This window comes from Alcaligenes phenolicus (genome assembly GCF_032063905.1).
Lineage (GTDB): Bacteria > Pseudomonadota > Gammaproteobacteria > Burkholderiales > Burkholderiaceae_B > Alcaligenes > Alcaligenes phenolicus.
Genome location: NZ_DAMBOE010000001.1, coordinates 186,495 through 391,533, shown reverse-complemented (window position 1 = coordinate 391,533; position 205,039 = coordinate 186,495). Strand labels below are relative to the sequence as shown.

The window sequence follows — 205,039 nt, the reverse complement described above, 5'->3', positions numbered from 1 at the left end:
ATCGTGACAGCCGTCCGCAATCGGGCGAACGTCGCGAATTCTCCGGTGAACGCCGTGAGCGTCCCGCATTTAACCGTGATCGCGACAGCCGCCCACAATCGGGTGAGCGTCGTGAGTTCTCGGGTGAACGCCGGGAATTCTCGGGCGAACGTCGCGAGCGACCCGCATTCAATCGCGACCGTGACAGCCGCCCACAATCGGGTGAACGTCGTGAGTTCTCCGGTGAACGCCGGGAATTCTCGGGCGAACGCCGTGAACGACCCGCATTCAATCGCGATCGTGACAGCCGCCCACAATCGGGCGAGCGTCGTGAATTCTCCGGTGAACGTCGGGAATTCTCGGGCGAACGCCGTGAGCGTCCTGCATTCAACCGTGATCGCGACAGCCGCCCACAATCCGGCGAGCGCCATGAATTCTCCGGTGAACGTCGGGAATTCTCGGGCGAACGCCGTGAACGACCCGCATTCAATCGCGACCGCGACAGCCGTCCACAATCGGGCGAACGTCGTGAATTCTCCGGTGAACGTCGTGAGCGCCCTGCATTCAATCGTGACCGCGACAGCCGTCCACAATCCGGCGAACGTCGCGAATTCTCCGGTGAGCGTCGTGAACGTCCTGCATTCAACCGCGATCGTGACAGCCGTCCGCAATCGGGCGAACGTCGCGAATTCTCCGGTGAACGCCGCGAACGACCAGCATTCAACCGTGACCGCGACAGCCGTCCCCAATCGGGCGAACGTCGCGAATTCTCCGGCGAGCGTCGTGAACGTCCCGCATTCAACCGTGACCGTGACAGCCGCCCCCAATCAGGCGAACGTCGTGAGTTCTCCGGTGAGCGTCGTGAACGCCCTGCATTCAATCGTGACCGCGACAGCCGCCCTCAAACGGGCGAGCGCCGCAATTTCTCGGGTGAACGCCGCGAGCGCCCAGCCTTCAAGGGCGACAAGGAATCTTCGGAGCGTACCCCTGCCGGCAAAATGCCCAGCAAGCTGTTTAGCCCAGCCGGTGACTCCGATGCCTTTCCTCAATACATCTCGCCTATTCAGCGTGTAGACAGCCCCCAGGCTCCCAAGCCTGGTCAGCGCCTGCCCGATAGCAATATCGAGCAAAACGAGCGCGTCCAGGTCAAGGCCCTGCAAGGGGAACGCTACCGTCTGTTTGCTCCCTGCCCGCAAGGGCTGGAGGAGGCGCTGTCGCTGGAACTGCAAGCACTGGGCTATGAGAACGTCCAAACCGGCCGTGCGGGTTGCCATTTTGACGCGGACTGGATCGGCGTCATGCGTGCCAACCTGTCCTCGCGACTGGCGACACGCATTTTGCTGGAAGTCTCGCACGCTCCTGTCACCAACGAGGAGGACATTCTGGCCCTGGCCCGCGTGACTCCCTGGGAACGCTGGTTCGGCCCCGAGCAGACACTGCGTGTCGATACCTCGGCGGTACGCAGCCCCATGCAAAGCCTGCAGTACTGCAATCTGCGCGCCAAAGACGGAATTTGTGACCGCCTGCGTGATCTGGAAGGTGCACGTCCTTCCATCGATACCGTACGCCCGGATGCCAAGGTGCATTTGTTCCTGGACGAGACCAGTGCCACCTTCTATCTGGACACCAGTGGCGAGTCCCTGTTCAAGCGCGGCTGGCGTCATGACAAGGGCGATGCGCCTTTGCGTGAAAACCTGGCAGCCGGCCTGCTGGCCCTGTCTGGCTGGGACCCCAGCAAGCCTTTGATCGACCCCTTCTGCGGTAGTGGCACGATTCTGATCGAAGCCGCCTGGATGGCTTTGGGCGCGCCTCCCGGCATCTGGCGTCCCTTCCACTTCGAGCGTCTGCGCTGCCACGACCAGCGTTTGTGGCGTGATATCAAAGACGAAGCGCGTTCCATGATCGCTCCTCGTCTGGATACTCCATTGATTGGCTACGACATCAACCCCACCGTTCTGGATGCGGCCCGTTCCAACCTGGAACGTTCGCACCTGACGCTGGAGACGATTCGCTTCGAGCAAGGCGATGCCCTGAAGATTCGTCCAGAAACGGAAGCCGGCTGGATCGTCACCAATCCTCCTTACGGCGAGCGCCTGGAACATCAGGACGAGGACTTCTGGCCAAACTGGGCCAGCAACCTCAAGCAAAACTTCGCTAACTGGAGTGTGAACATGATCAGCAGCGACCTGGAGCTGCCACGTCATATGCGCCTCAAGCCCAAGCGTCGTTACCCGCTGTACAACGGTGCTCTGGATTGCCGTCTGTTCTGCTTTGACATGGTTCCGGCCAGTTATCGCAATAACGAGACAGCCTCGGACGCCAGCGAAGACTCGGCCAGCGCCGAATAAGCCTCAAGCCGTCTTGCACAAGGCGACAAGGGCCAAGTCCATGAAAATGGCTTGGCCCTTGTTTATTGGGATAAGCCCCCCATCTATCTTGAGTACTTTTCCACCCTTTTGGGGCCAGCCCGACTCCAGGCCTTCTGTTCCAGCCCCGAACCGGCAGCATTCCGTTAGGCAGCGATATACGCGATAATGGCAGTCTTCCCTGCCTCAAGACGCACCATGACACCCACTTTCACTACTCCTGGCCGCTGGCGACGCTTTGCCTGCATGATGTATGAATCCATCCTGCTGTTTGGCGTTATTTTCACCACCGGCTATCTGTTTGATACCTTGACCCAAAGCCGTAGCGGCCTGGATCTGCGTCATGTGCGTCAGGTCGTTCTATTTATTGCGCTGGGGATTTATTTCGTGCTGTGCTGGCGCAAAGTGGGCCAGACCCTGCCCATGAAAACCTGGCATATGCGACTGGTAGACGAGCAAGGTCAGATTCCTGCCCTGCGTACCCTGCTGCTGCGTTATATTCTGCTATGGCCCCTACCCTTGCTGGGAGCTTTGCTGGTTCAGCTTCTGTCTGGCTACACAGGCTATGCGTCCACGGACCTGCTTATCGTGTTTACGCCTTTTCTGAACTTCATCTGGACCTGGTTCGACAAAGACCAGCAGTTCCTGCACGACCGTCTTAGCAAGACTCGCCTGATCGATGCGCGCCCTACCCGTGTTACTTCGGCAGCCACCTGAGCAGGCAGGCTGCCTCTTCATTTTTTAGTAGTACAGCAAAGTCATGACTGACATTTTAAAAAAATACTTGTTCGCCGACCAAAGCACACGAGCCCAGATTGTTCATCTTGAGCAAGCCTGGCAAATGGGTCTGGAACACCAGCACTATCCTGCCTGCATCCGCGACTTGCTGGGCGAGCTGGTAGCCGCTTCGGTACTGCTGGCGGGCAACCTCAAGTTTGACGGCTCCCTGATTTTGCAAATCCAGGGCGACGGCCCGATCGCCTTGCTAGTGGTGGAATGCACGTCGGACATGGACATACGCGCAACGGTGTCGCTGCGTGAGAACCATCCCGTGCCCCAAACCGGCACCTTGCAAACCCTGTTGAACCCGCAAGGCCAAGGCCGCTTCACCGTAGTACTGGCCCCGCGTCAAAGCAGCAAGGATTTCCGTCCCTACCAAGGCGTGGTGCCTCTGGAAGGCGAGACCGTTGCCGAGGTTCTGCAAACCTATATGCGCACCTCCGAGCAACTGGATACCCACCTGTGGCTAGCCGCCGACGAAAACCGTTGTGCAGGGCTGTTGCTGCAACGTATCCCGCCCCAAGGCGGCCACAGCCTGGCGCAAAACCTGGACACCTGGGAACGCGCCCTGGCGCTGGGCTCCACCGTCCAGACACAAGAATTGCTGCAACTCGATAGCGACACCTTGATTCACCGCCTGTTCTGGGAAGAAGACCTGCAAGTCTTTGAGCCTCAGTCCGTGCGCTGGCATTGCCCCTGTTCCCGTCAACGCGTCAGCAATATGCTGCGCATGCTGGGCCGGGCAGAAATCGAGCAAATGCTGGCAGAACAGGACACCATCAATGTGTCCTGCAACTTCTGCGGCAAGCCCTATCAGTACGACGCAATTGATTGCGCGTCCCTGTTTGTCGACAAGGGCGATACCCAACCGGGTGACGATACCCTGCACTAAGCAGAAACCACTACGAGGGACTACGCCCGCACAAGTCCTTCTACCGAACTAAAAGACAGTCAGCCATGATGGCAACATCATGGCTGATTCTTTTTCTTCACCCCAGCATCAATCCGGTTTGGCAGGCGCTCACATCATGGGCGCCCTGCTTGCGATCATCCTGCTGAGCTGGCTAGTGCTGGACGTGCTGACGCTGTACTCCTTGCGCGTACGCCTGCAGCACGGCCTGTTGCAGGCAGCTCGTCAGGCCAGCGTGCATCATGCCCAGCCTGAAACCATTGACCTGGCATTCAGCCAAACACTGGCTGCTGCCAAAGTGCCACTGCACGATCAATGGCAGATCCAGATTCTGTCGCCCTCACCACAGGCTTTTATGCTGCATGGCAGGCCTTCCCGGCTTCATGAGGGGCGTACAAGCATTACCCAGGGCTGGCAGGCGCAACAAGCGGATCAAGCCAGCCACGGCGGCCCCAGCATCTACCAGGCCAACACATTGCACTTGTACCTGCTCTATGCCCATAAGCCGGGCCCTCTTTCCTTGCTTCGCCTGCTACCCAAGCTTGCTGCCAGCATGCCTGGCCCGGTAGGGTCTGCAGCGGTCTGGCTACGCCTGGAAATCAGACACCCCATGCAGTCTGATGCCGTGCAGTGGGATGACTTGGATGATGGTCGAGTCATCTATGCCCAGCAGACTGAAAATGAGCTTGCCTTGCCAGTTTCCCAAACAGGCTGGTCCACAGACCTGGAGCCAGCAGAACCGCCATCAACGGACGGGGATGGCCGTCTGCCATCATGGGATGGCCCTGCTCAAGGATCAGGTGATGCTTCCCCTTCTCCAGGGCCTGCCACCCCCACACCAGGCTCAGGAGGAGCTGACTACTCACCTCCAAACCCTGCTTGCTACTAATCGCCGAGCCAGCCAGAGCGGGCGGCGGGCGGCGGGCGGCGGGCGGCGGGCGGCGGCAGCATAGGACGCGATCAACGCATTCCTGACCCAAGCGGGAAACAGACGTACAGTCGCCGCAATAAGCAGTTGTGGCCGTAGTCGGGGCAGTGAAGGGAACAAGGAGAAGAATGATCAGAAATGAACTGGCTGAACAGCCGTTCCAGCAACGCCTTGCGCGCTACTTCTTAACGTGGGCTACTTGTCGTAGCAGCCGAACCACCGGGAGGCACAATCTGCACGAAGATCTCGCCTTCACGCATCATGCCAAACTCGCTGCGGGCACGCTCTTCAACTGCGTGGGTACCCGAGCGTAAATCCTGAACCTCGGCCAACAAGGCGTTGTTACGCGCCGTCAGGGCTTCATTGGTTTCTTTTTGCGCGACCAGCTTGGTCTGCATTTGCCGTACATCCAGCCAACCGCCTTTACCCCACCATAAAGCGTAATGGGTTACCAGGGTCAGGCACAGCAGAAGCAGGACGATAAGGCGCATGGCGATATAAGAACCGGGTCTTCCGACCCGGTTCATCAAACAGAATTAGCGCAGATTATAGAACGCTTCGCGACCTGGGAAGGTAGCAACTTCTGCCAATTCTTCTTCAATACGCAACAACTGGTTGTACTTGGACATGCGATCGGAACGGGACAGGGAGCCTGTTTTGATCTGCATGGCGTTCGTTGCCACAGCGATGTCCGCAATAGTGGAGTCTTCGGTTTCACCCGAACGGTGCGAAATCACAGCAGTGTAACCAGCGCGCTTGGCCATTTCGATGGCAGCAAAGGTTTCGGTCAGGGTGCCGATCTGGTTGATCTTGATCAGAATGGAGTTACCGATACCCAGCTCAATGCCCTTCTTCAGGATCTTGGTGTTGGTTACAAACAAATCGTCACCAACCAACTGGATCTTGTCGCCCAGTTGCTGGCTCAGAATGCGCCAGCCGTCCCAATCGTCTTCGGCCATGCCGTCTTCAATGGAGATGATGGGGTACTTGTCGCACCAGTTGGCCAACAGATTGGCAAAGTCTTGCGAGCTCAGGGACACGCCGCCTTCGCCAGCCAGGTGGTATTTGCCGTCGCGGTAGAACTCGGAAGCGGCGCAGTCCAGGGCCAGAGCGATCTGGGTGCCGGGCTCGTAGCCAGCTTGTTCGATAGCGCGCAGGATCAGTTCGATAGCGGCCTCGTGGTTGGCCACGTTAGGAGCAAAACCACCCTCGTCGCCCACAGCGGTGGACATACCTTGATCGTGGATCAGGCCTTTCAGGGTGTGGAATACTTCTGCACCCATGCGCAGCGATTCGCGGAAGCTCTTGGCGCCCACGGGCATGATCATGAATTCTTGCAGATCCAGGGTGTTGTTGGCGTGTGCACCACCGTTAATGACGTTCATCATCGGCACGGGCATGGCCATGGCACCACTGCCACCGAAGTAGCGGTACAGGGACAGACCCGAATCATCAGCAGCGGCACGGGCCACAGCCATACTGGCAGCCAGCATGGCGTTAGCGCCCAGGCGGCTCTTGTCTTCGGTGCCGTCCAGCTCGATCAGGGTGCGATCGATAAAGGTTTGCTCTTGAGCATCCAGACCCATCAGGGCTTCGGAGATTTCTGTGTTCAGGTTCTCGACAGCGCGCAAAACACCTTTGCCCAGGTAACGGCTCTTGTCACCATCACGCAGCTCCAACGCTTCGCGAGCGCCAGTGGATGCACCAGATGGAACGGAGGCACGCCCCATAGCGCCCGATTCGAGCAATACATCACACTCCACCGTTGGATTACCACGGGAGTCCAGAATCTCGCGGCCAATAATATCTACGATTGCACTCATGATTTTGACAGTCCTGCCTGAAGTAGCATTAAGCTAGATAAGTTAAACAATCCTGCTGCCGGGCGTATCGCCGTAAACCGATGTGAAAATCAGCTTGAAAAGGCGCCTAGCCTGGAAGTTGAAAAGATCAGCAAGCGCGACAGCTATAGTGCAATCAGCGCCCCCTGCCCTCCTGCTAAAACAGGATTGTACCTGCCCATGACACAGCCGTGCCATGTCTGGTCCCGAAAGCTGGAAAAAAGCCTGGATTCAAGACCCTGCCTTCATCCTGATCGAAACCGGCACGTGTTTATTATCACCAGAAATTCCGAGACTAGGCGGCGTCTCTGTAAATACAAAAAGTACCGATACGTCTCAAAGTAAATCTTTGTCGGCCGCTTTCAACAAGGCGCTTTCCCAGTTGCCCAGCAAGGTGATCAACTGCTTCAGATCCTGATCAGAGAAGTCTTGCAGCATGGCTTCCACCAGACGACGACGCCGGGGCAAGGTGGCTTCCACCAGCTCGCGGCCAGCGGGGCTTAGACGCACATTGGTCAGCCGGTTGTCCTGCTCATCCGTGAAACGCTCGACCAGTCCCAGGGACTCGATGCTTTTAAGCTGCCGTGTCACTGCAGCCGGATCAATGCGCAGCAGACGCACCAACTGCTTTTGAGACAGACTGCCCTCTTCCTGGTACAGGGAAATCAGGATGCGCCAGCGTGGCAAGGGCATCCCCAACTGCTGGTCAAATGCCGCCATCAGGCTGCGATACGTGCGCCCCAGCTGCTGAGCCGCTTGAAGTTGCGGAAATTCATTCATCATGTTCAAGACTGTTCTTGACGATTAAATCGTATCGGTGGCACTTTGCGTACCCAATAAAAACACCAGACTATCAGCAGCAAGGTCACGGCCATCCCCATATTGACGGCATGTGCCAGGGCGTCACGGGCCAGGCCCAGATACACCTGCCCTTCCTGCCCGGCCTGCTCCAGAAACTGCGTCTGCTGACTCGCGCTCATCAGAACTTGCGGATCTTGCAGGGAGTTGACCAGGCTTGTGGGCAAAGCCGCCAATTGCGTGCGGATGGCCTCCCCATACTGGTAATTGATCAGGGTGCCAACCACAGCAGTACCCAACATGCCACCCACCATGCGCATGGACTGTAGCATGGCCGTGGCGATGCCCAGCATGGAGCGTTCCACAATTTCCTGCGCAAATACCGTCAGATTGGGCATGATGCAACCGACCCCGGTGCCGGCAATAGTGGCATAGATCACAAAATGCCAGTGCGGATCGGTTTTCTTGATGAACACCATACCCAGGCAGGCAATCGTCAACAGCACCAGGCCCAGATACAGCATCAAGGTAGGACGACGCAGGCGCGTAATCGTACGGCCATTAATGATACTGCCCACCGTAATGAACACGACCAAGGGCGTAATCAACAAACCGGCGGTTTGGGGTCGCAGGCCATACCCCCCTTGCAACAACAAGGGCGCGTAGAACAAGAGACCAAACAGAATAAAGCCCAAGCCCGCAGACAGAACCAGCAAGGAGAATTGAGCCGGACTGCTGAACAAGACCAGGGGCAGTAAAGGTTCTGCCACCCGTCGCTCCCACGTCACCAGCAGAACAAAAGCGGCCACACTGCACAGGCCCAGCAAAACCATCAAATAGCTGCCACCATATTGCGGCAGCAACTCTACCAGTAACTGGATACAGGCCAAACCGACCATCAACAAGAAAGCACCCAAGTAATCCATGCGGACCTGGGTTTGACGAAAATGACGGATCTGCGGCAAATAGCGATAGACAAAATACAGGCTTAACAAACCCACGGGCAGATTCACATAAAACACGGAGCGCCAGCCATAGTGTTCAGTCAGAATCCCGCCCAGAAAGGGCCCTATCCCGTTCGCAATCCCAAAGGAAGCGCTCAGCATGACTTGCCAGCGCAAACGCACACGGGGGTCAGGAAACAGATCAGGCACACAGGCAAATGCGGTCCCCACCAGCATGCCCCCCGCAATCCCTTGCAAGGCACGTGCCAGTACCAGCTGCAACATGCTTTGCGCCATGCCGCAGAGCACGGAAGCCAGGGTAAACAAAACGATGGACACCAGCACAAAGCGGCGGCGTCCATAAAAATCTCCCAGACGGCCAAAGATAGGCACGGTAATCACTGAAGTCAGCAAATACGCCGTTGCCACCCAGGCATACAGTTCAAAACCATGCAACTCGGAGACAATGGTGGGCAAGGCTGTCCCGACCACGGTCTGATCAATTGCCACCAACATCACCACAAAGCACAGCCCCATCATCGCCAGTATGGATTCTGTGACTGACAAGACCCGCCCCGGCGTCTTTTGTGCTGTTTCCGATACGTTTACCATTTCCATTGACCACGCAATTATTGCCTAGTCAACAATTTTACGAGAGTGATAAAAACCTGACAAGCGCTGCCTGAATCAACCCTTATCCCGGCATCCCGGTACACAATAGCAACCATCCGGAAAACACCGCTTTCCAAGCACATCCTCCCCACAGGAAAACAGTATGAATATCATGATTGTCGGTGCCAGCATGGGGCTGGGACGCGCCTTGATGGACGGCCTGGCTCAAGACGGCAACACGCTTTATGGCGTGGCTCGCCGGACACCCGCACCGTCGACCAGCCCGCTCAGTCCCGATCCCGGCATCAATCAACACTGGATCAGTGCCGACTTGTCCCAGCCTGAAGCCGCCAGCCAATTAGCAGCCGCCTGCCCGGAATCACTGGACGTGCTGATTTATAACCTTGGGATTTGGGAAGACACTGCCTTCAGTGAGGATTACGATTTTCTGTCGCAAAGCGATCAGGCCATTCGTCGTCTGGTCGATGTGAATCTGACTGGAGCCTTATTGGCCATACGTCATCTGCTGCCTCATTTACTGCGCAGCAAACAACCCCGCCTGATTCTGACTGGCTCCACCTCGGGTCTGCGTCAAAGCGGCCGTCCGGAAGTTGCCTTCGGAGCGACAAAATTTGCCTTGAATGGTTTGGCAGACAGTCTGCGTGAAGGCTATAGAGATCAAGGCCTGGCCGTCACTTGCCTGCAACTGGGTTACCTGAATACGGAAGACGGCCTGGATGTGCCACTGCACGCCGCCGCAGAGCGTGACCAGGGCAAGACGATTCCAGTGCATGACGTGCTCACGATTGTGCGTAGCCTGCTGCAACTGTCTCCCGCCAGCTTTATACGCGAGCTGACCCTACCAGCCCTGCGTGATCCGCGTTTCTAAACAGCAACACGACTCCTTCCTGCCATAGTGCTGAAGAAGGTCGGACTGTGTCCCTGCAAGCATCAAAAAAGGGAGTGTCTTCACACTCCCTTTTTCCTGCCTGACTACATGGCGTAGTCCGCTTCTTACAGACCCTGCACCACGTACATAGTCATGTTGGCAGCACCCTCACGGGCTTGACGAGCACGGCGGTATTCCTCGGAATCGTGGAAAGCCTGAGCCTGTTCCAGTGTGTCGAACTCCATAACCACGGTACGCAAAGGCGCATTGCCTTCCAGAGTGACCGTTTCACCGCCACGTACCAACACTTTCACGTTATGGGTTTTCATGGCAATGCTGGAAAACTCCTGGTACTGCTTGTACTGCTCGGGGTTGGTTACTTCGACATTAGCAATCAAAAATGCGGACATAGTGTCTCCAAACTACTTTTAATAGCCGTGCTGCAAGGCACCGCTGCTTTTAACAATCGAATCGATCTGCTGCAATGTCCGCAGCAAGTCTGCCATCTGCGACAGAGGGACAGCATTCGGGCCGTCAGACAAGGCCTTGTCCGGGTTAGGGTGAGTTTCCATGAACACGCCCGACACACCCGCTGCAACGGCAGCACGCGCCAGGACGGGCACAAACTCACGCTGACCACCGGATGTCGTGCCCTGCCCGCCCGGCAACTGCACCGAGTGCGTGGCATCAAACACGACCGGGCAATCCGTGGCGCGCATGATCGCCAAAGAGCGCATGTCGGACACCAGGTTGTTGTAGCCAAAGGAAGCGCCACGCTCACAGACCATGATGGTGGAGCCATCTCCGCCCATTTCCATCGCTGCCGCACGTGCTTTTGCCACCACCTGCACCATATCCTGAGGAGCCAGGAACTGGCCCTTCTTGATATTCACAGGTTTCAGGGTAGCAGCGCAGGCCTGAATAAAGTCGGTCTGACGGCACAGGAAAGCCGGGGTTTGCAGCACATCCACGACGGCCGCCACATCATCGACCTGGTCCTTGTCGTGCACATCGGTCAGAACCGGCACTTTGTAATGCGAGCGCACATCCGCCAGAATCTGCAGACCTTCGGCCATGCCGGGGCCACGATAAGACTTGTCCGAACTCCGGTTGGCCTTGTCAAACGAGCTTTTGTAGATAAAGGGGATACCCAGAGCCGAGGTAATCTCGGCAAGCTGGCCCGCTGTATCAAACGCCATTTGACGCGATTCAATCACACAAGGGCCAGCGATCAGAAAAAAGGGCCGATCCAGGCCAACGTCGTAACCGCATAAATCCATAATAGACCTCGTTTCAGTATTTCTGCATTCTCCCACATTCCTGACGGCGCTGCTGCACCGCAGTGCAGCAAGCCTGTCAGCCCAATCGTTCGGAGATTTCGATCAGGTTCAAGTCCGGGTCGCGCACATAGACTGAGCGAATCGGGCCGGTAGCTCCTGTACGCTGCACCGGCCCTTCAATAATGGGCCAAGCTTGTGACTGCAGATGCGCGATCACCTGCTCCAGCGGAATGCTGGCAATAAAGCACAGGTCCAGCGCCCCCGGCACCGGCAAATGCGCCTTGGGCTCGAACTCCTGCCCACGTACATGCAAATTGATCTTTTGCGAGCCAAAGCTGAAGGCAATGCGTCCTTGCCCAAAGACTTCCTGCTTCATGCCCAACACTTGTGTATAGAAATGGGTCGTGGCTTGCGGGTCGGTACAGGTCAGCACCAAATGATCCAGCTGTTCGATCATGATTACTCCCAGGAAGACGGGCAACACACTCTGTCGCCCCGAATGAAAAAGCCCGCGTAGCGCGGGCCTTTTCAGTCATACCAAATTATCAGGCTGATTTTTTCTGGTGGTCCAGAGCAGCTTTGATATAGCTGGTAAACAGCGGATGGCCATCACGCGGAGTGGAAGTGAATTCCGGATGGAATTGCACGCCCATGAACCAAGGATGATCAGGCAGTTCCATGATTTCTGGCAGGTTCTCGGTAGGAGTACGAGCGGAGATCACCATGCCCACTTCTTCCAGACGTGGCACGTACAAGGTATTTACTTCGAAACGGTGGCGGTGACGTTCATTGACTTCCGGACCGTAAATGGCTTCAGCACGCGAACCTGGCTTTACCGGGCAACGCTGTGCGCCCTTGCGCATGGTGCCGCCCAAATCGGAGGAACCATCACGGTGCTCAATCTTGCCTTCGCGGTCTGCCCATTCGGTAATCAAGGCCACAACCGGGTGCACGGCCGATGGATCGAATTCGGTCGAGTTCGCGCCCACCAGATTGCCCACATTGCGAGCAAATTCAACCACCGCCAATTGCATGCCCAGGCAGATACCCAGGAATGGCACGCCGTTTTCACGAGCGTATTGAATGGCGCGAATCTTGCCTTCGGTACCGCGTTTGCCAAAGCCGCCTGGCACCAGAATGGCGTCCAGACCTTTCAGGCAATCGGTGCCTTCGTTCTCGATGACTTCGGAATCCAGGTACTCGATATTGATACGGGTACGGGTGTGAATACCGGCGTGAACCAGTGCTTCGCTGAGCGACTTGTAGGATTCGGTCAGGTCTACGTACTTGCCGACCATACCGATACGCACTTCGTGCTCCGGATTTTCCAGGGCCTGTACCAGACGATCCCACATGGACAGATCAGCCGGTGGAGGCGACAGCGCCAGTGCATCGCACACCAGGCTGTCCAGACCTTGCTTGTGCAGCATGGCTGGAATCTTGTAGATGGAATCCGCGTCCCACACCGAAATCACGGCGTCCATGGGCACGTTGGAGAACAGCGAAATCTTGGCCAGTTCGTCGTCAGGAATGACGCGATCCGCACGGCACAGCAAAGCGTGTGGATGAATACCGATTTCACGCAGCTTCTGCACCGAGTGCTGGGTAGGTTTGGTTTTCAGCTCGCCTGCCGATGCAATGAAAGGCACCAGCGTCAGGTGAACAAAAGCGGTGTTGTTGCGGCCCAGACGCAGATTCATCTGGCGGGCAGCTTCCAGGAAAGGTTGGGATTCGATATCACCCACTGTGCCGCCGATCTCGACGATGGCAACATCGGCCTCACCATTGTAGGCAGCCTTGGCGCCACGAATGATGAAATCCTGGATTTCGTTGGTGATGTGCGGGATAACCTGCACGGTCTTGCCCAGATAGTCCCCGCGACGCTCTTTGCGCAGCACGGATTCGTAAATCTGGCCCGTGGTGAAGTTGTTGACCTTGCGCATGCGAGCGGAAATAAAGCGCTCGTAGTGGCCCAGGTCCAGGTCGGTTTCCGCACCATCCTCAGTAACAAACACTTCACCGTGCTGGAAGGGGCTCATTGTGCCCGGATCTACGTTGATGTAGGGATCCAGCTTGAGCATGGTCACGCGCAAACCGCGGGACTCCAGGATGGCAGCCAGGGATGCAGCCGCAATACCTTTGCCCAGGGAGGACACAACGCCTCCCGTTACGAATACATATTTGGTGGTCATTATAAAAGGCGCCTGAGGTCAAATCAGGCGATAGCGGGAAATTTGGATTATAACGGCAAGCGCCCATGCTTGGCGACCCGACTAGTGGCATTTCACAGCGGAAATACCACTAGCCCTTGCCGCTATTGACAAGAGCAGACGGTGGCGATCAGATCGCCTGCGTCCTTTGCTCAAGCCACTTGCGTGCGTCCCCCTGAACACGAGGCAAGAGACGTTCACGCACTTGCTGATGATATTCATTGAGCCAGTTACGCTCGGCAGCCGTCAGTAGTGCGGCATCTATACAACGCGTATCAATGGGGCACAGGGTCAGGGTTTCAAAACGCAGGAACTGCCCGTACTCGCTGCGCATGGCTGGCACCGCCGCCACCAGATTCTCGATACGAATGCCCCATTGGCCGGGACGATACAGCCCAGGCTCGTTGGACGTAATCATGCCGGCGCGCATGGCGGAATGAGGTCCGATGCGACCGCGCCAGGAAATGGACTGCGGGCCCTCATGCACATTCATGAAGTAACCCACGCCGTGCCCTGTTCCGTGCCCGAAGTCCAGACCCTGCTCCCACAAGGGCTGGCGCGCCAGCACATCAATTTGCTGACCGGCAATACCTTCGGGAAACACCAGCATGGACAAGGACACCATGCCTTTGAGCACCAGCGTGAAGTCACGAATCTGCTCGGCAGATACCTGACCTACCGGCACGACACGGGTAATGTCGGTCGTCCCGCCCTGATACTGCCCACCCGAGTCGATCAGCAACAGGCCATTGCCCTCAATACGGGCATGGGACTGCTGGGTAGCCTGATAGTGCGGCATGGCGCCGTTCGCGTTGTAGGCAGCAATCGTGCCAAAGCTGGGACTGACAAAACCTTCCTGACGAGCACGGGCGGCGCAGATATGTTCATCCACATCCAGCTCATTGACATCGCCTTGCTGTTCAAACCAGGCAAAGAACTCGCACAAGGCCGCGCCGTCTTTCTCCATGGTTTCGCGCACATGATCCAGCTCGGCATCGGTCTTGCAGGACTTGAGCAATTGAGCGGGATTGATGTGTTCGACCACATTCAGATGCGCAGCCAGTTGGGCGGCCCAGGCCGTGGTCCGAGCCATATCCAGCAAGATGGGCATGGATGCCGGCAAGGCACGCATGAAGGAGGACAGTTCGGTATAGCCTTGAACTTGCACGCCATCCGCAGCCAGCGCCTCCTGTATGCCTGCTGACAGCTTGTTGCTATCCACAAACAGAAACGCCTGATCCGGGCCTATCAGCAGGTACGACAGGAACACCGGGTTATAGGACACATCGCTGCCGCGCAAATTCAGGGTCCAGGCAATATCATCGAGCGCACTCAGCAAATGCCAATGTGCCCCCTGCTCCTGCATGGCCGCCCGCGTGCCGCTCAAGTTTTCCTGACGAGTGCGGCAGGCAAACGGGGGTAAATGCTCCACCACCTCACCAACAGGTGCAGCAGGTCGCTCCGTCCAGATAGGGCTGAGCAAGTCGGCCTCCAGCACCCACTCCAGCTCTGGCGTCGCTTTTTGCCAGGCCAGCAGACTTTGTGCCGACACCGATTGGCTATCCAGTGCCACCCGCGATTGAGCAGGCAGATGCTCGGCCAGCCAGTTGGCTGGTTCCGGCACCCCGGCCTCGCCCGCACGTTGCAATTGAATGCCGCTACCTTCCAATTCCTTGGCAGCCTGTTCCCAATAACGGCTATCGGTCCACAAACCGGCCCAATCTGCCGTCACCACCAGGAGCCCGGCCGACCCGACAAATCCGCTTAGCCACTGACGGCTTTTCCAGCGATCGGGCAGGTATTCAGACAGATGGGGGTCAGATGTAGGCCAGATACTTGCCTGCACGGACTGAAATTGCATTTGTTCGCGCAGCGCCTGCAAGCGTGCGGCAACGGGGGGATGGGCCATGCCAACTTCCTTTACATAAACAGCGTTCACGCACCGATCAAGCATAAAAAAAGCTCCGACTCGCGCCGAAGCTTTTTTAGCCAGAGAGACCGATCAGGCCAAAGCACTGACGTCCAGCGGGACGCCTGTCTTGGACTGAATGTACTCAAGGCTGACTTCTGGTGCCAACTCAAGCAACTTTAAACCATTTTCCGTCACTTCCATCACCCCCAGATCGGTAATGATGAGGTCAACTACCCCCACGCCCGTCAGGGGCAAGGTGCAAGAAGGCAGAATTTTCAGGTCTTCTGTGCCGTCTTTCTTGGTGGCCACGTGTTCCATCAGAACCACGACACGGCCAACGCCAGCGACCAGGTCCATGGCACCACCCATGCCCTTGATCATCTTGCCGGGGATCATCCAGTTGGCCAGATCACCCTTTTCCGACACCTGCATGGCACCCAGAATCGCGATATTGATCTTGCCGCCGCGAATCATGGCAAACGAGTCTGCCGAGGAAAAGATGGACGAACCGGGCAAGGTGGTGATGGTTTGCTTGCCTGCGTTGATCAGGTCAGCGTCAATCTTGTCCTCAGTCGGAAAGGGGCCGATACCCAGCAAACCGTTTTCCGACTGCAGCCAGACCTCAATACCTTCGGGCACGTGGTTGGCAACCAGCGTAGGCAAACCGATACCCAGGTTGACGTAAAAGCCGTCCTGAAGCTCCAGAGCGGCGCGTGCCGCCATTTGATCTCTATTCCAAGCCATTATTATCTTGCCTCGCTAATCAGGAAGAACGAACGGTACGCTGTTCAATGCGCTTTTCGGGCTGGGCATTGAGCACGATACGGTGCACATAAATACCGGGCAAATGCACATCATCCGGGTCCAGGCTGCCGGTCTCGACAATTTCCTCGACCTCGACAATGGTGATTTTTCCAGCCATGGCCACGTTCGGGTTGAAGTTGCGCGCGGTCTTGCGGAACACCAGGTTGCCACTGCGGTCGGCCTTGTAGGCTTTGACCAGCGACACATCAGGCACCAGAGCCTCTTCCATCACGTATTGCTGACCGTTGAACTCGCGAATTTCCTTGCCCTCAGCCACGATGGTGCCCACACCCGTTGCGGTAAAGAAAGCAGGAATGCCCGCGCCACCGGCACGCAGCTTTTCAGCCAGTGTGCCCTGAGGAGTGAACTCCAGTTCCAGCTCGCCCGCCAGATACTGGCGCTCGAACTCCTTGTTTTCGCCCACATAGGAGGAAATCATCTTGCGGATCTGGCGTGTTTCCAGCAACTGACCCAGACCAAAGCCATCCACCCCGGCATTATTGCTAATGCAGGTCAGGTTTTTGACTCCGCTATCGCGCAGCGCAGCAATCAGCGCTTCGGGAATTCCGCACAGGCCGAATCCACCTACCGCGACTGTCTGTCCGTCGGCAACGACCCCCTGCAACGCCTCCTTGGCGCTTGGATAGACTTTATTCAATTGACTCTCCAATAACTCTTTAATTGGCCTAAACAGCAAACTTTGCCCAATAATGCCGCTATGCACCATACAGTGCTATCAGGCATTCTACGACTTGACTATGCTTTCCGTATACGTAAAGCTTAACCCTGAAAAACCGAGTGTATCTGTTTACGCTCATCTTCGGTCCAAGGTTGTGAGCCGCCTTGGGGGTTAATGGACACGAGCACACAGCGGCCACGTGCATAAATGACATCAGCTTGATTTGCGTCACATACAAAGACTTCCAACTCAATGCTGCTACCACCGACTTTCAGCAATTTGTGCACAATCCGCACAGTGGCCGGATACAGGACCGAACGCAGGAAATCCAGGCTGGCGTGCGCCAGCACCCCGGTACGTGGAGAAGGTGGCACCATGCCCAGCTTCATCATTAACTGGACACGGGCTTCCTCGATGTAGCGAAAGTAGACCGTATTGTTAACATGATTCATGGCATCCAGATCGCCCCAGCGCACGGCAATATCAAAAGTGGCTCCTGCACCAGAATCTACTACTTGTGTCATTACATGCTCTCCTTACTGATATTTACTGATGAAGCCGGAAGCCAAGGGGCACTGCCTCTGGCCTCTGAACTCAAAACGGGATTGCTCAGACTACAATACAATCGACCGTACGCACAGTACACGAATTTCACCCGCCAACAATCAAGAACAAAGCGCTAAGCCGTAATAGGAGATCAGCAGCAATGTCTGAACGTGAATCGATGGAATATGACGTTATTATCGTCGGCGCTGGCCCTGCAGGCCTGGCCACCGCGATACGTCTTAAACAGCTCGCCCAAGAAAAAGAACTAGAAATCAGCGTCTGTGTCCTGGAAAAAGGCGCTGAAGTGGGTGCCCATATCCTGTCAGGCGCTGTCATGGACACGCGCGCCCTGGACGAGCTGCTGCCAGACTGGAAAGCGCAAGGCGCTCCTATTTCGGTAGAAGTGACTGAAGACAAATTCCTTTTCCTGACCGAAAAAGGCGCACGCAGCACCCCGATGTGGTTGCTGCCTGACTGTTTTAAAAACCATGGCAATTACATTGTTCGCCTGGGCAATGTCGTGCAATGGATGGGTGAACAAGCCGAGGCCCTGGGCGTGGATATTTTCCCCGGCTTTGCCGCTGCCCACATTCTGTATGACGACAACGGCGCGGTCCGTGGCGTCCTGACGGGCGATATGGGTGTGGCCCGCGACGGCACGCACACCGCCCACTATCAACCCGGCATGGAACTGCTGGCGTCCTACACCATTTTTGCCGAAGGCTCGCGTGGCCACCTGGGCCGTGAGCTGACCGAGCGTTTCAAGCTGGACGAGTCCCGCAATGCCCAAAGCTACGGCATTGGCATTAAAGAACTGTGGGAAGTGGATCCCTCCCAGTCCCAGCCCGGTCTGGTGATTCACACTGCTGGCTGGCCGCTGGATTCGGACACCTACGGCGGCTCCTTCCTGTACCACCTGGATAACAATCTGGTCATGGTCGGGATGGTAGTCGGTCTGGATTACGCCAACCCCTGGCTGTCTCCCTTTGAAGAATTTCAGCGCTACAAGACCCACCCTGCCCTGCGCGCCACGTTTGAAGGCGGCAAGCGCATTGCTTACGGGGCTCGCTCCCTGACCGCCGGTGGTCTGCTGGCGCTGCCCAAGCTCAGCTTCCCCGGTGGTGCCTTGGTCGGTTGTGATGCCGGTTTCCTGAATGCTTCGCGCATCAAGGGTAGCCACGCTGCGATCAAATCCGGCTCCCTGGCCGCTGAAGCCGCTTTTGAAGCCTTGCAAGCCGGACGCAAACAGGACGAGCTGTCGCAATTTGCCGAAAAGTTCAAACAGTCCTGGCTGCATGAGGAGCTGAACAAGGCCCGCAACTTCAAGCAATGGTTCAAGAAAGGCCGCTCGATTGCGTCCGTCATGACCTTTGTGGAGCAAGGCCTGTTCAAAGGAAAAATGCCTTGGACACTGCGCAACAACAAACCTGACCACGCCTGTTTGCAGCCTGCAGCCGAATGCGCGCGTATCGACTACCCCAAGCCAGATGGCAAGATCACCTTCGATCGTCTCAGCTCCGTGTTTATTTCAAACACCAACCACGAAGAAGACGAACCTGTCCACCTGACGCTGAAAGATCCGTCCGTTCCTGTGGCGGTGAACCTGGCTCGCTACGGTGGCCCCGAAGCCCGTTTCTGTCCGGCGGGCGTATACGAGTTCATCAAGACTGAAACCGGCGATGACAAGCTGCAGATCAATGCACAGAACTGCGTGCACTGCAAAACCTGTGACATCAAGGACCCCACCCAGAATATCGTCTGGGTTCCCCCGCAAGGCGGCGAAGGTCCGGTGTACAACGGCATGTAAAAACAAATCTGGCCTTGGTGTCACCGCCAAGGCCAGAAGTATTAATGTCGAAAAAGCCACCCCTCAGGGTGGCTTTTTTTTTGCTCTATGACTTGCGAGATCGGCTGGGCCAGTTCACTACGAACAGCCCCAATAGAATCAGGCCTGTCCCCATTAACTCCAGTTGAGTTGGCCATTCGTCCAACAACAGCCAGGCCAGCAAAACAGTCAGTGCAGGCACGCCCAGACTGGACATCCCCGCCAAGGTCGCGCTGACACGACTGACTACCGCCATCCACAGCAGCCAACCTACCCCAGTTGCAATCACGCCCAGGTACAGAACGCCACTGAACATCTGCCATTCCATCACGATAGGACGCTGGGAAATCAGGAAGCTCAAGGGCAGAACAATCACAATCCCCAGAAGACACTGCCAGACTGTGGCATTGAGCAGCTCCACTCGATGACGCTCAAATAGCTGTTTGGAGAACACCGCCCCCAAGGCCCAGCTCACGCCACTCAATGTCGCCAGAACCGAACCAAGTATGCCGCCCATTCCTTCCCAGGGCGCAATCAGAAGCATCAAGCCCAAAATCGCGGGCACCATACCCATTACGTGACGTTTCTGAGGTCGTTGCCCCAACATGGGCCAGGACAACAGCAGAATCCAGATTGGCATGGTGTAGGCCAGGGCCACCATCTTGCCTGCCCCACCGGCTTGCAAGGAAAACTGGCTAAGCAGTTGAAAGCCGGTAGTCTGGAAAATGGCAACACCCAGGCTCAGCTTCCATGGCGTAGGCCGTAAATGCCCGCCTTTAAGACGCAGCACCAGCCATAAAAAAACAAATGCCACCGCATAGCGTGCTGCAATCAGATCCACTGGCCCGATGTAGACAGTCATCGCCTTCATCACGACCCAGCTCATGCCCCAGGTCAGTACCACCAAGCCCATCAGCGCCAAAGCGCCCCTGTCTGCCTGCTGTTCCCCGCTCAAACCTTTCCCCTTTTCTTTGAATTCATGGACCGATGTTTTGGCCACGGACTCAATGCTAGGCTAATTCCACACTGCGCAGGTTTTCAGTAACAAAATAATCAGGAGAAATAAAAAAACCCTGGCTCTGCAAAGAAACCAGGGTCAAACAGGAACTACCAAAAAAATTAGTGTGCTTCGGACAACTGATCCAGAATGGCCGGATTCTCCAGCGTGGATACGTCTTGGGTGATCGGCTCGTTATTGGCAACAAAGCGCAGCAAACGACGCATGATCTTGCCCGAACGTGTCTTGGGCAGGTTTTCACCAAAGCGGATCTCACGAGGCTTGGCGATAGGACCGATTTCCTTGCCTACCCAATTGCGCAGCTCAGTGGCAACCTTGTCGGCCTCTTCGCCGGAAGGCAGATCGCCATTCAGCACCACAAAGGCCACAATGGCTTCACCTGTCGTTGGGTCAGGCTTGCCCACAACAGCGGCTTCAGCGACCAGCGGGTGTGCCACCAGAGCAGACTCCACTTCCATCGTGCCCAAGCGGTGACCCGAAACGTTCAGCACGTCGTCGATACGGCCCATGACCCAGAAGTAACCGTCAGTATCACGCTGTGCGCCGTCACCGGCCAGGTAATAGCCTTTCAGCTCGGGTGGGAAATAGCTTTTCACGAAACGGTCTGGATCGCCCCAGATGGTGCGGATCATATTGGGCCAAGGCTTGCGAATGACCAGGAAGCCGCCATTGCCGCGTTCCGCTTCTTCACCCACCTCGTCCACAATGGCAACGTCCATGCCGGGGAACGGCAGGCCGCAGGAACCGGGTTTCAGAGGAGTGGCACCAGGCAAGGGAGTAATGACGTGACCGCCCGTCTCCGTTTGCCACCAGGTATCCACAATGGGGCAGCGCTCGCGGCCCACATTCTTGAAGTACCACATCCAGGCTTCGGGGTTGATGGGTTCACCCACCGAACCGATGATGCGCAGGGTGTCCAGATTGTATTGCTTGGGATGAATGGCCTCGTCCGCTTCGGCTGCCTTGGTCAAGGAGCGAATAGCGGTAGGTGCGGTGTAGAACACCGTCACGCCGTGGCGTTCAATCATGTTCCAGAAACGGCCGGCATCCGGGTAGGTAGGCACGCCTTCAAACACAACCTGCGTCACGCCGGCAGCCAGAGGGCCATAAGTAATGAAGGTGTGGCCTGTTACCCAACCGATATCGGCGGTACACCAGAACACATCGCTGTCCTTGGCATCGAAGGTCCACTGCACGCTCAGCATGGCACCCAGCAGATAACCTGCCGAGGAGTGCTGCACGCCTTTAGGCTTGCCCGTAGAGCCGGAGGTGTACAGAACAAACAGAGGGTGCTCTGCATTCACGGACACGGCTGGGCACTCGCTACCTTGACCTTTGACAGCATCTTCCCACCACAGATCGCGACCTTCATGCCAGGCAACGGGACCGCCCGTGCGCTTGTACACAATGACGTGACGCACGGCTTCGCAGTCACCGCCGCTCAGGGCTTCGTCAACTGCATTTTTCAGAGGGATGGCACGGCCACCACGACGCTGTTCGTCAGCGGTAATGACCAGGGAGGCACCCACGTCCACGGCACGTTCGTGCAGGCTCTTGGCCGAGAAACCACCAAACACGACGGAGTGAGTAATACCCAAACGGGCACATGCTTGCATGGCCACAATGGCCTGCACCGACATGGGCATGTAGATCAGGGCACGTTCGCCCGTCTTGTAACCCAGGGCTTTCAAACCATTGGCAAACTGGCAAACCTGTTCATACAGTTCGCGGAAAGTCACTTTGGTGACTTCACCACCGTCGGCTTCAAAGATCAGCGCAGTTTTGTTTTCAGTGGGGGTGCCAAGGTGCTTGTCCAGACAGTTGGCCGAGACGTTCAGCTCGCCATCATGGAACCACTTGTAAAACGGGGGCTTGCTGTCGTCCAGAACCTGGGTAAAAGGCTTGGTCCAGACCAGACGATCGCGGGCCAACTCCGCCCAGAAACCGGGGTTGTCCTGCTCGGCTTTCTGGCAAAGCTCTTGGTAGGCCGCCATGCCAGCAATGCTTGCTTCGCGTTCCAGTTTAGGGAACACGGGAAAGACTCGGCTTTCCGACAGGACGGATTCAATAGACGTTGGACCGCTCATGGTGTTGGCTCCTTTATTTTCCAGATTTGGTGTTTTTTTTGGGCCACGCATGGGCAGCCCAGCTTAATTTTATATAAACGTAACGCGCCTTACTTACTCAATCCTGACAACTGAGATCGGCTTGATTCTTGGCCAAAATGCCGCGCTGAAAATTCAAACGCGACAGGATCAGCAGGCCCGCCAGAAAGAATAATCCCGTGCAGGCCAGAGCCAAGCGGTGGTTCCCGCCGCTTAGCCAAGTCACCAGACCGTAAGCCAGCGGACCACATACTGCGGCCAGTTGAATGGCAAAGGTCCACAAGGCGAAAAACTCAGCCAGACGACTCTTGGGAGCCAGCAGTCCAACCATGGCTCGCCCCGCACTTTGGCTACTCCCTATGCATAGCCCGGCGACGGCTGCCGCCGCCCAGAACCCCGCCAGGGAACGCGTGCTGACAGCAATGCCCACCATGACCAGCCAGGCACACAGCGTCAGTGCCAGAGCACGTCTATGGCCGATGCGATCCTGCACATGACCAAACAACAAAGCCCCCACAGCGGCCGCAATATTGACGGTAAAGATCAACGTCATGGTTTGCGCCATGGTGAAACCCATGGCCTCGGTGGCATACACCGCCGACAAGGTAATAATGACGGCAATCCCGGCTTGATAAGCAGCACCACATAACAACAAGGTGCGGAAATCGGGAAAATGCTGATGCACATCCCGCGCCGATGCAATCAGGCGCGACAACATGCCCTGCTGCTCTGCCCCGCTGGGTGCACTGCGTTCGCGCAGAAACAGAAAAGAAGGCAAGGCCGACAAGGCAAACAAGGCAGCCGTAATCAGGGCGATACCGGGCACATACTCTTGAGCCGTCCATCCTTCCGATGTCGCCCAGGTAAGAAAAGCCAGGGAAAGGCCCAAGGCCAACATGCCACCAAAATAGCCAAAACCCCAGCCCCAACCGGAGACACGCCCCAAGGCGTCAGGCCGGGCAATTTCCGGCAAGAAAGCGCCGATGATGGACTCGCCTATGCAATAGCAATAATTGGATAAAGCGATAAAAACCAGGGCCCAGACAATGTCATTGGGACCGGCCCAATACAGCATCACGGTTGCCGACACACAGCCTATGGTGCTGCTGAACAAAAGTCGCCTTTTGCCTTGACGTGCATCGGCTTTTGCACCGAGCCCCGGCATGGTCAACATGATGCTCAAATACGAAGCGGACAAGGCCAAGGTCCACGCCAAGGTAGCCCAGCTGCGGCCTTCGGCGACGACACCAACAAAATAGGCACTGTAAACACTGGTCAAAATGACGGTGGTGTAGCCAGAGTTTGCGAAATCATACATAGCCCAAGCCCACAACTCGCGCAGCCGTACTCCTTCGTTCAGGGCTTTCCCTAGGGCTTGTCCCATAAATCGCATCATTCAATCCCTATAAACAGTAAAACTTCGCTCTATTTCGGCTAACTTTCAACAAGTCAGCAAGAAGAGCACTGGACCCATGCACAGGGCCTGAAAACCGCTGTCAGCCGCACTTTGCAACAGTATGATTCAATCGCAAAATACACTCCTACAATGCTTTACGGTGCAATTATCATCCGGTACACTGCCAAACATTCAACGCACAGCAACGTCCGGCAAAGTATGGTGCTTTTAGCCATACTTACAGCCCTGATACCCATCAATTGCTGCTAATTTCAGCAAAAATAGGCATCAAGGTTGTGCTGCTGCCCACCAAGTCCTTAAAAAAGCCCTGGTCATGCCGCCACATTACCTGAATCCACCCGCACTTTTGCACATTACCTATCGCAGCGCCAAGTATCTTTTGTTAGCTGGCGCGCTCGCTCTGACAGGGTGTGCCACCACTGGAACTCAACAGTCCAGCCAGAACAAAGATCGTGCAGAACTGGATCACGGCTATTACGCCGACTACGAATTCCAGACCGAGTCCGACCCGCTGGGTACATATCTAGCCAACCGCGCTCGTAACGACATCAATATTGCGTACAGCAGCGATCGTCGCCAAGGGCGCGCCGAAAGCCGCAGTAGCCAAGCTTCTTCCTCTACCCACGGCCTTGCCAACGCCGCCCTGGACTTCCTGGGCGTGAAGTACAGTTTTGGTGGCGATGCTCCCAGCACTGGCTTTGATTGCAGCGGTCTGGTGTCCTACGTGGCTGAAAAGTCCCTGGGTCTGAAGCTACCCCGCCAATCCAAGGACATTGCCAAAGAAGGCACTTCGGTTAACCGTAGCGAGCTGCGCAAAGGTGACCTGGTCTTCTTCAATACTCGTGGCGCTCGTTTCTCTCACGTAGGCATTTACCTGGGTGATGACAAATTTGTCCACGCCCCTCGCACTGGCGCTGTTGTCCGCGTCGAGAACATGGAAGTGGGTTACTGGAAAAAACGCTATAACGGCGCACGCCGTCTGGCGGCTGCCGATACGCAGCAGTCGGAAGCTCGTTTGCGTAGCGTCAAATAAGACCGCCCTGCTGCCAAACCGGCAGCACACAAAAAAGCCACTGTTTCATAACAGTGGCTTTTTTTTGATCTGTAAAGATTCCTTCTTTGCCCCAGTAAGTCATGCCGCCAATCTAGTGGCTCTTGGACTTACCGAGCGGACAAGATTCACAATAGCCGCATTGGGTTAAGGCTTGCTTCATGCTACAAACCGAGCGTCGGCAGGCAACTACTCGAATACCGGACTTCAAGGCAGCAGCCCGGAAGGTTTTCATGACGTTGTGACCCAGGAAGTCGGTCAGCAAAATCAGCAAATCGGTGCCGGAAGGCAACTGCAGGGTTTTTTTCTGGTGGGCTGGATCACGCCCGCTAATATGATGTTTGATCGAGATATTGTGGATCTTGAGCAAGTCGGGAATGTTCCCCAGACGGTCTGCTCCAACCACGACTGCACTGACGTATTGAGACACAGGAAGCTCCATTGGCTAAGAAAGTTAGATAATGATAATCATTCTTATTATCATAGTCAATTGAGTCGATAGCTTGTTTCAATTTTTACTTATAGCCTTTGACCATAAGCTCTCACCTGCCCTGCAAAACCACGCCGACTGCACAAACAATAAGGGCCACCGTGTAATCACGATGGCCCGTATTTCCAACTAAACAGCGGCTAGCTCTACAACGGGCCACCAGCTTGTTTCTCATCCAGAGCGCTCAGCACCACATCCCGGGTCAATTCCGGTGCCAGCATCTCCAGCAGTTCAAAAATATAGTCACGCAGGAAAGCCCCGGCTTTCACCGCCACCTTGGTGTGGTGTGCGCCAAACAAATGCCCCGCTGGCAGGCCCACCAGACCTTTGTCACGACGCGGATCGAACGCGATGCCTGCGATGATACCGATACCCAGACCGACATCAACGTAGGTTTTGATCACGTCAGCATCAATAGCTTCCAGCACAATATCCGGAGTGATGCCATGCTTGGCAAAGGCCTCGTCGATCGAACCTCGACCCGAGAAAGCATGGTCATAAGTCACGATGGGGTACTGCGCCAGGGTTTCAATGGACAGCTGCTTGTTGGCAGGCAGATCAGCCAGTGGATGATCCGGCGTCACCACCACCGTATGCTCCCAGGTGTAGACCGGCAAAGCGACCAGGCCCGGCGTCAATGCCAGGGTTTCGGTAGCGATGGCCACGTCAGCCTGCTCGTGTATCACCATCTGGGCCAGCACAGGCGGGCTGCCTTCAGCCAAGGACATATGGACCTTGGGAAAGCGACGGCGGAATTCAGGGATCACCTTGGGCAGCAAATATCGTGCCTGGGCGTGGGTACAAGCGATCACCAAGGTGCCTTCATCACGGCGGGCGAAGTCGTCGCTGACACGCTTGAGGTTGTCGATCTCGCGCATGATGCGGTCGATCACCTCGGCGACAGCTTCGCCCGGTCGGGTCAAGCCCTTAATGCGTTTTCCATGACGTTCAAAAATCTTGATGCCCAGTTCATCTTCAAACTCGATGATCGCTTTGGACACCCCCGGCTGGGAGGTATAGAGCGAGCGAGCGGCTTCAGTCAGATTGAAGTTACGTCGGATGGTCTCTCGGACAAAGCGGAATTGTTGAATATTCATATGTTAATAGCCCCAGGTACAGGGCTATTATATGTAATAAGGAACAGCTCGCTTATTGCATTAAGTTATATATATAGATTCAACAATTACGTCATGCTGATTGTTGTATTCATCGTATTGGCATGAGCTTGCCAACGGGCCGTCACGGTTTTGGTCTGTGTCCAGAACTGAACGGCTTGTTTGCCGTTCGGACCCAGATCACCCAGCTTGGACGCACGCGAGCCAGTAAAACTGAACCAGGCCACCGGCACAGGGATAGGAATATTGATACCGATCTGGCCTACGTCAATTCGGTTCTGGAAGTAGCGCGCATGGCCGCCGTCCTGGGTGAAGATGGACACGCCATTACCGTTGGGGTTGCGGTTGATGAACTGCACCGCCTCTTCCAGCGTATTGACACGCACAATGCACAGCACGGGTCCGAAGATTTCTTCTTCGTAAATGCGCATATCGGCTTTCACATCATTGAAGATGGTTGGGCCGACAAAGTTACCGCTTTCATAGCCAGGCACTTTCACGCCACGACCATCCAGCAAGAGGCTGGCACCTTCCTGTACACCGGCTTCAATCAAGGACTCCACACGCTGGCGAGCACGCGGCGAGACCAAGGGGCCCAAGTCGGCCTGACGGTCCGTACCTACGTTGACCTTCATGGTGGCAGCACGTTTGACCAGCTCATCAACCCACTCGCCAGTTTCGCCAACCATCACGGCCACCGAGATCGCCATGCAGCGCTGGCCGGCCGCGCCAAAAGCAGCCCCCAGCAATTGGTTGATCGCCACATCACGATCCGCATCGGGCATCACAATGCAGTGATTCTTGGCGCCCATCATGGCTTGCGAGCGCTTGCCAGCTTCAGTGGCACGACGGTGAATTTCGGTGCCAACGGCCGTCGAACCAATAAAGGACACTGCCTTGACTTCAGGATGGGTCACCAGGGCATTGGCAATCTCTGCACCGCCGTGGACCACGTTCAGCACGCCTGGAGGCAGGCCAGCTTCCAGAGCCAGCTCGGCCAGCATCAGACTGGCGCTAGGATCCTGCTCGGAAGGCTTGAGCACGAAGGTATTACCGCAAGCCACAGCCAGCGGGAACATGAAGCAAGGCAGCATCACAGGAAAGTTGAACGCGGTCACACCAGCACACACGCCCAAGGGCTGGATCAGGGTGTAGACGTCAATACCACCCGCCGCGTTTTCTGCGTATTCGCCCAATTGCATCGAAGCAATGGAACACGCGTATTCGATCACTTCCAGGCCGCGGCCTACTTCACCTTCAGCATCAGGCATGGTCTTGCCGTGTTCACGCGAGATGGCTTCAGCCAGCTTGGCACTGTTTTCACGCACCAGACGCTGCAGATTCAGCATGACGCGCATGCGCGCACCCTGGCTGGAATGACGCCAGCTCTCATAGGCCTTGGCCGAGCTGGCAATAATGATTTCCAGCTCTTCCATCGTGGCGTAAGGCACTTGAGCCACGACTTCCTGGGTGGCTGGATTGAGCACATCGTCCCAACGGGTGCTCTTGGATTGAACATGTTGTCCATCGATCAGCAAAGGTACACGAACCACTTCCGTCATAGCATGTCTCCAATGAATTGCTCAGGCGGCTAAGCCTTATTTGTTATCCCACTTGTATGAGGGTTCTCATCGAGTGTAGAAGCCTCAAGACCCGTTTACCATGTTGAAAAATGCACAGGAGCTGGGCATTTATGCACAAGTCTTTTTCAGGGCGGGCCCATTACGATGGACTGGGATAATCTGCGTTACTTTCTGGAAGTGGCCCGCTGCCAGCGTATCAGCGTTGCCGCTCAACGGCTGGGCGTTCAACACAGCACCGTGGCACGCCGTATCCAGGCACTGGAGCAGGAATTGGGCTTGCGGCTGTTCCACAAGTCCACGGTCAGCGGCTATAGCCTGACCAGCGAAGGGCAGAATCTGCAGCAACGCATGGAGCCGGTAGAAAGCCGCCTGCTAGCAGCTCGCGATGCGATTACGGGCAAGGCCAGACCCTTGACCGGCAAGCTGCGCCTGGGCTGCACTGAAGCCTTTGGCAGTTATGTCCTGACGCCCTTGCTCAGCATTTTCCAGGCCCGGTATCCGGAGCTGACCTTGGAGCTGTTGCCTGTACCCCGCCCTATCAGTCTGTCACGCCGGGATGCCGACCTGGCCATTGCACTGGAGCGCCCCCAACGCGGCCCGTACTGGTGTACGCGCCTGGCAGACTACAGCTTGCGGCTCTATGCCCATCAGGATTATTTGAACAGCCATCCGCCCATAGAAAGCGTGCAGGATTTGTCCCAGCACCGCTTTATTGCCTATGTGGATGATCTGGTGTTTAGCGACAGCCTGCGCTATCTGGAAGAAATCGTCAGATCCGCCGCTGTGCGCTTTCGCAGCACCAGCGTGATTGCGCAGTACCAGGCCACCTTGCAGGGGCAAGGAATTGCCGTTCTGCCCTGCTTCCTGGCAAAAACCGATCCGCGCCTGCGTTGTGTTCTACCCGACCAGGTGGAATTGCGTCGACGCTTCTGGATGTTCTGTCATGAGGAGCAACGCCAGAACCCCAGCCTGACTCGGCTGTGGCACTTTCTGAAGCAGTCAGTGGAAGAGCGGCAGGACTTGCTGAATGGGGCTTGAGCCGCCAAACCGATCAAAAAGCCATTCGACAGGCACAAAAAAGGGGCTGGACGCCCCCTTTTGCCGATCAGCTTGTTGCTGGCGGTTTAGGTGCCTTGATACGCAATTTACGCCACATCATGAAGACCATCACCAGCAGGAAGATTGCGTGGACCAGCCACAGACCAATCTCAAAGCCCAGTTGCTCATTGCGTATCCAGCCACGCGACAGATTGATCAGGTTCATGTAGAGCAGACCCACCAAGCCCGCCACCAGAATATTGCCGGAGCGCCCCATACGGGGATTCACCGCCCCCAAGGGGATCGCCAGCAAGGCCAGATTCAAGGCAGCCAAGGGCAAGGCCAAACGCCACATGATCTGCGAGCGCGACTCGGCATTGTCATCACTGAATAACAAGGTGGTTTGGCGAGCCTTGATTTGCTGCTCGGCCCGAGCGCGGATAGTTTCAGCGGTATTGCCTGCATCACGGCTCTCCAGACGCATGCCGTAACTTTCAAAGTCCACCATACGGAATTCAGCCTGACCGGGCTTCAAGTCGTAGCGATGGCCTTCGCTCAAGACCAGAAAGCGATCGCCATTGGGCTGCTCTTCCATGCGGGCACTTTGCGCAGTCACAATGCTGAGCCACTGCGGGTCGATCACACGGGCGATCACATTACCCAGCTCATCCCCTTCTTTTTCTGGGGAGTCGGCATAAAACACGCGGGCACCATCATCGGACTCGATAAACTGCCCGGCGGTCACTTTACTCAGGTCCGAGCGCTGCTCAAAACGCTGGCGGTACTCGGCAATCTGACGATAAGCCCAGGGCGAAGCCTGCAAGGTCAGAACGGCAATCAGAATGGCAACCGGCACTGCACACTGCAAAACGGGCGTTACCCAGTTTTTCAAGGACAGGCCGCTGGCAAACCAGACCACCATTTCGGATTCCCGAAAGCTGCGCGTCACCGTAGTGAGCACGGCAATGAACAGGGAAACGGCCAGAATAATCGGCAAGGCGGTAATACTGGAAAAGGCGGCCAGACCCAGCACCACGTCAGGGCCAATCGTGCCATTGGCCGCTTCGCCTAACAAACGCACCAGAAGTACACTAAGCCACACAATCAGCAAAGTGGACAGTACCACGCCACTGTGACTTAAGATTTCGGATACCGCAGAGCGTTTAAATAGAGACATATGAGAATTTGCGAGATAATCGCAGGTACGATTTGCGACACACTGAGGATAGTTGAATGGAATTTAGCACACAGACATCCGCTTCTTTGCACCAAATTAAGACAGCCGCGCTAGGCGTAGGCGTCTTTGCCGAGGGCATTCTAAGCCCCGCAGCGGAACTTATCGACCGCGCCAGCAACGGAGCTGTGAGCGCTGCTGTCAAAGCCGAGTTTAAAGGCAAGCCCAATACCCACCTGGTGCTGCGCAATCTGCCTGGCGTCAAGGCCGAACGCGTTATTTTAGTCGGCTTAGGCGCTCAAGAGGAATACAAAGCAGCAACTCATACGCAAGCCCAGGCCTGCCTTGCTTCTTACTGCCTGAAAGCAGACCTGAAAGAAGCCGTTTCGGCCCTGGCCAGCATTGATTGCAAAGGCACCACCTTGCGCAGCCGCGCTCAGGACGCTGCCGTGGCCGTATGCCGCACCAGCTACCGCTACACCGCCACGTTCAGCAAGCCCGAACCTGCTCCCCAGCTGAGCCAGTTCCTGCTGTGGACGGCCCGCACCCAAGCCAGCGAAGCCAAGGCCGGTCTGGAGCAAGGTCAGGCCATTGGTAACGGCGTCAACCTGACTCGCTTGCTGGCCGACCTGCCCGGCAATATCTGCACTCCTACCTACCTGGGCAAAACCGCCAAGCAGTTGGCCAAGGAATTCAAGACGCTGAAGGCCGAAGTGCTGGAGCGCAAGCAGATTGAAGCCTTGAAGATGGGCTCGTTTCTGTCGGTGGCCAAGGGCTCGGATGAACCGCCTGCGTTCATCGTGCTGCGCCACACCCCCAACACCAAGACCAAGCACGAGGACGGCCCTATCGTTCTTGTGGGTAAAGGTCTGACCTTCGACTCGGGCGGTATCTCCATCAAGCCAGCCGGCAATATGGACGAGATGAAGTACGACATGGGCGGTGCTGCCAGTGTCCTGGGCACCATGCGCGCCATTGCCGAACTGAACATCGACCGTGAAGTGATCGCTGTGGTGGCTTCTTGCGAAAACATGCCTAGCGGCCGCGCTAATAAACCGGGCGACGTCGTGACCAGCATGTCTGGCCAGACCATCGAGATCCTGAACACGGACGCCGAAGGCCGTCTGGTACTGTGCGATGCCCTGACCTACGTCGAGCGCTTCAAACCCGCTGCCGTGATCGATATGGCCACCCTGACCGGCGCTTGCGTGGTCGCTCTGGGCCACGTCAACACCGGCCTGTTCTCGACCGACGACGACCTGGCTGACGAACTGATGCAAGCTGGCAAGCAAACCGGTGACACGGCATGGCGCATGCCCATGGACGACGCCTACCAGGAGCAACTGCGCTCGAACTTTGCTGATATGGCCAATATTGGTGGCCCACCAGCCGGTTCGGTAACCGCCGCCTGCTTCCTGTCCCGCTTCACCAAAGCGTACCGCTGGGCTCACCTGGACATCGCCGGTACTGCCTGGCGCAGCGGCAAGGACAAGGGCGCCACAGGCCGTCCCGTGCCTTTGCTGGTTCAGTACCTGCTTAATCAGTGTCGCTAAGCATGAGCCGCGTCGATTTCGCTTTCGGCGCGCCAGATCGCTTGCGTATGGCCTGCGAGGTCGTGCGCAAGCACTACGAGGCGGGCCGTCAGGTGGTAGTGTATCTTTCCGATGCCCGCCAACTGGCCCGTTTCGATCGCCTGCTCTGGGGTTTTGAATCCACGGCTTTTGTCCCGCACGTCGGTGTGGAAGACCCCTTGGCAGCCACCACCCCTGTTTTGTTGACCAGTGCCGCCCCCGTGCCCGCAGGTGAGCAAAGCTGGCTGTTGAATCTGGATGCCCAATGCCCGCCCGGTTTTGAACAATTCCCGCGTATATTGGAAATTGTCTCCGAACGGGAAGCTGACCGTACCCAGGCTCGTGAACGCTGGCGTGTGTACCAGGCGCAAGGCTGCCAAGTGCATGCCCATAAACTGGGTGCTTGAATAATAAAGAAGATTCTTGATTATTCAGGTAGTTGTCAGTTATTCTTGACCACTGATCTCTCTGTATTCTAAGGACTCATCATGAGCGAATTTCGTCAATCAAGCTTGCCTGAGCATAACGGCACCCTGGGCGCCCAGTCGCTGATTGCTCGCAATCGCGTCCTGCGCAACACCTACTGGCTGCTAGCCCTGTCCATGATTCCCACCGTGCTGGGAGCCTTGCTGGGCCTGTCCTCCGGCATTAACCGGGTTATGGGCGCCAGCCCAGGCCTGAGCGCCATTGTTTTCCTGGTCGGTGCCTTTGGCCTGATGTTCCTGATCGAAAAGAACAAGAACAGCTCGCTGGGTGTTGCCCTGCTGATGGCCTTTACCTTCTTCATGGGCGTGATGCTGTCCCGTCTGCTGGGCTTTGTCCTGGGTATGGGCAATGGCGCACAACTGATCATGCTGGCCTTTGGCGGTACCGCTGCGGTCTTTGGCGCCATGGCAACTATTGCCAGCACCACCAAGCGTGATTTCTCCGGCATGCAGAAATTCCTGTTTGTCGGTGCCGTTATCTTGCTGGTTGCGGCCTTGGCCAACATCTTCCTGCAACTGCCTGCGCTGATGCTGACCATCTCCGTGATGGCTATCGGTATCTTCTCGGCCTTCTTGCTGGTTGATCTGCAGCGCGTCATCAACGGTGGTGAAACCAACTACGTGTCGGCCACCCTGGCTATCTATCTGGACGTCTACAACATTTTCAGCAACCTGCTGGTGCTTTTAGGCGTGCTGGGCGGTAACCGCGAATAAGATCGCGAACCCCTCACTCCCCAAGCCCCCTTTTCGAAGGGGGCTTTTTTATTATCCGCACGCTCAAGCACCTTGGCTTGAAAACCTGACCATGCCCCTCATCTGCTTGATCTTGCCCCAAGCTCATGGGGCCTTGAAGCGGCACGACCAGGCCTGAGCCATGGCAAAGGGAATCACCCTGACGCAGCGCCCTGTTTTTCGTGTCCTTGCTCAGACGCGCGGGTATAGTAAACCTTGTAGAAAATTTCCCCTTTGGAGAACACTGGTGGCAGTCTTTGAAACTCAACATATCGTCGACAATCTGCGCGGGGCCCGCGAAGAGTGGCGACAGGCGCATCAACGCTTGAACGAGCTTGAAGGCCAGGAATTTCCGTCGGTACAAGCTTTGATTCAAGTGACCGAGCAGCTCAAAGGCATCCTGTTTCCCATGCGCTTGGGCAGCCCGGAGCTGCGTCGCGAGTACGAAGATCACTTTGTCGGCCACCACCTGGGCCAGGCGCTCAATACGCTGCTGCAACAGGCGCGTATCGAGCTGCAACGCGCTGCCCTGCTCCGTGGTGACAAGTACGACCGCGAAACCATTGAAGAGCAGGCACACAAGGCCATACAGGCTTTTGCCAACAAGCTGCCAGACCTGCGCCGCACCCTGGATCTGGACGTGGTCGCCGCCTATCAAGGCGACCCGGCCGCCCGCAATGTGGACGAGGTACTGCTGTGCTATCCCGGTCTGCTGGCCATGATCCATCACCGCATCGCCCATGCTCTGACCAATCTGGGACTGCCCCTGACGGCGCGCATTATTGCAGAACTGGCCCATAGCCAGACCGGTATTGATATTCACCCCGGCGCGCAAATTGATCACTCCTGTTTCATCGACCACGGCACCGGCGTTGTTATTGGCGAGACCGCCATCATCGGCAAGCGGGTTCGTATTTATCAGGCCGTCACCCTGGGTGCCAAGCGCTTTAGCAAGGACGAAAAAGGCTTGCTGCTGAAAGGTCAGCCACGTCACCCCATCGTGGAAGACGACGTGGTTATTTACGCGGGCGCCACGATTCTGGGCCGCGTCACGCTGGGTGCGGGCTCCACGATTGGCGGGAATGTCTGGATTACGGAAGACGTACCAGCGGGTTGTTCGGTAACCCAGGCAAATTTGTTGCGCAATCAACCTGACTGCCCGGAGAAACTGCGCTAAGCAGCCTGCTTATATCACGCAGGACCCAGTCCGGTACGACCCGGACTATCCCCTTTAGAAGAGCCCCGTAGTAAAAAAAACGACTCCTGTCATGTCCTTCCAAAAAGCATGGATAGCTATCCAACTTTGGAGAGGGGCTCTCAGGAGTCGTTTTCAATTGGAGTTCTGCTTCACTCAGAAAGCCCCCAGAACGTCTGGGCAGACGCTAACGGCCCTTCGGCACTGGCTGGTACTAACTAGCAGAATTTACGCCTTGGGAGGCGGCACAGGCGGTCCGGGTCGCCACATTTTGATGAAACCTTCCAACGCCATCAAGGAAATGGCAATCCAGATCGGAATATAGGTCCACCACTGATTCGCGCTCATGGGCTCATCCAGCAGCAAATACGCCACCCAGAACAAGAGCACCGGCTCCACATAACCCAGAATGCCAAACAAGGCCAAGGGCAACTGACGACTGGCAGACAAATAGCTGACCAGCGCAACCGAGCTGATCAGGCCCAGAACCGGGACTTGCCAGATCAAACGAGGCTGATCCGCGAACAAGCCCCACATCTGCGTGTCTTGAACAAAGAGCAGCCAGCAAGCAGGCAGGAACAAGAAGCTCAGATCAAACCAGAGTGACGCCAATGAACCCAGACGCAGATAACGGCGCAGCATGAAATAAGGTGGATAGCCCACAACCACCACCGCTGTCGCCCAGGAGACGCTCCCTACACGGAACAGCTCGTGCAGCACACCCACGCCGGCCAATGCCACAGCAATCCACTGAATGGTGCTCAATCTGTCTTTGTAGATCACCCGCCCTACCAGCACCATCATCAGCGGCAGCAGGAAGTAGCCCAGGGACACGTCCAGCGCCATCTGGTGCAAAGGTGCCCAGACAAAAATCCAGAGTTGCACTCCTACCAGGGCTGCAGCCAGTAAAAGCAAGGCAAAATAGCGCCAATTACCGGGCCAGTGACGCAGAACCCAACGCACTTCCCGCCAGCGCCGCGCCCGAGTGATCACCAAAGCCAAAGCAGGCAGCCCCAGCACAATACGCCAGGCAAAAATCTGCTCGCCACTCAGCGGCTGCAAGACGGTGGCGTAGTAGTACAGGCAGGCAAATAAAGCTGAGGCCAGGACCGACAGCAATACACCTTGCTTCATGAGTGCGCCTCATCCATTTTCTGACGCCGTAAATAAGACTGCCCCACACTGAACAAACGATCACGCTTTAACAAAGTATGCGTATCCAGTGCCTGCGCTTCGGGCGTCAGCATCAACGCGGGCAAACCATCCAGCAAGCGCTGCATCACATCCGGATGAGCGGCCATGAGCAAACCCAAAAACTGATCCGGCTCCCACAGGCTGATTCCCAGACGTCGCAGTTCAGAACGATTAAAGTCTTTCAGATTACGGGTCAGGATTCCGACCGGCTGACCGGGATAACGCTGCTGTGCCAGACGGGCAGTGGCGATCACATGCCAGTCCTTGGCATCGGAGTAACGCAAGTCCTTCTTGAACTCGCTGCTATCACCTAAATCGGCGTCGGGGTAACGCTGTTGCAGCGCTTCCCACTGCTCCTCGATAGAGGTGGGCATGACTTTCCACAGCCTGCCCGCATTGCGCCGCCATTCGTCCCCGATCACCGGACTCCAGACAGGCTTGAACAACTGCTCGTCAGCCAGGGCCAGGAGCAAGCGGCGCAGTACGTTGGAGATCAGTACGCAAGTGTCCAGAACCAGCACGGTAGGAAGGGAGACGGTCATATCAATAGCGTTGCAGCTGCATAAGAACGGAGCGGGTATGCAAGGGACGACCCAGCAAGCTGTTCAGGCGTTCACGCAAGCGTATGCGCAACTCAGGCTCACCAACAGGATCATCGAAATCCGGCGTGGCTTCATCAAAGCCATACCCGGTTTCGGTCAGCAGCACCCACTCAAAGCGCCGCAAGGCCCCCGCCACGGGTGGACGAGGAATCTGTGCCAAGTGCACCAGAGCCTCTTCGTAGGCATCAAACAGAACAGGGTGTGGGTCTTCACGCGGCAACAAACGAATCAATAATTCGTTCATGTACCAGGCCGACATCAGGGCACGACCTTTCAAGGGGCGAATCCCGGCGCAGTCCGCCCGTGTCAGCGTTTTGACTTCATTCTTGCCCGACCAGGCCAATAACAAAGGCTGAAACACAGACAAAGCAGGCCGCAAAATGGAATGCGGCCTTTTAGCGCCTTTCGCGACCAGGGGCACCAGCCCGTGGTTACGCGTAAAGGCATGACAGATCAGGGACGTTTCACGCCAGGCACTGGTGTGCAGTATGTAGCCCGCTTCGTCCTGAAAGCGATGACGGGGATTACTCATACCCCAGGTCGCGCAGGACCGCTTCACGATCGGACCAGCCCTTGCGCACCTTGATATACACATCCAGGAACACAGGCTTGTCGATCAGCTTGGCAATATCTTGGCGAGCCTCGGTTGCAATGCGCTTCATGTGCATGCCACCCGCTCCCAACAGAATCGGACGGTGGCTTTCGCGTTCTACGACCACGCAGGCCGAAATACGCGCGCCCTGCTCGTTCTCGTCCCATTGTTCGATAACCACAGTACACCCGTACGGCAGCTCGTCACCCACCAGGCGGAAGATCTTCTCGCGCAGCAGCTCCGAGGTAATGAAGCGCACCGAGCGGTCGGTAATGGTGTCAGCGTCAAACATGGCCTCGCCTTCAGGCAGGCGGGAGGCGATCTCGTTCAGCAAAGGGTCCAGTTGCAGGCGCTTGGCTGCGCTAACCGGAATCACGGCGCCGTACTCGAATTCCTGCGACAGGCGGGCGATATAGGGCAGCAAGTCATTCTTGCTTTTCAAGGCATCAACCTTGTTGATGACCAGAATAGTCTTGCCGCCTTTAGGCAGCATAGGCAGCAGCTCGGCGTCCGAAGCGGACCACTTGCCGGCTTCGACCACGTGCACTACTACGTCCACGTCGGCCAGGGCCTGGGTCACGACGCGGTTCATCATGCGGTTCATGGCCCCGCCGTGCTTGGTCTGAAAACCGGGGGTGTCCACAAACACCATTTGATCGTGATCACGCGTCAGCACGCTATTGATGCGGTGACGCGTGGTCTGCGCCTTGCGCGACACGATCGAAATCTTGCTGCCGATCAGGGCATTGGCCAGCGTGGACTTGCCGACGTTCGGTCGTCCAACAATAGCCACGAAGCCGCAGCGAAAAGGGGTCTCTGTCATTCTGTTTCCTGCGACACTGCCACGGGCAATGTCAATTGTGAGGGGCGACGATGGCGACTGGCGCGCGTCGTCTTGGCTGGAAATTCAGCTTCTAAAATAGCAATGGCCTGCGTCGCGGCGGCTTGTTCAGCCGCACGACGGCTGCTGCCACTGGCACGGACATGGATATTGAGCTTGGCGATCGTGCATTCGATATCGAAGAGCTGATCGTGCGCTGCGCCATGGGTGGCCACCACGGTATACACCGGCAAATCCAGCTTGCGACCTTGCAGCAGCTCCTGCAGCAAGGTCTTGGGATCTTTCCCCAAGGTTTTGGGGTCCACATCTACCAGCATGGGCTCATAGAGCTGGGTGATGACGGTTTGGGCTTGCGTAAAGCCCGCGTCCAGAAAGACAGCGCCAAAAATGGCTTCCAGCGCGTCTGCCAGAATGGAGGGACGACGGAAACCACCGCTTTTCAGCTCCCCTTCCCCCAGACGCAAATAATCCGACAAGCCCAGACGGGTTGCGATTTCCGCCAGAGCAGCCTGTTTGACCAGATTCGCTCGCAGGCGGGACAGATCGCCTTCATCAATGCGTTGAAAACGGTCGAACAACAAGGCCGCAACCGTGAAGTTCAAGACCGAATCCCCCAGGAACTCCAGCCGCTCGTTATGGCGAGCGCTGTGGCTACGATGGGTCAAGGCCTGCTCAAGCAGGCCTGTGTCTTTGAAGGAGTAGCCGATAGCGGCTTCAAGCAAAGCAAGACGTTTCATTAATGGAAGCGACCTATACGGCTAAGTTCGCGGAAATTCATCCAGATAAAAAAGGCGCGTCCCACAATATTCTCATCGGGCACAAAGCCCCAATAACGACTGTCCAGACTATTGTCGCGATTGTCTCCCATGACAAAGTAATTACCTTCGGGCACCACACAAGAGATGCCGTTGGAGAAATACTCACAGGAGTCACGGTTGGGGAAGGCCACGATAGGCATCAAACCCTGAGGCTGAGTCTTGTTCAACAAAATGTTGTGCTGCACTTTGCCCAACTCTTCCAGATAGCGCCCAATGTAGGCGGAGCGATCCGGTTCGTAGTAATCGCCACTGCGCACTTGGGTAATGACTTGACCATTGACGGACAGCACCTTGTCGCGGTACTCCACGCGGTCACCCGGCACACCAACCACACGCTTGATGTAATCCACAGTAGTATCAACGGGATAGCGAAACACAATCACATCGCCACGCTCGGGATGGCCCAAAGGCACAACCTTGGTGCCGCTAACGGGCAGGCGAATGCCGTACTCGTATTTGTTCACCAGAATCAAATCGCCATTTTTCAGCGTGGGCAACATGGAGCCCGACGGAATGCGAAAAGGCTCGATGATAAAAGAGCGCAATACAAACACGAACAGAATGACTGGGAAAAAACTGACGCCATACTCAATCCACCACGGCATGCGGTTGGCCTGGTCATAAGCGTCCTGGCGCAGTTGCTGCAAGTGCTCAGGGTCTTGAGCTGCCGTTTCCGGTACCGCCTGCATCGCGGCCTGCGCACGCGCCAGACGGCGCGAGCGCAGGGAGAAACGATCCAAAAACCAGATTGCGCCGGTCAGTATCAGCAGTACAAACAAAATCAGAGCGAAATCCCAGCTCATCGGTTTCCTTTAAAGAAATTAAAGCAGTCCTGGCTGTGGTCGGCTTGAGCTGCCGACCAGAGCATTACTTATCCTCGACCTGCAAAATTGCCAAAAAGGCTTCCTGCGGAATTTCCACGTTCCCAACTTGCTTCATCCGCTTCTTACCGGCTTTTTGCTTCTCAAGCAGCTTTTTCTTACGAGAAATATCGCCGCCATAACACTTGGCCAGCACGTTCTTGCGCAATGCCTTGACGTTTTCGCGAGAAATAACTTCGGCGCCAATGGCAGCCTGAATCGCAATATCAAACATCTGCCGCGGAATCAGAGAGCGCATCTTGGCGACCACCTCACGTCCACGGTAACGGGCGTTGCTACGGTGCACAATCATGGACAGGGCATCAACCCGGTCGCCATTGATCAGGATATCCACCTTGACCACATCGGCCGAACGGTATTCCTTGAACTCGTAGTCCATGGAAGCGTAGCCGCGCGACACGGACTTCAAGCGATCAAAGAAGTCCAGCACGATCTCGGCCAGAGGCATCTCATAGACCAGGTTCACCTGACGGCCATGATAGGTCATATTTAACTGCAAACCGCGCTTGGCTGTACACAGGGTCATGACCGGGCCCACGTATTCCTGCGGCATTAGCAGCGAAACCACAACAATAGGCTCGCGTACGTCTTCGATATGGGACACTTCCGGCATGCGGGAAGGGCTCTCAATCATCAAGACTTCGCCGTCACGACGCTCGACCTCGTACACCACCGACGGCGCGGTGGTGATGATATCCATGTCGAATTCGCGCTCCAGACGCTCCTGGACGATTTCCATATGAAGCAGGCCCAGGAAGCCGCAACGGAAACCAAAACCCAGCGCCTGGGACACTTCGGGCTCAAACATCAGGGACGAGTCGTTCAGCTTGAGTTTTTCCAGGGAGTCGCGCAGCTGGTCGTACTCACTGCTTTCCACCGGGTACAAACCGGCAAACACCTGAGGCTTCACTTCCTTGAAGCCAGGCAAGGCTTTTTCAGCCGGTTTGCCGGCCAGAGTGATGGTATCACCAACCTTGGCGTGTTCCAGCTCTTTAATACCGGCAATGATGAAACCCACCTCGCCTGCAGACAGATGAGGACGGTTTTCAGACTTGGGGGTAAAGACACCGATATGCTCGACCAGGTGCGTCGCACGTGTGGCCATCAGCAGAATTTTTTCCTTGGGCTTGAGCACACCGTTGACGATGCGCACCAGCATGACCACGCCCACGTAGTTGTCAAACCATGAGTCAATGATCAGGGCTTGCAATGGAGCGGTAGGATCACCCACTGGCGGCGGTACACGCGCCACGATGGTTTCCAGAATCTCGTCGATACCCAGGCCGGTTTTCGCACTGGCGGCAATTGCGTCACTGGCATCAATGCCAATCACGTCTTCCACTTCCTGGCGAGCGGCATCCGGGTCAGCCGAAGGCAAGTCCATTTTGTTGAGCACTGGAATCACTTCCACGCCCTGATCCAAAGCGGTATAGCAGTTGGCTACAGTCTGCGCTTCCACACCTTGGGAAGCATCCACGACCAGCAAGGCACCTTCACAGGCCGACAAGGAACGGCTGACTTCATAGGAGAAGTCAACGTGGCCGGGGGTGTCGATCAGGTTCAGGTTGTATACCTTGCCATCCTGAGCCTTGTAGTGCAAAGCGGCGGTCTGGGCCTTAATCGTGATGCCACGCTCTTTCTCGATGTCCATCGAATCCAGAACCTGGGTCGACATCTCGCGGTCGGCCAGGCCACCACAGCGTTGGATCAGGCGGTCAGCCAAGGTCGATTTGCCATGATCGATGTGGGCAATAATAGAGAAATTGCGGATGTGATCCATAAACCCGTTAATAAACAAAGAAAATGTTGAGGCGCAATGCCAGAGAGACGGCACAAGAAAGGGGCGCCCATGACGCCCCTTTTCAGTCCACGCGCCGAAAACGCAAGACCCGTCCTGTCAGACGGGCGCACGTGGAGCCAGTATCCATTCGGGGCAAACTGCCCCCGCGAATAGCGGCGGAAAAACTCCGGCCCCTGGCCGGAGTTCATCAATGACTACCATTTTAGCCGTTTTACAGAATTTTTATTTCGATGGCGTAATCAAAACCCATTGCGACTGGCCTGCACGCAAAACCAGCAAGGCTGCTGCTTTGGATTTATCCAAGGAAGCCACCATTTTAGCGTATTGATCCGGCGTCCCTACGTCTTTATCGTTGACACGCAAAATCAGGTCACCAGGCTGCAGACCGGCTTCACTGGCAGGGGCCGTCGCCTCTGTCACCTGAACCGCACTTTCCACGCCCAAACGCTTCAGATCAGCAGCAGGAACTGCCGTCACTTTCAAGCCAAAGGCATCGGCCGTGCTGGCAGCAGAACTGTCTTTCTCGTCCTTGGCGGCAGCAGCTGGGCTACTTGAGGGCATTTCTTCGACATCAATCTTGACGGTCTGCAACTTGCCCTTGCGCCAGATTTCCAGCGTGGAACTTTGACCTGGCTTGGTGCCTCCCACAATACGGGGCAGGTCTGTCATTTGATCAATGGTGCGACCGTTGAACTTCAGGATCACGTCGCCAGACTGGATACCGGCCTTGGCGGCAGGACCGCCCTCTTCCACGCTGCTGACCAAGGCTCCCTTGCTGTCTTTCAGACCCAGTGCGGTAGCGACATCATCGGCCACCGGAGTGATCTGTACACCGATACGACCGCGAGTCACCTTGCCATCAGACTTGAGCTGCTCGACCACGTTCATGGCTTCGTCGATAGGAATGGCCAGGGAAATACCCATGAAGCCACCGCTACGCGAAATGATCTGGGAGTTCACACCCACTACTTCACCATTCAGGTTGATCAGCGGACCACCGGAATTACCGGGGTTCACAGCCACATCGGTCTGAATGAAAGGCAGGTAGTCGCCGGTTTCACGGTTGATGGCGCTGACAATCCCGGAGGTCACGGTGGATTCCAGACCGAAGGGCGAGCCAATAGCCAGAACCCACTGCCCTTTCTTGAGCTGCTTGGAATCACCGATCACCATGGGCTTCAAATCCTTGGCTTCGATCTTGATCAGGGCAACGTCGGTGCGCTCGTCCGTCCCGATGATCTTGGCTGGATATTCCTTGCCATTGCTCAGCGTGACGAAAATGCCATTGGAGTCGGCTACCACATGGTTATTGGTCAGGATGTAGCCGTCAGCAGAGATGATGAAACCCGAACCCACACCACGTGGCACTGTGCGCTCTTGAGGCTGCTGGCCTTCATTGCCACCGCCACGCGGGCGCTGCGGTGCCATGCCGGGCGGCATGAAATCGGGCCCAAAGAACCAGCGGAACATATCATAAGGATCCGAACCCGGACCCATGGCGGGGGAGCGCACCCGGACCGCCTCGGTGGTACGGATATTGACTACTCCATCCTCGGTCTTGGCAACAACGCCAGTAAAGTCAGGCAGCCCCAGCGTCGTGCTCTGGACTTGCTCGGTTGTCGTGACAGGCTGAGCCTGCGCGTAAGCCATAGGCGCACCCGCCGCCAGCATCACGGCCGCCGTCAAGGCCGAGAGAACAGGAATACGCATTTTTTGACTCGATTTTTCCATTCAAAGACTCCTGGTGGACGATAGTCAATGTGTCCGGGATAGAGGGGTGAACTGGGTACCTTCCAGCAAGGCGCGCAAGGTCTGTACAGGTACGGCACCCGTGCTGGTCAACACATAATCATTAATGCGACTGCGGTACATATTCATGGAGCCACGGTGAAAGGCACCCAGGCTGTTTTCTTCTGCTTCAGGGGTCCCTACCTTCTCCAGAAACACGGAAATGGCAGCCAGACCATCAGACAACATCAAATGGGTAACCTGACGCCCCGCACGCATGGGCCGGAGCATTTCGGACCGCAAGGTAAAACCGGCAGGCATGGCCAGATGCCAACCCAGCTCGTTCAAATCTATTTTTCGTACTTCGGGTTCGACCACTTCCCACTTGCTGGGGTTCCAACTGGTACGCAGTTCCTGCAAATCCACCTGCTCGCCAAAGGCAACAGAGGCAAAAGCGATCTGATCCACTACCTCTTGTTGTGGGTCCAGAGTCTGCATTTTCAATAGCAAATGATGATCGGTATCGGCACACACGCGGTAGCCGTAACGCTGATCATCCTTGGGAACCAGCTCGATCAGGTCGCAAGGGCGACCGGCCACGCGCTCGCGCGATGGCAAGCGGCGCATATCGTAAAAATTGGGTAATTGGCTGACATCACCGACCAGAAAACTGGGAAAGCGTTCGTTTTCACGACGCTCGATCACCACCATTTTCTTTTCGGGAATCAGGCATTGGGTGACTTCGTTCTGACGCAGAAACTCACGCGGCTCGCCGTCCAGAATCTCCAGACGCTCGCGCTCGCCGGTACCATCAATAATGTGGACCAGTTTCATGGACTGGCTGGCCTGATCCTGGGTGTAAATAATGACCCCGGAGTAATCCAGGTCACGCGCCGCTTTATGGACTTTCTGCAACCAGGGCAGATCCAGGGGCTCCAGCCCGCTGGCATCCTGAGCCAGTACAGGTGTGCACAGCACCGCCAGAGAAAGGGCAAACAAGCCCTTATAAAGACGCGCCAAGCCCATCTGCGACGGCATACGTACAGACCTCATTGACCCAGGGCTCCACTTTCAAAGGAAACATGGCGTACCGGACCGGTACCAACAAAGTCGCGGTGCAAATCCGCGTAATCATTCCAGAGCTGATCATCCTGGGCGCTGGCCACCAGCGTGCCTGGCACGGAGTTCACCCCCATATAAGGCAGGCCCACCCACAAGGCGGCAGCCACGGCAGCCACCACGGCCAGGCCGCTGACACCGTAGCGCTGCACCAGGGGTCGTTTCATGGCATTCGGGGCGAGCACGGTAGGCTCTTCGTCAATTGCTTTGGACAGACGCGCGTAAAAGCGATCCGACGTACGGATCGCCAGCGCATCGGTACGCATGACGTCACCAATCAAATGGTAGGTATCCCAGACTTGACGCCCGTAGGGGGAGTCCAGTTCCTCGGGGCGTATTTCAGCCTCGCCATCCACCCAGGAAGACACGGCGGCCTCCCAGGCATTGAGTTGATCATCATCGGAATGGGATTTCAGGGCTTGCATCATCAATCCTTACCACCGTCGTTCACTATCTTCACCATCGAGTATGGGACGCAATTGCGCAGCAATGGCGTCACGGGCTCGAAAGATGCGTGAGCGTACAGTTCCTATAGGGCAGTCCATGGTCTGAGCAATATCTTCGTAGCTCATACCTTCTATTTCACGTAGCACGATAGCCGTCCGCAACTCTTCGGGCAGTGCCTGGATCGCTGTATTTACCGTTTCAGCAATCTGGCGACTGACCATCATCGATTCTGGCGTGCTTATATCGCTTAGGTTGTCGATTCGGTCAAAAGTTTCACCTTCTTCAGTTTCGACGTTCTGCAAAGTGTTGGGACGTCGAGCGGCCGAGGCCTGCCAGTTACGGGCCGTGTTGATCGCAATGCGGTACAGCCAGGTGTAAAAAGCACTCTCGCCCCGGAACTGGGGAAGAGCTCGGTACGCTTTGATGAAGGTTTCCTGAGCCACGTCCTCGACTTCAGACGGGTCACGTACCATGCGGCTGAGCAGACGCATGATTTTGCGCTGGTACTTAAGTACCAGCAGGTCAAAGGCTCGCTTATCCCCACGCTGAACACGTGCAACTAGTTCGGCATCGGTATCGCGTTCACTCATTAAGAATCCTTATTCTGAGCACGGACCTGATGAGACAGTCGGTTGGCACATAGAGACAAGGCCCACCAGTCCTGCTGCGACTGGGCGCGGCGCCATACGGTCACGGTACGGCAAGCCTTGGCGGGATCACGGCGCAAACGCAAGGTCATGAACCAGGCACAACGCCAGATCTGCTCTATTTGCACGGACTCCTTTGCTGCCCCCTCGCACTGCAAGGAGTATAGCCCTGCACGATGCGCTAGTGTAGCGCGCTCATTCCATGCCCCACGACTGCGAGCATACAAAAAATTAGCCCACAAAGCACCTGTCAATATTGCCAGGGCCCAGGGCCATTGCCAGCTAGACATTGTCCAGGCCAGGCCTGATGCGAGCAAGGCACAGACAAAAGCGCCCAGTCGGCGCACCGGAGCCGGAGCTCCGATCGACCAGGACTGGGCGTTACGAGTGGGGCAGTCCAGCTTAGCGAAGACGGCGTACCACCATCGAACCGTTGGTGCCGCCAAACCCGAAGGAGTTGGACAGAGCGACATCAATCTTCATGTCACGCGCCTGGTTGGCGCAGTAATCCAGGTCGCAAGCAGGATCCTGGTTGAAGATATTGATGGTTGGAGGCGAGATCTGGTTGTACACCGCCAAGGTGGTGAACACCGCTTCAATACCACCGGCCGCACCCAGCAGGTGACCCGTCATGGATTTGGTGGAGTTGACCACCAGCTTGTAAGCGTGATCGCCAAAAGCCAGTTTCAATGCTTCGGATTCGTTCACATCGCCCAGTGGCGTGGAAGTACCGTGTGCGTTGACGTACTGAACTTCGTCAGCGTTGATGCCACCGTTACGCAAGGCATTCATCACGCCACGACGCGGACCGTCACGGTCGGGCGAAGTGATGTGGTGAGCATCCGAGCTCATGCCGTAGCCGGAGAACTCGCCGTAAATGCGTGCGCCACGTTTTTTGGCGTGTTCGTACTCTTCCAGCACCAGTACACCAGCGCCTTCGCCCAGCACGAAGCCGTCACGGTCCATATCCCATGGACGCGATGCCGTTTCAGGATCGTCATTACGGGTGGACAGAGCACGCATAGCTGCAAAACCGCCAATGCCCAAAGGAGACACGGTGGATTCTGCGCCGCCGGCAATCATCACATCAGCGTCGCCATACTCGATCAAGCGAGCAGCGTCACCAATGGAGTGCAGACCGGTTGTACATGCCGACACGACTGCATAACTAGGACCTTTCAGGCCCAGGCCGATGGACAACTGGCCGGACACCAGGTTGACCAGGGAGCCTGGCACAAAGAACGGGGAAATCCGACGTGGACCCCGTTCCAGATAATCTTTTTGGGTTTCTTCAATGCGGGGCAAACCACCAATCCCCGAACCTACGATAACGCCCACACGCTCAGCATTGATGCTGTTGATATCCAGACCGCAATCCTTCCAGGCCTGCATCCCTGCCACCACGCCGTAATGGATAAAAGTATCCATCTGCTTGGCTTCTTTGGACGAAATGTATGGTGTTAAATCAAAATCCTTGACCTCACCCGCTATCTGGGCTGTTAGGGCCGAAGGATCGAAACGGGTAATACGCCCGATGCCCGAACGCCCATTGACGATGTTATCCCACGCGGTAGGAATATCGTTGCCGACCGGGGAAACAATACCCAGCCCGGTAATCACGACACGTCGTTTCACGGATGACTCCTAAACACAAAAAAAGCGGTTTAAAGGGAATAACTGCGTCTTGCAAGCTAAAGCCGCCGGGCACAGGCTACTCTCTGGAAACCGCTCTGGAGCGAGGGCGTGCACAATGCCGCCCACCCTCTTAATTGAACTTACTGCTTGCTGTGAGAATTGATGTAGTCCACAGCTTGCTGGACCGTCGTGATTTTCTCAGCTTCTTCGTCTGGTATTTCGGTTTCGAATTCGTCTTCGAGCGCCATCACGAGCTCGACCATGTCGAGCGAGTCGGCACCGAGGTCGTCGAGAAAAGAAGATTCGTTTTTGATCTCGGCTTCGTTAACGCCAAGTTGTTCAGCGACGATCTTCTTGACGCGCTGTTCGATGCTTTCCATGCAGATTCTCCAAGTTGGGAAAAATTCCCGCAAATTATAGCCAATCCATACTGCTAAGAGGGATAAGCTATGACAAAAAACGGCGTTCTTGTATGAGGCCCAACGTTATTCGTACAACGCCGGCTCAAGCAATAGGCCCCAAATAATCCCGCAATTTTACCTCAGCCGGGCGCGATGCCAAGCCTTACATGTGCATACCACCATTCACATGGATGGTGCTGCCCGTAATATATTGCGCTTGCGACCCGGCCAGGAAGGCTACCGCGTTAGCGATATCTTCGGCAGCGCCCAGTCGTCCCAGGGGGATTTGCGACAAAATTGCCGCCGACTGCTCAGGGGTCAGAGAGCGTGTCATGTCCGTATCAATAAAGCCCGGAGCGACACAATTAACTGTAATGTTACGGCTACCGAGCTCGCGCGCCAAGGCACGGCTCATGCCGGCCACGCCGGCTTTGGCAGCCGCGTAGTTGGCTTGACCGGGGTTACCGCTCTCGCCCACCACCGAAGTGATGCTGATGATACGGCCCCAGCGGGCTTTCATCATGGGGCGGATAACGGCACGCGACAGGCGGAACACGGCACTTAGATTGGTCTGGATAACGGCATCCCAGTCTTCATCTTTCAAGCGCATGGCCAGGTTGTCACGCGTAATACCGGCATTATTAACCAGAATGTGCGGGCCACCGTCTTCTTTGCTCAAGGCCGAGATCAGCGCTTCGCACGCAGCGGGGTCGTCCACGTTCAAAACATGGCCGTAGCTGCCGTTCTGATCCAGCACAGCAGAAATCGCCTGTGCGCCGGACTCGGAAGTAGCGGTACCAACCACCTTGGCACCACGTGCCATCAATTCTTTGGCAATCGCCTGACCGATACCGCGCGATGCGCCGGTTACCAGGGCAGTCTTGCCGCTTAGTTCCAATTCTTGCATTTATGCTCCCTCCAGGGCTTCCAAAGTGGCCTGCAAGGACGCAGGGTCGCTGATCGACAAGGCGACCAGATCACGGTCAATACGCTTGACCAGACCCGTCAGCACTTTGCCTGGACCACACTCGACCACGTGGGTGACTCCCTGGGCCTTCATGGCCTGGATGGTCTCAACCCAGCGTACGGGATGCCAGGCCTGACGGACCAGCGCATCTTTAATCTGTTCGGGGTCGGTAGGCGCGGCTACGTCCACGTTATTGATCACGGAAATAGCAGGCGTTTGCACTTGAACCGAGGCCAGAGCCTGGGCCAGCACAGCAGCTGCCGGTTCCAACAGACTGGAGTGGAAAGGAGCCGATACAGGCAGCACCAAGGCACGCTTGGCACCGGCCTCTTTAGCCAGCGCACATGCACGATCTACCGCTTCCACATTCCCGGCTATCACAACCTGAGCAGGCGCATTGTAGTTAACAGCCTGAACAATCTGCTGTCCCTCAGAGGCACGAGCACACACATCGCGCACTTGATCGTCATCCAGACCCAGCACGGCGGCCATGGTACCGACACCCACAGGTACGGCAGCTTGCATGGCATCGGCACGGATGCGAACCAGCGGAACTGCTTGTTCCAGGCTCAGAGCACCGGCAGCAGTCAGGGCCGAGTATTCACCCAGGCTATGACCGGCCATCACGGCAGGAGCGGGGCCACCAGCCTGAATCCAGGCCTGGTACATGGCCACAGCGCTGGCCAGCATGACAGGTTGAGTATTGGTAGTCAGGTTCAGAGCCTCGGCAGGCCCTTGTGCCATCAACTGAGCCAGATCCTGGCCCAGCGACTGACTGGCTTGTGCAATGGCTTGCTGTACGACAGCAGACTCGGCCCAGGCATCGAGCATGCCTACGGACTGCGAGCCTTGTCCTGGAAAGACAAACGCAATTTTCATGGTAGAAAAACCCAAAGAGATGAGGCGGTAATCCGGATCGCGCTACTTAGCAGCGGACCAGCACCGAACCCCAGGTAAAGCCGCCACCCACGCCTTGCAACAGCGCCAGATCACCGGCACGGATACGACCATCCCGGCGAGCGGCATTCAGGGCCAAAGGCACGCTGGCTGCCGAGGTGTTGGCATGTTGATCAACCGTGATAACCACCTTCTCGGAGGGGATACCCAGCTTACGACCTAGAAAATTGATGATACGAACGTTGGCCTGGTGCGGCACCAGCCAATCGATATCGGCCAGGGAAACGCCAGCCTGTTCGCAGACTTGAGTGGCCGACGCGGCCAAAGAGGTGACAGCCAGCTTGAACACAGCCTGACCGTCCATACGCAGGAAGGGATCACCCACCACCTGACCGTGCGAAACATTGCCTGCCGCGCACAAAATACCCATTTGGCTGCCATCCGCATTGAGCTGGGCAGCCAGAACACCGGGTTCATCGCTGGCTTGCAGAACCACAGCGCCCGCACCGTCGCCAAACAGAACGCAGGTAGAGCGGTCGTTCCAGTCCAGGATGCTGGAGAACACTTCGGCACCGATGACCAGCGCATTGCGCGCACGGCCGGCCTTGATCATGGCGTCGGCAGTCGTCAGTGCATAGACAAAGCCGCTGCACACCGCTTGTACGTCGTACGCGGCAGCGCCCTTGTTGCCCAATTCGGCCTGCACCAGACACGCGGTGCTGGGGAAAACGTAATCGGGAGTGGAAGTAGCCACCACAATCAGGTCCAGATCCTGGGCAGCAATGCCCGCATCTTCCAGCGCCTGACGCGCGGCCTGGGTCGCCAAGTGGCTGGTACGGACACCGGGATCGGCAAGATGACGCTGGTGAATACCGGTACGCTCGACAATCCACTGATCGGAGGTTTCGATACCCTTCTGAGCCAGCTCCACCGCTAGATCATCGTTAGACACAATCCGAGGAGGCAGGTAGCCGCCTGTACCGATAATCTTGGCAAATATCGTCATTTTATGTTCCCGATCAAGCCCGTTCTTATGAGGACGAGGGCTCTGAAGTATGGCGTGTATCTGGTTCGCCGCTTTGCTCTTCATGCAAGTTCACACTTTGCATGATGCGTTCGACTGCCTGGCTGGTACCGCTGAGCAGACCATTGAGCACCGCACCGCGGGCCCGTTGCAAAGCATAACCGAAAGCGTAAGCATCGGCAGAACCATGACTCTTGATAACAATACCGCGTAAACCCAAAAGGGCCGCACCGTTATGACGGCGATTATCCACCCTGTCACGGAAACGATTCAAGACAGGACGAGCCAGCAAAGCGGACACTTTGCTCAAGGGGTCACGGGTAAATTCGTCGCGCAGCATACTGCCGACCATCTTGGCCAGCCCTTCAATGGATTTAAGGACCACATTGCCCACGAAACCGTCGCACACGACCACGTTGACGGTACCTTTGCAGATATCGTCACCTTCTACGTTGCCGTAAAAATTCAGTCCGCTGGAGCGCAACAGTTCAGCCGCCTTTTTGACGACCTCGTTGCCTTTGATGACCTCTTCCCCAATATTGAGCAAGCCCACGGTGGGACGCTCATGGCGATCCACAATACTGGCCAGAGCAGATCCCATAATGGCGAACTGCAACAGGTGTTCTGCGGAGCAATCCACATTGGCACCCAGATCCAGCATGATCGTGGCCCCGCCCTTTTGGTTCGGGATGGACGTGGCAATGGCTGGGCGATCAATCCCATCCAGAGTTTTGAGTACGTAGCGCGAAATTGCCATCCATGCGCCGGTATTGCCCGCAGAAATGCAGGCATCAGCTATCCCGTCCTTGACGGACTGGGCAGCCACTCGCATGGAGGAGTCTTTTTTGCGGCGCAGGGCCACCTCGACCGAATCGGCCATGGTGACAACTTCGGATGCGGGAAGAATGTCGTACCAGGAGGTATCGACATTACCTTGCGCACGCAATGTTTGCTCGATGGCCTGAGGCTCGCCAACCAATAAGCAGTGCACATCCGGATAGCGCTTGGCAAAAAGCAGCGCTGCAGGGACAGTGACGGATAAACCGATATCGCCGCCCATGCAATCGATGGCAATACGTATTTTTTTGTTAGACATCAAGCATGCAACCTATGTTGCTTGCAACGACAAAGAGACTATTACTCGTCGTTCTTTGTTTTCAGCACTTTGCGGCCACGGTAGATGCCGTTAGGGCTGATGTGGTGACGCAGGTGCAGTTCGCCAGTCGTAGGCTCGATAGCCGTCGAAGGACCAGTAAGCGCGTCGTGCGAACGACGCATGTTACGCCGGGACGGGCTCTTTTTATTCTGCTGAACAGCCATGATGACTCCTGTAGATGGACAACCCCGAATAAATGGGTGCAGCCCGAAAAAATTAACGAATTAGTAACAAACAATCAAGACTTCTTGAGCGAGCCCAATACGGCAAACGGGGACGGCCGCTCAAAGGCGGACTCATCCAGGTCGTCTGACTTGGCTTCCATGGACAGCGACTGCGCGTCGGGACAAACCTCATGGCGCGGCACATAAGGCACGCTGAGAATCAGCTCGTCCTCGACCAGTCCCAGGACATCCAACTGGCCTTCACACAAGATGCGATCAGGACCTTCCGTATCGTCATCATCCAGCTCAAGTTCTTCCTCGGTTGCCACAATCTGTACTTCGTTGGAAATATCGATGGGCCACTCAAAAGGCTTCACACAGCGCTGGCATTCCAAAATGACACTACCTTTGGCCTGCACATGCACAAAACGACGCCGGGCAGAATCTTCCCGACCCGACACACTCCAGTCAATGCGCAAATCGCCTTGATCGGGCAAATCGGACACCAGACGAGACAAATCTTCCACCAGCACCTGACCCGACATTTCCTGAGGGGCTCGGGCTAGATTCAAGGTGTCGATATACTGTGTCGTCATAAGTATGCTTAGGGCATCAAACCAGGGTTTTACCAGGATCTGGAACCGCTTGTTTGTTCTGCTTTATTTATCGCTTTCGCTTGTTTGCTGCTTGCTTGTTTCACTGCCTTGGTATCGCTTGGGGGCTCTACCACTTTTTCTTGTACTGCTTTTTTTCCTGCCCCTCGGTATTGAAGCATGTAAAGCGCAGCTGGCAAACCGCCAAGCTAGCCCACAACCATTTCAATAACGAAGAAAACATTAGATAATACCGTGCTAAGCACAAGGCAGTCAAACCAAAGCACAGCTAAAACACACTATGCGTCTCATCCTTGCATCAAGCTCAGTCTATCGCCGCGCTATGTTAGCGCGTTTGGGCTTGCCTTTCACCTGTCAGTCTCCTGACATTGATGAAACCCCACTTCCCGCAGAGGCTCCCGCCCAGCTCAGCCTGCGTCTGGCGCGTGAAAAAGCCGCCCGTATCAGCCAGCTGAACCCAGGTGCCCTCGTGATCGGCTCCGATCAGGTCGCCACATCTGGCCAGGACGCTATTGGCAAGCCTGGCGATCATGCCGGTGCGCAGAAACAACTGCGTCGCCTGAGCGGTCAACACATCGATTTCCATAGCGCTTTATGCGTGACGGATGGCAAGGAATTTCTGTGCAGCGATATTGTTACCAATTGTCGTTTTCGCACATTGAGCGATGAAGAAATCGAACACTATTTACTGCAGGAAAAGCCGTATGACACCGCTGGCAGCGCCAAGGCCGAAAGCCTGGGTATTGCCCTGATGGAGTCCATGCGCTCGGACGACCCGACCGCTATCATTGGCCTGCCCCTGATCGAGCTGTGCACCATGCTGCGTCACTTTGGCTTGAACCCCTTGCGCCCCACCCTTTTGCCCCCTTCCGTTTAGGACTGATACGCCATGCCCCAAGCCGCCCCTTTGCACCTGATCCCCGTAGGCTTAAGTGAGAGCCCGATCAGCGGCTGGCTACCCGCCGACGTCAAGGCTTTGACGCGCGAACTGACCGTCTTTATTGCCGAGAACGCCAAAACCGCCCGTGCTTTCCTGAAACTGGTTGAGCCCGTGGTACCCCTGCAAGAAATCACTATTCACACGCTGGACAAGCGCGGCAATAAGCCCGGTGAAATGCGTGACTGGCTGAAAACAGCCCTGCAAGGTCAAGCCATTGGTCTGGTATCGGAAGCTGGCTGCCCCGCCGTCGCCGACCCCGGTGCGCTGGTGGTTGCCATGGCACACGAAATGAAGATCCCCGTGCGCCCTCACGTTGGCCCCTCTTCCATTTTGCTGAGCCTGATGGCCAGCGGCCTGGACGGTCAGCAGTTTGTATTCCACGGCTATGCGCCCGTGGATGGCGGCGCACGCGCCAAGCAGCTCAAACAATGGGAAAGCCAGTCCCAAGCCCTGAAACAAACCCAGATCCTGATCGAAACACCTTATCGCAATCAGGCCATGTACAGCACCCTGCTGCAGGCCCTGAAGCCCACAACACGCTTGTGCCTGGCTCGTGACCTGACTGGCTCGCGTGAATTGATCCAGACCGCCACAGTTGAACAATGGCGCGAGCGCCAGCCGCCTGCCCTGGACAAAACCCCCTGCATTTTCCTGTTTCTGGCTGGTCGTTAAGATGAAATCCCTGTCTTTTCTTGCACCCGCCTTGAAGCGCAGCGTTCAGATTGGTGTACTTAGCCTGACGGCCTTATTGGCGGCCTGTGGCAGTAGCGGTCCCTTCAAACTTGATGACAGCTATAGCGCTCAGGGCCAGAACAGCCGAGTGCGTTATCTGGTCATGCACTACACCGCCGGTGACCACGCCACGTCGTTAAAGGTGCTGACGCAACGTGATGTCAGCGCCCATTACCTGGTCAGCGACGAGCGCCACCCTACCGTCTACCGCCTGGTTCCAGAGGAACGCCGTGCCTGGCATGCAGGCCTGGGCTCCTGGTACGGTTTCACAGACCTGAACACCGGCTCTATCGGCATCGAAATCGTTAATATGGGCCGCTTGGCAGATGGTCGCTGGGCTCCGTATACGTCAGGGCAGATTGAAGCAATCAAAGCACTGCTGAAAGACCTGGCTCAACGCCATGGCGTGTCTGCCCGCAATATTATTGGCCACAGCGATGTTGCCCCACAACGCAAGCTGGACCCCGGCCCTCATTTCCCCTGGAAGGAACTGGCCCAAGCGGGCATAGGTCGCTGGTACAAGGAATCACAGGCCCGAGCACTGCAGGCGCAGTACGCCACGCGTCCCCTGCCCTCTGCCGCTCAAACCCAGGCCCTGCTGCGCAAAGCAGGCTACGAAACGCCTGACAGCGGCGTGTTCGACAAGGCCACACAAAACGTGATCGCCGCCTTCCAGATGCACTACCGCCCAGCCCGCTACGACGGCACTCTGGATGCCGAAACAGCCGCCATTCTGCAAAGCCTGGATTGATAAAAAAACAGGTAATGGGCTTATGCTCATTACCTGTTTTGCTTAGTGCGCTGCCTTATTCAATACGGGCCAGCGGCGCAAGACCAGCAAGCCCACCAGAACCAAACCATAGACATACACTTCCACCACATCATTTTTACCAGTACGAATCAGGTAAAAGTGCAGGATGGAAAGCACCGCCGCCAAATACACGGTTTGATGCAAACGGCTCCAGCCACGACCCAAACGTTTCTGCCAGCCATGCGTGGAAGTCAGGGTCAACGCCAATAAAATCAGCACAGCCACTACCCCGATCGTAATCAAGGGCCGCTGCATCACGTCCTGCAACATGGACAGCCAGTCGCCCGAGCGATCCCACCAGGCCCAGGCCAAGGTATGCAAAGCCGCATAAAAAAAACTGAACAAACCCAACATGCGGCGCCAACGCACCAAGGCAGGCTGAGCGAGCAAACGCCTTACAGGACTTAAAGCCAGGGTCAGCAGCAAGAACACCAAGGCCCAAACCCCACTGGATCGGGTCAAAAATTCAGCTGGATTGGCACTTAGTCCATTGTTGAAACCCAACCATACCCAGCGCCCCAAGGGAAACAAGCCCAGCAAGAATACCAAGGGCTTGAGCCTATCCAATTGCGCAGCCTTCCAGGTACTCATCAGTAATAGCGCCTTAAATCCATATCGGCATACAACGCTGCTACATCCTCGGCATAGCCGTTAAAAGGCAAAGTCGGCTTTTTAGTGGCGAAGAATCCCGAACCGATGACACGTTCAGTGGCCTGGCTCCAGCGGGGATGCGGCACTTCCGGGTTCACATTGGCGTAAAAACCATACTCATGCGGAGCGACCTTCATCCAGCTGGACTCGGGCATGGTGTCCGTCAAGGTGATGCGCACCAAAGACTTGGCCGATTTGAACCCATACTTCCACGGCACGATCAGCCGCACCGGCGCTCCATTCTGAACAGGCAGGCTTTTTCCGTACAGACCGGTAGCCAGCAGAGTCAAAGGATGCATGGCCTCGTCCAGCCGCAGCGCCTCCACATAGGGCCAGGCCAAGATACGAGAGCGTAGACCCGGCATGGTTTCCGGGTCCGCTGCTGTTTCAAACCGAACAAAACGGGCCGAGCCCTGGGGCGACGCCTGCTTTAGCAAGGCCGACAAGGAATAGCCCACCCAGGGCACCACCATGGACCAGGCTTCAACGCAACGCAGACGGTAAATACGCTCTTCCAAAGGGGCCAGCTTCAAGATCTGGTCCATATCCAAGGTAAGCGGCTTGTTCACCAAACCGTCAATCTGCAAAGTCCAGGGTTCAGTCTTGAATTTCCCCGAATGGCGGGCAGGATCTTCCTTGCCCGTGCCAAATTCGTAGAAATTATTGTAGGAGGTGACATCAGACTCGCTGGTGGGCATATCGTCCAGTTTCCAGCGCTGGGAAGGCGTGAACGACAAGTCCTGCCCCACCGGGACCGCCTGAGCCCGACCCGGCAAGCTGGCCGCCAGGGCCAAGGCTCCAGGAGCCTGCAAAAGCAGGCGGCGGCGCGCCCGCCAGACCGACTCGTCGGTAATTTCAGAGGGACGTATGGGCTGCGAACGTGATTTGAACATCTCCATCTCCTGAACCTGTCTGGCAAGATGGTCTTCAAACCGGCTTGCCGCCTATTAAATCCGTGCCAATACCCAATCGCGCATTTGCGCCACATTATCAACCATGACCGTGGGCTCAGCCTTGGCCAGGGTTTGAGGATCGTGCGCGCCGTAAGTGACAGCCACGCTATCCATGCCCGCATTGGCCGCCATATGAATATCGTGCACGGTATCGCCCACCATCAAGACCTGCTCGGGCTCCAACATCAATTCGGCCAGCAATTGATGCAGCATTTCCGGGTCCGGCTTGCTGCGGGTTTCATCCGCACAACGGGTGGCATCAAAAAAAGTGCTGAGATTGACCTGCTGCAGCACCCTATCCAAGCCTTGACGACTTTTACCCGTTGCCACTCCTAAGGCAATCTGGCGGCCACGAAGTTCACCCATGAAAGGTAAAATTCCGTCAAACAGCTTGATATGCGGGTCGCGCTGCATAAAGTGATGACGATAACGCTCCAGAAACAGCGGCATCTGCTCGGCAGTCAAATCCGGTACAGCGCGATACAAAGCACTTTCCAGCGATAAACCAATAACCCAGCTGGCTTGCTGAATCGAGGGCACAGGCAATTGCAGATCCGCACTGGCCAACTGAATAGAACTGGCAATCGAGTACGTCGAATCCATAACTGTGCCGTCCCAATCAAATAGAACGGCGGCGTAACGCGTCATAACTACTTCTCCAAACGCTCAAGAACGGCCTGACAGGCCGCGGGCAAGGCGGCCTCCAGAGCCAGAGGCTGTCCGGTGACAGGATGATTGAACTCCAGGCGTCCCGAATGCAGGAACATGCGCTTGAAGCCCTGGCGGGCGAATTGATCGCGAATGGCATCGTCGCCATACTTGTCGTCACCCACAATCGGAAAGCCCGAATGGGCCAAATGAACCCGAATCTGGTGGGTACGGCCGGTTTTCAGCTCCGCCTGCACCAACGTAAAGCGGCCAAAACGGCGCTGCATGGTGATGATGGTATGCGCAGGCTTGCCTGTGGGGTCAACCTTGACGCGCCGCTCCCCGCTTTCAGTCAGCCAGCGCAGCAAGGGGAAACGGATATGCTGGCGATCGTTCACCCAATCGCCCTGCACCAGCGCCCAATAAAACTTGCGTGCACGGATTTCGCGGAACATATCGTGCAAACCAACCAGGGCAGCACGACGCTTGGCGATAATCAGCAAACCGGAGGTATCCCGATCCAGACGGTGGGCCAGCTCCAGAAAGGGCTCCTGAGGACGGGCAGCACGCAACTGCTCGATGACACCAAAAGACACACCACTGCCACCATGCACGGCCACACCGGCAGGCTTGTCGATGACCATCAGGTGCTCGTCCTCGAACACCACCGGGAAAACGGCAGCGGGAACATGACGCGGCTGCTCGGGCTCGGGCAGGCGCAGCGGCGGAATCCGCACCATATCGCCGTCCTGCAAACGATAGTCACTGCTGATACGGCCTTTATTCACGCGCACCTGACCGCCACGGATCGCTTTGTAAATGTGGCTTTTTGGCACCCCTTTACATTCACGTAACAAAAAATTATCTATACGCTGACCAGCCCGCGTTTCATCAATGCGTAATATTCGCACTTGAGGGGCTGATCTTTGTGATTCATGAGGTTTGCACATAACAAAAAGGGGCATATAATCGCTTCAGCCTATGGAAGCTGAGACTGGGTCCAGCGTAGAGATGCAAAGGGTGCGTCTCCGTTGGATGACCAAGGACTGATAATTGTATCCTTGAGTTCCAGCTTCCGGGTCATAAGGTCGCCGGGGTGAGTCCGAAATAGCGAAAGTCGTGTGGCAAGAAGGCCCGCTTTCCAAGAGATGTTTTCCTCCCGCGTGCGGCGCTGAATTCCTGCACAGATTGTCCCGCTCTTTTGCACCAGCCGCATGATTTATGCGGCTGCCGTTCCCCCAGCAATTTTATATTCGTCAAACACACACCGTGACTCTGACCCCCCTGCTGATTGAACTTCGCGCTTTGGCGCGACTCGTGCCTCCCAGACTATAAGCCGGTAGGCCGATTTTGCCTGCCTGCACCAAACTGATGCAGCTATAGCGCTACACACCTGTGACCCGCGGTCGTGCGCCGATATTTCGGTGCTCCATGACAACGGAGATCCACACTCATGAAACGCATGTTGTTCAATGCGACGCATCAAGAAGAACTACGCGTCGCCATTGTCGACGGTCAAAAACTGATTGACCTCGACATCGAAACAGCCGGGCGCGAACAGCGCAAAGGCAATATCTACAAAGGGGTCATCACCCGCATCGAACCCGGCCTGGAAGCCTGCTTCGTCAGCTACGGTGAAGAGCGTCACGGCTTTCTGCCATTCAAGGAAGTAGCTCGCAGCTACTTCAAGGAAGGGGTCGATGTACGCAGCGCCCGCATCCAGGACGCCCTGGTTGAAGGCCAGGAACTGATCATTCAGGTTGAAAAAGAAGAGCGTGGCAACAAGGGCGCTGCCCTGACCACCTTCATTTCCCTGGCAGGCCGCTATCTGGTTCTGATGCCCAACAACCCCCGTGGGGGTGGCGTATCGCGCCGCGTTGAAGGCGAAGACCGGCAGGAACTGCGCGAAGCCATGGACCAGCTGGACATTCCGCAGGGCATGAGCATCATCGCCCGCACCGCAGGTATCGGCCGCAGCGTCGAAGAGCTGCAGTGGGACCTGAACTACCTGATGCAGTTGTGGACCGCCATTGACGGCGCTGCCCGCGACAATGCAGCTCCTATCCTGATTTATCTGGAATCCAGCCTGGTTATCCGGGCCATCCGCGATTACTTCTCGCCCGATATTGGCGAAATCCTGATCGACACGGACGAGATTCACGAGCAGGCCGCCGCTTTCATGAGCGTGGTCATGCCCGACAATCTGCATCGCGTAAAGATGTACCGCGATGACATCCCGCTGTTCTCGCGCTTTCAGATCGAACACCAGATCGAAACCGCCTACTCGCGTACCGTGCAATTGCCTTCGGGCGGTGCTGTCGTTATCGACCACACCGAGGCCCTGGTTGCCATTGACGTGAACTCGGCTCGCTCCACGCGTGGTGCCGACATTGAAGAAACCGCCCTGCGCACCAACCAGGAAGCCGCTGACGAAGTGGCCCGCCAGTTGCGTTTGCGTGACTTGGGTGGCCTGATTGTTATCGACTTTATCGATATGGAAGATAGCAAGAACCAGCGTGCTGTCGAACAACGCCTGCGTGATGCCCTGCACCTGGACCGTGCTCGCGTCCAGATGGGCAAGATCTCGCGCTTTGGTCTGATGGAACTGTCCCGTCAGCGCCTGCGCCCTGCCCTGAACGAAGGCTCCCATATCACCTGCCCACGATGCACCGGCACCGGCGTGATACGCGATGCCGAGTCCAGCGCCCTGCACGTCTTGCGTTTGCTGCAAGAAGAAGCCATGAAAGAAGGCACAGCCGCCCTGCACGCTCAAGTGCCGGTGGATGTAGCTACCTTCCTGCTGAACGAAAAACGCGCTGACATCACCAAGATCGAATCGCGTCTGAACATTGCCCTGATCCTGATTCCGAACAAGAATCTGGAAACTCCGCACCACATCATCGAGCGCCTGCGCCATGACGACCCACGTCTGGACGAACTGCGTAGCAGCTACGAGCTGGTTCAGCAGCCTGAACAGCAAGACAGCCTGGTGCCGCACCGCAGCCACGAAATCAAGCCTCGTCCAGAAGCCCTGGTCAAGAGCACCACACCGGCCCAGCCTGCTCCCATGAGCAAGCCTGCTGCCGCCGCAGCCGCCAGCGCCGCTGCCAGCGACAACAAACCCGGCCTGCTCAAGCGTTTGCTGAACTGGTTGTCCGGCGCACCGGCCGAACCTGTGGCCGAAACCACCAAATCCGAAGGCAGCAAATCCTCCTCCGGTCGCCGCCAAGGCCGCCCAGGCCAATCCAATAGTGGCCGCGGCCAAGGTGGACGTGGCCGTCGCCAGCCCAACCGCCCGGAAGCGGCTCAGGAAGAGAAAGCCAGCACGGAAAGCACCAGCGGTAATACCCGTGGACGCCGCCGTAACGCCTCGGCAGGTAACGAATCCGCTCTGGAAACTCCACAAAGCGCCAACACGACGCCCACCACTGCCGACGAAGGCAGCAGCAACAGCCGCAACCCACGCAACCGCCGTGGCCGTGGCCGTCAACGCCGTGAAGAAGGCAGCGCAGAAAACGTCGAGCTGAACAAGGACGTCGCCAGCACAGAAGCCCAGCCCGAACAGGCTGCTGCCGCAGTGGCCAGCGTCGCCGCAGTGGCTGCCGTGGCCGCCACCAAGCAAGAAGCGCAAACCCGCGCTGAACAGCTGGCCGAGGCCGACAGCGCTGATACCAGCGACAACTCGGATGCCGAAACCGACGAGAACAGCGAAAACGGCGCTCTGGATCCAGAGCGCAAACGTCGCCGTCGTCGTAGCCGTCGTGGTCGTCGTAACACCGACGTCAACGCCGTAGCCGAGAACGAAGAGAACAACGAAGAAGGCAATACCAGCGCCTACGTTGCTCACGAAACACCTAGCTTCAACCCTGCTGCCCTGGACGCCCAGGAACAAGCCGCTGCCCAAACCGCAGCAGCCGAGCCTGAACAGCCCCAAGCAGCCGTAGAGGCACCTGCAGCCCAAGAAGCCGCTCCTGTCGCCGTAGAGGCTGCCCAGGAAGCTCCTGCTGCCACTGTCCCAGCTGCACAACAAGCTGAAGAAGTCGCTACGACCCCGGTAAACGCTGTTGAAACTGCTCCAGTCCAGGAAGCAGTTTCCACTCCAGCCGCTCAGGCCGAAGTTGCTCCAGAAGCTCCTGCCGCAGAAGAAACCGTTGCTCCTGTACAAGCAGAAGCTGCTGCCGAACCTGCCAAAGCAGAAGTGACCGAAGCTCAAGCTGAAGCTGTAGAAACAGCCGCAGCGCCCGCAGAAACGCAAGCCGCAGCAGAAACCCCAGCCGTTGAAGCCGCTCCAGTGGAAACTGCAGCCGTAGAAACCGCTACTGCCCAGGAAGAAGTTGCTGCTCCAGCCGCTCAGGCCGAGGTAGCTCCAGAAGCTCCTGCCGCTGAAGAAGCTGTTGCTCCTGCGCAAACAGAAGTTGCTGCCGAACCAGCTAAAGCAGAAGCCACCGAAGCTCAAGCTGAAGCTGTAAACACAACCGCTCCTCCAGCAGAGGCTCAGCCCACAGCTGAAGCCCCAGCCGTTGAAGCCACTCCAGTGGAAACCACAGCCGTAGAGACTCGCGTTGAGACTCAAGCGACTGCTGCTGCAAAAGCCCCTGCTGCCGAACAAGCACAGAAGCCCGCAGCCGCCCCTCTGGAAGCCGTGCTGAGCGCAGCGGGCATCGAACTGGTGGAAACCGTTCGCTCGACGACACAGGACGACTACCAGCCCGCACCAGTGCGCCTGGGTCGCCCACGCAAGCAACGTGCTGCAGAAACCGAGAACAGCGAGCCGCTGCAACAGGTCGAAACGCAGTAAACAGCAAGACTAAAAACGCCGCCCTAAAGGGCGGCGTTTTTTTTGCCTCTCTTATCCATAAAGAGCAGCCATCTGGGCTCCTTCTCCGTCTCCTTGAGCCCTCAGCGGTATTCCTTCTTTCTTGGTGTGGGGAGTACGGCCCTGGGGCGAGTCAGGGACTTGGCCGCTGGCTATTGAACAATCCAGGGTGCAAGCCCAGTGCTGTTCGAGCCAGACGCTTGTACTTGGTCCGGGGGACCAAGTACCTGGCGAGTTCACTGGGCACCTGGATTGTTCAATAGCCAAGGGTACCCGTGCGCAGCACGGGCCAAGGCCCCGCCCCAGGGCCGTACTCCCCACACCAAGAAAGCCAAGCCAATCTCGCCCTGAAGCTTCAACTCAGAAGCCAACGCCTCAATACCAAAAACCTCTTTGCAAAAAAACAAAAACACGGCAGCCAAAAAAAAACGCCACCTAAACCCGGGTGGCGTTCTTCTTTAGCGAATCCTTGGCAATCAAGAATGACGCGACACAGCCTCAGCCGGCTGACGAGTCAGCAAAGCCAGCAACTCGGCCAGCTCACGCTGCAGTTCGCGACGATCAACCACCATATCGATAGCGCCCTTCTCCAGCAAGAACTCGGCACGCTGGAAGCCTTCAGGCAGCTTCTCGCGCACAGTCTGCTCAATCACGCGAGGACCGGCAAAACCGATCAAGGCATTAGGCTCGGCAATCACCACATCGCCCATAAAAGCAAAACTGGCCGACACACCACCCATGGTGGGATCAGTCAAAATGCTGATAAACGGCAAACCCGCCTCGGACAATTCAGCCAAAATAGCCGTCGTCTTGGCCATCTGCATCAGAGAGAACAAGCTCTCCTGCATACGCGCACCACCCGAAGCGGCCACGCAAATAAAAGGACTGCGGTTGGCAATAGCCGCCTGCACACCACGTGTGAAACGCTCGCCCACCACGGAACCCATGGAACCGGCCATGTATTCAAACTCGAAGCAGGCCACCACGGCAGGCACAGACAAAATCGTACCGCTCATGACCACCATGGCTTCAGTTTCGCCCGTCTGCTTGGCCGCCTCGGAAACACGTTCGGTGTACTTGCGCGAATCGCGGAACTTCAAGGGGTCCATAGGACGGGTGTTGGAACCAATCTCGGTCTGGCCTTCGGGGTCCAGCAAGGACTTGATCCGGGCACGAGCACCAATGCGCATGTGATGGCTGCATTTGGGGCAGACATTCAAGGTGGCCTGGAGATCTTCCTTGTAGAGCACAGACTCACACGACGGACATTTCACCCACAGCCCTTCGGGAACGCGACGGCTGCTTTCGGGGTTACGGTTAATTCGCGGCGGGAGTATTTTCTCGATCCAGCTCATTGTTAGATCCTGTTTTCGCCTGGCCGGCACCCGGCCCACCAAGCTCTTTATTCTGAAAAAAAGCGCCTGCTCCTGAAGAACAGGCAGATGATTCTATACGCGGAATAGGTATTTAGGCTAATTATCCAGTGCCTGACGTATCTGCGCGAGCCATTGGCTAGCTGCTGCAACCGCAGCTGCATCCATATCCTTTTGCTCTTTGCCAGCGTTCTCCTGCACAGCCTGCTCCATGGTCTGGATCAGCTTGGAGCCAATGACAACTGCATCCGCGCTACGGGAAATGGCTTTGGCGCTTTGCGCGTCCCGAATCCCGAAACCCACTCCGACCGGAATTTTGACGTGCTGACGAATACGCTGCAAGTGGTGTTCCACATCAGCCACATCAATCTGGGCCGAACCGGTCACACCTTTCAGGGACACATAATACACATAGCCCTGCGCCAAAGCGGCTACCTTGGCAATGCGCTCGTCCGTGGACGTGGGCGAGAGCAGGAAAATGGTATCCACCCCTTGCTCGGTCAGCAAACGGGTGAAATCCTCGGACTCTTCAGGTGGGTAATCCACCGTCAGTACGCCGTCCACACCCGCCTTACCTGCCATGACGGCAAATTCAGCCTGACCGATACGCTCAATAGGATTGGCGTAACCCATCAGAACAACCGGCGTTTCCTCATCAATCAAACGAAACTGCTGCACAATCTCCAGCACTTTACGCAAGCCCACACCACGGCTGATGGCACGTTCAGCCGCCTGCTGAATCACCGGGCCATCGGCAGTGGGATCAGAAAACGGCACACCCAATTCAATGACATCTGCCCCGGCCTGACGCAAGGCATGCATCAAGGCCACGGTAGCGGGCACCGAAGGGTCTCCGGCCGTAATATAAGGCACCAGGGCACAGCGCCCGTTCAAACCTTCAAACGTCTTTTTCAGACGCACATTACTCGACATATCCGTTCCCGATTGCTTACAGAGTCAAGCCGCCGTACTCGGCGACCGTGTGCATGTCCTTATCGCCACGACCGGACAAACTGACCAGGATGATTTTATCCTTGGGCAAAGTCGGGGCAATGCGAGCCGCATGCGCCAGCGCGTGCGAGGACTCCAGCGCGGGCATGATGCCTTCGATGCGGCAGCAATCGTGAAACGCTTTCAGGGCGTCTTCATCGGTGCAGGTGGCGTATTGCGCACGGCCACAATCTTTCAGCCAGGCGTGCTCGGGACCCACACCTGGGTAATCCAGGCCAGCCGACACCGAGTGCGTAGGCATGACGTTACCGTCATCGTCCTGCAGCACATAGGTACGGTTACCGTGCAGCACACCCACCATACCCTTGTTCAGGGAAGCCGAGTGCTCCAGCGTATCCAGACCGCGGCCAGCCGCTTCCACACCGATCAGCTCCACATCCTTGTGCTCGATGTAGGGGTAGAAAATGCCCATGGCATTGGAACCACCGCCCACCGACGCCAAAACGTAGTCAGGCTGACGACCGGCATCCTGAGGCATTTGCTCCACGCACTCGTCACCGATCACGCATTGGAAGTCGCGCACCATCATCGGGTAAGGATGAGGACCAGCCACCGTACCAATGATGTAGAAGGTATTGCTGATATTGGTGACCCAGTCGCGCATGGCTTCGTTCAGCGCGTCTTTCAGGGTGCGCGAACCGGATTCCACAGGAACGACCGTCGCACCCAGCAACTTCATGCGGTACACATTGGAAGCCTGACGGCGTACGTCTTCGCTACCCATGTAGACCACACACTCCAGACCATAGCGGGCGGCGACCGTAGCCGTTGCCACGCCGTGCTGGCCTGCACCGGTTTCAGCAATAATGCGTGGCTTGCCCATGCGGCGAGCCAGCAGAATCTGACCGATACAGTTGTTGATCTTGTGTGCGCCAGTGTGATTGAGATCTTCGCGCTTGAACCAGATCTGAGCTCCACCTAGTTGCTCCGACCATCGACGGGCATGGTACACAGGGCTGGGACGACCGACAAAATGCTTGAGTTCGTAGTGAAACTCACGCAGAAACTCAGGATCGTTCCGATACTGTTCGTAGGCTGCTTTCAACTCGTCCAGGGCGTGGACCAGCGTTTCAGCGACAAACGAACCACCAAACTGACCAAAATGTCCATCCGGGTCGGGCAAGGTATAGGTTTTCAAAGCTCGCTCTCTTGATTGACAAGAACAATCGCGGGCACAACGCCCGCGAGGTTTAGGTTTACCGATTTTAGCAGTTCAGGACGAGTAGCGGCGGGCGCTGACGCCCGATAACTCGTTCAAGGCCGCTAAAGCCTTTTGAATTTGCTCGCCATCACGCACTTCAATAGTAAATATCATGCGCGTCAACGAGCGGCGACTCAAGGTGTTGATACCCGTTACGTTCAAACGCAGGCGGGCAAACACTTCCGAGAGATCACGCAAGAGGCTGGGATGCTCCTGAGCCTCAATGGCCAGATCCACGGGATACTGAGTATCCCCCGTATCGCCCCAATCGACGCTAATAGCCCTTTCAGGTTGTCGATCAGCCAGTTCCTGGTAGGACTTGCAGTCGGCACGGTGTATGGACACTCCCCGGCCACAAGTCACAAAACCAGCAATCAGATCAGGGGGTGCGGGACGGCAGCAACGGGCCAGCTGCGTCATTAGCGAATCTACACCCACCACCAGCACGCCGCTTTTCCCGGTCTTGGAAACACTTTCCCGGGCCGCATCAAACACACGCTGTACGGGTTCTTCCTCCTGCACATCCTCACGGAACAAGGCATCCACCTGACGCAGGCTGAACTCATCCTTGGCCACGGCAACATACAGGTCATCCGCCTTGGCAAAGCCCAGCTGTTGCGCCATCTGCTCCAGATTTACGGCCGTACGACCCAGTCGTTGCAACTCTTTTTCGACCATGCTCTGGCCTTGGGAGATGCGCTGCTGCAACTCAATCGCGTTGAACCAGGCGCGCACCTTGGAGCGCGAGCGTGGGCTGGCCAGAAAGCCCAACTGCACGTTCAGCCAGTCACGCGATGGACCGCCGGATTTGGCCGCCACAATCTCTACCGTCTGACCAGTCGACAAGCGCGTGGACAAAGGCACCATCTGCCCATCAACCCGCGCACCCCGGCAACGATGGCCCAGATCGGTATGCAGGTAGTAGGCAAAGTCCACCGGCGTCGCCCCCACAGGCAGCTCGATAACCCGAGCCTGCGGCGTCAGCACATAAATATGTTCATCTTCCTGAGCCTTCAAAGGCCTGGCAACAGCCGGTTTCTTGCTGGCAACGGGCTCCACTACCTTTTCGGAAGCCGAATCTTTGCTGCTGTCTGCTTGCGGGGCAGGCTCGGTAGCGTTCGAGGTGGACGCCTCCCTGTCCCAGGCCAGCAATTGACGCATCCAGGCGATCTTTCTATCGTCCTCACCATCGGCCACCTGCTGTCCGCCCTGGGCTCCAGCTTCCTTGTAGCGCCAATGGGCAGCCATCCCGTATTCCGCGAACTGGTGCATGTCGCGTGTGCGGATCTGGATTTCATAGCAGCGCCCCTGTGCATCCGCAATAACGGTATGCAGGGAACGGTAGCCATTGGGCTTGGGCCGGGAGATGTAATCGTCAAACTCCTCGGGCACCGGCGTCCACAGCGAATGCACCACCGCCAGGGTGTGGTAGCAGCTGCGCTCGTCATCAACAATGACACGCAAGGCGCGCAGATCAAACAGCTGATCGAAATCCAGATGCTTGTTGCGCATCTTGTTCCAGATACTGAAGATATGCTTGGGCCGGCCTGAAACCTCAGCCACGATATGCTCGCGTTTCAAGGCTGCCAGCAGTTGGTCGCGGACCTGACTGATCAGGGTTTCGCGCTCTACGCGCTTGTCTTCCAGCTTACTGGCAATATTCTTGTAGACCTCGGGATTCAGAAAGCGAAAGGCCAGATCTTCCATTTCCCACTTGATCTGCCAAATCCCCAAACGATTCGCCAAGGGCGTATAAAGCTCCAGCGTTTCACGCGCAAACTCGACCGGGCAGACGGTCTTGGACTGCCGATACCAGCGCAAGGACTGCAGGCGCGAAGCCAGGCGCATCATCACAATGCGCAAGTCAGCGGCCATCGCCAGCAGCATCTTGCGCTTCATTTCCTTTTGATCGCCCCCGCCTGTCTGCTCCTTGGCCTGGCCTGTCAGCGAACCCAGACGGTACAAGGCTCGCGAGCCACGTACCAACGTCATGACTTCGGCACCAAAGGCTTTCTGAACCGGGTCCTGCTTGACCTCCGGCCCAGGAGCAGGAGTGACGGCCAGCAAGGCGCTGGCACGGGTTTGAGCGTCCACACCCAAGCCAGCCAAAATAAGCGCGACCTGAGCGCAATGGCTGTCCAAGGGTTCGCCGGTACTTCCGGCCAGATCCAGCAAAATAGGCCCCGCCCAGTCGGCAGCCGCCTGCAATAGCGTACGCCCTGCTTCATCCAGTCCGTGGCTGGCTTGCGCGAACCATTGAGGATTGAAGGCCGACTCGGCCATAGGGGGAGAAGCGGTGTGATTCATGTGGATTACGTCGATGTGGCCACTCAGCGCTGAAGTGGCTCTCTATACTGTAGACGCTAGTCTATCACCGCGAGTAAGAGCTTATGAGTCTGAACACATGCCGCCAGCTTCTGTTGATTTGGCACTCCCGTACCGGCGCCGCCCGTCAACTGGCCGAACAGGCCGAGGAAGGCGCGCTGCAGGTCCTCAAAGAACTGGGCGAGACAGAGCAGGTCTGTATCAAACGCTTGCATTGTAATCAGGTGCAAGCACAGGATTTGCGCGATTCCCACGCCTATTTGTTCTGCGCGCCCGAGAACCTGGGCAGTCTGAGCGGTGCCATGAAAGAATGTCTGGACCGGAACTACTACGAGGTGCTGGATCAACTCAACGGGCGTCCTTATTCCGCCCTGATCAGTGCGGGTAGCGACGGGCCAGGTGTGCAACGGCAACTGGAGCGGATTTGTACGGGCTGGCGGCTGGAGCTGGCCGCCCCCATCCGTATCTTCAATTTTCATGCCCAGACGCCGGAAGCCATTCTGGCTCCCAAGACCTTGAGTGAAGAGCAAATTGCCCAGGCACGAGGGGCCGGAGGGCATCTGGCGGCACTGCTGTGTCTATGAAAAAGCCCTTTGCGTGTGCAAAGGGCTTTGATTCAAACTTTTAGTGCTATGGCTTTATCGCTTTAAAACGATGCCGCCCGTCTGAAATCACGAGCATCACTGACTACGATGCCCTCAGCTCCCCTACCCAAGCAGCATTTTCCTCAAGCAGCAAGGACCTCAAGAAAGGAAGCCTCAATCTCTAAGCCGGAGGCAACTGAAAAACCTGCCGCAAATACGCCAGATACGCCGGATCGTCACACATGGTCTTTTCCGGAGCATCGGAGACTTTTGCCACGGGCTGCCCATTGCAACGCACCATCTTCATGACGATCTGCAGCGGCTCATGGCCCAGGTCATTGGTAAGGTTGGTGCCAATCCCGAAGGACACCTTGCAGCGGCCTGCAAAACGCAGGGCCAGCTCAATGGCTTTGGGTATGGTCAAACCGTCAGAGAACACCAAGGTCTTGGTACGTGGATCGGTACGGTTGGCCTGATAGTGCGCCAGCAAGCGCTCGCCCCAAATGAATGGGTCACCCGAGTCATGGCGAGCACCGTCAAACAGCTTGCAGAAGTACATGTCAAAGTCGCGCAGGAAGGCATCCATGCCGTAGACATCCGACAAGGCAATACCCAAGTCACCGCGATACTCTTTGGCCCACACTTCCAGAGCAAAAATCTGCGAGTCACGCAAACGGGGGCCCAGAGCCTGACAAGCCTGCAAGTATTCGTGGCCCATGGTGCCTAGCGGCGTCACCCCATACTTCATGGCCAACCAGACGTTGCTGGTGCCCGCAAAGTGCGGCTTCATCTGCTCGATCATGGTAGTGACCACTTCTTCGTGCCACTGCTTGGAAAAGCGGCGGCGCGTACCGTAGTCAGCTACACGAAAGTCGCTCAGGGCCGGATCATCCACCACCAGCCGCATCTTGGACTGCAGACGCTCGCGCCCTTCTGCCCATGGTGGCTGCGGACATTCGTTGCGAAAGTAAACCTCGTTCACAATGGCCAGCACCGGGATCTCGAACAGGATCGTGTGCAGCCAGGGCCCCTGAACCGAAATTTCGATCTCGCCGGGCACATCACCGGCCTGCACCTGAATGCAGCGCTCGGGCAGGTGGAACAGGCCCAGAAAATCGACGAAGTCGCTTTTGATAAAGCGCAGGCTACGCAAATAATCCAGCTCGGCGTCTGAAAAACGCAACTGGCACAGCGCGTGAATTTCCGCCCGAATCTCGTCCAGGTACTGGCTCAAATTAATATTGGGAGTACGGCACTTATAGCGATACTCCACGTGCGCAGCCGGGAAATGATGCAAAACAACCTGCATCATGGAAAACTTGTACAGGTCCGTATCAAGTAAAGAGGTAATGATCATCACAAACCTACCGATTTTGATTGCGCAACCATAGCACGGGCGCCAGTTCTTGCGTACAGCTATCTAGCAGGTGAGCTATTGCGCCATCTCAATAAGCAAGAAGCTGAATATTCGTTAAAATCGAAAGATTCGATTTAAATCCCATTTTTATCGTTCAGGCCCTGTGCGTTGTCGCGCACCCCATCCACGGCCCTTTGCCGTGACTGACCGCCTTAGCGATACCGCAGGAGTGTTACTGAAATGACCCACGTCGTCACCGAAAACTGTATCAAGTGCAAATTCACCGATTGTGTGGATGTGTGCCCCGTCGACTGTTTTCGTGAAGGCCCGAACTTTCTGGTGATTGACCCGGACGAGTGCATTGACTGCGCCGTCTGTATTCCCGAATGCCCGGCCAATGCCATTTTTGCTGAAGAAGATGTGCCGCAGGATCAAGTTCCCTTCATCGAACTGAACGCAGAACTGACGCCTATTTTTGCCAGCATCAACCGCTCCAAGAAACCGCTGGAAGATGCGGACGACTGGAACGGTGTGGAGAACAAACTACAGTATCTGGAGCGCTGAGCCCTTCGCTCGCTCTATAGAAGTCCGACCCGGTGGCTGCGTTACTATCCAGCCACTCTTGCGCCCAATCTCGCCTTTTGATAAAAAAACTTGCCGCACTGCAGCAAGGGAAAATCCCAAGTACAGAGGAACGGTAAACGTCGTATTGTTTCCCACAGGAATAAGCATATACATTCCTCTGTATCAAATTAGGCAACACCAAGGCGCACACTATGCTTTACGATCTGCACGAACTTCAGCGGTCCTTTCTGGCCCCGCTGGCTGCCTTTACCGGCACCAGCTCCCAATGGTTCTCCAACCCATACAGTCCACTGGCCTATACGCCCCTGTCGCGCCAACTGGCGGCGGCCTCTGAACTGGTACACCGTATCGGCAAGGATTACGAAAAGCCAGCCTGGGGGCTGAACGAAACCCGGATCGACGGCCAGACCGTTGCCGTGCGCGAGGTCGAACACCTGAGCAAGCCCTTCTGCAGGTTGATCCACTTCGAGCGCGATCACCCCAAAGCCGCTCAGGACCCCACGATTTTGCTGGTAGCCCCTTTGTCCGGCCACCACGCCACCTTGCTGCGTGAAACCGTACGTGCGCTGTTGCCCGATCACTCTGTCTATGTCACCGACTGGATTGATGCTCGCATGGTGCCCCGTTCGGCCGGCCCCTTCCATCTGGACGATTACGTTCTGTATGTGCAGGAGTTCATCCAGGCGCTGGGTTCGAAGGTGCACGTCATGTCGGTTTGCCAACCCACAGTGCCAGTACTGGCTGCCGTCTCGCTAATGGCGACCCGCCGCTCGGCCGTGATGCCGCGCAGCATGATCATGATGGGCGGTCCCATCGACACGCGCCAGTCGCCTACGGAAGTGAACCGTCTGGCCACGACCAAGTCCTACTCCTGGTTTGAAAACAATCTGATTCATCGCGTGCCCACCAAGTACCCCGGTGCTCACCGTCGCGTGTACCCCGGTTTTTTGCAGCATGCCGGCTTTGTGGCCATGAATCCGGATCGTCATGTCAGCTCGCACTACGACTTTTATCAGCACCTGATCAAAGGTGATGATGACGACGCACAAGCACACCGCCGTTTCTACGACGAATACAATGCCGTGCTGGATATGCCCGCCGAATTCTATCTGGACACGATCCGCATTGTGTTCCAGGAGCACCGCCTACCCAAGGGTCAATGGCACGTGCATGGCGAACAGGTTCGCCCCCAAGATATTGATGGCGTGGCCTTGTTCACCATTGAGGGCGAACTGGACGATATTTCCGGCCAGGGCCAGACCCATTCGGCTCAAGAGTTATGTGCAAAAATCGCCCCTGAACTCAAGCAACAATTCACCGCGCCCAACTGTGGTCATTACGGGATTTTCTCCGGAAGCCGCTGGCGCACGCTGATCTGTCCTAAAATCAGGGACTTCATCCGTCAGCACAACTGATATTTGGCTCAGGCCGTTTCTGACGGGGCCAGATGGCCCCGTTTTTGCATTCATGTCCGACACCTTAATACGGCGCATTGACGCCCTGCTCCCTCAAACCCAGTGCACCCGCTGTGGTTACGACGCCTGTCTGCCCTATGCCCAAGCCATCGCGCTTGAGGGCGAGGCCATCAACCGCTGCCCGCCAGGCGGGCAGGAAGGCGTACAAGCCCTGGCCGAGCTGCTGGGTCGTGAGGCCCTGCCCCTGGATCCATCCTGTGGCGAATTCACTGGCCCCAGCCGGGCGGTGATTATCGAAGAACACTGTATTGGTTGCACCTTGTGCATTCAGGCCTGTCCGGTGGACGCCATTATTGGCGCCAACAAGCTGATGCATACCGTGCTGGCCGACCGCTGCACGGGCTGTGAGCTCTGTGTACCACCCTGTCCGGTGGACTGCATCAGTATGGTGCCTACCGACGACTGGAGCGCCGAACAGGCCGCTCAAGCACGTCTGGATACCGAACAGCGCCGGGAGCGCCTGCTGAATCGCCACAAGGAAAGCTCGGACCTGGCGGCCCGTACCCTGGCCAATAAACCCGTTCTGGCCAATGATGCCGATCAAGCTGATAAACGTGAGGCATCCATCGCCTCTGCCCTGGCTCGCGCCCGTGCCCGCCGTGCCAGCAAGACTGCAAGCGGAACCACACCATGAACGCTGCCAAGCGCTACGAGATTTTCAGTCGTTTTCAGGCTGCCAACCCCAAACCCACCACCGAACTGGAATACGCAGACACCTTTCAGCTTCTGATTGCCGTGATTTTGTCGGCTCAGGCCACCGATCGCTCCGTGAATCTGGCCACAGCCCGATTCTTTCCGGAACATGGCACGCCCGAGGGCATCCTGGCCATGGGTGAAGAAGGTTTGCGTGAAGCCATCAAGACCATCGGTCTGTACAAGACCAAGGCCGCCAATGTCATCAAGACCTGTCAGATGCTGCTGGACCTGCATCAAGGCAAGGTTCCCTGTGATCGCGCCGCTCTGGAAGCGCTTCCCGGTGTAGGTCGTAAAACTGCCAACGTGGTCTTGAACACCGCGTTTGGCCTGCCCACCATTGCGGTAGACACACATATTTTCCGTGTAGCGAACCGCACTGGCATTGCGCCCGGCAAGAACGTGGTCGAAGTGGAAAAGAAGCTGGAGAAAGTCATACCCAAGCCTTTTTTGCTGGACGCTCACCACTGGCTGATTTTGCATGGCCGCTACATTTGTGTAGCCCGCAAGCCCAAGTGCCCCCAGTGCGGCATCTCGGATTTGTGCGACTTCAAACCGAAAACCGTTAACACTTAAGTAACACATACCCGGTTTAACAACATTTGTTTACCAAACAGTGCATTAAACCGGACCATCCTATGACAAACCCGCATAGTCTTGCTTCGTCGGCGCTTCCATACTGAAACGCATGAAGGACTCTGCCTATAGTTTGCTGGCGATGGAATCACCGCGGTAAGAGGCAAAGGACGCGTAACGGGTTCCTGCGCCGACCAGCCAACGTACAGGCCCATATTGACGACTCACGACAAGGAGCGTTCTCATGACACGGGCTGCCCTGGATATTGAGAATCTGTACGCCTGGCACCGAGAGTTCCCGCTCTTGCGCGGTTTGAATTTGCAGGTCGCTTCCGGCGAAATCTGCACTGTCTTGAGCCGCAACCGGGCCGGCCGCAGTGCCATGCTACGCGCCATCGTGGGTTTAACGGATAGCCGCCGCGGCTCCATCCGTATCCAGGGCACCGAAGCCATTCACCTGAACCAGCATCAGCTGGCAGATCTGGGCGTGGGTTACAGCCCCTACGAACAAAGCATTTTTACCGGCTTGAGCTGCGAGGAAAACCTCCTGCTGCCACCTGCCATAGGAACAACCCTGGGTGGTGGAATGTCGCTGGTACAAATCTATGAACTATTGCCCAGTCTGGAGCAGCGTCGCCACCATATGGCTACCCACCTGTCTACTGGGGAACAAAAGATACTGGCGATTGCGCGCTTGCTGCGCACGGGTGTGAATCTGCTGCTTCTGGACAAGGTATCCGAGGGCTTGGCCCCGGTGCAGGCCCAGACACTAAGCAAGTTGATCTGCACGCTGCGCAATGAGGGCTACACCATTGTGCTGGCCGAACAATGCCCGCAATTCTCGGCAGAGTTCAGCGATCAGTTTCATGTGCTGGAACAAGGGCAAATTATCGAGCGATTCAGCCGCAACGAATTAAGCCATAAATACGAAGCCCTGCACGCACTCCTGAATGTATGAGCACTTGATTCGCCAAGCTCCAAACCTGCGTCTTCCCCCTACTTGTCCTTGCCTGGAAGGCAGGTACAGGATCCCAATAAACAGGCATCCCGAAAAGTGGAAAAACGCCCAGAAATAACCGGACGGGTTCCAAGGTTTTCCATTTCCGGGCTGTTACCAGGTGATGCGAAAAACAGACATAGCGGCCAAATTGGCTCAGCATGAATTCTGCTTACTTGATCTACAACAAGGTCAGGCGACCAACTACCTCTGAAGCTTGCTTTGGATCAAATCCGCGGACCCAGCCCTCATGCACTCTGTAGACTTTACACACACCTACGGAGCTCCTATGAAATCCCGCCACTTGATTCCAGGTCTGCACCTGTCCTTGCTTGCTGTTGGACTGGCCGCTGTTTTGTACGCGCCTCAAGGCCAAACACACGAAGCGGGTGATTTCTTGCTCAAAGGTGGCGTGACCTGGGTATCCCCAAAATCCAATAACGGCTCTGTGGCTGACGGCACCGTCAAGCTGGACGTAGGCAATAATGCTCGCCCCAGCTTCTCGCTGACCTACATGGCCACCCGCAATATTGGTATTGAGCTGCTGGGCGCTTTCCCCTTCCAGCACAATATCGACAGCAATCTGGGTCGTATCGGCAAGACCAAGCACTTGCCCCCAACCCTGAGCCTGCAATACCACTTCCTACCTGACAGCGACTTCCAGCCCTATGTGGGCGTGGGCGTGAACTACACCATGTTCTTTGACACCGAGTCGCGCGGTGCTCTGGCGGGTTCCGACCTGAAGCTGAAAAACAGCTGGGGGTTTGCAGCCCAGGTCGGTGTGGATTACAAGCTGGACAAGAACTGGTTCCTGAATGCTGACGTGCGTTACATCAGCATCCGCCCAGACGTGAAGCTGAACGGCCAGTCCATTGGCAAAGCCAAGCTGGACCCCGTGGTTGCCACCATCGGGGTCGGCTACCGCTTCTAAGCTGTCGCCTCTTCCTGCTCGCGTTTGCCCTGCCCCAAGCCCAGATAGCTTTCTATCACTCGGGGATTATGAGCCAGGTCAGACGCGGGCCCTTGCAGCACCACATCGCCCGTCTCCAGAACATAACCGTAGTCAGCCACTTGCAAAGCGGCACGCGCATTTTGCTCGACCAGCAAGATGGCCACGCCGGTACTGCGCAGTCGGGCAATGATCATGAAGATCTCCCGCACCACACGCGGCGCCAGGCCCAGACTGGGTTCATCCAGCATCAGCACTTTGGGTTGCGCCATCAAGGCACGGCCTACGGCCAGCATCTGCCGCTCCCCGCCTGACAAAGTCCCTGCCAGCTGTGTACGACGCTCTTTCAAGCGGGGAAACAAGGTGTAGACCTTGTCCATGGTGTCGCGCCAACCGGGATGGCGGGCACGATACAGGCGAAAACCGCCCAACAGCAGATTGTCTTCTACTGTCATGCTGCCAAACAGCTCGCGGCGCTCTGGCACCAGGGAAATACCGGCCGCAACACGACGCTCCACTTCCCAATGGCTGATCTCCTGCCCTTCGTACTGCACCGAGCCGGTGCTGCGGCCCACGCTAGGCAAGGAGCCCATCATGGAGTTCAGCAAGGTGGATTTACCAGCACCGTTGGCACCAATCACGGTCACAATGCTGCCGGCACGCACGTCCAGGCTGGCACCCATCACGGCACTGACTTTGCCGTACTGAGCCGCCAGATTGTCTACCTTCAAAATAATGTCTTTCGATTGTGCCGAACTCATAGCGCTGCTCCTGCCGAGGCGGGCTCATTGACCTGATCCAGATCCAGGTCGTCATCAATACCACCCAGGTAGGCTTCCAGCACGGCTGGATTTTCCTGAATTTCCTTGGGCAAACCTTCGGCCAGCTTGGTGCCAAAGTCCATGACCACCAGCTTGTCCGTCAAATTCATGACAAAGTCCATGTCATGCTCCACCAGCAGAATGCTCATGCCTTCGCTACGCAGCTGATCCAGCACTTTGGCCAGTTCCTGCTTTTCCTTGTAGCGCAAGCCGGCAGCCGGTTCGTCCAGCAGCAAAAGCAGCGGATCAGAAGCCAGAGCACGGGCAATTTCCAGAATACGCTGTTGGCCCAGGGCCAGATTGCCCGCCTCTTCGTACAGGTAGTCACCCAGACCCACACGCTGCAGCTGAACAGCCGCTTCGTGCAACAGCTCGGCTTCGCTGCGACGCTCGGTATGCAGGACGGCGGACACCACACCGACATTCCGACGCAAGTGAGCGCCCAGTGCCACGTTCTCCAGAACCGTCATGGTAGGCAGCAATTGCACGTGCTGGAAGGTACGGCCCACGCCCAGACGAGAAATCTCGCGTGCAGGTTTGCCATCAATCCGCTGCCCCAGAAAGCTGACCTGACCACTGGTGGCCGACAGCACGCCGGTAATCAGGTTAAAGGTCGTGCTCTTGCCCGCACCGTTAGGACCGATCAGGCCCATGATCTGACCTGCATTCAAGGTGAAGCTGATGTCATTCACAGCCACCAGACCACCGAACTCCTTGCGAATCTTGTTCACTTCCAGAACCAGCGAACCGGCCTGCGGACGCTCACGTTGAGGCAAAGCCTCGGCTTGTGGGGGAGCAGCCTGATGACGCTTCTGTGCACCGAAAACCTGCTCCCAGGCCTTGTGCAGGATGGGCCACAAACCGTCGCGCGCGTACTGCAAGATCAGAACCATCAAGATACCGAAAACGATCAGCTCGAAGTTGATGTCGGTATTGAGCAGCTTGGGCAACCAGTTCTGCAACTGGTCTTTCAGGCTCAGCACCAGGGCCGAACCCAGAACGGCACCCCAGACACTGCCTGCTCCGCCCAACACGGCCATGAACAGGTATTCAATACCGTAGTTCAAACCGAAGGGGCTGGGCGAGACGGCGCGCTGGTAGTGCGCGTAGAGCCAACCGGACACACAAGCCAGCAAAGCGGCGTAAACGAACACGATGACCTTGTAATTGGCCATGTTCACACCAAAGGACTCGGCCATGCCGCTGCCGTGCTTCAGAGCGCGAATAGCACGTCCGGGACGGGAGTTCAGCAGGTTACGCGTACCCCACATGGCCAGCAAGGCAAAGGCCCAGATCAGGTAGTAAATATCCCGACCGGAGGACAGGGAAATACCGAAGAACTTCAAAGGAGCAATACCGGAAATACCATCGTACTGCCCCAGGAACTCCAGGTTACCGAACAGGTAGTACAAGGCCAGGCCCCAGGCCAAGGTACACAGGGGCAGGAAGTGACCGGACAAGCGCAGTGTGATCGCGCCCAGAATGTAGGCCACCATCATGGTAATGGCCATGCCAATCAGCAGATTGAACCAGGGCGACCAGCCCAGGCGAGCCGTCAGGTACGCCGTAGTGTATGCACCCAGGCCCACAAATGCAGCCTGACCAAAAGAAGTCAGACCACCCACGCCAGTCAACAACACCAGACCCAGCACAACCAAGCTGGTCAAACCAATATAGTTAAGCTGGGTAATCCAGAATTCGGGCGTTGCGCCCAGCTGCGGCAAAACCAATAGAACCGCAATAAATAGTAGCGTCAGCCAGTGTCTCATGTGATTTACTCCTCATCATCCACGTGCTTGCTACCGAAGGAGCGCCACAACAACACCGGTATCACCATGGTAAATACAATAACTTCTTTGTAGGCACTGGCCCAGAAAGAGGAAAACGCTTCCAGTACACCCAGGAACAAAGCGCCCAGCAGGGTGACGGGGTAGCTGATCAGGCCGCCAAAGATTGCAGCCACAAAGCCTTTAAGACCAATCAAAAAGCCCGTGTCGTAGTAGATGGTCGTCACAGGCGCAATCAGCATGCCGGACAAGGCACCGATGGCCGCAGCCAGAGTGAAGGTCAGGGAGCCGGACATATTGGTGCTGATACCCACCAGACGGGCACCACGACGGTTCACCGCCGTTGCACGCAGGGCGCGACCGTAAAGGGTCTTACCAAAAAAGCCCCACAAGGCCAGAATCAGGACCACGCAAGCGCCCATCACAAAGAAGGTCTGTGCGGACCAGCTTACTGCGCCCAGGGACACTTCACCCTCCATGAAGGGAGGCGTGCGCCAGCCTTCCGGACCGAAGAACACCAGACCCAGCCCCGTCAACGCGAAGTGCACGGCGACCGAGGTAATCAGCAGCACCAGCACACTGGCTTCGGCGATAGGCTGGTACACCAGGCGGTAAACCATGGGGCCCAGGGGGATCACCACCGCCAGCGAGAACAGCACGGCAACCCACAAAGGCAGCTCCGAGCTGACAATGGCGGGAGCGGCAAAGTAAACCGCAACGGGGATCACGATATTGACCAGAAACTTGCGGGGCATGCCAGCCAGGCTGCGGCTGCGCAAGGCAGAGAGCAACTCCAGCAAGAACACCAGCGCACCGGCGATCAATAGCAAAATAACGGTTCCCGGCATGCGGCCATTGACCACAAAGGCCAGGGTCAAGGCGCCAAAGGTGACGAACTCACCTTGCGGGATAAAGATAACGCGGGTAACCAGGAAAACCAGAACCAGGGCGAGCCCGAGCAAAGCATAGATGGCGCCATTCAATATGCCATCCTGCAACAAAATTAAAGCGATGGTGGTATCCATGTCGGACAACATCCTGTACAACAAAAAGGGCAAAGGGCTTACGGCAAACGCAGGCCTGTAGCGGGAACGGGTGCCAGGCTCAGCCAGCACCCGCCTTGGAAAAAACCGGCTCTTGAGCCGGTTTTTGCCTGTCAGATATTACAGATCAGGCTGATACGTCCATTTACCGTCGACCACTTTCACAATCACGTGGGCACGCTTGTCCAGACCGGCGTGGTCCGTTGCAGACATATTGAACACACCTTGGGAAGCAGCCAGTTCCTTGGTTTGCTCCAGAGCATCACGCAGGGCTGCGCGGAACTCGGGTGTACCTGGCTTGGCGCCGGACTTCAGGGCTTCCGGAATGGCTTCGGTCACGAGCAGACCGGCATCCCACATGTGACCACCAAAGGTATTGATGGAGCCAGCACCGTACTTGGCTTCATATTTTTCCTTGTAGTCCATGGCGGTCTTTTTCACCGAGCTGCTGTCAGGCAGTTGTTCGGCAACCAGCAAAGGACCGGCTGGCAAGATCATGTCGTTACAGTCTTTGCCACACACACGCAGCACGTCGCTGTTGGCAGCACCGTGTGTCTGGTAAATGATGCCGGCGTAGCCACGGCCTTTCAGTTCACGCTGAGGCAAGGCAACAGGGGTACCGGAACCGGCGATCAGAACGGCATCAGGCTCGGTGCCCAGCAGCTTCAGAACCTGACCGGTCACGCTGGTGTCGTTACGGCCATAGCGCTCGGCGCCCAGCACCTTGATGCCTTTGGCTTGAGCGGCTTCGGTAATCACGTTCAGCCAGCCGTCACCGTAGGCATCGTTGTAGCCGATAAAGCCCAGGGTTTTAACGTTCTGCTTGACCATGGCATCGGCCAGAGCACCGGCCATCAACTGGTCATTCTGAGGGGTCTTGAACACCCAGGTACGGGCGCCTTCCACAGGATCAACAATCTTGGCGTTGGCGGCCACACTGATCATGGGAGTCTTGGTTTCGCCGGCAACGTCCACCATGGCCAGGGAACCGGGGGTCACGGACGTACCGATCACCACGTCGACCTTGTCGTCGGTAATCAGCTTGCGCATATTGCGTACGGCCACGGTGGTATCGGTGGCATCGTCCAGAACGATGTACTCGATTTTCTGGCCGGCCACTTCAGTAGGCAGCAGGCTGACTGTATTGCGCTCAGGAATGCCCAGCGAGGCCGCCGGTCCTGTCGCTGCCACCGTCACACCCACCTTGATCTGCGCGGACACGGCCACGGGCAGGCTCAAGGCCAGGGCTGCAGCCAATGTCGTCAGGCGACCAGTAGTAATGCAGTTCATCCTTTTCTCCCAAATTTTGTTCATTGTTGTGGACCGATTTAACGGTCAAAAAATCGTAATACAGATAATCACCAGCAGATACCAGAAACGTATCAAGTCACGAGAATTTCAGATATTGGTGTTTACCTTAAATATTAAAAGTTTAAATAGTGCACTAACTAAAGTGATAGCTCACTAATTAAGTGCCCTGTACCGCGATTTTCTTCACTGGAGAACCTACTGGAGGTCAGGAAGATCTGCACTTTGGAACCCTCTGTTCCAAACGCACTCTAATTGTCGATTACTATGTAGGACTGCACCCCCTGTAGGCATTGAACTGTTTTTCATAAGGCAGCACACGTGGAAAAAGTACGTAAAACAGACGCTGAGTGGCGCGCCCAGCTCAGCCCCGAAGAATTCTATGTCACCCGTCAGAAAGGGACGGAGCGCCCCTTTACCGGCCGCTACTGGGACACCACCACGCCCGGCATCTACCGCTGCGTCGGTTGCGGTACGCCCCTGTTTGCCTCGGACACGAAGTTTGATGCCGGTTGCGGCTGGCCCAGCTACTTCACGCCCCTGAACCCGGACAATGTGCGCGAGGAGCTGGATACCAGTCACGGCATGCGCCGTACCGAAGTGCTTTGCAATGTCTGCGATGCTCATTTGGGGCACGTCTTTGAAGACGGTCCCCCACCCACTGGGCTACGATATTGCATTAACTCTCTATCCATGACTTTTGAACCCGAAGCATGAAGAAGCTTTTATTTGATCTGTTCCCGCTGGTTCTGTTCTTTCTGGCGTTTCGCTTCTCCGACATCTATGTGGCAACCGGCGTGGCCATGGCTGCCTCGGTCCTGCAGATACTGTGGCTGAAGCTCACCAGCAAGGCGATCGAGACCTCGCACTGGATCAATCTGGCCGTCATTGTGGTCTTTGGCGGTGCCACCCTGTTTTTCCACAACGATGTCTTCATCCGCTGGAAGCCTACGGTGCTGTACTGGATCTTCGCGCTGGTGCTGCTGGGCGGACGTTACCTGATGCATCGCAATCTGATGCAAAAATTCATGGGCACCCATCTGGTCTTGCCCGGCCATGTCTGGGACAAATTAAACCTGGTCTGGGCGAGCTTTTTTGTCGCCATGGGCCTGGTCAATCTGTACGTTGCCTTCTCGGGCCACTTTACCGAATCGCAATGGGTCAACTTCAAGGCTTTCGGCCTGCTGGGTTTGATGCTGGTATTTGTCGTTGCCCAATCCTTGTGGCTGGGCCGCTACCTGCAAGACTCTTCCGATAACTCCACTCCCCCAAAATCTTGATTTCGCCATGACAGACGCACTTGCTTCCCTGATTCACGAACGGCTCCAGGCACTGGAGCCGTCGGAACTGGACATCATCAATGAGTCCCATCTGCACGCTGGCCACGCCGGTGCACAAGGTGGTGCAAGCCACTTTCGGGTGATCATCGCCTCGAAACAATTTGATGGAATTTCAACACTGGCACGACACAGACTTGTGTATGATCGCGTCCACGATCTAATGCCTTTCCCGATTCACGCATTGGCTATTCAAGCCAAAACCACCGCTTAAGGATGCTCATGAAACGTATTGCCGCATTTGCCCTGACCTGCGCTATGGCTGCTCCCGTCTATGCACAGACGATTGCCACCGTAAACGGCAAAAACCTCACGCAAAAAGACCTGGATCAGTTCGTCGCCGTTCTGGTCGAGCAAGGCGCCAAGGACTCGCCCGAGCTGCGTGAGCAAGTCAAACAGGAAATGGTGAACCGTCTGGCTGTGGTGCAAGCCGCTGAAAAAGCCGGTATCGACAAGACCAACCAGGTTCAGCAAGAGCTGGAACTGGCCCGCCAGAGCATTCTGGTCCGTGCCCTGATGGCTGACTACCTGAAAAAGAACCCCGTCACCGACGCCGACCTGACCAAGGAATACAACACCATCAAGGCGATGGAAGAAGGTCAGCAGGAATACAAGGTGCGCCACATTCTGGTCAAGGACGAAGCTGCCGCCAAAGATTTGCTGGCCAAGATCAAGTCCAAGAAAATCAGCTTTGCTGATGCCGCCAAGAAAGACTCCATCGACACCGGCAGCGGCCAGCAAGGCGGCGATCTGGGCTGGGCTCCTAGCTCTACCTACGTACCCGAGTTCGCTCAGGCTGTAGAGAAGATGAAAAAAGGCGAGCTGAGCGCTGCGCCTGTGCAGTCGCAATTTGGCTGGCACATCATCCAGGTGGACGATGCTCGCCCTGTGACCTTCCCCGCCATGGCCGAAGTGAAGCCTCAGCTGGAAGAAATGATGCGTCAGCGCAAGCTGGCCGAATACCAGCAAAAAATCCTGAAAGAAGCCAATATCAAGTAATGGCTTTGACAGCCGCTTTGTTTTCCCGATAAAGCGGCTGGCAGGAAAAACAAATATGGCGCCCTTGAGGCGCCATATTTGTTTGTAGTGAAGAGCTCCTTCACTGGAGGTGGTTCATGCGGTGACCACCAGCCCAGATCACTACTGAATCACTACCGGGACGATTCAAGCCACCAGAACTTCACGGCTCACCCCGTGCTATTCACCCGCCAGTAAAGCCAGGAACTGGACTTCGTCCAAAATAGTCACGCCCAACTCCTGCGCCTTGGTCAGCTTGGAACCAGCCTCTGCACCTGCCAGCACATAGGCCGTCTTTTTGGAGACCGAGCCACTGGCCTTGCCCCCTGCTTCCAATACACGGCGTGTAGCCTCGTCGCGGCTCATGCTGGGCAGCGTACCCGTAATGACCACCGTTTTGCCCGCCAGCGGCAGATTAGCGCTATTGGCGCGGGCTTGCGCCTGTTGAGGTGTGACCCCAGCCGCCAGCAAAGCATCCAGGGCCTCACGATTATGCGGCTCCTGAAAAAAGTGCCGCACGGAAGCCGCTACCACCGGGCCCACTTCATTGACTTGCAGCAGCGCTTCTTCATCAGCCTGCTCCAAGGCTTGCAAGGAACCAAAATGCTGCGCCAGATCGCGCGCCGTGGTCTCACCCACATGGCGAATACCCAAGGCGTAAATCAGGCGATTCAAGGCCGGCTCGCGCACCTTGTCGATAGCCTCGATCAGGTTCTCGGCCGACTTGCGTCCCATACGCTCCAGCAGTACCAGCTTTTCGACTTGCAACTTGAAGATATCGGCCAAGGTATGCACCAGCCCGGTTTCCACCAACTGATCCACCAGCTTTTCACCCAAACCTTCAATATCCAGCGCTTTACGGCTGGCGGCGTGAATCAGGGTTTGCTTGCGCTGGGCAGGACAAATCAGACCACCAGTACAACGCCAGGCAGACTCCCCTTCCAGACGCTCCAGAGCCGACTGACAAGCTGGACACTCCTTGACCATCTCGAAAGGCACGCTACTTTCGGGGCGCTGCTCCAACACCACAGCAACCACTTCCGGGATCACATCACCGGCACGGCGCACCACGACGGTATCGCCCGCTCGCACATCTTTGCGACGCACCTCGTCTTCGTTATGCAGCGTGGCATTAGTGACTGTGACACCGCCCACAAAGACCGGCTTCAAGCGCGCGACGGGCGTGACAACCCCGGTACGGCCTACTTGAAACTCGATACTCTCCACACGCGTCATTTCTTCTTGTGCGGGGAATTTGTGAGCAACGGCAAAGCGCGGCGCACGGGCCACATAGCCCAGAACACGCTGCGCAGCCAAAGAGTTGACCTTATAAACCACACCGTCAATTTCAAAGGGCAAATCGGGGCGACGTTGCTGGGTTTGACCATAGAAATCCAGCAGGCCCTGTACGCCCTTCACGACTTTACGGTCGCGGCTCAAGGGCATACCCAGGCTTTCCAGCCAGTCCATCATGCCCGATTGGGTATCACGGGGCAGGGCCTCGCCAGCGGGTTCCGCAAACAAGGCACTTTGTGGCTGATTCGCGGCAGGCATGGGGCTGACCTCACCCCAACCATAGGCAAAAAAGCGCAAAGGCCGTTTGGCAGTGATTTTCGGGTCCAGCTGACGCAAGCTGCCTGCGGCCGCATTGCGCGGATTCACAAATACTTTCTCGCCACGCTTGGTCTGGTTCTCGTTCAGGCGCTCAAAGTCCGCCCGGTTCATCAAAACCTCGCCTCGCACCTCCAGCACGGCGGGCAATTGTGCCGCATCGCCACGCAAGCGCAGAGGAATGGACTTGATGGTGCGAATATTGCTGGTGACGTCCTCGCCTGTGGTGCCATCACCGCGAGTCGATGCCTGTACCAACAGACCTTGTTCATAGCGCAGGCTGATCGCCAGGCCATCAAACTTGTATTCAGCCAGATAATCCACCCGACGATCCAAGCCGACTACACCTGCGTCGACCAGGGTATCAGCGACACGTTTGTCGAAAGCCTGCACTTCCTCGTCATCAAAGGCATTGCCCAAGGACAGCATGGGGACAGCGTGCTGAACCGTGTCAAAGCCGTCCAGAGGCGCTGCACCCACACGCTGTGTGGGCGAGTCCGGTGTAATCCATTCAGGATGCTCGGCTTCCAGCGCCAGCAGCTCGTTCATCAATGCGTCGTATTGCGCGTCCGAAATGCTGGGCGCATCCTGAACGTAATAGGCCCAGTTATGCTGGGCCAGTTCTTCATGTAACTGCTGTACTCGCTTCAAACTCACGAAAAAATCCTGCCTGTACGTTCCTGGCCTGCTGTAAAGCCAGCCTGCTCCAGGCGTTCGTACAGATTACTTAGTTGTTCATCAATGTTTTGGTCGGTGCTCTCGGGCAAGGGGCGACCTTGATCATCCAGCACCACGCCGTCCAGACGGCTGGCCAGATCACGGGCCACCGTTGCCATGCGGCTAAAGGCATGATCGTCCGCCGGGCTGTTGGGCAAATCCAGCAGCAAGTCGATACGCTCAATGCTGGCCGACTGAATATCTTTAGGCTGGACACCATCGAACATGGCGGTGAAACGGGGCTGCCCCGAATCTGCCAACCAGGCCAGTTGCTGGCCAAAGGGCAGAAAACCGGCATCCTTGACCATTTGAATCACGGACGAGGCAGGCATGGGGCCAGGCAAGCGCACCGACACGCCCACCAGGGCATCCAGATCAGCGCAGGTATTATCCAGGGCAGCCGCACGACGTAGCACATCATCCTGTTCCGGACCTTCTACCGAACCATCAAACTGCTGGGCCAGCGCTTGCGCAGCCATCCAGACCTGCGACCACTCAATCGCCGACAAGGGGCCACTACGGTTGGCCAGCAAAACGGCAATCTGCATGCTGGCGTAGGACTCGCCCGAACGCAGGCGGGCGCGATGACCGCCCCCTTCGCATTCCGCAAAATAACGCACAGGCTTGGCACCGGTACGCGATACCGATTGCAAGGCCTGAGCCAGATCCTGAGCATCCACGGGCTGGCTGAAACTGATATCGATAACGGCCTCAGTCGTGCAGTCGGCCTCGGCCGCATCGTGCTCACCATCAGCAGGCGCAGAATCGCCGCCACGCGTCATGCTGGGCTCGCGGCGTTCCAGCTCGGTGAGCTGGCTCATCAAGGGATCGGTATCCCCATCCGGGAATTGGCTTTGCATCTGCTGGCGCACTCGGCGGTCTTGCCACCAGTTAAAGACCACCACGAGCAAGATGAGCAAAATGCCCAATAAAATCAGTGCGATTTGCAAATCACTCATTGTCAGTTCCGTCGAATCAACACTAGCGGATTAAAAAAAACAGGCTTACACACTGCTCATTTGCATGGCAGCGTCTACGTCCACTGCCACAATTCGGGACACACCTTGCTCTTGCATGGTGACCCCGATCAGTTGTTTGGCCATCTGCATGGCAATTTTATTGTGAGAAATAAATAAAAACTGGGTTTGATCACTCATGCTGGCCACCAGATTGGCATAGCGTTCGGTATTCGCATCATCCAGTGGCGCATCTACCTCGTCCAGTAAACAAAAGGGCGCGGGATTGAGCTTGAAGAAGGCAAAAACCAGCGCTGTCGCTGTCAATGCCTTTTCACCACCAGAGAGCAAATGAATCGTGCTATTGCGCTTGCCTGGTGGCTGAGCCATGACCTGCACCCCAGCTTCCAGCACTTCATCGCCCACCATCGTCAGTTTAGCCTCTCCACCACCAAATAGCCTTGGGAAAAGCTCGCCAAAGTGCTGATTAACGATGTTGAATGTTTCCATGAGCAACTGGCGCGTCTCGCGATCAATCTTGCGAATCGCATCTTCCAGGGTCTCGATGGCATCACTCAAATCCTTATGCTGGGCATCCAGATAGGTCTTGCGTTCCTGGGCCGTAGTCAGCTCCTCAAGGGCCGCCAGGTTCACCGGACCCAGGCCTTCAATCTGGCGCGAGATGCGCTGCACTTCAGACTGCAACCAGCCCACACGCTGCCATTCCGGTGTCTTTTCCTGTAACAAGCTCCACAGTTCGGAACGGTTTACCTTTCTGCTGTCCAGCTGTTCAGCAAACTGTTCGACCGCCAGACGCGACGCTTGTTCCTGCAACTGCAATTCAGTGACTTGCTCGCGCAAGGGTGCCAGATTCTTTTCGTTCTCGGCACGGGCCTGTTCATGCTCACGCAATTGGGCAGCCAGCGTATCGAGTTGAATTTTTGCCAGACGAACGGCTTCTTCACGTTCGGCACGCAACTCCAGGGCATCTTGTAAACCGGCTTGTGCGGCGGACGCATCCAGATCCAGCAGTTCGCCTTGCAAACCTTCCAGCTGACCGGCCGTGCGTTGTGCCTGCTCCTGCGCCAGGGCCAGATTGCGCTGCAGTTCGGCCATGCGCTGCACCAAAGCACGCTCGGCAAACTGGGCATCATGCACGGCGCGCTCACGCTCGTGTACGGTACGGCGGGCCTGTTCTGCCTGTTCGGCGCCCTTCTCGCCTTCCATCTGCGCTTCGGCAAACACGCCCTGATGTTCGGCCAGCTCTTCATCCAGCGTTTCAAAGCGGGCCTCGAATTCCTCGCGGTTCGCCTGCAGCTCTTCGCGCTGTACTGCCAGTTCTTCCAGCTCTTCGTTGATGCGGCTACCACGCTCTTGCGACTGCTGCGCCTGTTGGGCCAACTTGGAGTGCTCCAGCTGCACATCGTGCATCCGAGCTGTCAGCTCGCCCACGCGGGCTCGGGCCGGAACCAGGCCGTTACGCACTTGCTGCAAGGCCATTTCAGCCTGGGTGCTGGTATGACCCAGTTCATCGACAATCAGTTGAGCGCCGCGCAGCTCGCGCTCCAGATGAGCAATTTCCTGCTGACGTGCCAGCATCCCGGCTTGTTCGGAGTCGGGTGCATAAAAGCGAATGCTGTGCTTATCCACCAAATGGCCGTCACGCACCACGATTGCCATTTGATCTGTCAGTTGATCGCGCAAGCTCAGGGCCTGCTTCAAATCCTGACAGACATAAACCTGGTGCAACCAATTATCCAGCAAGCTGCGCAAGCCGCCCTCTTGCTGACGCAACACCGAAGTCAACAAGGGTAAATCCAGGGCAGGCTTGACCGGCGCTCCCGCCTCGGGCAACTGATAAAAACTTAAACGGGCCGGTGGTGCATCACTGGCGAAAGCTGCGGCCATATCCAGGCGGCGCAGCTCCAAGGCCGTCATGCGCTCGCGCAGCACCGCCTCCAGCGCGGTTTCCCAGCCTTTTTCCACGTCCAGGCTTTGCCATAGACGCTTCATGCTCTCCAGCCCATGCTTGGCCAGCCAGGGTTCCAGAGTTCCCTTGCGCGCCACATCCTCCTGCAAACGACTCAAGGCCAGATGACGTGCTTCCAGACGGGCCATATCCTGCCCGCCTTGCAAGGCTTGCTCCTGCGCCTTCTTGCGCTCCTCTTCCAGTCGAGGAAGCTGGGCCTCCAGATGCTGCATATGTTCCTGAGCTTGCTGCAACTGATTTTGCAGCATGTTCAGATCGCCTTGCAGACGCTCCAGATTGTCCGGGTCCGGGGCATTGAGTTCGCGCAATTCCTGCTTCAAGCGCTCCTGACGCTGCTCCACACCTTGAATCTGGCGGTCGGCATCACGCTGTGATTGCGCAGCCAAGGCCAAATTCTGTTCCAGACGCGCCAAAGCCATGCGCATTTCGTCGCGACGCTGGGCTTGCTCGCGTACACGCAGCTCCAGATCGGGCAAGGCTCCTTGGGCCTCTTCCAGCAAGATCTGTAATTCTTCCAGCTTGACTGCTGCTTCCTCGCGTTGCTGTTCGCTGTTTTCCAGCTCCAGCTGGCAATGCTCCTGTTGCTCAATCCAGTCGTGCTGCTGTTGTTCCAGCTGCTCGCGGCGCTGCGCCATACGGCTACGCGAATCCAGCACGTGGCGGATTTCCGCTTCCAGGCTGGACACTTGAGAGCCGGCCTCATACAACTGGCTTTGCGCCAGATGCAAGGCATCGCCAGCCTGTAAATGAGCTTGTCGCTGCGACTCCAACGTGGATTCGGCATGCCGCAAACCGGCAATGGATTCTTCCAGCTTGGTCTGAGCCTGCTCAATCGCCAGGAAACGGGCTTTTTGATCGCTCTGTGCATTGGACTCTTTCAGCAGCCACAGCAGGTTTTGCTTGAGCTCACCGTCTTGCTGCAAATCACGATACTGGCGTGCCACTTCGGCCTGCGCCTGCAATTTCTCCAGCTGCGCATCCAGTTCTCTTTGAATGTCTTCCACACGCAGCAAGTTTTCACGAGTATCGCGCAAGCGGCTTTCCGTTTCGCGACGACGCTCCTTGTAGCGCGATACGCCCGCGGCTTCTTCCAGAAACACACGCAGCTCTTCCGGCTTGGCTTCAATCAGGCGGTTGATCATGCCCTGCCCGATGATGGCGTAACCCCGCGCCCCCAAGCCCGTACCCAGGAAGATGTCGTGAATATCACGCCGACGAACCGCCTGATTGTTCAGAAAGTAGCTGCTGGTCCCGTCCCGGCTCAGGACACGCCGTACCGAGATCTCGGCATAGGTGCTCCACTGCCCCGAGGCCCGCCCTTCAGAATTATCGAAAACCAGCTCAACCGATGCGCGGCCCGCCGGTTTGCGTTGCGAGGAGCCATTGAAAATCACGTCCTGCATGGACTCGCCACGCAGCTCGGAGGCTTTGCTCTCGCCCAGCACCCAGCGCACCGCATCGATGATGTTGGATTTTCCACAGCCGTTGGGCCCGACAACGCCAACCAACTGACTGGGAGTTGGGATGGAGGTCGGGTCCACAAAGGATTTGAAACCAGCTAGTTTGATCTGGGTTAGACGCACAGGGTAGAAGTCAGCTCAGAAAAGACCAATTTGAACAGGCGCACAGGCGCATCTTGATCTGCCCGGCACCGCGAGTCGTATGATACCGCAGCACCTGCCACCCACAGCAAAACACGCCAAAAAACAAATGAAAACCACGGCCCGACTGCTGGGATGATAAGGCAGTAAACTCCCCCTTGCCGTCAAGCCCTGTTTACCCTGCTTGGCAAGCAAGACAAGAGTGTCAGACAGGGCATTTACAATAGCGCTTTGCCAGCGCCCGCCCGGCCAGAAAATCCGCGCAGACAGATAGCCGCAATGAATTTCTGATACCACTGCCCCCGCAGTCCCTGTTATTCTTGCTCCCCATCTCTCTTCGTAAATTTCACACCGGCTCAGGCTTGGTCAGAAAAACCATGAGGAGCCGCCTTGAAAAGCTCCCCAGGCCTGACACCTGGCTTTGATTCGTGCTCTGCAGTCCCGAGACTGCACCTGTGGGCACACGTATTCGGGATGTATTTTGAATAAAGGATTTTATCTGGTCATGGCCGCGCAGGCATTGTCGTCAGTTGCCGACAATGCCTTGCTGATTGCCGCCATCGCCCTGATCGCTGACCTGCACGGACCTATCTGGATGGTCCCCATGATGAAATGGTGGTTTGCGCTGTCCTACGTGCTATTGGCCGCTTTTGTAGGGGCCTTTGCCGACTCGTATCCCAAGGGCCGGGTGATGTTCGCCACCAATGCCATCAAGCTGATAGGCTGTATGTTGATGTTCTGCCACCAGTACTTTGGCATGAACGACTCCCAGCAGCTGGTTCTGGTCTTTATCTCCTACACCCTGGTTGGTATCGGTGCTGCTGCCTACTCCCCTGCCAAGTACGGCATCGTCACCGAAATGCTCAAGCCCGAACAATTGGTCAAGGGCAATAGCTGGATTGAAGGGCTGACCGTTCTGTCCATCATCGGCGGCACCGTGCTGGGCGGTATTCTGATCAACCCGTCGATCGCCAGTTCGCTGGCCGAACACCCACTGATTGCACCTTTGGCCCAGACGCGTGCCGAAGTCGCTATCTTGCTGATTTCCTTTATCTATCTGTCGGCAGCGCTGTGCAACCTGCTGATTCCCCGCACCAATATCGACTACCCGCCCCAACAAAAGAACCCCATTCTGCTGCTCAAGGAATTCCGTACCTACGTACATATTCTGTGGCGTGACAAGCTGGGCCAGATCTCGCTGGCGGTAACCACTTTATTCTGGGGTGCCGGTGCCACGCTGCAATTCATTGTGATCGAATGGGGCGCTCAACATCTGGGATACCGTCTGGACCAGGCCTCGGTTCTGATGGGCGTGGCCGCATTGGGTACGGTCTTTGGCGCCGTTTTTGCGGCCCGCGTTCCCTTGAAGAAATCACTGGCCGTTCTGCCAGTGGGCGTGGCAATGGGCTTTGTGGTTCTGCTCATGCCTTTGGTGCACGAGAAATGGGCGGTCTACACCCTGCTGATGGGCATCGGCGGCTTGTCCGGCTTTTTCGTCGTTCCCATGAATGCCCTGCTCCAACATCGTGGCCACGTCATGTTGTCGGCCGGTCATTCCATTGCCGTGCAGAACTTCAATGAACAGCTGAACATTCTGTTCATGCTGGCGCTGTACAGCCTGCTGTTGTGGCTGCGTTTGCCCATCAACTACATCATTGTGTTCTTTGGCCTGATGGTAGCGTCCTTGATGACGGTATTCATCATCTGGAAAAACGCCAATCTACGCGCGCATCCCGAGCTGGAGGCCTGCATAGGCCAGGAAGGTCATGGGCAGGCCTTGACGGCCAAGTAAGGGACAGCCCCAAAAAGGCACTACACCCCAAAAGTTGGACTTGAATCCAATCTTTGGGGTGTTTTTCCATGATGACGTCTGACGAGGCAACCCAGCGCTAAAAGCCGCCTGCAAGAACTGAGATCAGGACTGGCCCTGCAACTCGCGCAGCAAGGACAAATCCCGCCAGGCATTGGCTTTGTGCTGCGGGCGCAGCAACAGCGAGGCAGGATGGTAAGTCACCACCAAAGGCAGGCTACGACCCTGGGCATCGGTATACGTCAGGGCCTGGCCCCGCAAAGCCTCCAGATCTTCATCACGACCACTTAGTGCCACCGCCGCCAAATGGCCAACGGCCAGCAAGCGACGGGGCTGTACCAAGCGAATTTGTGCATCCAGAAAGGCACGACACGCGGCTAGCTCTTCTTGGGTGGGTGGACGGTTGCCCAAGGGGCGGCATTTCACCAGATGCGTTTTATAGACCGAAGCATCAGGAATCGCGCTGTTAAGCATGGCTTGCAAAAGCAGACCGGCTTTGCCATCAAAAGGCTGGGCGCTGCGATCATCGCTGGTGCCCGGCGCTTCACCAATAATCATCCAGTCCGGCTCGGACAAGAGCTCTGAACCAAATACCACTTGAGCGCGGCCCGTATGCAAACCGCATTCCTGACAAGCCTGCACCTGCTCCAGCAAGCTGGCCATATCCTGGGCTTTTTCGGGCTGAATCAGTACAGCAGGCCGCTGCACCACTTCCTCCACAGGAGCCGCTGCAACAGGTCGAGCTCCGGATTTACGCAAGACCGCCAGCGCCTGATCACGCGCCGACATGGCATCAGTAGCCGCTGCGGGAGCTGAAACAGGCGCAGGGCTGACCGCATCATCCAGATTTCGGCCTGCAAACTGAGCCGTCTGCGGGGCCGCTGCGGCCTCTTGCGCAGGGGCTGCTGCTATGGTTGCGGATTGCCCAAGCGGCTGTGCCTGCGGCAGACGCGCCAGAAAAGCACGCTCCAGCCCCAACTCCAAAAGCCAGGTGCGTTGCAGAGGGGAGATAGGCTGAAAATCGATCATGCCCCTGCCTTGTTGGCCAGGTTCAGACTCATCAAGACCGCGTCTTCACGCAGTCCATCGCCAAGCGGGTAGTAGTTTTTACGCAGGCCGTCCGCCTTGAAACCGTACTTCTGATACAGGCCTATAGCTGGCGCATTCGAAGCTCGCACTTCCAGAACCACGCGCTCCAGCTGATGCTGACGAGCCCACTGCAGGCCGTCGTCCAGCAATTGCCAAGCCAGACCGCGCCGCTGCTGTTCAGGGGCCACCCCAATCAGCAAAAGCTCAATCATATCGGGAGCTTGCAGCCAAACGGCATAGCCTTGCACCTGGCCTTGTTTGTGAATGATCCGGGAGCAGTACGCGCTATTGCCCAGGGCATCCGTGAAGTTGCCTGCCGTCCAGGGATGGCTTTCCACACGACGCTCAATATCCAGCACGGCGGACACATGCCCGGCCTGCATGGCTTCAATTTGCAGAGGTTGATCCAGAGCCGCAGGGTTTCCACCCAAGCCCTGTTCACGCTCCTGAATGGTGTAAGCGACTTTCTCGCGCACATACAGCGGCATGGCCAGATCCGGGGAGATACCCCGCCCTTCGTCCAGATCATGCAAAGCCAAATGCGCCACGCTGGCACCTGTTGCACGCCATGCCTGACCCACCTCCCAGCCCTGTGCGAGAACAGCTGGGGCCAGATCAGGAAACTGCTCCAATGCGTCACCGACGACTTGAATAGGCTGGTGCTCTGCGATCAAACCTTCAGCCTGCAAACGGGCGATCCAGGTAGTGACCTGCGCGGCATCCAGCAAGACAGGACTTTGCAGCACGGACCAGGAGCTCTGGACTGTCCAGCAGTACACAGCCGCGTAGACCTCTTGCATGCGCGCATCCTGTGCGACCACATAGGCCTTGCCTTCTACCGGCGTGCCGCAAGCAGCAGCTGCCAACAAGGACGAGACCGGCAACACCGGCAAGTCCAGGGCAAAAGCCATGCCTTGAGCCACACCACAGGCCACGCGCAGGCCGGTAAAACCGCCAGGGCCTTGGCCGAAAGCAATCGCCGTCAGGGCGTGCCTATCCAGACCGGCCTGCTCCAGCAGTTGCTCGGCCATGGGCAAAAGGCGTTCGGCATGATCGCCACTACCTTCATGGCTCAGCTCCACCAGCGAAATACCCGCCTGGGTGCGAGACAACAAGGTCAGTTCACAGAGATTGGAGGAAGTCTCCAGGGCAAGAATATGTGCATCCATCGCGCTATTTTAGTTTAAGCAGACTCAAAATAGGCAGCTCCATGGGATCGGACAAGGACAAAACTGTCCACGACAGAATTTCGAGTGTATTTCTCTTCCAGCCGCTCTTTTCTTGACCTGACTCAATCAGGCCAGTCAGACTATTTGCCACCATATGATCTTCTGTAAAGCCAGTTCAAATCCGCTACAAGGCGCATAAATAGTACAAAACACTTAATGTGTAATATTTTTCTACACCCCCCTATACGCGCTTTCTGTTGCCTGTTACATTTTCGCTATGAATACGCCGACCCCCCCCCTCACCCGCAAAATCCTTGTCGTTGACGACGATCCCCGGCTGCGCGATTTATTGCGCCGCTACTTGTCTGAACAAGGGTTCAACGTTTTCGTCGCCGAAGACGGTAAAGAAATGGCCAAACTCTGGCAACGCGAGCATTTCGATCTGCTGGTATTGGATCTGATGCTGCCAGGCGAGGATGGCCTGTCCATCTGTCGTCGGCTGCGCGGCGGACACGACAACACTCCCATCATCATGCTCACTGCCAAGGCCGAAGAAATCGACCGTATCGTGGGCCTGGAGATGGGTGCCGATGACTACCTCATCAAACCCTTCAACCCCCGCGAACTGCTAGCCCGTGTCAACGCTATCTTGCGACGCCGTGGTACCGAGGAACACCCCGGCGCACCTAGTCAGGAAAATGAATCGATCGAGTTCGGCCCCTATGTGCTGAACCTGTCCACACGAACACTGACACGCAACAACGAAGTCGTCCCCATCACAACGGGCGAGTTTTCCGTGCTGAAGGTGTTTGCCCGTCATCCCAAGATCCCCTTGTCGCGCGACAAACTGATGGAACTGGCGCGTGGCCGCGAATACGAAGCTTTTGACCGCAGCCTGGACGTGCAGATTTCGCGTCTGCGCAAGCTGATCGAACCCAATGCCTCCAAGCCCGTGTTCATTCAAACGGTCTGGGGTCTGGGCTACGTTTTTGTTCCAGACGGCGGTAACTGACCTTGTCTTCCGGTCAGCAAGAAGGGCGGCCCGCCGTGGCCGCCCAACGCCGAGCAACGAAAAACTCGAGTATCCGGCTGGGTTTATTCAGCCGGTCTTTTTTATTGCTCGCAGCGTTGATGCTCGTCAGCCTGGGTGCCTGGCTGCAAGTATTCTTCAGTATGGAAGAAGGCCCACGCGCAGCCCAAATGGCGCAGCGCGTGGCGTCCATTGTCAGCATCACCCGCTCGGCCCTGGTGTACGCGCCCCCGGCGGTGCGCCCTGCCTTGTTGCTGGATCTGGCCACCAAGGAAAGTCTGCGCGTGCAACCACGCGAGAACACGGACGAACTTGAACCCCTGCCGCGCTCCAACTACTGGCAGCATGTCTCTACCGAAGTGCGTGGCGCACTGGGCAGCCAGACCTTGATCATGTGGTCGGTCAACAGCGTACCGGGCATCTGGGTTTCCTTTGATATCAATGAAGATCAGTATTGGCTGGTCTTTGATCGCGAACAATTAAGTCTGACTGCCGGCGTGGAATGGCTGGGCTGGGGCGCTACCGCCTTGCTGCTGGCCTTGATCGGTGCCGCTGTCAGTGTGCGTTTTGTGAACCGGCCTTTGGCTCAGTTGGCCAAAGTCGCTCAGCAATTGGCCCGTGGCGAAACTCCCAGCACTCTGCCTGAAAAAGGTCCGGTTGAAATCCGCGACATGAATATCGCCTTTAACCGTATGGCGCGCGACATTCGCCAGACGGAGGCCGATAGAGAAATCATGCTGGCCGGTATTTCGCACGACTTGCGCACACCGCTGGCGCGCATGCGTCTGGAAATTGAATTAAGCCAGGTCTCGGACGAAACCCGCGCCGCCATTGACGAGGACCTGGCCCAGATTGACCACAGTATTGGTCAGTTGATGGAATACGCCCGTCCCGCTACGGCTGTCCCTGAACATGGCATTGATGTTTCCGCCGTGCTCAATGACGTCTACGAACGCGAACGCACGCATACAGAATCGCTGGGTGGAATTTTGACGGCTTCCGTCGAACCCAATCTGTATGCCCGCATCAGCGCCCACGACTTGAAACGTATCGTCTCCAACCTGATCGAAAATGCCCGTCGCTATGGACGCAGTCCTGAGGATGATCGGGCACGCATTGAGCTGTCGGCGCATCAGCATGGCAATATTCTGGTGATTGCCGTCAAGGATCAGGGAGCCGGTATTGAAAAGGGCGATATCCAGCGCCTGCTGCGCCCCTTCTCGCGCGGAGTCTCTGCACGCACAGGCGTCAGTGGCGCAGGCTTGGGGCTGGCTATTGTGGAGCGTTTGCTGGGACAAGTCGGAGGTCACTTTGAGCTGGTCAGTGCTCCGTCCGAGGGCTTGACCGCGCGCATTCAATTGCCCCGCATCCGCGCCAGTCGTAATGCGCCTGGAACCCAGGGCGATAAAGACTCCAAAGCCATCTGAGTACCTTGAGCCTTAGGCAGGGGATAGCCCTTGCCCAAGGCCGGGCTCAGTCCCGAGCCCGATCAAGCGCGGTACAACAGGGCGACTGAGGTCACTGCAATCCCTTCCTGGCGTCCCACAAAACCGATCGCCTCATTTGTTTTACCCTTGATGTTCACACTGCCGGGTTCCAATTGCAGATCGGCCTCGATATTGGCCACCATCGCCGGAGCATGTGGTGCGATCTTGGGTTTTTGCGCATGAATCGTGGCATCCACATTGCCTACCAACCAGCCCGCCGCGCGTACCTGTTCATACGCATGACGCAGCAGCACTCGACTATCGGCACCCTTGTATTTTGGGTCCGTGTCCGGAAAGTGACGACCAATATCCCCCAGACCCGCCGCCCCCAAAATCGCATCGGTAATGGCATGCAGCAAGGCATCGGCATCCGAATGCCCCATCAGGCCATGCGTATGCGGAATGGTGACGCCGCCCAGAATCAAAGGCCGGCCTTCGCACAGTACATGCACATCAAAACCTTGTCCTACGCGAATTGGCATGCTCATAACCATTTCTCCATCAATTCAAAATCTTCAGGCCAGGTGACTTTAAAATTCCGTGCCGAACCCAATATCAATAAGGGTTGGCTGCCCGCCAACTCCATGGCGCTGGCCTCATCCGTCACCGCAAAACCCTGTTCTTTAGCCATTTCCAAGGCCTCGCGCAAGTCGTGGGCGGGAAACAACTGGGGGGTCTGCGCTAACCACAGTCCGTCTCTGTCCACCGTTCCCTGCACCGCGACCGGCTCGGCGGGTGTTGCGCGCTTGACGGTATCAGGCACGGGTAAAGCCAGCAAGCCACCGCGTTGCGCCTGCAAGCAGGCATCAATCAGCCGCGCCAAAGCCTGCCTGGGCAAACCGGGACGAGCAGCATCGTGAACCAGAACCCAGGCTTGTTCGTCCTTATCCAGACTCTGCAAGGTATTGAGGACTGTTTCTGCCCGCGTTTCCCCACCACAAGGCAGACAAATCGTGCGCGGCAAGCCTTCCAGTGCGGCGGCGGCCCAGGTATCACCGGGGGCCACGGCCACCCGAACCTGGCTGATGCGCTCATCAGCCAGCAAAGCCTGTACCGAGCGGCGCAACATGGGCTGCTCACCCAGCAAACGGTATTGCTTGGGCAAGCCTTGCGCCTTCGTGGCAGAATCCAGGGCGCGCGAACCGATACCGGCGGCTGGAACAATTGCAATCAAGGTAGTCTTCATAGGTGGGTGATTTTATAATGACAATCCTGATGGAAACCGAAAAACAGCACTCCCTGTCCCTGCCCAGCACTCAAGATGTGCTGGCCGCCTTACGCCCCGGTCAACGCTATTCGCAACCCATGCCTCCTGGCTCGGGCGATGCCTGCCTGATTGCCGACCTGGCCCGCCAGCATAAAGCGCCTATTCTGGTGCTCTGCGCCGACCCCTTGACGGCTCAAAGACTGGCCGAGGAAATCCTGTTGTTTGGCCCCGCCCTGCGCGTGCGCCAACTGCCGGACTGGGAAACGCTGCCCTATGACAGCTTCTCTCCCCACCAGGATTTGATCTCCGAGCGTTTGCGCACCTTGCATGCCCTGACCATGCACGAGGTCGATGTGCTGACGGTTCCCGTCACCACCGCCCTGTATCGTCTGGCACCGCCCTCCTTTCTGGCCGCCTACACTTTCTCATTCCGCCAGGGCGACGCACTGGATGAGGCGCAACTGCGCGCCCAGTTGATGCTGGCGAACTACACTCATATGACACAAGTCAGCGCTCCAGGCGAATTCAGCATTCGCGGTGGCCTGATTGACCTGTTCCCTATGGGTTCAGTGCTGCCTTACCGTCTGGACCTGTTCGACAACGAGATTGAAAGCATACGCAGCTTTGATATCGACACCCAGCGCAGCCTGTATCCGGTCAAGGAAATCCAGCTGCTGCCCGGTCGTGAATTCCCCATGGACGAAGAGGCGCGCACGCAATTCCGGGCGCGTTTCCGCGAGTTCTTTGAGGGCGATCCGTCACGTGCCCTGCCCTATAAAGATGTAGGCAATGGCATTGCCTTTGCCGGTATTGAATATTATCTGCCGCTGTTCTTTGAAGAAACGGCCACCTTGATGGACTATGTGCCGCAAGGCAGTCTGGTCATTACTCACGGGGATGCACAAAACGCGATCGGCCGCTTCCAGAGCGACACCCATAGCCGTTTTTCTTTCCTGAAGAACGACCGTGAACGCCCGATTCTGCCGCCGGAAAGCCTGTTTCTGTCAGACGAGCAGTTCTTCAATGGCATCAAACCCTTTAGCCGTCTGAATCTGAACACGCAAGCTGATGATCAGCCTATCGCCCACCCGGACTTTGAGGCTTTACCTGTGGTGGCGGTCAACCGACGCGACAAGGATCCTTTAGCTCAATTACGGCAAGAGGTACTGGACCCGAAAAACCGGACGGTATTATGTGCCGATTCGGCGGGCCGTCGGGAAACTCTGCTGCAAATGCTGCGTGAGCACGATTTGTCGCCCGCGGCAGATTGCCAGAATCTGGCCGACTTTCTAGAGTCAGACGCCGCCTTTGCCCTGGTCGTCGCCCCCCTGTCACGTGGTTTTGCGCTGGTGCACGACAGCCTGAGCCTGCTGACTGAAAACGACCTCTATCCCACCCAGACACGCACCCAAAGCAGCCGTCGCCGCAACGAGCGCAGCAGCGATGTGGAAGCCATGGTGCGGGACCTGTCCGAATTGCGCGAGGGCGACCCGGTGGTTCACGCCGAACACGGGATTGGTCGCTACTGCGGCCTGAAAGAAATGGACCTGGGCGAAGGCCCGGTCGAGTTCCTGCACCTGGAATACGCCAAAGGCAGCACTTTGTATGTGCCCGTAGCCCAGTTGCACGTGATTGCCCGTTACAGCGGTGCTGATCCCGAGCATGCACCTTTACACCAGCTCGGCTCCGGCCAATGGGATAAGGCTCGCCGCCGTGCTGCGAAACAAGCACGTGACAGCGCTGCGGAATTGCTGGCCCTGTACGCTCAGCGCGCCGCCCGTGAAGGCTTCAAGTTCAAGCTGCCGCTCAATGATTATCAAGCCTTCTCCGAAGGATTTGGCTTTGAGGAAACACCGGACCAGGCTGCTGCCATTGAAGCCGTCGTGAACGATATGACGTCGGGCCAGCCTATGGATCGTCTGGTCTGCGGGGATGTAGGCTTTGGGAAAACCGAAGTCGCTCTGCGTGCCGCCTTCCTGGCCGTAGCCAATGGCAAGCAAGTTGCCTTGTTGTGCCCGACCACCTTGTTGGCTGAACAACATGCGCAGACCTTCTCGGACCGTTTTGCCGACTGGCCTATCCGTGTTGCCGAGCTGTCCCGCTTCCGCTCGACCAAGGAAACCCAGGCTGCAATTGCAGGCCTGCGCGACGGCAGCGTGGATATTGTGATTGGTACGCACAAGATCCTGTCCTCGGATGTGCGTTTCAAACAACTGGGCCTGGTCATCATCGACGAGGAACACCGCTTTGGTGTGCGCCAGAAAGAAGCCTTGAAGCAACTGCGTGCCGAAGTCGATATCCTGACCCTGACCGCCACTCCTATTCCACGTACCTTGGGCATGTCCCTGGAAGGCATACGGGACTTTTCCGTGATTGCCACGGCACCACAAAAACGTCTGGCGATCAAGACCTTCGTGCGTCGTGAAGATGGCAGCACCATACGTGAAGCACTGCTGCGCGAATTGAAACGCGGTGGCCAGGTCTACTTCCTGCACAACGAAGTCGAAACCATTCACAACCGCCGTGCCCGTCTGGAAGAGCTGGTGCCGGAAGCCAGTATTGCAGTGGCCCACGGCCAAATGCCGGAGCGCGAACTGGAAGCCGTCATGAAGGGCTTTTACCAGAAGCGCTACAACGTGCTGCTGTGTACCACGATTATTGAAACCGGCATTGACGTGCCGACTGCCAACACCATCGTCATTCACCGTGCGGATCGCCTGGGTCTGGCTCAGCTCCACCAGTTGCGTGGACGCGTGGGCCGTTCCCACCACCAGGCCTATGCCTATCTGCTGACCCCTGGCGAGGATGCCATCACCAGCAATGCGAAGAAGCGGCTGGAGGCCATTCAAGCCATGGAAGAGCTGGGTGCAGGCTTTTTCCTGGCCATGCACGATCTGGAAATTCGGGGCGCCGGGGAAGTGCTGGGCGAATCCCAGTCCGGCGACATTCAGGAAGTGGGCTATTCCATGTATGCGGATATGCTCAATACCGCTGTCAAAGCCCTGAAAGCCGGTGAAGAACCTGACCTGGATTCGCCCTTTGCCTTGGAGTGCGAAGTGAATCTGCACACCTCCGCCCTGCTGCCGGCCAACTACTGTCCGGATGTGAACGCCCGTCTGGGACACTACAAGGCCCTGTCACACGCCCGTACCGAAGACGACCTGATCCATATCCATGAGGAGCTGATCGACCGCTACGGCCTGCTGCCAGAAGCCGGCGAAAACCTGCTGGCCGTGCATCGCCTGCGCATCAAGGCCGAACCGCTGGGGATTGTGAAAATCGATGCCAGCGAAGCTCAAGCGACGATTCAGTTTTCTTCCAAGCCCAATGTGGACGCGGTCAGCATTATTGAGCTGGTGCAGAAAAACAAGCAGGTCCGCCTGACTGGGCCAGACAAGCTGAAAGTTGAAATTACCAAAGGCGAGGAAATCAAGAACCGCATTCAGGCCGTGCGCAATGTCTTGAACAGCTTGCGCAAAGAGAAGTAAGCCTTAACAACATGGCTGGACGTAAAAAAGAGCGCTGCCCTCTCGGACAGCGCTCTTTTATTTTTGACAGTCAAACTCCTGCCTTGTGCATTTACGCTGGTGAGCTGGAAGGCCTATATACAGACCAACTCTTGGTAAGCCTTGAGTTTGCGGCGCTCACCTTCATTTTTTCGCCAGACTACGCTGACAATCCGCCGACATCAAACGTCCAAACGGAACCAGTTCAACACAGCATCCAGCGGTGAATGATTCAAGGCGAAGCTGGCTTGCTCCTGCACCACAGGTTTGGCACGATAAGCTACCGAGTACTTGGCCTTGGACATCATGGGCAAGTCATTGGCACCATCGCCAATCGCAATACATTGCTCTGGACCAGCACCCAATTCAGCCGCCAATTCCTGCAGGAAACGCGCTTTAGCCTGACCATCCACAATCGCGCCCAACACTTTACCGCTCAGCTTGCCATCCACCACTTCCAAGGTATTGGAGTGGGCGTAGCTCAGACTGAAACGGTCTTTCATACGCTCGGTGAAGAAGGTGAAGCCCCCCGACACCAGCAAGGTTTTCACCCCGTGGGCATGGGCCGTCGCAATCAAACGATCCGCACCCAGATTAGGCTGCAAGCGCTCTTCATAGACGCGAGTCAGATCGCTGACGGGCACACCTTCCAGAAATGCGACACGGCGATTCAGACTTTCGGTGAAGTCCTTGATTTCGCCGCGCATGGCCGCTTCGGTAATTGTGGCAACCTGCTCCTTGCGGCCAGCCATATCGGCGATCTCGTCAATACACTCGATATTGATCAGCGTGGAATCCATGTCCATTGCCAGCACACGCATTTCTTTCAGGCGATCAATCTGCTCCAGAAAGGCAAAATCCATCGCGCCGGTCTTGCACAGGGCCTGCACCTCAGCGCGCTGCGTAGCATCAGCACCCAACAGACGCACGGCGGTAGGACCCAGCTCCTGCACTCCATCGGCCTGCACCACTGCCGCAATTTTTTCGATGATGGCGCTATCCAGGCGCGGCCCTTGAAGAATGAGATGAGACATCAGATCGTCCACAAAGCAAGAAAATACGGCACAGCCACTGTGCCAAAAGACGATTATTGTAGCCTGCTGCAGCCCCGGCACGGCCCTGCCTGCAAGCGACAATGTCAGTTTTCAGCCTGAACTCATCCTGCTACGATAAAAGCTATCGCGAAATGACCAAGGACGCCCTCCATGTACATCTGGCCCAACAATACCTTGCTGGATCTGCTCCACATCGAACATCCCATCGTCCAATCCCCTATGGCTGGTGCCCAAGACAGCGAGCTGGCCATTGCCGTTGCTCGTGCAGGCGGCCTGGGCTCGCTGGCCTGCGCCATGCTCAGCCTGGAGCAAATTCGCGAGCAAGTCGGCTTGTTCAGAAAAGCCGTATCGGCTCCTATCAACCTGAACTTCTTTTGCCATGAGGATCTGCGCCTGGAGCCAGAAGCCCTGCAAGAGTGGCGTCTACGTTTGATGCCCTACTACCAGGAATACGGCCTGGACCCGAATCAGGAATTGCCCAAAGCGGCACGTGCGCCCTTCTCCAGCCAACATGCTGAACTGGTCGAGGAACTGAAACCTGAAGTGGTCAGCTTCCACTTTGGCCTGCCCTCCCCCGAACTGGTGCAGCGCGTGAAAAAAGCCGGTGCTCTGATCATGTCCAGCGCGACCACGACGGCGGAAGCAGTCTGGCTGCAAGAGCACGGTGCCGACATCATCATCGCCCAGGGTCTGGAAGCCGGTGGTCACCGTGGCGTGTTCCTGGACAACAAGGTGCATACCCAAGTAGGCACCATGTCCCTGGTTCCCCAGATTGCCGATGCGGTCAGCATTCCCGTGATTGCGGCCGGTGGCATTGCCGATGGTCGCGGTATTGCCGCAGCCCTGGCCCTGGGTGCCAGCGCGGCGCAAATTGGCACTGCCTACCTGTTCTGTCCTGAATCCAAGATCACTCCGCTGCATCGCGAAGCCCTGTCCAATAGTCGCTCGGATGGTACAGCGTTGACCAATCTGTTCTCCGGTCGCCCTGCTCGCAGTATCCGCACTCGCCTGATGGATGAAATCGGTCCTTTAAGTACCAGTGCTCCAGTATTTCCCCATGCAGGTTCGGCACTCAGCCCGCTGCGTATCGAAGCCGAAAAACAAGGCCGTACCGAGTTCAGTTCTCTGTGGAGCGGACAAAGCGCTGCCTTGGGTCGCACCCTGCCTGCCGAGCAACTGACACTGGTCCTCGCCCAAGAGGCTCAGGGCGTCTGCAAGCGCCTGGGCGTAGCTGGCGCTACCCACGCACCTCTGGACAAGCCTTGATCGATTCTGCGGGCTGCACACATGGTCTGCGGCCCTTCATCAGCATCAAGCCCCCCGCTGATGACGCAACACAGAAAATCAGGACAAAAAAAACCTCGCAAAATTGCGAGGTTTTTTTCATGCAGTCAGCACTATTCAAACTTGCCCTTGGGGTGGCGCATCAAATAGCGATACACAAAGCCGGGATACGCCATCACCAAAAACAGAGCAAAGGTAATGGTGTAGAACACCCAGGTCTGCTTGAATGGATTACCGATGCTGGCTTCAAACGCAAAGCCGAAGGCACCCACAATCCCGTAAAACGCGCAGACTTCCAGAAGGCGAGGAAAAAAGCCTTTGGAAACTTTCTGATTCCGAGAGCGCCATGCCGGAAAGTAAAACATGGCCCCCACCAACACCAGGCCCAAAAGCAGCTTGCCCAGCATGACGGGCAAGGAGTTCAGGCCGGAACTGGAGGCAATCACCGTGTAGATTCCCAGACCCAGTGCAGCCAGCACGGCCAGGTACACAAGGCCGACAATCAGCTGCAACCAGGGCGAGAGTCCTGAACGCTCGCCCGGCAAGGACCAAGGCAAAACCAGCAAGGGCTTTTCCACGAAAAACGGCAGGTTTGCCGTAATCACGGACAGAACGATCAAGACCCAGATGGAAAGGCTTTGGTCCATAGTGCTACCTACTTAAAACTGCAAGGACGACTGAATCACGCGGATGCAGGTATCCATCAAACCGCCAGGCAACAAGCCCAGACCGATAATCAGAACACCGTTCACCAGCATGACCAGCTTGGTCAGCAAGCCTGTTGCCACAGGATGCTCTTCACCTTCGGGTTCGTCGAAGTAAACAACCTTCACGACACGCAGGTAGTAGAAAGCACCAATCAGGGACATGATCACGGCAAACACGGCCAGCCAGACATAGCCCGCACCCACCACAGCTTGCAGAACACTCAGCTTGGCAGCAAAGCCGGACAGCGGAGGAATACCAGCCAGGGAGAACATGGACAGCAGCCAGATCAAGGCCAAACCAGGGTTGCGACGGTTCAGGCCCTTCAGGTCGCTGATGTTTTCACATTCAAAACCGCGACGGCTCAGGATCAGGATCAGACCGAAAGTGCTCAGGGTGGTCAGAACGTAGATCACCACATAGAACAGCGAAGCACCGTAGGCTTGAGAGTGAGTCTCGCCATTGAACACACCAGCCAGCAAGCCCAGGAAAATGAAACCCATGTGCGAGATGGTTGAATACGCAAGCATACGCTTGAGATTCTTTTGCATGATCGCCGTCAGGTTACCCAGAGCCAGCGACAGCACAGCCATGATCAGCAACATGGGCTGCCAGTCCACGGCAATACCGTGCAGAGCCTCAACCAGGAAGCGCATGGTTACGGCAAAAGCAGCCAGTTTAGGAGCAGCACCGATGATCAGGGTAACGGTAGTAGGAGCGCCTTGATAGACGTCCGGTGTCCACATGTGGAAAGGAGCCGCCGTCAATTTGAAAGCCAGACCGGCAACCACAAACACCACACCGAAGACCAGAGCCAGACGCTCGGCTTGACCGTTGGAGATGACTTCAGCGATGCGCGGGAATTCCAGGTGGCCGGTAGCGCCAAAAATCATGGACATACCGTACAGCAAGATACCCGATGCCAAAGCACCCAGCACGAAGTACTTCAAAGCCGCCTCAATGGACTGACGGTGTTCACGACGCAGCGCAACCAGTGCGTACAGCGCAAAGGACATCAGCTCCACACCCAGATAAGCGGTCAACATGCTGTTGGCCGAAATCATGATCATCTGGCCCAGCAGGGCCATCAGAGTCAGGGTGTAGAGTTCACCACCGCGTTCCATCATGTCGCGCTGTTCAGCGTACTCACGACCGTAGATCAGGGTAGCGGCTACCGCAGCACACGAAAGCAGCTTCAGGAAGTGCGCCAGCTCGTCTGCGACGAACAGGCCACCAAACGAGACACCGCTCACACCCTTGGACCACTGCCAGGCTACGCTGGCCGCAACCACGGCAAGCGTCAACAGGCTCAGAACAAACGTCGAGTGGCGCTGTTTGTGTTTGCTGAAAGCATCAAAAATCAGCACACACGAAGCCAGAACCAGGAGCAGGATCTCGGGCAAAGCCAGAGAAAAGTTAAAGGTAGTATCCATAGTGATTCGGCCTACAGTTTCGAGATGGAGACGTGTTGCAGCAACGCTTCAACCGAAACGTGCATGACCTCGGTAAATGGCTTGGGATACACACCCATGCCCAGCACCGCAATCGCCATTACGCCAAGAACGAAGAACTCACGGCCACTCAGGTCGCTCATGCCGGCAACATTGTCGTTACCCACGGGGCCAAAGGCCACGCGCTTGAGCATCCACAGCGAGTAAGACGCGCCTGTAATCAGCGCTGTTGCTGTCAACAGACCGATCCAGAAGTTGTACTCCACCGCGCCCATGATGACGGTGAACTCACCGATAAAGCCGCTGGTGCCTGGCAAACCGCTGTTGGCCATCGAGAACAGCACAAAGAAGGTAACGAAACGAGGCATCACCTTGACCACACCACCGTAATCGGCGATTTGGCGACTGTGCAAACGGTCGTACAGAACACCGATACACAGGAACATGGCACCGGACACGAAACCGTGCGAGATCATTTGCATGATCGCGCCTTCCATACCCGTGGTGTTGAACACGAAAAAGCCCAGTGTGACAAAACCCATGTGAGCCACAGAGGAGTACGCCACCAGCTTTTTCATGTCGTCCTGAACGATCGCAACCAGACCAATGTAGATCACCGCGACCAGGGACAAGGCAATGATGATTCCGGCCAGACCTTGCGAAGCATCAGGAGCGATGGGCAGGGAAAAGCGCAGGAAACCGTAAGCACCCAGTTTCAACATGATGGCAGCCAGTACCACGGAACCACCAGTAGGTGCTTCCACGTGGGCATCCGGCAACCAGGTGTGGACAGGCCACATAGGCACTTTCACAGCAAAAGCCATGAACAGGGCAGCAAAGATCAGCACCTGAGTGGTGTAATCCAGCGGCACTTTATGCCAGGTCAGGATATCGAAGGTACCGCCGGACACATTCCACAAGTAGATGAATGCGATCAGGGTCAACAGCGAGCCGAGCAAGGTGTACAAGAAGAACTTGACCGATGCATACACGCGGTTCGGACCACCCCAGATACCGATGATCAAGTACATCGGGATCAGCGTGGCTTCAAAGAACACGTAGAACAGCAAGCCATCCAGAGCGGCAAACACGCCAACCATCAGACCCGACAGGATCAGGAAGGCACCCATGTATTGCGCCACGCGGTTCTTGATCACCTGCCAGCCCGCCAGCACCACGATCACCGTGATGAAAGCGGTCAGCAGAACAAACCACATGGAAATACCGTCCACGCCAAGGTGGTAATTCACCTTGAAGGCATCAATCCAGGGGGCCAGCTCGACAAACTGCATGTCGGCTGTACCGGGATTGAAGCCCGTGTACAGAGGAATAGTGACAACAAGACCGGCAATCGAACCCAGCAGAGCCAGCCAGCGGGTGAAGGTGGGACGATCATCACGCCCCAGAGCCAGCACCAACAGGCCAGCGACGATAGGTACGAAAATCGCCAGCGTTAACCAAGGAAGAGTAGAAGACGCCATATCGCTAGCCATTTACCGAACTCGCCAATACAAAAAAGGTTAAGAGCGCCAGGATCCCGAGGATCATGGCAAAGGCGTAGTGATAGACATAGCCGGACTGGATATGACGGCTGATTGCAGCCACCCAGCCCACTACGCGTGCACTACCGTTGACCACCAGGCCGTCAATCAGACCGCGGTCAGCACCTTTCCAGAGGCCCGTACCCAGGCAGCGAACGCCACGAGACAGCACTTGCTCGTTGAACCAGTCAACGTAGTACTTGTTCTCCAGGATACGGTAGATAAAAGAGCAGTTCTTTTTGATAGCGGCAGGCAAAGCAGGATTAACCAGGTACATGTACCAGGCCACCACAGCACCAGCCACAACCAGCCAGAATGGCAGTGTGCCAAAACCGTGTATGGCGTAAGCCATCCAGTCGGTCCAGTGCTCGGCCAGCGTTGCCATTGCAGGGTGGTCAGGCAGAACCGTCACAATGCCTTCAAAGTAGCCACCGAACAGCAACGGATCAACGAACCAGATACCGGCGAAGATCGACGGAATGGCCAGCAGAACCAGAGGCAGCGTAACCACCCAAGGCGACTCGTGAGGATCGCCACCGTGAGCGTGATGGTCGTCGTGACCATGCGACTCGTCGTGCTTGACGTCACGGAAGCGCTCTTTGCCGTGGAATACCAGGAAGTACAGACGGAAGGAGTACAGCGAGGTGACGAACACACCGATCAGTGTGGCGTAGTAAGCGTAGGTCGAACCCCAGATACCGGCTTCGCCTGCGGCTTCGATGATGTGCTCTTTCGAGTAGAAACCCGAGAAGAACGGCGTACCAACCAGAGCCAGCGTACCGATCAGGAAAGTCAGCCAGGTAATAGGCATGTACTTGCGCAGACCACCCATATTGCGGATGTCCTGATCGTGGTGCATACCGATAATCACCGAACCAGCGCCCAGGAACAGCAAGGCTTTGAAGAAAGCGTGTGTCATCAGGTGGAACACGGCAGCCGAGTAAGCCGAAGCACCCAGAGCGACCGTCATGTAACCCAGCTGGGACAAGGTGGAGTAAGCCACAACGCGTTTGACGTCGTTCTGGATAATACCCAGCAAGCCCAGGAACAAGGCACCCGTTGCACCGATCACGATGATGAAGGACAGCGCGGTTGTCGACTGTTCAAACACAGGCGAGAAACGAGCCACCATGAAGATACCGGCCGTCACCATGGTCGCGGCGTGAATCAGCGCCGAGATAGGAGTAGGACCTTCCATGGAGTCAGGCAGCCAGCTGTGCAAAGGAACCTGAGCCGATTTACCCATGGCACCCACAAACAGGGCCAGAGCAGCAACGGTCAGCAATTGCCAGTCGGTACCGGGGAATGTCATGGTGCTCAGTTCCTGAACCTTGGCGAACACGTCGCTGTAGTTCATGGAGCCGGTGTAGGCGTAGAGCAAGCCAATACCCAGAGCAAAACCGAAGTCACCCACACGGTTGACCAGGAAGGCCTTCATGTTGGCAAAAATTGCAGTCTTGCGCTCGTACCAGAAACCGATCAGCAGGTAAGACACCAGACCCACCGCTTCCCAACCGAAGAACAGCTGCAGCATGTTGTTGGACATGACCAGCATCAGCATCGAGAAGGTAAACAACGAGATGTAGGAGAAAAAGCGCTGGTAGCCCGGATCATCTTTCATGTAGCCAATGGTGTAGATATGCACCATCAGCGACACGGACGTCACCACCACCATCATCAGAGCAGTCAGCTTGTCGATCAGGAAACCGATATCCCACTGAATGCTGCCAATGGTGATCCAGGTGTAGACCGGACCGTTGAAGGTCTGACCTTCCAGAACCTGCAACATGACCATGACCGAGCCGATAAAGGAAATCAGCACGCCCGCGATCGTAATCAGGTGAGCGCCTGTCTTGCCGATAAATCGACCCAGAAAGCCGGTACCGAACAAACCGGCTAGCGCCGAACCCACCAGGGGAGCAAGCGCAATCGTTAAGTAAAGATTTATGGAGTTCATTAGTGTGCTATCCCATCAACCCTTGAGCTGGTCGAGATCCTGGACATTGATCGAATTAAGGTTACGGAACAACAGAACCAGAATTGCAAGACCAATGGCCGCCTCGGCCGCAGCGACCGTCAGGACGAAAAAGACAAACACCTGACCTGCCTCGTTGCCCATCCAGGTGGAGAAGGCCACAAAGTTCATGTTGGCCGACAAAAGAATCAGCTCAACAGACATGAGCAAGATAATCAGGTTGCGACGGTTCAGGAAAAAGCCGAACAGGCCGATCGTGAACAGCACAGCGCCCAGGACCAAATAGTGCGCAAGCGTCAGCGTCATCATCATTTGTCTCCTGGCACGACAGCGTCAGCCGAACTGGACGCCGACGGCTTTTCGGTTTGAGAAGGAATGGAAACCATGCGCAGACGGTCTTGCGAACGAACCTTGACTTGTTCGCTGGAGACGGTGCGTTTGACACCTTCACGTTTACGCAAAGTCAGTGCAATGGCCGAGATCATGCCAACCAGCAGCACAATGCCACCGAGCAACACCGCCAGCACGTACTGGGAGTACATCAACTCGCCAATAACACGGGTGTTGTTGTAGTCCGCAGCCACCGCGGCAGCAGGTGCCGTTGTGAACCACAGTTTGGTCAGCACAAAGCCCATTTCCAGAACCATGATGGCGCCGATCAACAGCCCCATAGGCACGTGAGCCTTGAATTTCTTGGCAGCGGATTCCTGACGAACGTCCAGCATCATGATGACGAACAGGAACATCACCATCACGGCGCCCACATAGACCACCACCAGCAAGAGGCCCAGGAACTCGGCGCCCATCGTGATCCACATCATGGCGGCCGTGAAGAACACCAGAATCAAATGCAATACGGCTGTAACCGGGTTTTTAGCAGCGATCACGCGATACGCGGCCACCACCATCACCAGCGCCAGCACATAAAACAGAACAGTAGTAAATAACATGAGTGTAGAGCTCCGGCCTTAGCGATAAGGTGCATCTGCGGCACGACGACGAGCGATCTCGTCTTCGTAGCGGTCACCGATAGCCAGCAGCATGTCCTTGGTGTAGTACAAATCGCCGCGTTTTTCACCGTGGTACTCGTGAATATGCGTTTCCACGATCGAATCGACCGGGCAGCTTTCTTCACAGAAACCACAGAAAATACACTTGGCCAGATCGATGTCATAACGCGTGGTACGACGGGTGCCGTCCTCACGCTCTGCCGATTCGATCGAGATAGCCATGGCGGGACATACGGCCTCGCACAGTTTGCACGCGATGCAACGCTCTTCGCCGTTTTCGTAGCGACGCAAAGCGTGCAGGCCGCGAAAACGTGGCGAAGCGGGCGTAGTTTCAACGGGATAACGCAGGGTTACCTTGCGCTTGAAGAAATACTTCCCCGTCAGGCGCATGCCTTTGAGCATCTCGGACAGCATCAGGCTGCCAAAGAAATCTTTGATTGCTTCCATAATCTTGCCCCTTAGCCTTAATGCCAGATGTTCCAGGGCGTCTGCATCCAGATCGCCACAATAACCAGCCAAACACCGGTCAGCGGGATAAATACTTTCCAGCCCAAACGCATGATCTGGTCATAGCGGTAACGTGGGAACGTTGCACGGAACCAGATGAACATGGAGACCACGACAAAGGTCTTCAGACCCAGCCACAGCCACCCCGGAATCCAGGTAAATGGAGCGAACTCGACAATAGGAGTCCAGCCACCCAAGAACATGATGGACGCCAGAGCCGACAGGAAAATCATGTTGGCGTATTCGCCCAGGAAGAACAGAGCGAAACCGGTACCGGAGTACTCCACCATGGGACCGGCCACAATTTCCGATTCGCCTTCCACCACGTCAAACGGGTGACGGTTGGTTTCAGCAACGGCGGAAATCACGTAGATCACGAACAGTGGCAGCAGTGGCAGCCAGTTCCAGGACAGGAAGTTCAAGCCCTTGTCCGCAAAGTAACCCTGAGTCTGACCAAGCACGATGCCCGACAGATTCAGCGTGCCGGAAACCAGCAACACGGTAATCAGCACGAAACCGATGGCCAGTTCGTAGGACAGCACCTGAGCGGCTGCACGCAGACCACCCAGCAAGGCGTACTTGGAGTTGGAAGCCCAACCGGCCACGATCACACCGTACACACCCAGCGAAGTAATCGCCAGAATGTACAGCAGACCGGCGTTAACGTCGGACAGAACCACATCGGGGCTGAAAGGAATCACAGCCCATGCAGCCAGAGCAGGCATCAGCGTCACAACCGGAGCCAACAGGTACAGGACCTTGTTGGACTTCGCTGGAACGATCAGCTCTTTGGTCAGCAGTTTGAAAACGTCAGCGAAAGGCTGCAGCAAGCCACGGTAACCAACACGGGTTGGTCCCAGACGAACGTGCATGAAGCCGATCATCTTGCGTTCCCAGTAAGTCAGGTAGGCCACACACAGAATGACGGGCACAGCGATGGCAACAACCTTCAGCAGCGTCCACACCACATACCATGCGGTCGGACCCAGCAGGTCCGTGCCGTAGCTATTGATGGCAGAGAGAAATTCCATGTTATGCACGCTCCACTGTCAATTGACCGAATGCGCTACCCAAAGCGGCTGTTTCAGAAAAAGCGGTGGCAACACGCACCGAGTTCAATGCCACGGTGTCATCCAGCTGAGCTGGCAGGCTGACTTCGCCTTGCGAAGAACGAACCTTTACCAGATCGCCGTCAGCCAGACCCAGTTGGGCCAGCGTGGCAGCGGCCATGCGAGCCGTAGGTGCTGCCGAAGCAGGTGTTTCCTGCAAGGGAGCCGAACGGCGCACCAGCGCATCGCTACGGTAGATAGGCACATCTGCCACACGCTCCAGACCGCTTGCTGCAGGCAGAACACTGGCAGCCAGATTGATCTGGTTGGACAGACGCGATTCCACACCGGCAGCCATGACAGAGTCACGAACCGATTCGGAGGTTTCATCGTCGAAACCATCCAGCTGGAACAGATTGCCCAGAACGCGCAGAACCTTCCAGGCCGGACGTGTATCGCCAACAGGAGCAGCAGCTCCCTTGAAGCTTTGTACACGGCCTTCGGCGTTCACGAAGGTGCCGGAGGTTTCAGTGAAAGGAGACACGGGCAGCATCACATCGGCCCACTGCTCGGCAGCGGAACGATAGGAAGTCAGCGCGACCGAGAAGGTGGCAGACTTCAGTGTTTCTACTGCACGTTCGCCCAGATCGCTGTCCAGTGCTGGCTCAACATTCAAAACCAGGTAAGCACGCAGGGTTTGAGCCAGCATTTGCTCAGCGGTCAAACCGCCCTTGCCCGGCACGGCGTTAGCCAAATAGCCACCCACGGTGTTACCACCGGCAGTCAGGAAGCCCAGCTTGGCACCGCTAGCCTGTGCAATAGCATTGGCGTTGGCAGCAATTACGCTAGCCTGATCCGAGTTGACAGCCATATTGCCCAGCAAGATAGCCACGCGTTCGCCGGAAACCAGGCTGTCAGCAATCTGCTGAGCTTCAGCAGAAGCTTGCACGCCTTCCAGACCCGCAGGAACTGCGCTGTCTTTGGCTTTGGCAACGGCAACCAGCACTTGAGCCAGGGAGTTGGCCAACTGGCTGGGAGCCACCGTCATGCGGCCAGCAATCGCATTGAACAATGGATTATCGGCAGCCGAATCAATAAAGGAAACTTGAGCACCACGTTTGACGGCCTGACGCAGACGCTGGGCCATCAAGGGGTGATCTTTACGCAGGAAGGAGCCCACGACCAGAACGCGATCAAGCTCGTTCAAGGCGGTAAGAGGCATACCCAACCAAGGCACACCGGCCAGAGCACCATCCAGACGGGCATCGGTCTGACGCAGACGGAAGTCCACGTTTTCGGTACCCAGAGCACGACCCAGACGAGCCAGCAAAGCCAGTTCTTCGGTCGTGGAGGTAGCCGAACCAATACAGCCCAACTGATCTGCACCAAACTTCTCGCGCACGGCGTTCATGCCGGCAACGATGGTTTGCATGGCGTCGTTCCAGGAGGCTTCGCGCCACTGACCGTCATCACCGCGCACCATGGGGCGAGTCAGACGATCTTCGGTGTACAGGCCTTCGTAGGAGAAACGATCACGGTCGCTGATCCAGCACTCGTTGACTTCGTCGTTCTCGAAAGGAACAACACGCAGCACCTTGTCCATCTTGGCTTGCAGCACCAGGTTGGCACCCACGCTGTCGTGCGGGCTAACGCTGCGACGACGGGCCAATTCCCAGGTACGGGCATTGAAGCGGAAGGGTTTGGACAGCAAGGCACCTACGGGGCAAACGTCAATCATGTTGCCCGACAATTCGGACTCGACTGCGCGACCCACAAAGGTGGTGATTTCGGCGTGCTCGCCGCGGTTGAGCATACCAACCTCTTGAACGCCGGCGATTTCTTCGCCAGTACGCACACAGCGGGTGCAGTGAATGCAGCGCTGCATGGCTTCGGTCGAGATCAGTGGGCCCATGGATTTGGCGGCCACAACGCGCTTTTCTTCCTTGTAGCGCGACTCGGAGCCACCGTAACCCACGGCCAGATCTTGCAACTGACACTCACCGCCCTGGTCGCACACGGGACAATCCAGGGGGTGGTTGATCAGCAGGAATTCCATGACGCTTTTTTGAGCGGCAATGGCTTTTTCCGAACGAGTACGCACAACCATGCCGTTGGTGACGGGAGTGGCGCAAGCAGGCAAAGGCTTGGGCGCTTTTTCCACGTCCACCAAACACATGCGGCAGTTGGCGGCAATACTCAGTTTTTTGTGATAACAGAAGTGCGGCACGTAGACCCCGGCGTCATGGGCAGCCTGAATGACCATGCTGCCTTCCGGGGCGTCAACTTTAATGCCATCGATGGTGAGTTCTACCATTACGTTGTCCTGGCCTACAAATATTGAGGCACCACACAGCCTTTATGCTCGATGTGGTGTGCGAACTCGTCGCGGAAATGCTTAACGAAACTGCGCACCGGCATGGCAGCAGCATCACCCAGGGCGCAAATGGTGCGACCCATGATGTTCTGTGCGATGTCATCGAGCATGTCCAGATCTTCTGGGCGACCTTGACCGTTCTCGATACGATGCACCATGCGCCACAGCCAGCCTGTGCCTTCCCGGCACGGCGTGCACTGGCCGCAGCTTTCGTGATAGTAAAAATAGGACAGGCGCAGCAGGGACTTGACCATGCAACGAGTCTCGTCCATCACGATGACAGCGCCCGAACCCAGCATGGAACCAGCCTTGGCAATGGAGTCATAGTCCAGGTTGGTCGCCATGATGATGTCAGCGGGCAAAACGGGCGAGCTGGAACCACCAGGGATCACAGCTTTCAGTTTGCGACCGTCGCGCATGCCGCCTGCCAATTCCAGCAAGGTGGCAAATGGTGTACCCAGAGGCACTTCGTAGTTACCGGGACGCTCCACGTCGCCAGTAATGGAGAAGATCTTGGTACCGCCCGCATTGGGGATACCTACTTCCAGGTATTCCTGACCGCTGTTGCGCAAAATCCAGGGTACAGCCGCGAAGGTTTCGGTGTTGTTGATGGTCGTCGGCTTGCCGTACAGACCAAAACTGGCCGGGAATGGTGGTTTGAAGCGAGGCTGGCCCTTCTTGCCTTCCAGGGACTCCAGCAGCGCAGTTTCTTCACCGCAGATATAGGCACCGTAACCGTGGAACGCATGCAGCTGGAAGCTGAAATCCGAACCCAGGATCTTGTCGCCCAGGAAGCCAGCCGCACGGGCCTGTTCCAGCGCTTCTTCAAAACGCTGATAGATTTCGAACACTTCACCGTGGATGTAGTTGTAGCCCACGGTAATACCCATGGCGTAGGCTGCAATGGCCATGCCCTCGATCACGATGTGCGGGTTGAAACGCAGGATATCGCGGTCTTTGAAAGTGCCGGGTTCGCCCTCGTCGGAGTTACATACCAGGTACTTTTGACCGGGCAAGCTGCGGGGCATGAAGCTCCACTTCAAACCCGAAGGAAAACCTGCACCACCACGACCGCGCAAGGCCGAAGTCTTGACTTCAGCAATCACGTCTTCGGGCTTCATGCCGGTGGTCAGTACTTTACGCAGAGCTTCATAGCCACCACGCTTGACGTACTCTTCCAGGCCCCAGTTGTCGCCGTTCAAACCAGCCAGAATCTGTGGCTGAATATGACGATCATGAAAAATCATGCTGCGCGACAGGTCGCCACCAGGGTTAGGTTCCAATCCCTGTGCGAACTTGCGCAGAATGTCCGGTGCAATCATGCCGATTCTCCGTGTGTCTTCAATTCTTCGAGCATGGCATCAATGCGCTCGGCTTCCATGCGCACGCACATGTGCTGATTGTTCAGCAGCATGACGGGCGAATCACCACATGAACCCATGCACTCTCCCATGATCAGGGAGAACTGGCCGTCCGCCGTGGTTTCACCGTATTCGATACCCAGTTTCTCTTTCAGGTACTCGCCAGCCTTGACGCCATCACGCAGCGCACAGGGCAAGTTGGTGCAAACGGAAATGGTGACGCGGCCAACGGGCTTGGTGTGGAACATGTTGTAGAAGGTCGCAACCTCCTGCACAGCGATAGGCTCCACGCCAATGTATTGAGCCACATCCTCGATAATTTCTGGCGATACCCAGCCTTTTTCCTGCTGGGCAATGGCCAGGGAGGCCATGATGGCAGAGCGACGTTGATCTGCCGGGAACTTGCTCAGTTCCTTATCTATCTGTTGGTAGGCTTTTTCGGAAAGCAACATAATTCGGTTCCGTTTTTCCAGGCGCGACCTTAGCGGTCGATCTCGCCAAACACAATGTCCTGCGTGCCGATGATCGTTACCGCGTCGGCAATCATGTGACCGCGGCTCATTTCATCGAGGGCCTGCAAGTGGACGAAGCCCGGAGCACGGATCTTCATGCGGTAAGGCTTGTTACCGCCGTCAGATACCAGATAAATGCCAAACTCGCCCTTGGGATGCTCCACACCGGCATACACTTCGCCAGTAGGCACGTGCATACCTTCGGAGAACAGTTTGAAATGGTGGATCAAGTCCTCCATCCCGGTTTTCATGCGTTCGCGCGATGGCGGCGCCACTTTGTGGTTATCCGTGATGACAGGACCGGGGTTGTTGCGCAGCCACTGTACACACTGACGGATGATGCGGTTGCTCTCGCGCATTTCTGCGATACGAACCAGGTAACGGTCGTAAGAGTCACCGTTGCGACCCACAGGAATATCAAATTCGACACGATCATAGACTTCGTAGGGCTGCATCTTGCGCAGATCCCACTCCACGCCCGAACCACGCAGCATGGGGCCGGTAAAGCCCAGCGCCTTGGCGCGATCAGGATCCACCACGCCCACGCCCACCAGACGCTGCTTCCAGATACGGTTATCAGTCAGCAGGGTTTCGTATTCGTCGACACAAGTGGGGAAACGGTTGGTGAAGTCTTCGATGAAATCCAGCAAAGAACCCGAACGCGCTTCGTTCATGGCTTTCAGTTCTTTGTCGGAGCGGTATTTGTTGGCCTTGTACTGTGGCATGGTGCCGGGCAGATCGCGGTAAACGCCACCTGGACGGTAGTAGGCCGCGTGCAAACGGGCACCGGAGACCGCTTCGTAGCAGTCCATCAGGTCTTCACGTTCACGGAAGGCGTACAGGAATACAGCCATGGCACCCACGTCCAGCGCATGCGAACCGACCGACATCAGGTGGTTCAGGATGCGGGTAATCTCGTCAAACATGACGCGGATGTATTGAGCACGCAACGGCACCTCAACACCGACCAGACGCTCCACGGCCATACAGTAAGCGTGCTCGTTGACCATCATGGACACATAGTCCAGACGATCCATGTATGGCAGGGTTTGCAGGAAAGTGCGGTGCTCGGCCAGCTTTTCGGTGGCACGATGCAACAGACCAATATGGGGGTCAGCACGCTGAATGACTTCGCCGTCCAGCTCAAGCACCAAACGCAACACACCGTGTGCGGCTGGGTGCTGAGGACCAAAGTTCAGGGTGTAGTTTTGAATTTCTGCCATGATGCTTATCGCCCAATTCCGTAATCGTCCTCGCGCACCACTCGTGGCGTGATTTCACGCGGCTCGATGGTGACGGGCTGGTAAATGACCCGCTTCTGCTCGGTGTCATAGCGCATTTCGACGTAGCCGGAGATGGGGAAGTCTTTGCGGAACGGATGACCGATAAAACCATAGTCGGTCAGGATGCGACGCAGATCAGGGTGGTTCTCGAAAATAATGCCGTACAGGTCAAACGCCTCGCGCTCGAACCAGTTCACCGACGGCCAGACCTCGAACAGGGTTGGCAATGCGGGGAAATCGTCGTTGGGCACAAAGCAGCGCACACGCAGGCGCCAGTTGTGCTTCAAGGACATCAGGTGCAGCACAACGGCAAAGCGATGGGGGAACTGAGCCGATGCAGCCTGATAGGTAGGCTCTTTCCAGGCGGAATAATCAATCCCGCACAAGTCGATACAGGTCTCAAAGCGCAGATCAGCGTGGTCGCGAAGCAATGTGCAAGTGTCGACCCATGCATCAGCGGGCACTTCCAAAGTGAGTTCATTGCGCGCTTGCGTCAACGCAGCCTGCTCGCCAAGGATAGAGAGCAAGTTGGTTTTTAAAGTTTCTAGCCGTGTCATAGTCTTGTTTAGCCTGTTCTAACCGTTCAGCGTGCGATGGTATTGGTCAAACGGATCTTGTTCTGCATTTGCAGCAAGCCGTAAACCAAAGCCTCAGCAGTCGGAGGGCAGCCTGGCACGTACACATCTACCGGCACGATGCGATCACAGCCGCGAACGACCGAGTAGGAGTAGTGGTAGTAACCGCCACCGTTGGCACAGGAGCCCATGGATACGACCCAGCGTGGCTCGGCCATCTGGTCGTACACCTTACGCAAGGCGGGTGCCATCTTGTTGCACAGGGTGCCCGCCACAATCATCAAGTCAGATTGACGTGGGCTGGGACGGAAAATAATGCCGAATTGGTCCAGGTCATAACGAGCCGCACCAGCGTGCATCATTTCCACTGCACAACAGGCCAGACCAAATGTCATGGGCCACATGGACCCTGTTTTTGCCCAGTTCAGAAACTTGTCTGCACTGGTCGTCACAAAACCTTCTTTGAGAATGCCGTCGATAGCCATAGTAGTTGCCTTTTGCCGGATCAGACCCTGGGAAGCCCCGGCCTATCCTGTTGCTGACCAAACCCGCTGTCATCAAGACGCATCCTCGTGCCCCTTATGCCCAGCAGCAGACGCGAAAACCCCTAGCAGGGTTCTCTATGGATGGGTTTACTCCCAGTCCAGAGCGCCTTTTTTCCATTCGTAGATAAAACCGACCGTCAAAACGGCCAGGAACGCCATAACGGTCCAGAAACCAACCAGGCCTACTGTTCCATTGGCCATGGCCCAGGGAAACAGAAAAGCGATTTCCAGATCGAACATGATGAACAGAATCGCGATCAGGTAGTAACGAATGTCCACCTTCATGCGCGAATCGCCGAATGCTTCAAAACCGCATTCGTAAGGAGAGAGCTTTTCAGCATCGGGCCGGTTTGGACCGAGCACTCGACCGACTAAAAGTAGAGCCAGGCCAATCCCAGTGGCGACGATGATAAATAGCAAAACGGGAAAGTACTCTTGCAGGTTCATGCAAAGCATCCAATCGCAGTAAATAAACTCTTGGATTGTAGCATTTTGAGAGCACAGTTTTGGGGGATAACCCCAAACCATTACATCTATGCACGGGTGTTGCACCCATGCCGCAAAAACTGTCAGCTACCTGACCAAAAACCCTTCAACTATTGATTATTTACTTTATTAAGGGTTGCGATTTCAAGCGCTGATTAATTATCTTACCCGCTTTTGTAAGGAAAATGTCAGCGACAACAGCCAGGAAAACGATTTTTCGCGCTTATTTTGTAAGCAAGACAAACAAGACCGAGCAGTCGGAATGGTAGATAGGCAGGCACAACACGCAAGCGATTCGGACGCCAGGCACAGCGGGCCGTAGCACCGCCCTACCCAACAGATCTGCACACAAAACCGCAAGAGCGAGGACAAGCACATACCAACACCCCCAGAAGCAACAGCCCCAAAACAGCCCAAGAGCCGCAATCCAAACAGACCGACCTGAACACCCTAAACAACGAGCAATAAAAAAGCCATCCCGAAGGATGGCTTTTTATACTTCTTCAGCTCAAGCAAGTCCGAAGACTTGCTCATCGCGATGCGTAGACATGCTACGCAAATCGATTAGAACTGGTGACGCAGACCAACGCCGAACAGCGTGGACTTGGCATCAGGCACGAAGTGAACGTTCTTGGCGTAAGAACCAATTGCGTACACGTTGGTGCGCTTGCTCAGTGGGTGGCTGTAACCCAGGCTGTAAGTGTGCTGCTTCTTCATTTCCCAGGACAGAGGGCTGTTGGACAGAGCATTTGGAGCCGAACGGGCGTCAGCCATTGTCCAAGAACCCATGATGGTGCCAGCGCCAACAGGAGCAGACAAACCAACCAGGTAGGAGTTGATCTTCAGACCGTCCAGACCAATCATGCTGCTTTCGATACCAGCATCTTTCAGCAGACCGGCGCTACCAGCGTAGTCTTGAGTTGCGAACAGACCGTTACGAGTCTGGCCGAAAGCCAAGTAAGCCTTCACAACTTCGAAGTCGTAGCTACCACCGATGTTCCAAGACTTGACAGAAACGCTGTCGCCTTGGCTTTCAGGTGTCTTGAACTGGTCGTATGTCAGAGCAACGCCGATGGGGCCGTTAGCGTAACGCAGACCGGTGGTCACACCACGCTTGTTCTCTTGGCTACCGCCGTCAACCTTGTAAGCCTGGTTGCCGTTCACGTTGAACGAGTAACCAACGCCGAACTGGAAGCCGGAGAAGTTAGGGGTTTGGTACATGACCATGTTGTCGTAACGAGCGGTGTTAGCTGCAGTGAAAGCACCACCGATGTTAGCTTGGTCGAAACCACCGCCAAAAGGATCAGCAACAGCGCTCAAGTACTTGGAAGCGATGTTGGTTTGACGACCGAAGTCCAATTGACCCCAGCTGTCGCCAGCCAGACCCAGAGTGGCTTGACGACCGAACAGACGGCCACCTTGAGCCGAGTTACCGGTGCCCAGGTCAAAGCCGCTTTCCAGAACGAACACAGCGCGCAGGCCATCGCCCAGATCTTCGGAACCCTTCAGACCCCAGCGGTTGCCGGACTGAATACCATTGATCAGACCGGTACGCTTTTGCGAGAAATCACCAGCGTCAACGTTCGACAGGTACAAGGCTTCGTTGTACTTCAGCTTTTGGTAACCAATACCAGCGTCCAGAATACCGTACAGGGTGACAGACGTTTCTGCGTGTGCGACGCCAGCGAAGCCGGCCATCAGAGCAGCAGCGAGCAGAGTCTTTTTCATGTAAGAAATCTCCGTAGATTTGAGTAAATCAGAGCAGCCCAACTACAACAGTGCTGCTGCTCTTTCTAACTCCGCGATGGGAAGTTAACGCTATTGCATCAAAATTCCCGTCGCTTGACTACGAAACCCTTCGGAAACGTGAATCTTTGTGCACAGCTTGTTGGCTATACACAACAAAAACCCACTTGAAGCCGCTTTCCATGCCGCCTTGAGCAAGCGCGACAATTAGCAGGCTAAAGCCGGAATCTTCTTAAGAACTTGCTTTAAGTGATCCGAGCAATCGGTTGCCAATGCTGGTTTTCTGCAAACAAGGCAAAAAATGAAATCGGCACCGAAAAAGACAAGATCGCCGACCCCAGCCTATCGAGAGCCAAAGCTGGCCACTCAACCCACCTGATAAATTCTCACATTATGGGAATTTACACCAACAGAGAATTCAGCATGCACTGACCGGTTCAATCACTTTTCAGACAATCAAGAACAAGCCTTGAAAATCACAATGCAAGCAATTTACACAAGAAGGCAAAACGCCCGAAAAATGACAAAAAAAAACCTGCCCTTTGTCAGGATCAGGTTTTATTTCCAGGCTCCGCAATCGCAGAACTTTCCAACTTTTTTGTTTGGTGCCGACGACGAGACTCGAACTCGTACAGCTTTCGCCACTACCCCCTCAAGATAGCGTGTCTACCAATTCCACCACGTCGGCAAGCAATCAAGACAGCGATATTAGCATGACAAAAGTAAAGCTGTCAGTACAAAACAGCCTAAAACGCCTAAAAAAGCACGTACGCAAGCATATTCCACACAAACAACGCCAAATAGACAAAGCCCGCCATTAGAGGCGGGCTTTGATATCGTATTTTCCGATCCTGCTTTTAATCCTTACCGTCTTCTATATATAGAGCAGCATTGAATCCCCAAGCAGATCGGACTTACTCAGCAGCAGGAACCGCAGGAGCGCTTTGCTCAGGAGTTGCCGAAGGAACTGCAGCTGGCACAGAGGCGTCAGGAGCCGGAACCGAAGCTGCACCCGATGGAGCGGCGCCAGGAACAGACGATTCGTAACCTTGCATCACGCCCGCATCCACTTTCTGCGCAGGATGATGAGCAACCCAAGCCAAACCACCGGTGGACACAAAAAAGACGATTGCCGCCCATTTGGTCATGCGCGACAAAAAGTTCGCCGCACCTGCCGCACCAAACACACTCCCTGCCGAGCCGCCACCAAAGGCCGAGCCCATATCAGCGCCCTTGCCTTGCTGCAGCAGAACCAGACCAATAATCAACAGCGAGGAGATAACCTGCACCGCCATCAGAACGGAAGACATCCAATCTTGCATTTAAAGACTCCAGACCCTTTAAGCGGCCACAATACGTAAAAATTCTTGCGCATCCAAAGATGCACCACCCACCAAGGCACCATCAATATCCGGCATGGCGAACAGCTCGGCGGCATTATCTGCCTTCACGCTGCCACCGTACAAAATACGCAACTGATCCGACTCCATATAGGCACGAATCTGTTGATGCATTTGCTGCGCTTGCTCCGGCGTTGCAGTCAGGCCCGTACCAATAGCCCAGACCGGCTCATACGCCAGGACCAGTTTGGATACCACTTCAGCCCCAAGAGCTTTAATGGGTTCAAGCTGATCTTGCACCACACAGGTTTCCTGCCCCGCCTCACGATCGGCCAACTGCTCGCCAATACAGACAATAGGCGTCAAGCCCGCATCCAGTGCCGCAACAACTTTGGCGGCAACCTGAGCGCTACTTTCCTGGTGATACTGACGGCGTTCGGAATGCCCGACAATCACCCAGCGACAGCCGACATCAGCCAGCATTGCCGCCGAGATTTCCCCAGTGTATGCACCCTTGGCGTGGACACTGACATCTTGAGCACCGACCGCTATGGCCGAATCTTTCAAGATACCTGCCACCTGAGGCAAATACACATAAGGAACGCATACAAGCACATCACAATCTGCCTGCGCACCAGGCTGAACGAGCAGTTCTTGCAGCAGACGGCTGTTGCCATCAAGCGAGCCATTTAATTTCCAATTACCCGCAACCAGTCGTTTACGCGAAGAATGTACGCTCATTGCTCCCTTGATGCCAGTCAAAAAGTTACACCAACGCCCACAATCAAGGCGCAGCTAACCTGCTATTGTAGCGCGTGCCAATCCATTTCGCGCATATTTGACAGAAAATTCGTTTCAGAACGGCAAGAAAAAGGGTGGCTGTGCCACCCTTGCTGCTTTTATGGAACAAGAATGATCTTGCCCACCTGCTCACCCGCCTCCATCATGGCATGCGCTTCGCTCGCCTTTTCCAAGGGAAAAGTGGCATGAATCAAGGGACGTACCTGCCCTGCTTCCAGCAAAGGCCAGACACGCTCTTTCAGAGCCTGCGCCAGTTGCGCCTTGAACTCGACAGAGCGGGACCGCAAGGTTGAGCCGGTAATAGTCAGGCGACGACGCAGGATCTCCCCACAATTAATCGTGGCCTTCACCCCACCCAGCAAAGCAATAATGACGATACGGCCGTCATCGGCCAGACACGTCAAATCCCGGTTGATGTAGTCGCCAGAGACCATATCCAGAATCACATCAACACCAAGGCCGCCTGTTTTGCTTTTGATGACGTCTTCGTAAACCTCGGTTTTATAGTTGATGCCGATCCCGCCCAAGCGATTAATGGCCTCCACGCGCTCATCACTGCCTGCCGTGGCATATACCGTATGCCCCAGAGCCACTGCCAACTGGATAGCTGTTGTCCCAATTCCGCTAGCACCGCCATGAACCAGCAGGGTTTCACCCTTGCTCAACTGACCACGGTCAAACACATTGCTCCAGACAGTGAAGAAGGTCTCTGGCAGGCCCGCCGCTTCAAGCAAGCTGAAACCCGCAGGAATAGGCAAGCACTGCTGTACTGGCACCACACAATATTCGGCATAGCCACCACCAGTGACCAACGCACAGACCTGATCCCCAATCTTGAACTCACTGCCCTGCACATCGCCCGATACGATTTCACCGGCCAGTTCCAGGCCGGGAATATCAGAAGCACCAGCCGGTGGCGGGTAAGCGCCTGCTCGTTGCAAGACATCCGGACGGTTCACGCCCGCCGCCAGCACCTTGACCAGCACCTCACCAGGACCTGTTTGTGGCATGGGGCGTTCGCCCACTCGCAACACTTCCGGTTTTCCAAACTCGGTAATTTCAACAGCTCGCATACCTACTCCCTGATATCTAGACTATTTTTCCAGCGCGGCTGCAAGCACAAACCATAAGCAGCCGCCTTACCTGCTGCAATCTATCACAGGCACTGGCATCAACGCCCTATTCCAGCCATGAAAACAGATTATTTCGATGACGCTGGCAAATTTATACGTTACACTTTAAGGCTTTCCTGGCCTCCGTGCTTTTTTGTGCATGTGACTTATCAGGAAAAAAAGCCCAACAGACAGGAAGCGTGCCAGAGCGGTTGAATGGACCGGTCTTGAAAACCGGCGATGGGGTAACCCATCCGTGAGTTCGAATCTCACCGCTTCCGCCATCATCTCCCGCTGCATCCATGGCGGAATTGGTAGACGCAAGGGACTTAAAATCCCTCGATCTTTGATCGTGCCGGTTCGATTCCGGCTGGATGCACCAAATATTCACGATAGCAGGCAGATCTCTTTGCCCACCATAAAAACCTCGGTTTTTATTCGCTCGTGACAAATAAGTACCAATCAAGAAAGCTCGCTTCAAAGCGGGCTTTTTTGCGTCCTGCCTGAAAACCCAATCCAAGCCATCACCCCGCAAGCACCACCTGAACCTGACCGACTGTTTATCCCTCCGCTCCGTAAGTAAAGCCTCTCCAGCTCCTCCAGGACCGAAACTGCTCCCAAGAAGCAAACAGCTCAAAAATATCGAACCAACAACAAGCAAAGTCACAGTTACATTCACAGTTACGGCCATAACTACAACTACAACTACAACTACAACTACAACTACAACTAAGGCTACGGCTGAAACCACAGGCATAACAAGCACAGGCACAGGCACAGGCACAGGTACAGGTACAGGTACAGCACCAACAGATTACCCTCCAGCTCTTGGCACAACCCGATACGCAGCCCCCCTTCCCAAAGGGCAGCTAAACGCAAAAAACCCGCCTTTGGGCGGGTTTTTCTTCAAGCAGACTGCAAGCGCTATCAGGAAGCAGCAGGAGCAGCTGGGCCGCCTTGAGCTTCGATACCGCCGATAGCCTTGATCGACAGACGCAGACGACCTTTCTCGTCAGCCTCGATGACCTTGACCTTAACAACCTGACCTACTTTCAGCACGTCATTGATGTTGGCGATACGGTAGTTGGCAATCTCGGAGATGTGCAGCAAGCCGTCACGGCCTGGCAGCACTTGCACAATCGCGCCAAAGTCCAGCAAACGCATCACTGGGCCTTCGTATTCCTGCCCCACTTCCACTTCAGCGGTCAGCTCTTTAATACGACGCTCGGCTTCGCGGGCCTTGTCCAGATCAGCGCTGGCGATCGTGATGGTGCCGTCATCCGAAATATCAATCTGTGTACCGGTTTCTTCGGTCAGGGCACGGATGGTTGCACCACCCTTACCAATCACGTCACGAATCTTCTCGGGGTTGATCTTCACGGTCAGCATGCGAGGCGCGAATTCGGACATCTCGGTACGGGAACCGTCGATGGACTCTTTCATCTTGCCCAGGATGTGCATACGGCCTTCATGAGCCTGAGCCAATGCAACCTGCATGATTTCCTTGGTGATGCCCTGGATCTTGATGTCCATCTGCAAAGCAGTAATACCTTTCTCGGTACCGGCAACCTTGAAGTCCATATCGCCCAGGTGATCTTCGTCACCCAGAATGTCGGTCAGCACAGCAAACTTGTTGCCTTCCTTGATCAGACCCATGGCCACACCAGCCACGTGATCTTGCACAGGCACACCAGCGTCCATCATGGACAGCGAGCCACCGCACACCGATGCCATGGAGGAGGAACCGTTGGATTCAGTGATTTCGGACACCACGCGAATGGAGTACTGGAAATCTTCAGCGGCAGGCAGCAAAGGAGTCAAAGCACGCTTGGCCAGACGACCGTGACCGATTTCGCGACGCTTGGGAGCGCCGAAACGGCCAGCTTCACCAGTGGCGAATGGAGGCATGTTGTAGTGCATCATGAAGCGATCGCGGTACTCGCCCATGATCGAGTCAATGATCTGCTCGTCTTGCTTGGTACCCAGAGTGGTCACCACCAAAGCCTGAGTTTCGCCACGCGTGAACAAGGCGCTACCGTGAGCACGGGGCAGAACGCCCAGACGGATGCTGATAGGACGAACGGTACGGGTGTCGCGACCGTCAATACGGGACTCACCGCTCAAGATACGCGAACGTACGATCTTGCTTTCCAGATCGAACATCATGTTTTCGACGGCGACCATATCAGGCTGATCCTGACCGGCGGCTTCAGCTTGAGCCTTGACCGTTTCTTTAACTTGAGCGTAGACAGCGCGCACTTGCTCGGTACGAGCTTGTTTTTCGCGAGTCTGGTAGGCCTGCGTCAGACCTTCCTCAGCAGCAGCGGTTACCGCAGCCAACAGGCTTTCGTTAACAGCAGCAGGCTGCCAATCCCACTCGGGCTTGCCAGCTTCTTCAACCAGTTCGTGAATGCAGTTGATGGCCGCTTGCATTTGCTCGTGAGCAAACACCACACCACCCAGCATAACTTCTTCGGACAATTGCTTGGCTTCGGACTCAACCATCAGCACCGCTTGTTCGGTACCGGCCACAACCAGATCCAGAGCCGAGGATTTCAGCTGAGTAGCGGATGGGTTCAGCACGTACTGACCATCAACGTAACCCACACGGGCAGCACCCACAGGACCGTTGAAAGGAATACCGGAAATAGCCAGGGCAGCCGAGGCGCCGATCATGGCAGCGATATCAGGATCAATCTCAGGGTTGACCGATACCGTGTGAATGATGACCTGAACTTCGTTGTAGAAGCCTTCAGGAAACAGAGGACGCAGTGGGCGGTCGATCAGGCGGGAGATCAGGATCTCGCGCTCGGATTGACGGCCTTCACGCTTGAAGAAACCACCAGGGATCTTGCCAGCGGAGTAGGTTTTTTCGACGTAATCAACGGTCAGCGGGAAGAAATCCTGACCTGCTTTCGCTTCGCTTTTGCCAACAACAGTGGCCAACACAACAGTGTCTTCAATCGAAACCAGCACGGCACCTGACGCCTGACGTGCGATTTCGCCGGTTTCCAGAACGACGGTATGTTCGCCGTACTGGAAGGACTTGGTGACTTTATTGAACATTAGGAGAATCCTTACAATAAAAAAACCGTGCACACAGCGAAACCAGTTCGCCGAATGCACGGTTGTTTAGCGGGGAGCCAGCCCCGGTATCACTTACGCAGACCGAGTTTTTCGATCAAAGCACGGTAAGCGTCTGGATTACGACCTTTCAGGTAATCCAGCAATTTGCGACGACGGCTAACCATGCGCAACAGACCACGACGGGAGTGGTGATCTTTGTTGTGAGCCTTGAAGTGGCCGGTCAATTCGTTGATGCGAGCGGTCAGCAAAGCCACTTGCACTTCTGGGGAGCCTGTATCGCCTTGTTTACGCTGAAACTCGGAAACGATATCGACTTTTTTGATATCTGCAACTGCCATTTTATTTAGCCTCTAAGACTTGCGTTAGGACCGAGGTGCCCTAACGTGTTGAAAATGAGATTGAGTGCACCGGGCCCGTCAGACCAAGTGCAAGCAAACGATTATAACGAAAAACCGGACAAGGCGTTAAGCATTTCGGCCTGCCGCCCTGCCAAAGCCGGGGTTTTTAGTTGTTTCCACGCCGAAGTCGCGCTAAAGCACGGGCACGGCGCCAGCGCCAGGCCATGACGAACCAGCCCGACAAACCGTAGAGGCAGAACAACCCAAACAGGAAAACAGGTGGATCGGTAGATACAAACACAAAGACCAGCACGAAGAGCAGCATGGCCCAGAACGGCACGCTACGGCTGATCGCAAAGGACTTGCCACTATAGAACGGCGCATTGGACACCATGGCCAGGCCAGCATAAATGGTCAAACCGAAGGCAACCCACGGAATCACATTCACTTGCAGGGACAGCTTGTTGTCCACCGCCAGCCACACAAAGCCAGCGACCAGCGCAGCGGCCGCCGGACTAGGCAAGCCCTGGAAGAAGCGTTTGTCGACCACTTCAATATTGGTATTGAAACGCGCCAGGCGCAGCGCACCACCGGCTACGTAAATAAAGGAAGCCAACCAGCCCCAGCGACCCAAACCCTGCATGGCCCAAACATACATGACCAGCGCAGGCGCCGCGCCAAAGGAAATCATGTCTGCCATGGAGTCATACTGCTCGCCAAAAGCAGACTGGGTATTGGTCAAACGAGCCACCCGCCCGTCCATACCGTCAAATACCAGTGCCAGGAAAATGGCGATGGCTGCCGCTTCAAAACGGCCATTCATGGCCTGCACAACGGCATAAAACCCCGCGAACAGATTGGCGGTCGTAAAGGCGTTGGGCAGAAGATAGATGCTACGCCGACGACGGGTTTCATCATTGAGCAAATTGGGCATAATTTATGCTTTAAGAGTTGTTGCTAAGGACTGAACACTCAAATGTAGCATTGTCCACAAGGCTACAGAGTGCGAATAATTCCAGCAAATATAAGCCAGAGCGAACAGAAACGGCCAAGGGGCCTGCGGCCAGGGAGTTCGCGGATAAATAGTGGATTTGATCGAACTCGCTTGCGCACCACCCCGACAGGGGCACGATGGTCAAATCAAGCACTGCATTTTATCGCGCCCTCACCAATACGGCTATAAGGCGAGTAGAAGGCGCTTCCAAGCTTTTCTTTAGCCCAAGCAGAGGCGGCGCTGAAGACCAAATTCTTGCAGCAATAAAAAACCGGCTGACGCCGCAAGACGTCAGCCGGTTCAGGCTCAAGACCAGAACAGCTTATGGAGCTGCCCCGATATCAAACTTAGTTCTTGGACTTGTCGACCAGCTTGTTAGCGGCGATCCAAGGCATCATGGAGCGCAGCTTGCTACCCACTTGCTCGATCTGCGATTCGGCGTTGATACGACGACGCGAGATCAGAGTAGGAGCGCCAGCGGCGTTTTCCAGGATGAAGTTCTTGGCGTACACACCAGTCTGGATGTCTTCCAGGCACTGACGCATGGCTTTGCGGGTTTCGTCGGTAACAATCTTCGGACCGGTCTCGTATTCGCCGTATTCGGCGTTGTTGGAGATCGAGTAGTTCATGTTGGCGATACCGCCTTCGTAGATCAGATCCACGATCAGCTTCAGTTCGTGCAAGCATTCGAAGTAAGCCATTTCAGGAGCGTAACCAGCCTCAACCAGCGTGTCGAAACCAGCTTTGATCAGCTCAACCGCGCCACCGCACAGAACAGCCTGTTCGCCGAACAAGTCGGTTTCGGTTTCTTCGCGGAAGTTGGTTTCGATGATACCGGCACGGCCACCGCCGTTAGCGGATGCGTAAGACAGAGCTACGTCGCGAGCAGCGCCGGTCTTGTCCTGGTAAACAGCGATCAGGTGAGGAACGCCGCCACCTTGGCTGTAGGTGCCACGCACAGTGTGACCCGGAGCCTTGGGAGCAATCATGATGACGTCGATATCGTCACGTGGCACAACTTGGCCGTAGTGAACGTTAAAGCCGTGAGCAAATGCCAGTGCGGCGCCGGGCTTGATGTTTTCAGCAACCTGGTTGCGGTAAACCTCGGCAATGTTTTCGTCAGGCAACAAGATCATGACGACATCAGCGCTCTTGACGGCTTCAGCCACTTCCTGAACTTTCAGGCCAGCGTTCTCGGCTTTGCTCCAGGAAGCGCCGCCTTTACGCAGACCAACAACCACGTTCACGCCGGACTCGTGCAGGTTCAGGGCGTGGGCGTGGCCTTGCGAGCCGTAACCGATGATGGCAACGGTCTTGCCTTTGATCAGGGAAAGATCACAATCCTTGTCGTAGAAAACTTTCATTTCAGGTGCTCCAAATTTAATAATTTCGCTTAAACAGCAATTCGAGAATGGCCGCTCATGCAGCAGCGGCACAAAAAGGACCTTGACTCATTACTTTCAGAACAGGGCCACCGCGGTCTACACAGCGTCAGGCCGTGTTTACCCTTTATAAGGAGCTGCCTTGAAAAGCAGCTCCTTGAATAAAAGCGGTAATTATGTCCTGAAAAAGCCTTGGCTTACAGCTTTAAGACACGTTCGCCACGGCTGACACCAGAGACCCCGGTGCGCACTGTTTCAAGAATGGCCGTACGATCCAGCGCATTGATGAAAGCAGCAATTTTGTCTTGAACACCGGTCAGTTCGATGGTGTATGTCTTGTCCGTAACATCAATGATGCGACCGCGGAAAATATCCGCCATGCGCTTCATCTCTTCACGTTCCTTGCCCACCGCCCGCACTTTGATCAGCATGAGTTCACGCTCGATGTGTGGGCCTTCGGACAGATCCACCACCTTGACCACGTCAACCAGACGGTTCAAGTGCTTGGTGATCTGCTCGATGACGTCGTCCGCCCCTCGGGTAACGATAGTCATGCGAGACAGGGTGTCGTCCTCGGTTGGAGCAACCGTCAAGGTCTCGATGTTATAGCCACGGGCCGAAAACAGGCCGACCACACGGGACAGTGCGCCGGGCTCGTTTTCCAGAAGGATAGAAATGACGTGTTTCATGATTCTCTCCTTACAGATCGTCCGGGCCCAAGAGCATTTCTGTCAGGCCGCGGCCTGCTTTCACCATCGGGAACACGTTTTCGGTTTGGTCCGTGATGAAGTTCAGAAATACCAGGCGGTCTTTGTGCGTGGTGAAGGCTTCGCGAATAGCGGGGACCACATCGGCTGGCTTGTCGATCTCCAGACCCACGTGACCATAGCTTTCCACCAGTTTGACAAAGTCAGGCAGTGCATCCACGTAGGACTCGGAATAACGCGAGCCGTAGTCGATTTGCTGCCACTGGCGCACCATGCCCAAATAACGATTGTTCAGGCAAAGAACCTTGGGGCTCAAGCGGTACTGTTTACACGTAGACAGTTCCTGGATGTTCATCTGAATGGAGCCCTCACCAGTGATGACGGCAACATCCTGGCCAGGGTTGGCCATTTGCACACCCATTGCGTAGGGCAAGCCCACGCCCATCGTGCCCAGGCCACCGGAATTGATCCAGCGACGAGGCTTATTGAATTTGTAGTACTGAGCCGCCCACATCTGGTGCTGACCCACATCAGAAGTCACGAAAGCGTTGCCGCCCGTCACTTCCCACAGGGATTCCACCACGTATTGCGGCTTGATCAGCTCGTCCGACTTGGCGTAGGCCAAGGAGTTCTTGCCACGCCAGACATTGATCTGTTTCCACCAATCATTCAGGGAGGGCTGGTTCTGCGATTCCTGACGGCTTTGCGCATACAGCTCATTGAACTCGGTCAGCACGTCTTTGACACAGCCCACGATAGGCACATCAACTTTCACGCGCTTGGAAATTACCGAAGGATCAATATCAATATGAATGATCTTGCGTGGGTTCTGACCGAAGTGGCGGGTATTACCAATCACTCGATCATCAAACCGTGCACCCACTGCGATCAGAACGTCGCAATGCTGCATGGTCATATTGGCTTCGTAAGTACCGTGCATGCCAGGCATGCCGATGTACTGATCCGCCGTACCAGGATAGGCACCCAAGCCCATCAAGGTGGTTGTGCAAGGGGCACCACTTAACTTGACCAGTTCGCTAAGCTCGCTTTCAGCATTACCCAGCACCACGCCACCACCAACGTAGATCAGCGGGCGCTCGGCGCTATTGAGAATCTGGACGGCTTTCTTGATCTGACCCTGATGGCCTTTGGTCACAGGTGCGTAGGAACGCATCTTGACCTCGCCACGCTTGGGCGTGTATTTGCACGTTGCGGTCGTAATATCTTTGGGGATATCAATAAGCACAGGACCTGGACGGCCTGTCGTGGCAATGAAAAATGCCTTGCGAATGGTATCGGCCAAATCACGAACATCGCGCACCAGGAAGTTGTGCTTGACGCAAGGACGGGTGATACCGATGGCATCACATTCCTGGAAAGCATCTTCACCAATTGCCTGGGTGCTGACCTGTCCACTGATGATGACCATCGGAATGGAGTCCAGGTAAGCAGTCGCAATACCGGTGACGGCATTGGTGACGCCCGGGCCACTGGTTACCAGTGCCACGCCAACTTTCTGGGACGAACGGGAATAGGCATCCGCAGCATGAACAGCAGCCTGTTCATGACGCACGAGAATGTGCTGGAAGCGGTCCTGCTTGAAGATTGCGTCGTAGATATAGAGAACGGCACCACCCGGATAACCGAAAACGTGTTCCACGCCTTCGTCCGCGAGCGTGCGCACAACAATATCTGCGCCATTTAATTCAGACATGAGTTTTCCTTTCAGTCTTGCCCTGCAATATCGACTGACCACGACGGTCCGAGCTTGAACCGATGTCAGCAACATGATCTGGCGCTTCATGGCCCACAGGACCACACCACCCAGACACATTACCGTCCGGCCTGCACTCTTCGACACCCAGTGCGTGCATACAAAAACGTATGCGTTAGCTTGAAACGGAAGTCCTGGCATCCCACGCTTGTGACGCGGCCAGCAACAAAGTTTTTAGGCGCAAAAAACCGGGCGGATGGCCCGGTTAACAGTGCCTCGCTACAATTTGCTCGGATAAGGAGCAAAAACACCTAGTTACTTTACCTTGACTGCACAAAGCGAGCAACTGTGATTGTTGGTAAAGTGCAAAAAAACAGGCTTAAAGCTTGCATACGTAAAACGATATACTGTCTACCTATGCTATGACGAGCTGTCCGGGTATTTTATGGCATCGCCCATCCCACAATTAAAACAATTCCTGTATAGCCACTATTTCTTCGGCGGACTGCGCCAGTCCATCGGTGTGCTGTTGCCGGTCATTATTTTGGGCCGCTTCTTTGGTCACTATGACATTGGCGTCATCGCGTCCATGGGTGCCACCTGCGTTGCCATCATTGACCAGCCCGGCGGCCCACGCCGCTATCGCAACAATGAAATGCTGGGCGGTATTGCGCTGGGCACGGTCACCGTTGGCCTGACAGGTCTGGCCTCCAGCTCTCCCCTGCTGTTGGTCCTGTGCGTACCGTTTCTGTGCTTTCTGTACAGCATGTTCTCCGTCTTTGGCCGTCGCGGCGGGCTGATCGGCTTTGCCGCCCTGCTGTTGATGACCTTGACGATGCGCTTTCCCATGCAGCCTCACGAGGTATTGGCGCACACGCTGTATTCCTTTGCTGGTGGTCTGTCCTATTACTTGTTCAGCACCCTGTTCCGACGCTTGTTCTGGTATCGGGAAGAGCGCCAGACTCTGGCGGTAGCCCTGTTTGCCACGGCTGAATACATGGAAGCGCGCTCGCAATTCTATGACTCCACCTCGGATCTGGACGCCTGCTATAGACGGCTGATCAATCTTCAATCCAATATGACCGAAAAGCACCAGGCCGCTCGCGACGTGGTACTGCGTGAATTGCCACGCGGTTATGGACGAGGCGATCACCATCGCAAGGCACTGCTGACCATCTTCTTGAATATGGTCAGCATTCTGGACTCGCTGGTCGCGACCTATACCGACTACACCGTCCTGCGCCGTCAGCTTTCCGACAGCGATTTCATGGTTTTTGCGCGTGATGGCTTGCACAAGCTTTCGTTGGATATCGGCCGCATTGCCATGAATGTTTCGCGCAGCGCTCGCACTACCCGTCGCTCCAGCGTCAAAGCGGAAATCCGCGCCATGGAATACGAGCTGGAGAAGTACAAACGCCAGGGCATGTCTCAATCCGACCCTGAGACCTACGCCCTGCTAGTCCAGGTCTTGCGCCGACTGCGTAACCTGAACCGCATTGTGGACAGCATGGCAAGCCTGTCGCATCGTGCCAGCCAGAATATGCCAGTCGATCAATACCTGAATAAATCGCTAAGCCGCATGCTCTCGCGTGAAGAACTGCGTTTGGGCATGCTCAGCAGCAATATGAAGCTGAAGTCCTCGCACTTCCGCTACGCGGCACGTGTCAGCATTGCGTCCATGGTGGCCCTGGGAGTGGGTGCACTCAGCGCTCATTTCCAAAGCGAACTGGGCCTGGTCAGCGCCCTGACAGCGCACAGTTACTGGATCATCCTGACCATTCTGGTCATTATGAAACCGGGCTTTGCCATCACGCGCCAACGCAATGGCTGGCGCCTTTTTGGCACGGTACTGGGCTGCGGGGCGGCCTTCCTGCTCCTGAAGCTAACGGACAACCGCGAGCTGTATCTGATCGCCATGTTGCTGGCCTACCTCCTGGGTAACAGCCTGGTTCAGCTGAACTTCCTGCTATCAGCCCTGTTCAACACAATCTTTGTGATTTTGTCCTTCCAATTCCTGTCCACGGGCGGCTCCTTCATTATTGGAGAACGTCTGGTGGATACGCTGATTGGTTGCGGCATCGCCATGGCCGCCAGTTACCTGCTGCCCAACTGGGAGTCCAGCGCCATGACAGGCCTGGCCCGAGCAGCCTTGGCCGCCAACAAAGAGTTCTGGCGTGCAGGGCTGGAATTCGCTCGCCTGAGCCGCCTGCATAACCAGATCCTTAAAAACGGTCAGGAAGGCGAACCCACCATGACAGAGGCCCAGAAAAACCAGGTGGATCTGGATTTAATGGAAGCCGACACCGCCTGGCAAGTGGCAAACAAGAACGTACACATTGCCTTCAGCAACTTTGCCTCGGCCTTTTATCGCATGATGGATGAGCCTGTCAGCCGACAAGCCAATGTATCCCTGCTGAACAACCTGCTGATTCAGAACCACGTGCTGGCCTCGCAAATCAGCGCCGCTACCCCGCTTCTGGCTAATTTGAGTCAGATTCCGCCGGGCATTCAGAACTCCCTGGATGCCATTGGCGCGCTGATTAACGACCAGGATGCCGACCCGCCTGCTTCCATCGAAACCGAAGGTGAGCTGGCCATGCTGGCCTACCCTATCCGTCAGATGGTCAAGGCCGCCCAACTGATACGTCAGGATATGAGAGGCCTGGAATACAGCGCTGGCCCGCAACTGCCGCCCGAGCGCAAGCAGGAACTGAAACAGCAAGGGGCCTGATGGCCATGCCATGTCCCGTATACATGTGGAGCTCGCTGTCGGGACCAAATAAACAAGAACTCAAGGCACAAAGCAAAAAGCAAAAAGCAAAAAGCAAAAGAGCATAGGGTGCCAAGCCCTCCTCAGTTCGCAGGACCAAAAATAAAAAGGCAAGGCGCAAATACATGGCCTTGCCTTTCCTTTTTTACCTGCAAGACCGCAGATCAGCTAAAGAGCTACCCCTACGGCGCAAGCGATAAAGCTACATACTTATCAAGCCTTGGCATCCTGCTCGGAGCGACGGAACACCAGCTTGTCCTCGCTGGAGAGCTCAGGCTGGAATACATACCCCTCGCGATCAAACGCCTTCAAGCCTTCCACTGTTTGCACACGCTTGTCGATGACAAAGCGGGCCATCAAACCACGGGCCTTCTTGGCGTAGAAGCTGATAATCTTCCAGGCACCGTTTTTCTCGTCCTGGAAAACGCACTGAACTACACGTGCACGCAAGGCTTTTTGATCGACCGCCTTGAAATACTCTTCGGAGGCCAAGTTCAAGACGATGGGCTTGGCGTCGCCTTCCTGACGCTCGTTCAAATAATTGGCAATCCGGCTGCCCCAGTAAGCGTACAAATTGGCACCTTCGGGATTCTTCAAGCGAGTGCCCATTTCCAGACGGTAAGGACGCATCAAATCCAAAGGACGCAAAGCACCGTACAAACCGCTAAGAATCACAATGTGGTCCTGGGCCCACTTCAGCTCCTTGTCCGACAAATCCGTTGCAGCCATGCCCTCATACACATCACCATTAAAAGCCAGAATGGCCTGACGGGCATTGGAGCGCTCAAACTTGGGCTCCCACTCCTGGTAACGCTGGACATTCAGGCGCGCCAGGTCGTCGCTCAACTTCATCACGCCAGCAATATCCTCTTCGGATTGAGTGCGCAAAATATCAATCAAGCCTTGCGCCTGCTCCACAAACAGAGGCTGGGTTTCCAGCTGCGTGCGTACAGGGGAATCGTAATCCAGCTTTTTCGCTGGCGAGAGCAATAACAACATGCGCCTATATCCTTTCTATCCAAACAGATAAAGGGCCATGCCCTTTATCCGCCATCTACAAAACACGCTTTGACAGCAATTAGCGAGCCGTCCAGCCACCATCCAGACTTAGCGTCGTACCCGTCATTTGGTCTGCGGCGGCAGACGACAGGAACACAGCAGCACCGCCCAATTGTTCAGGAGTCACAAACTGCAGGGAAGGTTGTTTCTCAGCCAGCAGCTCGCGTGCGGCAGCTTCAATATCAATCCCTTTTTGCTGGCTGATAGCTTCGATCTGCTTTTCCACCAAGGGAGTACGTACCCAGCCCGGGCAGATTGCGTTGCACGTAATACCCTTGCCAGCATTTTCCAGTGCGGTCACTTTGGTCAGGCCCACGACACCATGCTTGGCCGCCACATAAGCCGATTTATTTACCGAGGCCACCAGACCGTGTGCCGAGGCGATATTGATAATCCGCCCCCAACCCTGCTTTTGCATGATGGGCAAGGCAGCCGCTGTGCCGTGGAAGACGGCAGACAGGTTCAAGGCAATGATGGCATTCCATTTATCCACCGGAAACTCTTCAATAGGCGCGGTGTACTGAATACCAGCGTTATTGACCAGAATATCCAGACCGCCCAAGACTTCTGCCGCCTTTGCAACAAAATCGCGCGTGGCCTGTGCGTCGCTCAAGTCAGCATTCAGATAATAGGCTTTGACACCAAACTTGGACTCCAGCGTGCTGCGCTCGCGCTCGATATCTTCAGGCTGACCAAAACCATTGATCACCACATCTGCACCGGCTTTCGCCAACTCGGTGGCCATGGCCAGACCGATACCACTGGTCGATCCTGTTACGACCGCTTTTTTACCTTTCAGCATAGATACCTCGTGAGTATGGACAACAGAGAACTGAAACCCCAAGTGTACTCGCCGCCCCGCAATGCCGGGAAATGCAAAGGGATCCTTTTGTCCGCAATCATCAAGGCTTGCAAAACAAGGCCAAACACCATCGGACCACGTACTAGCGCATTACCCCCTAGAACTTCGGCCTGCGCGGGGAAAAGTAGGCCACACACAATATTGCGGATGAGTTTTCCGAACATCGGCCGCGACTGACACTTTTACCTTAACGTTCTTATGTGACAAAACAGCAAATAAACCATGCTGAGAGAGCAGGACGATCAAACCAGCAGAAAACAAAAAAGCCCTTGAATAATCAAGGGCTTTCAAAATTCCAGGTGGCGGACAGGGTGGGATTCGAACCCACGGTACGCTTGCACGTACGCCTGATTTCGAGTCAGGTACATTCGACCACTCTGCCACCTGTCCGCGATTGCTTATATGGTTACAAGCAAGCCCATAAATATAGATCAAAGAACACTCTTTGACAAGCACTAAAGAGACATAGCACTTGCGTCAAAGAACGGGATATCTTGATAAGACCGGCCACTCAACCCAAAGAGCTCTTTCCAATCAAGGGTTTACCCTCTATTTTGACCTAATTCACTTGTTCACCCTGAGCCGCAGGCCTATATTGGAAACACACATTGATGCATCGCAGCCCTGCCTCTCCAAGGCAGTCCTTGTAATTCCGGCGCAGCTTGCTGGACTTGATAAAAGGAATTGTCATGCAAACCTTCCAATGGATTATCGACGCCAACGGCGACGGCATATACAGCCTGAATGAAGTTCTCCAGACTCTGCGCTGGGCTTTTCGGATACCAGGCAGCCTGGTAGTTGAAACCTTGGGCTCCATCCCGGTTCTGTCTGATCTACTGCGTATCCAGGCCTCAGAAGCGACAGGCTACGCTTCTTTGCGAGGCGGACTGGTCAATATCCTGTCGCTGTTCTTCTGGGCCGCACTCTGTCTCTGGTTTCTGGAAGTCAACTCCAAGCCACGTGCAGAGCCTGCGCAGCGCAACGTACGTCATGCGCCACACTTGAACAAGCAACTGGATTCTGTGCACGGTCGGCAGCTACACGCGAACTACAACCGGCGCCCTGTCCGCCATCGTCAGGTTGAACGCCATACCTTCTAGATGCACTCATGCCCTCCTGCCGAAAAAGGAGAAACATGTGTTAAGAAAGGTAAACCCCTAGCATAGCGCATACGAGCCGTGTTGCGTTTGGAAGTGCTTTGCCAGGATTACCTAACGTTTGGACTACGGGTTTTAGGCAACAATCGCTGCAGCTAGTGTCATTAGAGGTGCAGCTTATGAAAAAACTACTATTAGCCGGTTTAATGGCCTTGAGCACCAGCGCCGCCTCTGCGGGCGGTGTAAATGTCGATATCAATGTCGGTATTCCGGGTATCGGTTACGGGCCGATCTACTACCCACCCGCTCATGTTGTGGAACGCCCGGTTTATGTCGCCCCACCCCCAGTGGTTTACCACCCGCCACGTTACGTCTATCGTCCCGGCTACGTGGAATATGGTCGCTCCAACAAGGAATGGCGCAAGGAGCAGCGACGCGCTCACAAGCGCTGGCGCAAACAGCAGGAGCGTTACTGGGATGATGACTAATCCATCACTACGGAACCATGAATGAAAAAGGGCTGAGGACCACAAAGGTCATCAGCCCTTTTTCCATTCGGACAAAGACTTTATTTAGCCGGCACCAGACGTTCCAGTCCGCCCATATAAGGACGCAGAACCTTGGGCACAATTACGCTGCCATCTTCTTGCTGGTGGTTTTCCAACACAGCCACCAAGGCGCGGCCTACGGCCAGGCCAGAGCCATTCAGCGTATGCACAAACTCCGGACGTGCCTTGCTGTCGGCGCGGAAACGCGCCTGCAGACGACGAGCCTGGAAAGCCTCGCAGTTCGACACCGAGGAGATCTCGCGGAACGTGTCCTGGGCAGGCAACCATACTTCCAAGTCATAGGTTTTGGCGGCAGAAAAGCCCATATCGCCAGTGCACAGTTGCACTACACGGTATGGCAGTTCAAGAGCCTGCAGAACGTGCTCGGCATGACCGACCATGGACTCCAACGCCTCGTAGGATTTTTCAGGATGAACGATCTGCACCATTTCAACTTTGTCGAACTGGTGCTGACGGATCACGCCACGGGTATCTCGGCCACCGCTACCGGCTTCCGAACGGAAACAAGGCGAGTGAGCAGTCAGGCGGATAGGCAGATCGTCCCCGGCCAGAATCTCGTCACGCACAGTGCCGGTCAGGCTGATTTCGGAGGTTGAGATCAGGTACAAGTCTTCAGGCTTGGATTCGGCCGGATCGGCTGGCTCGTTGTCCTGACCACCCTTGGTAACCCAGAACATATCGTCCTTGAACTTGGGCAACTGACCTGTGCCGTACAAGGTGGACGCGTTCACGATGTATGGGGTGTAGCACTCGGTGTAGCCGTGCTCTTCCACTTGGGTATCCAGCATGAACTGAGCCAGAGCACGGTGCAAACGGGCCAGAGGGCCACGCAAAACCATGAAACGGGCGCCAGCCAGCTTGCGAGCGGCTTCAAAATCCAGACCAAACTGCTCACCCAGATCCACGTGATCACGCGGCTCAAAGGTGATGTGCGCAGGCTTGCCCTGATCATCTTTAGGACCTGGAATCCAGCGGCGTACTTCGACGTTGTCTTCTTCGGACTCGCCTACCGGCACGCTTTCGTGCGGCAGGTTAGGAATCGTGGCGAACCAGGAGGACAGCTCGGCCTGCACTTGGGACAGATCCTGCTCCAGTTGCTTCAGGCGCACCGGGATTTGCTGGGATTGAGCCAATGCCTCGCTGGCGTCTTCGCCTTTGGACTTGAGCTGGCCGATGCGTTTGGCCAGTGCATTGCGCTCGGCCTGCAAGGTTTCGGTTTCCACCTGTACCGCTTTGCGGCGGGCTTCCAGTTGCTGGAAACGCTCGGTGTCAAATTGCACGCCACGTTTCGCCAGGCCCTGTACCAGCGGCTCCAAGTCTTTGCGTAATTGGTTCAGATCTAACATTTAATAGCCATATAGGTGATGGTTCAATCCCGATTGATCTGGTGATTTTAACCACAAGCCACCACAAGCGCAGCACAGCGCAAGCAGTACTGAGGTATCGGGAAATACGGGGGTGACAGGTCGGGCAAGCGCCTGTCCTGTCTTAGGTATCTTTCTTACCGGCCTGCTCGTCCAGCTGACGCAGGCGCTCCATTTTTTCAGCGATCTTGATTTCCAGACCACGGGGCACGGGCTGATACCAATGCGGATCGGGAATACCCTCCGGCAAGTAAGTCTCTCCCGCCGCGTAGGCATTGGGCTCGTCATGCGCATAGCGATACGCATGACCGTGGCCCAGCTCTTTCATCAGCTTGGTGGGCGCGTTGCGCAAATGCACGGGCACTTCGCGGCTTTTATCCTGCTTCACAAAGGCGCGGGCCTGGTTGTATGCCATATAACCGGCATTGCTCTTGGCCGCGATCGCCAGATAAATCACGGCCTGTCCCAGCGCCAGTTCGCCTTCAGGACTGCCCAGGCGCTCGAAGGTCAAGGCTGCATCGTTGGCAATTTGCATGGCGCGCGGATCGGCCAAACCGATATCCTCCCAAGCCATGCGTATGATGCGGCGCGACAAATAGCGGGCATCAGCCCCGCCGTCCAGCATCCGGGTCAGCCAATACAAGGCGGCATCCGGGTTGGAACCGCGCACCGATTTATGCAAAGCAGAAATCTGGTCGTAGAAATTGTCGCCCCCCTTGTCAAAACGCCGTGAATTCAAGGTGAGAGCGTTTTGCAGAAAATCTGTCGTGACCAGCTCGGTGCCAGATGTCTTGGCGGCCGTATTGGTTTGCTCCAGCAGGTTCAAGAAGCGTCGAGCATCACCGTCCGCATAGCCGATCAGGGTGTCAACGGCTTGATCCTCAAACTCCAGACCATCCAGCGCGTTCTGCTCCTGTACACGGCGCAGCAACAGCTTCAGCTCCTCATCCGTCAGGGACTTGAGCACGTAGACCTGAGCGCGCGACAACAAGGCCGAGTTAACCTCGAACGACGGGTTTTCTGTGGTGGCACCAATAAAGGTCACCAGGCCACTTTCGGCATAAGGGAGCAGCGCGTCTTGCTGGGACTTGTTGAAGCGATGTATCTCATCCACGAACAGGATGGTGTGCTTGCCCATAGCCAGATTCTGCTGGGCCTGCTCCATGGCAGCACGAATATCTTTCACGCCCGAAAAAACGGCAGACAAGGCGATGAACTCGCATTCGAATGCACTGGCCGTCAAACGTGCCAGCGTGGTTTTACCCACGCCGGGAGGCCCCCAGAAAATCATGGAGTGTGGTTTGCCAGACTGAAAAGCCAGGCGCAGCGGCTTGCCCTCGCCCAGCAAATGAGACTGCCCCACCACCTGATCCAGGGTTTTGGGGCGCAGTGCTTCGGCTAAGGGTGCGGCGGGTTCCTGAGCGAACAAATCACGCATGGCGATCGCCCTTCCTAAAATGGCAAGACCTGGCCAAGCGGACCAGGTCTGTATTGAAAACTTGTTTTGTCAGAGCCAGCCAAGTGCTGATCCTGACGATAGCTGCACAAAAACAGAATGTGCATCAAGGCATGGAGACGACATCCACTCCGGCAGGAGCCTTGAACGTGAAGGTACCCAAGGTAATCCGAGGGTTCGGTTCCAAGCCGGTGAAGTCGATATACGTGGTTTGCCCGAACGAGTCCTGCAATTCCAGACGACGTGGCTCACGATCCTTGAAGCCGATATCTACGTAGGAAAAGCCGGCATCGCTTTGCAAAGGCGTGGCTCGGATCCACTCCAGCCCATCCCGTGCATCTTGCTCAACCAGACGGAAGGAGTCTTCCAGATTACCAGTACCAAACAAGATCGCAGCAGGCGAAGCGCCGATGGATTGGTCCACACCACGCTCGGTGACCTGGGCCAGATCCGGGTCGTATTGATAAAGCAGCTTGCCGTCAGACACGATCAACTGCTCATAAGGGCGTTGCACATGCCATTTGAACTGGCCAGGGCGCTGAAACACGAATTGCCCGGATTGCGGCGCACCTTTGGACTGGCCGTTGCTATCGACCGTACGCTGGGAAAACTCGCCTTTCGCAGCACGCACATCTTGTACAAAAGAGCGTAATTGCTCGCTGGCCGAAGCGGCCATGGTCAAGGCAGGTGTAGCGACCAGCAACATGCTGACCAGCAGTGTCTTAATCTTCATCTTTGGCACCTCCTGCGGGGACCAGAATTTCACGGTTACCATTAGGCTGCATAGCCGATACCAGACCGGCTTGTTCCATTTGTTCCAGCAGTCGGGCTGCCCGGTTGTAACCAATACGCAAATGACGCTGCACCGACGAAATCGAAGCGCGACGATTTTTGATAATGACTTGAACAGCCTGGTCATACAGCGGGTCCGCTTCAGCATCGACCATGCCAGTAGCGGGGTTGACCCCCTCACCCGATTCGCCCTCGACAGCACCTTCCAGCAGGCCTTCGATGTAATCGGGCTCGCCGTGTTCCTTCAAGTGTTCAACCACGCGGTGAACTTCCTCGTCGCTGACAAAAGCGCCGTGCACTCGTTTAGGCAAACCTGTACCGGGCGGCAAATAGAGCATATCGCCCATGCCCAGCAAGGTTTCCGCCCCCATCTGATCCAGAATGGTGCGCGAGTCGATTTTGGAGGACACCTGGAAAGCGATACGGGTAGGAATGTTTGCTTTGATCAGACCCGTAATTACGTCCACGCTAGGGCGCTGAGTAGCCAGAATCAGGTGAATACCAGCCGCACGGGCCTTCTGGGCCAAACGGGCAATCAACTCTTCGATCTTCTTGCCCTGCACCATCATCAAGTCTGCCAGCTCGTCAATAATGACGACAATCATGGGCAGAACAGACAGCGGCTCGGGCGCATCTGGCGTCAAGGAGAAAGGATTGGGGATAGGCTCTTCACGCTTTTGCGCTTCGCGTATCTTGGCGTTGTAACCGGCCAGATTACGCACGCCCAGCTTGCTCATCAAGCGGTAGCGTTTTTCCATTTCAGCCACACACCAGTTCAAGGCGTTGGAGGCTAGACGCATATCCGTGACCACCGGTGCCAGCAAATGAGGAATGCCTTCATAGACACTCATTTCCAGCATCTTGGGGTCGATCAGGATCAGGCGCACGTCTGCCGGGTCTGCCTTGTACAGCAGCGACAGAATCATGGCGTTAATCCCCACGGACTTACCGGAGCCGGTTGTACCTGCCACCAGCAAGTGAGGCATCTTGGCCAGATCCGCCACCACGGGTTTACCGGCAATATCCTTGCCCAAAGCCATGGTCAGCAAAGAGGCGCTGCTGTGATAGGTTTGCGAGCCTACGATTTCCTCCAGACGCACCATTTGGCGGCGGGGGTTGGGCAGTTCCAGGCCCATCAGGTTTTTCCCGGGAATGGTTTCCACCACCCGGATGCTGACCAGACTCAAGGCACGGGCCAGGTCTTTGGCCAGATTCACGATCTGGCTACCCTTCACGCCCGTGGCAGGCTCAATCTCGTAGCGCGTAATGACCGGCCCCGCCTGGGCGGTCACCACCGTCACCGCAACACCGAAGTCCGACAATTTCTTTTCAATCAGGCGCGAGGTGAACTCAATGGTTTCCGGTGACACCGTTTCTACATTGTCAGAGGCAGGGTCCAGCAGGGACAGCGGAGGCAAGTCGCCCGCTTCGCCAGCCTGACGAGGCGCCTTGAACAAGGTCTGCTGCTTTTCTTTCTCGACGCGCTCCGATTTGGGCACAGCCACAAAAGCAGGTTCGATACGCACAGGCTGTTCGTGCACCAGTTGCTCCTGCTTGGCGACCACGCTTTCCGTACGCTCGGCACGTTTGACCTCGCCCACGCGACGATCCTGACGGGCTGACCAGAAAGTCATCAAACGGCGAATTGCCCCCTCAATGAAGCCGCCCAGACGTTCTGCCAACGTCAGCCAGGAAAAACCGAAGAACAAACTGGCTCCGCCGGCGAGCAGGCCCATCAGCACCAGAGAGGCTCCACCAAAGCCTATCGAAGTTACTAATAGTTGCGATAATAATTGGCCTAACTGCCCACCCGCCCCCGCAGGGAGCTGCCATTGCTGGCCCAGGTCTTTAAAAAACAGCGATTCCAGGCCCATGCTGCCCAGAAACAAAAAGAAAAAGCCTATGCCAATTTCCCAGCGCACCCGAGGCAGAACATCCTCGTTTTTAGTGCTGGGCAAAAGCAAAGCGGTCAGACGGTAAAAGCCCACGGCCACGCGCTGCACCAGCAGCACCACCCAAAGCCAGGCCGTCAGACCAAATAGAAACAAGAGGAAATCGGCGATGTGGGCACCAAAAATGCCCCCGCCGTTTTGAGTCAGACCCGAGTGCACGGAATGCGACCAGCCGGGATCGCCCGGATCCCAGGTTGCCAGTACCAGGCCCAGCCAGGCTGCCAGAGCAGCGAAGATAATCCACCGTGCTTCGCGCAGCAGTCCTGTCAGGCGCTGTTGCAGGGCTGAAGGCCCATTACGCACATTTTTGGATGACCGGGACGAACGAGGGGATGTTGCAGGTATTCTTGCCATGGACTCATTATAATTGGAGATCGTCTTTTTCGGATTTTCTGTGATGTCGACTACTAAGCACGCAAAAGTACTCATTCTGGGCTCAGGCCCGGCCGGCTATACCGCAGCGATCTACGCAGCCCGCGCCAACCTCAACCCCGTCTTGGTCACTGGCATGGAGCAAGGTGGCCAACTGATGACCACCACGGATGTAGATAACTGGCCAGCCGATGCCCAAGGCGTCCAGGGACCTGATCTTATGGCACGTTTCCAGGCTCATGCGGAACGATTCGAAACAGAATTAATCTTTGACATGGTGTCCTCGGTTGATCTGTCCACCCGCCCACTGACCCTGAATGGTGATAGTGGCACAGTCTACACCTGCGATTCGCTGATTATTGCGACAGGCGCCTCGGCTCAGTACCTGGGTCTGCCCACAGAGCAGGAATTCATGGGCCGTGGGGTGTCCGGCTGCGCAACGTGTGACGGTTTCTTCTACAAGAACCAGGACGTGGCCGTGGTCGGTGGTGGCAATACCGCCGTGGAAGAAGCCCTGTACCTGTCCAATATTTGCAAGACCGTGACGCTGATACACCGTCGCGATACCTTCCGTTCCGAGCCCATCCTGACTGACAAGCTGATGGATCGCGTCCAGAACGGCAATATCCGCCTGAAACTGCACAGCGAACTGCAGGAAGTGCTGGGTGACGCTTCTGGCGTAACCGGTGTGCGCATCGTCAATAACCAGACTCAGGCCACGGAAGACCTGGCTGTGACCGGCGCCTTTATCGCCATCGGCCACAAGCCCAACACCGGGATCTTTGAAGGCAAGCTGGAGATGCACGACGGCTACATCACGACTCGCAGCGGTCTGAAAGGCATGGCAACCATGACTTCCGTTCCTGGCGTATTTGCCGCGGGCGATGTGCAAGACAATATCTATCGTCAGGCCATTACCAGTGCAGCCAGCGGTTGCATGGCCGCCCTGGACGCACAGCGCTGGTTGGATGAAAACAAATAAGCCCAAAGCCGTAGGGCGTAGTCTGGCAGACCTGAAGAAGTTACAAGGTCAGGTCCGCCAGGATCTCAATCCGCCCCCGGCCCCCGCCCGTCCCCAAGCTCGCAAGCGTCCTCGCCCGCCAGATCCGGGTGGCAAACCTGCCAAACCGGCTCCTGTCAGCAGCGCCACAACAGCGGCTGAAGACCCCGTTTCGTTGTTGGACCCCAGCGACAGAGCCTGGCTACGCCAGTCCATGCGTAATGTCGCCCCCCTGAAAAAGCGCGGCCAAAGCATAGTCATGAGCCGCCCTGCGGCCAGCCCGGAACAATTGGAGCAACGTCGTCGGCATGCGGTCGGTGCCCCCGTCAATGCTCCTGCCCTGCCCCAAGCCTCTGACCAATATGTCAGCGCGCAAGGTGAAAGCAACGATATACGACATTTGCGTGCTGGCTGTGGCACCGATGTCTTGCGCGATCTGGAACGCAACCGTTGGCCGATTGAGTCCAGCCTGGATTTGCATGGCTCGGATCTGGAACAGGCCCGCGAGCGACTGGACAACTTTCTGCGCTCATGTCTGGAGCACGGCGTGCGCTGTGTACGAATTGTCCATGGCACGGGCTACGGCTCGCGCAATGGCGAACCCGTTTTGCGTCATGCCGTGCGTCGCTGGTTAACCCAACTGCCCAGCGTTCTGGCTTATATGGAATGCGCGCCCAACGAAGGTGGGCAAGGTGCCGTCAAATTGGTGCTGCAAGCCATGTCCGAACCCGGTGTTTAATTTTTTCCAGTAGGTACAGACGTAAAAAAGGCCAGCTTTCGCTGGCCTTTTTTTTGTTGTTGTTATGTTGTACTGCCTATTGCTTTTATAATAGTGACCGTTTTATTTCGGTCTTTATTGCCCAGCGTTGCGGGGCTATGTCTCCTCACCTGCATGAAACGTATTGTGCCCCATTTATAAAGCTGTCACACTTAGGGAATGCACTGATACCCGCATGGTAAGAAAATATCAGTCGCCCATTCGCAGTCTTTATTCTGCTGCCTGGTCCAAAGCCTTCACGGCCCGCTTCAAAAACACCTGCATTTCTTTCTCAGCCTGCTTGTCGCCCTGCTCTTGGGCAATCACCAAGCCCTGCTCCAGAATTTCCCTGGCCTGTTTGAATTGCTCCAGGTTCACCAGCACCCGGCCCAACAGCTTCCAGGCTGCGGTGTAACGCGGATTCATTTCCACGGCTTTGGACAAATGTTCGCGAGCCGCTTCCAAATCGCCCTCGCCCATACAGGCGTTGCCCAGGCCAAAGCGCAACAAGGCATTATCCTTGCCTGCCGCTAGTAGCTTCTCCAATCCTTCGCGCATAATCCGTACCCTTGAAAACAAAGCAAGGCTGGGTCGCACTGCCTTCACACAAAGCAAAATAGCGGCCGCGACACGCCTGCACAGCTTTATGACTATTGAACCATCTAGCCATAAACCATTGAGCTTGGTTTTGTACCACGGAATATCAAAGGGCGGCCTCAGCAGGCCAGACTCTGTAGGCCCATTCCCCTGCTGGTGCCGCCCTGGCTAGCACTTTAGGCCAGATCGCCTTGCAACACTCCCTTGCTGACGACTTCACGGCCATCCAGGCTAACCGTGCAATTGCGCATTGGGTAGTCAAAGTGGCAATCGGAGAAACGGCCCGCCGCTGGATTTGCGCCCGTAGAGAAAAGGAAGTTACCGGCAAAGGCGCGCAACTCGGTTCCGTTGGTATCGCGCTTGTCATACATGGCCATGGAGTCCCAGCGAGCCGCCGGTGCCATGCCCCAGCCCACATGACTGACCGCATAGGCATCCTTGTCATTCCAGCTGGCGTAATAGGAGCGGATCAAATCGGCATCCACGCCCTTGCCCTCAATAGCCACGACATAATCGTTTTCGATACGCAGGGTCACCGCCGATTCCAGATAGCGCTTGAAGGTCAGGTTCACATCTCCACTATCCAGCACCAGCGTGCCATTCACACTGCCATTGCTGGGGTAGCAAATGCACAGGCCAGCAGGCCAATACCCAAAGCTGCCCGGCTTGTCGGCAATCCCGGCACTGCCGCGCCCGATCACACCCGCCAGGCTGACCGTCAGGTCCGTGCCGGCTTCGGAGCTAATGTGCATGACACTGGCATCGGTAATCAACTTGCCGCCAATATCGCACTTGCTTTGCAAATCAGGACTGGGTTTGACCCGTTCCAGAATCTCGGGGTGCTCGTCGCTAATCATCATGATGCGGGCACCTTTGGCCAGCAGCGCGGCACGCTCGGGCGAATGCAGCAGCCCTTCTACGGTGCAGTCCACAATGAACTGGCTGCCTGCCAAAGCCTGGACAATCGGGTCCATACCTTCCAGCGCCAAAGACGTCCCGGTCGAGCGCAGGGCAATATTGCTTTTCAGACGTGGCGATACCAGTTTCACATGGCAGACCCGTGCCCCCATTTGCGTCAGGGCCAACTCAGCCAGCTCGGCCAGCACGGAGCGCGATTGCGTCTCGGACAGCACGACGGCCATCTCGCCGGCTTGTACTTTGCACAGTCCAAACACTTCTACAAAATCAGCAATCCACTTGCCTTCAATATGCTCACGCAACATCTCACTACTCCTAGAAAATTCAAAAAAGGCGCTGCGCGGCTCTTTCAGCCGGGCAGCGCCTATACACATCAGTCGCGCAAATCCTTGCCCTTGGTCTCGGGCGACGCAATGGTGGCCCACAAAGCCAGAACACACAGGCCGATCAGGTACCAATCAAAAACCTGTTTTTGATTGATGGAATGCAGCCAGGCTTGCAAATAGGGAGCGGTCCCGCCCGTCAGGGCACCAGCAACCGAATAGGGCAAGCCCATGGCAACCGCACGAATGCGGGTCGGAAACTGCTCGGGGAAAAAGGCCGGCATGATGGCGGTGGGTGCCGAGATCAACAGCATGCCGCCCGCCATGAACACCACCAGACGCCAGATCTCGCCCTGGCCGCCGGTCAGCACCATGGTCAGCGGGATGATGCTGATGATTGAACCGATGGAGAAGAAATACCAGTTCGCCTTGCGACCAAAACGATCCGAAAATGCGCCCCAGAAAATCAGGCACAGAATCAGGAAAAGATTGGCCCCCACCCCCACCCACATCACTTTGGCGGCAGGCATGCCCAGGGAGGTAATGGCAAAGGTGGGCGCCATGATGGCCCAGACGTAATACAGCACGGTGCCGCCAGCCGACAAGGCAAATACGCGCAAGCAGGCGCTGCGATACTTCCAGACATCCGACCAGAACACGCGTGCGCCCGGGCGTGCCGTTTTGCCTGCCGCTTGCGCTGCGGCCTGACGGGCTTTGAACATGGGGGTTTCATCCAGCTTTCTGCGCAGATACAGCGCATATACCCCCAAGGCACCGCCCAGAACAAAAGGAACGCGCCAGGCCCAGGCTCGGACTACATCCTCGCCCAGCATGCTGGTCAGGCAGGCACTGAGCAGAACGGCGGCCAGCACCCCTATCGTGACAAAGACAAAAACGGATGAGGACCACAGCCCACGCTTGTGAGCAGGTGCCATTTCGGTGACATAGGTAAAGGAAGAAACCACCTCCCCGCCGTGACCAATCCCCTGCAGCAAACGCCCCATCAACAAGAACAGGGCGGCAATCGGCCCCACCATGTCATACGTAGGAGCGATACCAATCACCAAACTGCCCAAGGCGGTCACCAGCATGGACAGGGTCATGGTGAAACGCCGCCCCTTGCGATCGGCCAGCCAGCCAAAAAAGATGCCTCCCAGCGGGCGCATGAAAAAGCCAACAGCAAATACCGCCAACGTACCCAGCAAAGCCGCCAGCGGGTCCTCACTATGGAAAAACTGCTTGGCAAAATAGGCGGCAAAAATCGAATAAGCCGTCCAGTCGTACCACTCCAGGGCGTTACCCGCCCCAACCCCCAAAATAACGCGTCGACGCTGCGCGGCAGTCATGGGCTGCTCGCGCAAAGATGGTGTATGTGCGTCCAAGAGATGTCCCCTTCACTGTGATAGTTATGCTTCTTGTTTATTGTTTTTGATCCGGTGGCTCAGGCCACCAACTGCGTGAAACGAGAACGATGAAAGATCAATGGCGAGATTTCGCGCTCGATCTGCACATCGTGGATAAGCAATTGCACGGCATCGTGGTCCCCGGCGGGATGCACTTGAAAAACACTGCAGTCAAACCAGACTGATGCCCCCTGTATATGGACGGCCCCCTCCTCGGTCAGCTCGACCTCGATATCGCTGAATCGGCTGTCCTTGTCCGGTCCTGCCAGCTGACGGCAAATAGCCGCATGTTCAGCACTCAAAATTGACACCCCCAGACGCGAGGCGCGAGACAGCAGCGCCCAGGTCGAGGAACTTTTCTGCACAAAAAAGGCGGCCAAAGGCGGATCCAGCGAAACTCCTACGGAAAAACTGGACGCAACAATGACTTGCGGCTTGCCATCGAGTACAGCGGCAATGGCCGCTACCCCGGATGGAAAATGTCCGAAGGCTTCGCGCACCACCCTGGCTCCCAACCCACTTATGTTTTCTTTCATGACGATGACTCTGCTCAGGCGTTAAAGACCCAAAACCCAAAATGAGGCGAGCTCTGCGACAACACACTCGCTTGGCCTCAATTCTGTTTCGATCGTCATTTATTTGCAATAACAAAACAGGTAAACGAGGATGGTTTTTGTTGAATTTAGGTATTAACCCTATGAAAATTCGTCGTTTTAAAAGCTATAGGCCTATACAATTCATCCGAATATTATTGCGTATTATGTTTCGTCATTATTTATTTGCAATAACTCATAAACTTAAAACCTCTCGGAATCCACAAGGACAGCATGTATCTACATATCGTTTTGATGGCACCCCACACCCCTGTCAGCCCGGAATTGGAACCCAAGCTGGACCAGGCCTTTATCCGCATACATCAGGAATGCTCAGACATAGAACGCTTTGAATGGGTGCCGAACCTGTCACGCAGTTCGGCGCGCTACAGCCATGCCCTGCTGTCTGTATTCCGCACTCAAGAGGCACTGGACGCCTACAGACAGAGTGATGCTCACCAGGCCATGCTGGATGCCATCGCCCCGCACATTCAGGACATCGTCGTGCTGGACAGCGTGCTGGAGGAAAGCCTGCCCTAAGAAGCTCAAGCTGGCGCCCTGGCAAACAGGACGCAAGCAGCCCCAGTGCGGCTACGCTAGCGCCGCCGGGGCACGCACGGTAAAATGGCCCGCTACAAACCTATTATCAAAAATGGGTAGCAATCAGCCCCACCACCGGAAGACAGAATGAAAGCAAGCGTCGCGATTGATGAGTTCATCGCTAGCCGAGACCATGGCGAGCACGAGCAACTTGCCCCGCACCACTACATTCTGACGCTCTACGGTCTGTTCGCCCGCCCCACCGGCGTCATCATTCCCGTGGCCAGCGTGGTTCAACTTCTGGCCGACCTGGGCGCTGAACCGTCCAGCGTGCGCTCCGCCATTTCCCGTCTCAAGAAAAAAGGCGTGCTAGTTAGCCAACAAGCCGCCTCGGGCAAAGGCTATGCCTTGGCAGCCGAACTGGAACCGCATATGCAGGCCGGTGATGAACGGATTTTTTCCTCGCCCTCCATGAATATTCGGGACCCCTGGCTGCTAGTCTCCTTCTCCGTTCCGGAAAGCGAACGCCAGAACCGTCACAAGATTCGTACAGGCTTGGCTCGCATGGGGTTTGGCACGGTAAATGCGGGCCTGTATATAGGTCCGGCGCGCTTGCAGGCGGAGGCTGTCGAGTACATACGCGAGCACCAACTCTGGCCCTATATTGAACTGTTCACCTGCGAACCCAGCGGCCTGAGCGATATTCAGGAAAAGATCTCCCGCTGGTGGAATTGGGACAAGCTGGCCAATGAGTACCAGGCCTTCTTGAACTCGTATCGACACGAAGTTGAAGCGTGGCAAACCGCTTTACGCCAAGGCACGGCCGACCCTTTGGAAGCCTTCCGACTCTATATGCCTATGGTGACACGCTGGCGCAGACTGCCCTTTCTGGACCCAGGCCTGGCACCCGAGCTATTGCCAGACAACTGGGTAGGCAATACGGCCCGCAAATTGTTCGGTGACTTGCATCGACTGCTTAGTCCCTTGAGCTCGCAACACGTGCAGCAGGCCATTCCAAACTGGAAGGCCCGCGGCACGGAGTAAACCTGCTCCTTTAGTCAGCCCCCTGCAAAGCGTGCGATGTCGCCCATCAAATCCAGGGCGACGCGCTCAAACCGCTCTGGCGTCACCCCCTGCATCATGGGTGCATCCTGCCAGGCCCGGAAGTTGCCAAACTGGAAAGGCAAATCAAAACAATGCCCGCTGAACACCGCTTCAAGCGGGCTTTGTTCCATGAAGTGACGCCAAACCACCGAGCGCCCCGCTGCCTTCAGACTAGCCGCATACTGCGTGGGAAAACGCTGAAATTGCAACCAGGACGACGCGGCCACCACTTGCTGATACGGCGTCAGACCCGATCCAGCACCCTGATACACCCCATTTCGCAGCAGGCTGTCTGGCAAGTCTCCCACAGGCCATACACCCAAAGCCTGATCGACCTGCTCTTGCGTCGCCTGCCGATGAAAAGGCATATCAAAAAAGAACACCGAGGACTCTTGGGCAGTACAACGCAGATACACCGCCTGCGCATGGCAGGCTTGTGCCGCCCAGTCAGGATTCAAGAAGTCGGGCGGCATCCCGGCGCTAGCCACAGGCAAGAATGCCGAAGGAGCATGGGCCAAACGTGGCGGCTCTTTGTCCAAGGCCATCATGCCGTGCTGCATCAAGATATCCACGTTCGCCGTCAGCCACTGATCACCCAGGCTTTGTCGCAGGCGCTCTGTGGTTTTTCTTTGTTGCTCGGGTGACCACGGCGTGCGCGTTCCCATGCTGAGCAAAGCAACACGATCAACCCAACCTCGTGTGGACTCCAGCACGCTGAGCAAATGCGCATACCAGCCACCCGCCGATTGCCCCATCAAGGCAATCTTGTCCGGGTCTCCGCCAAAGGCATGGATACGATCTTTCACCCACTGCAGTGCCAAGAGCAGGTCGGCTGCCGGCAAAGGCAAATCGTCAGCTTGTGCATCGCCCAGGTGCCCCAAGGCACCCAGACGGTAATTCACATTGACCACCACCATGCCCTGCGCTGCCAGGCGGGTGCCGTCATACCAATCCAAAGAAGCGCCGCCACTCATCCAGGCTCCACCGTGGATAAAGAACAGCACAGGCAGACCTTGCGCTTGGGCGGGAGCCCACACATTCAGAAAATAAGCATCTTCAGATTGCGGATTGGCACTGCCTGCGCCCATCGCCGCCGCAAGGCGGCTGGGGCGCTGCGGGAATACGGGCACCTGATCAAGAGAGGTCGCTGCCACTCGCCCCGTCGCCGCCTGCGCCGCTTCAAAACGACGCGCCCCCTGGGCGTAACGTAGGCCATACCAGGCCTGCACCTCTACGCCATCGGCATGACAACGTCGCGAGGGAGCATTGACCAGCAATGTCGCCGTCATGGTTTAGAGCTTGTTGGAAATGTAAGGCGTACCGGTCATGCCGTTACCGTGTAGCTCATAACCCATAGGGGCGGTAATCGAAGCATGGCGAGTACCTGTATTAATATCCCGCCACATGCGGCCCAGCAAACTATTTTCCGCAAAAGAGGCCGTGCCATGTAACCAGCACAGATTGTTCACCGCATCCACCAGTTCGTGTCCGGCATGGCCGATTCCGGCGCGGTGACGAGCACGTAGCTCCAAAGGCATGGGCACGGTGCCAGAGGCAGCAGCATCAATTTGAGCCGCAGCGCGTTCCAGCAATAAGCGGGCACCATCAATCTGAATACTGGCCGTTCCCAGGTTCTGCACAAACGCCCCCGAGTCCGACTGTTTCTTGTAATGGGTATAGGTGATGCCGCGCTTGCCACTGACGCCAGTAGTGAAATCCACAGCGGCTTGAGCCGCTCCCAAAGATGGCGCTTGAATGCAGGTGGACATGGTCAGGTGCGGCGTCAAACGACGACCAAATGTAGCCAAGGGATCTTGCTCCTGCACATCACCCATCAGTTGCTGAAACGTAATCAGGCGCTCTTTGGGCACCCACAGGTTTTCTGCCACCATGGTGTTGGAGCCCGAGCCGCGCATACCGATGGTGTACCAGGTATCCTGAATTTCAAACTCATCACGACGCATCAGCACAAAGCCCACGGTGGGCTCGACCTGCTCGCTTTCCTTGATGAACAAAATCCCCAGTGCCCAGTCCGAGTGATTGCTGTTCGAGGCAAAAGGCCACTTGCCCGTAATGCGCCAGCCATCGCCATCCGGCGTTGCCGTGCCTTGGGGTTGGGCAAAAATGGACGCCGCACGGATTGGACCGTCTGCAAACACCTCATCGAGCATGGCATCGCTAAAGCGGTTGGCCAGCATGACCGAACCATTAGAAATCACCACACACCAGGCTGCTGCCGGATCGTAATAGCCCACGGCGCTGGCACATTGCAAGAGCATCTCCGCCCCACCCTCATAACCGCCGTAGCGCTTCAAGGCCGAAATGCGCCAGGCCCCGGTGGACTCCAAAGCCTGAACCGCCTCGTCTGACAACATGCGATTACGGTCGGCCTGCGGGGCCAACTCACGTAGCAGCGGGCCGATCTCGTGGATACGCTCCAAAATCTCCTCTGTCTCCTGACGGGATGGCGCCTGGGTAACGGTGATCCGCTCGCGCTCGGCGACCAATGTAGCTCCTGTGATAGTCATAACAGCTCCTTAGAATTATTTGATATGGCAAATTTATAGCTATCGTCAGTTAATCGCAATATCAATAATCATGAAAACTGCTAAACCCGCTTGTTTTATTGAGTTTATTCGGGTTTTCACCTAGTAAACATCATGCGCCAAGCTTATTTTTAATTGCATAAAAGTAACGATCAACAATATTTTGAGCACAAAAAAAGCAGAAAAAAGAGAAAAAATGGCCTGCGCCAGCATGAGACAAAAAAAAACCGCCGACCCGAAGGTCGGCGGTTTCTCATGTAGAAAACCGGCTTTAACAGCCTGTATTCATTACATGTTTTCGATCATGACATCGCCAAAGCCGGAGCAGGACACTTGAGTTGCGCCTTCCATCAGACGGGCAAAGTCATAAGTCACTTTACGCGAGGTAATGGATTTTTCCATGCTGGAGATGATCAGGTCAGCAGCTTCGGTCCAGCCCATGTGACGCAGCATCATTTCGGCAGACAGGATCAGCGAACCGGGGTTCACGTAGTCTTTGCCAGCGTACTTGGGAGCAGTACCGTGGGTAGCTTCGAACATGGCCACGGAGTCGGACAGGTTGGCACCGGGAGCGATACCGATACCACCCACTTGAGCAGCCAGAGCGTCGGAGATGTAGTCGCCGTTCAGGTTCAGTGTGGCGATAACGTCGTACTCGGCAGGACGCAGCAGAATCTGTTGCAGGAAGGCGTCAGCAATCGAATCCTTGACGATGATCTCGCGACCAGTCTTGGGATTCTTGAATTTGCACCATGGGCCGCCGTCGATCAATTCAGCGCCAAATTCTTTTTGAGCCAGTTCGTAAGCCCAATCACGGAAGCCACCTTCGGTGAACTTCATGATGTTGCCCTTGTGAACGATGGTCACGGAAGAGCGATCGTTGTCGATGGCGTACTGGATGGCCTTGCGCACCAGGCGCTCGGTACCTTCGCGGGACACAGGCTTGACACCGATACCGGAGGTATTGGGGAAGCGAATCTTGTTCACGCCCAGGGTGTTTTGCAGGAAGTCGATCAGCTTCTTGGCGCTTTCGGACTCGGCAGCAAATTCAATACCGGCGTAAATGTCTTCGGAGTTCTCGCGGAAAATAACCATTTCGGTCTTTTCTGGCTCACGCACAGGCGAAGGAACACCCTTGAAGTAGCGCACTGGGCGCAGGCAGACGTACAGGTCCAGTTGCTGACGCAGGGCCACGTTCAGGGAACGGATGCCGCCGCCAACGGGAGTGGTCAGAGGGCCTTTGATGGACACGACGTAGTCTTTAACGGCATCCAGAGTTTCTTCTGGCAGCCAGACGTCGGAACCGTACACCTTGGTGGATTTTTCACCGGCGAACACTTCCATCCATTCGATCTTGCGCTTGCCGCCATAAGCCTTGGCAACAGCAGCGTCGACCACTTTGATCATGACTGGCGAAATATCCACGCCCGTACCATCACCCTCGATGTAAGGAATAATGGGTTGATCGGGAACATTCAGGGAAAAATCCGCGTTAACTGTAATTTTCTGCCCCGACGCGGGGATCTTGATATGCTGATAGGACATGGATGCTCCAGTTGTGCTCCAATATTAGAGATAGCTAAACACGGAACGCTTTCGCGTTTCCGAAGTCTTATATAAGAGTTTAACTTAATTCGCGCGTATTCAGGCACCTGTAAACTCAAAGCTTGCCAAAAATGCTTGCATTCTTGGCAACTTATCCATTCTACACGGCCCCGATTGCAGCTTGTGCCGGCCTTGCGCCCCCACCATTTCACGCAAAACGCGCGCCGAAGATTCGCATTTTCTGACTATTTTTATCTCGATTCCACCATGTTCAACCCCTCTCGCGAGCAGGTTCGCCAATTTTTCATTGAAGCTTGGGACAAGCACCAAAGTGGTCATCTGCTGACCGCTCTGGAAACCATGGCGGTGGACCTGGTGCAACAGCACCCTGAATACCACGACGACTTGCGCAACGCCGACGCCGTCAACCAGGACTATTCCGTGGAACAAGGACGCAGCAACCCCTTCCTGCATCTGTCCATGCACCTGGCTATCAATGAACAACTGTCCATTGACCAGCCTCCGGGCATCAAGGCGGCGTATCAGCGCTTATTGACCCGGCACGATCAGCACGCCGCAGCGCACATCATTATGGAAGCGCTGGGCGAGGTGATCTGGGAAGCACAACGTCTGGGCACACCGCTGAACAACGAGCGCTATATCGAATTGATTTTGCGCCACAGCACGCGCGACTAAAGCCGCAGGCTGCCTTACTTTCTATTGCTCAAGGGGCCGGGCTGACGCGACAGCCACACGGAGATACTGTCAATATCCGCCTGGCTCATGGTATTGGCCATCGCCCCCATAACGGCATTCTTGCGAATATTGGACGTTGCCGGTGCCCCGGCCTGCCCACGCTTGTAAGCCATCAAGGCCTGCCGCAAATAATCCGCATGCTGACCGGCCAGAATGGGATATTCCGGGTTCAAGGGCGTTTTCGCATCGTCACCATGACAGGATGCGCAATTCAGATTCTTCCAGGCTTCCCCGCCTGCCTTGGCCAGATCCTCAGCGGCTATCGCCTGACCGGCCACCCCGGCCATCAGCCCCATTGCCACCAGCAAGACTGTTTTTCTCATAGGTGCCTCCCCGTCCTCAAGGTTTGTTGCCCGCGTAGTACGCGGCAATATCCGCCATGTCCTGTTCGGACAAGCTCAGCGCAATGGCTTGCATGGTGGGGAAGGTTCGAGCGCCGCTGGCATACTCCTTGAGTGCTGCTTCTATATAAGCAGCGCCCTGCCCGGCAATCATGGGGACGTGATAGACCTCGGGAAAGCTGGCCTTGTAACCGGGCAAGCCATGACAGCCTATACACATGGAGATCTTGTCGCGCGCCGCCTCGGGATTGGCCTTGATCGGCTCGGAATCCTGCGCCTGGACTGCCCAGGGCAGACAGGAGCTTGAGGCCAGAAGAAAGAAAGAGACATACCGCTTCATTTGCAACTTCATCATCGCTATTCGCTTTGTCGTGGAGTTGAAAACGGTCCGGGTCAGGCTCTGCGTCTATTGCAGCAAAAGGTGAATCAACGCGACACCTGGCTCTGTGATGCTGACCGACGAGTACTGAGTCGATTGTATGATAATTGCCAAGGATGACTGATACTAGTATTTATACCCGAGTTTCTATTCTTGACAGATCAACATTTTAAGTACAAGTTTGAGCCGATTTATGACTACTACGACCCGTTTTGAAGGCACCGATCAGTACGTTGCCACTGATGATTTGAAGCTGGCCGTCAACGCCGCTTTGACGCTACAACGCCCTTTGTTGATCAAAGGCGAACCGGGAACCGGCAAGACCCTGCTGGCCCTGGAAGTGGCCCGTGCCTTGGGACGCCCCCTGCTGCAATGGCACATCAAGTCCACCACCAAGGCCCACCAGGGCCTGTATGAATATGATGCGGTGTCGCGTCTGCGTGACTCCCAACTGGGAGATGAAAAAGTTCGCGACATTGGCAACTACATTGTGCAAGGCACATTGTGGCAAGCGTTTGAGTCCGAGGAACCCACGGTTGTTCTGATCGACGAGATCGACAAGGCCGACATCGAGTTCCCCAACGATTTGCTGCAGGAACTGGACCGCATGGAGTTTCATGTCTATGAGACTCGCCAGACCGTCAAGGCGCGCCATCGTCCCTTGATCATCATTACTTCCAATAATGAAAAAGACCTGCCCGACGCCTTTCTGCGCCGCTGTTTCTTCCATTACATTCGCTTCCCCGAGCGCGAAACCATGGAGCAGATTGTGGCGGTGCATTACCCCAATCTGCGCAGCGACATTCTATCCAGCGCCCTGGATACCTTCTTTGCCCTGCGCGATGTCCCCGGCCTGAAGAAAAAGCCGTCTACCTCGGAATTCCTGGACTGGCTGCGTTTGCTGCTGGCCAACGATATTCCTGCCGATGCCCTGCACGAGCTGGATGAAGGCTTGCCCCCTATGGCCGGTGCCTTGCTGAAAAACGAACAGGACTTGTCCTTGATGCAGCGTCTGGCCGCCATGAGCCAACGCAGCCAGCGCCGGAGCTGATATGCAAACAAGCGCTTTTTTCCAGCCACTGGCCCCCGTGACACTGGAAGGATGGGACGTGCGTCTGGAGCCTTTGCAACTGGCGCACGTGGAGTTACTGGAAGCCGCCGCTGCCGATGGCGAACTTTGGAATGTACGTGTAACCAGCGTACCCGCCCCCGGCCAGGCCCAGGACTATGTAAAAAAGGCGCTGGACGGCCTGGAGCAAGGCCATATGCTGCCCTTTCTGGTGCGTGACCTGAGAACAGACCGGGCTGTCGGCACCACGCGCTATCACGACATTATTGCGCCAGTAGCCCGCCTGGAAATCGGCTACACCTGGTACGCCCGCAGCGCCCAGCGCAGCCACGTCAATACCGCGGCCAAGCTGCTCCTGCTGCAACATGCATTCGAGACCTTGGGAGCCGGAGTCGTGGGCTGGCGTACCGACCACCTGAATTTCAAATCCCAGCAAGCCATCACCCGGCTGGGAGCGCGTTTCGATGGTCGTGTCCGCCACCATGCCATCCGCCGCGATGGCACGATACGCGACACCATGCTCTACAGCCTGATGGCAGGCGAGTGGCCCGATACCCGCGCCCACTTGCTGGACAAACTAAGGCAGCACAGCCATGTTGCTTGATTTCTTCTACCACCTGCGCGAACGCGGCCTGCCGGTCTCCATTCAGGAACACCTGACGCTGCTGGACGCCTTGTGCAAAGGCATCATGCCGCCCACGCTGGACGATTTCTATCATCTATCCAGACTGGTTCTTATCAAGGACGAAACGCTTTACGACCGCTTTGATCTGGCCTTTGGGGAGTTCTGTCAGCCGCAGCTGGAAGCGCTGGCCAAAGATAAAACCCTGCCCGAGGACTGGCTGCGCAAAACCCTGACGCGCAACCTGACTCCGGAACAGAAAGCCGCACTGGAAAAGCATGGCTTGGAAAAGCTGCTGGAGATGTTCAAGGAACGTCTGAAAGAGCAGCAAGGGCGTCATGCAGGCGGCAACAAGTGGATTGGGACCGGCGGCTCATCGCCGTTTGGACATGGTGGCTATCACCCTGAGGGTATCCGCATTGGTGGCCCTTCGGCAGGGAACCGTACCGCCATCAAGGTCTGGGAAAAGCGCGAGTTCGTGGACTACGACGACCAGCAAGAGCTGGGCACACGCAACTTCAAGATGGCGCTACGACGCCTGCGACGCTTTGCACGCCAAGGAGCCCCTACCGAGCTGGATCTGGACAGCACCATACGCGAGACGGCTCGCAATGCGGGCATGCTGGATTTGCAAATGCAGGCCGAGCGACAAAACCGCGTCAATGTGCTGATGTTGCTGGATATAGGCGGCAGCATGGATGACCACATCGCCCAGGTTGAATCCCTGTTCTCGGCTGCGCGTTCCGAATTCAAACACCTGGAGGCCTACTACTTCCATAACTGCGTGTATGAATCGGTATGGCGAAACAACTCACGCCGTCAAAGCGAACGACTGGAAACCTGGGATTTGCTGCGCAAGTACAACGAGGACTGGCGCGTCATTATCGTGGGCGATGCCACCATGAGTCCTTACGAGATCATGGCCCCAGGTGGTTCTGTCGAGCACTACAACAAGGAAACCGGCGCAGCCTGGTTGCAAAGGCTGAACGACCACTGGCCACGTATTGCCTGGCTCAACCCCGAGCCGCAGGCCTACTGGCCCTACCGCCAATCCATTGCCATCATTCAGAACCTGATGTCCGACCATATGTACCCCGTCACCAGCGCAGGGCTGGAAGAGGCAATGCGGTACTTGTCGCGGTAGCATCAGACCTCTAACAAGCAGCAAGTTAAAAGACCCGAAATTCGGGTCTTTTTTATTTACGATTAAAAAAGCCCGCAGAGTCCTGCGACTGTGCGGGCTTTCAATCAAGCTTTGCTACTGCAACGATCAACGACCTCCTTGACGCTGCAACATCCCGGCACGCTGTCGCTCCAATTCCTTGATCTGACTCTGCAATTCACGCAACTGCTCTCGGGCTTCACGCTCTTGTTCGGCCAGCGCCTGGGCTTCGCGGCGGGACTCCTCGCGCTGAGCAATGGCCAAAGCTTCTTGCTGACGCTGCAACGCCAAGTCGTTCTGCAGCACGGTCAGTTGATCGGCGCTTTCATTCAATTGCTTTTCAGCCTTGGCAACCTCAGCCTGCAGCTTGATGCGCTCCAGATCGGCGGCAGCGTAGTCCACCGTGTCCTGACGGTACTGGGTGTACATGCGCTCGGCCAGGGATTCGTCGGTGGTCTTGAAGACGCGCCAGAACTCACGCTGCTGGAACAGGGCCACGTAGTAGGTCATGCTTTCGGCAGAGAACAACAGACTGGCACCGAAGCGGCCGTTATAGGCGGTACGCAACTCTTGCACGGCACGGGCCTGAATCAGCTGCTGCAACTGAGCCACAGTGGTATTTTGATAAGCCGGGGCCGCTGCGGGCGCTGGCGCGGCTGCTGGAGCCGCAACCGGGGCTACCTCTTCAACCTCTTGTTCCTGGGTTTGCGCCACCACGGGCCGCTCTGGCTCCTGCACCAAAGACACCGAGCTGCACGCTGACAATAAAAGAAGTCCTCCCAAGGACAGCAACACCGCCGTCTTCTGACTAAGGTTCACCATACCCATCCCTTGATAAACAATTTTTTTGTGTTTAGCTTGATACACAGAATCAGCCCGTATTCTAAACGCGGCTTGTCGCATCTTGTGCCTTTATGTTGAATTTGCGCATCTTTTCCCACAAAACTTTACGAGAAATCCCTAATACGGCGGCGGTATCCTGCCGTCGCCAGTTCTGGGTATCCAGAACCGAAATAATGCGTGCACGCTCTTCCTGCTCCTGTGCGCTCAGGCTGATGACAGGCTCGGGTCGCTCCAGAATGGGCGCACCTTCAGGCAAAGCCAGAGCCGGGGCCATAACGGGGGCGTTAAAACGTTCCAGCACTTGCCGCAACTGCACCGACTCCCAGGCCCCAAACTGCTTGCTCATGACAGCAACGCGCTCCACCAGATTAGCCAGCTCGCGCACATTACCGTTAAAACGCATGCTGCCCACCGCATCCAGCACCCATTGAGGGATGTCCTCGACGTCGCACTCCAGAGCCTGTTCGAGCAAGGCGCAGAAAATGGCGATTTTCTCCTGGGAGCCTCGCTGTTCCAGATTCGGAATCAGCAACTCAACCACGGCCAAACGGTAATACAAGTCCGCACGGAACTGGCCTTGTTGCACCAACCCCAAGAGGTTTTTATTAGTAGCGGCCACCATACGAAAATCAACCGGAATCTGTTGTGTCGACCCCAGACGCGTCACGGAGCGCTGTTCCAGTACACGCAGCAATTTGACCTGTTGATGCAGGGGCAAATCCCCGATTTCATCCAGGAACAAGGTGCCTTGATCCGCCTGCTCGAAATAACCTTTATGAGCACCGATCGCGCCTGTAAAAGCTCCTTTTGCGTGGCCGAAGAAGTGGGCCTCAAACAGGCCCTCAGGCACCGCCCCGCAATTCACCGGAACAAAGGGCCCTTGCGCACGTGAAGAACGCTCGTGCAGCAATTGAGCGATACGTTCTTTGCCCACACCTGTTTCACCATGAATCAGAACACTGGCCCCGCTATCGGCGTACATATCCGCTTCAGCAATCAAGGCCCGCATCACAGGCGATACGGCTACTAATGGTTGAGGACCACCCTGCCCTTCGCGCTCGACCTGTGCGGTCAGCCCGGCCAGCTTGGCCACCAGGGTACGCAGCTCGGCCTGACTGAAAGACAGCGGCAAGGTATAGGAGTAGGCCGAGGGGTAAAAACGCGGGTCGTAGCCTCGGTCCTCCGAGGCCACCCAGATCACTGGAATGGCGTGCTCGACCAGCCACTGGTGCTGCTCAAAACGTCCCTGGGCCATCACACTGACAGACACCAGTGCAACCGCATGGCGCGTGGGATGACGCTCGGCGTCCAGCACCAGGGAAGGCTCTACGCGCATGACCGCTACCGAACTGGGCTCCATGGCGCGCTCGGCACGCGTCACCAGATCGGAACTACCCTCCCAGACGTATAAAACGGGCTCATTACCCATAAAGCTGACGCTCATTGCTGTATTCGCCTCCCGCCCTATTGCACCAGATAGGCAGTACCGCACTGCACATCGTGAAGCTTCACATCCGCCTCGACCAGACTCAGGCCCAGCAGCTTCAACAGTTCTTCCAGCAGCACGCTCAAACCTTGCAATACAGGGTCCAGCAAAGCGACAACCAGACTTAGTACGGCACCAACCAGGTTGGAGTCTTTAAAGACCAGCACCTCTACCGCCCCTGTCCGGCATTCGCGCATCGCTTGTTGACCACCGATACCACCGATCACGCAGGCCAGATCACTCAAAGGAGCGCCCAGCAGGGTTGTCAGCAAATTATCGACAAAGCCCAAAGTTCCGCCCAACACGCCAATCAAACCGTTCTGGCTCATGGTGCGGGACAGTTGCTCCATGCGTTCCTTGGACCAGTTCATCTCGTTCACAACGGCAGAGACAGAGCGCCCGGCCCCATCACCAACCAGACTTTCTGCCATCTGACGTTTGCCGGAAGCGCCGCTCCAGGGGGTGTTCAGCAAGTCGCCCAGAATGCCCGACAGAACCGCATCGGAGAGCAGGCGCACGCTACGGGACAAGTCCAGCTGAGTTGCGTTCACGGTTGCTTCCGAAGGTTCACCCGGAGGCGCAGTCAACGTCACATTAACCGGGTTTTTGGTATCAATCAGGGGCAAGGTGACTTTGGCGGTCAAAGGCAAGATACCCAGCACATTGATGACACGATGGCGCTGAATCTGCCCGAAGGATTCGTCCTTGCAGCTATTGCTGGTCGAGAAGAAATCCGAATGCGGGAACTTGCCCAGACACACATTCACCAAGGAAGATTTGACCGCAATCGTAGCCTGATTCTCGGCAATCGGGGCACGGCAGATATTGACGAGCTCCCCAGTGGCTTGGGACAACTCGATAATGACCGGCAAGCTGACTTCGGTTCCGAGCACCTTCAGGATCGGGCCGGCCAATGGAATCTTGGAAGTATCCAGATTCAGATAGACTCGCACACCTGCCGAGTTCGCTTTAGTGCCTATCCCGCCCATGGCGATGCTGGGCGGCTCCACAATCCGCACTCGCAAATCCAGGGCGTTATTGAACATATTGGTCAAACCGGAAGGTAGCGCAGTCAGGTTCAAATCAATCAGATTCTTGCCATTGGCCACCACCAGTCCCGTGTTGACCAGTTGCAGCACGTCCAGATTCACATTCAAGGCCGACAAGGGATCCACACCATCGATCAAGGCCAGAATACCGCCATCGCCCAGCAGTTTGACGGGCAAATCCAGAGGCCCGACGCCCAGCAACAAGCGGATGTATTCCTGCAAGGCCCCAACGTCCAGACCCAGTGTTTTTTGCTGGTCCAGCAAGGCCAGACTGGCACTTAGCAAATCGGCCAAAGTCAGCTGCTCCAGCCGGGCCAATTCTTCAGGTGTGCCCACTCCTGCGATAACCGTGGCGGGCAATCCCAAGGCTTTCAACAAACCGGAAGGCGTAATCTTGGCATTGACCAGACCGGCCGAGTCCAGCACCGTCAACTGATCCGGGCGCAGGCCCACGCCGCGCAGCAGGTTATAGACCAGACCATTGCGCTTCAAGGACAAAAGGCGACTGCCCACGGAGAAGGTCGCAACCGGCTCACTGTTCTTGGCGGTGGCAACCGCCTCAATCACCGAGGAAGTAAAGAAAGGGAACAGGGAAGGCGGCTGATAGCTCAAATGCACGCGCACGGAATCAACGGGCAAGGCAGAAACAAAACGCTGGGCCGGATCACTGTGGCTGCTATTCCATTTGCCGCAAAAGACTTTGGCACCATCGCCCGTCAAACCCGCAGCAGGCGAATCGGGCTGGCTGTTCAGGCTGAACCTGGCCATGCTTTCACCTTGCTGGCAGCCCAGCGCGTCCCCGGAACCCAAGGCCTGCGCCCCCGCCAGTGCAGCCAGGTCAGCCGCGTTCTGCAGCCCCCGCTTCACATGGAAGTTATGCCCCAGATGCGCCGCCCCCAGCAACACCAGCCCCACCAGCAACGCGGCGGCCGCAGGCACAATAATGGAACCTTGCTGCTTATGTGCCTGCTCGCTCTGGGTTCGAGTTCTTCCCCATTTCATCTCGCTCTCCTGACCCACTCCAGCCCTGTGGGCTTTAATCACTACCGTTTGTTTTGATGCGCTCTTTCATGTACTCAGGAATGGGATGCTTGAAGCTCTCCAAATAACGCTCCCAGGCCAGATTGGCCGCCGCACCATGCACCGGCAAGACCTTGCCTTCCCGGTCCGGATCCGCCTGCATGCTGAGCAGGCTGCGAGTATCAGGCCCCACCTCGATACGCGGCGGAATATGGCGACGCTCGTTCTGTACATGCACAGGCAAGCCTTCCACTTCAGGCCAAGGGTGTACTTCCTCATCACTCAAGCGGTACTTCTCGTAAGGCTGACGCTCAGCGGGCGCTGTTTCTGCCGCCGGAGCGGCCGGTGTGTGCACACCCTGGTTGCTGGCCGCTGCCGGGCTGGTGCTGACCGGGTAGGTGCTGGTGCCTGAAACCATGGTTCCAGTCAGCGGAGCTTGTGTCTGCGCCCAGGCACTACTGGCCATCAACAAGGTGCAGCAGGCCAAAATGCGGGATCGGTTCATTGCGATATCCTTGAAAAAACGGCAATCAATTCATTGACGAAGACACAGGGCCCAGGCTTTCCAGCAAGGGACGGTTCAAGCCCGCTTGCGTAGAAGAAACCACAACCGCAGCAGGACGAGCCACGGCCGGGTTTTGTGCCTGGGCGGATCGGTTCAAGACCACCTGGCCCATCGCCGTCGGAGTAGCCGGACTCAATGCCACCGCCTGGGCTCTGGCCTGCTCATCCTTTGCAGCCGCTGCCATGCGCAGCTCGTGTTGTTTCTGCATTTGCTGACGGGCGTGCAATTGCTCCAGATCCTGTCCAATCTGTTCGGCCATCTGCACAATGGCTTGCTGGGTTGCGGCGTCCATACCTGCTTGCTGCATCACAAAACCAGCCCGTTGCGTTTCCTGGCTGACCAGCAAATACAAGGCCATATTGCTCAGTATCTTGGGGTTATCCGGGGCCAGTTCGGCCGCCTTGCCCAAGGCCAGACGTGCTTCCTGAGGGCGACCGGAACGCAAGTAGGCATAAGCCAGATCGCTTTGCACAATCGCATTCGTGGGGTCTTGCCCAGCCGCCTGCTTGAGGAAATGAGCAGCTTGATCAAAGTGTTCTTGCGAGCCAGCAATCAAACCCAAACCTTGATAAGCCCGTCCGGCCACGGGCGTATTCAACAGGGACTTGAAGGTGTGCGCTGCCTGCTCCAGCTGTCCGGTTTGACGCTGTGCTTCAGCCCGCAACACCATGACCTCCGGATCTGCGCCATACTCCTTTTCCATGGCTTCGGCATAGGCCAGGGACGCAAAGTAACGGCCCTGTTTTTGCGTCTCTTCCAGCATGCGTACCGCCATCTGTTTGTCAGTCGGTCTGCGCTTTTCCCAATGCTCAATTTCCTTGCTCTGCAAGAAGGCTTCCTGTTCCTGTTGCTGACGCACCAGCTCGTAGGCGGAATCCGTGGTGGAACACGCCACCAGCAAAGTACTACCCAAACCCAGCGCAGCCCAGCGCATCAAGGGACGAGTCCATGTCGACGTTTTCATCAAAGTCACCCTCCGGCCACTTGGCTCAAGCCACGGAACAAGGCCAGAAAACCTGACCCCGCAGTAATAATCAACAAGGCAGGCAGCAAAGTCAGCACCATGACGCCCGTCATCTTTACGGTCAATTTGCCCACCTTGGCTTTCAGCTCCAGGCGACGCTGCTCGCGCAAGCGCACACCGAAGCGGTGCAAGGGTTCCTGCATCGCACCACCGTGCTGGTCCACCTGCACAATCAGGCGACAGATCACGGCCAGATCCTCGTTGGTAAAGCCGCTGGCAATCCGCTCCAACGACTGCTCACGAGTACGACCACGGGCATATTGCTCGACCGCAATGGTCAGCTCTGAGCCCATGACGGGAATCACGTCATGGAACTCGCGTTCGATAGTGTGCAAGGTCTGGTCCATGGACAGGCCCACGCCTTGCAGCAAACGCAGCAAATCCACAAACAGGGGCAGCTCGGCAGCAATACGCATACGACGTTGCGAAACACGACGCGCCAGCCACCATTTGGGCAGCATCCAGCCCAGGGCAAAGCCAATGAACACAGACACAAATGGCACGTACTCATTCAGCCTGCGAGTCATGGGCAGCAAGCTGAACAGGACAATCAGAACAATGCTCAGGCCGACTCGACTCAGGACGAAATACTGCCGCGCCACATCAATGTGCTTGAAGCCTGCATTCATGATGAGTACGCGATCTTCCTCGCTAAGCAGACTGGACCCGAAGCGCCCTTTCAGCCAGCGCTCGCCCAGGCTGCCCGCCTGCATCTTGATCTGTTCCACCGTCTGGCGAGACTGGCTGGGCGCCTGCGTCATGTGCGGCGCGCCTTTCAGGCGTTCATCCACCGCCTGGCTCAAACGCATGGCTTGCTGACGCTGCTGCCAATGGTTGTGAAACCACAAGGCAAACAGAATCAGGCCAGCCAGAGCGCAAGCCACAGCTCCCCAGACCAGAACGGTTTGTGCTTCCAAGGCCATCATGTCTTGCTCCTAGACATTGCGTGCCATCCAATACAGCCAATAACAACCCACACACTGCAAGACTGCTGCGAACAGCAGCATGCGAAACCCCACCGGGTCGTTCCACATGGTCAGGAACAGCTCGTTATTGAAAATCAGAATGTAGACACCGATCAGGATCGGCAATAACGCCAGAATCCAGGCGGACAGGCGCACCTCGGCAGACAAGGCCACCAACTCGCTGCGGGCGTTTTCCCGGTCTCGCATGAAGCCGGCCATACGTTCCATGGTCTGATCACTGCGACCGCCAAAGCGCATCGCCACACTGATTACAGCGGCAACCAGAAAGAGCTCGTGCAAGCCGTGCTGACGCGAAACTGCTCGCAAGGCCACATCCAGATCCTGCCCGGAACGGTGCAGGGAATTTGCATCCTGCAATACCTGGCCCAGGGGTTGCGGCGTGTTGTCAGCCGCATTCAAAAAGGCCGCTCCCATGCTGTTGCCAATGGTGATCAAGCGCACCATCAGATCCAGAAAGTCCGGAATTTGAGAGACGATTTTGCGGTGACGCTTATCACTGCGAAACCACAGAAAGGTATAGGCGCCCAGTACGGTGGCAAGCAGCATGGCCCCACCTGCAACCGGCCCGACAAAAGCCAGCAACAAGGCAGGCGGCACCAGCGTGCCCAGCAAAAGAATCAGATAAAAACGGCGTGAAGGCTGAATGCCGGTGCGCAGCATGAACTCCCGCCAGCCCTTCGGTGCTCCCAACCAGGCATCCTGCGCACTGGGCTGGGCTCGTACGCTACTCTGTACCGCCGGGCGCAAAGCCAGCTGCTGCTCGAGCACCTGTGCCGAACGCTGGGCCTGCTGACGCTGGGCACCCTTGGCCCAGAGCAGTACCGCGCCCAGCATCAGAATCACAGCCGCCAAAGCGATATACAAAGCCATCATTTAGCGTCTCCAATCCCAGAAACCACCGCCTTCTTTAGGCGTGTTGTCCTGAGCCTGAACCTGCTCATTAGCCAGTTGATCGCGGTACTGCATCAGCTTGCGGGTATGAGGATGAATGCCCAGGCTGACCCAGCGATCCTGCTCGGTGCCATCATCCAGCACATAGGATTCGTGGCGATACAGCTCTTGCATGGCAATCACGCCATCGCCCATGCCGGTAATTTCAGTAATGGACAGTACCCGGCGCTTGCCATTGGGCAGGCGGCCAATCTGAATAATGAAGTCCAGCGCGCTGGCGATCTGTCTGCGCAAGCTGTCCTCGCTGCCCTGAAAGCCTGCGAAACCGGCCAGCATTTCTACGCGATACACACATTCGCGCGGCGAGTTGGCGTGGATCGTGGCCATGGAGCCTTCGTGACCAGTATTCATGGCTTGCAGCATGTCGATGACCTCGGCACCCCGCACTTCCCCCACGACCACCCGGTCCGGACGCATACGCAAGCTGTTGCGCAAGAGTTCGCGAATCGAGATTTCGCCGCTGCCGTCATACCCGGCCTGACGTGCTTCCAGGCGCACTACATGCGGGTGATTCAAGGCCAGTTCAGCGGTATCTTCCACCGTTACGACACGCTCGGTTTTAGGGATGTAAAAAGCCAGGGCGTTGAGTAAGGACGTCTTGCCGGAGCTGGTCCCGCCAGAGATCAGAATATTGCAACGCGATTTCACTGCAGCTTGCAGCAGCCGGTCCACCGGCTCGTCAAACGCGCCCAAACGCATCAGATCTTCAGGCTTTAGCGGGTCCTTGCGGAACTTACGGATAGAGACCATGGGGCCATCCACCGCCAGGGGGTGAATGACCACGTTCAGGCGGCCACCATCGGGCAAGCGGGCATCCACCATCGGAACCGACTCGTCCAGTCTGCGTCCCAACGGAGCCAGAATACGGCGCACGATACGCAGCACGTGCTGATCATCCGTAAACCCACTGGGCTCCTGGCCCAACACGCCACCGCGCGACACAAACAGCTTGTCGTAGCCGTTGATCAGAATGTCTTCAACCGCCGGATCTTCCAGCAGATCCTCCAAAGGCCCCAGACCCGCCAGTTCACGGGTCAACGCCTGCACGATCTCGCGCACTTCCTGTTCGTTGACGGGCACCCGTTTCAAACGAACAAAGCTGGCCAATTCGATGCCAACAAAATCCTGTATGGCCTGCCGTGTCCAGCGACCAAACTCGGCTCCCAACTCTTCGATGCGAGCCAGCAAATGTTCATGGGCCTGTTCCCGGACCTGAATCAGGTCGGGACGCCCACCGAGCAATGAAGTATTGTTCATGCCTTACTTTTCCATGCTTGGGCCTGTTCAGCCCCCGAACCTGAATTTCAACCGTCCCAAAACCGTACTGACCTTGTTTTGTGACAGCCCCTGCCTGCGCCCCGTCAAACCCGATGCCAAACTTTGCAAGGCACGGGTATAGGGGTCCTTCTCATCTACTTGCACCAGAATCTTGCCCAGACCGGCGCTGCGCATATGTCCAAGACGCCGATCCGGCAGCACGGCGGCCAGCTCCAGATCAAAGCGCTCGGCAATGGCCTGCCCAGAAAAACCGTAAGCCGGATCAAACTGATTCACCACCAGACGCACATGGGCCAGCGCATCGAACTGCGCACGCAAGGCCATGAACTCGGCCAGGGACACCAGCGCCCCCATGCTTTGGTCTGTGACCACCAGCACCTCGTCCACCAGCGATTCCAGTTCCACCAGAAAACGCGGATTGGGAAAACCGCCGGCATCAATCACCAGGCAGCCCATGCGTTCACGCAAATAACTGCACAAACCCAACGAATCTTCCAGACTGATTTGATTCAAGGTATTCACATCGGCGGGCAAAGACAGCAGGTTCAAGCCGCTGCTATGTTGTGCCAGTGCCGAATGCAACATGGTGTCGTCCATTCGATGACGCTGTGATGCCGCCTGAATGAAGTCAAATTCCGAACCCAGGCCCATGTACAAGGCACAGTCCCCGGTAGGTGCTCCCAGATCCAGCAAACCGACTCGCTCGGACAGCGGCACCAGTTCAACCGGCAAGGGCTTGGCCGACGTCAAACCTCGTACTTCCTTGCCCATGCGGTTCATCTCTTGTTGCAAGAGCCAGGCCAGACTGCTGGCAGCGGTACTGCAACCGACACCAATACGTGCCCCCATCAACAGCACACTGCGAAAAGGCTTGTCCAGCAAAGGGCTGTGCTGGGTCTGTCCCAGCTTTTCAATCAATACCTGCAACTGATGATGCAGATCTTCGTTCGTGTCCAGGTTCAGGAACTCGTTGGCACCCGCCCGCAAGGCATTGACGGGGCCTTGGGGCACGGATGCCCGCCCTACCGCCACACGCTGCACACTGGCATCGAGCCGCGCCAGACTGCGTACCAAACTTACTACCTGTCCGTTCTCTTCCCCATGCTGTCCATGAACAAAGTCAAAAAACACCAAAGGTTCCGCTTGCTTGGCCAGCTCCCGGCGCAAACTCTCGGTCGTGGGCTCAATCGCCCTTACCGTCAGGAGCCCGGCAGCTGCCGTGTTGATCATCACAGCCAGCTCGGGGTGCTCTGTACACAAGAGGTATTCCCGATATCGTTGCACGTCACCACTCCACGCGCTTAGCGCGAAAACCCTGGCATCTGCTCGTAGCCATGGCGGCCCAGCAAGAAGTAGCCCCAGGCATTGGGTGCGTCATCCAGTTTTTCCTGACGACCACCCGGCAAGGCAATCGTGGCGCCTTTCTGGATAGGTTTGATCAGACGGGGAGTGACGACAATGACCAGTTCCAGCTCTTTCTGGCTGTACTGCACGTTGCGGAAAAAACTACCCAGAATCGGCAAATCCCCCAGAAAGGGAATCTTTTTGACGGCAGCGGCGGTTTGGCGAGACACCAGACCACTGATGATGTAGCTTTGGCCATCCCCCAGCTCAATAGTCGTATCGGCTCGACGGGTACGCAAAGAAGGCATCACACCGCCACCGGGCATTTGCACCACATTCGAGTAATCCAGATCACTGGCTTCAGGGGCAACCTTCAGGGCAATACGTTCGGGAGACAGCACCGTTGGCGTTACCGTCAGACCGATCCCGAAAGGTTTGTATTCCACCGTCGTTGTTCCCAAACCGCCCGAACTGGGGATAGGAATTTCGCCACCGGACAAAAAGCTGGCGCTATGACCTGACATGGCCACCAAAGTCGGCTCAGCCAGCACACGGGCCAGGCCATTTTGCTCCAGCAGATTCAAGGTTGCACTGAAGTTGCTCGAGTTGTATCCCAGGCTCAATCCACCCGTTAAAGCCTTGGGCAACAAGTTCACCCCGCCCGACCAGGGCTTGCCACCAATGGCATTGGCACTCAGGCCAATGTCTTTCATGACTTCGCGGGAAACTTCCACCACTTTGACTTCCACCTGCACCATGCCACTGGTGCTGACCTCGGACAGGTCCAGCACCGGCGCATCCGGACCAGCGCCGGAGCGTGCGGCAGCCATGGCATCCTGGTGATCCAGCAAAGAGGGGCTGCTACCCGTAATCAAGGACTGCTGCCCGGCGCTGGACACCTGCGCCGACATGGGGCGACCCGCCTGTGCCAGTTGCTGTTGCACTTGACTGGTCACCTCGATCGTCCAGCGATCCGGATTCGTGCGACCAGGCATCCAGACACGCAAATCAGCCGTACCCGCGCGTTTGCCAATCAGGAGCACCTCGCCGCGCTGCCCGGCCGATGCAGACAGAATTTGCACATCCGCCACGCTTTCATCGCTGATCGCCACACGCTGCGGAACCTGCGACAAACGCAAAATATCCTGATCGTTGGCCACCAGACGTATCACCTTCTGACTGGCGCTGGTTTGGGCCGTTTGCGCCATCACCGGCACCGGTGCCAAACCCGACAAGCAGAGCGCGTACCAGCACCCCAAACCCAGACCTGCTTTTTTGATTTTCTGTCTCATGTGTTTAATCCATGCTGCCTTGCGTCGCGTCTCGTCAGCCCTCACAGGCAGGCTGACCCGTCCCCACAACAAGCTCTGTATTGCTTAATACTGAATGACCTCTAAACGGCCCCCGCGGATAACTTCCGTGCGGCGCGGCGGCGCAGCATGAGGTTCTCCGCTGGCCAGGGCTCGTGCCTGCACCTGTTCTTTTTCGGTCTGGCTGATTGCAAATTCACGCAAGCCCAAACCGGCCATGGCGCGGTTATCCGGCAGTTTCAAGGCATCGCGCTGATCGGCATCCAGACCAGCACGCGCGGGAATCAGACCCGCAAATTCAGGGAACAAGGAGGCGTCCGGCAGGCTCTCGTCCTTGGGAGCACGCAGGACCAGTTGCAGGCTGCCACTGCGGCTGGCCAACAGGAGTTCATTCACCGACTCCAGGGGGACAGCCAACATGGCGTGGCGCGCCTGGGTCTCGGCACGATTCGTCGCATTGGCCTCTGCCGGATCTGGCCCGGACAGCGAAGCGCCGCCATAGGCCAGCACGCGCACACGCGACATCAACAGGCGGGCCTGGGTGTCATTGACTTCGTTGCCGCTGTTAAAGGTAATGAAGATATCGACCAGATCGCCCGGTTCTACCCTGTGGCTGGCGCCAGTAATCACATCAATGGGAATGCTGACGGCGCGCTCACCCTCTTCCAGATAGCTGGCCAGACTTTTGGCGATGAAACTGCTCAACACCGGCTGCCCTTGGCCCAGGTCAAAACGCAGGGTTTTCCCGCTCAAGGCTTCCAGCGTGTTGAAAGACTGGGCAGGAGCCGCAGGCCACTGCGCCAATTCCAGAGCATCAGCCTGCAAGGTTTCCCCCGCTTTCACATCCCGTTTGAGCACGACCACCGCCTGCAAGTTGGCTGCTGGCTCTACGCTTTGCGTGCTGAGCACAGGCTGGACCACCTCGGGTTTGGGCTTCATGCCCAGGTACAAGGCAAACGCAACCAATACGGCTGCGATCAGCAATAAAAGGACTGCCGCCCCCTTCATAATGCCGCTCATTAATGTGGTCTCCTGAGTACGAGTAGTGTCTTGGCGCTTAAGCTGCGCAATTGATCTGCCTGACCTTCTTCAGGCCTGAACAGATCCAGGGTTTGAGAAAGAATTCCGGGTTCAAGCTCCAGCTTCAGGGAAAGCTGGGCGCAGTCATACTGAGGCTCCGAGGCACACGCCTGGGATTGAACATCCGCACTCAGGTCGCCAAACCAATGCAAGAACGCGTCGCTCTTGGCTTGGCCCCTGCCATAATTCCTGGCCAGTTCCTGATTTATAAAAGGCGCGATCTCATCGGCGTTCTTGACCTGCATCGTCGCTTGGCGAGAAAGATCGCCAACCAGATGGTCCATTTTTTGCTTGGCCAGAAACAAGGAACTGAAGGTGATGATGCCGCTGAAGATCAACAACAGTATCCCCACCATCAAGGCAAACTCGATGGCAGCAACGCCTTGCTGGCGTTGTGCAGCAGAAAGGAAACAGGCGACACGTGTCATGGCGTGTCCCCCGCTGTGCCCACTTCACCGGCAACCAGCAGATTGATCTGCGCATTGCCCTTTAACTGTTCGGGCACGACCAGCGCAAACAAGGTATCGGGAGCAAAACGAGGAATCAGGGGGGCTTGCAGGTAGTCGTACACAATCCCCACACGCAGCTCATCACTGAGCAAATCTGTGGTGATGCGCACATGCTCACTGCCTACCCAAGTGCTTAGCCACTGAACCTGATCGGCGGCCACTTCCTTGGCTCGATTTACCCGTGCCTGCAGGCGATCCGGACTGAGCATGGGGCCACCCGGCCCTGCGCCTGGCTCCAGCAAGGCAGCGCGGGCACCGGATTCGGCCGCAAAATTAAGAGACTGCTGCGCGGTCATGATCAGACCGAACGTCAGCAAGCCATACATGAAGAGAAACAACAATGGAAAAACCAATGCAAATTCCAGTGCGTAGGCTCCGTATTGGTATTTTTTATCTACGCCACGCCGTTTTGCTAATTGGCCCTCTCGTGGGGGCTTTATTGATTTTGAATCCATACCCACCCCATTGTTGCAAGGGATAACCAGGCCCCTAAAGGCACACTACGCGCCTTGACGCGGGTTCCCGGCAAAGCAAATCCGTACTTACGTTCCAAGGATGGAATCAGCACCAGCACCAAGGCATGCAAACCTGCCAGTACCGTGCCAAACAACACCACCATGCTTGCTTCCTTCCACCCCAGGGCCAGGCCCAGCACAGCCATCAGCTTCACATCGGCCGCACCCATCAAACGCAATAACCAGATTGGATAAAACACGATCAAGGCGGCGGCAAAACCGATCAGGGAGTCCCCCCAGCCCGCCACCCATCCCCAGGGAAGGCCATAGGACACACTGACAAAAACCTTGTGCAACAGAACCGCCAAACCATAAAAAACTAATAAGGCATTAGGGATTTTCCGGAGCTTCAGATCGCTGTAGATAATCTGAGCGGAAAAGAAAAGCAGAATAAAAATAAAGGAAAGCTTAATTAAAACGGGCATAAGCATCAGCCATTCAAGCTAAAAGATACAGCCAGACCTGAAGTGGCTGATGCACCATCAAAATGTCTTACTTAATCAAAACAAGAGTCCGTAAAAACTATTACGTGACGGACTTTGCACCACTGATCTTCTCAGATATCGTTGTAAAAAGAGCATCCAAATTCGTACCCAGCGCGGTCAAGACACCGATGATCGCCACAGCGATCAGCCCTGCGATCAGGCCGTACTCAATAGCCGTTGCACCGTCTTCATCGTTCCAGAATTGCTGAAGTTGAGTCTTCATGACTGTCCCCATTCAAAAAGAAAAAATTACCCTCAACAGCGAGGATTCAAGGCCCCTTGGGGCACTACACTTTGCCAACTTTGGCAACTTCCACTGCTAACTGTTATCAAATTTTGTATTTTTCAGATGAAATCATCTTAAACCCATGTATGTATCTGTTTTTACTAGGGTTTACGTGTAACAAGCATCAAATACACAAACGAATTCTAGCCCAAAGATACGAAAAACGCATGATTGTGTATTTACAACAGCCAATTTCCCATAGAAAAAGGCCAAAAAACAGCTAATTTGAAACCTTTACTTACCTGTATTGTGTCGAATTTTGTTAATGTTACTGTTTTTATCATTTCAGAATGCAACAGAAAAACTGATCGGTTACTGTTACAGGGCAGCTGCAAGCCAGCTTTAATTACTTGAAAGAAGGTAGCTTTTTTTCAATTTATTGCTGTTAGCAAGGGAAAACCCGTGCAGCCCCAAGTAAGCATGAATACAGACATACAAGACTGTTTGCTAACGAGCTAAATCAGGGCTATTTTTTTTACGTTTCAAAATGTAATAATTAAAGTGTTTTAAAGCACCAAGAGGAAATACCCTGCTTTCAAACAGCAAAAAGTGACAGCGAAGTTAAACTACGGCACAGTAGAAAAAAGCGCCCGATTTACAGCGAATAATGATTAATGAATATGAATCCCAAGCATCACTTGTCACTGGCCTTCCTTAGAAAAAAAAATCCCAGCCTGATTGTGAGCTTGGGATTATTTATGGGGCTGGCCACTACTGGTTCAGAAAGTTGGGCGAACGCCCCCTTGCGGGGGAATCCGGTCGACTCTTTGCCGCCCATCAATGCACCGGCCCCCAGCACGCGCGCGCCTTCCCTAAACATTCCGCCCGCTGCCGCCCAGACTCAATTGCAGCAGCAACTACAACTGCAAGTGGTGGTGCGCAGCTTTGATGTCAGCGGCAGTCGCAGCATTCCTTTTGAACAGATCACCGCCATTCTGGAACCGCTGGCTGGTAAAACGCTTAGCATTGCCCAGCTGATCAACGAGGTGAACAAGATCACCGCCCTGTATCAGCAGCAGGGCTACCCCCTGTCTTTTGCCATCTTGCAGCAACAGGACTTTGCGCAAGGCCACATCAAGGTCACGGTGGTGGAAGGCCATGTAGGCAGTGTTCGTATTGAAGGCGATCCAGGTCGCAGCCAGGCTCGCATCGAGCGTATCGCCAAAGCCATGGTGGATGAAAAGCCGCTTACCCAACGCACGCTGGAGCGCACCATGAATCTGCTGCGCACCATTCCGGGCCTGAAAATAGATCCCAAGCTGGACATGCCCGTACGTACTGATGGCGCCTCCGAGCTGGTCATCAATGCCCAGCACAAATCTTTCAGAGCAAATGCCAGCGTGGCGGAAATGGGCTCCAGCAAACAGGCTCTGGTGCAGTTAAGCGCCAATAGCCTGACGCCTTTGGGCGAAGAGCTGAAGCTGACTGCCGCCATCCCCACCAGTTCCGAGGACGTGAAGTACGTCAGCGGCAACCTGACCATTCCCCTGACCGGTAATGGCTTGAATCTGGAAATTGATGGCTATCATTACCGTTCCAAGCCGCGTGATGAAGTTCTGGAAAGCCAGGGCTGGAACCGCAAGGTCATCAACGAACGTATCGGGGCGGCGATCAGCTATCCCTTTATTTTGAACAACCAACGCAGTCTGAAAGGCACGGCAGGTTTTTATGCCAGTCGCTCCCTGGACGACTACACCCACAAGACGCTGGACAATGTCTGGATCGAGAACACCACCGACGTACGCGCCCTGAAGGCTGAGTTGCGTTATACCGATGCCTCGCAGCGTCAATCTCGCGAGGTCAATCTGGGGGTGTACAAGGGTCTGGATGCCATGGGTGCCCGCAAGTCTCTGAACACCTACTTGCAACGTGACGCCGAGTCCGATCTGGACCTGGACTTCACCCGCTGGACCGCCTCTTTCAAACAGAATCTGGCCTTGCCGGGACAATTCGGCATGAGCTTTTCGGCCAGCGGCCAGTACAGTTCGAACGTGTTGCCAAACTCCGAACAGGTTTCTTTTGGCGCATGGCGACATGGCTATGGCTATCCGCAAGGCGAGCTGGCTGGCGACAAAGGCATAGGCGCCACGCTGGAAATCAATCGACGCTTTACGAACTCCTCCACCTGGCTCAACAACATTCAGCCCTATATTGCCTATGACTGGGCACGCGCCTGGTACAACCTGGAGCGACTGAACAGCTATAACAATCGAAGCCTGCGTTCCGCTGCCATTGGTGTACGGCTGTCCAATAACAAACACTATCTGTTTGATATCAACGTCGCCAAACCGCTGGGCGATTTGCCGGTTAACTCCGACAAACGCAAAGTACGCTTGAACACCAACTTTCTGTTCTTCTACGACGGTTTTTAGCAGGCATCCTACCAGCGTCTTTACTGCCAATTTTCTCCAAGGCCATCGCAAGATGGCCTTTTTTGTCTTCCATTTCGGCATATTCCGGCCTCAGGTGTTACGAAAAACGTTACGTAACAGGAACGGAACACCACACAAAAACAGCCCCAAACACGCTCACACCTACCCTGTTTTTTGATGAAATCCTGATCCACAAAAACCCAAAAAAATCACAACACACTGATTAAAAACAATAAAAACAAAAAACAACAACATAAAAAGAACTTGGCACGCTACTTGCTTAATGTCTATCAACAGCCCCTGAAGGGCGTGCTTACACTTCAAATCGGAGTCAGACATGAAAGCAAAGAATTCAGCAAGAAACGACTCGGTACAACGCAACTTGCAACGTGCCGTTGTCGCCACATTGGTTATCAGCGCCGCCGTTCTGGCCGGCTGCTCCTCGCGCGGCGGTGTACGCGACGGCCTGGATGTGTCGGTTCGGCCACCCGTGGTTGACCCTAACCTGCCCAAGCCCGGCGACGGCGGTACCGGCGGTGGCGACAATGGCGGCGGTAATAACGGTGGGAACAACGGCGGTGGCAAGGACACCAGCCTGACCCAAAATGCACTGGGCAATCTGGGCCAGGCTGTGGACAACGTAGTGCCGTTGAACCTGAGCAAAACAGGCAATCAACTGGGCAAAACGCTGGATGGCGCGCTCAAACCCGTTACCAATATCGTGACGGATGCCACACGCACCGTCGGTGGCGTCACTGGACTGGGCCAACCCGTCAACGGCCTGACAAATCAAGTCGGTGGTGTCGTGACCAATCTGGGCGATCAACTGGGCAAGACAGGCCTGCCCCTGAATCTGGGTGAAGGTGCTGGCGGCCTGCTGTCCCATCTGGGTCAAGCCGTGGGTTCTGTCGGCGGCCTGCTGGTCAACGATCCCAAGAACCCCAACCCATTGGGCAATACCCTGCACCACGCCACCAAAGGCGTAGAAGTGCTGACCGGTTCCTTGCTGGGTGAAGGCAGCCTGCTGCATCCATTGACCTCGCAGTTGGGGCTGGGCGGTATCTTGCTGGCGGATGGCGGTGAGCCCATCCTGAAACCTGCGCTGGGCAATGTCGGTCAAACCGTGGACAATATTCTGCCATTGGGCCTGAACCCGATCCTGGGTGATGTGGGGGGTGCCCTGGATAACACGGTGGCACCTATTGCTGCCACCGTCACCAACGTGACTCAACAGGTAGGTGATGGTCTGGGGGTAGGACAACCTATCAACGCCTTGTTGGGTGGGGTCGGTAGCGCTTTGGGCAATGTTGGCAGCCAACTGGACAACGCGGCACCGCTGGGACTGGGCGGTGTGGTGGAACATCTGGGCCAGGCAGTCGCCTCGGCAGGTGGCCTGCTGCACAAGACCGATGCGAACACCAATCCTCTAGGTAATACCTTGAATCACGCCACTCAAGCCGTCGCTTCCCTGACGGGTGGGCTGGGCGGTATTACAGGCGGTGAAGGTGGTGGATTGCTGGCACCCGTGACCGGCCTGTTAGGTGGCCTGGGTGGTGGTGATACGGCAAACGGTGGCCTGCTGGCTCCTGTCACTGGTTTGCTGGGCGGTTTGACTGGTGGTTTGGGCGGTGGCGATGCTGCTAACGGTGGCCTGCTGGCCCCAGTCACCAATCTGGTCGGCGGTTTGACAGGCGGCCTGGGTGGCGGCGAAGGTGCGAACGGCGGCCTGCTGGCACCAGTCACCAATCTGGTCGGCGGTTTGACGGGCGGCCTGGGCGGCGGCGAAGGTGCGAACGGCGGCTTGTTGGCCCCGGTCACCAATCTGGTCGGTGGATTAACGGGCGGCCTGGGCGGCGGCGAAGGTGCGAACGGCGGCTTGCTCGCCCCCGTCACCAATCTGGTCGGTGGTTTGACGGGCGGCCTGACCGGCGGCGACGCCTCCAGCGGTGGTTTGCTGGCTCCTGTCACGGGTCTTTTAGGCGGCATCACAGGCAGTGTTGCAATTGGTGGTGGTGCAGCAGCAGAAGGCCAGGCAAGCGGCGGCTTGTTGGCACCCGTCACCGGCTTGGTCGGTGGCTTGGTCGGCGGGTTAACAGGTGGCGTCAACGTACAGGCAAATGCTGGCGAAGCCGGTAGTGGACAAGCAAATGGCGGCCTGCTGGCCCCCGTCACTGGCCTGGTCGGCGGTCTGCTGGGAGGTGGCCGGAAATGATGAATAAAGTCATGAACCCGGTCAATTTGCCAGTGAACTTTCACCCTGGCGCGCAAAACGCCGGGGCCCGGTCAAACTGGTCCTCGCACAACGATGAGCACAGCATGTTGTCAGAGAAGATGTTGATGGATTTGGGCAAGATGCTGGGTCGTCAGTTCACCATTTACGCGGAAGCCCTGAAAGCCAGCTTGGCCGAAGAAGCCAACATCCCCTTGAATGACTTCAAGGCCCTGGAATACATCATGGAGTTCGATGCACTGCCAACTGGCCAGCTGGCTCACTTGATGGACTTGAGTGCCAGCGGTGTCAGCGCACTGATCAACCGTCTGGAACATCGGGGCTATATCACCCGCGGCCGTCACCCTCTGGACAAGCGCGTGATCGCCCTGCACCCGGTGATGGACAAGTGTCGAGAAGTCCTGGCCGTGAAGGAGCGTGCGATCAATCAGGCCATCAACACAGCGGCCAATCAAAACCCCGCCCAGTTGATCGCCATGTACGACTTTCTGGTCGATAGCATGAGCACATTCAGGCAGAACACCAAAGCCTGGCTGGATGCCAAGGCCTTGGTACCACGAAGCTCCTGAGCACCCTGCTCTACCTCTACCGAACCGCTGCTTGCCAGCGGTTCTTTTTTTGTTACGTAACACGTTCCGCACAAGGCCCAAAACACGTAACAAATAGCCCTCTTTTTTTCTCTTACTTTTCACCAAATGCAGCTTGCATGCGGCATGCAGACGGACCGATAAATTGGCACGCGAATTGCTTTAACTAGATTCAGGAAGCAAGCAAGTACCCCGATCATTTATTGGAGCAAGCAATGCATAACAATACAGACAGCAAGAAACCAGGCCTGCGCCTGACACTCCTGGCTACGTTGATGGCCAGTACTTTGGTCTTGACCGCCTGCGGCAGTTTGACCGGTGGCGGCGGCGGTAGCGGTGGCGGTGGAGAAACCCCCACCAACCCAGGCCCGGGCACTGGCGGCCCTGGTGGCGGCGACAACGGTGGTGGTGACAACGGCGGTGGCGACAACGGCGGCGGCGATAACGGCGGTGGTGACAACGGCGGTGGCGACAACGGCGGTGGTGACAACGGCGGTGGCGATAACGGCGGTGGCGACAACGGCGGCGGCGACAACGGCGGCGGCGACAACGGCGGTGGCGATAACGGCGGCGGCGACAACGGCGGTGGCGACAACGGCGGTGGCGACAACGGCGGTGGCGACAACGGCGGCAATCCTCCCACTCGCACTCCAGGACCACTGGAAACCACGCTGAATAATGTCGGTGAAGCCGTCGACAACGTTCTGCCAGTCGGATTGCAAGATACCGGCGGCAAGCTGGGCAAGACACTGGATACCGTAGTCGCTCCTGTTGTGGACACCGCAACTGGCCTGACTCAACAAATTGGTGGCGCTACTGGCCTGGGCCAACCCGTGAGCAGCCTGCTGGGTCAAACAGGTGGCGTCGTTGCCAATCTGGGCGAACAGTTGGGCAATAGCGGTCTACCCCTGAATCTGGGTCAGGGCGTAGGTGGTCTCTTGAATGGTTTGGGCAATGCGGTAGGCAGCGCAGGCGGCTTGCTGCATGCGGATGCCAACAACCCCAACCCATTGACCGCGGTACTGGGTCACGCAACTGGTGGTGTCGCCGCCCTGACCGACTCCCTGCTGGGTGAAGGCAGTTTGTTGTACCCCATCACTGGCCAACTGGGGCTGGACGGTTTGCTGAACGGCACGGATGCCGCCCCCATTCTTGAACCTTCGCTGGCCAACGTAGGCCAGACAGTCGACAACATCTTGCCGATTGGCCTGAACCCTATCCTGGGCAATGTAGGTGAGACCCTGGATACCGTAGTAGCTCCCGTAGGTGCCGTAGTCACGCATGTCACTCAACAAGTGGGGGATGGACTGGGCGTTGGCCAACCCATCAATGCTCTGCTGGGCGGGGTAGGCAGTGCCTTGGGCAATGTAGGTAACCAACTGGACGGCGCTGCCCCCCTGGGTCTGGGCGGGGTAGTGGGACACCTGGGTCAGGCAGTTGCCTCGGTCGGCGGACTGGTTCACCAAACTGATAGCAATACCAACCCGCTGGGCAACACCCTGAATCACGCCACCCAAGCCGTCGCATCCCTGACCGGCGGGCTGACGGGTAATGGCGAAGGTGGCCTGCTCTCTCCAGTCACCGGCCTGCTCGGCGGCCTGACGGGTGGTTTGGGTGGTGGTGATGCGGCCAACGGTGGCTTGCTGGCGCCTGTTACAGGCCTGCTCGGTGGTTTGACAGGTGGCTTGGGCGGTGGCGAAGGCGCCAACGGTGGTTTGCTGGCCCCTGTCACCAATCTGGTCGGTGGCCTGACCGGCGGCCTGGGCGGTGGTGATGCTGCCAACGGTGGCTTGCTGGCCCCCGTCACAGGCCTGCTTGGTGGTTTGACTGGTGGTTTGGGCGGCGGTGAAGGCGCCAATGGCGGTTTGCTGGCCCCCGTTACCAACCTGGTCGGTGGCCTGACCGGCGGCCTGGGTGGCGGTGACGCCGCTAACGGTGGTTTGCTGGCTCCTGTCACCAACCTGGTCGGTGGCCTGACCGGCGGCCTGGGCGGTGGCGATGCTGCTAACGGTGGCCTGCTGGCGCCTGTCACCGGCTTGGTCGGTGGACTGTTGGGCGGTGTTACTGCCTCGGTTGAGGTGGGTGCCTCTGGCAACGTAAGCGCTGGTGGTGGAGCCGCTGCAGGCAGCAACAACGGCGGCTTGCTGGCCCCGGTGACCGGCCTGCTCGGTGGCTTGCTGGGCGGTCCTCGCTAAGCAACAGGCTGGGGCGTACACCGCCCCAGCCCTTATCCCCAGGAGCTCTCTCAGTTCACCCTAAGGCAGGGCGTTCCAATTACAACTCTCAATGGCAAGGCAGGTTTACTAGCCCCCGTCACCAAGATGCTCGATGACTTGCTGGGCAGCCTTCAATAAACGACAGGAAGGGACGTATCCCGCCCCGGCCCTGTCACCAGAAGAGCATCCAATCATGATTTAAGCCTGTAAACAAGTAGTCCTATATATGGAGTACGTCATGACCATACAAAAACGCCTTAGCTCAAAGAGGCTCACCATCTCCTTATGTAGTGTGCTAGGAGCTGCGTGCACTCTACCGTCCCAAGCTCAGGCAGAACGCCAATACCTGCCTGTTACCCCTGCAAGCGTGTTCTTGGTGGAGCAGGCAACAGCCCCTGAGACTCGATACCCCCTGGAAGTGACCCTGGGAAACGTAGGACAGGCGGTGGATAATCTGGTCCCAATTGGACTTGAGCAGACTGGTTCCTACTTGGGGCAAACGCTGGATGACTTTGCCGACCCTGAGATCCTTATTGAAGCCGCCCACAATGCGATTCACAGTTTGATCACTCCATTGGAAACAAGCGGATTGCCATTACACGTGGGGCAAGCTATGGGGGGGCTGCTACTAGGCACGGCTGACACTGTCGACGGAGTTGGCTCCCTGATTTACCAAGGGCCCGAAGGGGGGCATCCATTAAGCGCCATACTTGGGCCAGCAAGTGAAGGTATTGCAGCGGTAACGGGCTCTTTATTCCAAGATAACGGCTTATTGCGCCCTTTAACAGGAAGCTTGGGAAACAACAACCAGCCGATGAACCAATCACTACCGTCCACCCCCTCCCCGGTCTCAGGCTTACTACTACCAGTGACTGGGCTTATTAATGGGCTGACTGGTGCTGTACCCACAGCAGACTCTGGCAACACTGGCATACTGCAACCGGTAACCGGCCTGGTCGGATCCCTGCTCAACTCCGCACCTGCTCTTCCAGCCGCTGAAGTCGCGGCCAGCCCCCCCATCAACGTCGACTCTGCATCAATACCCCACAATAACGGTCTGCTAGCACCTGTCACAGGCCTGGTTAACGGTTTGCTGGGCGCTCCCCCGCGCTAAGGATATGTGCATATGCCCAATAAACAGCCCCTGACAACTGAATGGACCGAGCCAGAAGCAAGGGACGAGGTTTTGTCAGGGCATATGCAAAACGACATTGTGCGCATGATGTTGCGCCAATTTGATGTTTATCTGGAAGCCAACAAACACCTGCTGGCACAAGCAGCGGGTTTGAGCCTGAATGAATACAAGGCACTGGAGTTTGTGCTGGAGCTCAAACCCCTGTCGCCCGGCAAACTGGCCCAGTTACTGGACCTGAGCCCCAGTGGTACGCAAGCCCTGATCGCCCGTCTGGAAAGCGCCCGCTATTTGCTGCGCAAGCCGCATCCGCGCGACGGACGCATGACCAGCCTGTATCCCAACCAGGAGCGCTGCAAACGCCTGATTGCCGATATGGATCTGCCCGCTCATCACATCATGAATGCCACGGCACATTACAACCCCAAGCAGTTAACTGCGCTTTACGACTTTCTTTCCAAGAGTCTTGGCCACCTGCGCAAGGATGCGCTGGAGAGACTGAAACATAAACCCAATTAGCAGCTGCCTTGTTTTCTTGCTGTTTTGCCCACCAGTGTTCCTGGTGGGCTTTTTTTGTTAAGCCCCGCTAATTGCAGGGAGCGCTGCCTACCCAGCCAAACGGCCCCATGCTACAAAAGACACTGGTCGGCTTAGCTGGCTTTTTCATCGCTAAAACCGTAAGGATGTGTTCATGAAACTCTCTGTACTGATTGCCGCCCTGCGCCTGCGCCATCTTGCAGGGGCTGCGCTGCTGTCCAGTTCACTGGCTGCCTATGCCCTGCCCGCAGGTCTGGCCCAAGGCCCCTCTGTCGAAGGCGTCACTCAATACACTCTGGACAATGGCCTGCGCCTTGTTCTGGCCCCCGACGACTCCAAACCTACGACCACCGTCAACATGACCTACCTGGTCGGCTCGCGACACGAGAACTATGGGCAAACCGGCATGGCTCACCTTCTGGAGCACATGCTGTTTCGCGGCACCCCCACCCTGCGCAATGCGCTGGGAGAATTTTCCAAACGTGGTCTGGAAGCCAACGGCACCACCTCCAGCGACCGGACCAATTACTTCGCCAGCTTCGCTGCTGATCCCGAGACCCTGAAATGGTATCTGGACTGGCAAGCCGACGTGATGGTCAACGCTCTGATCGACAAGCAGGATCTGGAAGCGGAAATGCCCGTGGTGCGCAATGAAATGGAAAGCGGTGAAAACAGCCCTTTCCGTGTTCTTATGCAAAAGCTGACAGCCGCTGCGTACCAATGGCATAGCTACGGCAAGACCACGATTGGCGCCCGCTCCGACGTCGAAAACGTGGATATTGAACAGCTGCGCAAGTTCTACCACGACTACTATCAGCCCGATAATGCTGTGCTGTTTGTGACCGGGCAATTCGACACCGACCAGACTCTGGAGCACATTGCCAAGGCCTTTGGCTCCATCCCCAAACCGACTCGCACGCTGCGCCCCGAATACACGGTTGAACCCGTGCAAGACGGTACCCGCACGGTCACCTTGCGCCGTCATGGTGGTGCACCCTTGATCATGTCGCTGTACCACCTGCCCAGCGCTGCCAGCCCTGAATACATGGACTTGAGCCTGGGCATCAGCGCCTTGGGCGATACCCCCAGCGGACAGTTATACAAGAATCTGGTCAACAAGAACCTGGCCACCAGCGTATTCAGCTTTGATTCCGAAAGCCACGACCCAGGCTACGCCCTGTTTGGCGCCGAGCTGAAACCCGACATGGATCAGCAAAAGGCCTTGAAGGTCATGAATGACACGCTGGAAGGCCTGTCCAAGTCCCCGCTGAAAGATACGGATCTGGAACGCATCCGCAGCCAATGGATGACGGGCTGGACACAAACCTATGCCAACCCCTCCAGCCTGGCCAGCGCGCTATCCGAAGCCGCGGCCAGCGGCGACTGGCGTTTGTTCTTCCTGCAGCGCGACCGGGTAGAAGCTGCCAAGCTGCCTCAAATTCAAAAGGCACTGGAAACCTGGTTAGTCGCCAGCAACCGCAGCAATGGCTTGTACATCCCCACAGAAAAACCGCTGCGTGCTCCTGAAGCCAGCACCGTTGATGTGGCCAAGCTGGTACAGGACTACACCGGCAAGGATGGCGGCAAAACGGTAGAAGCCTTTGATCCTAGCCCTGCCAACATCATGGCCCGCACCGATCTGCAACCCTTGTCCTTGGGCAAGGATCTGGGCGAAGTGAAAATGGCACTGCTGCCCAAGGGAACTCGCGCGGAACGCGTGGAGGCTCGCTTGTCCTTCAAGTTTGGTTCGCCTGATCAACTCAAGAACCAGACCGCTACCGCTGCAGCCGTCGCCAGCTTGCTAAGCACCGGCACCAAGAAACTGAACCGCGAACAGATTTCAGATCAGTTCACCGCCATGCAAACCCAGTTCAGCACCAGCGGCTCCAATGGTCGCTTGTACCTGAGCCTGTCCTCCAACCGCGAGAACCTGCCCAAAGCCATTGCTCTGGCGCTGGACGTGCTGCGCAACGCAAACTTCCCCGAGGACGAGCTGAAGAAATATCAGCAAGCCGTGGTCACCGATCTGAAATCGGCCAGCACCGAGCCTGCTGCTTTGGCCAGCCAAGCGATTGAACGCTACACCAACCCATGGCCCAAAGACGATATCCGCTACACGCCCAGCTTCGAAGAAGGCATAGAGCGAGTCCAGGCGATTAACATCAAACAGGTACGGGATTTCCATCAAAAATTCTACGGTACGGGTGATGTCGCCTTTAGCGCCGTAGGTGACTTTGACAAGGACGAGGTTCGCAAAGCTTTGGCCGATGGTTTGAAAGGCTGGCGCAAAGCCCCGACCTACCAGCGTCCGGACGATCCACTGCAGACCGTGGCTCCCAAGGTCTTTGACATCAACACGCCGGACAAGGCAAATGCCTTCTATCTGGCGGACCTGGGCCTGAAGCTGCAAGACAGCGATGCGGACTTCCCGGCTGTCTATCTGGCCAACTACTTGCTGGGCCTGTCTGAAACTTCGCGTCTGTGGAACCGTGTACGAGTGGAGGATGGCTTGTCCTACAACGTACGCAGCCAGGTGGATGCGTCCAGCCATGAACCCAAGGGTTCGTGGACGGTCTATGCCATTCACGCTCCCAGCAATAGCGATAAGTTGAGCAAGACTATCGACGAGGTCCTGGCCCAAACACTGAAAGACGGCTTTAGCGAGCAAGAAGTCAAGGAAGGCGTGAATGCCTTGCTGAACTACCGCCGCTTGTCCCGCAGCCAGGACACCGTGGTCAGCAGTGCGTGGTTGAATTACCTGGATCTGGGCCGCAGCTTTGAATGGTCCGAGAAAATGGACCAGGATCTGCAAAAGCTCAATGCAGAGCAGGTCAATGCGGTTTTACGCAAGTACCTGAAGCCCAAGGAAATGGTCGTGGCGATTGCCGCTGACCATGAGCGTCAAAAGCAAGGTGCCGCCGCGCCAGCACCTGAAACCACAGAACAGGCTCCGGTGACAGCGCCGGCTCCAGAGCCACTGGATGCCCAGCCTTGATCAAGCCAGCAACCCCGCTTGCCTGAACGTTGAACAGGCGTAAAAAAGCCCGGTACAAAAGTACCGGGCTTTTTACTTTCTACTTGGCGACTCCTTGCTGGAGCCCTGCCAGGATTCAGGAGAAGAAACCCTTCACCTTGTCCGTCCAGGATTCGCTTTTGGGCGAGTGCTTGACGCCACCATCGCTCAAGGCCTGTTCAAACTGACGCAGCAATTTCTTTTGCTCTTCGTTCAGACGCACAGGTGTCTCGATTTGAATGTGGCAGTACAAATCACCGGGGTAGCTGGAGCGCAAGCCCTTGATACCCTTGCCGCGCAAGCGGAATGTCTTGCCCACTTGAGTACCTTCAGGAATGGTGATTTCACCACGCCCTGTCAGGGTAGGCACTTCCACCGTTCCGCCCAAGGCCGCCGTGGTAAAGGGGATGGTCAGCTCGCAATGCAGGTCCTCGCCATCGCGCTGGAAAATACCGTGTGGCTTGATGCGGATTTCCACATACAGGTCACCGGCAGGACCACCATTAACACCAGGCTCGCCATTGCCGCTGGAGCGAATGCGCATGCCATCATCAATACCGGCTGGAATCTTGACCTGCAAAGTCTTGGTCTTTTTGACCTTGCCTTCGCCGTGACATACCACGCAGGGATCAGGAATTTCCTTGCCGCTACCGTGACAGGTCGGGCAGGTTTGCTGCATGCTGAAAATGCCCTGCTGCATACGGACGGCGCCACTACCTTGGCAGGTGCGGCAGGTCTGTACAGAGGTACCGGGCTTGGCACCCGAACCCGAGCAGGTTTCGCAGTTTTCCCAGCTTGGTACACGAATTTCAGTATCAAAACCGGCTGCTGCCTGCTCCAGGCTGATATCCAGCGAATAGCGCAAATCCGCGCCACGGTAAACCTGAGGGCCACCGCCGCGACGTCCACCGCCACCACCAAAGATTTCGCCAAAAATATCGCCAAAGGCGTCTGCAAATCCGGCCCCGCCCATGCCGCCACCCATACCGCCCATGCCGGCATTGGGATCGACTCCGGCATGACCATAGCGGTCATAGGCTTCGCGTTTCTGTTCGTCGGACAGGATCTCGTAGGCTTCCTTGGCTTCCTTGAACTTTTCCTCGGCGTCCTTGCTATCCGGATTACGGTCAGGGTGGAACTTCATGGCCAGCTTGCGATACGCCTTGCGGATTTCATCCTGCGTCGCATTTTTGGCCACACCGAGAATTTCGTATAAATCGCGTTTTGCCATGTTTGATTAACGACGTCCAAACGCCGCTGTTTGAATAATAATGCCCGATCTCCAGCGTATGCCGCCAAAGATCGGGCCAGGGAACCTTATTCAGGCTCGCAATTACTGATCGCGTTTGACTTCTTTAAAGTCAGCGTCGACCACGTTCTCGTCGGCGGGCTGCTGGGCTGTGCCTTCAGCACCTTCCTGTGCTGCGGCTTGAGCCTGCATGTCGGCGTACATCTTCTCGCCCAGTTTCTGCGAGGCCACACCCAGTGCTTCCACCTTGGCGTCGATGGCTTCCTTATCGCCTTCTTTCAGAGTTTCCTCCAGATCAGCGATGGCCTTCTCGATGGCTTCTTTCTCTGCCGCTTCCAGCTTGTCGCCGTAGTCCGTCATGGACTTGCGGGTGGAGTGAATCAAAGCCTCGGCCTGGTTGCGAGCAACCGCCAGTTCAGCGATGCGGTGGTCTTCTGCTGCGTTGACCTCGGCATCTTTCACCATGCGCTCGATCTCCTCGTCGGACAAACCGGAGTTTGCCTTGATGGTGATCTTGTTCTCTTTGCCTGTGCCCTTGTCTTTGGCGGACACGTGCAAGATACCGTTGGCGTCGATGTCGAAGGTCACTTCAATCTGTGGCAGGCCACGTGCTGCTGGTGGGATGCCTTCCAGGTTGAACTCGCCCAGAGCCTTGTTACCGGCAGCGATTTCACGCTCGCCCTGGAACACTTTGATGGTCACAGCAGGCTGGTTATCGTCAGCCGTGGAGAACACTTGCGAGTGACGCGTAGGAATCGTGGTGTTCTTCTGGATCATCTTGGTCATGACGCCACCCAGGGTTTCAATACCCAGGGACAGAGGAGTCACGTCCAGCAACAAGACGTCAGTACGATCGCCGGACAACACGGAACCTTGAATGGCTGCACCAGCGGCAACAGCTTCGTCAGGGTTGATGTCTTTACGCGGATCACGGCCAAAGAACTCTTTAACGCGCTCTTGCACCTTGGGCATACGGCTCATACCGCCGACCAGGATCACGTCGTCGATTTCCGAAACCTTCACGCCCGCATCCTTGATGGCAACACGGCAAGGCTCGATCGTGCGTTCGATCAGGTCTTCAACCAGCGCTTCCAGCTTGGAGCGAGTGATCTTCAGGTTCAGGTGCTTGGGACCGGAAGCGTCTGCCGTGATGTAAGGCAGGTTGATTTCGGTCTGCTGCGTAGAAGACAGTTCGATCTTGGCTTTTTCAGCGGACTCTTTCAGGCGCTGCAAGGCCAGCACGTCTTTGGACAGATCAACGCCGCTTTCTTTCTTGAACTCGTCGATGATGTAGTCGATGATGCGCTTGTCAAAGTCTTCGCCACCCAGGAAGGTGTCACCGTTGGTGGAGAGCACTTCAAATTGCTTCTCACCGTCGATATCGGCGATTTCGATGATGGACACGTCAAACGTACCGCCACCCAGGTCGTACACAGCGATCTTGCGATCACCCTTGTCAGCCTTGTCCAGACCGAAAGCCAACGCTGCGGCGGTAGGCTCGTTGATGATGCGCTTGACTTCCAGACCGGCAATGCGGCCTGCATCCTTGGTTGCCTGACGCTGGCTGTCGTTAAAGTAAGCAGGCACGGTAATCACGGCCTCGGTTACTTCTTCGCCCAGGTAGTCTTCGGCGGTTTTCTTCATTTTGCGCAAGATGTCGGCGGACACTTGCTGAGGTGCCATCTTCTTGCCTTGAGCTTCCACCCATGCGTCGCCGTTGTCGGCCGCAGTGATGGTGTAAGGCACGTGCTCGATGTCTGTCTGAACTGCCTTTTCAGTGAACTTACGACCGATCAAGCGCTTGACAGCGAAGATAGTGTTGGTGGGGTTGGTGACAGCCTGGCGTTTGGCAGGAGCGCCAACCAGGATTTCGCCATCCTGCATGTAAGCCACGATGGAAGGGGTCGTACGACCGCCTTCGGCATTTTCGATAATACGAACCTGGTCGCCATCCAACACCGATACACAGCTATTGGTGGTTCCAAGGTCAATACCAATGATTTTGCCCATGATTTTTTACCTGACTAAAAGATTGATTGCGAAAGCAAATTATTTGATGAAATGCATATGGGGAACTCTGCGTGCATTTCAAGAGCAATGGCCTTATTTTTTTACTGTGCAAGCGGCTGATCCGAAAAAGCAGTCAAAAACGCCTTGATTCCGGACAGCCTGCGCGCGCAGACAGGCTGGCTCTATTACTTGGGGGCCGACACCATCACCAAGGCCGGACGCAGCACACGATCCGAAATGGTGTAGCCCTTTTGCAGCAACTGAGCCACTGCGCCTTCTTCAAACTCCGAAGGCACGGCCGAAATGGCTTGGTGCAGGTGCGGATCAAACTTGTCACCGGCTTGGGGAGCCACTTCTTTCAGGTTGTTGCGCTCAAAAGCCTTGTTCAGTTGACGCAAGGTAGTTTCCACGCCTTCTTTCCAGGCGTCCGTGCTTTGCTCGGTCTGGGCCAGAGCCGCTTCCAGGCTGTCACGCACGGGAATCAGGCTTTCAGCAAAGGACTCGGTGCCGAACTTGCGGGCTTTAGAGACATCATCCTCCGCACGGCGGCGAATGTTTTCCACCTCGGCCTTGGCACGCAGCAACTGGTCGTAGTACTGCGACACTTTTTCCTGGGCCTGGGCCAATTCGGTGGCCAGATCAGCCGAACTTTCTTCGGGCTGCTGAGCCAAAATCTCTGGCTGCTCGTGCTCGGGGGTGCCCTGTTGTGCCTGTTCAGGCGTGTTTTCCGTCACTTCCCCGTCCAGAGGCTTATTGGGATCGGCATGTGTAGCCATTCGATGTATCTCCACTACAGAATTCGTTGATCGCATAAAAATGGGGGCATCTGCCCCCAGTTCAAGACCCGCCTGCATATTTTGCTGGCCAGCCCCTTGGAAAACGTCCAATACCGCTATCCGGCTGGCACCAGACGGCTGGGCAACCAGCCTCCCAGATGCTGCACGGCCAGCCGTCCCAGGCCCTCAATCCATTGCGGATCGTCATTCAGGCACGGTATGTAATGGAACTCGCGGCCGCCCTCTTCCAGGAACGCATCGCGGCACTCCACCTGGATTTCTTCCAGCGTCTCCAGACAATCGGCCAGAAAGCCGGGGCACACGGCATCCACACGCCCCACGCCCTGCTTGCCCCATTCGCGCAAGGTGGGCTCGGTATAGGGTTCCAGCCAGCGCTGCGCGCCAAAGCGACTTTGAAATGCCATATGCACTTCTACAGCAGGCTCATCCAGCGCCGCACGCAAGGCATCCGCCGTTTCGCGGCAGTCACGGTAATAAGGGTCGCCCAATTCCACGCAGCGGCGCGGCAAGCCGTGAAAGCTCAATAGCAGACGCTCTGGCTTGCCATGTTCATCCCAGTAGCGGCGTATCAGCGCGGCCAGTGGGCCAATGTAATCCGGGTGCGTATGGTAACGCTTGAGGAAGCGCAGCTCAGGTTGATTGCGCTGTTTTCCAAGGTGCCCCGCCACGCAATCCACCGCCGTAGCCGTGGTGCTGGCTGCATACTGCGGATACAGGGGCAAGCTCAAAATTCGCTCGCAGCCCGCTGCTTTCAATTTATCCAGACCACTGGCAATGGACGGGTTGCCATAACGCATACCCAGTTCCACCTTCACATCATGGCCTTGCGATTGCAGCAGCTCTTGCAGGCCATCGGCCTGTGCCTGGCTGTAGACCAGCAAGGGCGCGCCTTGTGGCAACCAGATATCCTTGTAGCGCGGGGCCAGCTTGCTGGGACGGCGCGGCAAGATGAACAGACGCAGAATGATCTGCCAGAGCGGCTGCGGGATTTCGATAACCCGGGGGTCGGACAGAAACTCACCCAGATAGCGGCGAATGGACGCAGCATCGGGCTGGTCCGGCGTACCCAGATTGACCAGCAAGATACCGATGGGCCCGGCCTCGCGTACCGGAGCCTGATCATTGAACATATCGGCGTCCTGAACTTCGGGCAAATAAGGAGAGGCAAACAACTTGGGCATGATGATTAGTACGTTAGACAGCCTGATTGCCTTCAGCCCAACAACAGACTGAAGGTCCAAACCTTAACTGGCAGAGTGATGGCTCAGGGCATTGGACAATAGCCGGGCCGTAATGTCCACGATAGGAATCACACGATCATACGCCATCCTCGATGGCCCGATCACACCCAGCGTCCCCACGACCTTGCCATCCACGCCATACGGCGCGGTAATGACGGACACATCATCCAAAGGCAAAAGCTGGGAATCTCCGCCTATATAAATCTGTACGCCATCGGCCTGGCTGGAAACATCCAGCAGGTGCAGCAAATCGGTTTTCTTCTCGAACAAGGAAAATAGGCGTCGCAAACGGTCCATATCCGCCACCATTTCCGTCACGTTCAACAGCTTGCTTTCTCCAGCGATCACCACGGCTTCTTCACTATCGGGCTGATGGCTACCCACATCCACCGCTTGTTGCATCAGGCGCGAAATGTCCGCCTGCAAGGAGCTGAGTTCCTGCGACAAGGCCAGCTTGACCGACTCGAAGGACATGCCCGAGAAATGCTGATTGAAGAAGTTGCTGGCCTCGACCAGCTCCTGCTCCAGATAATCGCGCGGCACGAACAGAATGCGGTTTTGCACATCACCATCCGGCGTGACGATAATCAGCAACACCCGCTTGTCGGACAGACGGATGAATTCAATCTGCCTGAAGGTCTGCGCTTTTTTCGGCGCCAGCACCACACCGGCAAACTGAGACAGATTCGACAGCAAGGAAGCGGCAGAACTGACCGCGCGGTTAGGCTCGTCAAAAGGCAGATACTGACTAAGGTTGCGTGCATCCGGCCGCTCGAAACGCTCGGCAGCCAGGAGACGATCCACAAACAGGCGGTAGCCCTTGGGCGTGGGAATACGCCCCGCCGAGGTATGGGGGCTATGAATCAGGCCCAGGCCTTCCAGCTCGGCCATCACATTACGGATCGTGGCCGGGGAAAAATCAAAAATGGTCGATAAGGTGCGGGACCCTACCGGCTGACCATCGGCGATGTAACGCTCGATCAGCACCTTCAACAAGGCATTTGCTCTGTCATCCATGTCGCGTACGTCACTTAAAAACACCAGCTCTGCATGATAAAGGGGAGAATCTTACAGCCAAGCCTAGAGTGGCAACTCTATAATCCACTGATCGCCATTATTTCATCAATCATAAGGTTTTCGCCCCATGCATTTCAAAACGGTTGCCATTGTTGGCAGATACCAGGACTCCGGCTTGGATGCGCCCATCCGATCGCTGGCTAAAACCCTGGTCAACACTGGTTGCTCGGTGCTGCTTGAGGCCACAACCGCCCAGAATGCCGGTATTACCGAATTCCCCATCGGCGATTATGCCCAAATTGGCGAGCGCGCCGATCTGGCTATCGTGATGGGCGGGGATGGCACCATGATAGGCGCTGCGCGCGAATTAGCCCACAGCAAGGTTCCCCTGATCGGGATCAACCACGGCCGCCTTGGCTTCATTACCGACATTCCCCTGGATGACGCCAACGACGCCTTGCTGCGCGTGCTGAAAGGCGAATACGACATTGAAGAGCGCTCCATGCTGGAAGGCCGCGTGGTGCGTGACGGGCAAGTGCTGTATTCGGGCGTGGCCCTGAACGATGTGGTCATCAACCGTGCCGGGCGCGGCGGCATGATCGAGCTGCGTGTCGAGCTTGACGGCGTATTCATGTACCGCCAGCGCTCCGACGGCCTGATCATCTCCACCCCCACGGGCTCAACCGCCTACGCGCTGGCGGCCAGTGGCCCCTTGCTGCACCCTTCCCTGAAAGCCTTTTTGCTGGTGCCTGTTGCACCGCAAACCCTGTCGCACCGCCCAATTGTGCTGCCCGACACAGGCACCCTGAACTTGACCATTACGGCTCTGGGCCGGGTGGAATCGGGTGGCAGCGTGCACTTTGACATGCAAACCTGGTCGGACTGTCAGCAGGGAGACCGCATTGACGTGCGTCGCTCCCAGGACACCATTCGCTTTATCCATCCCAAGGGCTACAGCTTTTTTTCCACCCTGCGTCAGAAGCTGGGCTGGAATCACATCCCTTTGCCTAACGACGAAAACGAATAAACCCCTATGCTCCGTACCCTGCACGTTCGAGACTTTGTGATCGTGGATCAAGCCACGATTGATTTCGACTCCGGCTTCACGGTTTTTTCCGGGGAGACCGGCGCTGGTAAATCCATTCTGATTGACGCGCTCTCCCTGGTGCTGGGGGCTCGCGGCGATGCCAAAGCCATCCGCGAGGGCTGTCCGCGCACTGAAGTCAGCGCGCACTTCGATTGTGAACAAGACATTCAAAGCTGGCTGCGCGAGCGTGACTTCGATGTCGCGGACGAGCTGATCTTGCGTCGCCTGATCGACCAGCAAGGTCGCAACCGCAGCTACATCAATGGCAGCGCAGCCACCTTGACGCAGTTGCGCGAACTGGGTGAATTGCTGGTGGATATTCACGGTCAGCACGCTCATCAAAGTCTGATGAACCCTCAAAGCCAATACGATCTGCTCGACAGCCAAGGCGGCCATTTGCCCCTGGCGCGCCAAGTGGCGCAGTCCTGGCAGCAATTGAGCCAGGCACGCAAGGCCGTCGAACAAGCCAGCCAAAGTGCGGAGCAAGGCAAGCGAGAGCAGGAACGTCTGGAGTGGCAGATCAACGAGCTGTCCAGCCTGAATCTACGTGCTGGTGAATGGGACCAGCTGCAACAAGAACACACCCGCCTGTCCCACGCCCAGGCCTTGATTGACGGCAGTGCCTTGGCCCTGACAGCTCTGGATGGCGAGGAAACCTCGGTACAGCAACTGCTGGGCAAAGCCAGCCACGAAATGAGCGCCCTGCTGCGCCATGACCCAGGCCTGCAAGCAATTGTGGATGCTTTGGAGTCAGCACAAATTGCCGTCACCGAAGCAGCTTCGGACTTGAACAGCTATTTAAGCGATATGGAGCTGGACCCCGAACGTCTGGCGCAGGCAGAAGAACGGGTTTCGGCCATTTTCAGTGCCGCGCGCAAACTGAAAGTGGAGCCCGAAGAACTACCCAGCCTGCTGGAAACCTGGCAGGAACAACTGGCACAACTGCAACAGTCTTTTGATCTGGAAGCCTTGCAAGCCAAGGTTCAGCAGGCTGAAAAACAGTACCAGGAGCTAAGTAGCAAGCTAAGCGCCGCAAGACGCAAAACCAGTGTGCAACTGAGCAAACAGGTCAGCCAGGCGATGCAATCCATGGCCATGCAAGGAGGCCGCTTCGAGGTCGCCCTGACCGCTTGTGCGCCACAGGTTCACGGCGCAGAGCAGGTGGAGTTTCTGGTTGCTGGTCACGAAGGAGTAACGCCTCGCCCGCTGGCCAAAGTGGCCTCGGGTGGTGAGCTGGCCCGAATTTCCCTGGCGCTGTCTGTTATCGCCAGCCAGGCGGCACGAGTGCCTACCTTGATTTTTGACGAGGTGGATACGGGTGTCGGTGGTGCGGTGGCCGAAGTGGTGGGACGCTTGCTGCAAGAGCTGGGAGCACGCCACCAAGTCTTGTGTGTGACCCACCTGCCCCAAGTAGCAGCCTGCGGCAACCATCATTTGAAAGTCGAGAAAACGACCGAGCAAGGTCAGACATTTTCCTCTATCCGTCCTTTGACGCAAGACGAACGCGTGGACGAAATCGCCCGCATGCTGGGTGGTCTGGAGATTACGCAAACAACGCGTGAACATGCGCGAGAAATGCTGGCACGTCAGCGTTAAGCACCTTTGAAACGCAAGCTAAACCACCAGCGCCTGAGGCTACTGGTGGTTTTTTTGTATCCAATCGTGAGGCCCTGTAGCCCGGATCTGATTGTTCTTTGAATTTTCAGGATGCCGTCCTGGCTATCCTGCCCCCAATCATCAGATCCCGCGCCGGCGGACCATCTACTAAAGGATTAACCGCGCAGGTTAGGCTTGGCCTGTTTACCTGCTTCCGAGCATTTGGGGCAAATACCGTACAACAGCATCGTATGGCTCTCCAGCACAAAACCGTGGTCTTTGGCGACCTGGTGCTGGCGGGCTTCGATATTGCTGTCGGTAAACTCTTCCACAACGCCGCAATTGGTGCAGATCAGGTGATCGTGGTGATCGCCGTCATTCAGTTCAAAGACGGCTTTGCCGCCGTCAAACTGGCTGCGTACCAAAATGCCGGCTTGCTCGAACTGGGTCAACACACGGTAAACCGTGGCCAAACCAATATCGACTTCTTCGGCAATGAGCAGGCGGTATACGTCTTCAGCGCTCAGGTGGCGTTGACCGTCCTGGTCGGAGCGGCGAAAAATATCCAGAATCTTCAGGCGCGGAAAAGTCGCCTTAAGCCCCATGTTCTTCAGTTCATTTTGATCGTTCATGGCTAAATTATCGCATCTTGATGGGGATGGATCTCAAGTCCGTCCTGGTTGAAAACCAGCTCGTCTTGAGGCGGTTCAATGCGCAATTCATGCGCTTTTTCCTAAACCCTTATATGATAACGATTTTATTCCTACTGGGGCATTTCGTGCAGAAGAAGGCCAATTCATTCACTCCTGTCATCCGCGCCATACTCGCAGCCAGCCTGGCTGCCGCCGCCTTGAGCGCTTGCGGATCCTCCAAATGGGGCTTCCCATACCGCGCCGACATTCAGCAGGGGAACTGGATCACTGCCGAGCAAGTGGCCCGCCTGCAATCGGGGATGACACGCGAACAGGTTCGTTACCTGCTGGGTTCGCCCACCTTGCAGGACATTTTCCACGCCGACCGTTGGGACTACCCTTACCTGAACAAGCCTGGCTACGGCAAGAGCGAGCAGCGCACCTTTACCGTCTGGTTTGAAGGCGACACTCTGGTTCGCTGGGAAGGCGACGAGCAACCTGACCGCCAACCCTTCGAGCGCAGCGACACAGGCAAGAAACACACCCCGCCCCCAGCTGACGCCGACCAAGCCGCCCCAACGCCCAGCGTAAGCGGCAACCAGCCCACGCTTTAAGCTTTACGTTAAGGACACTGGATACATGCGCATTGCCATTGCTGGCGCAGACGGCCGTATGGGCCGTATGCTGATTGAAGCTGTTTTGAACAGTACCGACCTGACACTGGCCGCGGCCTTGGACCACAGCGGCTCCAAAGCCATTGGTCAGGATGCGGGAGCCTTTCTGGGTAAAGACACAGGTATCAAAGTCACGGACGACCTGAATGCCCTGGCCCAGGCTGATTGCCTGATCGACTTCACCCGTCCTGAAGGCACCATGGCCCATCTGGACGCCTGCATGCAGCACGGCACCCGTCTGGTCATTGGCACTACTGGCTTTTCCGAAGCGGAGAAACAACAGATTCTGGCGGCTGGTCGCGAGATTGCCATTGTCTTCGCCCCGAACATGAGCGTAGGCGTCAATGCCACCCTGAAGTTGATTGAAATGGCGGCTGCCTTGCTGAACCAGGGCTACGACGCCGAGGTGTTTGAGGCCCACCACCGCAATAAGGTGGATGCGCCATCGGGGACAGCTCTGGCCATGGGCGAAGCCATTGCCAAAACCTGGGGTGAATCCCTGAACGATGTCGCTGACTGGGCCCGTCACGGCCACACCGGTGCCCGTCAGGATGGCCGCATTGGTTTCTCCGTCGTCCGTGGTGGTGACATTGTGGGCGACCACACCGTGTTTTTCTGCGGTGAAGGCGAGCGCATCGAAATCTCGCACCGCTCCAGCAGCCGTGCCGGTTATGCCAATGGCAGCCTGCGTGCCGCCCGCTTCCTGGGTGATAAAAACACTGGCCTGTACAACATGCAGGACGTGCTGGGCCTGTAAGTACCTGACTTGCAAACGCTCTGATCAAAAGCCGGCTTTCGAGCCGGCTTTTTTATCTCCGCTTAACAGAGCCTTCTCCTGTTGGACTACTTGCCGAAAGTGGCTGCGCTGGATTGATCTGACCAGCACCTATTCCTTTGCCTGTGTCCCTACTCTTTACCTAGTTTTGTCCTTTACCTGTCCCTTCATCTCCTGCCCAAGCCTTGGTCCAGTGTGTCCCGTCTTGCCCCCTCCCGCCTCGCCTCACCCCAAAAAAAAGCAGTTCCAAGCTCGCCAGTAAAACGGCAAAACCAGTCCTGAGCCCAGCCTGAAAAACTGCTCCACCAAACGCTGTAGCAGGTTCTCCCCTCAAGTCGCCCCCTTGTCACATTCCCTCCCCCTGTTTTCCCTGCTTGACGCAGAAAAAAATATCACTAATATGTCAGTTGGATATTTAAAGAATAAACCTTTTCCCGCAGGAGACAACCGACATGATGAGCGAACGCCAACGCAAGTTCCGAGAGGACTACAAATCCAATATCAGCCCCGCCTACAACGGGATTGTTCACGTTGTTGTGACCTACATCGTGGGTCTAGCAGCGATTTACTACAGCATCACCCAGCTAGGCCCGGTAGGTTGGGAATGGCTGATTGTGATCCCCGTTTTTCTGGCGGGTAATTTTGTTGAATGGGCCATGCACCGTTATGTGATGCACCGACGCATCAACATCATTGGCTTGCGGGAAATCTACGAACGCCACACCCGCCAGCATCACCAGTACTTCACCGACAACGAAGCCACAATTGATTCCAGCAAGGAGTTCCGGATTGTGTTTTTCCCCTGGCGCGTTCTGGCAACATTGGGGGTAGGCGGCGGGATTCTGGGCTGGCTGGCCGCAACCATCATCAACCCCAATGCAGGCTATTTTGTGTTCATGACCATGGTGGCGCAGTACCTGGTGTACGAGGCCTTTCACTACTGCTGTCATGTGCATGAGAACAGCTTTGTGCGCAATATGCCCTTCATCAATACCATTCGTCGCCACCATACCGCCCATCACAATCAGGGCATCATGATGAAGTACAACATGAACCTGACTTTCCCGATCGCAGACTGGGCCATGGGCACTACGGATCTGCGTCGCGGTCTGCTTGGCCACCTGTTCAATGGCTATAGCGAAAAGCACGTCAAGGAAGAGCTCAAGCCCATTATTCGCCGTTTCCGCTTTGAAGATACTGGCGACACCACGGACGGCCCGGCCTTGCAAAAAGAAGAGGCCCACGCCCTGGAGCGTGGCCTGGCCAGCTAAGGCGCTGACTGTACTTACAAGCTGGAAATCAGGGTCGTGCGGGCGAGTTCTTCGATGTAGTCCATCAAGAGATCCAGGCTTTGACCGGCCTGGTCCATATCGCCCCCGGCAATGGACATCGCCAAGTTGGCATGCAGTCTGCCCATCTGCGTTAAATCCGGATTTTGCTGATAGTGGCAGAACCAGAAACGACGAGACAGGCCATGTGTCAGACGCATCGCTGCCTCGGCAAACTCATTGCGAGCCGCCTCGATTTCCAGCTCATTCAACCGTCGATCTGCCCGGATAAAACTGACTTCATCGTTCTGGGTGGCTGCTTCCAGGAAAGCATCATGCAAGCTCTTGAATTGCTCGCGTTGATCGCGTGTCGCCCGTTTGGCCGCACTACGGCAGATCAGACGTTCGATCTCCCGTCGCGTCTCGATCAGGCGCAACTGCTTGGGCATGTCCAGCTCTGGAATCAACAAGCCGCGCTGTGGCAAGACCAGCATCAAATGTTCGCGCGCCAGACGTTGAATGGCCTCCCGAATCGGCGTACGGCCAATCTCGAACATCTGGCTCAAGGTCAGCTCGGACACGATGCTGCCCGGCGGCAGCTTCAGGGTAATGATGGCTTCTTCCAAACGCTCGTAAGCAATGTCTGTGAGCTTGGGCTTGGATTCCGTCAAGGCCTTGATGTCCAGCACCTCATCTTGAGCCTGCCCTTTTCCCGCTACCTTCCGCTTGCTTGTAACCATGCTGACCCTGCCTTTAAAACGCAGCGTTTGCTGCTGACACCCAAACTCTGACGCCTGCTCTGGCCCTGCAAGTACAAGGCCGGAACTGGGCAACAGCCTCATATCTTAGTTGTATTTATCTACTCCAGGAAGCCACATGAGCATTGCCTGCGACTCAAAACAAGCCACCATCATTGCCGTACATGGAATTCAAGGCACCCATCGCAGCTGGTTGCCAGTAGCCCAAGCCAGCTCGAATTTGATGTCCTGGCACACCCCGGACTTGCGAGGCCGAGGCGATGCCTTTCGCGGCTCCAGCCAGGAAGATTACAGGCTGGACGGCTTTGTGCAGGATCTACGCGCCAGCATTCAAGCCTTGCCTGCACACACGCCCTATGTCCTGGCAGGCTGGAGCCTGGGCGTCTCGGTGGTGCTGCAAACCTGTCTGACTCTGCTGGACGAACACGCCCCACTACCGCAAGCCCTGCTGTTGTTATCGGGCACAGCCAGCCTGAACCGGACTCAATGGTTCAAGGCCCAGAACACGACTGCCTTGCTGCAAGAAATTGCAGAACGGGAACAGCGCCTGGGGCTGCTGGAGGCCGCAGGTCATCAAGACGTGGCCTGGACTTGGCTGGCTAATCGGCATCACGACCTGTATGCGCAACTCCCCCGTATTTACATCCCCTCTTTGATCATCCATGGCGAACAGGATCAGGACTGTCCCATTGAGCACGCCCACCGGTTGGCGCAGGCACTGCCACAAGCCACCCTGCACAGCCTGCCTGATGCGGGCCACAGCATTCTGGGCTCGCACACTGAACTGATCGCCTCGTTGATAGAACCCTTCTGCTCTCTACACACCGCAAGGACTGCCGTATGAACACACACGTTTTCTTTTGCCCACCGCCCCGCACCCTGATGGGACGCGGCTGCCGCCATGAACTACCTGCCTTGATTGCGCACCTGGGCTGGCGTCGCGGCTTATTGATTACCGACCGTTTTTTCACCATTCAAACTACCTGGGTTCAGGACCACATCGCCGCCTGTAGAGAACAGGGAATTGAACTGGTGGTTTTTGATGGGGGCGAGCCAGATCCTTCCACTACCTTATGTGATCAGGCCACGTTGCAAGTACGAGCCCACCTGGCCGATTACCCTATCGATTTCGTATTGGCGTTGGGCGGCGGCAGCAATATAGATCTGGCCAAAGCCCTGTGTCTGACCGTCCCCACCGGGGAGCCCATACGCGCCTACAGTGGGACCTGGCCCGCCCACACCAAGCCCTTGCCCTTGATCGCCCTGCCCACCACCTCCGGTACGGGATCAGAAGCAACACCGGGAGCCATTCTGGTCGACCCTGACAATGCCACCAAAATTGCCGTCATGAGCAATGCGCTACGCCCCGCCATTGCGGTCATCGATCCGGAACTCAGCGATAGCTGTCCACCCCGTGTCACTGCCGACGCCGGTATTGATGCCCTGACCCACGCAATTGAATCCTTTATGACGCAGGACGCCAGCTTGTTTGATCGGGTTGGCAGCCCCGACCCTGGCTATAGTGGCCGATCCAGCCTGACCATGATGTTTGCACGCGAGTCCATACGCCTGTGCGGCCACTACATGCTGCGAGCCTATCGCGACGGCACCGACACCGAAGCCCGTGATGGCATGGCCAGCGCCAGCTACTATGCCGCGCTGTCCTACGGCACAGCAGGTCTGAATGCGGTGCACGGCATTGCCTACGCACTGGCAGGTTTGACGCATCAATCTCACGGCACCACCAATGCCGTGCTGCTGCCTTACGTTCTGGACGAACTGCGTGAAAGCCGCGCCTCGGAATTGCTGGAAGTCGCCCAACTCCTGGGCATGCCAACCGGCAAGCCGGAAGATACCTTACTGGCTCTGCCTGCCTATGTGCGGTCGCTGGTCGATCAACTGGACATCCCCTCTGACTTGAACCAATGCGGGGTGCAGGAACATCAGCTGGAACGCCTGTTGAACGATGCTCTGCAAGTGACTCGTCTTGCCAAAGCCTTCCCGGTTGCTGACTGCACCAGCGCCTATCAACGCATTATTCAACACGCTTTTGAGGGCTCTTTAGCCGGAGCACTAACCCACAATTAATTAGCCAGCTAAGTACATACCATTATTTAATCTTAAAATAGATACCACTAGTATCCATGTAATATATCAGCAGAAGAAAAAGGCCTGCCATGGCCTGACGGCAGGTCACCTATACATAAAACCCGCCACAAGAGCGGACCTACAGGAGACACCAATGACAGCCGTATCCCCCAATGTGGCCAATCGCCTGGAGCGATTACCCATGACACGCTATCAACGCATGCTGTTCGGTATTATCGCGACCGCCTGGTTCTTTGACTCCATGGACCTGGGCATCATGACTTTTGTTTTAGGTTCCATCAAAGCAGAAATGGGGCTCAGCACCGCGCAGGCGGGGATGCTGGCCAGCTCCAGCTTTTTAGGCATGTTTTTGGGTGCTGCCATTGCGGGCATGCTGGCAGACAAGTACGGGCGCAAACCCGTCTTTCAATGGAGCATGATTTTTTGGGGTGTAGGAAGCCTGGCCTGTGGTCTGTCCCAAAACGTCGAGCAGTTGATGGCGTTTCGGGTGCTGCTGGGGTTTGGCATGGGGATGGAGTTTCCCATCGGCCTGGCCATGGTCTCGGAGATTGTGCCCGCTAAAAGTCGCGGTCGATATATTGCGATTCTGGAAGGCTTCTGGCCGCTGGGCTTTATCAGCGCCGGGGTTCTGACATATCTGAGTCTGGACTATATAGGCTGGCGCGGGATCTTCATTGCCCTGTCTATCCCTGCCCTGTTTGTGTTCGTGATTCGTCGCTGGGTTCCTGAATCCCCCCGCTGGTTGGAAGAGGCAGGCCATAACGATCGCGCCGAACAGGTCACGACTGCTTTTGAACACAAAGTCATTCAGGCCAACGGCGGCCAGGCTCTGCCCTCTCCCCTGCCTCCCACCCCTTGCGAGAAGCTGAAACGTGGCGCGCTGTTTGCCCAGCTTTGGCAAGGCCAATACGCCCGTCGCACCCTGATGCTGTGGATGCTGTGGTTCTTCTCCTTGCTGGGCTACTACGGTCTGACCACCTGGCTGGGCGCGTTGCTGCAACAAGCCGGATATGAAGTCACCAAGTCCGTTACCTACACCATTTATATTTCCCTGGCCGGTATTCCAGGCTTCATCTTCTCGGCCTGGTTGCTGGAGAAATGGGGACGCAAGGCAACCATGGTCTTGATGCTATTCGGTAGCGCAGGCTGTGCCTTTATTTATGGTCACGTCGCCACCAGCCAAGCACCTGTGGCCCAATTGATTGGCGCCGGTTTGTGCATGCAGTTCTTCATGTTTGGTATGTGGTCGGTTTTGTATGCCTACACCCCCGAGCTGTACCCCACCCGTACACGTAGCACAGGCGCCGGTTTTGCCTCTTCCATTGGCCGCCTAGGTTCCTTGTTCGGACCGTTGCTGGTGGGCTTTATCCTGCCCTGGACCGGGCATTCAGGTGTCTTCACCCTGGGCGCTATTTCCTTCTCCATTGCAGCGTTGGTGGTGATCGCATTAGGGGTGGAAACCAAGGGACGTTCGCTGGAGGAAGTTTCGGCTTAAGACACTGATTCAATTGATGATTAATTAACTTAACGCTCAATAAAAAACCCGTGCCAGCCTATGTCGCTGACGCGGGTTTTTCGCTCATGGATGGTCAAACTCGATTTCCAGTGCCGCTCAGAATCAAAGCGAACTGAACGCGCCCCTCCCCAGTTGCCCAAGCCCGCCACAAGCAGATAAACCGCTATTCAAAGCAAGGGTTTGAGCAAGCCAAACTCGATATCAAAACCCACATTTTTATGCGCATAAATCTGCACAAAGCGCTGTTTATTCAAGAATAAGTCCGCAAGCTAAAATCCCGTCTGGCATTTCAAAATATATATAATTTGAAATGCCAGACATAACTAAAATCAAATACGAAACCCGACGCGCGCAAACCGGAGACGCCAAATGAGTATTCCCTCCTCCTCTGATGACACTTTGCTAGCCACCCAGGCTTTCCAGGCATTTCGTCATTTATTGGCTACAGGGCAGGTACGCGCGGGGCAGATGGTGTCGATGGCAGAACTGATGAAATTAAGCGATTTCCCACTGGCTCCAGTGCGTGAAGCGGTCAAGCGCGCGGCGGCTGCCGGGCTGGTCTCTATCCTGCCCAAGCGGGGAGTGCTGGTTCTGGAGGCAACCACGGAAGCACTACGGGAATGCTTCCAACTGCGCTGTGTCTTTGATCAGGAGGGGGCCAGGATACTGGCTAGCTGTGCCAAGCAGCCCGCATTGGAGAGCTTGCGGGACAAACATGAGAAGATTCTGGAGCAAGCGCAAAGCGGCCTTGTCACCACCGCCTTGCAGATTCAGGCCATGGAAGTGGACTGGGCCTTGCATCGCTATTTAGCTCAAGCGCTGCAGAACCGCTCGGCCATGACGATCTACGAAGAGAACTGTGATCGCATCAATGTGCTGCAGCACTCGCGCCGCCCTTTACCCGAGCGCATTGTGCCCGCCATGAAGGAGCATTTACAGATTCTGGATACGCTTCAGGCAGGAAACCCCGAAGCGGCCATGGAAGCCGTGCGTCACCATCTGGCACAAACTCTGCGATGGTGGGGCGCGGTCGATGCTTAACTCACAATAACGGGCTCTTGTTCCAGTTCCACGCCGAAACGTTCTCGAACAGAGCCCCGAATCGCTTGGGCCAGGCGCTCGATATCATGCGCCGTTCCGCCACCATGATTCACCAGCACCAAAGCCTGGCGATCGTGCACGCCTACGACACCATCACGCTTGCCTTTCCAGCCACACTGGTCAATCAACCAGCCCGCCGCTAGTTTGCATTGGCCCTGCCCCACTTCATAAGAAACCAGATTGGGCCATTGCTGCTTCAGGGCATCACGCTGCTCTGTCTGCACTAGGGGATTCTTGAAGAAACTGCCTGCATTGCCCAAAACACGAGGGTCCGGCAATTTTTGACGGCGAATCTCGCAAACCGCATCAAAAATGCGTTGCGGGTCTGGCTCGCCCGCCAGATGAGCCTGCTTATTAAGATCGGGATATTCCAGCACCGGTGTCCACTGACGCGGCAAGGCAAAGCGCACCGCCAGAATCAACCAGCTACCAGCCGGGTCATGCTTGAAGCGGCTGTCTCTATAGGCAAAGCCACACTCCGCCGCAGACAGCTCCACCTCTTTGCCCTCTTTAAAGCTCCAGGCCAGCACACTGTGCACCCGCTGCTCCAGCTCCAGACCGTAAGCACCAATATTCTGAACCGGGGCCGCGCCCACCGTGCCGGGAATCAAAGCCAGGTTCTCCAGACCGGGCCAGCCTTGATTCAAACAATACTGCACAAAGTCATGCCAGCACTCGCCCGCCTGCGCTTCCACAATATAGGCATCTTCCTGCTCCTGCAGTAAACGAATCCCTTTGCTTTCTACCTTGATCACCAGGGCATCAACGTGCTCGGCCAGCACCACATTGCTGCCACCGCCCAGCACGAAGATACGCTCCCCCTGCTCCACCAGCGCTTGCAAGGCAGGCAACTGGGTAACATTGTCATACACCACCAGGTCGCGCGCGCGGCTGCCCAAACCCAAGGTATTAAAAGAGCTCAAATCCACATTACGCTGCCTGTCCACGGCCCTGTCCCACGATCAAAGAAAGCAGTAAGCATAGCTCGGACAGACAATTTTCCGGAAAAATTTACAGAATCTATTGACAAGCTTCTTTGCTGCAGTCTATAGTTACGTTCTTGCTTAGCGCAGCGTCGGTTTCGCAGCAAAAAGCAGTTTGAAGGCAGGCTAGTTTGTTAGGCAGTACTGATAAAAAGCTTAGGCAAAATATCAAAAACACTTGACAAACAAAGATGGCCACTCTAAACTAGCTTTCTTTACTGAATAAGCAATAGCTAATAAGTAAAACGCTGAAAACAGATTCAATCTGCACAGCAAAATGCGGGAGTAGCTCAGTTGGTAGAGCGCAACCTTGCCAAGGTTGAGGTCGCGAGTTCGAGACTCGTCTCCCGCTCCAGATTCCTAAGGGAAGCGTAGGCTTCCCTTTTTAATCGACCACGGCGCAATGGCAGAGTGGTTATGCAGCGGATTGCAAATCCGTCTAGGTCGGTTCGATTCCGGCTTGCGCCTCCAGTAATTCTGGTCACAAGTCGGTAGTGCAGTAAAAAATGCGGGAGTAGCTCAGTTGGTAGAGCGCAACCTTGCCAAGGTTGAGGTCGC

The 205,039-nt window shown here is 56.3% G+C and carries 181 protein-coding genes and 7 tRNA genes (1 of these 188 running past the window's edge); 63 read left to right on the top strand and 125 right to left on the bottom strand.

What is annotated here, in order from left to right; genetic code table 11:
* The first annotated feature begins 977 nt into the window (after positions 1 to 977).
* The 4 genes from U2949_RS01755 to U2949_RS01740 all read left to right on the top strand — a co-directional run bounded on the left by U2949_RS01755 (position 978) and on the right by U2949_RS01740 (position 4,924).
* Positions 978 to 2,327, top strand: a complete 1,350-nt coding sequence (locus tag U2949_RS01755) for a THUMP domain-containing class I SAM-dependent RNA methyltransferase (protein ID WP_257722856.1) — start codon at positions 978 to 980, stop codon at positions 2,325 to 2,327.
* 216 nt (positions 2,328 to 2,543) lie between these two features.
* The gene (locus U2949_RS01750; protein WP_026483072.1) at positions 2,544 to 3,062 is read left to right on the top strand and encodes an RDD family protein; all 519 of its coding nucleotides are present in this window, start codon (positions 2,544 to 2,546) and stop codon (positions 3,060 to 3,062) included.
* A 43-nt stretch (positions 3,063 to 3,105) separates the two neighbouring features.
* Positions 3,106 to 4,017, top strand: a complete 912-nt coding sequence (hslO, locus tag U2949_RS01745; RefSeq protein WP_009456504.1) for an Hsp33 family molecular chaperone HslO — start codon at positions 3,106 to 3,108, stop codon at positions 4,015 to 4,017.
* 79 nt (positions 4,018 to 4,096) lie between these two features.
* Positions 4,097 to 4,924, top strand: coding sequence for a hypothetical protein (locus tag U2949_RS01740; RefSeq protein ID WP_321285808.1), 828 nt, complete (start codon positions 4,097 to 4,099; stop codon positions 4,922 to 4,924).
* A 224-nt stretch (positions 4,925 to 5,148) separates the two neighbouring features.
* Here U2949_RS01740 and ftsB read toward each other — a convergent pair whose 3' ends face one another.
* The 4 genes from ftsB to U2949_RS01720 all read right to left on the bottom strand — a co-directional run bounded on the left by ftsB (position 5,149) and on the right by U2949_RS01720 (position 9,158).
* Positions 5,149 to 5,454, bottom strand: coding sequence for a cell division protein FtsB (ftsB, locus tag U2949_RS01735; protein ID WP_026483075.1), 306 nt, complete (start codon positions 5,452 to 5,454; stop codon positions 5,149 to 5,151).
* Positions 5,455 to 5,499: 45 nt separating this feature from the next.
* Complete coding sequence (gene eno, locus U2949_RS01730; RefSeq protein ID WP_009456510.1) at positions 5,500 to 6,786, bottom strand: phosphopyruvate hydratase; 1,287 nt, start codon at positions 6,784 to 6,786, stop codon at positions 5,500 to 5,502.
* Between the two features lie 354 nt (positions 6,787 to 7,140).
* A complete protein-coding gene (locus U2949_RS01725; protein WP_051316235.1) occupies positions 7,141 to 7,587 on the bottom strand; it encodes a MarR family winged helix-turn-helix transcriptional regulator in 447 nt (148 codons plus the stop codon).
* A gap of 2 nt (positions 7,588 to 7,589) precedes the next feature.
* A complete protein-coding gene (locus U2949_RS01720) occupies positions 7,590 to 9,158 on the bottom strand; it encodes an MFS transporter (RefSeq protein WP_407654146.1) in 1,569 nt (522 codons plus the stop codon).
* A 163-nt stretch (positions 9,159 to 9,321) separates the two neighbouring features.
* Here U2949_RS01720 and U2949_RS01715 point away from each other — a divergent pair, with 163 nt between their 5' ends.
* Positions 9,322 to 10,047, top strand: coding sequence for an SDR family NAD(P)-dependent oxidoreductase (locus tag U2949_RS01715; protein WP_026483077.1), 726 nt, complete (start codon positions 9,322 to 9,324; stop codon positions 10,045 to 10,047).
* A 125-nt stretch (positions 10,048 to 10,172) separates the two neighbouring features.
* On the opposite strand, the gene U2949_RS01710 is transcribed toward U2949_RS01715, so the two are convergent.
* The 8 genes from U2949_RS01710 to U2949_RS01675 all read right to left on the bottom strand — a co-directional run bounded on the left by U2949_RS01710 (position 10,173) and on the right by U2949_RS01675 (position 17,456).
* Positions 10,173 to 10,457 (bottom strand): DUF1330 domain-containing protein, encoded by a 285-nt coding sequence (locus U2949_RS01710; protein ID WP_009456520.1) that lies wholly within the window; start codon positions 10,455 to 10,457, stop codon positions 10,173 to 10,175.
* Between the two features lie 18 nt (positions 10,458 to 10,475).
* Positions 10,476 to 11,327: a 3-deoxy-8-phosphooctulonate synthase gene (gene kdsA, locus U2949_RS01705; protein WP_035274499.1), complete on the bottom strand. Its 852-nt coding sequence runs from the start codon at positions 11,325 to 11,327 to the stop codon at positions 10,476 to 10,478.
* A gap of 76 nt (positions 11,328 to 11,403) precedes the next feature.
* The gene (locus U2949_RS01700; protein ID WP_009456523.1) at positions 11,404 to 11,784 is read right to left on the bottom strand and encodes a VOC family protein; all 381 of its coding nucleotides are present in this window, start codon (positions 11,782 to 11,784) and stop codon (positions 11,404 to 11,406) included.
* Between the two features lie 88 nt (positions 11,785 to 11,872).
* Positions 11,873 to 13,519: a CTP synthase gene (locus U2949_RS01695; protein WP_009456525.1), complete on the bottom strand. Its 1,647-nt coding sequence runs from the start codon at positions 13,517 to 13,519 to the stop codon at positions 11,873 to 11,875.
* A gap of 148 nt (positions 13,520 to 13,667) precedes the next feature.
* Positions 13,668 to 15,446 (bottom strand): aminopeptidase P family protein, encoded by a 1,779-nt coding sequence (locus U2949_RS01690; protein WP_321285799.1) that lies wholly within the window; start codon positions 15,444 to 15,446, stop codon positions 13,668 to 13,670.
* A 93-nt stretch (positions 15,447 to 15,539) separates the two neighbouring features.
* A complete protein-coding gene (locus tag U2949_RS01685) occupies positions 15,540 to 16,193 on the bottom strand; it encodes a CoA transferase subunit B (protein ID WP_009456529.1) in 654 nt (217 codons plus the stop codon).
* 19 nt (positions 16,194 to 16,212) lie between these two features.
* A complete protein-coding gene (locus tag U2949_RS01680; RefSeq protein WP_321285795.1) occupies positions 16,213 to 16,911 on the bottom strand; it encodes a CoA transferase subunit A in 699 nt (232 codons plus the stop codon).
* Between the two features lie 122 nt (positions 16,912 to 17,033).
* The gene (locus U2949_RS01675; protein WP_009456536.1) at positions 17,034 to 17,456 is read right to left on the bottom strand and encodes an acyl-CoA thioesterase; all 423 of its coding nucleotides are present in this window, start codon (positions 17,454 to 17,456) and stop codon (positions 17,034 to 17,036) included.
* Between the two features lie 182 nt (positions 17,457 to 17,638).
* Between U2949_RS01675 and U2949_RS01670 the strand changes: the two genes are divergently transcribed.
* Positions 17,639 to 19,285: an electron transfer flavoprotein-ubiquinone oxidoreductase gene (locus tag U2949_RS01670; RefSeq protein ID WP_257722791.1), complete on the top strand. Its 1,647-nt coding sequence runs from the start codon at positions 17,639 to 17,641 to the stop codon at positions 19,283 to 19,285.
* Positions 19,286 to 19,370: 85 nt separating this feature from the next.
* On the opposite strand, the gene U2949_RS01665 is transcribed toward U2949_RS01670, so the two are convergent.
* The 3 genes from U2949_RS01665 to U2949_RS01655 form a co-directional block, all read right to left on the bottom strand.
* Complete coding sequence (locus U2949_RS01665) at positions 19,371 to 20,258, bottom strand: DMT family transporter (protein ID WP_031232600.1); 888 nt, start codon at positions 20,256 to 20,258, stop codon at positions 19,371 to 19,373.
* Between the two features lie 164 nt (positions 20,259 to 20,422).
* Positions 20,423 to 22,408 carry an acetate--CoA ligase gene (gene acs, locus U2949_RS01660; protein ID WP_026483085.1) on the bottom strand — a complete coding sequence of 662 codons (1,986 nt, stop codon included), beginning with the start codon at positions 22,406 to 22,408 and terminating at the stop codon, positions 20,423 to 20,425.
* Positions 22,409 to 22,505: 97 nt separating this feature from the next.
* Positions 22,506 to 23,810, bottom strand: a complete 1,305-nt coding sequence (locus tag U2949_RS01655; protein WP_321285790.1) for an MFS transporter — start codon at positions 23,808 to 23,810, stop codon at positions 22,506 to 22,508.
* 346 nt (positions 23,811 to 24,156) lie between these two features.
* On the opposite strand from U2949_RS01655, the gene U2949_RS01650 reads away from it, so the two are divergent.
* The gene (locus tag U2949_RS01650; protein WP_031232602.1) at positions 24,157 to 24,876 is read left to right on the top strand and encodes a C40 family peptidase; all 720 of its coding nucleotides are present in this window, start codon (positions 24,157 to 24,159) and stop codon (positions 24,874 to 24,876) included.
* 112 nt (positions 24,877 to 24,988) lie between these two features.
* Here the strand turns inward: U2949_RS01650 and U2949_RS01645 are convergent, their stop codons facing one another.
* From U2949_RS01645 to U2949_RS01635, 3 genes are all read right to left on the bottom strand, one after another.
* Entirely contained in the window at positions 24,989 to 25,336 is a 348-nt protein-coding gene (locus U2949_RS01645; protein ID WP_259672468.1) for a DUF2325 domain-containing protein, read from the bottom strand.
* 194 nt (positions 25,337 to 25,530) lie between these two features.
* Entirely contained in the window at positions 25,531 to 26,481 is a 951-nt protein-coding gene (locus tag U2949_RS01640) for a CysB family HTH-type transcriptional regulator (RefSeq protein WP_009456554.1), read from the bottom strand.
* 86 nt (positions 26,482 to 26,567) lie between these two features.
* The gene (locus tag U2949_RS01635) at positions 26,568 to 28,061 is read right to left on the bottom strand and encodes a CoA-acylating methylmalonate-semialdehyde dehydrogenase (protein WP_026483088.1); all 1,494 of its coding nucleotides are present in this window, start codon (positions 28,059 to 28,061) and stop codon (positions 26,568 to 26,570) included.
* Between the two features lie 165 nt (positions 28,062 to 28,226).
* Here U2949_RS01635 and U2949_RS01630 point away from each other — a divergent pair, with 165 nt between their 5' ends.
* Complete coding sequence (locus tag U2949_RS01630; protein WP_026483089.1) at positions 28,227 to 29,120, top strand: LysR family transcriptional regulator; 894 nt, start codon at positions 28,227 to 28,229, stop codon at positions 29,118 to 29,120.
* 67 nt (positions 29,121 to 29,187) lie between these two features.
* Here the strand turns inward: U2949_RS01630 and lptF are convergent, their stop codons facing one another.
* The gene (lptF, locus tag U2949_RS01625) at positions 29,188 to 30,297 is read right to left on the bottom strand and encodes an LPS export ABC transporter permease LptF (RefSeq protein ID WP_026483090.1); all 1,110 of its coding nucleotides are present in this window, start codon (positions 30,295 to 30,297) and stop codon (positions 29,188 to 29,190) included.
* A gap of 56 nt (positions 30,298 to 30,353) precedes the next feature.
* On the opposite strand from lptF, the gene U2949_RS01620 reads away from it, so the two are divergent.
* From U2949_RS01620 to epsC, 4 genes are all read left to right on the top strand, one after another.
* Complete coding sequence (locus U2949_RS01620; protein ID WP_321285785.1) at positions 30,354 to 31,847, top strand: leucyl aminopeptidase; 1,494 nt, start codon at positions 30,354 to 30,356, stop codon at positions 31,845 to 31,847.
* Positions 31,848 to 31,849: 2 nt separating this feature from the next.
* On the top strand, positions 31,850 to 32,272 hold the full coding sequence (locus U2949_RS01615) for a DNA polymerase III subunit chi (protein WP_009456558.1): 423 nt from the start codon (positions 31,850 to 31,852) through the stop codon (positions 32,270 to 32,272).
* Positions 32,273 to 32,353: 81 nt separating this feature from the next.
* Positions 32,354 to 33,064: a Bax inhibitor-1/YccA family protein gene (locus U2949_RS01610; protein ID WP_009456559.1), complete on the top strand. Its 711-nt coding sequence runs from the start codon at positions 32,354 to 32,356 to the stop codon at positions 33,062 to 33,064.
* Between the two features lie 265 nt (positions 33,065 to 33,329).
* Positions 33,330 to 34,259: a serine O-acetyltransferase EpsC gene (gene epsC, locus U2949_RS01605; RefSeq protein ID WP_021446866.1), complete on the top strand. Its 930-nt coding sequence runs from the start codon at positions 33,330 to 33,332 to the stop codon at positions 34,257 to 34,259.
* 246 nt (positions 34,260 to 34,505) lie between these two features.
* On the opposite strand, the gene rarD is transcribed toward epsC, so the two are convergent.
* The 20 genes from rarD to U2949_RS01505 form a co-directional block, all read right to left on the bottom strand.
* Complete coding sequence (gene rarD / locus U2949_RS01600; RefSeq protein WP_026483093.1) at positions 34,506 to 35,411, bottom strand: EamA family transporter RarD; 906 nt, start codon at positions 35,409 to 35,411, stop codon at positions 34,506 to 34,508.
* The gene (locus tag U2949_RS01595) at positions 35,408 to 36,013 is read right to left on the bottom strand and encodes a PIN domain-containing protein (RefSeq protein ID WP_321285778.1); all 606 of its coding nucleotides are present in this window, start codon (positions 36,011 to 36,013) and stop codon (positions 35,408 to 35,410) included. The genes rarD and U2949_RS01595 overlap by 4 nt, the downstream gene beginning before the upstream one ends.
* Before the next feature lies 1 nt (position 36,014).
* Positions 36,015 to 36,605: a DNA repair protein RecO gene (gene recO / locus U2949_RS01590; protein ID WP_026483095.1), complete on the bottom strand. Its 591-nt coding sequence runs from the start codon at positions 36,603 to 36,605 to the stop codon at positions 36,015 to 36,017.
* Positions 36,598 to 37,488: a GTPase Era gene (era, locus tag U2949_RS01585; RefSeq protein WP_026483096.1), complete on the bottom strand. Its 891-nt coding sequence runs from the start codon at positions 37,486 to 37,488 to the stop codon at positions 36,598 to 36,600. Before era ends, recO begins: the two co-directional genes overlap by 8 nt.
* Complete coding sequence (gene rnc / locus U2949_RS01580) at positions 37,485 to 38,243, bottom strand: ribonuclease III (RefSeq protein ID WP_009456563.1); 759 nt, start codon at positions 38,241 to 38,243, stop codon at positions 37,485 to 37,487. The genes era and rnc overlap by 4 nt, the downstream gene beginning before the upstream one ends.
* Positions 38,243 to 39,127 (bottom strand): signal peptidase I, encoded by an 885-nt coding sequence (lepB, locus tag U2949_RS01575; RefSeq protein ID WP_009456564.1) that lies wholly within the window; start codon positions 39,125 to 39,127, stop codon positions 38,243 to 38,245. The genes rnc and lepB overlap by 1 nt, the downstream gene beginning before the upstream one ends.
* 64 nt (positions 39,128 to 39,191) lie before the next feature.
* Positions 39,192 to 40,985: a translation elongation factor 4 gene (gene lepA / locus U2949_RS01570; protein ID WP_026483097.1), complete on the bottom strand. Its 1,794-nt coding sequence runs from the start codon at positions 40,983 to 40,985 to the stop codon at positions 39,192 to 39,194.
* 243 nt (positions 40,986 to 41,228) lie between these two features.
* Positions 41,229 to 42,737, bottom strand: coding sequence for a DegQ family serine endoprotease (locus U2949_RS01565; RefSeq protein ID WP_026483098.1), 1,509 nt, complete (start codon positions 42,735 to 42,737; stop codon positions 41,229 to 41,231).
* A 24-nt stretch (positions 42,738 to 42,761) separates the two neighbouring features.
* Complete coding sequence (locus U2949_RS01560; RefSeq protein ID WP_230940648.1) at positions 42,762 to 43,787, bottom strand: MucB/RseB C-terminal domain-containing protein; 1,026 nt, start codon at positions 43,785 to 43,787, stop codon at positions 42,762 to 42,764.
* Entirely contained in the window at positions 43,784 to 44,278 is a 495-nt protein-coding gene (locus U2949_RS01555) for a sigma-E factor negative regulatory protein (protein WP_021446868.1), read from the bottom strand. Before U2949_RS01555 ends, U2949_RS01560 begins: the two co-directional genes overlap by 4 nt.
* A gap of 9 nt (positions 44,279 to 44,287) precedes the next feature.
* Entirely contained in the window at positions 44,288 to 44,890 is a 603-nt protein-coding gene (gene rpoE, locus U2949_RS01550; RefSeq protein WP_009456579.1) for an RNA polymerase sigma factor RpoE, read from the bottom strand.
* Complete coding sequence (locus tag U2949_RS01545; protein WP_257722797.1) at positions 44,890 to 45,075, bottom strand: hypothetical protein; 186 nt, start codon at positions 45,073 to 45,075, stop codon at positions 44,890 to 44,892. Before U2949_RS01545 ends, rpoE begins: the two co-directional genes overlap by 1 nt.
* A 274-nt stretch (positions 45,076 to 45,349) precedes the next feature.
* Positions 45,350 to 46,582, bottom strand: coding sequence for a beta-ketoacyl-ACP synthase II (gene fabF, locus U2949_RS01540; RefSeq protein WP_021446869.1), 1,233 nt, complete (start codon positions 46,580 to 46,582; stop codon positions 45,350 to 45,352).
* Positions 46,583 to 46,722: 140 nt separating this feature from the next.
* Positions 46,723 to 46,962, bottom strand: a complete 240-nt coding sequence (gene acpP / locus U2949_RS01535; protein ID WP_003800961.1) for an acyl carrier protein — start codon at positions 46,960 to 46,962, stop codon at positions 46,723 to 46,725.
* 184 nt (positions 46,963 to 47,146) lie between these two features.
* Entirely contained in the window at positions 47,147 to 47,890 is a 744-nt protein-coding gene (gene fabG, locus U2949_RS01530; RefSeq protein WP_026483100.1) for a 3-oxoacyl-ACP reductase FabG, read from the bottom strand.
* A complete protein-coding gene (gene fabD / locus U2949_RS01525; protein WP_021446871.1) occupies positions 47,891 to 48,829 on the bottom strand; it encodes an ACP S-malonyltransferase in 939 nt (312 codons plus the stop codon).
* Positions 48,830 to 48,875: 46 nt separating this feature from the next.
* The gene (locus U2949_RS01520; RefSeq protein WP_026483101.1) at positions 48,876 to 49,853 is read right to left on the bottom strand and encodes a beta-ketoacyl-ACP synthase III; all 978 of its coding nucleotides are present in this window, start codon (positions 49,851 to 49,853) and stop codon (positions 48,876 to 48,878) included.
* A gap of 25 nt (positions 49,854 to 49,878) precedes the next feature.
* A complete protein-coding gene (gene plsX / locus U2949_RS01515) occupies positions 49,879 to 50,967 on the bottom strand; it encodes a phosphate acyltransferase PlsX (RefSeq protein WP_009456590.1) in 1,089 nt (362 codons plus the stop codon).
* Positions 50,968 to 51,008: 41 nt separating this feature from the next.
* Positions 51,009 to 51,191 (bottom strand): 50S ribosomal protein L32, encoded by a 183-nt coding sequence (rpmF, locus tag U2949_RS01510; protein WP_003800968.1) that lies wholly within the window; start codon positions 51,189 to 51,191, stop codon positions 51,009 to 51,011.
* Positions 51,192 to 51,265: 74 nt separating this feature from the next.
* A complete protein-coding gene (locus tag U2949_RS01505; protein WP_026483102.1) occupies positions 51,266 to 51,787 on the bottom strand; it encodes a YceD family protein in 522 nt (173 codons plus the stop codon).
* Positions 51,788 to 52,127: 340 nt separating this feature from the next.
* On the opposite strand from U2949_RS01505, the gene U2949_RS01500 reads away from it, so the two are divergent.
* Genes U2949_RS01500 through U2949_RS01490 form a run of 3 tightly spaced genes read left to right on the top strand, consistent with a single transcriptional unit; the run spans position 52,128 to position 54,228 of the window.
* Positions 52,128 to 52,682: a Maf family protein gene (locus tag U2949_RS01500; protein WP_266140646.1), complete on the top strand. Its 555-nt coding sequence runs from the start codon at positions 52,128 to 52,130 to the stop codon at positions 52,680 to 52,682.
* A gap of 12 nt (positions 52,683 to 52,694) precedes the next feature.
* Positions 52,695 to 53,417 (top strand): SAM-dependent methyltransferase, encoded by a 723-nt coding sequence (locus tag U2949_RS01495; RefSeq protein ID WP_321285769.1) that lies wholly within the window; start codon positions 52,695 to 52,697, stop codon positions 53,415 to 53,417.
* 1 nt (position 53,418) lies between these two features.
* Positions 53,419 to 54,228 (top strand): N-acetylmuramoyl-L-alanine amidase, encoded by an 810-nt coding sequence (locus U2949_RS01490; RefSeq protein WP_080655476.1) that lies wholly within the window; start codon positions 53,419 to 53,421, stop codon positions 54,226 to 54,228.
* 42 nt (positions 54,229 to 54,270) lie between these two features.
* Here U2949_RS01490 and U2949_RS01485 read toward each other — a convergent pair whose 3' ends face one another.
* From U2949_RS01485 to U2949_RS01470, 4 genes are read right to left on the bottom strand one after another with little or no spacing between them, the layout of a single operon-like run.
* Positions 54,271 to 54,879 carry a protein-methionine-sulfoxide reductase heme-binding subunit MsrQ gene (locus U2949_RS01485; RefSeq protein WP_321285765.1) on the bottom strand — a complete coding sequence of 203 codons (609 nt, stop codon included), beginning with the start codon at positions 54,877 to 54,879 and terminating at the stop codon, positions 54,271 to 54,273.
* Complete coding sequence (gene msrP, locus U2949_RS01480) at positions 54,879 to 55,832, bottom strand: protein-methionine-sulfoxide reductase catalytic subunit MsrP (RefSeq protein WP_321285763.1); 954 nt, start codon at positions 55,830 to 55,832, stop codon at positions 54,879 to 54,881. The genes U2949_RS01485 and msrP overlap by 1 nt, the downstream gene beginning before the upstream one ends.
* 54 nt (positions 55,833 to 55,886) lie before the next feature.
* The gene (locus U2949_RS01475; protein WP_009456607.1) at positions 55,887 to 56,540 is read right to left on the bottom strand and encodes an HAD family hydrolase; all 654 of its coding nucleotides are present in this window, start codon (positions 56,538 to 56,540) and stop codon (positions 55,887 to 55,889) included.
* A 2-nt stretch (positions 56,541 to 56,542) separates the two neighbouring features.
* Positions 56,543 to 57,505: an RluA family pseudouridine synthase gene (locus U2949_RS01470; protein WP_404831274.1), complete on the bottom strand. Its 963-nt coding sequence runs from the start codon at positions 57,503 to 57,505 to the stop codon at positions 56,543 to 56,545.
* Between the two features lie 488 nt (positions 57,506 to 57,993).
* Here U2949_RS01470 and U2949_RS01465 point away from each other — a divergent pair, with 488 nt between their 5' ends.
* Positions 57,994 to 61,338, top strand: a complete 3,345-nt coding sequence (locus tag U2949_RS01465) for an Rne/Rng family ribonuclease (protein ID WP_321285758.1) — start codon at positions 57,994 to 57,996, stop codon at positions 61,336 to 61,338.
* Between the two features lie 494 nt (positions 61,339 to 61,832).
* Here U2949_RS01465 and accD read toward each other — a convergent pair whose 3' ends face one another.
* The 4 genes from accD to U2949_RS01445 form a co-directional block, all read right to left on the bottom strand.
* Positions 61,833 to 62,711 carry an acetyl-CoA carboxylase, carboxyltransferase subunit beta gene (accD, locus tag U2949_RS01460; RefSeq protein ID WP_026483112.1) on the bottom strand — a complete coding sequence of 293 codons (879 nt, stop codon included), beginning with the start codon at positions 62,709 to 62,711 and terminating at the stop codon, positions 61,833 to 61,835.
* 117 nt (positions 62,712 to 62,828) lie between these two features.
* Entirely contained in the window at positions 62,829 to 63,662 is an 834-nt protein-coding gene (gene trpA / locus U2949_RS01455) for a tryptophan synthase subunit alpha (RefSeq protein WP_009456611.1), read from the bottom strand.
* Between the two features lie 16 nt (positions 63,663 to 63,678).
* On the bottom strand, positions 63,679 to 64,878 hold the full coding sequence (gene trpB, locus U2949_RS01450) for a tryptophan synthase subunit beta (protein WP_009456612.1): 1,200 nt from the start codon (positions 64,876 to 64,878) through the stop codon (positions 63,679 to 63,681).
* Between the two features lie 75 nt (positions 64,879 to 64,953).
* Positions 64,954 to 67,248 carry a RelA/SpoT family protein gene (locus tag U2949_RS01445; RefSeq protein ID WP_321285754.1) on the bottom strand — a complete coding sequence of 765 codons (2,295 nt, stop codon included), beginning with the start codon at positions 67,246 to 67,248 and terminating at the stop codon, positions 64,954 to 64,956.
* An 83-nt stretch (positions 67,249 to 67,331) separates the two neighbouring features.
* Between U2949_RS01445 and U2949_RS01440 the strand changes: the two genes are divergently transcribed.
* Positions 67,332 to 67,850 (top strand): flavodoxin family protein, encoded by a 519-nt coding sequence (locus tag U2949_RS01440; protein ID WP_321285752.1) that lies wholly within the window; start codon positions 67,332 to 67,334, stop codon positions 67,848 to 67,850.
* A gap of 181 nt (positions 67,851 to 68,031) precedes the next feature.
* On the opposite strand, the gene pncB is transcribed toward U2949_RS01440, so the two are convergent.
* Positions 68,032 to 69,207, bottom strand: a complete 1,176-nt coding sequence (pncB, locus tag U2949_RS01435) for a nicotinate phosphoribosyltransferase (RefSeq protein ID WP_035272486.1) — start codon at positions 69,205 to 69,207, stop codon at positions 68,032 to 68,034.
* A gap of 240 nt (positions 69,208 to 69,447) precedes the next feature.
* Here pncB and fdxA point away from each other — a divergent pair, with 240 nt between their 5' ends.
* The 6 genes from fdxA (at position 69,448) to U2949_RS01405 (ending at position 74,464) form a co-directional block, all read left to right on the top strand.
* Positions 69,448 to 69,771: a ferredoxin FdxA gene (gene fdxA / locus U2949_RS01430; RefSeq protein WP_009456619.1), complete on the top strand. Its 324-nt coding sequence runs from the start codon at positions 69,448 to 69,450 to the stop codon at positions 69,769 to 69,771.
* A gap of 212 nt (positions 69,772 to 69,983) precedes the next feature.
* Positions 69,984 to 71,207: a polyhydroxyalkanoate depolymerase gene (locus U2949_RS01425; RefSeq protein ID WP_026483117.1), complete on the top strand. Its 1,224-nt coding sequence runs from the start codon at positions 69,984 to 69,986 to the stop codon at positions 71,205 to 71,207.
* 52 nt (positions 71,208 to 71,259) lie between these two features.
* Positions 71,260 to 71,901: an RnfABCDGE type electron transport complex subunit B gene (locus tag U2949_RS01420; RefSeq protein ID WP_009456623.1), complete on the top strand. Its 642-nt coding sequence runs from the start codon at positions 71,260 to 71,262 to the stop codon at positions 71,899 to 71,901.
* The gene (gene nth / locus U2949_RS01415; RefSeq protein ID WP_026483118.1) at positions 71,898 to 72,536 is read left to right on the top strand and encodes an endonuclease III; all 639 of its coding nucleotides are present in this window, start codon (positions 71,898 to 71,900) and stop codon (positions 72,534 to 72,536) included. Before U2949_RS01420 ends, nth begins: the two co-directional genes overlap by 4 nt.
* A 244-nt stretch (positions 72,537 to 72,780) precedes the next feature.
* Positions 72,781 to 73,494 (top strand): ATP-binding cassette domain-containing protein, encoded by a 714-nt coding sequence (locus U2949_RS01410; RefSeq protein WP_009456627.1) that lies wholly within the window; start codon positions 72,781 to 72,783, stop codon positions 73,492 to 73,494.
* A 328-nt stretch (positions 73,495 to 73,822) separates the two neighbouring features.
* Positions 73,823 to 74,464, top strand: coding sequence for an OmpW/AlkL family protein (locus U2949_RS01405; RefSeq protein WP_009456629.1), 642 nt, complete (start codon positions 73,823 to 73,825; stop codon positions 74,462 to 74,464).
* On the opposite strand, the gene U2949_RS01400 is transcribed toward U2949_RS01405, so the two are convergent.
* The 4 genes from U2949_RS01400 to U2949_RS01385 all read right to left on the bottom strand — a co-directional run bounded on the left by U2949_RS01400 (position 74,461) and on the right by U2949_RS01385 (position 79,423).
* Entirely contained in the window at positions 74,461 to 75,243 is a 783-nt protein-coding gene (locus U2949_RS01400) for an ABC transporter ATP-binding protein (protein WP_026483121.1), read from the bottom strand. The genes U2949_RS01405 and U2949_RS01400 overlap by 4 nt on opposite strands.
* Entirely contained in the window at positions 75,240 to 77,072 is a 1,833-nt protein-coding gene (locus U2949_RS01395) for a branched-chain amino acid ABC transporter ATP-binding protein/permease (RefSeq protein ID WP_321285746.1), read from the bottom strand. Before U2949_RS01395 ends, U2949_RS01400 begins: the two co-directional genes overlap by 4 nt.
* A 5-nt stretch (positions 77,073 to 77,077) precedes the next feature.
* Entirely contained in the window at positions 77,078 to 78,115 is a 1,038-nt protein-coding gene (locus U2949_RS01390; RefSeq protein ID WP_035272757.1) for a branched-chain amino acid ABC transporter permease, read from the bottom strand.
* A 138-nt stretch (positions 78,116 to 78,253) separates the two neighbouring features.
* Positions 78,254 to 79,423: an ABC transporter substrate-binding protein gene (locus tag U2949_RS01385; protein ID WP_321285744.1), complete on the bottom strand. Its 1,170-nt coding sequence runs from the start codon at positions 79,421 to 79,423 to the stop codon at positions 78,254 to 78,256.
* Between the two features lie 339 nt (positions 79,424 to 79,762).
* Between U2949_RS01385 and msrB the strand changes: the two genes are divergently transcribed.
* From msrB to U2949_RS01365, 4 genes are read left to right on the top strand one after another with little or no spacing between them, the layout of a single operon-like run.
* Complete coding sequence (gene msrB / locus U2949_RS01380; protein ID WP_009456637.1) at positions 79,763 to 80,158, top strand: peptide-methionine (R)-S-oxide reductase MsrB; 396 nt, start codon at positions 79,763 to 79,765, stop codon at positions 80,156 to 80,158.
* A complete protein-coding gene (locus tag U2949_RS01375; RefSeq protein ID WP_009456639.1) occupies positions 80,155 to 80,721 on the top strand; it encodes a septation protein A in 567 nt (188 codons plus the stop codon). Before msrB ends, U2949_RS01375 begins: the two co-directional genes overlap by 4 nt.
* Before the next feature lie 7 nt (positions 80,722 to 80,728).
* Positions 80,729 to 80,992, top strand: a complete 264-nt coding sequence (locus U2949_RS01370; protein ID WP_009456641.1) for a BolA family protein — start codon at positions 80,729 to 80,731, stop codon at positions 80,990 to 80,992.
* An 8-nt stretch (positions 80,993 to 81,000) separates the two neighbouring features.
* The gene (locus tag U2949_RS01365) at positions 81,001 to 81,777 is read left to right on the top strand and encodes a peptidylprolyl isomerase (protein WP_026483124.1); all 777 of its coding nucleotides are present in this window, start codon (positions 81,001 to 81,003) and stop codon (positions 81,775 to 81,777) included.
* A 198-nt stretch (positions 81,778 to 81,975) separates the two neighbouring features.
* Here the strand turns inward: U2949_RS01365 and ligA are convergent, their stop codons facing one another.
* The 3 genes from ligA to smc are packed head-to-tail and all read right to left on the bottom strand — an operon-like array spanning position 81,976 to position 88,652.
* On the bottom strand, positions 81,976 to 84,063 hold the full coding sequence (ligA, locus tag U2949_RS01360; protein ID WP_321285740.1) for an NAD-dependent DNA ligase LigA: 2,088 nt from the start codon (positions 84,061 to 84,063) through the stop codon (positions 81,976 to 81,978).
* Complete coding sequence (locus U2949_RS01355) at positions 84,060 to 85,082, bottom strand: cell division protein ZipA C-terminal FtsZ-binding domain-containing protein (RefSeq protein ID WP_026483126.1); 1,023 nt, start codon at positions 85,080 to 85,082, stop codon at positions 84,060 to 84,062. The genes ligA and U2949_RS01355 overlap by 4 nt, the downstream gene beginning before the upstream one ends.
* Before the next feature lie 45 nt (positions 85,083 to 85,127).
* Positions 85,128 to 88,652, bottom strand: a complete 3,525-nt coding sequence (smc, locus tag U2949_RS01350) for a chromosome segregation protein SMC (RefSeq protein ID WP_321285737.1) — start codon at positions 88,650 to 88,652, stop codon at positions 85,128 to 85,130.
* A gap of 499 nt (positions 88,653 to 89,151) precedes the next feature.
* Between smc and lplT the strand changes: the two genes are divergently transcribed.
* A complete protein-coding gene (gene lplT, locus U2949_RS01345) occupies positions 89,152 to 90,462 on the top strand; it encodes a lysophospholipid transporter LplT (protein ID WP_009456657.1) in 1,311 nt (436 codons plus the stop codon).
* A gap of 123 nt (positions 90,463 to 90,585) precedes the next feature.
* Here lplT and U2949_RS01340 read toward each other — a convergent pair whose 3' ends face one another.
* Together U2949_RS01340 and tsaB are read right to left on the bottom strand one after the other, a co-directional pair.
* Entirely contained in the window at positions 90,586 to 91,509 is a 924-nt protein-coding gene (locus U2949_RS01340) for a uracil-DNA glycosylase (protein ID WP_026483128.1), read from the bottom strand.
* Entirely contained in the window at positions 91,506 to 92,738 is a 1,233-nt protein-coding gene (gene tsaB, locus U2949_RS01335) for a tRNA (adenosine(37)-N6)-threonylcarbamoyltransferase complex dimerization subunit type 1 TsaB (protein ID WP_321285734.1), read from the bottom strand. Before tsaB ends, U2949_RS01340 begins: the two co-directional genes overlap by 4 nt.
* 277 nt (positions 92,739 to 93,015) lie before the next feature.
* On the opposite strand from tsaB, the gene ompR reads away from it, so the two are divergent.
* Together ompR and U2949_RS01325 are read left to right on the top strand one after the other, a co-directional pair.
* Entirely contained in the window at positions 93,016 to 93,750 is a 735-nt protein-coding gene (gene ompR / locus U2949_RS01330; protein ID WP_003801024.1) for an osmolarity response regulator transcription factor OmpR, read from the top strand.
* Positions 93,751 to 93,869: 119 nt separating this feature from the next.
* The gene (locus U2949_RS01325; RefSeq protein WP_462675655.1) at positions 93,870 to 95,195 is read left to right on the top strand and encodes a sensor histidine kinase; all 1,326 of its coding nucleotides are present in this window, start codon (positions 93,870 to 93,872) and stop codon (positions 95,193 to 95,195) included.
* Between the two features lie 62 nt (positions 95,196 to 95,257).
* Here the strand turns inward: U2949_RS01325 and ispF are convergent, their stop codons facing one another.
* Positions 95,258 to 95,743 (bottom strand): 2-C-methyl-D-erythritol 2,4-cyclodiphosphate synthase, encoded by a 486-nt coding sequence (gene ispF, locus U2949_RS01320; protein ID WP_021446886.1) that lies wholly within the window; start codon positions 95,741 to 95,743, stop codon positions 95,258 to 95,260.
* Positions 95,740 to 96,441 carry a 2-C-methyl-D-erythritol 4-phosphate cytidylyltransferase gene (gene ispD, locus U2949_RS01315; protein WP_321285732.1) on the bottom strand — a complete coding sequence of 234 codons (702 nt, stop codon included), beginning with the start codon at positions 96,439 to 96,441 and terminating at the stop codon, positions 95,740 to 95,742. The genes ispF and ispD overlap by 4 nt, the downstream gene beginning before the upstream one ends.
* A gap of 29 nt (positions 96,442 to 96,470) precedes the next feature.
* Between ispD and mfd the strand changes: the two genes are divergently transcribed.
* Positions 96,471 to 99,950 carry a transcription-repair coupling factor gene (mfd, locus tag U2949_RS01310; protein WP_407654157.1) on the top strand — a complete coding sequence of 1,160 codons (3,480 nt, stop codon included), beginning with the start codon at positions 96,471 to 96,473 and terminating at the stop codon, positions 99,948 to 99,950.
* A gap of 200 nt (positions 99,951 to 100,150) precedes the next feature.
* On the opposite strand, the gene serB is transcribed toward mfd, so the two are convergent.
* Positions 100,151 to 101,002: a phosphoserine phosphatase SerB gene (gene serB, locus U2949_RS01305; RefSeq protein WP_321285727.1), complete on the bottom strand. Its 852-nt coding sequence runs from the start codon at positions 101,000 to 101,002 to the stop codon at positions 100,151 to 100,153.
* A 171-nt stretch (positions 101,003 to 101,173) separates the two neighbouring features.
* Here serB and U2949_RS01300 point away from each other — a divergent pair, with 171 nt between their 5' ends.
* Positions 101,174 to 102,289 carry an NAD(P)H-dependent flavin oxidoreductase gene (locus tag U2949_RS01300; protein WP_321285725.1) on the top strand — a complete coding sequence of 372 codons (1,116 nt, stop codon included), beginning with the start codon at positions 101,174 to 101,176 and terminating at the stop codon, positions 102,287 to 102,289.
* A 131-nt stretch (positions 102,290 to 102,420) separates the two neighbouring features.
* On the opposite strand, the gene U2949_RS01295 is transcribed toward U2949_RS01300, so the two are convergent.
* The 20 genes from U2949_RS01295 to U2949_RS01200 form a co-directional block, all read right to left on the bottom strand.
* Positions 102,421 to 102,954 carry a DUF2818 family protein gene (locus U2949_RS01295; RefSeq protein ID WP_321285723.1) on the bottom strand — a complete coding sequence of 178 codons (534 nt, stop codon included), beginning with the start codon at positions 102,952 to 102,954 and terminating at the stop codon, positions 102,421 to 102,423.
* 12 nt (positions 102,955 to 102,966) lie between these two features.
* Entirely contained in the window at positions 102,967 to 104,445 is a 1,479-nt protein-coding gene (gene nuoN / locus U2949_RS01290; RefSeq protein ID WP_321285721.1) for an NADH-quinone oxidoreductase subunit NuoN, read from the bottom strand.
* Between the two features lie 11 nt (positions 104,446 to 104,456).
* On the bottom strand, positions 104,457 to 105,944 hold the full coding sequence (locus tag U2949_RS01285) for an NADH-quinone oxidoreductase subunit M (protein WP_026483134.1): 1,488 nt from the start codon (positions 105,942 to 105,944) through the stop codon (positions 104,457 to 104,459).
* Positions 105,945 to 105,948: 4 nt separating this feature from the next.
* Positions 105,949 to 107,961, bottom strand: a complete 2,013-nt coding sequence (gene nuoL, locus U2949_RS01280) for an NADH-quinone oxidoreductase subunit L (RefSeq protein ID WP_026483135.1) — start codon at positions 107,959 to 107,961, stop codon at positions 105,949 to 105,951.
* 15 nt (positions 107,962 to 107,976) lie between these two features.
* Positions 107,977 to 108,285 carry an NADH-quinone oxidoreductase subunit NuoK gene (gene nuoK / locus U2949_RS01275; protein WP_026483136.1) on the bottom strand — a complete coding sequence of 103 codons (309 nt, stop codon included), beginning with the start codon at positions 108,283 to 108,285 and terminating at the stop codon, positions 107,977 to 107,979.
* Between the two features lie 2 nt (positions 108,286 to 108,287).
* Complete coding sequence (locus U2949_RS01270) at positions 108,288 to 108,929, bottom strand: NADH-quinone oxidoreductase subunit J (RefSeq protein WP_009456678.1); 642 nt, start codon at positions 108,927 to 108,929, stop codon at positions 108,288 to 108,290.
* A gap of 18 nt (positions 108,930 to 108,947) precedes the next feature.
* Positions 108,948 to 109,436: an NADH-quinone oxidoreductase subunit NuoI gene (nuoI, locus tag U2949_RS01265; protein WP_003801051.1), complete on the bottom strand. Its 489-nt coding sequence runs from the start codon at positions 109,434 to 109,436 to the stop codon at positions 108,948 to 108,950.
* Positions 109,437 to 109,453: 17 nt separating this feature from the next.
* Entirely contained in the window at positions 109,454 to 110,527 is a 1,074-nt protein-coding gene (gene nuoH / locus U2949_RS01260; RefSeq protein ID WP_060186470.1) for an NADH-quinone oxidoreductase subunit NuoH, read from the bottom strand.
* Position 110,528: 1 nt separating this feature from the next.
* Positions 110,529 to 112,859 (bottom strand): NADH-quinone oxidoreductase subunit NuoG, encoded by a 2,331-nt coding sequence (nuoG, locus tag U2949_RS01255; RefSeq protein WP_257722812.1) that lies wholly within the window; start codon positions 112,857 to 112,859, stop codon positions 110,529 to 110,531.
* Between the two features lie 14 nt (positions 112,860 to 112,873).
* The gene (gene nuoF, locus U2949_RS01250) at positions 112,874 to 114,241 is read right to left on the bottom strand and encodes an NADH-quinone oxidoreductase subunit NuoF (protein ID WP_009456684.1); all 1,368 of its coding nucleotides are present in this window, start codon (positions 114,239 to 114,241) and stop codon (positions 112,874 to 112,876) included.
* The gene (gene nuoE, locus U2949_RS01245) at positions 114,238 to 114,732 is read right to left on the bottom strand and encodes an NADH-quinone oxidoreductase subunit NuoE (RefSeq protein WP_026483139.1); all 495 of its coding nucleotides are present in this window, start codon (positions 114,730 to 114,732) and stop codon (positions 114,238 to 114,240) included. The genes nuoF and nuoE overlap by 4 nt, the downstream gene beginning before the upstream one ends.
* 29 nt (positions 114,733 to 114,761) lie before the next feature.
* A complete protein-coding gene (locus tag U2949_RS01240) occupies positions 114,762 to 116,015 on the bottom strand; it encodes an NADH-quinone oxidoreductase subunit D (RefSeq protein WP_009456688.1) in 1,254 nt (417 codons plus the stop codon).
* A gap of 5 nt (positions 116,016 to 116,020) precedes the next feature.
* A complete protein-coding gene (locus tag U2949_RS01235) occupies positions 116,021 to 116,632 on the bottom strand; it encodes an NADH-quinone oxidoreductase subunit C (protein WP_321285714.1) in 612 nt (203 codons plus the stop codon).
* A 26-nt stretch (positions 116,633 to 116,658) separates the two neighbouring features.
* Positions 116,659 to 117,135, bottom strand: a complete 477-nt coding sequence (locus tag U2949_RS01230; protein WP_003801059.1) for a NuoB/complex I 20 kDa subunit family protein — start codon at positions 117,133 to 117,135, stop codon at positions 116,659 to 116,661.
* A gap of 147 nt (positions 117,136 to 117,282) precedes the next feature.
* Positions 117,283 to 117,642, bottom strand: coding sequence for an NADH-quinone oxidoreductase subunit A (locus U2949_RS01225; RefSeq protein WP_003801061.1), 360 nt, complete (start codon positions 117,640 to 117,642; stop codon positions 117,283 to 117,285).
* A 603-nt stretch (positions 117,643 to 118,245) separates the two neighbouring features.
* Positions 118,246 to 119,409 carry a porin gene (locus U2949_RS01220; RefSeq protein WP_083053260.1) on the bottom strand — a complete coding sequence of 388 codons (1,164 nt, stop codon included), beginning with the start codon at positions 119,407 to 119,409 and terminating at the stop codon, positions 118,246 to 118,248.
* A 621-nt stretch (positions 119,410 to 120,030) separates the two neighbouring features.
* Positions 120,031 to 120,115: transfer RNA gene (locus U2949_RS01215), tRNA-Leu, on the bottom strand.
* Positions 120,116 to 120,341: 226 nt separating this feature from the next.
* On the bottom strand, positions 120,342 to 120,749 hold the full coding sequence (gene secG / locus U2949_RS01210) for a preprotein translocase subunit SecG (RefSeq protein ID WP_009456694.1): 408 nt from the start codon (positions 120,747 to 120,749) through the stop codon (positions 120,342 to 120,344).
* Positions 120,750 to 120,767: 18 nt separating this feature from the next.
* Entirely contained in the window at positions 120,768 to 121,508 is a 741-nt protein-coding gene (tpiA, locus tag U2949_RS01205; RefSeq protein ID WP_026483195.1) for a triose-phosphate isomerase, read from the bottom strand.
* A 158-nt stretch (positions 121,509 to 121,666) separates the two neighbouring features.
* Positions 121,667 to 122,641, bottom strand: a complete 975-nt coding sequence (locus tag U2949_RS01200; RefSeq protein ID WP_026483196.1) for an NAD(P)H-quinone oxidoreductase — start codon at positions 122,639 to 122,641, stop codon at positions 121,667 to 121,669.
* Between the two features lie 233 nt (positions 122,642 to 122,874).
* Here U2949_RS01200 and U2949_RS01195 point away from each other — a divergent pair.
* Positions 122,875 to 122,964 (top strand) — tRNA-Ser (locus U2949_RS01195).
* 12 nt (positions 122,965 to 122,976) lie between these two features.
* Positions 122,977 to 123,062: transfer RNA gene (locus U2949_RS01190), tRNA-Leu, on the top strand.
* A gap of 545 nt (positions 123,063 to 123,607) precedes the next feature.
* Here U2949_RS01190 and pnp read toward each other — a convergent pair.
* From pnp to ilvB, 6 genes are all read right to left on the bottom strand, one after another.
* The gene (pnp, locus tag U2949_RS01185) at positions 123,608 to 125,746 is read right to left on the bottom strand and encodes a polyribonucleotide nucleotidyltransferase (RefSeq protein WP_035272454.1); all 2,139 of its coding nucleotides are present in this window, start codon (positions 125,744 to 125,746) and stop codon (positions 123,608 to 123,610) included.
* A gap of 89 nt (positions 125,747 to 125,835) precedes the next feature.
* Positions 125,836 to 126,105 carry a 30S ribosomal protein S15 gene (gene rpsO / locus U2949_RS01180; protein ID WP_003801068.1) on the bottom strand — a complete coding sequence of 90 codons (270 nt, stop codon included), beginning with the start codon at positions 126,103 to 126,105 and terminating at the stop codon, positions 125,836 to 125,838.
* A 166-nt stretch (positions 126,106 to 126,271) separates the two neighbouring features.
* Positions 126,272 to 127,039 carry a CDP-diacylglycerol--serine O-phosphatidyltransferase gene (gene pssA, locus U2949_RS01175; protein ID WP_026483198.1) on the bottom strand — a complete coding sequence of 256 codons (768 nt, stop codon included), beginning with the start codon at positions 127,037 to 127,039 and terminating at the stop codon, positions 126,272 to 126,274.
* A gap of 407 nt (positions 127,040 to 127,446) precedes the next feature.
* Positions 127,447 to 128,463, bottom strand: coding sequence for a ketol-acid reductoisomerase (gene ilvC / locus U2949_RS01170; RefSeq protein ID WP_009456705.1), 1,017 nt, complete (start codon positions 128,461 to 128,463; stop codon positions 127,447 to 127,449).
* A gap of 215 nt (positions 128,464 to 128,678) precedes the next feature.
* Positions 128,679 to 129,170, bottom strand: a complete 492-nt coding sequence (ilvN, locus tag U2949_RS01165) for an acetolactate synthase small subunit (protein ID WP_003801075.1) — start codon at positions 129,168 to 129,170, stop codon at positions 128,679 to 128,681.
* A 10-nt stretch (positions 129,171 to 129,180) separates the two neighbouring features.
* Positions 129,181 to 130,902, bottom strand: coding sequence for a biosynthetic-type acetolactate synthase large subunit (gene ilvB / locus U2949_RS01160; RefSeq protein ID WP_026483200.1), 1,722 nt, complete (start codon positions 130,900 to 130,902; stop codon positions 129,181 to 129,183).
* 445 nt (positions 130,903 to 131,347) lie between these two features.
* On the opposite strand from ilvB, the gene U2949_RS01155 reads away from it, so the two are divergent.
* Complete coding sequence (locus U2949_RS01155) at positions 131,348 to 133,633, top strand: FUSC family protein (RefSeq protein ID WP_021446894.1); 2,286 nt, start codon at positions 131,348 to 131,350, stop codon at positions 133,631 to 133,633.
* 252 nt (positions 133,634 to 133,885) lie between these two features.
* Here U2949_RS01155 and yaaA read toward each other — a convergent pair whose 3' ends face one another.
* The 3 genes from yaaA to U2949_RS01140 all read right to left on the bottom strand — a co-directional run bounded on the left by yaaA (position 133,886) and on the right by U2949_RS01140 (position 135,983).
* Positions 133,886 to 134,671, bottom strand: coding sequence for a peroxide stress protein YaaA (gene yaaA / locus U2949_RS01150; RefSeq protein ID WP_321285708.1), 786 nt, complete (start codon positions 134,669 to 134,671; stop codon positions 133,886 to 133,888).
* Between the two features lie 79 nt (positions 134,672 to 134,750).
* A complete protein-coding gene (locus U2949_RS01145; protein ID WP_026483203.1) occupies positions 134,751 to 135,533 on the bottom strand; it encodes a 3-hydroxybutyrate dehydrogenase in 783 nt (260 codons plus the stop codon).
* A gap of 360 nt (positions 135,534 to 135,893) precedes the next feature.
* Positions 135,894 to 135,983: transfer RNA gene (locus tag U2949_RS01140), tRNA-Ser, on the bottom strand.
* Positions 135,984 to 136,282: 299 nt separating this feature from the next.
* Here U2949_RS01140 and U2949_RS01135 point away from each other — a divergent pair.
* Positions 136,283 to 136,693, top strand: coding sequence for a hypothetical protein (locus tag U2949_RS01135; protein WP_026483205.1), 411 nt, complete (start codon positions 136,283 to 136,285; stop codon positions 136,691 to 136,693).
* 176 nt (positions 136,694 to 136,869) lie between these two features.
* Entirely contained in the window at positions 136,870 to 137,178 is a 309-nt protein-coding gene (locus U2949_RS01130) for a hypothetical protein (RefSeq protein ID WP_026483206.1), read from the top strand.
* An 80-nt stretch (positions 137,179 to 137,258) separates the two neighbouring features.
* Here the strand turns inward: U2949_RS01130 and serS are convergent, their stop codons facing one another.
* From serS to U2949_RS01110, 4 genes are all read right to left on the bottom strand, one after another.
* A complete protein-coding gene (gene serS / locus U2949_RS01125; RefSeq protein ID WP_257723539.1) occupies positions 137,259 to 138,605 on the bottom strand; it encodes a serine--tRNA ligase in 1,347 nt (448 codons plus the stop codon).
* A gap of 142 nt (positions 138,606 to 138,747) precedes the next feature.
* Complete coding sequence (locus tag U2949_RS01120; protein WP_222653516.1) at positions 138,748 to 140,061, bottom strand: replication-associated recombination protein A; 1,314 nt, start codon at positions 140,059 to 140,061, stop codon at positions 138,748 to 138,750.
* Positions 140,062 to 140,185: 124 nt separating this feature from the next.
* Entirely contained in the window at positions 140,186 to 140,812 is a 627-nt protein-coding gene (lolA, locus tag U2949_RS01115) for an outer membrane lipoprotein chaperone LolA (protein WP_026483208.1), read from the bottom strand.
* On the bottom strand, positions 140,802 to 143,177 hold the full coding sequence (locus U2949_RS01110; RefSeq protein WP_026483209.1) for a DNA translocase FtsK: 2,376 nt from the start codon (positions 143,175 to 143,177) through the stop codon (positions 140,802 to 140,804). The genes lolA and U2949_RS01110 overlap by 11 nt, the downstream gene beginning before the upstream one ends.
* Positions 143,178 to 143,220: 43 nt before the next feature.
* Here U2949_RS01110 and trxB point away from each other — a divergent pair, with 43 nt between their 5' ends.
* Together trxB and U2949_RS01100 are read left to right on the top strand one after the other, a co-directional pair.
* Positions 143,221 to 144,177, top strand: coding sequence for a thioredoxin-disulfide reductase (gene trxB / locus U2949_RS01105; protein ID WP_321285696.1), 957 nt, complete (start codon positions 143,221 to 143,223; stop codon positions 144,175 to 144,177).
* Positions 144,164 to 144,934, top strand: a complete 771-nt coding sequence (locus U2949_RS01100) for a Smr/MutS family protein (RefSeq protein ID WP_321285694.1) — start codon at positions 144,164 to 144,166, stop codon at positions 144,932 to 144,934. Before trxB ends, U2949_RS01100 begins: the two co-directional genes overlap by 14 nt.
* Before the next feature lie 249 nt (positions 144,935 to 145,183).
* Here U2949_RS01100 and U2949_RS01095 read toward each other — a convergent pair whose 3' ends face one another.
* The 4 genes from U2949_RS01095 to U2949_RS01080 form a co-directional block, all read right to left on the bottom strand.
* Positions 145,184 to 145,510, bottom strand: a complete 327-nt coding sequence (locus U2949_RS01095) for a tetratricopeptide repeat protein (protein ID WP_009456744.1) — start codon at positions 145,508 to 145,510, stop codon at positions 145,184 to 145,186.
* A gap of 215 nt (positions 145,511 to 145,725) precedes the next feature.
* Positions 145,726 to 146,772 carry a M29 family metallopeptidase gene (locus U2949_RS01090; protein ID WP_321285691.1) on the bottom strand — a complete coding sequence of 349 codons (1,047 nt, stop codon included), beginning with the start codon at positions 146,770 to 146,772 and terminating at the stop codon, positions 145,726 to 145,728.
* A 68-nt stretch (positions 146,773 to 146,840) separates the two neighbouring features.
* Positions 146,841 to 148,172, bottom strand: coding sequence for an MFS transporter (locus U2949_RS01085; protein ID WP_321285689.1), 1,332 nt, complete (start codon positions 148,170 to 148,172; stop codon positions 146,841 to 146,843).
* 59 nt (positions 148,173 to 148,231) lie between these two features.
* Complete coding sequence (locus U2949_RS01080; RefSeq protein WP_009456753.1) at positions 148,232 to 148,729, bottom strand: flavin reductase family protein; 498 nt, start codon at positions 148,727 to 148,729, stop codon at positions 148,232 to 148,234.
* 291 nt (positions 148,730 to 149,020) lie between these two features.
* Between U2949_RS01080 and U2949_RS01075 the strand changes: the two genes are divergently transcribed.
* Positions 149,021 to 149,326: a Dabb family protein gene (locus U2949_RS01075; RefSeq protein WP_257723544.1), complete on the top strand. Its 306-nt coding sequence runs from the start codon at positions 149,021 to 149,023 to the stop codon at positions 149,324 to 149,326.
* Positions 149,327 to 149,473: 147 nt separating this feature from the next.
* Positions 149,474 to 150,370 carry a PaaX family transcriptional regulator gene (locus U2949_RS01070; protein ID WP_257723545.1) on the top strand — a complete coding sequence of 299 codons (897 nt, stop codon included), beginning with the start codon at positions 149,474 to 149,476 and terminating at the stop codon, positions 150,368 to 150,370.
* Between the two features lie 14 nt (positions 150,371 to 150,384).
* On the opposite strand, the gene U2949_RS01065 is transcribed toward U2949_RS01070, so the two are convergent.
* The 3 genes from U2949_RS01065 to icd all read right to left on the bottom strand — a co-directional run bounded on the left by U2949_RS01065 (position 150,385) and on the right by icd (position 154,521).
* Positions 150,385 to 151,719, bottom strand: coding sequence for a carboxylesterase family protein (locus U2949_RS01065; RefSeq protein WP_321285685.1), 1,335 nt, complete (start codon positions 151,717 to 151,719; stop codon positions 150,385 to 150,387).
* Between the two features lie 3 nt (positions 151,720 to 151,722).
* Positions 151,723 to 152,958, bottom strand: a complete 1,236-nt coding sequence (locus U2949_RS01060; RefSeq protein ID WP_257723547.1) for an acyl-CoA dehydrogenase family protein — start codon at positions 152,956 to 152,958, stop codon at positions 151,723 to 151,725.
* Between the two features lie 306 nt (positions 152,959 to 153,264).
* Entirely contained in the window at positions 153,265 to 154,521 is a 1,257-nt protein-coding gene (gene icd / locus U2949_RS01055; protein ID WP_026483219.1) for an NADP-dependent isocitrate dehydrogenase, read from the bottom strand.
* A 267-nt stretch (positions 154,522 to 154,788) separates the two neighbouring features.
* Here icd and U2949_RS01050 point away from each other — a divergent pair, with 267 nt between their 5' ends.
* Positions 154,789 to 155,217 carry a DUF1841 family protein gene (locus U2949_RS01050; protein ID WP_009456762.1) on the top strand — a complete coding sequence of 143 codons (429 nt, stop codon included), beginning with the start codon at positions 154,789 to 154,791 and terminating at the stop codon, positions 155,215 to 155,217.
* A gap of 14 nt (positions 155,218 to 155,231) precedes the next feature.
* Here the strand turns inward: U2949_RS01050 and U2949_RS01045 are convergent, their stop codons facing one another.
* Positions 155,232 to 155,600, bottom strand: coding sequence for a c-type cytochrome (locus U2949_RS01045; RefSeq protein ID WP_026483220.1), 369 nt, complete (start codon positions 155,598 to 155,600; stop codon positions 155,232 to 155,234).
* Between the two features lie 16 nt (positions 155,601 to 155,616).
* Positions 155,617 to 155,973 carry a c-type cytochrome gene (locus U2949_RS01040; RefSeq protein WP_407654143.1) on the bottom strand — a complete coding sequence of 119 codons (357 nt, stop codon included), beginning with the start codon at positions 155,971 to 155,973 and terminating at the stop codon, positions 155,617 to 155,619.
* 217 nt (positions 155,974 to 156,190) lie between these two features.
* Here U2949_RS01040 and U2949_RS01035 point away from each other — a divergent pair, with 217 nt between their 5' ends.
* The 3 genes from U2949_RS01035 to U2949_RS01025 are packed head-to-tail and all read left to right on the top strand — an operon-like array spanning position 156,191 to position 158,832.
* Positions 156,191 to 157,048, top strand: coding sequence for an AAA family ATPase (locus U2949_RS01035; protein ID WP_009456767.1), 858 nt, complete (start codon positions 156,191 to 156,193; stop codon positions 157,046 to 157,048).
* A gap of 1 nt (position 157,049) precedes the next feature.
* Positions 157,050 to 157,670, top strand: coding sequence for a GNAT family N-acetyltransferase (locus U2949_RS01030; RefSeq protein ID WP_321285681.1), 621 nt, complete (start codon positions 157,050 to 157,052; stop codon positions 157,668 to 157,670).
* The gene (locus U2949_RS01025; protein WP_321285679.1) at positions 157,660 to 158,832 is read left to right on the top strand and encodes a vWA domain-containing protein; all 1,173 of its coding nucleotides are present in this window, start codon (positions 157,660 to 157,662) and stop codon (positions 158,830 to 158,832) included. The genes U2949_RS01030 and U2949_RS01025 overlap by 11 nt, the downstream gene beginning before the upstream one ends.
* Positions 158,833 to 158,958: 126 nt before the next feature.
* On the opposite strand, the gene U2949_RS01020 is transcribed toward U2949_RS01025, so the two are convergent.
* The 15 genes from U2949_RS01020 to U2949_RS00950 form a co-directional block, all read right to left on the bottom strand.
* Positions 158,959 to 159,672 (bottom strand): DUF2968 domain-containing protein, encoded by a 714-nt coding sequence (locus tag U2949_RS01020; protein WP_321285677.1) that lies wholly within the window; start codon positions 159,670 to 159,672, stop codon positions 158,959 to 158,961.
* Positions 159,673 to 159,733: 61 nt separating this feature from the next.
* On the bottom strand, positions 159,734 to 161,137 hold the full coding sequence (locus tag U2949_RS01015) for a sigma 54-interacting transcriptional regulator (protein WP_009456771.1): 1,404 nt from the start codon (positions 161,135 to 161,137) through the stop codon (positions 159,734 to 159,736).
* 20 nt (positions 161,138 to 161,157) lie between these two features.
* Complete coding sequence (locus tag U2949_RS01010; RefSeq protein ID WP_321285670.1) at positions 161,158 to 163,230, bottom strand: pilus assembly protein TadG-related protein; 2,073 nt, start codon at positions 163,228 to 163,230, stop codon at positions 161,158 to 161,160.
* A 34-nt stretch (positions 163,231 to 163,264) separates the two neighbouring features.
* Positions 163,265 to 163,753 (bottom strand): DUF3613 domain-containing protein, encoded by a 489-nt coding sequence (locus U2949_RS01005; protein ID WP_052159417.1) that lies wholly within the window; start codon positions 163,751 to 163,753, stop codon positions 163,265 to 163,267.
* A 25-nt stretch (positions 163,754 to 163,778) separates the two neighbouring features.
* Positions 163,779 to 164,777, bottom strand: a complete 999-nt coding sequence (locus U2949_RS01000; RefSeq protein ID WP_321285668.1) for a tetratricopeptide repeat protein — start codon at positions 164,775 to 164,777, stop codon at positions 163,779 to 163,781.
* 5 nt (positions 164,778 to 164,782) lie between these two features.
* Positions 164,783 to 165,763, bottom strand: a complete 981-nt coding sequence (locus U2949_RS00995) for a type II secretion system F family protein (protein ID WP_026483227.1) — start codon at positions 165,761 to 165,763, stop codon at positions 164,783 to 164,785.
* A gap of 9 nt (positions 165,764 to 165,772) precedes the next feature.
* Positions 165,773 to 166,696 (bottom strand): type II secretion system F family protein, encoded by a 924-nt coding sequence (locus U2949_RS00990; protein WP_026483228.1) that lies wholly within the window; start codon positions 166,694 to 166,696, stop codon positions 165,773 to 165,775.
* Positions 166,697 to 168,031: a CpaF family protein gene (locus U2949_RS00985; protein WP_051316243.1), complete on the bottom strand. Its 1,335-nt coding sequence runs from the start codon at positions 168,029 to 168,031 to the stop codon at positions 166,697 to 166,699.
* A gap of 27 nt (positions 168,032 to 168,058) precedes the next feature.
* Complete coding sequence (locus tag U2949_RS00980; RefSeq protein WP_266140638.1) at positions 168,059 to 169,336, bottom strand: AAA family ATPase; 1,278 nt, start codon at positions 169,334 to 169,336, stop codon at positions 168,059 to 168,061.
* A 17-nt stretch (positions 169,337 to 169,353) separates the two neighbouring features.
* A complete protein-coding gene (locus U2949_RS00975) occupies positions 169,354 to 170,688 on the bottom strand; it encodes a type II and III secretion system protein family protein (RefSeq protein WP_009459514.1) in 1,335 nt (444 codons plus the stop codon).
* 84 nt (positions 170,689 to 170,772) lie between these two features.
* Positions 170,773 to 171,726 carry a Flp pilus assembly protein CpaB gene (cpaB, locus tag U2949_RS00970; RefSeq protein WP_035272109.1) on the bottom strand — a complete coding sequence of 318 codons (954 nt, stop codon included), beginning with the start codon at positions 171,724 to 171,726 and terminating at the stop codon, positions 170,773 to 170,775.
* Positions 171,726 to 172,214, bottom strand: coding sequence for a TadE/TadG family type IV pilus assembly protein (locus U2949_RS00965; protein WP_321285662.1), 489 nt, complete (start codon positions 172,212 to 172,214; stop codon positions 171,726 to 171,728). Before U2949_RS00965 ends, cpaB begins: the two co-directional genes overlap by 1 nt.
* Positions 172,211 to 172,750, bottom strand: a complete 540-nt coding sequence (locus U2949_RS00960) for a TadE family protein (protein WP_321285661.1) — start codon at positions 172,748 to 172,750, stop codon at positions 172,211 to 172,213. Before U2949_RS00960 ends, U2949_RS00965 begins: the two co-directional genes overlap by 4 nt.
* A complete protein-coding gene (locus U2949_RS00955; protein WP_321285656.1) occupies positions 172,732 to 173,235 on the bottom strand; it encodes an A24 family peptidase in 504 nt (167 codons plus the stop codon). Before U2949_RS00955 ends, U2949_RS00960 begins: the two co-directional genes overlap by 19 nt.
* Before the next feature lie 100 nt (positions 173,236 to 173,335).
* Positions 173,336 to 173,518 (bottom strand): Flp family type IVb pilin, encoded by a 183-nt coding sequence (locus tag U2949_RS00950; protein ID WP_162090642.1) that lies wholly within the window; start codon positions 173,516 to 173,518, stop codon positions 173,336 to 173,338.
* A gap of 761 nt (positions 173,519 to 174,279) precedes the next feature.
* Between U2949_RS00950 and U2949_RS00945 the strand changes: the two genes are divergently transcribed.
* The 6 genes from U2949_RS00945 (at position 174,280) to U2949_RS00920 (ending at position 185,650) form a co-directional block, all read left to right on the top strand.
* Entirely contained in the window at positions 174,280 to 175,953 is a 1,674-nt protein-coding gene (locus U2949_RS00945) for a ShlB/FhaC/HecB family hemolysin secretion/activation protein (RefSeq protein WP_321285653.1), read from the top strand.
* A 337-nt stretch (positions 175,954 to 176,290) separates the two neighbouring features.
* Complete coding sequence (locus U2949_RS00940; RefSeq protein ID WP_321285651.1) at positions 176,291 to 178,165, top strand: collagen-like triple helix repeat-containing protein; 1,875 nt, start codon at positions 176,291 to 176,293, stop codon at positions 178,163 to 178,165.
* Positions 178,162 to 178,752, top strand: coding sequence for a MarR family winged helix-turn-helix transcriptional regulator (locus tag U2949_RS00935; protein WP_026483238.1), 591 nt, complete (start codon positions 178,162 to 178,164; stop codon positions 178,750 to 178,752). Before U2949_RS00940 ends, U2949_RS00935 begins: the two co-directional genes overlap by 4 nt.
* Positions 178,753 to 178,985: 233 nt before the next feature.
* On the top strand, positions 178,986 to 180,965 hold the full coding sequence (locus tag U2949_RS00930) for a collagen-like triple helix repeat-containing protein (protein ID WP_321285649.1): 1,980 nt from the start codon (positions 178,986 to 178,988) through the stop codon (positions 180,963 to 180,965).
* A 1,147-nt stretch (positions 180,966 to 182,112) separates the two neighbouring features.
* A complete protein-coding gene (locus tag U2949_RS00925; protein WP_321285647.1) occupies positions 182,113 to 182,637 on the top strand; it encodes a MarR family winged helix-turn-helix transcriptional regulator in 525 nt (174 codons plus the stop codon).
* 172 nt (positions 182,638 to 182,809) lie between these two features.
* On the top strand, positions 182,810 to 185,650 hold the full coding sequence (locus tag U2949_RS00920; protein WP_321285645.1) for a M16 family metallopeptidase: 2,841 nt from the start codon (positions 182,810 to 182,812) through the stop codon (positions 185,648 to 185,650).
* Positions 185,651 to 185,765: 115 nt separating this feature from the next.
* On the opposite strand, the gene dnaJ is transcribed toward U2949_RS00920, so the two are convergent.
* From dnaJ to hrcA, 5 genes are all read right to left on the bottom strand, one after another.
* Positions 185,766 to 186,899: a molecular chaperone DnaJ gene (gene dnaJ / locus U2949_RS00915; protein WP_321285643.1), complete on the bottom strand. Its 1,134-nt coding sequence runs from the start codon at positions 186,897 to 186,899 to the stop codon at positions 185,766 to 185,768.
* Between the two features lie 102 nt (positions 186,900 to 187,001).
* A complete protein-coding gene (gene dnaK / locus U2949_RS00910) occupies positions 187,002 to 188,927 on the bottom strand; it encodes a molecular chaperone DnaK (protein WP_009459544.1) in 1,926 nt (641 codons plus the stop codon).
* 185 nt (positions 188,928 to 189,112) lie between these two features.
* A complete protein-coding gene (gene grpE, locus U2949_RS00905; protein WP_009459546.1) occupies positions 189,113 to 189,703 on the bottom strand; it encodes a nucleotide exchange factor GrpE in 591 nt (196 codons plus the stop codon).
* A 116-nt stretch (positions 189,704 to 189,819) separates the two neighbouring features.
* Complete coding sequence (gene hemH, locus U2949_RS00900; RefSeq protein WP_026483243.1) at positions 189,820 to 190,905, bottom strand: ferrochelatase; 1,086 nt, start codon at positions 190,903 to 190,905, stop codon at positions 189,820 to 189,822.
* Positions 190,906 to 190,968: 63 nt separating this feature from the next.
* Positions 190,969 to 191,982 carry a heat-inducible transcriptional repressor HrcA gene (hrcA, locus tag U2949_RS00895; protein ID WP_009459549.1) on the bottom strand — a complete coding sequence of 338 codons (1,014 nt, stop codon included), beginning with the start codon at positions 191,980 to 191,982 and terminating at the stop codon, positions 190,969 to 190,971.
* Between the two features lie 127 nt (positions 191,983 to 192,109).
* Between hrcA and U2949_RS00890 the strand changes: the two genes are divergently transcribed.
* Together U2949_RS00890 and recN are read left to right on the top strand one after the other, a co-directional pair.
* The gene (locus tag U2949_RS00890) at positions 192,110 to 193,009 is read left to right on the top strand and encodes an NAD kinase (protein ID WP_009459550.1); all 900 of its coding nucleotides are present in this window, start codon (positions 192,110 to 192,112) and stop codon (positions 193,007 to 193,009) included.
* Positions 193,010 to 193,015: 6 nt separating this feature from the next.
* The gene (gene recN, locus U2949_RS00885; RefSeq protein ID WP_321285637.1) at positions 193,016 to 194,665 is read left to right on the top strand and encodes a DNA repair protein RecN; all 1,650 of its coding nucleotides are present in this window, start codon (positions 193,016 to 193,018) and stop codon (positions 194,663 to 194,665) included.
* 176 nt (positions 194,666 to 194,841) lie between these two features.
* On the opposite strand, the gene fur is transcribed toward recN, so the two are convergent.
* Positions 194,842 to 195,297 carry a ferric iron uptake transcriptional regulator gene (gene fur, locus U2949_RS00880; protein ID WP_009459553.1) on the bottom strand — a complete coding sequence of 152 codons (456 nt, stop codon included), beginning with the start codon at positions 195,295 to 195,297 and terminating at the stop codon, positions 194,842 to 194,844.
* A gap of 113 nt (positions 195,298 to 195,410) precedes the next feature.
* Between fur and U2949_RS00875 the strand changes: the two genes are divergently transcribed.
* The 3 genes from U2949_RS00875 (at position 195,411) to U2949_RS00865 (ending at position 198,017) form a co-directional block, all read left to right on the top strand.
* Positions 195,411 to 195,911, top strand: a complete 501-nt coding sequence (locus U2949_RS00875) for an outer membrane protein assembly factor BamE (protein WP_196784070.1) — start codon at positions 195,411 to 195,413, stop codon at positions 195,909 to 195,911.
* 25 nt (positions 195,912 to 195,936) lie between these two features.
* Entirely contained in the window at positions 195,937 to 196,728 is a 792-nt protein-coding gene (dapB, locus tag U2949_RS00870; protein ID WP_026483245.1) for a 4-hydroxy-tetrahydrodipicolinate reductase, read from the top strand.
* A 470-nt stretch (positions 196,729 to 197,198) separates the two neighbouring features.
* Positions 197,199 to 198,017, top strand: coding sequence for a sterol desaturase family protein (locus U2949_RS00865; RefSeq protein ID WP_026483246.1), 819 nt, complete (start codon positions 197,199 to 197,201; stop codon positions 198,015 to 198,017).
* 14 nt (positions 198,018 to 198,031) lie between these two features.
* Here the strand turns inward: U2949_RS00865 and U2949_RS00860 are convergent, their stop codons facing one another.
* Positions 198,032 to 198,754: a GntR family transcriptional regulator gene (locus U2949_RS00860; RefSeq protein WP_321285633.1), complete on the bottom strand. Its 723-nt coding sequence runs from the start codon at positions 198,752 to 198,754 to the stop codon at positions 198,032 to 198,034.
* Between the two features lie 136 nt (positions 198,755 to 198,890).
* Between U2949_RS00860 and U2949_RS00855 the strand changes: the two genes are divergently transcribed.
* From U2949_RS00855 to U2949_RS00840, 4 genes are all read left to right on the top strand, one after another.
* On the top strand, positions 198,891 to 199,616 hold the full coding sequence (locus U2949_RS00855; protein ID WP_257723555.1) for an alpha/beta fold hydrolase: 726 nt from the start codon (positions 198,891 to 198,893) through the stop codon (positions 199,614 to 199,616).
* A complete protein-coding gene (locus tag U2949_RS00850) occupies positions 199,613 to 200,860 on the top strand; it encodes an iron-containing alcohol dehydrogenase (protein ID WP_321285630.1) in 1,248 nt (415 codons plus the stop codon). Before U2949_RS00855 ends, U2949_RS00850 begins: the two co-directional genes overlap by 4 nt.
* Before the next feature lie 154 nt (positions 200,861 to 201,014).
* Positions 201,015 to 202,376 (top strand): MFS transporter, encoded by a 1,362-nt coding sequence (locus tag U2949_RS00845; RefSeq protein WP_045930288.1) that lies wholly within the window; start codon positions 201,015 to 201,017, stop codon positions 202,374 to 202,376.
* Between the two features lie 390 nt (positions 202,377 to 202,766).
* On the top strand, positions 202,767 to 203,438 hold the full coding sequence (locus U2949_RS00840; protein WP_153230741.1) for a GntR family transcriptional regulator: 672 nt from the start codon (positions 202,767 to 202,769) through the stop codon (positions 203,436 to 203,438).
* Here the strand turns inward: U2949_RS00840 and murB are convergent.
* Positions 203,435 to 204,445 (bottom strand): UDP-N-acetylmuramate dehydrogenase, encoded by a 1,011-nt coding sequence (gene murB, locus U2949_RS00835; RefSeq protein ID WP_321285624.1) that lies wholly within the window; start codon positions 204,443 to 204,445, stop codon positions 203,435 to 203,437. The genes U2949_RS00840 and murB overlap by 4 nt on opposite strands.
* 315 nt (positions 204,446 to 204,760) lie before the next feature.
* Between murB and U2949_RS00830 the strand changes: the two genes are divergently transcribed.
* The 3 genes from U2949_RS00830 to U2949_RS00820 all read left to right on the top strand — a co-directional run.
* Positions 204,761 to 204,836, top strand: a tRNA-Gly gene (locus U2949_RS00830).
* Between the two features lie 42 nt (positions 204,837 to 204,878).
* Positions 204,879 to 204,952 (top strand) — tRNA-Cys (locus tag U2949_RS00825).
* Positions 204,953 to 204,989: 37 nt separating this feature from the next.
* Positions 204,990 to 205,039: transfer RNA gene (locus U2949_RS00820), tRNA-Gly, on the top strand; it runs 126 nt beyond the window's last position.

Coding starts and splice junctions, on each gene's coding strand:
- U2949_RS01755 (WP_257722856.1), top strand. CDS start 978: ATGCCCAGCAAGCTGTTTAGCCCAGCCGGTGACTCCGATGCCTTTCCT.
- U2949_RS01750 (WP_026483072.1), top strand. CDS start 2,544: ATGACACCCACTTTCACTACTCCTGGCCGCTGGCGACGCTTTGCCTGC.
- hslO (WP_009456504.1), top strand. CDS start 3,106: ATGACTGACATTTTAAAAAAATACTTGTTCGCCGACCAAAGCACACGA.
- U2949_RS01740 (WP_321285808.1), top strand. CDS start 4,097: ATGGCTGATTCTTTTTCTTCACCCCAGCATCAATCCGGTTTGGCAGGC.
- ftsB (WP_026483075.1), bottom strand. CDS start 5,454: ATGCGCCTTATCGTCCTGCTTCTGCTGTGCCTGACCCTGGTAACCCAT.
- eno (WP_009456510.1), bottom strand. CDS start 6,786: ATGAGTGCAATCGTAGATATTATTGGCCGCGAGATTCTGGACTCCCGT.
- U2949_RS01725 (WP_051316235.1), bottom strand. CDS start 7,587: ATGATGAATGAATTTCCGCAACTTCAAGCGGCTCAGCAGCTGGGGCGC.
- U2949_RS01720 (WP_407654146.1), bottom strand. CDS start 9,158: ATGGTAAACGTATCGGAAACAGCACAAAAGACGCCGGGGCGGGTCTTG.
- U2949_RS01715 (WP_026483077.1), top strand. CDS start 9,322: ATGAATATCATGATTGTCGGTGCCAGCATGGGGCTGGGACGCGCCTTG.
- U2949_RS01710 (WP_009456520.1), bottom strand. CDS start 10,457: ATGTCCGCATTTTTGATTGCTAATGTCGAAGTAACCAACCCCGAGCAG.
- kdsA (WP_035274499.1), bottom strand. CDS start 11,327: ATGGATTTATGCGGTTACGACGTTGGCCTGGATCGGCCCTTTTTTCTG.
- U2949_RS01700 (WP_009456523.1), bottom strand. CDS start 11,784: ATGATCGAACAGCTGGATCATTTGGTGCTGACCTGTACCGACCCGCAA.
- U2949_RS01695 (WP_009456525.1), bottom strand. CDS start 13,519: ATGACCACCAAATATGTATTCGTAACGGGAGGCGTTGTGTCCTCCCTG.
- U2949_RS01690 (WP_321285799.1), bottom strand. CDS start 15,446: ATGGCCCATCCCCCCGTTGCCGCACGCTTGCAGGCGCTGCGCGAACAA.
- U2949_RS01685 (WP_009456529.1), bottom strand. CDS start 16,193: ATGGCTTGGAATAGAGATCAAATGGCGGCACGCGCCGCTCTGGAGCTT.
- U2949_RS01675 (WP_009456536.1), bottom strand. CDS start 17,456: ATGACACAAGTAGTAGATTCTGGTGCAGGAGCCACTTTTGATATTGCC.
- U2949_RS01670 (WP_257722791.1), top strand. CDS start 17,639: ATGTCTGAACGTGAATCGATGGAATATGACGTTATTATCGTCGGCGCT.
- acs (WP_026483085.1), bottom strand. CDS start 22,408: ATGAGCGGTCCAACGTCTATTGAATCCGTCCTGTCGGAAAGCCGAGTC.
- U2949_RS01655 (WP_321285790.1), bottom strand. CDS start 23,810: ATGGGACAAGCCCTAGGGAAAGCCCTGAACGAAGGAGTACGGCTGCGC.
- U2949_RS01650 (WP_031232602.1), top strand. CDS start 24,157: ATGCCGCCACATTACCTGAATCCACCCGCACTTTTGCACATTACCTAT.
- U2949_RS01645 (WP_259672468.1), bottom strand. CDS start 25,336: ATGGAGCTTCCTGTGTCTCAATACGTCAGTGCAGTCGTGGTTGGAGCA.
- U2949_RS01640 (WP_009456554.1), bottom strand. CDS start 26,481: ATGAATATTCAACAATTCCGCTTTGTCCGAGAGACCATCCGACGTAAC.
- U2949_RS01635 (WP_026483088.1), bottom strand. CDS start 28,061: ATGACGGAAGTGGTTCGTGTACCTTTGCTGATCGATGGACAACATGTT.
- U2949_RS01630 (WP_026483089.1), top strand. CDS start 28,227: ATGGACTGGGATAATCTGCGTTACTTTCTGGAAGTGGCCCGCTGCCAG.
- lptF (WP_026483090.1), bottom strand. CDS start 30,297: ATGTCTCTATTTAAACGCTCTGCGGTATCCGAAATCTTAAGTCACAGT.
- U2949_RS01620 (WP_321285785.1), top strand. CDS start 30,354: ATGGAATTTAGCACACAGACATCCGCTTCTTTGCACCAAATTAAGACA.
- U2949_RS01615 (WP_009456558.1), top strand. CDS start 31,850: ATGAGCCGCGTCGATTTCGCTTTCGGCGCGCCAGATCGCTTGCGTATG.
- U2949_RS01610 (WP_009456559.1), top strand. CDS start 32,354: ATGAGCGAATTTCGTCAATCAAGCTTGCCTGAGCATAACGGCACCCTG.
- rarD (WP_026483093.1), bottom strand. CDS start 35,411: ATGAAGCAAGGTGTATTGCTGTCGGTCCTGGCCTCAGCTTTATTTGCC.
- U2949_RS01595 (WP_321285778.1), bottom strand. CDS start 36,013: ATGACCGTCTCCCTTCCTACCGTGCTGGTTCTGGACACTTGCGTACTG.
- recO (WP_026483095.1), bottom strand. CDS start 36,605: ATGAGTAATCCCCGTCATCGCTTTCAGGACGAAGCGGGCTACATACTG.
- era (WP_026483096.1), bottom strand. CDS start 37,488: ATGACAGAGACCCCTTTTCGCTGCGGCTTCGTGGCTATTGTTGGACGA.
- rnc (WP_009456563.1), bottom strand. CDS start 38,243: ATGAAACGTCTTGCTTTGCTTGAAGCCGCTATCGGCTACTCCTTCAAA.
- lepB (WP_009456564.1), bottom strand. CDS start 39,127: ATGAGCTGGGATTTCGCTCTGATTTTGTTTGTACTGCTGATACTGACC.
- lepA (WP_026483097.1), bottom strand. CDS start 40,985: ATGGATCACATCCGCAATTTCTCTATTATTGCCCACATCGATCATGGC.
- U2949_RS01565 (WP_026483098.1), bottom strand. CDS start 42,737: ATGGAAAAATCGAGTCAAAAAATGCGTATTCCTGTTCTCTCGGCCTTG.
- U2949_RS01560 (WP_230940648.1), bottom strand. CDS start 43,787: ATGAGGTCTGTACGTATGCCGTCGCAGATGGGCTTGGCGCGTCTTTAT.
- U2949_RS01555 (WP_021446868.1), bottom strand. CDS start 44,278: ATGCAAGCCCTGAAATCCCATTCCGATGATGATCAACTCAATGCCTGG.
- rpoE (WP_009456579.1), bottom strand. CDS start 44,890: ATGAGTGAACGCGATACCGATGCCGAACTAGTTGCACGTGTTCAGCGT.
- acpP (WP_003800961.1), bottom strand. CDS start 46,962: ATGGAAAGCATCGAACAGCGCGTCAAGAAGATCGTCGCTGAACAACTT.
- fabG (WP_026483100.1), bottom strand. CDS start 47,890: ATGCAAGAATTGGAACTAAGCGGCAAGACTGCCCTGGTAACCGGCGCA.
- fabD (WP_021446871.1), bottom strand. CDS start 48,829: ATGAAAATTGCGTTTGTCTTTCCAGGACAAGGCTCGCAGTCCGTAGGC.
- U2949_RS01520 (WP_026483101.1), bottom strand. CDS start 49,853: ATGACGATATTTGCCAAGATTATCGGTACAGGCGGCTACCTGCCTCCT.
- plsX (WP_009456590.1), bottom strand. CDS start 50,967: ATGTCTAACAAAAAAATACGTATTGCCATCGATTGCATGGGCGGCGAT.
- rpmF (WP_003800968.1), bottom strand. CDS start 51,191: ATGGCTGTTCAGCAGAATAAAAAGAGCCCGTCCCGGCGTAACATGCGT.
- U2949_RS01505 (WP_026483102.1), bottom strand. CDS start 51,787: ATGACGACACAGTATATCGACACCTTGAATCTAGCCCGAGCCCCTCAG.
- U2949_RS01500 (WP_266140646.1), top strand. CDS start 52,128: ATGTTAGCGCGTTTGGGCTTGCCTTTCACCTGTCAGTCTCCTGACATT.
- U2949_RS01495 (WP_321285769.1), top strand. CDS start 52,695: ATGCCCCAAGCCGCCCCTTTGCACCTGATCCCCGTAGGCTTAAGTGAG.
- U2949_RS01490 (WP_080655476.1), top strand. CDS start 53,419: ATGAAATCCCTGTCTTTTCTTGCACCCGCCTTGAAGCGCAGCGTTCAG.
- U2949_RS01485 (WP_321285765.1), bottom strand. CDS start 54,879: ATGAGTACCTGGAAGGCTGCGCAATTGGATAGGCTCAAGCCCTTGGTA.
- msrP (WP_321285763.1), bottom strand. CDS start 55,832: ATGTTCAAATCACGTTCGCAGCCCATACGTCCCTCTGAAATTACCGAC.
- U2949_RS01475 (WP_009456607.1), bottom strand. CDS start 56,540: ATGACGCGTTACGCCGCCGTTCTATTTGATTGGGACGGCACAGTTATG.
- U2949_RS01470 (WP_404831274.1), bottom strand. CDS start 57,505: ATGCCCCTTTTTGTTATGTGCAAACCTCATGAATCACAAAGATCAGCC.
- U2949_RS01465 (WP_321285758.1), top strand. CDS start 57,994: ATGAAACGCATGTTGTTCAATGCGACGCATCAAGAAGAACTACGCGTC.
- accD (WP_026483112.1), bottom strand. CDS start 62,711: ATGAGCTGGATCGAGAAAATACTCCCGCCGCGAATTAACCGTAACCCC.
- trpA (WP_009456611.1), bottom strand. CDS start 63,662: ATGTCGAGTAATGTGCGTCTGAAAAAGACGTTTGAAGGTTTGAACGGG.
- U2949_RS01445 (WP_321285754.1), bottom strand. CDS start 67,248: ATGAATCACACCGCTTCTCCCCCTATGGCCGAGTCGGCCTTCAATCCT.
- U2949_RS01440 (WP_321285752.1), top strand. CDS start 67,332: ATGAGTCTGAACACATGCCGCCAGCTTCTGTTGATTTGGCACTCCCGT.
- pncB (WP_035272486.1), bottom strand. CDS start 69,207: ATGATCATTACCTCTTTACTTGATACGGACCTGTACAAGTTTTCCATG.
- fdxA (WP_009456619.1), top strand. CDS start 69,448: ATGACCCACGTCGTCACCGAAAACTGTATCAAGTGCAAATTCACCGAT.
- U2949_RS01425 (WP_026483117.1), top strand. CDS start 69,984: ATGCTTTACGATCTGCACGAACTTCAGCGGTCCTTTCTGGCCCCGCTG.
- U2949_RS01420 (WP_009456623.1), top strand. CDS start 71,260: ATGTCCGACACCTTAATACGGCGCATTGACGCCCTGCTCCCTCAAACC.
- nth (WP_026483118.1), top strand. CDS start 71,898: ATGAACGCTGCCAAGCGCTACGAGATTTTCAGTCGTTTTCAGGCTGCC.
- U2949_RS01410 (WP_009456627.1), top strand. CDS start 72,781: ATGACACGGGCTGCCCTGGATATTGAGAATCTGTACGCCTGGCACCGA.
- U2949_RS01405 (WP_009456629.1), top strand. CDS start 73,823: ATGAAATCCCGCCACTTGATTCCAGGTCTGCACCTGTCCTTGCTTGCT.
- U2949_RS01400 (WP_026483121.1), bottom strand. CDS start 75,243: ATGAGTTCGGCACAATCGAAAGACATTATTTTGAAGGTAGACAATCTG.
- U2949_RS01395 (WP_321285746.1), bottom strand. CDS start 77,072: ATGAGACACTGGCTGACGCTACTATTTATTGCGGTTCTATTGGTTTTG.
- U2949_RS01390 (WP_035272757.1), bottom strand. CDS start 78,115: ATGGATACCACCATCGCTTTAATTTTGTTGCAGGATGGCATATTGAAT.
- U2949_RS01385 (WP_321285744.1), bottom strand. CDS start 79,423: ATGAACTGCATTACTACTGGTCGCCTGACGACATTGGCTGCAGCCCTG.
- U2949_RS01375 (WP_009456639.1), top strand. CDS start 80,155: ATGAAGAAGCTTTTATTTGATCTGTTCCCGCTGGTTCTGTTCTTTCTG.
- U2949_RS01370 (WP_009456641.1), top strand. CDS start 80,729: ATGACAGACGCACTTGCTTCCCTGATTCACGAACGGCTCCAGGCACTG.
- U2949_RS01365 (WP_026483124.1), top strand. CDS start 81,001: ATGAAACGTATTGCCGCATTTGCCCTGACCTGCGCTATGGCTGCTCCC.
- U2949_RS01355 (WP_026483126.1), bottom strand. CDS start 85,082: ATGAGTGATTTGCAAATCGCACTGATTTTATTGGGCATTTTGCTCATC.
- U2949_RS01340 (WP_026483128.1), bottom strand. CDS start 91,509: ATGATCGATTTTCAGCCTATCTCCCCTCTGCAACGCACCTGGCTTTTG.
- tsaB (WP_321285734.1), bottom strand. CDS start 92,738: ATGGATGCACATATTCTTGCCCTGGAGACTTCCTCCAATCTCTGTGAA.
- ompR (WP_003801024.1), top strand. CDS start 93,016: ATGAATACGCCGACCCCCCCCCTCACCCGCAAAATCCTTGTCGTTGAC.
- U2949_RS01325 (WP_462675655.1), top strand. CDS start 93,870: ATGCTCGTCAGCCTGGGTGCCTGGCTGCAAGTATTCTTCAGTATGGAA.
- ispF (WP_021446886.1), bottom strand. CDS start 95,743: ATGAGCATGCCAATTCGCGTAGGACAAGGTTTTGATGTGCATGTACTG.
- ispD (WP_321285732.1), bottom strand. CDS start 96,441: ATGAAGACTACCTTGATTGCAATTGTTCCAGCCGCCGGTATCGGTTCG.
- mfd (WP_407654157.1), top strand. CDS start 96,471: ATGGAAACCGAAAAACAGCACTCCCTGTCCCTGCCCAGCACTCAAGAT.
- serB (WP_321285727.1), bottom strand. CDS start 101,002: ATGTCTCATCTCATTCTTCAAGGGCCGCGCCTGGATAGCGCCATCATC.
- U2949_RS01300 (WP_321285725.1), top strand. CDS start 101,174: ATGTACATCTGGCCCAACAATACCTTGCTGGATCTGCTCCACATCGAA.
- U2949_RS01295 (WP_321285723.1), bottom strand. CDS start 102,954: ATGGACCAAAGCCTTTCCATCTGGGTCTTGATCGTTCTGTCCGTGATT.
- nuoN (WP_321285721.1), bottom strand. CDS start 104,445: ATGGATACTACCTTTAACTTTTCTCTGGCTTTGCCCGAGATCCTGCTC.
- U2949_RS01285 (WP_026483134.1), bottom strand. CDS start 105,944: ATGGCGTCTTCTACTCTTCCTTGGTTAACGCTGGCGATTTTCGTACCT.
- nuoL (WP_026483135.1), bottom strand. CDS start 107,961: ATGAACTCCATAAATCTTTACTTAACGATTGCGCTTGCTCCCCTGGTG.
- nuoK (WP_026483136.1), bottom strand. CDS start 108,285: ATGACGCTGACGCTTGCGCACTATTTGGTCCTGGGCGCTGTGCTGTTC.
- U2949_RS01270 (WP_009456678.1), bottom strand. CDS start 108,929: ATGTTATTTACTACTGTTCTGTTTTATGTGCTGGCGCTGGTGATGGTG.
- nuoI (WP_003801051.1), bottom strand. CDS start 109,436: ATGGAAGCAATCAAAGATTTCTTTGGCAGCCTGATGCTGTCCGAGATG.
- nuoH (WP_060186470.1), bottom strand. CDS start 110,527: ATGGAATTTCTCTCTGCCATCAATAGCTACGGCACGGACCTGCTGGGT.
- nuoG (WP_257722812.1), bottom strand. CDS start 112,859: ATGGTAGAACTCACCATCGATGGCATTAAAGTTGACGCCCCGGAAGGC.
- nuoF (WP_009456684.1), bottom strand. CDS start 114,241: ATGATTGCACCGGACATTCTGCGCAAGTTCGCACAGGGATTGGAACCT.
- nuoE (WP_026483139.1), bottom strand. CDS start 114,732: ATGTTGCTTTCCGAAAAAGCCTACCAACAGATAGATAAGGAACTGAGC.
- U2949_RS01240 (WP_009456688.1), bottom strand. CDS start 116,015: ATGGCAGAAATTCAAAACTACACCCTGAACTTTGGTCCTCAGCACCCA.
- U2949_RS01235 (WP_321285714.1), bottom strand. CDS start 116,632: ATGACACGGCTAGAAACTTTAAAAACCAACTTGCTCTCTATCCTTGGC.
- U2949_RS01230 (WP_003801059.1), bottom strand. CDS start 117,135: ATGGCTATCGACGGCATTCTCAAAGAAGGTTTTGTGACGACCAGTGCA.
- U2949_RS01225 (WP_003801061.1), bottom strand. CDS start 117,642: ATGAACCTGCAAGAGTACTTTCCCGTTTTGCTATTTATCATCGTCGCC.
- U2949_RS01220 (WP_083053260.1), bottom strand. CDS start 119,409: ATGAAAAAGACTCTGCTCGCTGCTGCTCTGATGGCCGGCTTCGCTGGC.
- secG (WP_009456694.1), bottom strand. CDS start 120,749: ATGCAAGATTGGATGTCTTCCGTTCTGATGGCGGTGCAGGTTATCTCC.
- tpiA (WP_026483195.1), bottom strand. CDS start 121,508: ATGAGCGTACATTCTTCGCGTAAACGACTGGTTGCGGGTAATTGGAAA.
- U2949_RS01200 (WP_026483196.1), bottom strand. CDS start 122,641: ATGCGAGCTGTTGAAATTACCGAGTTTGGAAAACCGGAAGTGTTGCGA.
- pnp (WP_035272454.1), bottom strand. CDS start 125,746: ATGTTCAATAAAGTCACCAAGTCCTTCCAGTACGGCGAACATACCGTC.
- rpsO (WP_003801068.1), bottom strand. CDS start 126,105: ATGGCAGTTGCAGATATCAAAAAAGTCGATATCGTTTCCGAGTTTCAG.
- pssA (WP_026483198.1), bottom strand. CDS start 127,039: ATGCCCAATTTGCTCAATGATGAAACCCGTCGTCGGCGTAGCATCTAT.
- ilvC (WP_009456705.1), bottom strand. CDS start 128,463: ATGAAAGTTTTCTACGACAAGGATTGTGATCTTTCCCTGATCAAAGGC.
- ilvN (WP_003801075.1), bottom strand. CDS start 129,170: ATGAAACACGTCATTTCTATCCTTCTGGAAAACGAGCCCGGCGCACTG.
- ilvB (WP_026483200.1), bottom strand. CDS start 130,902: ATGTCTGAATTAAATGGCGCAGATATTGTTGTGCGCACGCTCGCGGAC.
- U2949_RS01155 (WP_021446894.1), top strand. CDS start 131,348: ATGGCATCGCCCATCCCACAATTAAAACAATTCCTGTATAGCCACTAT.
- yaaA (WP_321285708.1), bottom strand. CDS start 134,671: ATGTTGTTATTGCTCTCGCCAGCGAAAAAGCTGGATTACGATTCCCCT.
- U2949_RS01145 (WP_026483203.1), bottom strand. CDS start 135,533: ATGCTGAAAGGTAAAAAAGCGGTCGTAACAGGATCGACCAGTGGTATC.
- U2949_RS01135 (WP_026483205.1), top strand. CDS start 136,283: ATGCAAACCTTCCAATGGATTATCGACGCCAACGGCGACGGCATATAC.
- U2949_RS01130 (WP_026483206.1), top strand. CDS start 136,870: ATGAAAAAACTACTATTAGCCGGTTTAATGGCCTTGAGCACCAGCGCC.
- serS (WP_257723539.1), bottom strand. CDS start 138,605: ATGTTAGATCTGAACCAATTACGCAAAGACTTGGAGCCGCTGGTACAG.
- U2949_RS01120 (WP_222653516.1), bottom strand. CDS start 140,061: ATGCGTGATTTGTTCGCTCAGGAACCCGCCGCACCCTTAGCCGAAGCA.
- lolA (WP_026483208.1), bottom strand. CDS start 140,812: ATGAAGATTAAGACACTGCTGGTCAGCATGTTGCTGGTCGCTACACCT.
- U2949_RS01110 (WP_026483209.1), bottom strand. CDS start 143,177: ATGGCAAGAATACCTGCAACATCCCCTCGTTCGTCCCGGTCATCCAAA.
- trxB (WP_321285696.1), top strand. CDS start 143,221: ATGTCGACTACTAAGCACGCAAAAGTACTCATTCTGGGCTCAGGCCCG.
- U2949_RS01100 (WP_321285694.1), top strand. CDS start 144,164: ATGAAAACAAATAAGCCCAAAGCCGTAGGGCGTAGTCTGGCAGACCTG.
- U2949_RS01095 (WP_009456744.1), bottom strand. CDS start 145,510: ATGCGCGAAGGATTGGAGAAGCTACTAGCGGCAGGCAAGGATAATGCC.
- U2949_RS01090 (WP_321285691.1), bottom strand. CDS start 146,772: ATGTTGCGTGAGCATATTGAAGGCAAGTGGATTGCTGATTTTGTAGAA.
- U2949_RS01080 (WP_009456753.1), bottom strand. CDS start 148,729: ATGAAAGAAAACATAAGTGGGTTGGGAGCCAGGGTGGTGCGCGAAGCC.
- U2949_RS01075 (WP_257723544.1), top strand. CDS start 149,021: ATGTATCTACATATCGTTTTGATGGCACCCCACACCCCTGTCAGCCCG.
- U2949_RS01070 (WP_257723545.1), top strand. CDS start 149,474: ATGAAAGCAAGCGTCGCGATTGATGAGTTCATCGCTAGCCGAGACCAT.
- U2949_RS01065 (WP_321285685.1), bottom strand. CDS start 151,719: ATGACGGCGACATTGCTGGTCAATGCTCCCTCGCGACGTTGTCATGCC.
- U2949_RS01060 (WP_257723547.1), bottom strand. CDS start 152,958: ATGACTATCACAGGAGCTACATTGGTCGCCGAGCGCGAGCGGATCACC.
- icd (WP_026483219.1), bottom strand. CDS start 154,521: ATGTCCTATCAGCATATCAAGATCCCCGCGTCGGGGCAGAAAATTACA.
- U2949_RS01050 (WP_009456762.1), top strand. CDS start 154,789: ATGTTCAACCCCTCTCGCGAGCAGGTTCGCCAATTTTTCATTGAAGCT.
- U2949_RS01045 (WP_026483220.1), bottom strand. CDS start 155,600: ATGAGAAAAACAGTCTTGCTGGTGGCAATGGGGCTGATGGCCGGGGTG.
- U2949_RS01040 (WP_407654143.1), bottom strand. CDS start 155,973: ATGATGAAGTTGCAAATGAAGCGGTATGTCTCTTTCTTTCTTCTGGCC.
- U2949_RS01035 (WP_009456767.1), top strand. CDS start 156,191: ATGACTACTACGACCCGTTTTGAAGGCACCGATCAGTACGTTGCCACT.
- U2949_RS01030 (WP_321285681.1), top strand. CDS start 157,050: ATGCAAACAAGCGCTTTTTTCCAGCCACTGGCCCCCGTGACACTGGAA.
- U2949_RS01025 (WP_321285679.1), top strand. CDS start 157,660: ATGTTGCTTGATTTCTTCTACCACCTGCGCGAACGCGGCCTGCCGGTC.
- U2949_RS01020 (WP_321285677.1), bottom strand. CDS start 159,672: ATGGTGAACCTTAGTCAGAAGACGGCGGTGTTGCTGTCCTTGGGAGGA.
- U2949_RS01015 (WP_009456771.1), bottom strand. CDS start 161,137: ATGAGCGTCAGCTTTATGGGTAATGAGCCCGTTTTATACGTCTGGGAG.
- U2949_RS01010 (WP_321285670.1), bottom strand. CDS start 163,230: ATGAAATGGGGAAGAACTCGAACCCAGAGCGAGCAGGCACATAAGCAG.
- U2949_RS01005 (WP_052159417.1), bottom strand. CDS start 163,753: ATGAACCGATCCCGCATTTTGGCCTGCTGCACCTTGTTGATGGCCAGT.
- U2949_RS01000 (WP_321285668.1), bottom strand. CDS start 164,777: ATGAAAACGTCGACATGGACTCGTCCCTTGATGCGCTGGGCTGCGCTG.
- U2949_RS00995 (WP_026483227.1), bottom strand. CDS start 165,763: ATGATGGCCTTGGAAGCACAAACCGTTCTGGTCTGGGGAGCTGTGGCT.
- U2949_RS00990 (WP_026483228.1), bottom strand. CDS start 166,696: ATGATGGCTTTGTATATCGCTTTGGCGGCTGTGATTCTGATGCTGGGC.
- U2949_RS00985 (WP_051316243.1), bottom strand. CDS start 168,031: ATGAACAATACTTCATTGCTCGGTGGGCGTCCCGACCTGATTCAGGTC.
- U2949_RS00975 (WP_009459514.1), bottom strand. CDS start 170,688: ATGAGACAGAAAATCAAAAAAGCAGGTCTGGGTTTGGGGTGCTGGTAC.
- cpaB (WP_035272109.1), bottom strand. CDS start 171,726: ATGAGCGGCATTATGAAGGGGGCGGCAGTCCTTTTATTGCTGATCGCA.
- U2949_RS00965 (WP_321285662.1), bottom strand. CDS start 172,214: ATGACACGTGTCGCCTGTTTCCTTTCTGCTGCACAACGCCAGCAAGGC.
- U2949_RS00960 (WP_321285661.1), bottom strand. CDS start 172,750: ATGGATTCAAAATCAATAAAGCCCCCACGAGAGGGCCAATTAGCAAAA.
- U2949_RS00955 (WP_321285656.1), bottom strand. CDS start 173,235: ATGCCCGTTTTAATTAAGCTTTCCTTTATTTTTATTCTGCTTTTCTTT.
- U2949_RS00950 (WP_162090642.1), bottom strand. CDS start 173,518: ATGAAGACTCAACTTCAGCAATTCTGGAACGATGAAGACGGTGCAACG.
- U2949_RS00945 (WP_321285653.1), top strand. CDS start 174,280: ATGGGGCTGGCCACTACTGGTTCAGAAAGTTGGGCGAACGCCCCCTTG.
- U2949_RS00940 (WP_321285651.1), top strand. CDS start 176,291: ATGAAAGCAAAGAATTCAGCAAGAAACGACTCGGTACAACGCAACTTG.
- U2949_RS00935 (WP_026483238.1), top strand. CDS start 178,162: ATGATGAATAAAGTCATGAACCCGGTCAATTTGCCAGTGAACTTTCAC.
- U2949_RS00930 (WP_321285649.1), top strand. CDS start 178,986: ATGCATAACAATACAGACAGCAAGAAACCAGGCCTGCGCCTGACACTC.
- U2949_RS00925 (WP_321285647.1), top strand. CDS start 182,113: ATGCCCAATAAACAGCCCCTGACAACTGAATGGACCGAGCCAGAAGCA.
- U2949_RS00920 (WP_321285645.1), top strand. CDS start 182,810: ATGAAACTCTCTGTACTGATTGCCGCCCTGCGCCTGCGCCATCTTGCA.
- dnaJ (WP_321285643.1), bottom strand. CDS start 186,899: ATGGCAAAACGCGATTTATACGAAATTCTCGGTGTGGCCAAAAATGCG.
- dnaK (WP_009459544.1), bottom strand. CDS start 188,927: ATGGGCAAAATCATTGGTATTGACCTTGGAACCACCAATAGCTGTGTA.
- grpE (WP_009459546.1), bottom strand. CDS start 189,703: ATGGCTACACATGCCGATCCCAATAAGCCTCTGGACGGGGAAGTGACG.
- hemH (WP_026483243.1), bottom strand. CDS start 190,905: ATGCCCAAGTTGTTTGCCTCTCCTTATTTGCCCGAAGTTCAGGACGCC.
- hrcA (WP_009459549.1), bottom strand. CDS start 191,982: ATGGATGACAGAGCAAATGCCTTGTTGAAGGTGCTGATCGAGCGTTAC.
- U2949_RS00890 (WP_009459550.1), top strand. CDS start 192,110: ATGCATTTCAAAACGGTTGCCATTGTTGGCAGATACCAGGACTCCGGC.
- recN (WP_321285637.1), top strand. CDS start 193,016: ATGCTCCGTACCCTGCACGTTCGAGACTTTGTGATCGTGGATCAAGCC.
- fur (WP_009459553.1), bottom strand. CDS start 195,297: ATGAACGATCAAAATGAACTGAAGAACATGGGGCTTAAGGCGACTTTT.
- U2949_RS00875 (WP_196784070.1), top strand. CDS start 195,411: ATGATAACGATTTTATTCCTACTGGGGCATTTCGTGCAGAAGAAGGCC.
- dapB (WP_026483245.1), top strand. CDS start 195,937: ATGCGCATTGCCATTGCTGGCGCAGACGGCCGTATGGGCCGTATGCTG.
- U2949_RS00865 (WP_026483246.1), top strand. CDS start 197,199: ATGATGAGCGAACGCCAACGCAAGTTCCGAGAGGACTACAAATCCAAT.
- U2949_RS00860 (WP_321285633.1), bottom strand. CDS start 198,754: ATGGTTACAAGCAAGCGGAAGGTAGCGGGAAAAGGGCAGGCTCAAGAT.
- U2949_RS00855 (WP_257723555.1), top strand. CDS start 198,891: ATGAGCATTGCCTGCGACTCAAAACAAGCCACCATCATTGCCGTACAT.
- U2949_RS00850 (WP_321285630.1), top strand. CDS start 199,613: ATGAACACACACGTTTTCTTTTGCCCACCGCCCCGCACCCTGATGGGA.
- U2949_RS00845 (WP_045930288.1), top strand. CDS start 201,015: ATGACAGCCGTATCCCCCAATGTGGCCAATCGCCTGGAGCGATTACCC.
- U2949_RS00840 (WP_153230741.1), top strand. CDS start 202,767: ATGAGTATTCCCTCCTCCTCTGATGACACTTTGCTAGCCACCCAGGCT.